Genomic DNA, 230,686 nt, shown 5'->3' on the forward strand with positions numbered 1-230,686 from the left:
ACTAATCCGCCCGACCGCGGGCCGCGTGATCTTCGACGGGAAGGACATCACCGGCCGCTCGCCACAATCGATCGTCGGCGAGGGGCTCGTCCATGTCCCCCAGGGCTCCACCCTTTTGCCGCGCATGACCGTTCTCGAGGCGCTGACGCTCGGCGCCTATTCCAGGCGGGCCTGGCCGCGGCGGCGGTCTACGATGGAGCAGGTGTTCAGCCTCTTCCCCCGCCTCGCCGAACGCCGCGCGCAACGCTGCAACACGCTTTCCGGCGGTGAGCGCCAGATGGCGGCGATCGGGGCCGGTCTGATGGGATGCCCCAAGCTGCTGATGCTCGACGAGCCGACGCTCGGTCTCGCGCCGAAGCTGCGCGCCGAACTGGCGCAGGCGATCCACGCCATTGCCGCCACGGGGGTCGGGCTCCTCGTCATCGACCAGGACATCGACATGCTGCTCGGGCTCTGCGACCGCCTCTATCTCATCGAGCAGGGCAGGGTGGCGCTCGACGTCGTCGATCGGTCGGCAATCCAGCACCAGGATGTTCTGAAGCGCTATTTCGGGAGTGCCGCCTGATGGGTGCCATCATCGTTTCGGGCCTCGTCTCGGGAGCGCTCTATGCTCTTGTGGCCGCCGGGCTCTCGCTGATCTGGGGATCGCTCGGCGTCTTCAATTTCGCCCATGGCGTTCTGCTCATGACAGGCGCCTATGCCGCCTGGTGGATCTCCTCGCCCGACGGCCTCGGACTCGGCCTCGGGATCGGCATTGTCGGGGCGCTCGCCTTCATGGTGGTGCTGGGTCTCGTGGTCTATCTGCTGTTGGTGCGGCCATGGATCGGCAAGGCCAATGCCGAGCTCGCCGTGATCATGACGACGATCGCCGGCTCGATCTTCCTGCAAAACCTGATCCTCGAGATTTTCGGCGGCCGCTACAAGACGATCGATCAGGTGGTGACCGGCACCGTCGCGATCGGCGGGACCACGATCCAGGCGCAGAACCTCCTCGTCATCATCCTGGCGCCGGTCCTGCTCATCGCCATGTGGCTTTTCCTGACGCGCAATCGGACCGGTCTCGCCATTCGAGCGGTGGCCCAGAACCAGGATGCCGCGCAGCTGTTCGGCATCGGCGTGGAGCGCATCTATATCGCGACCTTCTCCGTCAGCGCGGTGCTCGCGGGCGTTGCTGGCATCCTTCTCGGAGGCCTCTTCAACATCAGCCCCGACATGGGCACGGACCCGCTCCTCCGAGCGTTCGTCGTCGTCGTCTTCGGCGGGCTCGGCAGCCTACCCGGCACAATCCTCGGCGCCTATGCGATCGGGATGATCGAGGCCTTCTCTTCCTATTATATCGGCATCTACTGGACGCCGGTCGTCCTGTTCGTGGTGCTGATCGGCGTGCTGGTCGTCCGTCCGACCGGCCTCATGGGGCGACCGACATGAAGAAGGACTGGACCAGAATTGGCCGCATCGCGAGTATCGTCGTCGTGCTGGCCGTCGCGGCTGTCGCACCGCTGGTGCTGACCGGCGGCGTCGCGCAGAACCTCGCCGTCCTGTCGATCCTCTACGCCGTCGTTGCGTCGAACTGGGACTTGACGCTCGGCTATGCCGGCATCTTCAACTTCGCCCATGTCGCCTTTTTCGGGATCGGGTCCTATGTCGCAGCCATCGCGACGCTGCAGTTCGGCGTGCCGGTCTGGCTTGATCTCATACTGGCCGTCGTGGTCGTGGTGGCGGTCGGCGGTCTGGTCTCGGCGCTCGCCCTGCGCCTGCGCGGGATCTATGTCGCGCTCGTCACCTTTGCGCTCACGCAGCTCTGCGTCGCGCTCATCAACAGCGCCAAGGACATTACCGGCGGACCTGTCGGCCTCATCGGCGTGCCGGACCTCGAGATCCGCGGTTTCGAGCTCGGCTCGGAGCCGCATGCCTATTTCTATGCGGCCGAGGTCCTGCTCATCCTCTCCACCATCGCGATGCGCTGGCTGGCGACGTCGCATTTCGGCCTCAGCCTCGTCGCGCTGCGCGACTATGAAGCCTATGCCGTGGCCCGAGGGATCCCCGCACGACGCCAGCGCGTGCTGGCGATCATGGCGTCAAGCATTCCGACGAGCCTCGCCGGCTGCCTTTATGCCCACTATCTCATCGTCGCTTCGCCAGACGTCTTTTCCTTTTCGCTGACGACGCTCCTGCTGAGCATGGTGCTCGTCGGCGGCGCCGGAACGATCTATGGCCCGATCGTCGCGGCGATCGTGCTGACGGTCGGGACCGAAGGCCTCCATCAACTCGGCAACATCCGCTACATGATCGTCGCCGTCCTGATCGTGCTGACGCTGCGCTTCCTGCCCGGCGGGCTCTGGTCACTCTGGACCCTCGTCCCCGCCATCCGCCGCCGCCGCGCCACGCGCGTTCCTTCCCCACTCGCCGAGGAGGCGTCCTCATGAGCATTTCATGGCCAGGTGGCCGCAAGGCGGCTGCAAGCCTGACCTTCGATTTTGATGCCGAGTCCGTGTGGCTGGCAATGGACCCTGCCAATGCCGGGCGCCCGGGGGCGCTCTCGATCGGTGTCTATGGCGCACGGGTCGGCGTCCCGCTGATCCTCGACACGCTCGCCCGCCACGATGTCAGAGCAACATTTTTCGTCGTCGGCAAGAATGTCGAACTCTATCCGGACCGCGTGGCGGCGATCCTCGATGGCGGCCATGAAATCGCGGTGCACGGCTATACCCATACGCCGCCTTCGCTGCTGACGCCGGACGAGGAGGAAGCCGAACTCGTCAAGGCCAAGGCGCTGCTCGAAGGCGCCGGCGCCACAATCACGGGCTATCGCTCGCCATCCTGGGAAGTGAGCCCGGTAACGCTCGACCTCCTGCAGAAGCACGGCTTCCGCTATTCGAGCCAGTACATGGCCGACATCCGGCCCTATCGCCATGACCATCATGACCTGATCGAACTGCCAATCCAGTGGCTCCTCGATGACTGGCCGCATTTCCAGATGGGGCCGGGGCAGATGAACCGGCCCGTGCAGACGACCCGCCATGTCGAGCAGCTCTGGATGGAGGAGCTCGAGGGCATCTCGGCGCTCGGCGGCCACACGATTATCACCATGCACCCCCAGGTCATGGGGCGGCCATCCCGGGTGGCGCTGCTCGATCGGCTGATCGGGGCCATGAAGGCGCGCGACGATCTCTGGATCGCCACCTGCGGCGAAGTCGCCGCACTCGCAGAGACCGCTCTGCCGAAAGGATCATCACGATGACCGACAACCGCCGCTTCGCAGGCCGACGCGCGATCGTCACGGGCGCAGCAGGCGGCATTGGCGCTGCCATCGTCCGCCGTCTCGTGTCGGAAGGGGCGATGGTTGCAGCCATCGATCGCAGCGCTGCCGCATCGGATGGATCGCAGGTCCATCCCGTCGTCGCGGACCTCAGTACGGTCGAGGGCGCGCGGACCGCCGTCGACGAGGCGGTTGCCGTTCTCGGCGGTGCGGCCGACATCGTCGTATCAGCGGCCGGGGTCTATGTGCTCGCCGCTGCCGCCGCGGTCGATGAGACCGACTGGAACGCCAACCAGGACATCAACCTCCGCGCGCCGTTCTTCGTTGCCCAGGCTGCCGTCGCGGCCCGTGCAGCCGATCCATCGGCGAAAGGGCGGCCGATGGCGATCGTCAACATCTCTTCGACAGGTGCTTACCGGTCCGGTACCGGCGACGCGGCGCTATCCTACAGCGCCAGCAAGGCCGGCCTCGTCGCTCTCACCCGGAGCATGGCCGCCGAATGGGCAGGGCAGGGCATTCGCGCCAATGTCGTTACACCCGGCGTCATCGATACGTCGATGGTCCGCATCATGGACGATCCGGAATCCGGCACCGCCTGGCTGAAGGCGCGTGTCCCGATGGCTCGCCTCGGCCGGCCGGACGAGATCGCGGCGGTCGTCTGCTTTCTGGCATCCGATGATGCGTCCTATGTCACCGGCTCCGAACTCGTCGCCGACGGCGGCTACATGTGCAGGTAATCATGACTTCGACAGACTATCAGCTTTACGAGCTCGGCGACTTCACGCTGGAAAACGGCGTGGTTCTCCCGGCCGCCCGGCTCGCCTTCAAGACCTTCGGCACGCTGTCGCCGGCGCGCGACAATGTCGTGGTCATACCGGGAGCCTTCAACGGGGCGGTCGAGGAATATGACGGCTGGATGGCGCCGGGCATGGCGATCGATCCGGAGCGTTATTTCGTCGTGGTGGTGGGCCTGTTCGGCAACGGACAGTCGTCCTCGCCGAGCAATATGCCGGCACCATTCGACGGCCCGCGATTTCCGATGGTCACTGTCGCCGACAACGTCAACGCCCAGTACCAGATGCTCACCAAAGAGTTCGGCGTCACCGGGATCGAGCTGGTCGCCGGCTTCTCTATGGGGGCGCTGCAGACCTTCCATTGGGGCGCGCATCATCCCGAGCTTGTGCGGCGGATCGCTCCCTTCTGCGGCGCAGCGCGCTGTTCGCGGCACAATTATGTTTTCCTCGCCAGCCTCAAGGCGGCGATCGAGACCGACCAGACCTTCAATGGCGGCGACTACGAGGTCCTGCCGCGGGCTGGCCTCTCGACCTTTGGTCGCATTTATGCGGGCTGGGCTTTCTCGCAGGCCTTCTATCGCGAGAAGGTGGACATGGAGATCATGGGCTTCGCCTCGGTCGACGATTTCCTCTCAGGCTACTGGGACACGCTGTTCAGCGAACGCGATGCGAACGACCTCCTGCTCATGGTGTGGACGTGGCAGCATGCCGACATCGCGGCCGGCGCGCGCTATGGCGGCGATCTGCAAAAGGCGCTCGCGGGCATCACTGGGCGCGCAACAGTCATGCCGAGCGAGACCGACCTCTACTTCCCGGTCGCCGACAATATGCTCGAGGTCGCCGCCATGCCGAATGCACGCTGCGTCCCCATCCCGAGCATCTGGGGCCATGTCGCCGGCGCCTGCGGAGCCAACCCTGCTGATACCGCGTTCATCGATAGTCAGTTCCGCGAATTGCTGGCGTCCTGATATGAGCACCGCTCCCTCCGTCCTGGCGCTTCTTGAACGTCGTATCGGCACGCTTGCGGCAGGTATCGCGGCCGATTGGGGCATCTATGTCCGCTTCCTCGACAATGGCGACGAGATCGCCATCGGTGCCGACCGGAAGATGGACACGATGAGCCTCATCAAGGTGCCGATCCTCGTGACGCTGATGCGGCGCGTTGACCGGGGCGAGGTGGATCTTGTAACGCGTGTCGTCCTCGACGAGGACATGAAGCGCCTCGGGACGGGCGTGCTCCGTCTCTTCGGCGCGGGCGCGAGCTTCTCGCTTCTCGACGCGGCCTGGATGATGGAGGTGGTGAGCGACAACACCGCCACGGATATCTGTCTCGCTGCGGCCGGCGGCGTCGACGCCGTCAACGCGACGATACGCGAGCTTGGCATCGATGGGATCGAGATGACGGGCACGGCGCTCGACTGGTTCAGGGCGCTTGGCAGCAGTATGGATCCCGAGCTTGGGCACATCGCGCCGGGAGAATTTGCGCGACGCGGCTATCCTCCGCTCGGCCCAGAGGGTCTCGCCGACGCGCGTTCGCGCTATCACTTCGAGACGGGGCGGCCGTTCTCGCTGGCGACGCCGCGCGCGCTCGGCAGCGTGCTCGCGATGATCGAGGCCGATGCCTGCGCGTCTCCGGCCTCCTGCGCCCTGATGCGGACGATTCTCGAGGGTCAGCAGTTGAACGACATGATCCCGCGCCACGCCTGGGGTGCACGGTTCGCGCACAAGACCGGCAATTTCTCGCCTTTCATCGCCTCCGACATTGCCATCGCCACGCCGGCACGCGGCGCGAAGGTGATCATGTGCTTCATGACGGGACGTCACCGCGGACCGGCAGGTGAATGCGAAGAGCGTATCGGCCGCATGGCCGAACTCGTCCTCGCGGTCGCGGAGGGCCGCTGAGGTCCGGCGGCCCGTCGGTTCTTACCGCGCGACGGTGAAATAGAGACTATCGATCCCGAGGACATCCGACGCGATCTGGCTCAGATGTTGACGCATCGCGGCTTCAGCGGCCGCGGGGTTGCGCGCGATGACGGCATCGATGATGGCCCTGTGCTCGATATAGGACCGTTCCGCACCGCCATGGTCGAAATAGTATTCGCGGACATGCTTCCAGTCTGCTTTCTCGCGCACGCTGATGATCATCTCGAAGATCGAGAGGAAGAGCGCATTGCCGGCGCAGGTCGCAATCTTGCGGTGAAAAGCGATGTCGAAGGTCTCGTAGCTACGCGCGTCTTTCGCCGTGCGCGCGGAATTCGCCAAACGCACCATGACGTCGATTTCGGCCTGTGAGGCCCGCATCGCGCAGCGGCGCACGAGCATCGGCTCAATCGACAGCCTTGCCTCGATGGCCTCGAGCGGATTGACGCGGTGCGAAAGGCGAGAGATCTCCTGCTCGCTGAGGGCACCCTGCGAGCCGGCGAACGTCCCCTGTCCCTGCCGGCGCCAGACGAGCCCCTCGGTCTCCAGAGTGTCGAGGGCCTCGCGCAAGGCCCGCCGGCTGACGCCAAGCATCACCGCAAGTTCCCGCTCAGGAGGGAGCCGGTTGTTGGCGAATTCGCCCATGTCCAGGCGGCGCCGCAACGCTGCCAATGCGATGTCTTTCGGTGCGTCTCGTTCCACCACCGCTCCTTCGGAATCAGTCATATGCTGGAACCATATTCGCTAATTGGTTCCAGTTCCAGTCATCGACTAGTTCGGCTAGCTCGACTCTGGCGACCTTTATTAGCGCGCTAAATTTGGGCGACGCACGCCCTCTCAAGCGCAAGAAATGCCGCATAATTCGCCAGAAAAAAGCACTTTCCGGAGCGCCTAGCCGTGATTTGCCCAGCCGGTGAGCAACCCAGCGCAAACAAGGCCGAACCAACGATGGAACCAATTTATAAATGGTTTGCCGACAAGACGACCTCCTGCTAGCTTTCTGTTTGCGGAGTTGCCCGGGCAAGACGCGAGCATCTGCCATCCAACTCCCGCCCAATAAGCATCGATAACCGGGAGTTTGATTTATGACCGGCAGCAGCACAGCCGCGCCTTCGGTGCGGAACCTCGGTCCAGCGCGAGACTATTTTGGCTACGGCCCCAATCCGCCGCATCCGCATTGGCCGAACGAGGCTCGCATTGCCATCAACTTCAATCTCAATTTCGAAGCGGGCGGCGAACGGTCGCTCCTCGAGGGCGACAATCAGTCGGAAGACATGCTGACGGATATCGGCTTTCCGGCCTATGTCGGCGTCCGCAGCCCCATCGTAGAGACGGTGTTCGAATATGGTCCGCGCGTGGGCGTCTGGCGCCTGCTCCGGATCTTCAAGAAATACGGAATCCGCATCAGCATTCTTGGCGTGGTGCGCGCGCTCGAGAAATGCCCGGAGGCAGTCGCCGCCTTCCTCGCCGACGACCATGAGATCGTCAGCCATGGCTATCGGTGGATCGACTACCATCAGATGGGCGAATACGAGGAACGCGAGCATGTGCGCCTCGCTGTCGAGAGCATGAAGGCCATGACGGGGAGCGCTCCTGTCGGCTGGTTCAACGGCCGGCCGAGCGCGAACACCCGTAAGCTCCTGGTCGAGGCCGGCTGTTTCCTCTACGACCGCGACGCCCTCAATGACGAGTTGCCTTATTGGGTCGATGTCGAGGGTCAGCAACACCTGGTCGTCCCGTATTCGCTCGAAACCAACGACAACCGGTTCGACAGTAATACCGGGTTCGGCAGCGCCGACGACTTCGCACGTTATATGATCGACACCTTCGACCTCATGTATGAGGAAGGTGCCGAGAGCCCGAAGCTCATGAGCATCGGCTTGCATGACCGGCTCATCGGTCGGCCCGGCAAGGCTGTCGGGCTGATCAAATTCCTCGATCACGTGATGAAACACGACCGCGTCTGGTTCTGCACCGGCCGCGATGTCGCCGAACACTGGCACCGGCATCACAAGCCCTGAGCGGGGCATGTCGGGGCCAGTTGGCCTACCGAAATGCGTTCAAGAAAACTCAAGCAGCAGGGTGTCGGACAATGCAGATCTCAACGGGCGTCAAACGCATTCTTTCCATTGTCGCAGTGGCGACTGCGGCAACGTTCTGCGTCGGCCAGGCCATGGCCGACGACATGAAATGCCATCCCGAGCAGCTCGCGACCAAGTATCCGAGCCTCGTCGGCAAGACGATCAAGATCGCGACGGACGGCGCGACGCCGCCCTACAGCATGCGCGATCCGAACAACTTCGATAACCTGATCGGGCTCGACAACGACATGGCGCGGGCCGCGTTCGCCTGCATCGGCCTGCCGGTCGATTTCATGGTCGGCTCGTGGTCGGGCCTCCTCCCGGCGGTTATCGCCGGCCAGGCCGACGTCATGTGGGATACCCTCTACTACACGCCGGAGCGCGCCAAGGAGGCAGACTTCGTCGTCTATCTCCGCGCGGCGACCGGCGGCCTCGTCCAGAAGAACAATCCGAAGAAGATCAAGTCGCTTGATGATGTCTGCGGCGTCCGCGCCACGGCGGGGCTCGGATCGACGGAAGAGGCGGTCTTCCGCGATCTATCGGCGAAATGCGTCGCCGCCGGCAAGCCGGAGATCGAGATCGTCACGTTCCCGGACATCCCGGCGGGCTCGCGGCTTGTGAAGAACGATCGCGCCGATCTGCTGATGATCGATCTCGGCCTCGTCAACAGCTTCATCGCTGCCGACCCCGATGCCTTCGATCTCGCCTTCTCGATCCTGACTGACTACAAGGTTGGCGTCGGCGTGGCGAAGAACAACAAGGAACTCACGCAGGCCGTCTTTGACGCTCTGAAGATCCTTCAGGCTGACGGCACCGAAGAGGCCATCTACAAGAAGTATAATTTCGACCACAAGCAGGCGCTGCCGACAGAGATTCTGACCAAGTAGCACTAGAGCCATGGGCGGGGTGGCACTCTGGAGTGCTGCCCCGACATCAAGTTCCGGGGGTGGTGACGATGCTTGACTCTCTGAAGGAGCTCGCCGGCTATGTCGTCCAGCCCTTCCTGCTCGCAGGGGCTCTGACCGCGCTCGAAATCGCCGCCGTGGCGATGGTCGGCGGTGTGCTTCTCGGCCTCGCTCTCGCATTGATGCGCCTGTCGCCGGTAGCCCCGGTTCGCTGGCTGGCGTGGTCCTATATCTGGTTCGTGCGCGGCACGCCGGTCCTTCTGCAGCTTGTCTTTCTCTACGACGCCTTGCCGATCATCGGCATCAAGCTCGATACGTTCACGACGGCGGTCGTCGGCTTTGCCCTTAACGAAGCGGCGTTCAGTGCCGAGATCATTCGCGGCGGCATCCTGTCGGTCAATCGCAGTCAGTCGATCGCGGCGTCTGCATTCGGCATGTCGCCGCTGCTGACCTTGCGGCGCATCATCCTGCCGCAGGCGATGCGGGCGATCCTGCCGGGCATGGCCAATAACACGATCTCGATGATCAAGGGGACGTCGATCGCCTCGGTGATCTTCGTCAATGAGCTGACATTTCGCGCCCAGCAGATCGTCGGACAGAACTTCAAGTTCTTCACCGTCTTTGCCGCGGCCGGCATCATCTATCTGGTGATGACCAGCGCCATCGCGGCCTTGCAGGCCGTACTCGAGCGCCGCTTCAATTTTGAGCTCAAGGGCAATCCGGATGATGCCGCGCGGTTCTTCGGCTTCCGCCTCCGCACGGCTGTTCCGGCGCTCGCTTTGCCGGCTCCGGCGGTCAAGCCCTCGAAGCGCGGCGCGGTCGAACTCGACAAGGTCTGGCTGAAGACACTGACGGGACGTGACGGTGGTTCGGAACGGAGCGAGCCCTTCGTCGTCGGACGGCGCCTCTGGAAGTCCTATGGCAATCGCGAAGTCCTGAAAGGCGTCGATTTCACGGTGAAGCAGGGCGAGGTGGTGGTCATCATGGGCCCCAGCGGCTCAGGCAAGAGCACGCTCCTGCGCATGGTCAATCACCTGGAGTCGATCGACGACGGAGAGATCACCGTCGAGGGCAACTATATCGGCTATGCGAAGGTCAATGGTGCCCTGAGGAGCGTTGGCGACCTTGCCTCCGCCCGTGCCAAGGCGCGGATCGGCATGGTGTTCCAGCACTTCAATCTCTTTGATCATCTGACCGCGCTCGAAAATGTCATGGAAGCGCCGGTTCATGTCCATGGCGAGACGCGCGAGAAGGCGCTTGATACGGCGACGCGGCTTCTCGGCATGGTCGGCCTCAGCAACCATGCCGATCACCTGCCGCATCGGCTTTCCGGCGGCCAGCAGCAACGCGTCGGTATCGCCCGCGCACTCGCGATCTCGCCGCGTCTGATGCTGTTCGACGAGCCGACCTCGGCGCTTGATCCCGAATTGGTCGGCGAAGTCCTCGCCGTCCTCCGTCAACTCGCCGATCTCGGCATGACCATGATCGTCGTGACCCATGAGATCGGCTTTGCCCGGGACGTCGCGGACCGGGTGATCTTCATGGATGAGGGCGGGATCGTCGAGGAAGGTCCTCCGGCCGCGGTGATCGGCAACCCGAAGCATGAGCGGACGCGCCGCTTTCTCCGCCTCGTCGAGGAAAAGACCGACGAGGACGTGGCGCTGCCAGCTTGAATCGCCAGAGACGAGGGATCGAAACGATGGATTCGAACAAGACGGCGAACGAGGGGTTCGTTTGCGCAGCGACCGGGTCCGAGAGCCTGGAAGGCGCGCCCCGGCATATCTTCCTCGCCGCCAATGCTGAAACGGTCCACTGGGGCTACTTCAGCAAGGAACTGGCGCCGAGGGCATCAGTCCGCTCTGGCGACTTTGCGACCATTGAGGTCCTGACCCATCACGCCAATGACGACGCCGAGCGGATGGTCGAGGGCGATAGCGGCGCCGAGAGCGTGTTCCGCTGGACCGAAAGCGAGAAGGCCGTCCCGCGCCGAGGCGCCGGCACCGAGGCTGACGGCGGCGGGTTCGGCGTTCATATCTGCACGGGGCCGATCTATGTCGAGGGCGCGGAGCCCGGCGATGTTCTCGAAGTGCGCATTCTCGACGTTCGTCCGCGTCCGGCCGCGCTGCCGAAATACGCCGGCCGGACCTTCGGCAGCAATGCCGCGGCGAATTGGGGTTTCCACTACAGGGACCTCCTGACGGAGCCGAAGCCGCGCGAGGTCATCACGATCTATGAGATCGACGCGGCCGGGCAGGATCCCTGGGCGAAAGCCGTCTACAACTATCGCTGGACGCCTCAGCACGACCCTTGCGGCAAGCTGCATCCGACCATCGACTATCCGGGCGTGCCGGTCGATCACGGCACGATCGAGAAGAACTTCGACGTCCTGAAGGGCGTCCGAGTGCCGATCCGACCGCATTTCGGCGTCGTGGCCGTCGCGCCGAAAGAGGCGGACATGGTCAACAGCATTCCGCCCGGCTATTTCGGCGGCAATATCGACAACTGGCGGATCGGCAAGGGGGGCACGATCTACCTCCCGGTCGCGGTTCAGGGAGCGTTGTTTTCCGTCGGCGACTCCCATGCTTCCCAAGGCGATGCCGAGCTCTGCGGCACGGCGATCGAATGCTCGCTGACTGGCACGTTCCAGTTCGTCCTGCATAAGCGCGGCGAGCTCGCTGGAACGCCTCTCGAAGGGCTCGATTATCCGCTGCTGGAGACGGCCGCAGATTGGGTGATCCACGGCTTCAGCTATCCGAACTATCTTGCTGATCTCGCAGAGAGAAGCGACGAGGTCTTCACGACCTCGACCATCGACGCCGCGATGCGCGATGCCTTCCGCAAGATGCGTCGTTTCCTCATGGTGACGAAGAATCTCTCCGAGGACGAGGCGATATCGCTGATGTCGGTCGCCGTCGATTTCGGCATCAGCCAAGTCGTCGACGGCAATATCGGGGTTCATGCCATCCTGCGAAAGGACATGTTCACCGACTGAAGGTCGGTGGCTTGCGCCGGACTTCAAAAGGCGTGTGCCTGGGTCGCGCACGGCGTCGGTGGCGGTGCGTACGGGCTCGACCGTCTCGCGGTCGAGCCCGTACGCGCTGCCGGACTGTCACTCCTCCGTGGATGGCGTGCTTCGTCCGAGCTGATAGAGCAGCGCCGCGCCCGTGCGGATACCGTCGATGAAGCAGGAGAGCTTGAGGTTCTCGTTCGGCGCGTGGTTCGCCTCGTCCGCATTGGCGTAGGGGACGACGAAAGCCGGGACGTCGAGGATTTTGGTGAAGACGTAGTCTGGCAGGCTGCCGCCCATGGTCGGATAGAGCAGGGGTTCGACCCCACGCGCCCGCAGGATCGCCGCCCGCAACACCGTCGCATAGGGACTGTCGAAGTCCGTCTTCGAGGGCAGCATGCCTCCGCGCGGGATGAACTCGACTTCGGGCGCGTGCTTCCGCACATGCGCCTCGACCTTTGTGAGCACGTCGTCCGGCGTCATGGCCTCGACTAGGCGGATATCACATTTGGCGAACGCCTCGGCCGGCAGGACGGTCTTGACGCCCGGTCCGCCATAGCCGCCGTGGAGCCCGTTGATCGTCAGCGTCGGGTGGAACATCAGGCGATCGAAGTAAGGCCGATCGGCGGGGGCATCGAGGCGGCTGATGCCGAGATCCGCCTCGACCGCCGCGAGGTCGAGCGGCAACCGGCGCGCCGCTTCTCGTTCCGCCTCGGTCGGCGCAACGATCTTGTCGCCGATGCCTTCGATCGTGATCTCGCCGTTGGCGTTCTTCATGGTGCCGAGCAGATGGACGAGGGTCCAGATCGCGTTCGGCATCACGCCGCCGAAATTGCCCGAATGGGTGTCGCGCTTCGCCGTTCGCGCGCGAAGCTCGAACGAAGCCATGCCCCGCACGCCAAAGGTGACGGTAGGAAGGCCGGATTCATGCAGCGGACCGTCCGACGTCACGACGAGATCGGCCTTCAGCCGCTCCCGGTTGGCGCGGGTGAAATCGGCGATTTGCGGACTGCCGATCTCCTCCTCGCCTTCGAGCAGCACGATGACATTGCAGGGCAGCGCCCCATGCACGGCGATGAGGGACTCAATCGCCAGGAGCTGAGCGAAATGCTGGCCTTTGTTGTCGCCAACGCCGCGGGCATAGATCCGCCCGTCGCGGATCGTCGGCTCGAACGGGGGGCTGATCCAGGCGTCGAGAGGCTCCGGCGGTTGCACATCGTAATGGCCGTAGAGGAGGATCGTCGGCTGCCCCGGGCGTTCTGGCGAACGGCCGAGCACCATTGGATGCCCCGCCGTCGGGATCGCTTCGGCGGACATGCCAAGCGCGGTGAGCTTGTCGACCAGCAGCGCGGCAACCTCGCGAATGCCGATGTCCTGGGCGCTGATGCTTGGATGCCGGACATAGTCGATCAGTCGGGCGATGAACGATTCCCTGTTCGCCTCGATATGGGCGAAGACGGGGTCGAGAGGATCAACGATCGTCATGCAGCATCCTCCCGGGTCAGCAATAGTGCGCCGCTTGCATGCATCGCGCCTGTCCATCCAGGTAGGATCAGCGTCGTCGTATCAAGCTGCGCGATGATCGCGGGGCCGACGACGACTGCGCCGGCGCCAAGCGTGGCGCGATCGAAGAGCGGGATATCCTTCAGTCCGTCGGCAAGATGCAAGGGAACCATCTCCGTCGGCTCCGCCACGGGCGCGACGGCGAGATCGCTGCGCGGCAACCCCTTGCCGACGCCGGTTGCCTCGACGCGCAACGTCACGAGCTCGATCGGGGCGGCAAGGTTGAAGCCGTAAAGCGCGCGATGAGCGTCGACGAAGTTGCGCTCGGTCTCCGCTACGGTCCCCGTCCAAAGAACGGCGAGTTCGCCGCCCTGGCCGCGATAGTGGAGGAGGGCGACATGCCGTGTCTGGCGGTCGGCCTCGGGCACTGCTTCCTCCGCGAACCAGTCCTCGGCGCGCGCGTCAAGCTCGGCGAAAACCGCCTCCGCAGCGGCGACGTCGATGGGTCCGGCCTTTGGCAGCGTCCGGCTGAACTCCGATTTGAGGTCAGCGGCGAGCAGGCCCTCCGCGCAGAGAACGCCGGGCGCGGTCGGGATCATCACGCGGCGAATGCCGAGGAGTTCAGCGAGCGCGCAGCCATGCAGCGGTCCGGCGCCTCCGAAGGGGACGAGCGTGAACTGGCGCGGATCATGGCCGCGTTCGACGGACACGACCCTCAGCGCTCCGACCATCGTGTTGTCGATGATCGCGAGGATGCCGCGCGCCGCCGCTTCGACGTCGATGCCGAGCGGCACTGCGACGTTCTTCTCGATCACGGCTCGCGCGGCATCGCGGTCGAGCGCCATGCGGCCGCCCAGCAGGCGTGCGGGCAGGTGACCGAGCACGACATGGGCATCGGTAACGGTCGCCAGCGTGCCGCCGTGCCCATAGGCCGCGGGACCCGGGCGCGCACCGGCGCTCCGCGGTCCGACCGAAAGCGTTGCGTCCTTCACGGCCGCGATCGATCCGCCACCGGCGCCGATCGTCACCATGTCCACCATGGGCAGCGGTAGCGGCCATTCGCCGACATGGCCGGTTTGTGTGAGGCCGATCTTGCCATCCTTGATGAGGCAGATATCGGCGCTGGTACCACCGATATCGACCGTGATGAGATCGCGGATGCCGGCCGCTTCTGCCACCGCGCGAGCGCCAACGACGCCCGCGGCCGGCCCCGAGAGAGCGGTGAGTGCCGGGGCGCGCCGGATGGTGGCTGCGCCCGCGACGCCGCCATTCGACTGCATCAGGAGCAACGGTGCCGCCACCGCTTCGTTGGCGAGCCTCTGCTCCAGCTTGCCGATATACGTGGTCACGCCCGGCATGACGGACGCGTTCAGCGCCACGGTCAGCGATCGCTCATATTCCCGCACCTCGGACAGAACATCGGTCGAGATCGTTACCGCCACGCCCGGCAGGCGCTCGTGCAGGATCGCCGCGGTGCGCTGTTCGTGGGCGGGGTTGGCGAAGGCGTGCATCAGGCAGATGGCCACGGCTTCGATGTCCATCTCGGCGATCGCGTCGGCGGCCGCATGCACGCTCGCTTCGTCGAGCGCGAGGCCGATTTCGCCGCCGGCATAAATGCGTTCGTCGATCTCGACGATGTGCGAGGGGGATACGGGACGGCGAGGCTTGATCCAGGTGTAGAGATTGGCCTTGCGCGGGATGTCCTGGCGGCCGATCGCCAGCACATGGCGGAAGCCGCGCGTCGTGACGAGGGCGGTGCGTGCTCCCTTGTCCTCGAGGATCATGTTGGTCGCGATCGTCGTGCCATGCAGTACGCGTTCGAGCATCGGCGCCTCATGTCCGGCATCGGCGAGTGCAAGGCGGATGCCGTTCAGGAACGCCTCGGACGGATCGGAGGGAATGCTGGGCGTCTTGGCGCGCCAGATCCTGCCGCTCCTGCGGTCGAGCAGCGCGACGTCGGTGAAGGTGCCGCCGATATCAACGGCAACCGCAAGATCGGTGTCAGGAGAGGGCATCGGCATACTCTTGGCGATGGAAGGTACGAACAGGGGTGCGCTTTGTGCGGAGCGCGAGCGTCGCGGTGGCATCGATGCGGCGATCGACGATGGCGACGCCGTAGTGCCGTGCTGCGGCGTCGAGACTCACGAAGCCTCCGAGCACGTCCTCGAGCACCGCCTCGGGCGGACGATCGAAGGGATGGCCGTGGCCGCCGCCGCCGCCGGTTTCGACGCGCACCACGTCTCCCGCCCTGACGATATTGCCGTCGGAGAGCGGCGCGAGTTCGCGCTCCTGGGGGGTGCCGGGATTGACGACGACGCGGCCGACGCCGCCCGACATGCCGCCGCCGAAGCCCCAGGGCGGATTGGTGATGCCGTCGATGCGGCTCGCCAGCATCGCCTCGTCGGCAAGGATCTCATATTCGCGGACGATGCCGCAGCCGCCGCGATAGCGGCCGGGTCCGCCGGAATCGGTCTTTACGCCATAGGTGCGAAGGCGGACGGGATACCCGAGTTCCAGGAATTCGAGCGGGAAGTTTTCCTGGGCGACGAAATAAACGGCATCGAGCCCGTCGGCAAAGGCGCGGGCGCCATAGCCGACGCCGATTCCGTCGGCGAGCAGGAACCGCTGCGATGCCCCCTCCGCGTCGGTGTATCGACCGCGGAGGAGGGCGATGACATAGGCCGAATGCGAGGCGGGGGCGCCGCCACCGGCAACATTGACGAGCCCGTTCAGCGCCGAGAGAACGCGCATCATGGTGAGCCCGCGCATGCCGAGCGGGGCCGGAAAGCGCGGTTGAACCAACGATCCCTCGCGCAGGCGAACCTCGTCGAGCGCCTTCGGCCCGCCGGCATTGCAGACCTGTGCCGGGTCGCCGCCGAGATAATAGAGTCCGAGCGCCATGCCGGGGACGCCGGGATTCATCAGGAGGTTCACCGGTCCCGGTGTCTGGTCGTCGGTTTCAGTCGCATCGAAGATGAAACGGTCTTCGCCGTCGTCGCCCTTCTCTCGCGTTAGCGCGAAACGGATCTTGAGCGGTCCGTGGCCATGGCCGTCGCCGTCGATCGCATCGGTGAACCGGTGCGTGCCATAGGAGAAAGTCTCGGCGAGCTTCTGGCGGACGAGGCGGCGGGTGCGGGCCAGAAGCTGGGCCAGCGCGTCGGCAACGATGTCATGGCCGAAGCGCGAGAAGATCTCCGTGATGCGGGCGGCCCCGAGCTCGACGCTGGCCATCAGCGCGCTCATATCGCCGATGCTCTGTTCGGGGAAGCGCGAATTGCGATGGAAGATCGCAAGTGCGGCTTCATTGACCACGCCGGCCGTCACCAGCCGGGTCGGTGGGACAATAATGCCTTCCTGGAAGATCTCGGTCGTATCGGGGCTGATCGATCCTGGATGCAGGCCGCCGATATCGGCGAAGTGTGCCCAACTCATCACGAACGCACAAAGGCGTCCGCCTTCGAAAGCCGGCGCGAGCAACACCTGATCGTTGGAATGGGACACAGCGCCCTGCGACCCATAGCAGTCATTGTACCAATAGACATCGCCCGGCTGCATGGTCTCGACCGGGAAGCGCGACAGCACCGGCGTCGTGACATCGCCGAAGATCGGCACCATCGAGCCGACGGCCATGACGCCGTCCGCGTCGAAGAGCGCAGTATAGAAATCCTTCTTCTCGCGGATGAAGGCGGAAATCGCCGTTCGCTCGATCAGCGCCTCCATCTCGCGCTGGGCAGCAGAGATGGCGCCACGGATGATCTCGAGCGTGACGGCGTCGCAGACGGGCCGCGCGGCAGGCGCGACGGCCTTCAAAGTGGGTTCGATCGTGTCCATGATGGTCGTGTGGTCCTTCCAGCGGCGAGCAGGAGGCTCGGGCGCGAGCGCCCGCCTTCCCGCGGCCAGTCATTGGTCAGTGGACTGCTTCGGCGGAGTTCGAGGCGATCAGCAGCGCGTTCTTGAGCCGCTCGTCGTGGAGGCGGAGCAGCAATCCGCAATTGGCGAAGACGCCGGCCGCCGCGAGATAGGATCCGACTGCGAGATGGAACGGGCTCGCGTCGAGATAGGCGTAGGGGTTGCTGACGGGTTCGAAATCCAGGCCGAAATTCGCGTTGGCCTTGACGAGCATGATGCGTGCTCGCTCCAGATGCTGAAGCAGGCCCTCATAGCCGAAGTCGATGTTCCAGTCGGGCGGCGTCTGATGGTTGATGGCGCGGTCAAGGTCCAAGACAACCGCGCTGACGTAATCGGATCGCCCGGCCATCGGATCCTCCGCCTGCTTGAGCCGCCCCTCGATGGAGGCAATGCGCGCCTTCATGGCGGCCGCGGCCGGACCGAAGCCGGCGAGCCCATCGTTCCAGATCGTGCGGGCCGCGACGCCGAAGGTCGACATGGCCAGAGCGTCGTCGAGCCAGCCCGCGCCGGTTGTGTCTCGCGCGAGAAGCGCCTCGGCGGCCGCGACAACAGCGTCGATGAGCGGCCCTGCCTCAGCGAGACCATCGAGGGCGTCGGCGGCAGCGACCGCAGGATCGCCGGCGGCTTGCACGGGCCGTGCGCTCTTCGTTGCGGCGCCCTGCCAGAATGCGGCATTGGCAAGCATGCGCGCCGGCGCATCGAGCACGTCCATCGACAGGCTCAATCCCATTTCGGGATGCGAACCGAACAGCACGACGCGGCCCTTGCCATAGGTTCCGGCGACGGCATTGAAGGCACCGGCGACGACGGCGCGATCGACCAGCCGATCATCACCGGCAACCCCGAGGAAGCCTTCCGAAGGGGTAAAGCCATCTTCCGTCCCGGCGACGGCGAGAAGGCCGACCGCATCCGGCACGCCATCGAGCGTGCCGGGCGCCATGTGATAGAGCGGACCGTTGTAGTGCGTGATCGGGAAAGCACTCGGCATGCCATAGGTGACCGGATGCTCGCCGGCGACTTTGGCGCGGAGCACCCCGACGCCGGGCGACTGCAGGCCGAGCCATTCGTCGCCCTTGTTCCAGACGGCGGCGTTGATCATCCGCATCTGCTGCTGCTGCGGACAGATCGTCAGGAAGCTCGGCGCGACAAGGGACGCGTCATAGGCCCCCGCGCAGCAGCCTAGATAGAGGCCGCCTTCGCGAACGAAGTCGGCGATGGCGCGGCATCCGTCCTCGCCGAGCGGATCGAGCTGACCCTGCATGGCGCGTGCTCCGCCACCCGGCACTGCCAGCAGATCGAAGTCGGCCAGTGCACCGTCCAGGATGTCCTCGGGAAAGACGAAATCCACGTCGAAGCCGAGTTCGCCATAGGAGGCGGCGTGGTTATAGGGTGCCCCGCCGCCACCATAGACCGCGACGCGGACGGGCCGAACAGGCAGCGCCTCGAGCCCTTCCGTGGTCGCGAGTTCGACGGTCTCCACGTCGAGCTCGGATGGGAGACTGTGCGATAGGTCGGCTGCGCTGGTTTCCACCACGATCGTGCCCGCAGGGAAGGTCGCGGTCGATCCGTCCGGCGTCCGACCCGAGAAGGCGCGGCTGGTCCAGAGCGGCTGCAGGCCCCGTCGCGACAGGAGATTGGCCGCGCGGTAGGCACCGGACCAGAGCGGTCCATCGGCGCGGAAGGCGATCGTGGTCATGGGAGAGCTCCCGACAAGGTTGCTTCACGGATTGGGGACGGCGCTGCCGCGGCGACCGGCACTCTGGCTCCGTCCGGACCGACACGGATGCAGGCCGTGAGATGGCGGTTTCCGGCACCGACGAGCGCTGGCTGCACCGCCGAACACGCGTCGAGCGCGACGGGACAACGCGGATGAAAGGTGCAGCCCGGCGGCGGCGCGAGCGGCGAGGGCGGTTCGCCGGTCGGCATCTGCAGCGGAACCGCCCGGGACGGATCGCGATCCGGGATCGCGGAGAAGAGCATGCGCGTATAGGGATGGCGCGGATCGGCGAACAGCGGCGCCGTATCCATCTCCTCGACGACCCGGCCGAGATACATCACCGCAACGCGGTCGGAAAAGTGCTGCACCACGCCGAGATCATGCGTGATGAAGATGATGGTGAGGTTGTTCTCACGCTGCAGTTCAGCGAGAAGGTTTAGGACCTGCGCCTGCACCGAAACATCGAGGGCCGAGGTCGGCTCGTCTGCGACGATCACTTCGGGCGAGGACGCGAGCGCCATCGCAATGCCGACGCGCTGCCGCTGGCCGCCTGAGAGTTCGGCTGGAAAGGCATTGGCATAGCTTGGTGCCATGCCGACGCGCTCCAGAAGTTCATCGACCCGTTTCCGACGTTCGGCCGACGTACCGATCCGATGGATATCCAGTGGCTCGCGGATCTGGGCGCCGATCCGCATGCGCGGATCGAGCGAGGAGTAGGGGTCCTGAAAGACGATCTGCATGCGGCGGCGGAAATCAGCCCGCCCGCGCCGATCGAGAGACGCGATGTCGCGGCCGCGATAGAAGACGCCGCCGGAGGTCGGCTGCAGCAAGCCGGCCAGCATCCGGCCGAGCGTCGTTTTTCCAGAGCCGGACTCGCCGACCACCGCGAAGATCTGCCCGCGCCGGATTTCGAGGTCGATTCCGTCGACCGCGGTGACGGTATGGGCGCCGCCGATCAGGCTGCCGCCCGACCGGAATTGGCGCGTGAGGCCCTGGGCCTGGAGGATGATGTCGTCAGGCGGCGTGGAGGACACAGGCCACCTCCCGATGCTTGTCGAGACGAACGCGCGGTGGGCCGGACGGATCGGCGCAGTCCGGCCGCTCGAATGCACAGCGTCCTCGGAAGCGGCAGCCGGACGGACGCATGCCGAGCGCCGGCACGCGGCCCGGGATGGTGGCGAGACTGCCGCGCGGCGTCCTGGCATTGGGCGCCGCTTCGAGCAGGGCTTGCGTGTAGGGATGAAGCGGGTTCGCGAAGACCGAGGCGACGGTGCCGGTCTCGACGATCTCGCCGGCATACATGATCGCGACACGGTCGCAGGTATGCGCCACGACGCCGAGATCGTGCGTGATGAGCAGAACGCCGGCGCCGCGCTCCTCGATGAGCAGCGTGCGGATGAGGCGCAGGATCTGCGCCTGGATGGTCACGTCGAGCGCCGTCGTGGGCTCGTCGGCGATGAGGAGGCGGGGCCGGCAGGCGATGGCGATCGCCAGCGCCGCCCGCTGGCGCATGCCGCCCGAGAGTTCGTGCGGATAGGCATCGAGCCTTTCCTCGGCGGCAGGAATCGCGACGCTCCTCAGCAGTTCCAGCGCCATGCGGCGCGCTTCCTTCCGGTCGACGTCGAGATGCGTCTGGAGCGTCTCGCCGATCTGCGAGCCGATCCGGAAGGCCGGGTCAAGCGCGGTCATCGGGTTCTGGAACATCATGCCAATGCGGCCGCCCCGCATGCGCCGCATCTCATCTTCCCCGATGTCAGCGAGGTCCTTGCCGTCGAAGCCGATGCGGCCCCCGGCGAGCCGGGCGTTGCCGGGGAGGAGGCGCATCAGGCTGAACGCGACCGTCGACTTGCCGCAGCCGGATTCGCCGACCAGGCCAAGCGCCTCGCCGCCGGCAAGATCGAAGCTGATGTCGCTGACGGCCTCCTGCCAATTGCCGCCGGTTTCGAACTCGGTGCGGAGATGATTGACCTCGAGCAGGCTCATTTGCGCCTCCGATTCGCAGCGTCGAGGAGGCGCGGCAGGCCGTCACCCATCAGGTTGAAGCCGAGCACCGCGACGAGAATGCCGAGGCCCGGGCAGATGACGAGCCAGGGCGCGTCGCCCATATAGGAGCGGCCGTCGGAGAGCATGAGCCCGAGCGAGGGCGTTGGCGGCTGCACCCCGAGTCCGATGAAGCTGATGGCCGCCTCCATCAGGATCGCCACCCCCATCAGCGCCGATGCCTGCACCAGGACGGGTGTGATCGCGTTGGGCAGGACATGCCGCGCCATGATCCGGACACGCGACGCGCCGCGGGCCCGTGCGCCTTCGACGAACAGCGCGTCGCTGACCTCGATGGCGGCGCCGCGCATGACGCGCACGATGATCGGGAAATAGACGAAGCCGATCGCAAGCGTCATCAGTCCGAGGCTCTGGCGGAAGACGCCCGCGAGCGCGACGACCAGCACGATGGCCGGGAAGGCCATGATGACGTCGACGGGCCGCATGATCACGGCATCGACGAACCCGCGCCGATAGCCTGCAAGAAGGCCGAGCGGTACCCCGACCACCATAGCGGCCGCGACGGAGCCGATGGCGGCGATCAGCGAGACGCGGAGGCCGAACAGCGCGCGGGTGAGGACATCGCGTCCAAAATTGTCGGTGCCGAAGAGGTGCGCCAGCGACGGCGGGCTGAGCACGGCGTTGAAGTCCATGCTTTCGGAATCATAGGGCGAGATGTAGGGCGCGAGCACGGCCAGCGCGGCCAGAAGCAGCACGATGGCTGCGCCGATGGCGGCCGGAGTCGGCTTCGACAGGGCCCTCAGGCGAGAGGATGCGGCCATGCTCATCGCGCTCCTCCCCTCAGCCGTGGATTGAGCCAGGCATAGAGCAGATCGGTCCCCAGATTGACGAGGATGAACAGCAGCGCGACGACCAGCATGCCGGCCTGAACGACCGGATAGTTGCGCTCCATCGTTGCCGTGACGATGAGGCTGCCGACGCCCGGAAGATCGAAGACCTGCTCGACGATCACGGCGCCACCGAGCAGATAGCCGAACTGCATGCCGATGACCGTGATGATCGGCACGCTGGCATTGCGCAGCACATGGCGGTTGATGATCGCCCGCGGCGGCAGGCCCTTCGCCTTGAGGAAGCGGACAAAATCGCGCGAGAGGACTTCGGTGACGGCGGATCGCGTGACGCGGACCAACACCGCCGAAAGGCCCGTCGCCAAGGTCAGCGCCGGCAGGGCGAAGGCGCGAAGATTGGCAAAAATACCGTCCGAGAACGGCACGAAGCCGGAGGAAGGGAACATTCCGAGCGTGAGTGAGAAGACGAGCACGAGCAGGATGCCAAGCCAGAAATCGGGGATCGAGATACCGATGAGGCCGAGCACGCTCGCGGCCTTGTCGGCTATGCCGTTCGGATGCACGGCGGCGCGGACGCCGAGTGGCACGGCGACGATGAGCGCCAGGAGGAGCGAGAGCAGCGTCAGTTCGAGCGTCACCGGCAGACGCGTTGCAAGGAGCTGCGTGACGGGGACGTTGCTGCGATAGTCGCGCCCGAAATCACCGGAGAACAGGGCGCCGAGCCAGCGCACATATTGTTCGTGCAATGGCAGGTCGAGGCCGAGGTCCCGCGTGATGGCGGCGAGACCCTCGGGTGTCGCCCGGAGGCCCATGATCACCTGGGCCGGGTCTCCGGGAATGAGGCGGAGAAGCAGGAAGACGACGATCGATACGCCGAACAAGGTCGGCAGCAGCAACAGCAGTCTTCTGACGGTCGAAGTCACGCCGGCTTCTCCTCTTTGTCCGAACCGACGCTTATGCGTCGATCCAGACATCCTCCATGCGCAGTTCGAGCGAGGGCAAGGTCTCGACGCCGTAGACGTTGGGGTGCGTCCAGTAGGTCCGGTCGAAATTGACCTGGAAGATCATCGGCGCGAGTTCCTCATGCAGTTTCATGAGCGTCGCGTAGGACTTCTTGCGGGCCTCGGGATCGACGGTGAAGTTGAAGCTGTCGATGGCCGCATCGAGTTCCGGCGACTGGTCGAAGCCCGAGAAGTTCCAGGCCGAGCCCGAGCGCGAGAGCGGGCCGAGGCAGTGGCCGACCGGATCAAGGGTCACGCTCCAATAGGTGCCCGTCATCTGGTAGCGCTTGGTGGTCAGCTCCTCGAACCAGCGGGCGGATTCGAAGGACTCAACCTGCATGTTGATGCCGATCTGGCGCAACTGCTGCTGCATCAGCTGGCCGACCAGAGGCTGCGTCGGAACCTGCGGCTGCGAGGCGAACGAGATGTCCAGCGTATCGATACCTGCCTTCTGCAAGGCTTCCCTCGCCTTGGCGAGATCCGGCGCACCCGAATAGGTATCGACGCCGGAGTACCATACATTGCTCGGCGAGACCGGCTCGAGCGACGGCACGGCCTGGCCGTGCCAGACGACATTCGCGATCGCCTTGCGCGGCATTGCCCATTGCATGGCCTGCCGGACGGCGACATTGTCGAAGGGCGGCTTGGTGGTGTTGAGCAGGAAGATGTCAGGGAAGAACTGACCGCCCGGATTGGCCTTCAACTCGGGATTCTGCTTCAGTTCGGCAACGCGGTGCAGCGGCACCTGCTCGATCCAGCCATATTCGCCGGTCTGCAGGCCATTGAGGCGCTGCGTATCGTCGGCGATGGCGCGGAAGATCAGCTTGTCGAGATAGGGCTGACCGGGCTTGAAGTACTTGTCCCAGCGCTCGAGCGTGATGTGGTCGTCCTTGACCCATTCCACGAACTTGAACGGCCCGGTGCCGATCGGCATCAGCTTCGGGTCATTCGTCTCGATCGCCTTCTTGTTGACGATCTCGCCGATCGCGGCGAGTGCCAGCAGGAGGCCGCCCCAGTTCGGCTTGGTGTGGAAGAGGACCTTGGTATCGCTCACCACCTCGACGCTCTCGAGCGGCTGCACGAATACGTGGTTGGCTGCGCCGAGCTTCGGATCGGCGAGGCGGTCGAACGTATATTTGACGTCGGCGCCAGTGAACTTCTCGTCGTTGTGGAACCAGGCGTTGTCGACGAGCTCGAATTCCCAGGTCTTGTCGTCGACCTGGCGCCACGACTTGGCAAGACCGGGCGCCAGCGTGCCGTCGCGCTGCGCATAGACGAGCTTGTTGAAGACGTTCTGGTAGACCTGCATCGAGGAATAGAGTTCCGCGAAGGCCGGATCCATGTTGACCGGCTTGTCGATCGTCGCGGCCGTCAGCGTGCCGCCGCGCTTCGGCGTCTTGCCCTGGGCGCGGGCCGAGCTGATGAGCCCGAGGCCGGGCACGAGACCGTTCGCCGCGCCGAGCGCGCCGATAAGCGTCAGCGAGTGCAAGAGCTGGCGGCGATTGATCCGACCCTGCCTGAACTTGAGCAGGAAGTCGGAAGTCTGGTCCTTCTGAAGTGTCATGCCCGTCTCCTTACTGTGCGTTTGGAGGCGCGATGCCCGGCGCCTGCGGCGAGAAAAGGAAGGGGAGTCGCCCCTTCTCGAATTCGGCTGCATCCAGCGCTCCACCGGACGGACGCCAGGAGGCCTTCGTCCGCTCCGCAGGTCCGGTTTCGAACTTGCTCATGTCACAGCTGGATTGTATGACAATCCGGAGGCTAGCATCGGCCAAACCGGCTCGTCAACCGGGTTTTGCTGATGTGGCAGGCAGTTTTTTATCTGCTCATTTATTGTTCAACTTGACCCCGCACAGGGCAGTAGGGCAGCTAGGACCTGCCTGCATTGCAGCAGGACGAGTCTCGTCTGACTTCGCGTAGGAAGCGCCGATGTCCGGTCTGAAAGAGGCCTTTGCAGGCCGAACGGTGAATTCGGGGAATGCCGAGGTCGGTCCGACGCGGCTCGTCGAGTATTTCAGGCCGCATGGAAAAGCGAAGCTCATGCGAGAGCAGGCGGTTTCCATCGTGCGGGACGCCATTATCGCCGGCCGGCTTCGGCCGGGCATGCGCCTCGTCGAACGCGAGCTTTGCGAGGCGCTCGAGGTCAGCCGCACCGTTGTCCGCGAGGTGCTCCGTGACCTCGAGGCCGAGCGGCTCATCGACGTCCTTCCGCATCGCGGCCCGATCGTCGCCATGCTCACGCCAAAGCAGGTGCGCGAAATCTATGCACTGCGGACGGAAATCGAGGTGCTTTTCCTGAGGTCCTTTGTGCGCACGGCGAGCGACGCGGACATTGAAGTCTTGCGCGGCATCCTTGCGGAACTGTCGGCTGCCGGCGCGCGCCACGACAAGACGGCCCTTATCGGGATCATTACACGCTTCCTGCACCATATGGCCGCAGTCGCCGATAACCAAGTCGGCGCAGAGATTTACGACCAGTTGCTCGCGCGGATCAACATGCTGCGCATCCTATCGATGAACACGCCTGGCCAGATCGAGGACAGCATCACGTCCATTACGCGCATCGTCGAAGAGGTCGCCGCGCGCAATGCTGATGCCGCGGAAAAGGCGCTCCGCGACTACACGACCCACGCTGGCGAGTCGGCGATCATCGAACTCAATAAGGAAGGGCGGACCGAGCCCGCCAAGGCAAAGAGCGCTCGCTCGGCGTCGACAGGCGTCTGATCTGCCGCCTGTCCGGGTTGCGCGCTCATATGAGCCAGCGCGGCCTGGCGTAGAACGCCTGCCGGGCGAGGGCCGATCGACGATGTTGAACGCCGATCGGCCTGGCAACGATGGCTATTGCCGTCTCATGCGCCGTCTTTGGCGAGCTTGTCGGCCGTCTTCGTCTCGAAATCGGCAGCGTCGTGCCGCTCGTGCAGCTGCTCGGAAGGATTGCCGAAGGTGCGGTTGACCATGCGGCCGCGTTGCACGGCTGGTCGCGCGAACAGCGCATCCGCCCAGCGCACCACGTTCTTGTACTCATGCACAGAGAGGAACTCGGCGGCATTATAGGCCATGCCCTTGACGAGCCCGCCATACCACGGCAGCACGGCGATATCGGCGATCGTGTAGATGTCGCCGGCCAGGAACTCGCTCTCCGCAAGGCGTCGATCGAGCACGTCGAGCTCGCGCTTCACCTCCATCGCGAAACGGTTGATGGCATATTCGATCTTCATCGGGGCATAGGCATAGAAATGCCCGAAGCCGCCGCCGAGATAGGGCGCGCTGCCCATCTGCCAGAACAGCCAGGACAGGCATTCGGCACGGGCCGGCTGATCGGTCGGCAGAAAGGCGCCGAACTTCTCGGCGAGATAGACGAGGATCGATCCCGATTCGAAGACACGGATCGGCGTCGCGCCCGAACGATCCATGAGAGCGGGGATCTTCGAATTCGGGTTGACCGCGACAAAGCCGCTTCCGAACTGGTCACCTTCGCCGATCTTGATCAGCCAGGCATCGTACTCGGCCCCGGAATGGCCGAGCGCCAGCAATTCCTCAAGCAGGATGGTCACCTTCTGGCCGTTCGGCGTCGCGAGCGAATAGAGCTGCAACGGATGGCGGCCGATGGGCAGGTCCTTCTCATGCGTCGGGCCGGCGATCGGACGGTTGATATTCGCGAAAGCACCGCCGCTCGGCTGGTTCCAGGTCCAGACCTTGGGAGGGACATAGTCTTGGGAATCCGTCATTCGTATCTCCGCGATTGCGTGGCCCTGTTCAAATGGCGGGATGTTGGCCGGATGGAAAGAGCGCGCGCCGCGCTTTCTCGTCGCTGGTCGGTCCGGAAATGAACATTCCCGCAGCGCGGCCCGGGCACCAGCCGCGATGACGACCAGGGCGCTCACGATTGTGCGGGCAGTTCCTTCGGGACTGCCCGCTTCAGTGGTCCGGCCTGCTCCTGGTTACTGGGTGAAGCCCAGATTCTCCATGTGGAGGCTGAGCGTCGGCGTGATGGCCGAGCCGGTAACATTCTTGTTCATCAGATAATTCAGCGTCTCGTAGTGCGAGAAGACGAGCGGGGCATCGCCGGTGACGATGGTGCGGATCTGCTGATAGAGATCTTTGCGAGCCGCCTCGTCGGAGCTCGCGGCGGCCTTGTCGATAAGCGCATCGACGGTAGGGTTCGAATAGCCGACGGTGTTGATGGGACCGCCCGACTTGATGACCAGTGAATAGAAATTATCGGGGTCGATCGTGCGCTCCTGATACGCGCTGGTGATCTGGTATTTGCCCGAGACATAGGCGTCGTACCAGACCGAGACATCGACTGGCTTGATCGTCATGTCGATGCCGATTGCCTTGAGTTCATCACGCACGACCTGGCCGGTCTTCAGCAATTCCGGATATTGCGGCAGGCCAAGATATTCGACGCTGAGGCCATTGGGAAATCCAGCTTCGGACAGCAATTGCTTGGCCTTGGCGATATCGGGCTCGGCGGCGAAGATGCCAGTCGGGTCGTACCAGCTGGAGCCGGTCGGCACTTCCTCGAGGCCGAGCTCGCCGGTGCCGAGATAGGCGACGTCGCGAATGTCGGCGCGGTTGATGGCGAGGGCGACCGCCTGGCGAACCTTTGGATTGTCAAAGGGCGGCTGCTTGGTGTTGAAGGCCAGGAAATCGGGGATGCCGGCGACCGGGCTCGTCACATAGGTGAAGCGCGTATCGGCCTTCAGCGACGGCACCAGGTTGAGCGGCACGGCGTCGACCCAGTCGAGTTCACCGGCAGACAGGGAATCGATGCGGCTCTGGTCGACCGGCAGGAACTTGAACGTGACGGTGTCGAGATGCGGCAGGCCCGCCTTGAAATAGGTGGCGTTCTTCTTCAGCGCGATGTGATCGCCCTGGACCCATTCGACGAATTCGAACGGACCCGTGCCGACAGGATTGCGAGTCGGATCGCCGCTCTCGATCGCCTTCTGGTTGACGATCTCGCCATTGGTCGCAAGGTTGGTCAGGAAGGGACCGAAGCCCGATTTCAGATGAAACACGGCAACCGCAGGGTCGCTCGCATCGATCGAGTCGATCTGGGCATAGAGCCCCGCATAGGCGCTCGCGGTCTTCGGATCCAGAATGCGCCCGAAGGTGTATTTCACATCGGCCGAGGTGAACTTTTCGCCGTTATGGAACGTGGCGTTTCCGACGAGGTCGAACTTCCAGGTCTTGTCGTCCACCTGCGTCCACGATGTGGCGAGATCCGGCACGAACTTGCCTGACGCGTCCATGTCGATGAGCTTGCTGAAGATGCCCTCATAGACCTGAGCGCCGGTATAGACCGACGACGTCGCGGGATCGAGCACGTCCGGCTCGCCCGTAAGTGCGGCCCTGAGATCGCCGCCGTCCTTGATCTCGGCAGACATTGCGGGGCTGCCGGCCACGGCGATGAGCGCGCCGAGCGACAGCGCGGCGAGGATGAGGGTCAGCTTCCTTGCGCCGCCGCGGCGCCCGCGGGTTTCGAATTGCATGATCGTGTTCCTTGGCTGATCGGATGATTTAGGCGGAGACACTGCGAACGAAATCGATAAAGGCGCTATTGAACGGATCGGGGCTTTCCCACAGGCAGGCATGACCGCCTGGAACGGTCTTCCATTCCGCGCCGGGAATGGCTTCCTGCAGCTTCCTGGAAAGGCGGACCGGGATCAGGATGTCTTCTTCTCCGGCGAGCACCAGCGTCGGCACCTTGATCGCGCCGAGCCGGTCGGTTGCGTCGTGGTCCTGGATCACGGCGAGCTGCGCGAGATAGACGTCGGTGGTCTGGTCGAGAGCCGCCATGGCCGCGGCGAATTCGGCGGCGTCTTCGGGGCGCTCCTCGAAGAACGGGCCAGTGAACGCCCACAGCGCCACGTCGCGCATGACGAACGGAACGCTGATCGTTTTGGCGATGTCGGCCCACATCGCGAACATCGTCTGGCAGAAGGCGTCTGGCTTGCCATAGGTGCAGGCGAGCGTCAGCGATTTGACGTCGTCCGGATAGGCGATGGCGTATTCCTCGGAGATCATGCCCCCCATGGACACGCCCATGAGATGGAAGTCCTTGAAACCGAGGTGATCGACCAATGCCTTGGTGTCGGCCGCCATCTGCCTGGAGCTATAGGGTCCCTGCGGTCGGTCGCTCTTGCCGATGCCGCGATTGTCGAAGCGCAGCACGCGATAGCCGGCCTCGACCAATGCGGGGATTTGAAAGCCCCATGAGAGCAGATCGTCGGCGAGGCCATTAACGAGAACGATGGTCTCTCGGGCGGCCGCGTCGCCGTCGATCTCGTAATTGATCGTAATTCCGTTCACGTGGGCTGTGGGCAAGGCGGCCTCCTTGGCGCGGATGAGCGAGGGCGGGGAATGGCGGCGAGCAGGGTGCGCGTATAGTCGTGGCGCGGGCTGGTCATGACGGTCTCGGTGTCGCCCGTTTCGACGATCTCGCCGCGATACATGACGGCGATCTCGTCGCTCACATGCTCGACGACGCCGAGGTCGTGGCTGATGAAGACCGACGCGACGCCGAGGTCCTTTTGCAGGTCCATGAGCAGATTGAGGATCTGAGCCTGGACACTCATGTCGAGCGCACTCACGGGCTCATCAGCGATGATCAGTTCAGGCTCGCTGGCGAGGGCCGCCGCGATGCCGACGCGCTGGCGTTGACCGCCTGAGAGATGCGTCGGCAATCTCCCGGCGAGGGCAGGGTTGAGGCCGACGCGGTCGAAGAGGTCGAGAACCCGTCGCTCACGATCGGCCGGTGCGCCGATGCCGAAGCAATCGAGGGATTCGCGAACGCTGCGGCCGGCTGACCAGCGTGGATCGAGGCTGCCGAACGGATCCTGGAACACCGGCTGGACGCGGCGGCGGAAATCGGCGAGGGCGCGACCCGACAGCGCCTGCACCTCGACGCCGTCGAAGATCACGGCGCCGCTGTCCGGCCGCGTGAGGCCCAGGATGCAGCGGCCGAGCGTGCTTTTGCCGCTGCCGCTCTCGCCGACGAGCCCGAGCGTCCTGCCGCGCGCGACGGAGACCGAGACGTCGTTGAGGGCTGGCGGCGGCTTGCGGCCCCATGGCCTGCCGCTGGTGTAGCTCTTGCGCAGATGTTCGACCCGCAGCAGATCAGCCATTGGCAGCTCCGATGGCGGCACGCAGCAGTTCGGCCTCACGCAGGCTCTCGACGCTCCACTCCGCAGGAATGACTGGCAGGCGCGCGCCGCGCGGAGCACCGGCGGGGTTGGCGGCGAACAGCGCGCGCGTATAGGGATGGGCCGGGTTGGCGAACAGCGCCTCGGTCGTCGCGGTTTCGAGCAGCTTGCCGCCATACATCACGCCGACCCGGTCGCAGATCATCGAGACCACGCCAAGATCGTGGGTGATGAGCAGGACCGTGGTGCCGTGATCGCGCCGGAGCTTGTCGATGAGCTGCAGCACCTGCGCCTGGATGGTGACATCGAGCGCGGTGGTCGGCTCGTCGGCGACCAGCAATTGCGGATTGTTGGCGAGGGCGGCGGCAATGACGATGCGCTGGCGCTGACCACCCGAGAAGCGATGCGGCACGTCACCATAGCGGGCGGCGGCATCGGCAATGCCCACTTCGCCCATCAAGGCGATAGCGCGGGCCTTGGCCTGGCGGGCCGTAACCGGGTAATGGGCCCGGATCGTTTCGGCGATCTGGTCACCGACAGGCCAGGTTGGATCGAGGCTGGCGGTTGGATCCTGGAAGATCATCGAGACTTCATCGCCGCGCATCGAGCGGAGCGCTTCGTCATCGAGGCCGACCACCTCGCGATCATTGATCCTGATGCTACCGCTGACCGCAGCATTCGCAGGCAGGAGGTCCATCACCGCGTTCGCAAGCGTGCTCTTGCCGCTGCCGCTCTCGCCGACGATGCCGAAGATCTCGCCGCGATGGACTTGAAGCGAGACCCCATCGACGGCAGGCGCCGGCTGCGCGGCGCCGGCCGTGTTGAAACGAACCCCGACATTGTCCAGCGACAGTATCACGCTCATTCGCCCACCCCGCGGGGATCGAAGATCCGGCGCAGCCCCTCGCCGAGAAACGTGAAGCCCAGCACGGCAACGACGATCACGAGGCCGGGAAATATCTCGACCCACGGCGCCTGGATCAAAACCTCGCGCCCATCGGCCAGCATGCCGCCGAGCGACGGGGTCGGCGGCTGCGTGCCGAGCCCCAAGAAGCTGAGGCCGGCCTCGAGCTGCAGGGCGAAAGCGCTGAGCACCGATGCCTGGACGATGGCCGGGCCGAAGGCGTTCGGCGCGACATGGGTCACGAGTACCCGCAAGTGACTGGCGCCGCGGGCGCGGGAACCGGCAACATAATCGTTGCGCGCCACGATCAGCGTACTGGTGCGCATGACGCGGGCGAGGATCGGCAGGTAGATCACCGCGATGGCGAGCGCGGCAATGACACTACCCGGCCCGAGGATGGCGATGAAGGTCACCGCCAGCAACATGGCTGGGAACACCAGGATGAGATCGAGCGTGCGCGAGATGGTGCTGTCGACCCAGCGTCCGAAATAGCCGGCGAGGAGCCCAAGCGGCACCGCGAGGATGAGCGAGGCGAGAACCGCCGAAACCGATACCAGAAGGCTCGCGCGAAGGCCGTAGATGACCCGGCTCGCCACGTCGCGCCCCAATACGTCAGAGCCGAACGGATGCTGCAGATCCGGCGCACCGAGAACGCGATGGACGTCGACGGATTCGGGATCGTGTGGGGCGATCAGCGGCGCGGCGATCGCGACAAGAGCCAGCAACGCGAGGATCAGGCCGCCGAGCAGGATGAAGTGTCTCGGCGAGCGGCGCGGGGTGCCGACTTCAAGGCTTTTGGCCGGTAGGTTGGCCGTTGCGGTCATGTGCCGCCTCCATCCGCGACGCGCGGATCGAGCCAGGCAACGACGAGGTCGGTGATCAGCGAAACGACGATGAAGATCGTGGCGATGGCGAGAATTCCGACCTGCACGGTTGGATAGTTGCGTTGGTTGATGCCCGTGACCACGAGCCGGCCGACGCCGGGCAGGGCGAACATCGTCTCGATGATGATGGCGCCGCCGAGGAGCACGCCGACCTGGATACCGATCACGGTGACGATCGATGGCCCGGCATTGCGCAGCGCATGGCCGAAGATGATGCGCCGCGTGCCGATGCCCTTGGCGCGGAGAAAGGTGATGAACGGCCGGTTCATCACCGAACCGACGGCCCCCCGCGTGGTGCGAAGGATATAGGCGGCCTCGCCGGTGGCGAGCGTCAGCACCGGCAGCACCATGTAGCGCAGATTGCCGACCGGATCGGTGGCAAACGGCACGTAACCCGACGGCGGAAGGATCACCAGGGTGCCCGCGAAGATGAGCACCAGCATGATGCCGAGCCAGAAGTCGGGAACGCTGATGCCGAAAATCACGAAAGCTTCGGTCAGCCGCTTGATCCAGCGGCCGCCTGTCGCCGCCCGCACGCCAAGGGGCACGCCGACGAGCACTGCGAGCAGCATGGAAAGACCGGTGAGCTCGAAGGTGACTGGCAGGCGCTGCGCCAGCAATTGCGCGAGCGGGGCGTGGCTGACGATGTCCTTGCCGAGATCGCCGCGCAGCAGAGCGCCGGCCCAGCCGAGATATTGATCGAGAAGGCTCTGGTCGAGACCGAGCCGATGCCTCAGTTCCGCGACATTGGCATCGGTGGCGCGGAAGCCTAGCATCGTGCGCACCGGATCACCAGGCACCAGGCGGATGATGAGGAAGACCACGACGCTCATGACGAACAGCATGGGGATCGTGAGGAGCAGCCGCCGCAGGATAAACCCCAGTTGCCGGCTCATGGGGTTGCTCCGGGCTCAGACCCGTCATGCTCGGCCCGGTCGACCAGCTGGCGGATGAGATTTTCGGAGAGGGTGAAATGCTTGGCCGCGATCGCCGCCGCCGCGTCGCCGTTTCCTTCGGCAACTGCCGCAACCAGTTCGGTATGCTGGCCGATTGCTGTGCGCCGCGCTGCGTCGGTATAGGGTTCGGCGCCGAGATTGAGCGTGATCTTGGCGCGAAGATCCACCGACATCGCGACGAGAATCGGATTGTGCGTCGCCTCGGCGATCGCGAGATGCAGCGCCGAATCCGCGCGCCGAGACGCGTCGTGGTCAGGCGCGTCGAGATAGGCCTGCAGCGCCTTGGCCATGGCGGCGATATCGCCGTCGGTGCGCCGTATCGATGCCGTGCGGGCGATCATCGGCTCGACCAGCGTGCGCGCATCGAAGATGTGCTCAAACTCGCTCCATTTGGCGATGATTTGCCGCCGCACATGCTCGGCCGATTTCGGACCCCAATTGGCGAGGACGAAATAGCCGCCGTTGCGGCCCCGACGCACCTCGAGATAGCCGGTGTCCGTCAGCTGTTTCAGAGCCTCGCGCACCGAAGTGCGGGAGACCCCGAGCATGGCAGCGAGCTCACGCTCGGTGGGGAGTTGCTGGCCCGTGACATAGACACCGAGCGCCACCGCGGTCACCAGCCGATCGACGACGTCGTCGGCGACATGCCGCGTCACAATGGGCGCGCTCCAGTGCCGGGCACTGGCGTCGCCGGTTTCGATCGCTGCGGGCGGAACGATTGGCGTCTTCGCGGCCATGCTGCGCCCGCTCATTGCGCGTCCTCGCCCTTGAAGCGCATCAGGATGAACCGCGCGAGGGTCTTGGCTGCGTCGACGATGCTTTGAAGCTCCACCGATTCATCGATGCCGTGCATGTCATGCGCGACGGCGCCAAAGCAGATGGCGGGCTTGTCGAAATCGTTCAGATAAACCCGCGCATCGGTGGTGCTGCCGAGGCTGTAGACGGCAGGGGCTGCGCCATGGGCGGAGTAATGCGCGGCCGACAGATCGCGGACCAGTCTCGCCTCGCCGTCCAGCAGATAGCCCCGTGCCCGAAAGCCGGTGAGGCTCACCTGAGGCTGGATCGGGAAGTCGGCCTGCGCGGCGAAACGCGCAATCACCTCGCGAAGCGCCGCCTCCGCCTTGTCCGGCGTCCAGGCGCGCGGATAGCCGGCGCGGACGCTGAAGGTTGCATGGGAGGGAACCGTCGAGGTCCAGTCGCCGGCTTGCACCTTGCCGAGGTTGAGCGCGTAGGGGTTGAGATTGGTCGCCATGCTCGGTTCGGGCTCGGACCGGCCGAGATCCTCTGACCACGCGCGCAGCGCCTCGATCAGCCGAAGGCCCTTATCGATGGCGCTGCTATGCGCGCCCGCGTCGTGCGCATGGCCGGAAGGCGAGGCGATGGCTATGTCGAGCCACATCACGCCGACGCCGCCGACCAGTAAGCCGAGATCGGTCGGCTCCAGCAAGACGACTTCGGGCGCGAGGACGCCGTGTTCGCTGACAGAGCGCAGGGTGCCGTTGCCGGTGCACTCTTCCTCGACCACTGCAATGAAGCCGAGGCGCTTAGCGGCGAAGAGGTCAGGCGCGACGTCGAGAACGGCGCGAAGCGCCAGCAGGCCGACCGCGAATCCGCTTTTCATGTCGGCGGCGCCGCGACCATAGAGCCGGCCATCGCGGCGCATCGGCTCGAAGGGCGGATGTGTCCAGAGTTGCGGATTTTCGGCCGGAACGACGTCCATGTGTCCATTGAGCAGCAGCAGCAGGTCGCCATCGCCGGGCGTCCGCGCCACCACCTGGTAGCGGCCCGGTGTCACCTTCTCCACGCGCGGCGCGATGCCAGCGCGATCATCCATGAGAGGGCCGCTGGCGAAGGGGAGGCGCTCGACTTCCAAACCCAGCAGGGAAACCTCGCGGGCAAAGACTTCCATCGCCGACTGTTCTGAGCCGACGATACTGGGCTCACGCACCAGCCGCTCGAGGAAGGCAAAGGCGGCCTCGCTGTGGGTCTCTATGGCGCGATCGACGTCCAACTGCATCAGGACCACTTTTTTGGTTTATAGTTCAGACCCTATGCCAAACAGGACGCCTCGATCAAGCGATCTGCCAACGAAAATTGCATTCTTTCGGATGCCTAACTTATGGGCGGACCGAGATGCCAACAGCACACTCACCGCGGCAGCGAACGGCTGGACCCGACCTTGCCGGCAGGTGATGCGGCGATGGGACATCAGGGAGTGCTGCCGGAATGTCTGCGGATGGGCTAGAAGGGAATGAATCCCTCGCGGCGCAGTCCGCATGACCAAGAGCCATGGCCAGAGCCCCGTCCGACGGCAGCAAGCCCTACTACCAGATCGTGCGCGAGGTTCTCTCGGCCAATGTCGCGAATGGCAATCTGCCGATCGGGACACGGCTGCTGACGACCGCCGTAGCCGATCGCCTCGGCGTCAGCCGGCCGCCAGTGAAGCGGGCGCTGGAATTGCTCGCGGCGGATGGCGTCGTGACGGCGCTGAGCTCGCAGGGCTATGTCGTCGGCGCGGCGAGCGGTGAAACCAGCCCGGAGCGTACAAACCTGCATCGCCTGCAGCTCGACCTTCCGCCCGAGCTCGGCGACAATCTCGGGCAGGCGCGCTGGGAACGGATCTTCGAGGCCGTCGAGGCGGAGATCCTCAACAGCATTCCCTTCGGCACCTTCCAGATCTCCGAGTCGCTCATCGGCGAGCATTTCGATGTCAGCCGAACGGTGGTGCGGGATGTGCTTTCGCGTCTCGATGCGCGCGGACTGATCGTCAAGGATCGAACTTCGCACTGGATCGCGGGACCGCTGAGCGCGCGGATGCTCGACGACGCCCACGAAATTCGCCGCCTGATCGAACCGGGTGCGCTCGCCTCCGCAATGCCGCTGCTGGCCGAAGGTTTCCTGAGCGACGGGCGTTCCACGGTTGCCTCCGCGCTGTCGCGATCGGCGGCACTTTCTGTCGAAGAGGTGGACGCGATCGAGCTGGAGCTGCACGTCGACACGCTGGATGCGCTCCGTAACCGGCGCCTCGCCGGAGCCGTGCGGCTCCAGCAGGTGTCGCTTGTCATCAATAGGCTGTTCGCCACCTATATCGGCCTGCATGACGAGATCGAAATGCTCCGGGAGCACGCGCTCGTCTATGATCACATGCTGCTCGGCGATGCGGATGGGACCAGCGCCGCGATGCGGCATCACCTCGACGCCGACCATGCTCGCAGCCGCGCACGGCTGAAGGTGCTCTCGGTCTTCGATGCTGCCGAGATCGCTCCCTATCTCATCCGGATCCACTAGCACCGTTCCAGGAGTGCCGTTTGTCCAGCCCGCCCAAGCTCCGCGTCATCGGCCGCAGCGAGGTCCTGCCTCGTCCGGTCCTGGAGCAGGCCGCCGCCGATCTACCCTTCGATATCGAGTTCGAACTCATCGACAGCGTGAAGGGCCTCCAGCGCGTCGTCTCCAGTCCGGAGACCTTCGACGTCTATCACCAGTGGCATACGGTCGACCTGATCTGGACAGCACGTGCCGTCCAGGCAATCGACCTCTCCCGCATCGACCATGCCAATCTCATTCGCGGCCAGGCGCTCGGGCGGCAGGGTGATGGCCGCGCCATGGGCTCGGTGTTCAACCAGCTCTTCCTGCAGCCGTCAGGCGCGCTCGGCTCGGCGCCAACCGACCGGATCGTGATGCTGCCGCTGCTGCATGGCGTCGATGCCTTCGCCTATCTTCCCTCCGTCATCAGGGAGTTCGATGACGGCACGCCGAATAGCTGGGGTTGGCTGCTCGATCCCCGGCTTGCGGGGCGGGTGTCCATCATGAGCGATCCGGTGCTGGGCATGATCGAGGCGGCGCTTGCGGTCGAGGCGGCCGAGGGCATCCGCATTGCCGATGTCGGCAACCTCTCGGTTGAGGAAATCGACATCATCGTCGATATTCTGCTGCGCCGGAAGAAGCTCGGCCATTTCAAGACGATCTGGGGAAACTACCGCGAATGCGCCCGCTCGATGCAGCGCGGCGTCGTCCTACAGTCGATGTTCTCGCCGGCGCTCGCCATGCTTCGAAGCCAGGGCATCCCGGTCATCTCTGCCGTACCCCGCGAGGGCTATCGCGGCTGGCATGTCGATCTCTGCATCTCGTCGGCTGCCAAGGGCGGCCAGCTCGATGCCGCCTATGCCTATCTCAACTGGTGGATGAACGGGAAGGGCGGTGCGGTCACCACGCGGCAGGGCTACTATTTCGCCCAGCCCGAACTGGTCAGGCCACATCTCTCGGCTGCCGAGTGGGACTATTGGTATGCCGGCAAGCCGGCCGCGACGGCCCTCAGCGACCCGCTCGGCCAGCCCGCGATTGCGCCCGGCGAGATACGCGAGGGCGGCTCTTATTTCGAGCGGATGTCGCGTGTCCGCGTGTGGAATGCCTTCATGGACGAGCACACTTATCTCGTCCGGCGCTGGCGTGAATTTCTGGAAGCGTGAGGGCCGCGCCGGAGCGCGGCCCATTTGCTCAAGCCGCTGACCGGCGGGCGGTGGTCGCGTCGGCATCGACCTTGCCGGACACGATGACGACGCCATAGTCGCGTTCGGCGACATCGGCGGTGATAAGGTCCTCGAGAACATCCGTCAGCACCGATTCCGGGCTGCGTTCGAGCGGGTTGCCATAGCCGCCTCCGCTCGGCCCCTCCGAGATGAGGTGATCGCCGGCCCTGATCTTGTGATAGGGCACCTTGGAAACGAGGTCCTCGGCGCCGCCGGCCTTGTGGATCAGCTTCAGCGAAGCCTGGAAGCCGTCCTGCCCGCCGTCATAGCCCCACGGACGGTAGCGATGGCCGTCGCCCTCGACTGAGAAGGCGCCGTCGTCGAGGAAGGTGAACTCACGGATGGTGCCGATGCCGCCGCGGGTGCGCCCGGCGGCCATCGCATTGTGCCGAAGTTCGTAACGGTCGACGCGGATCGGCAGATGCGATTCGATGTCCTCGATCGGGTTGTTGCGCGTATTGGCGAACAACGTGTCGACGGCGTCCATTCCGTCCGACCCGAAGCGGCCGCCATAGCTCCCTTCCAGGATCTCCATGTGCACCCACTGGCTGCCTTCGCGCATGCCCGAAAAGGCGACGACGCGCAGATTGCCGATGCCGGCCGAGACCTGGCGCGGGACCGCCTGTGCCAGAGCTTTCATGACCGTGTCGGCAAGCGCATTGCCGGGGCAGAAACGCGCGATAACGGGGGCCGGGAAGATCGGGTTGGCGATCGTGCCGCGCGGGGCGACGATGGTGATCGGCCGCGTCAGCCCTTCGTTCTGCGGAATGTTGCCGTAGACGACGCTGTCGAGCAGGATCGAGCGCAGCGTCAGCCAGATCGAGATATCGACCGTTCCGACAAGCGGCATGTTGATCGGCTTGTCCGGCAGCTGCGGTGCCGTTCCCGTGAGGTCGACCGTGATGCTGTCGCCGCGGACCTTGAGCGTGACCGCGATCGGCAGGTCGCGACGCGACGGATCGGCATCGTCGAGAAAGCCGTCGATATGCGTCGTCGCCGCGTAGTCGCCATCGGGCAGCGCCGAGATCGCGTCGCGCATCAGCCGCTCGGAATAATCGAGCAGGTCCTCGAATGCATCCATCACGGTCTTCAGGCCATGATGGTTGACCAGCGCCAGGAAACGCTCGGCTCCGATCTGGGCGGTCTGCACCTGGGCTTCCATATCGCCGACGACCAGCGCCGACGCGCGGATATTGTCGCGGAGGATCGACCAGACGGCCTCGTTGCGCCGTCCGGCCTCGACAACCTTGATCGCCTTGAACTGCAGGCCCTCGGCAAAGGTGTCGACCGCGTCGACGATGCCGGTGCTGCCTGGCGTCAGGGCGCCGATGTCGAGATGATGCGCCGTGGTGACGGAAAAGCCGATCAGCGTGCCGTCCAGGAACACCGGCACCGCGAAGCCGACATCCGGGCCATGGCTGGCGCCGCCATAGGGATCGTTGTGCATGATGACGTCGCCGGGCTGCAGCGTCTCGCCGCGCGCCGCCATCTGCTTGAGGATGCCGCGGATATAGCCCGGTATGGGCCCGGACTGCAGCGGCGTGCTCATGCGGCATTCGCAGAGCTGACGGCCCGTGGCGTCGGTCAGCGCGGTACCGAAATCCTCGGATTCGCGAATGATGCTCGAATAGCTCATGCGCATGAGCTTGTGGCCCATCTCGACGGCGATGTTCTCGAGCGCGCCCTGGATCACGGCGCCTGTGACGGGATCGACGCGGGTCGGCGCCGCGGCGCGGCCGGCGGAAGTCTTGCTCAGCGTGTTTTCGCTCATCTCTCTCTCGCTCAGTTCGCCGCTTCGATCGTGATCAGGATGCTGCCGGAGGCGTCCACGACGGCGCGGGTGCCGGGCGGCATCACCGTGGTGGAATCCGTCTGCAGGATGATGGCCGGCCCTGTGAAGGCCTCGCCGACGGGTAGCGCCGCACGGCGATAGATCGGCGTCTCGAAGGTTTCGAGCCGGTCGCCGGCGCGGAAGACGGAGGGTGCCGTGCGGACGAGTGCCTCTGCGAGGCTGCCGCCCGCCGGCGCCGTCAGCTTGTCTAGCTTCGGCATGCGGCCGATGCCGCTGACCCGAAGATTGACGATCTCGATCGGACTCTGGCGGAAGGCATGGCCGTACTCGGACGCATGGGTGCGATGGAAGGCTTCGAACGTCTCGGTGAGCTTCTCGGCCGTGATTTCGCCCTCGGGGAAGGGGATCTTCAGCTCATATCCCTGACCGACATAGCGCAGGTCGCCGATCCGGCGGAACGAGACGTCGGCCTGGTCGATGTGATCGGCCGCGAACTGCGCCGACAGCTCGGCCTCCATGGCCGCGATATCGCTATTGAGCCGGCCGAGATCGACCGCACCGGAAACCTGGAACTGGGTTCGCGTCACATCATATTTGAGGTCGGTCGTGAGCAGGCCCATGGCCGAGGTGATGCCCGGATAGGGCGGCACGATGACCTCGCGGATGCCCAGCATCGCGGCAACCTCGACGCCGTGCAGCGGACCTGCGCCACCGAAGGCGACGAGCGCGAAGCCGCGCGGATCGATGCCCTTCTGGATCGTGCGGGAGCGGATGGCGTTCGCCATGTTCGCATTGATGATCGTCAGGATGCCGTGCGCTGTCTCCTCGACTGGCAGCCCCAGCCGTCCTGCGAGATCCGTCACCACGCGCCGCGATGCCGCTTCGTCCAGCGTCATGCCGCCGCCGAGGAAATCCTCTGCGATGAGGCGGCCGAGAACGAGGTTCGCGTCGGTGACGGTGGGCTCGGTTCCGCCGCGGCCATAGGCGGCAGGGCCCGGCACTGCACCAGCCGATTGCGGCCCGACGCGGAACGCGCCGCCGCGGTCGATATGGGCGATCGAGCCGCCGCCGGCGCCGATTGTGTGAATGTCGATCATCGGCGTCAGCAGCGGGAATCCCGCAATCGAAGTCGAGCGCGCATCCGTCTCCGCGAAGACGCCGTCGACGACGATGCCGATATCCGCGCTGGTGCCGCCGATGTCGAAGGTGATGAGTCGGCTGCGCCCGGTCAGGTCGCCGATCCACTTGCCGCCCAGCACGCCGGCCGCGAGGCCCGACAACAGCGTCAGCGTCGGCTTCTCGACCACCATCTTCGTGGTCGCGACGCCGCCATTCGACGCCATGATCCTCAGATCGCCGTTGATGCCGCTGTCGCGGAGCGCCGTGTCGAGGTGGTCGATATAGCGATCGACCTTGGGACCGATGAAGGCGGCGAGCGCGGCGGTGGTGAAGCGCTCGAATTCACGGAACTGAGGCGAGATGAAGGACGATGTCGTCACGAAGGCGCCGGGCATCACCTCCTCGACGATTGCCTTCGCCTCGAGCTCATGCGCCGGGTTGAGATAGGAAAACAGGAAACAGATCGCGACGGACTCGACGCCTTCTGCCTTCAGTTCGAGAGCGGCGCTGCGGACCGCGTCGCGATCCAGCGGCACGAGTACCTCGCCCGTCGGCGGCACGAGGCGGCCCGGGACGGTCTTGCGGTGCTGGCGCTTTACAAGGGGGCGATGCTGCCAGGGCAGCTCCTGGATGATCGAGTAGTGCTCGACGCGCTGATGCCGCCCGATATGGATGATGTCGCGGAAACCGTCATTGGTAATGAGGCCAGCCCGCGCGCCCTTGTTTTCGAGCACCGCATTGGTTGCGGTTGTCGTGCCGTGAAAGACATAGTCGATCGTCGCCGGATCGACGTCGTTCGCGGCGCAGAGTTCGCGGATGCCGGTCATCACGCCCCGAGAAGGATCGTCGGGCGTCGTCGAGACCTTGTGGATGGCGAGCGCGCCGCTGTCCATGTCACAATAGACCAGGTCCGTGAAGGTGCCGCCGACATCGACGCCGATTGTTCTCATCATGTTCTCCGAAGGCTATCCGCCCATCGATTTGGTACTATGGATTCATAGTCCATATTTTGTCGCCGACGTCCAGCACGAAGCGGTCTTGCCGGTTCACTTGGCTGTCCTCCTGCCTCCTGTCGTTCGCTCGGGGAGGCCAATGGTCAGTTGTTGTACATCTGCTGCCTGATTTGTCGGCGGCCTGCCAATGGTTGAACCATTTCGAAAGGATGGGCTGCTTGCGGGCGAGAATTGCGGTAGCTGAGCCAAACAGTCGTTGACGCGCACGGGAAAACAGGCTGTGAATAGTGAACTATGTATACCAACGGCAAAGCGGCACTTACCAAGAGGACGGGAGCAATGATGTCAGGGAACGCAATCAGGTTGGCCGGTGCGGCCTTGGCCGTCGGCCTCGCGATGGGGAGCGCTCATGCCGAGGACGCCCCGGCGAAGGCGGCCGCGGATATAGCGAAATATACGTCGATCCCCGGTTTCACCGCGGCGGGCGAGCCCTTCGACGCGAAGGCCTGCATGGCCGACAAGTCGATTCTCTCGATCCCCGGTTCGAGTTCCGTCCCGTTCCTGGCCACGATCAATGCCTCGATGGCGCGGATCGCCAAGGATGTCGGCTTCAAGTTCCAGATCTGGGAGAACCAGGGCCAGCCGACGCAGTGGGTGCAAGGCATCGAATATGGCGTCGCCAACAAGTTCAACCTGATCGATCTCTTGGCCGGCGCCGATCCGCGTTCGCTGGTTCCGCAGATCAAGGCCGCCCGCGATGCCAGCGTCACCGTCACGGCATCGCACGTTACCGGCTTCGAGCAGGATGTCCCGGGCGGCGTCTCCGCTGCGATCCCGATCGACTACAAGCAGGCGGGCAAGCTGCTGGCCGAATGGACGATCTCCAAGACCGGTGGCAAGACCAACGCCCTGGTGCTCGTCACCAACGAGGTCCTGTCGACCGACTCAATGGTCGCCGGCCTCAAGGAGGCCTTCGCCGATTGCCCTGATTGCACCTATAAGATCGTCAACGTCTCGATCCCCGATTGGGCCAGCAAGATCCAGCCGAACGTCCAGTCGGCCGTGATTGCTGATCCTGGCCTCAACTACGTGATCCCGATCTATGACAGCATGTCCCAGTTCGTGGTCCCGGCGCTGACGATCACCGGCGCGACGGATCGTGTGAAGGTCGCCACCTTCAACGGGACCCCATTCGTGCTCGACATGATCCGCAACGGGCAGGTCGAGATGGATGTCGGCGAGAACCTCGACTGGATCGCCTATGGTCTGCTCGATGCGCAGATGCGTCTGCTCTGCGGCCTCCCGGCCGTGAAGGACCCCAAGATCCCGCTCCTCATTTTCGACGCCAGCAATGCGGCGACCGCAGGTACGCCGGCGGAATCCTCCAAGGGCTACGGCGACGCCTATCTCGCGGGCTACAAGGCGCTGTGGAAGCTGTGACTTCAGGCTCTTCAGCGGGTACTGCGGGCGCGGGTGATACCGCGCCCGCGATCGCGCTTCGCATCGAGCGACTTTCGAAGCATTTCGGCGGCGCGCGGGCGCTTGCCGATGTCACGCTGGAGGTCCGGCGCGGCGAGGTCCATGGACTGCTGGGGCAGAACGGCTCGGGTAAGTCGACGCTGATCAAGGTGCTCGCCGGCATGCATGCGCCCGATCCAGGCGCGCGGCTGGTGGTGGCGGGGCGCGAGATCGATCTGCCGCTGCCGCCGGGAGAATTCCGCAGGATCGGCATCGCCTTCGTGCACCAGCATCTCGGCCTCGTTCCGTCGATGACGGTGCTTGAGAACCTCTTGGTCGGCGAGCATGCGACGCGTGCCAACTGGAAGATCGGCTGGCGCCGGAAGGCCGAGCGGGCGCTGGCCTTGTTCGCGCGGTTCGGACTGACGCTTGATCCGTTCGCGCCAGTCGAACGGCTGAGCTCGGTGCAGCGGGCGCTGTTCGCCATCGTGCGCGCCTTCGACCAGCTCGAGCAGACGCCCGAGGCTGCTGCCCGCATCCTGATCCTCGACGAACCGACGCCATTCCTGCCGGCCGGGGACGTCGAGAAGCTGTTCGCGCTGGTGCGCAACATCGTTTCGGAGGGGGCGAGCGTCATCTTCGTCTCGCACGACATCGACGAGGTCGCACAGATCACCGATCGGATCACCGTGCTCCGCGACGGCCGCGTCGCGGGTACCCTCGATACCGCAGGGGCAAGCAAGGCTGAGATCATCGAGCTCATCGTCGGGCGAACGGTCGACCTTGCGGGCATGCGCCCGCCACGGCGCGAACTCGGGCCCGAGGCAGTGCTGGTCAGCGGCCTTGAGGGACGCGGCGTCGCAGGCCTCACCTTTCGCGTGCGTGCCGGCGAAGTGGTTGGTGTTACCGGGCTGATCGGCTCGGGCTATGACGATGTCGTCGGAATGTGCTTCGGCGCAGTCCGCGCGGAGGCCGGCTTCCTGACATTGCACGGCGCTGAACAAGACCTGGCGCTGGCCAGCCCGCATCGATCTGTTGGCATGGGTATCGTGCTCATACCCGGAGATCGCCTCGCGGCGGGCATCGTTCCGACCCTTTCCATTACCGACAATGTTACGCTGCCCGTGCTCGATCGGTTCGGCGGCAATGTGATGCTGTCGCGGCGCGCCATGCGCAGCTTCGCGGCCGGACGCAATGAGGCCTTCGACGTGCGTCCGCGCAGTCCCGATACGCTGATGAGCGCGATGTCGGGAGGCAATCAGCAGAAAGTCGTGCTGGCGAAATGGTTTCAGATGAATCCGCGCCTGGTGCTGCTTGACGAGCCGACGCAGGGCGTCGATGTCGGTGCCCGCGCCCAGGTCTTCGCCGAGATCCGAACGATGGCGGGTGAGGGCGCCGCGATCATCTGCGCCTCCTCCGACCATGAGCAGCTCGCCGCCATCTGCGATCGCGTCCTTGTCCTTTCGCGAGGCCGGCTGGTCGCCGAGCTTGCCGGCGACGCCATCTCAAAATCCGCCATCGCCGAGAGTTGTTATCTCACGGCCGATGATCTCGACCGCACGACCGCCAAGGAAGCCCCCGCACCATGAGCGCCGACATCGCTGCCCAGGATGCCGCCCGCCGACAGATCTGGATCGATCGCGGCGAGCGCTATGGCCTTTTGATCGCATGGCTGATCGTGATCGCCGCATTTGGCCTCGCGAAGCCCGGAATCTTCCTGTCCTGGGCCAACTTCTCGACGATTTTCGGATCACAGGCCGTGCTTGTCGTCATGACCCTCGGCCTGATCATCCCGCTCACTGCAGGCGATTATGACCTGTCGATCGCCGGCAACCTGACACTGAGCTCGATGACGATCGCCGTGCTCAACGTCTATTTCGGCTGGCCCATCTTCGCCGCCGCGTTGATGGCGCTGGCGGTCGGGCTGGCGATCGGAGCCGTCAACGCGTTCCTCGTGCTTTTCTTTCGCATCAATTCCCTGATCGTGACGCTCGGCATGGGCACGTTCCTGCATGGCATCACGCTCTGGATATCGAATTCCAACACCATCAGCGGCATCGACTTCGCGATTGCGAATGTTGTCATCGTCACGCGGCTGTTCGGCATTCCGCTCGCGTTCTATTATGCGCTGCTGATCGCGGCGATCATCTGGTATGTCTTCACCTTCACGGCCGCCGGCCAGCGGCTGCTCTTCGTCGGACGCGGCCGCGAGGTCGCGCGCCTGTCAGGGATCCGCGTTGATCAGGTTCGGGCGGCGACCTTCCTCGTCTCCGGTCTCCTGGGTGGGTTTGCCGGGATCCTATCCGTTGGCTCGCTGGGAGCGGCGGATCCGAACTCCGGCCTTAGTTACCTGCTGCCCGCCTTTGCTGCCGCTTTTCTCGGCGCGACGACGATCACGCCCGGCCGCTTCAACCCGATCGGGTCAGTCATCGCGGTCTATTTCCTCGTCACCGGCATCACGGGACTGTCGATCCTTGGGATCAGCACCTTCGTGCAGGATCTCTTTTATGGCGGCGCGCTCGTGATCGCCGTCTGTCTCTCGCAATTGGTTCGAGGCCGGCAGGAGCGGCTGTCATGACGCGCATTCACATCGACCCGGCCCGCGTCGAGGCCATGATCATGGAAATGGGCGCCATCGGCGCTCACAGCGGCACCGGCGTCTGGCGCACCGTCTATTCACCCGAATGGGTGGCGGCGAATGATCTCTTTGCCCGCTGGAGCAGCGAGGCCGGCCTTTCGGTCAGTCGCGACGCCGTCGGCAATGTCTCGGCGAAGCTGGCCGGGACGGAAGGCGGCAAGTCGATCGTCTCGGGCTCCCATATCGATACCCAGACGCCTGGCGGGCGCTATGACGGAACACTGGGCGCACTGAGCGCCTTGATCGCGCTCGGCTCCCTTTCCGATCAGTTCGGCCCGCCGAAGCGGACGCTTGAGGCGCTGTCGCTCTGCGAGGAAGAGGGAAGCCGCTTTCCTGGTGCCAATTTCTGGGGCTCGCGCGCCATCACGGGCGCGATCGCGCCGGGCGACGCCGAGGCGATGAAGGGCTATTCCGGAGAAACCATGGCGGAGGCCATGCGGGCGATCGGTCTCATTCCCGCGGCGATCCCCTCGGCCCGCCGCGATGACATCGACAGCTTCGTCGAGCTTCACATCGAGCAGGGCCCGATCCTCGAACATGCCGACCTGCCGGTCGCGATCGTCGATGCGATCACGGGTCTGCGTCACTATCATGTGACGCTGACGGGCGAGCAGAACCACGCCGGCGCCTTTCCGATGGACCTCCGGCGCGATCCGATGGCGGGCTTCGCCGAGATCGCGAGCGGCGTCATCAATACGGCGCACCGGATGGGACGGCCGGCGGTCACCACGATCGGTCGCATCGCCGCCGATCCGAACGGCGCCGCCGTCGTGCCGAGCTCCGTGAGCTTTACGGTCGATGCGCGCCATCCCGATCCGCAGAGGCGTCTGGAGCTCTATGCATTGCACGAGGCGCTGATGCGCGAGGTGGCGTCGCGACGCGGCCTCACGATCACATGGGAGATAGGCATCGAGAAGGTGCCGTGCCTCAGCGATCCGGCGCTCGTCGCCACCTTCCGCGAGGCGGCCGCTGCGCAGGGCGTCCCCACCCTGACGATGGCCAGCGGAGCCGGACACGACACGCAGCAGATGGCGAAGATCGCCCGCACCGTGATGATCTTCGTGCGCTCCAAGGACGGACGCAGCCACACGCCCGAGGAGTTCTCGTCGATCCCGGACATCGTAGCCGGCATCGAAGTCCTCGCGGCCGGACTGTATCGGCTCGCTTACTAGCGACACCTCCCGGCGAAGGCAGAACCGAAGACGGGGCCGCTGTTCAAGAGCGGCCCCGCCGACTCCGTCTCGGTATTCAGGCTGTGGCCGCCCGCTTTGAGATGGCGAGTGCAGACGCAAAGTCGCGGTATGAATGCAGCGGACGGCCGAGCATGCCGGTCAAACGGTCGACGTCGCCGGCATCCGGGATCATCCCGTCGCTGACATAGCGCTCGGCCATCAAACGCATTTCGTAGGCCTGCCATTTCGGCAGGAAGCCGGCCGCATTCTGCTCGAAAGCGCTCGGGTCGTCGCCGCCATAGACGATCGGGCGTCCAAGGACATCCGACCAGATGGCGGCGATCTCGGATCCAGTCAGCGTGTCGGGCCCCACGAGGTTGATGGTCTCGACCGGCAGCTTGCTGGGTGCTGCGACACGGCGCACGAGTTCGATCGCCGCGACTTCTGCGATGTCGCGCGCATCGACCATGGCGATGCCCTTGCTACCGACCGGAATGGGGTAGACCCCATGGTCGAAGATGACGTCCTTGATCATATGCTCGTTGTCGATGAAGTAGGACGCGCGCAGGAATGTGGCGCTGAAACCCATCTGTTCGATCATCTGCTCGGCGCCAAACTTCACGGCGAAATGCGGGACGTTGAGGAAGTGATCGGCGTGGAGGACCGACAGGTAGACGACACGATCGACGCCCGCCTCGCGTGCGATGTTGAGTGGGATGAGCGCCTGGGTGAATTCGTCGCCGGTGACCGCGTTCAGCAGAAAGAGCGCGTCAACGCCGTTGAAGGCAGCGCGCAGCGCATCGAGATCAAGCGGGTCACCCTGCGCGACTTCCACGCTGTCGGGAAAGTCAGCCTTGGCGGGATCGCGGGTCAGCACGCGCACGGCGACATCGCGCTTGACGAGCTGGTCGACAACATGGCGTCCAACGCGGCCGGTCGCGCCGATAACGAGAATGGTCATGGTGTTTCTCCTGAGGTGTCGTGATTGACGCCTTGGAAATTAGTGATCCACAGACGTGCCAATAGCCGCTATTATTGGACGTACCGTCTCTCTGGTGGAACACATGGATCTTCTCGCCCTCGCTGACTTCAATCTCGTTGCCAGGCACGGTGGGTTTGGACGGGCGGCGCGTGCCGCCGGACGCCCCAAAGCGACGCTGTCGCGGCGGGTCGCTGAACTGGAGGCCGCATTGGGCCTCCGCCTGTTCGAGCGCGGCGCACGCGATCTGAAGCTTACGGAGGAGGGACGGGCGCTCCATGAACGGACGGGACTGCTGCTGACCGAACTCAGCGAGACTGCGGCGGCGATAGCGGCGGGTGGCGACGCACCGCGAGGCCGGCTGCGGATCAGCGCTCCGCTGCTCTTCTCACAGACTGCGATGGGAAAGCTCGCCGCAGGCTTCGCGCTGGCGCATCCCGCGGTGCGGCTCGAAATCACGGCGGACGACCGCGAGGTCGATATGATCGAGGAGGGCTATGACTTGGTGATCCGGGTCAATCCGCGGGTCGACGAGAGCCTGGTTGGCCGGCCATTCCTGCACGATCGGCTTGTGGTCGTCGCGGCACCCGCGTTTTCCCGGCCCACAGACGGAGCGGCTGTTCGGGCCGTCGTGCGTGGATCGGCCGATCCGCAGGGTGGCTGGAACGTGACAACGGCCAATGGCCGGTCGACGATCGCGATCGATCCGGTCCTGTCGCTCTCCTCGCTCATGATGGTGCGCGACGCAGTTAGGCAAGGGGTCGGCGCCGCCCGCCTGCCGCTTTCGCTGGTGAGTCATGACCTTCGTGGCGGGCGGCTGATGCACTGGGCTGATATAGACGGACCCGAGACCACCTTGTGGACGCTGTATCCATCGCGCCGGCTCCTGAGCGCGCGGGTTTCAGCATTTCTAGCCTACCTGAAGACCGCATTCCCCCTTGGTGCACCCGACGAGTTGGCAGCATTCATCGACTGATCCGGGGCCGTTCCGTCGCAAGGTCGTAGTTCCGACACGCAGCGTTTGCAGGGCTGCACTCGTCGCGTCGCGGCAGCGCCCATCGCCACTTCGAAATGGATCGATGCTTGGCAGACGAGGGGCCTGCTGATGTGATCTAAATCACCTTCTACAAGCTTGCGCGCCGTCGGGCGGCTCGGCTACATTGAGGACGCGTCGCCTCTGCTATTCTATGGCAATCTTGCTTCATGATCTCACCGATCGTATTGGTGAGATGCGACTTCACCTTGTCGGAAGTACGATCATTACATGAGCCGCGTTTTGTAGCGACGCAATCGAGAGTTGCTGTTGTTATCTGTTTTGGTAATAAATCGATATGATGATCTATATCGGCACAAATTGAGACTTTGGGGCAGCGTTATTCCTGATTTGCACAGGTTTGGGTCTCCTGTGCAGCATATTTTGGAGGCATTATGCTGCACGAGCAGAGCAATTTATCGACCTCAACCGCGGCTCGTCCGCAAGGTTTGGCGCGACATCGCGCGTCCCTGATCGTCGTCAGCGATGTTCGGATCGTTCGCGATGGCATTGCCAAGGCGCTCGGCGGCGATGGCCGCTTGCAATTGTTCGGCGCCGTCGCGCCTGAGAACGCGGTCCGCGTTGCGTCGCGGCTCGTTCCCGATGTGGTGCTGCTCGACATCAGAACGCCGGGCGCGCTCGAGACGGCGCGGACGTTGCGCGGCTCGCGCCATGGCTTGGAGATCGTCGCAATCGGGGTCGCAGGCTCCGATGCAATGCTGCTCGCCTGCGCGCAGGCGGGCATTTCGGGCTTCATCGCACCGGAGGCCTCGACCGATGCCGTGGTGGCGGCAATCGAGAGCGCGTTGCGCGGCGAGCTCGTCTGCACGCCGCGCCTAGCCGGCATGCTGTTGAACCGCATCGGCGCTCTTGCAGCCGCGCCAGCGCAAAACTGGGAAACGGATCAGTTGACGCCGCGCGAGCATGGCATCGCGGTGCTGATCGGCGAGGGGCTGTCGAACAAACAGATCGCCCTCGCGCTCGGCATCCAGAACGCCACGGTCAAAAACCATGTCCACAACATCCTGAGCAAGATGCGGCTGAGCCGTCGCAGCCAGGTCAGCGGCCGGCTGCGCACGATCGCGGCGGGCGATCCTGAAGGGTTCCATCCCTTCGGGCCGACTATCCATTCGGCTGCGAGCCAAGTCAGTTACGCTCAGCCGTAAGGCGGAGGTTTCAAGACGTCGCCTTGATAAGGGCGGTCTAGATCCTTCGATCCACCTTCCGTGTCGTCCAGGCCATCGGCAGCTCTGCCGATGGCCGCTGATCAGCACCTTTCCGGCCATTGCTGGCTGCGCCGCGCCAATCGCTCACCGCCGATGTCGCCGAGCGTGATCCAGATCCCTTCCGTGTCGAGACTGGGCCTTTTGGCTCATTCGCTCGCTGGCGAACGGTGACAGAGTTTCCGCCGACGGAATTCCCGCCGACCCGCGCCTGGCACGGCGATAGGCATGGCTGCCTCGGCGGTCGGTGGCGAGGGAAGAAGAGGAGTCGACATGCCCGTAGCCCTTCTCCACCCCGGCGTTTACATCGAGGAAGTGCCGAGCGGCGTTCGCACCATCACCGGTGTGGCAACCTCGATCACCCTGTTCATCGGCTGGTCCAGTCGCGGCCCGACGGACAGGGCGCTGCGGCTCACCAGCTTCGCCGATTTCGAGCGTCTCTATGGAGGCCTCAATGCCGACGAGAACGCGTTTCTCGGATATGGCGTCCGGCAATTCTACCAGAATGGCGGCTCGGACGCTTATGTCCTGCGCATCGCCGCCGACGACGCGGATACGGCGACGGCGACTCTCGGTGACCTGACGGTTTCGGCGAGTTCGCCCGGAGGCTGGGCAGGCGATTTCAGCGTTCGTATCGCCTTCCGGCCGGCGCCTGACGACGCGCGCTTCACCCTCGATGTCATCCAGCCCGGGGCGAACAATGCCGTGCTGGAGAGCTTCGCCAACCTGTCGTTCGATCCGGCAGATGACCGCTTCGCGCCGAACGTCATCAACGGCCGCTCCGCGTTTATCGATGATCTCGTGTTCGCGACCGATCCCCCGGCGGCGCCGACGGCCGGGACCGAAGCGCTCGCCGGCGGAGATGACGGCACGGTGCTGGCGCCCGATGACGCCGATTTCACGACGCCGCTCGCCGCGGCTTTCGCGATCGGTGGCATCGCGGATCGCATCGATCTGTTCAACATCATCTGCGTTCCCGGCCTTACCGACGTCGATGCCATCGGTGCCTTGCAGACGAACGCACGCGAGCGCCGCGCCTTCCTCGTGGTCGATTGCTCGCCCGATGCCGTAGTGGGCGATGTCGGCGACCTCGCGCCGACGATCACAGGCGCGGATGCCCGCAACTCGGCCTATTTCTTCCCCTGGGTTCGCGCGGCCGATCCGCTGCGGGCGAACGCCGTGCGAGCGTTTCCGCCGAGCGGCTATGTCGCCGGTGTCATGGCGCGCACGGACGCGACCCGTGGTGTCTGGAAGGCGCCAGCCGGCACCGAAGCCAGCCTCAACGGGGCGCTCGGCCTCGCCATTACCATGAGCGATGCCGAAAACGGCCAGCTCAACCCGCGTGGCGTCAATTGCCTGCGGACCATGCCCGTCTACGGCAACATCGTCTGGGGCTCGCGCACCTTGCATGGTGACGACCAGCGCGGATCGGAATGGAAATATGTGCCGGTGCGGCGCATGGCGCTGTTCCTGGAGGAGAGCCTGTTTCGCGGCACGCAATGGGTCGTGTTCGAGCCCAACGACGAGCCGCTCTGGGCGCAGATCCGCCTGAACATCGGCGCCTTCATGCAGGGCCTGTTCCGCCAGGGCGCCTTCCAGGGTGCGACGCCGCGCCAGGCCTATTTCGTCAAATGCGACCGCGAGACGACGACGCAGGCCGACATCAATCTCGGCATCGTCAACATTCACGTCGGCTTCGCGCCGCTGAAGCCAGCCGAGTTCGTCGTGCTGCGCATTCAACAGATCGCCGGCGACATCGCCACGTAAGTTGCGGAAAGGAAAGACATAATGGCACAGTTTTCCGTCAATCCGCAGCGCTTCGACCCCTACAAGAACTTCAAGTTCAGGGTGAAATGGGACGGCCGCTTCGTCGCGGGCGTCAGCAAGGTGTCGGCGATGAAGCGCAGCACCGAAGTGGTTGAGCACCGCGAGGGCGGCGATCCTTCGACATCGCGCAAGTCGCCGGGCCGCACCAAATACGAAGCGATCACGCTGGAGCGCGGCGTCACGCACGACCTCGAATTCGAACGCTGGGCCAACAAGATCTGGAACTATGGTTCGGGGCTCGGCGCGGAGGTGTCGCTGCAGGACTTCCGCAAGGATCTCATCCTCGAAGTCTACAACGAGGCCGGACAGCTGGTGCTGGCCTACAAGATCTGGCGCTGCTGGGTATCGGAATACCAGGCGCTGCCAGACCTCGATGCCAACGCCAATGCCGTCGCCATCCAGACGCTCAAGCTGGAGAACGAAGGCTGGGAGCGCGATCTCGATGTGGTGGAGCCTTCGGAGCCGCGCTTCACCGAGCCGGCTTGATAGGGCAAGACCATGCAATCCGATCGCGCCCGCGGGCGGCAGCTCCTCGACCTTTGGGAGCGCGGTGTCGGGCTGGACCGTTGGCGCCGTGACGATGCGCTGCTATCGGCCACAGCGCCACCGCCGCGCCGGCTGGGCGCCCGCAACACAGCGCTGCTCAGCCTCCGCAACGCCTATTTCCACGGCGCGTGGTTGATGACCTGCGCGTGCCCGGCCTGCGACGTCGCGGTGGAATTCGAGGTCGACAGCGCCATCCTCGCGGAAAGCCTTGCCGGGCTCGAAGCCGCGGCGAGCGGCACGGTTTCCTGCCACGGGCGCCTGCTGACGGCGCGCCCGGCCACGATCGACGATCTCAGGGCGGCTGCGTCGACCGGCACTATAGAGGCTGCCGGACGCATGCTGCTGGAGCGATGTGTCAGCGGCGACATCGACGTCTCCACGCTGGACGGCGCCATGCTGGACCAACTCGGGCACGAGCTCGAGGCGCTGGATCCGGCTGCCATCATCGCCTTCGAACTAGTCTGCCCCGACTGCGGCCATGCCTGGCCGGCGCCGATCGATATCGCCGAGACGTTCTGGAGCGAGGTACGCAGTCACGCGGAGCGGCTGTTCCTCGACGTCGATGCCCTGGCGAGGGTCTATGGCTGGACGGAGGATCAGGTCCTTCGGCTCTCACCAATGCGCCGCGCCGCCTATTTGCAGCTGGCGGAAGCGTCATGAGCAGCTTCTTGACCAGCCTCGCCGGAATGGCGCTCGGTGTCCCACCGCCGGGGGCCGCAAGGTTGTCATTGCCGCCGCGTTACGCGGCTGTGCCTGATGCGGGCTGGATCGAGACACAGGCGGAGGGAAGGGCGGTCGACGCTGCGAGAGCAGACCCGATCGTCGAGCCGGCATCACGCCCACCCGTCGAGACTGTGCCTGATGCAGAACCGCTCGCCGGCAAATCACCGGCGCAGGTCTCAGTCGAACAGCGCCCGCTGCCGAAATCTGCACAGACATCTGAGCCGAAACGGCCCGCCAGCATCACGGAGGCGCCGATCCGCATCGTGTCCCCCGAGCCGGGCCGGCCGATCCCCACTGCCCCCGTCCGGGAGAACCATCCGACCAAGGTGGATGTCCCAATCGCACATCCGCCGGCTATCGACGCCTTACCGCCGCGATCACGCGATGAGATCGGAACCGTCCCGCCGCGCGCGCCGCTGACCGCTGCAACCGTCGCGAACCGAGCTCCGGCGCAGCGGGAGCCGCGTCCGATTGTTCATGTCACCATCGATCGGATCGACATCAGGGCGCCACGCGATGCGGCAAAGGCCGAGCCGGCGCCAAAGCGCGCCCGGGCGGAGCCACAGATCTCGCTGGCAGACTATCTGGGGGCGCGGCGATGAGCTCGCCCCTCGCCATCGGTGCGGTTTCCGCCGTCTTGCGCAATCTGCTCGACAACGGCCTGATCGAAGCCGGCAATGCGATGGGCGTGACGGTCGACGTCAGCGCCGTCGCCCCGGACACGATCGATCTCGAGGATAACGAGGCGGGACCGCGCCTCAACCTCTTCCTCTACCAGGTCACCCCCAATCCGGGGTGGCGCAATGTCGGACTGCCGTCGCGCAGCTCGGTTACCGGCGAGCGGCTGACCAATGCGCCGCTGGCGCTCGACCTCCATTATCTGCTTACGGCGTATGCCAGGGCCGATTTTCAGGCGGAGATCCTGCTCGGCTATGCCATGCATCTCCTGCACGAACGGCCGGTGCTGGACCGCGAGGCGATCCGGCGTGCGCTCGATCCAAGCCCGCTCGACGTCAGCATGCTGCCGCCGGCCTTCCAGGCGCTGGTGGCCTCCGACCTCGCCGACCAGCTGGAGCAGATCAAGCTGACTCCATCGGCGACCACGACCGACGACATGTCGAAGATCTGGTCGGCGATCCAGTCACATTATCGGCCATCAGCTACTTATCAGGCCTCGGTCGTGCTGATCGAAGGCACGCGGCCAGGGGTCTCGCCACTGCCCGTGCTCTCCCGCGGTCTGCGCGATCCGGTGACGCAGCGCGAGCGCGGCGTCGTGGTCAATCCGGACCTGCTGCCGTCCGTGCCGACGCTGATCCGCGCCGAGCCGCAATTGGGGCAGAGCGGCGCACGGCTCGGCGAACCGGTCACTGTCAGCGGCGCGCGGCTGACGGGAGCCGGGCCCATGGTGCTGCTCCGCCATCGCCTGAACGACACTCCGTTCGAGCTGGCGCCGGATTCGGTCGCGGCCAACGGAATGTCGCTTGTCTTCACCTTGCCGGATGACGCGGCCGCGCAAGCGGCACTTGCGGCCGGCCAGATTTCGATCGGCCTCCGCCTGCAGCCGGACGGTGAAACGGCGCCGCGCGAGACGAACAGCATTCCGCTCGTACTCGCCCCGACAGCCGACTTCGCCGGAGCGACGCTGCAGCGCGCTGCCGACGCGGTGACCGTCGAACTCGGTGCGGTGCCGGAAGTTCGGCCGCAGCAAAAGGCCGTGCTGATCATCGGTACGGCCGAAGCGGTCGCTGCCCCGCGGGAACTTCCCTCCGATCCGCTGGAATTCAGCTTCAGCCCGGAGCTCGCCGCAGGTTCCCAGCCCGCCCGGCTGCGCGTCGATGGCGCCGACAGCATCTTCCTCGATCTTGCCGGCCCGACACCCATCTTCGCGGCCGACCAAAGTCTGGTGGTGCCATGATGGACACTGCCGCCGATGCCGTCCGGCCGGAGGCCGCGATCCAGCTGCACAGCTGGGAAGCGCTCAATCGGCAATGGCTGGTGGGCGCCTTCGCACGACTTCGGGAACGGATCGAAGCGAGCGATGGCGAACCGACCGAGCCTGTCGACTGTGTGCAGCCGTCCGCCATTGCTGGATTCACGCCGGCGCTCCTCATCTGCGCCAAGGCATTCGGTCTCTCGCCCTTCGAACGCGAATTGCTGCTGCTGCTGGCCGGGATCGAGCTGGATGATGCTCTGCGCCAGTCCGTTGCCAAAGTGGCGGGTGGGGCCCGGCCAAGCTTCGGCCTGGCGCTCGGCATCCTGACGTCGCCGCATTGGGATGCATTGTCGCCGGATGCGCCGCTGCGCCGCTGGCGGGTGATCGCGCCAGAGCCTGCCGCGATCCTCAGCCGCGCACCGTTGCAGCTCGATGAGCGGATCCTCCATTTCATCGCCGGCATCGGCGCCACGGACAGCGCGCTTGCGGGCATCGCGACCTATGTCGCGCCGAGCGAGACTCTCGAAGCGGAGCATGTGCCGCTTGCGAGGCGCATCGTGGCGGCACTCGACGCCGGGAGTGTTGCGGTCCTCAGCGGCGGCAACGACGCTGCCCGCCGCGATTGGGCGCTGGCGGTGAGCGCCCTCCGTGATCGCGACGTGTTGTGGATCGATACCCGCGACCTGCCATCCGATGCCGGGGCCCTAGCGCAGTGCGCCTGCCATCTCGATCGGGAAGCCGCGCTGGGCGTTCTGACGCTCGTCCTCTTGGCCGAGCCCGGATCGGAGCAGCGCGCGGTAGCGCTGGCAGGGCGGCTTGCCACCGGCCTGATCTGGAACGGAACATCGGCAGCTGGACTCGATGCCACACCGCGGCGGAAGTCGGCGCTACGCTTCGATCTTCCGGACTATGACGTCGCCCATGCCTCGACGCGGTTGCTGGCGCGCTGGCGCCTCCGCAATGCGGGCAAGTCCGATGGCACCGTCGAAGCGGAACTCGTCCGGGCAGCACAGCAATTTCAGCTTGGATCCGGCGCGGTCGACGGGTTCCTGGAGCGGATCGACGCGGCCGAGGCCGGCCGGCGCGCGGAGGCCGTCTGGCCAGCGGCCCGCGAGGCGGTGCGCGGCGGCCTCGACGCCGTGGCCCAGCGCGTCGCCAGTCGCGCCGGCTTCGACGATCTGGTGGTGCCCGCAGGCCAGGCGGCCATGCTGCGCGACATCGCGCGGCAATTGCGACAGCGCGAACGGGTTTATCGCGACTGGGGCTTTGCCGAAAAATATCAGCTGGGGCAGGGGCTGGTCGCGCTGTTCTCGGGCGAATCCGGCACCGGCAAGACGCTTGCCGCTGAGGCAATCGCCACCGAAGCCGGGCTTGATCTCTACCGGATCGATCTGGCGAGCCTCGTCAGCAAATATATCGGCGAGACCGAAAAGAACCTGAAGCGGCTGTTCGATGCTGCCGAAGCCAGCGGCGCGGTGCTGCTGTTCGACGAAGCGGACGCGCTTTTCGGCAAGCGCAGCGACGTGAAGGATAGCCACGACCGTTACGCCAATATCGAGGTCGCCTATCTGCTGCAGCGGGTCGAGACCTATCGCGGCCTCGCCATACTCACGACCAACATGAAGAGCGCGCTCGATCGCGCCTTCCTGCGGCGCATCCGCTTCGTCGTGAATTTCCCGATGCCCGATCAGGCCGCGCGCGAACGAATCTGGCGCCGGCAGTTTCCCGCCGCCGCGCCGCTCGGGACCATCGATTTCACGGCGCTGGCACGGTTGAACATCTGTGGCGGCAATATCCGCAGCATCGCCGTCAACGCGGCCTTCAAGGCGGCGGATGCCGGAACAGCCATCGACCAGACACTGCTGATGACGGCGGCGCATGAGGAGTTCGCCAAGCTGGAGCGGAGCCTCGGTCATTCGGCAGGAGGGGCGTCATGAAGAGCCCCGAAGGTCCCGTTCATGTCCGCATCGGCAGGCTGTCAGTGGACAGCAGCGCGCTCGGCGGCATGCGTCAGGCGGATTTCATGGCAGAGCTCAGCGAGGCGATCGCGGCGCGGATCCGCGGTGACGCGGCAGTATCGCCACATCCACTCGCCGATCGGATCGCCGATGCGATCTCGGCGCGTCTGCCAGCATCTGCCATCGCCGGATCGGCGGCAACCGGCCCTTCTGAAGCGGGAGGTCGCCATGGCCAGCACTAGGGCGCCCGTCGAGGCAGCCGGTCATGACGGCGCCGGCGTGGATGGCCGGAGCGCAAGCAAGGTGCGCCGGATCGCCCCTTCGAACCATGCCGGCGAACGCGACGCCGATGCCATGGCCGCACGGGTCGTGACGCGTTTTGACAGCAGACCGGTTGCGTCGCCGGGGCAGGCTTCGCCCGGACCCGTTACAGGCGAACCTGCACCGCCCCTCGTAGAAACTGTGCTCGGCCAATCGGGGCAGGCATTGGACCGGCAGGCGCGCGGCTTTCTCGAGCCGCGTTTCGGGCGCGACTTTTCGAACGTCCGTATCCACAACGATCAGACCGCGCATGGCTCTGCGGCCGCGATCGGCGCGCGCGCCTTCACCAGCGGCGACCACGTGGTTTTCGGCAGGGGCCAGTGGCGGCCTGACACGGCGCAGGGCCTTCATCTGTTGGCTCACGAACTCGCGCATGGCGCGGGGAAGGGCACCGGTGACCGGCGCACGGTATGGCGCAAGTCGACGCTCGACATCAGCGACTTCGACGCCGGCTCCTTCACCGACGCGTCGCTTCTCGCCTACCTGACCAAGCTGCGCAGCGCGAAAGTGATCGAGGATAAGGGCGACAGCGACGACAAGGCGCGCGGTGTCGTTCGAAAATGGGTGCAGGGCGGCGACGATTTCGTGCTGGAGCCGGAGCTGAAGGTTCTGCTGATCAGAGAAATGCAGTCGGGCTTCACAGGCGATGACGACGAGCGTGCCATCCTCAACCTGCTGGAAAAGAGCGCGCGTCCGGATGTTGAGGCGATGTTCGGGCCAGGCCAGCTCGATCCGGAAGACCTCGACGACGATTTCCACGGCGCGGAAGAGGACGCGTTGCGCGCCTTCTATGATCGTCTGTTCATCGGCGGCCGCAAGGCAGCGCTCGACAACAAGGTCAGTGGTTTCGCGGCTGTCGCCGACAAGTCGCTCGCGCCAGCCTATGTCTATGCCGATTTGCGCGCGTTGATCGACGAACGGTTCGCACGTATGGCCCTGATCGTCCGCGACCGGCCCGTGCAGGACCGCGATGCTCTGATCGACGATTTTGCCCGCGCCGAATCCGGCCAACTGCAGGCGCAGCTGGCGTTGCTATCCTCCGCCGACCAGGCGCTCGCCGGCCGGGACATGTCGCGGGACCGGGCAAGGAAGGACGCTCAGTCGAGCGCCATCGACAGCGACATCGCCAAGGCGCCGACACAGGCAGAGAAGGATACTCTCGGCCGCCGTAAGATGTTGCTGCAGGGCGAAGTCCTGCTACTCGATCTTTCGCTGCAGGCCGCGTTCCGCGATGTTGCGATGGCCGCCCCTTCGGCGAAGGCTGCCTTCCAGAACCTGGCCACGCCACTCGATGCCGCGACCAAGAAGGCCGCCAATGAGGCCATCGCTCCTCAGACGACGGCGTCGATCGAGGCAGAGGCCAAAGGTGTTGCGGTGCCGCCCGCGCCGGTCTTCAAGCCGGGTCCGCTTCCGGGCGAGACCGACACCTATGAAGACAAGATCAAGAAGCGCATCCCGGGGCTCATAAAGGCGCACCATGACGCGCAGGCGAAGTCCCGCACCGAAGTCGAGCACAAAGACCCGACCAAAAGCCGGTCGATGAACGACATGCAGGTGGTTGCCAACCAGGCCAAGGACGAGGTCGACCTGGTATTCGGCCACCTCTACGACGCGTCGAAGTTCAAGGCATTCCAGGGCGACAAGCGCACGCCCTCGGGTGTGCTGACCAAAAAGGGTAATCTGCGCGACGTGTGGCAGGTCGAGCAGGATCGCCGGAAGGCCAATCCGCAATATGAAAAGGCGAGCGCCAAGTTCTGGCTGTTCTATCTCATCCAGAACGACAATGACGCGTCGGCCCCGGACAGTGTCGCGAACACGAACACGGCGCATGACGCGTCGCCATCCTTCGGCGATGACTCCGTCGCTCTCAACGACGAGGCGAAGGCTATCCGCAAAGTCGGCGATCCCTTCGTCATCTCGGACAAGCGACAGCTGTTCGAGATCGGCCGCGGCTGGGACGCCTTCCAGCAGGGTGGCGACATCTTCATCCAGCTGTTCAAGAATGCCAGCCCTGTCGCCGACCGGGTATTCCTGTGGGACATGTACTTCGTGCTGATGCACGAATACCTGCACAAGCTCGCGGCCAAGGCCTATCACGACTACGCGGATGATCTCGGCGGCGAGCACAGCACCCAGGGCAACACGCTCATCGAAGGCGTCGACTCGCTGCTGACGGAGATCGCCTGGTCGAGTGCCGTGCAGCATGCTGGAACACCGGAGGTCCGCGGCAAGGTGGAACCTGACGCCGTCAAGGCAGGGCTGCCATTCGATATCAACCTCCTGCCGAAGGTCCCCCATCGCCGCTACGCGAACTATGAGAATGCCGTCCGCCTCGCGGGCGTCGTCGGCATCCATAATCTCTATGCCGCCTATTTCCAGGGCCGCATCGATCTCATCGGAGGTCCATGATGGCTGGCCGGGCTCCTGACGGATCGTGCGCCGATGCGGTGCGGGCGCTGCTGGACGGCCGCTGGGAAGGCTGGGCCGGTCTCCCGGCAGATTGTTCGCTCGTCGCGCTCGATCGGAGCTTTGGAGGTTCTACCGAACTCGACCATCAGGCGGTTCTCGGCGATGGCACGCAGTGCATACGAGCAGCGCTGGAGACCGCGCCGGTCGTGGTTTGGCATACGGGCGGCCGGCCGCTCCTCGTTGAATGCGACCTCACGAGCCGTCCGCGTCCCGCGCCTGAAGCGGGCGACGGCCGGGTCGTCCGCCTCGATGTCGTCTGGGGCGCTTCGGTTATCGAAGGTGGGGAGATCGTGATGCCGGATCGCGGCCTCGCGATCATCGCCGCGCCCCAAGGCGACGCCGTCGGATGTCTCGGCTTCGAGCCGATGCCGATCGAACGATATCTCGCGACACGGCGGCCGCGAATGACACTGCCGCGTCCACAGCCCCAGCCGGTCAGGATCACAAAGCCATGAGCCTCAGCACCTCCCCGAGGCTGATCAAAGGCGGGCTGATCGTGCTGGCCCCCGGCGGTGGCGCTGTGCGCAACATCATCACGCTGCAGTACAATTCCGATCAGCTGCAGATGAGCTACGCGGTGCAGGGCGTCGGCGGCGATGGTGGCGGCGAGCGGGCGCAGCCCTTCCGCCTGAAGGGACCGGCGGTCGAGACCATCAAGCTCGAGGCCGAGATCGATGCCACCGATCAGCTCGCGTTTCCGAACGAGAACCCGGTTGTCACGGCGTCCGGCATTGTGCCGCAGCTCGCGGTCCTCGAAGCGCTGATCAATCCGAGCGTCAGCGAATTGCTGACCGTGGCGGCGCAGGCGGCCGGTGGCACGCTGGAGATATTGCCGCCGGAAGCGCCGCTGGTGCTGTTCGTCTGGGGCAAGAACCGTGTCGCGCCGGTGCGCGTGAGCGAGATCTCGGTGACCGAGGAGGCGTTCGATCCAGCGCTGAACCCGATCCGCGCCAAGGTGAGCCTCGGACTTCGTGTCATGACCACTGACGATCTCGGCTTCACGCATCGCGGCGGCACAATGTTCCTGAGCTATCTGCGCAACCGCGAGGCGCTCGCGCAGTCGGCAGGCCGGGCGGCGCTCTCCGCCCTCGGCCTCAGCAGCCTGCCATGAGGAGAATGCGACATGAGCGTTGATCCCATCCAGGCGCTGATCGATGCCGGCGCCATCCCGTCCGAAACCTTCGGCCCGGACAGCCGCTATGCCGGCGTTCCGCTGGCCCTCTATCGGCGTCATCCGGACGACGAGGGCGTGCCCTTCGTGCGCCGACGCTTCATTCCGCAGCGCCGCGAGGTGACGGCCATGGTCGAGCACACGGTGCGCAGCGGCGACCGGCCCGATCTGCTGGCGGCAATGGCCTTCGGCAATCCCGAACTCTATTGGCGGATCGCCGACGCCAATGCCGTGACCGATCCGCTCGAGCTGACCGACGAGCTCGGCGAGCACGTGATCATTCCCAATCCACCCGGGTTCTAGAGGAGAAGGCTCGTGCTGTCAGGCGTCCAGCTCTCGCTCCGCATCGGCCCAGTGCCGATCGCCGCGCCGCGCGAAGTCACCGACGCCCTGATCTCGGTCAAGGTGATGGATGGCTCGGGCGGAACGCAGAGCGGATTCGAGATGGTCTTCGAGCTGCCATTGCGCTCGCCGCTGCGGACACTCTTCCTTCTGACCGGCGGGACGGGTTCGCTGCCACTGATGCGCGTCGTTCTCATCGTCACGATGAGCGGCATCGCCCAGTCGATCGTCGATGGCGTCGTGACGAATGTCGAGACCCAGCCCGGCGAGGGCGGCGTTTCGCGCCTCGTCGTCAAGGGCAAGGACCTGTCGGCGCTGATGGACATCATCGAGATACCCGGCCTGCCATTTCCGGCCATGCCGCCTTCGGCGCGGGTACTGCTGATCCTGGCCAAATATGCGGTGCTCGGCGTCATACCGATGGTGATCCCGAGCCTTGCCGACATTCCGCCTCTGCCGATCCAGCAGATCCCGGCGCAGCGCGGCAGCGACTATGCCTATGTGAAGAAGCTGGCCGAGCGGGTCGGCTATGTCTTCTATCTCGAGCCGGGGTCGCCCGGCACGTCGAAGGCCTATTGGGGGCCGGAGATCAGGGTAGGGGCGCCGCAGCCGGCGCTGACCACCAGCATGGACGCGCAGACCAATGTCGAGCAGCTCTCCTTCAATTTCGACAAGGAGAAGAAGAAGCTGCCGATCGTCTTTTTCCAGGAGGCGGTCAGCAAGGCGCCGATCCCGGTACCGATTCCGGACGTGACGCCGCTCAATCCGCCCCTCGGCGTGGTGCCACCGCTGCCGCCAACGATCGTCAAGCTGGACGATACGGCCCATATGTCGGCGCCGGATGCGCTGATGGCGGGCCTCGCTTATGCCGGCCAGAACAGCGACTCGGTCTTCGGCACCGGCAAGCTCGATGTCGCCCGATATGGCCGGCTGCTGAAATCGCGCCGCCTCGTCGGCGTCCGCGGCGCCGGCCTGCCGTTCAATGGGCTCTACTACGTCAAGAGCGTCACCCACGAGATCGAACGCGGCTCCTACAAGCAGAGCTTCTCGCTCGCCCGCAACGCGCTGATCTCGACCTTTCCGACGGTGCCGACATGACCTCCGACAGCCCGCTCTACGGCAAATATCGCGGCACCGTGATCAACAATGTCGATCCGATGCAGATCGGGCGCATCCAGGCAATGGTGCCCGACGTGACCGGTTTTGTGCCGAGCACATGGGCGATGCCCTGCCTGCCGCTGGCCGGGATCAACAGCGGCGTTTTCACCGTTCCCGTCATCGGCTCCGGCGTCTGGATCGAGTTCGAGCGTGGCGATCCGGATTATCCGATCTGGGTCGGCGGCTATTGGGGCAGCGCCGCCGAGGTGCCGGTCCTGGCGCATACGGTGCCGCCCGGCGTCTGCGGCATCACGCTGCAGACGACGCTGAAGAACGGCATCGTCGTCAGCGACGTGCCTGGCCCGACCGGCGGCATCATGATCCAGACCACCACCGGCGCGATGATCTCGGTCAGCGACACCGGCATCATCATCTCCAATGGCAAGGGCGCGATCATCAGCATGACCGGGCCGACGGTCGACGTGAATGTCGGTGCGCTGACGGTCGTCTAGCGAGGAGCGATAAGCCATGCCAGCACCCATCCTGCATCTCGGCGCCACGGTCCTCTGCAGCCATGCCGGGCAGGCGACGCCGCTGTCGCCATTCCCCCGGGTCCTGTTGTCGGGCCAGCCAGCCGTGACGATCGCCTCGCCCTATGCTGTGGCGGGCTGCACGCTCGCTGCGGTGCCATCGCCGCCCTGCGTCACCGGCCAGTGGCTGGTCGGCGCAGTCCGCGTGATGGCCGGCGGCGTGCCGGTCGCCACGATGACCGGATCATCCACCTGCATTCCGACCGGCGCGCCGATGATGCCGGTCGTGGCGCAGACCCGCGTCCTGGCGACGTGAGGAGGCGGGCCATGCAGACGCTCGACTATCCCTATCGCTTCTCCAGCCTCGGGCGCACCGCCGTCACGGACCGGGACGAACACATTCGCGACCTGATCGAGCAGGTGCTGTTCACCGCGCCCGGCGAGCGCGTCATGCGCCCGGATTTCGGGGCTGGGCTGCTGGCGTTGGTCTTCGAACCCAATAGCAGTGCGCTGGCAGCGGCGACGCAGATGCTGGTTCAGAGCTCGCTGCAACTGCATCTGGCGCATCTCATCGCGGTTCAGGCGGTCGAGGTGATCAATGACGACGCCGCGCTGCGCATCGATGTCAGCTATGCGGTCCTTCTCGACCAGTCGCTCCACCAGGCGAGCTTCACGGCTCCGGGAGGCGCGCGATGATCTATCATTGCTGCGATCAGCGGCGACTGGACGTCATCCGCAATCTCGGGTCAGCCAACGGCATCGATTTTGTCGAGGTGCTCGATCGCGCGGCACCGCCGGGCGCGCCGCGCCAGCAGACACTGTTCGTGCGGCTGCTCCGCAGCGGCTTCGCGCTCAATCCGGCGAACCTGACGATCAGCGGCGGTGAACGCATTCCGGAGGTCGGCATCCTCTGGTGCGCGCCAGCCAGCGCGCTCCCTGCGGAGGCGGAGGCAGGACTTGCCGACAGCGTCTCCGAGCCGAACCTGACATTGGTCGTGCGCACCGACAGCGCCGGCGACTTCTCGCAATATACCCTCAGCATCGTCAGCGGGCTCGGCAGCGAGCTGCCGCACCCCGATTTCGATCCGCGCCTCGCATCGATCGAATTCTCGTTCAAGGTCGAGTGTCCTGCGGATTTCGATTGCGCCGACACGACTGTCTGCGCCCCAGAAGTCCTGCCGAACCCACAGATCGACTATCTGGCAAAGGACTATCAGGGCTTCCGTCGCCTGATGCTGGATCGCCTTGCTCTGCTGATCCCAGGCTGGACCGAGCGCTCGGCGGCTGATCTCGGCGTCACTTTGGTAGAGCTGCTCGCCTATGCCGCCGACAATCTCTCCTACCGGCAGGACGCGATCGCCAACGAGGCGTATCTCGCCACCGCGCGCCAGCGCATCTCGGTGCGCCGCCACGCCCGTCTGGTCGATTATCCGATGCATGAGGGCTGCAACGCCCGCGCCTTCGTCCAGGTCAACGTCAATGGCGCGCTGCGTCAGCTCGAAAAGGGCACACAGCTTCTGACCCGTATCCCTGACCTCGCGACGATCGTCACGCCTGACGGTCCAGAGCATCGCGACGCGCTCATGGCGGGCGCTCTGGTGTTCGAGACAGCGCACCGAGCCGACCGGCTCGACGAGCGGCTGGAGACGCTGTCCTTCTATGCCTGGGGCGATGGCGGATGCTGCCTGCCACGCGGCGCCACATTCGCCACCTTGCGCGGCGACCTCTCTGAACTGCTTCGCCCCGGCGATATTCTGATCTTCGAGGAGGTTGTGAGTCCGACGACATTCATCGAGGGCGATGCGGATCGGGCCCATCGATGCGCGGTGAGACTGACCCGGGTCGAGGGGTCGGAAGACCCGTCAGGCGGGCTCTTCGAGGATCCGCCGGTTGATCAGGCGGTCGCGGTCACCGAGATCGGTTGGGATCCCGCCGACGCGCTTCCTTTCGCGCTTTGCTTCTCCGTTCTCGAACGGCCCGGCCTCGAAATCTCGGTGGCGCGCGGTAACATTGTCATCGTCGACCACGGTCGAACCATTGTCGGTGAGGATCTCGGCGCTGTGCCGCGCGAGACCATGGCGCTCGTCTCGGCATCGGCAGAGGGGTGCAGCTGCGACCGGCAGGAACGGCGCATGGTGCCGCCCCGATATCGCCCGGCGCTGGCCGAGGCCCCGCTCGCGCATGGCTTCGCCATCGACGCATTGTTGCCGATGGCCGCGAACAGGCCATTCTGGCCTGCGACGTCGCTTCTCGAGATCGACCCCCGGGCCGCGACCCCTCTCATTTCCGAACTCACCGGGACGCTCGGCCTCGTCAGCGACGACTGGACAGCCTGTCGCGATCTGATGTCGAGTCAGAGCAGCGCCACCGATTTCGTGGCCGAGATGGAGGATGGCGGGCGCGCGCGGCTGCGCTTCGGCAATGACGAGCGTGGCAAGCGGCCGGATCCCGAAACCGCCTTCACGGCAACCTACCGCGTCGGCAACGGCGCCGCCGGCAATGTCGGTGCCGAGGCGATCGCCCATGTCGTCAGCGCTGCCGCCGGTTTCGTCACCAGCGTGCGCAATCCCCTGCCGGCGGCTGGCGGTGTGGATCCTGAAGATGTCGAGGTCGTGCGCCGGGATGCGCCCGAAGCCTTCCGGACGCAGGAGCGGGCCGTCACAGCCGCCGATTACGCTGCCGCCGCCGAGCGGCGCCCGGACGTCCAGCGCGCCGCGGCCAGCTTCCGCTGGACCGGCAGCTGGCACACCGTCTTCGTCACGCCCGACCGCTTCGGCGGCGGCGATATCGACGCGACCTATGCGGCGCGACTTCGCCGCCATCTCGAGCGCTTCCGGATGGCTGGCTACGACCTCGACGTCACCGCGCCGCGCTATGTGCCGCTGGACGTGGAACTCCATGTCTGCGTCAAACCGGACTATTTCCGGGGCGATGTGCGCCGCGCCGTCGAAGTCGCGCTCTCCAGTGGCGTTCAGCCCAGCGGCGAGCTTGGCCATTTCCATCCCGACCGGTTCTCCTTCGGCGAGCCCGTCTATCTGAGCGGGGTGATCGCTGCCGCCCAGACGGTGGAGGGGGTCGATTCCGTCCGCGTCGATCGCTTCCGGCGCATGGTCGACCCAGACCCGCTCTCGCTTGAGGAGGGCGTCGTCACGATCGGGGGACTCGAAATCGCCCAGCTTGCCAACAACCCGAACTTCCGCGAGCGCGGCAGGCTGACCGTCGAAGCGGGAGGTGGCAAATGACCACTCCATTGCCGGATCTGAAGCCGCACGTTCCTCCGCCCGCGCCGGGCAGCGATTGCTGCGGGTGCTGCGAGGGTGTCGAGGCGACGACGCCGCTCGAGATCTTCAATCGTGGCGGCCTTTCAGAGGTCTCCTATCGCGTTGGAGAATATGGCGACTTCCGTGCCGGCCTGCAGGCGGCGCTCTCCTCGTCGGCCTGGACGCCGCTCCGGGCACTCCACACACGCGACGAGGACGATTTCACCATCGGCCTGATCGATGCGTTTGCCTGCGCGGCCGATGTTTTGACGTTCTATCAGGAGCGCATTGCCAACGAATCCTGGCTCGAGACCGCGACCGAACGCATCTCGATGCAGGAAATGGGCAGGCTCGTCGGCTATCGCCTCCGCCCAGGCGTCGCCGCCGAGACCTGGCTCGCTTTCGCGGTCGAGACCCCGCCGTCGCCACCGGCCGGTATCGGCAATGATCCCGGTAATTTCGTCACCGGCATGCCGGCCGCCATCAGCCTGCCGCTCGGGCTCAAGGTGCAGAGCATCCCCGGTCCCGACGAAAAGCCGCAGACCTTCGAGACTGTGGAGGAACTCGCCGAAGCGCGCCCGGCTTGGAACGCGATCCAGCCCTGGACCAGCGAGGCGCATGTTCCTGCGAGCGGCGAGAGCGAAGCATGGCTGGCCGGCGCTGCGACCCATCTGAAACCGGGCGATGCGGTGGTGCTGGTGGGGACGGAGTTCTTCCAGAACGCCGGCAGTGACCGCTGGGATCTGCGTATCCTCACATCCGTCGAGCCTGACGCGGCCAATGACCGGACCCGGATTGCCTGGGCGCGCGGACTTGGCGCAACCAATCCTGCTAGCGCGCCGTCCGCGTTGCCATTCGTCTACGCCTTGCGCAAGCGCGCTGCGATCTTCGGCCACAACGCGCCGGATCCGAAGTTCATCGAGGGTTCGGGCGGAGCCTGGAGCCACTTCCACATCAACGGCGAGCACAATGCCGACGATACGAGCGGCGGCTCCGTCGATCTCGATAGCGTCTATGGCGATATCACCGCCGACAAGCCGGGCAACGTCGCGGAGCGCAGCCTCGTCGTATTGGCCAAGGGCAATTACAACCGGCCGGACGAGAATTACCCAAGCGGGACCTATGTGGAACTCTACCGCGTTGGCAGCACGAGCGAGCTGTCGCGCGTTGACTTCGCCATGTCGGCGAAGGTGACCCGCCTGAATGTCGAAGGCGAAAACCTCCTCAGTGTGTTCTTCAACGCCGTCCGCCAAACGACGGTCTTCGGCAAGTCAGAGCTGTTGCCGCTCGCGTTCCGTCCGGTCACGACGGCCGTGTCGGGCAACCGCATTCCAGCCAATATCGCCGCGGACGGGCTGGTCGCCGGCCGCAAGCTGATCGTGAAAGGCGCGCGTGCGAGCGACGGCGCTTTGACGACGATGCAGGCGAGCCTCGTTGCTGTCCACCCGGTCGATGCGGCCCGGTGCGAACTCGAGATCTCCCCGTCATTGCCATCAACGCTGCGCCGCGACAGCATCGTCGTGCATGCCAATGTGGCGGGGGCCTCGCATGGCGAGACTGTGACGCAGGTGCTGGGCTCCGGCGATGGCAGCCAGAGCTTCCAGCGCTTCGAACTGAAGCAACTGCCCTTGACCTACCGGGCGACGGCCAGCGAGACGGGCGCTGCCGCCGAACTCACGGTGCGGATCGGCGATGTCAAATGGAACGAGCGGCGCTCGCTCTATGCCGCGGGTCCGACAGCCAAGGCCTATGCGCTCGCCTTTGACGAGAAGGAGCGGCTCTTCGTCGACTTCGGCGACGGCGCCAGCGGCGCCCGGCTTCCAAGCGGCGTCAACAATGTGCGGGCAACCTATCGCAAGGGCCTCGGCGGGGAGGGCAATGTCGCCGCCGGCCGTCTCACTCAACTGGTCAGCAGGCCGCTCGGCCTCAAGAGCGTCGCCAATCCGCTGGCGGCAGAGGGCGGCACCGACCCGGAAGATGAAAGCGCCGCGCGCCGCACTATCCCCCTGACGACGCGCACGCTCGGCCGCGTCGTCTCCGTGCTCGATTATGAAGACTTCGCGCGCGCCTTCTCCGGCATCACCAAAGCGCAGGCGGCGGTCCTGAACACACGCAACGGCCGGATGGTCGCCATCACGCTGGCAGCGCCCGACGGAGCGGCACTGACGGAAGCGAGCCCGGTCTGGCAGAACCTTCTCGGCGCGCTGCGCGCCAGCGGCGACCCCCATGTCCAGGTGGCCTTGCTGCCCTATCAGGCGAGTACGTTCCGCCTCGGTCTGCGCGTCAAATGTGATCCCGCCTTCGAAGCGGCGCGCGTCTTGGCCTCGGTCGAAGCGGCGCTGCGCGCGCGCTATTCCTTCGCCGAGCGCCAGCTCAGCCAGCCTGTGCAGCAATCCGACGTCATCACCGTGGTCCAGAAGGTTCCTGGCGTCGTGGCGCTCGACCTGACGCGGCTCTATGGCGGCACGCGGCCCGTCGAACAGACGGCGGTTTCGGAGCAGGTGCGGCTGCTTGCCTCGCGCATGCGGGTCGAGAACGGCACCGCCAGACCCTCGGAACTGCTGACCCTCGCTGCAGGGCCGCTCGACTTGCTGGAGGAGATGCCATGACATCGCTGACGGCTGAACGACTTTATACGCTTCTGCCCGCGATCTATCGGATCCGGGACGAGGCGGAAGGCGGGCCGCTGCGCGCGCTGATCGGCGCGATGGCCGAGCAATTCGCCGCGCTCGAGGAGAATGTCGAGCAGCTCTATGATGACCAGTTCATCGAGACCTGTGCCGACTGGGTGGCGCCCTATATCGGCGCGCTGATCGGCTACCGGCCGTTGCACGGGGTTGCGCCCAACGTTGCCTCGCCGCGTGCCGAGGTCGCCAATACCATCGCCTATCGCCGCCGCAAGGGCACGGCGCTGATGCTGGAGCAACTGGCCGGCGACGTCACCGGCTGGCCGGCCCGTGCCGTCGAGTTCTTCGAGTTGCTTGCGACGACGCAATACATGAAGCATCCGCGTCTTCATGCGAGGGCGAGCGCCGATCTGCGCGACACGGCGGCGACGTTCCGTGTCGGCGGCGCGTTCGACAGCTTCGCCCATACGGCGGAGATGCGGGCGCCGGAAGGGGGTTCTGGACGCTACAACATCCCTAATATCGGCATCTTCCTGTGGCGCCTCGTGCCGCTCCGGCTGAGTGGCATTCCGTTGACGCCCGACCCGGCAGACGCCAGCGGCCGGCGCTTCCGCTTCAATCCGCTCGGCGCCGATATGAAGCTGTTCCGCCATGGCCTGACCGAAGACGACATCGGCCACCTCGCCGAGCCGATCAACGTGCCGGAACCGCTCACGGTGCGGCTGGCCGCGCTCGGCGTGAAGGCGGCGCAGGCTGGTACCATCATCCCGCCAGACGAGGCCGGCGACGATGATTACGGCGCGGGCGAGAGTTTCGTGCTGTCCCGCGTTGGTCAGCCCGGCGCCGTGTCCGTGAACGATATCCGCATCTGCGACCTTCGCGACGTGTTCGATGGCGGCGGGGTCTTTGCCGGCTGGAACCATGAGGCGGCGGTCCTGCCCGGCTCGATCGGTGTCGACCCGGAGCGCGGGCGCGTGCTGCTGGGCGAGCCCGCCGATGGCCCGCTGCTGGCGACATTCCACTATGGCTCAACGCGCCCATTCGGCGGCGGCGAGTATGAGCGCGATCCGGCGGGCGCCGACCTGCCGCTGCAGCGCACAGTGAACGGCGGCGCCGCGCTGCAGCCGGAGCTCGATGCCATCACGGGAGGAGGGCGCCTCTTGATCGAGGACAGCCTGACTTATTCCGGAACACCTGTGTTCGGCGTCGACGGGGAAAGCGACGAAGCGCTGCCCTCGCACGAGGTGGTCATCGCCGCCAAGGATGGCGCGCGTCCGCTGATTGCCTCAGGAAGCGAGATAACGCTCGACATCGGTGCGCGCGGCCGCCTCGTCCTCGATGGCCTCGTCATTTCCGGCGGCGCGCTGCGCCTGCCGGCGCTGGCCGGCAGCGAGCCGGTGGAGCTGGTGCTGCGCGACTGCACGCTGGTTCCGGGCCTGCGCCTTGAGACGGACGGCTCGGCGCTCTCGCCGGGCGCTCCGAGCCTTGTCGTCGAGCACCCATTCGCGAATGTCACGTTGGTGCGTTGCATCACCGGGCCGATCCGCATCGATGACGATGCCGAAATCAGCCTCGAGGACTGCATCGTCGATGCCGGCTCCGCCGAGGCGATCGCCTTCGCCGGGCTGGCCGACGATGAGCCCGGCGGCACGCTGACCGCGAAGGAATGCACGATCGTCGGCAAGGTTCGCGCCCGACGGATCGAGCTGGCATCGAACTCGATCTTCTTCTCCCGGCTGGGCGAGCCGCCCGGCGGGACCTGGGCAGCGCCCGTGCTGGCAGATCGCCGGCAGGAAGGCTGCATGCGGTTCTCCTATGTGCCGACCGGGTCAATCACGCCACGGCGCTATCGCTGCGTGCCGGACGAAGCGCATCCGGGCGTGCTGCCGCATTTCACATCCTTGCGTTACGGCGAACCTGCCTATGGGCAGCTTCGCCGCGTCACCGATCCATCGATCCGTTCCGGAGCGGAGAACGACAGCGAAATGGGCGTGCTGCACGCGCTGTTCCAGCCGCAGCGCGAGACCAATCTGCGCATCAGGCTCGAGGAATATCTCCGCTTCGGATTGAGAGCGGGTTTCTTCTACGCAAGCTGAACCAAGAGCTTCAGGAGTACGACCATGGCGAATGACTTCTCAAGGGTTCGGCTCGATCCGCTGCTCGACTTTGCCGGCGTGGAGCTGAAGCAAGGCGCGGTCATGCTGGATGCCGACGCCAACGAGCTGACGGCGATCCTCGATCGCCGGCTGCGTGCGCTCGCCAGTGATGTGCTGGGTCGGTCACGAGTGTCAGCGACGACGCCGGATGCGTTCGAAATCACCCTCTCCGGTGCCGGACCTCTCATCGGCAAGGGCCGACTCTATGTCGACGGCCTCCTGGCCGAGAACCATGGCGCTGTGTCGCCTGCCGCTGCTGACCGGCTCTTCGACCCGCTGATGGGCGAACCGCAATTCGCCGGTCCGATTGCCTATGCCGCACAGCCTTACCTTCCCGCGGCTCCAGCGCTGCCGACCGCGGGCCGGCACCTCGTCTATCTCGATGTGTGGAACCGCGAAGTCACCCATCTGGAGCGCCCTGAGCTTGTCGAAACTGCCATCGGCGTCGAGACGACATCGCGGCTGCAGACAGTCTGGCAGGTGCGTGTCACGGCCGATGTCGGCACCGCGACGACCTGCGCCACGCCGGACGAAGCCGTGCCGGGCTGGGACGACATCATTGCGCCATCGACCGGCGTCCTGACGACGGGCACCTTCGAGGTCGCGCCGGTCGACGATCCCTGCGAATTGCCGCCAACCGGCGGCTATCGCGGTCTTGAAAACCAGCTCTACCGCGTCGAGGTTCACGATGGCGGCCAGCCCGGTGCCGGCGCCACCTTCAAATGGTCGCGCGAGAATGCCAGCGTCGGTAGCCGCGTCGCCAGCATGATCTCTGCCACGGAGCTGCAGCTGGAAACCCTCGGCCGCGACGATGTTCTCTCGATCAAGACCGGCGACTGGGTGGAAATCATCGACGACGCGCGGGAATTCGCGCAAGTCGCGGGCGAGATGCGCAAGGTGACGGTCGATCCCGACACGCGGCGGCTGCAGTTCGCCCCGGCCTTGCCGGCCGCGATGCTGCCCGGCAACTTCCCCAACAACGATTTTCCCGATGCCCGCAACCTGCGGGTCCGGCGCTGGGACCAGGCGCGGCGCATCTTCCGCACCGGCCCGAACGGGACCACGGTTGAGGTGCAGGATCTCGACGCCGCCGGCTCGGCGGGCGTCATCGCGATACCCGCTGCCAACACGACCTTGCTCCTTGAAAATGGCGTCACGGTCCGCTTTGCCAGCACTGGCGAGCGCGGCTTCAAGCCGGGCGATTACTGGGTGTTCGCCGCCCGCACAGCCGACGCCGCGGTCGAAATCCTCGACGCAGCGCCGCCGCGCGGCATTCACCATCACTATGCAAGGCTCGGCATCTGGGACGTTGGCGCCGCGACCGTCACCGATTGCCGCAACCACTGGCCGCCCGAGGGCGGCGAGGGCCATGATTGCAGCTGCACCGCCTGCGTCACCGAGGCCTCGCATGCCGACGGCAGCTTCACCATCCAGGATGGCGTCAACCGCGCCGCCGAGACCGGCGGCACCGTCTGCATCGGTCCCGGCCAGTTTCCGCTGCGCGAACCTGTGCGGTTGAGCGGCGTCCGGTCGGTGCTGGTCAAGGGGCAGGGGCCGGCCACGGTCCTGGCGTCCGCCAGCGGCGCCTTCCTCATCCAGAACTCGATCGCTGTCGGGGTCGAAGACCTCGCAATGCTCTCGGTCGGCAACCGACCGACCATCACAGTGCAATCGGCGGCGCGACTGTCGTTGCGCAATCTCATCGTCGTCGCGCTCGATGTGACCGGCGACAGCCGCAGTTCCGCCATCGCGCTGGAGGGCGCGCTGATCGAGGCTGCGATCCACGACAATATCGTGTTCTCCGAAATCGGCGTGCTGGCCAACGACCCGACCGCGCCGCGCGATCAGGATGCGCAGGAGCCGATGTTGCTGGCGGCCGCGCTCTCCATCCGCGATAACCTTTTCCTCTGCAGCCGGCGGTCCATCGCTCTCGACGGGCGTGTGCTGCACATGTTTGCGACCGACATTACCGGTAACCACGCTTTGGCATCCACCGTCGCTGCGATCAGCACGCTCGGGGTCGGGCTCGCCGGTTCGCAGATGACGATTGCCGACAACTTCATCTCCGCCTCCGGCGCCGGCATCCGCTCCTCCTGCGAAGGCCTGTGGATCAAGGACAACAAGCTGCGCAATGGCGCCGAAAATAGCGACACGGCCGGAATCGCGATCGAGCGCGGGCTGGCACGAGCCGGCACTGCAATGGCGCAAATTCTGGCGAACCAGATCGACGGCTATGGCGAGGCCGGCATCCGTGTATCGGCGCCGGTGCGCGATCTGATGATCAAGCTCAACATCATCGCCGCCTGCGGCAACGGTATCCTCGCGATCGGCCATTCCGATGGCGGCGCCATGTCGATCGAGAACAACCATCTGCGCGATATCGACATGCGCCAGCGCGGCGAGGGCGGAACCGTCAGCGGTATTTCCGTGGTGCGGGCCCTTTCGGCCAACATCGCCGGCAATACACTTCGCGCTGTCGGCACGCTGAGCGAGACCGCGCGCCTGCGCACTGGGGTGCTCACCGTGGCCGTCGAGCGCGCCAGGGTGCGCGACAACGAGGCGATCGCGATCGGTCCGACGGGGGACGCGCTCGGCCGCACTGGCGGCATCGTCTTCTCGGCGCCGCTGCGCGAATTCGAGGTTCAGCACAACCGTATCGAGCGCGATGCCCGAATTCTCAACCAGGAAGGGGGCGGTAACTGGGTGGCGCTCTTCATTCAGGATGGCGGCGAGGTCGCCAGCACGGTCGGGACCTTCACAACCGTCAACCTGCAGAACGGTCGCGCCCTGGTCCTCAGTGCCGCCGGCGAGGCTTTCGTTGCGGATCTCGCGGTGGCCGATGACAGGCGTCCGAGCGGCTCAGTGCTCGGAAATACGTTCATTTCACGCGGAAACCAGCTCGCGGTGGAGATCAGCGCGCATCACTGCCTCTTCGGTGGCAACCGGGTCGAGGCGCGTCTCAATCAGAAGGAGGCGGTCGCGCTTCGCGCCCAGACGGCCGTGGTCTCAAACAACCATGTCGACGGTGGCGAGGCGTCGATCCGCCTGGAGGCGAAGGTCGCGACAGTCGTGGGCAATATCACGAGCGGCGTCATCACCAATGTGCCGGGGCCGTTCGTGCCCCTCAATCTGCGCTTCTGACGCGTCCATCAAGGAGAGAGCGATGCGCACCTTCATCGTGAAGTCGGGCCAGACACTGGCGGATATCCGTGCCGAATTGATCGACGGCCGCGTGAGCAAGGCCCAGAACGAGGCGACGCTCAAGCGCATTCGCGATCTCAACCCCGAACTCAGCGCCGGCAGGATCAAGCCCGGAACGGTGGTGCTGGTGCCGGACGCGCCAGGCATCAAGCCGGCAGCGACCAAGCCAGCCAAATCCGATCCAGCGAGCATGCTGAACAGCCAGTTCGAGGCTGCCATCAAGGACACGCTGCGCCAGGTCGCCGCCGACCTCCGAAGCCGCGAGGCGGAGCGCGCCGAACTCGCGGAGGCCTTCACATCCGATGCCTTCAAACGGGCACTGAAAAGCGATCAGGAACTCGGTGGCAAAGCGGAGCTCGCCAACAAGGCGATCGCCGAGGATGCGGCGGCCGACAAGGCGCTGGAGGGGGCGCTCACCAACATGCACGAAGCCGCGAGGGCCTCGATCGAGAAGCTCGACAAATTGCTCGGCTGACAACGGCTGAAGCTCGGAGTTGCGTCAGGTGTTATGATCGGCGCGGGCCCCGATCGACAAGCGGCGATCCCTTCCGCGCTCAGGAATGTCCGTTTTCTTCGGGTTCGATGGTCTTGCGGATCACGTGACCCAGCGTCAGACCCTGGACGAGGATGGTGAAGAGGACGACCGCGTAGGTGGCGGCCAGCAGCGGGACGCGGGCAGGGCTGTCCTCGAGGGAGAGGACGAGCGCCACCGAGATGCCACCGCGCACGCCGCCCCATGTGAGCACCGCAATCGTGCCGCGAGCGAAGGACTGCCAGCGCGAGAGCAGCAATACGGACCCGGCCACGGACACGAAACGCGCCGCAAGAACGATCGGCACGGCGACGAGCGCAATCAAGCCGAAGCCCGGATCGATGGGCAGGACGGCTATCTCGAGGCCGATAAGCAGAAACAGCACGGCGTTCAGGATATCGTCCACCAGCCGCCAGAAACCGAAGACATAGCGCTTCGTGACCTCGCTCATCGCATGCTCGGCACCGCGATTGCCGATCAGGACGCCAGCGACGACAACCGAGATAGGCCCGCTCATATGAAGGGCGTCGGCGGCGGCGTAAGTCGCAGTCACAAGGGCGAGGGAGATCATGACCTCGATGGAGTAATCATCGATGGAACGGATCGCGCGATAGGCGATATAGCCGGTGCAGAGGCCGAGAAGCGCCCCGCCGAAGGCCTCCAGAACCAACAACTCCGCAATCTCGACCGCATTCGGGTTGCTCTCGCCGCCGGCGAACTGCACCAACACGGCGAACAGAACCACAGCGATGCCATCATTGAGCAGCGCTTCGCCCGACATGTCTGTCTCGAGCGCCGCAGGAACCTTGACTGAGCGCAACGTCGACAGCACGGCCACCGGATCAGTCGGCGCGATCAGCGCCCCGAACACGAGCGCCCAGGCAAATCCGATCGGTGCGCCCAAAGCCTTCGTAGCCAGCCAAAGTCCGACAGCGATGATGATTGTGGAGATGGCTGTGCCGATCGTGGCAAGCGCTCCGACAACCGAAAGGCGGCGCTTCAGGCGGGAGATGTCGACGTTGAGAGCGGCTGCGAAGAGCAGGAAACCCAGCATCCCGTGCATGACGGCATCGTAGAAGTCGATCTGGCGGAGGCTCTTCGTGAGAGCTGCATCAATCCCAAGTCCGGGGAAGAGGTGCCGTGTCACAATGAGCAAAAGCGACGCGCCGACGCCCAGGGCCAGCAGACCGATGCTCTCGGGAAGACGAATGAAGCGATGGTTGACCCACGCGAACGTGGCGGTAGCCGTCAGCAGTATCGCGAGAAGCTGGGATAGCGAAAGCATCGATCGGCCAAAGGTTCGGCGACCGGGTACCGAAGCAACGGTCGACAGGAAACCGCACAAGACGGCTCAGGACGGGCTTACTTCAGCAAGCCGGCGGAGTCAGTTTTGATTTCCTCACAGTGAAATGAGGCGCGGGGCGTCCCCTCGGAACATTCCTTCCCAGGGGTGGCTCGATCGAGGTCTGCAGCAAGTCATTGAACCCTGGAGTATAGCTTGGGAACGCCGAGCGGTGCGCCCTGCGACCTCCGCATCGGTTCCGCGGCCTGGCTGCTCATCTTCGGCGTGCTGATCGCATCGGATCATCTGACACGGTATGAAGCTTCTGCAACCAGGCGATGCGGCTCCGCCTTCAGCTATAATTGAGCGGCGCCGACGCGGGCCGGCGCGCCGGTCACACGCCATACTGTGTTTCCGACATCGTCAGCGATGAGCAGCGCGCCTGAGCGGTCGACCGCCAGTCCAACCGGCCGGCCATGCGCCTTGCCGTCATCGGTCAGGAAACCGGTGACGACATCTTCTGCCTTGGCGCTCGGCATGCCGTTCGAGAAGGGCACGAACACGACCTTGTATCCATTGAAGTGATCGCGGTTCCAGCTGCCGTGTTCGCCGACGAAGGCACCATCCCGGTATTGCGCCGGAAGGGCGTCCGCTGTGTAGAAAGCGAGGCCGAGCGGCGCGACATGCGACCCGAGCGAATAGTCAGGCATGATGGCCTTCTCGACGAGATCCGGCCGCTGTGGCTTGACCCGCGGGTCGACATGGCGGCCCCAATAACTGTACGGCCAGCCATAGAACCCGCCATCCTTGACGGAGGTCATGTAGTCCGGAACAAGATCCGGCCCGAGTTCGTCGCGCTCGTTCACGACTGCCCAGAGCGCCTGCGTGGTCGGTTCCCAACTCAGTCCGTTCGGGTTGCGCAGCCCGCTCGCGAAAATCCGCCAACGCCCGCTCGCACGGTCAACCTCAAGGATGTCCGCGCGGTTTTTCTCGGCCTGAAGGCCGTTTTCCGTAATGTTGCTGTTTGACCCCACGCCGACATAAAGCTTGCTGCCATCGGGCGTGGCGACGAGGCTCTTCGTCCAGTGGTGGTCTATCGGGCCGCCTGGAAGCGGCGTCAACACAGTGCGGGGCGCGGTGATCGTGTTCTCGCCGGTCGTATAGGGATAGCGGACGATCGCGTCGGTATTTGCGACATAGAGGTCATTGCCGACCAAGGCGACGCCGAAGGGCGAGTTGAGGTGGTCGAGGAAGACCGTCCGCGTCTCGGGTTTGCCGTCGCCATCCGCATCGCGCAGCAGCGTGATCCGGTTGCTGGGACCGGCATCGCCGCCCGAGGTGACCCACGATTCAATCCAGCTCATGACGATGTCCTTCGGACGCTTCACCGGCTCGGTTCCAGGCGCCTTGGATTCGATTACGAGCACATCGCCATTCGGCAGGACATAGACCGACCGCGGGTGCTGAAGGCCAGTCGCGAGCGCCGCGACGTGAAGTCCCTGGGGAACCGAGGGCGTCTCGCCATTCTTCCAGCCGACGACATCGGCGAGATGCATCGTCGGAAAAAGCGATTGATGCGGTTCGGGCAGCGGGGGATTGGGGCCGACCTGAGCCTGCGGATCACCGATGTCCTGCGCCTGCAGCGCTGTGGCGGTCGATAGGGCGATGGCTGCCGCGGCAGCCAGAGTGAGGGAAGCTGAGCGTTTCATGACCGAATGACCTCCACACGGTCGGAGGAGACAACGGAGACCGCGAACCATGCCGTCGCAAGAAGGGTCACGACCGTCAGGATCGAAAGCACGAGGCCGGTCGGGACCACGGAGGTCCAGGCGTCGCGGGTGTGTATCAACATGTTGATGGTGGCGAGCACGATGACGACGAGATTGCCGATTGCATAGGGAAGCACGTGATGTCGCGTCCGGAGGGCCGGCCTCACGCCGAATTCGATGAGTCCGACGAGCCCGAAGAGCCAGGCGAGGATCGTTCCAGCGCTGATCAGCCAGGCCGAGAAGTCGGCCCACATCATCACGGCGGTCGAGGCATAAGCGATGTCCGTCAGCATCGCGCTCGTCAGGCAGGTGGCGACGATACAGGCGAGAAACGGATGAAGGGGTGGCCAAGCGACGTGCTCGGCAGAGATGGTTGCGCTGGACATGACGCGCTCTCCGTTTTGAAATTGCTGCTGCGGCGGTGCCGGACAGGGATGGTCCCGGTTCGTGGCTTAAGGCCGCTGGCAGACTCATCTGTCGTTCTGCCCTAACTTCTCGGAGGCCGAAAAGTTCAGATTCATGCGGTTCGCGCAGGACGCATCGTCTGCTGAGCCGGAACGGCTGCGCCACGGCGCCGGCAGAGCGGCCAACGCCTGCAGTCAGGGTTCGTTCGCCGCGAGTGATCAGGTTTGCGGCAGCAATGACTGGATGCGTTCCGCGTCCGCGGGCGTCGCCGGGTTATAGATGACCATCGTCAGGTCCTTGCGTCCGTCGACAGCGAAGGCCGAATATTCGAAGGCGATATCACCGAGAACCGCGTGGCGGATGTGTTTCACGATCTCGCCATGAGGGCCCTGGAGATCGTTTTCCTGCCACAGGCGCTGAAAGTCGGGGCTCTCCCGGCACAGCTCATCGACGAGCGGCTTCACATCCTCGGCCGCTCCGGCGCGGGCCGCGTCGACCCGAAAGGTGCCAACGGCGAAGCGCGCCACGCTTTCCCAGTCATACTGTGTCGCGCGTGAGCGCGGATCGAGAAAGATGAAGCGGAGGATGTTGCGCTGGCTGGCCGGAACCGCCGCATAATCGGCGAGCAGGACCGTCGCGGCGCGGTTCCACGCGAGGACATCCCAGATAGCGGTCCGAATGACCGCCGGGCTCGGATCGAGCGCATCGAGGACCCGCTGCAACCGCGGCGTGACACTGTCGCTCTTCTGATAGCGGACTTCCGGCGGATGGCCGAGGCCGAGCAGGAAAAGGTGCTCGCGCTCGACGTCGGTCAACATGAGGGCGCGCGACAGCCGGTCCAGCACATCCGACGATGCCGCGCCGCCGCGCCCTTGCTCGAGGCAGGTATACCAGGTCGGGCTGATATTGGCGCGCTGCGCGACTTCCTCGCGCCTGAGCCCCAACGTGCGCCGCCGCTCGGTCGGATAGCCGAGTGCCGCGGCGTCGAGCTTCGAACGCCGATCGCGAAGATAGTTGCCAAGCTGATTGCCGGCCCCGAGGCCGCTGATGCTGACAGTCATTATACTACCTTGATGTCCCGCCTTTACCACCATAGCGCCGTGGCCGATATTGTCCTCATCAAAACGGGAGATGGTCATGCGTGTCTTTGTAACCGGCGCAACAGGCAATATCGGCTCGCGCGTCGTGACGGATCTGATGGCCGCAGGGCACCAGGTGATCGGTCTCTGCCGATCCGACGACAAGGCTGCAGCTCTGGCCGCGACGGGCGCCGAAGTCTATCGAGGATCGATCGCCGACCCCGACAGTCTGAAGGATGGCGCGGCGCGATCGGACGGGGTGATCCACCTTGCGTTCAATCACGATTTCTCGCGCTTCGTCCAGAATTGCGAGGATGACCGCGCCGTGATTGCGGCGCTGGGCTCGGTCCTTTCCGGATCCGATCGGCCGCTGATCGTCACGTCCGGCACACCGATCGCCAATACGGTCCCCGGTGAGCCGGCCCGGGAACACAATGCGACCGTCGGTTCGGCCGTGAACCCGCGCGCCGCAACCGAGGAAGCGGCAGCTGCCGTTGCGGCAGACGGCGTCAACGTCTCCGTCGTGCGGCTGCCTCAGGTGCACGACCCAGTGACGCAAGGCCTCATCACCTATGCCATCGCGACCTATCGTGCGAAGGGCGTGTGCGGTTATGTCGGAGACGGCCTCAATCGCTGGCCAGCGGCGCCCGTCGTCGACGTTGCGCGCCTCTACCGGTTGGCGATCGAGAAGGCCGAGCCGAACGCGAAATACCATGCGGTGGCGGAAGAGGGCGTCGCGATGCGCGAGATCGCCGGTACCGTCGGACGGCGACTCGGATTGCCGACCCGATCGATCCCTTCGGAAGAGGCCGCCGACTTCTTCGGCTGGCTGGCGCATTTCGCCACGCTCGACATGCCCGCCTCCAGCGCCTGGACGCGGCAGCAACTCGGCTGGGAGCCGATCGGTCCGAGCCTCATCGAAGATCTGGAAAGGCTTGAACTGCCAACCGCTTGAGCGGAATTCCTCGCCTGGCAGGCGAGATCTCACGCCTTCCAGGTTCGGTCGAGAAGGTCGAGCCAGTTGTCTCGTGCGATGCGGGCTATGAGTGCCTCGCCATAGCCCGCACTGCGCAGCTGTTCCCAGAACAGTGGCAGCTTGGAAACGTCGGACAGCGCCTCCGGCACGACGGCGCCGTCATAATCGGAACCGATAGCGACGCCGCCTTCTCCGAGCCGCTCGATCAGGGCGTCGAGATGGCGCAACATCACGTCGAGCGTCGTATCCGCCAGCATGCGTCCATCGGGCCGCAGGAAGGCGGTTGCGAAATTGAGCCCGACGACGCCGTTCCGCTCGCGGATGGCATCGAGCTGGCGATCCGTCAGATTGCGTGACACCGGCGCGATCGCGTGGACATTCGAATGGGTCGCCACGAGCGGTGCATCCGAGATCGCAGCCACGTCCCAGAACCCCTGCTCGGTAATATGCGAGAGGTCGATGAGAATGCCGAGGCGATTGCAGGTCTTGACGAGTTCGCAGCCGATATCGGTCAGGCCAGGTCCCGTGTCGGGCGAGGACGGATAGCGCATCGGAACGCCATGGCCGAAGCGGTTGTGGCGGCTCCATACCGGTCCGATCGATCGCAGCCCCGCGGCGTGCAGGATATCGAGCATAGCGAGGTCAGACCCGATCGCCTCGGCGCCTTCGATGTGCATGACGGCTGCAAGCGCGCCCTTCCGCATCGCGGTGCGAATGTCTGCGACGCTTCTGCAGACCACGAGGTCGCCATTGGATTCCCGCTCCAGTCGGAACAGGATCGACGCCATCGCGAGCGTCGAAGCCTGGCCCTCGGTGATCGAGAGCGGGTCGGGCAACGGCAGGTCGTAGCTCTCGCCGGTCATCGCCTCCATGAAGTCGGCCGCCATCGGCGAGGGTGGGAAGATGGCGAAGAGGCCGCCGGCGAGCCCGCCGGCGCGGGCGTGGGGCAGGTCGATATGGCCGGCATCCGTGCCTTCCAGGAAAGCACGGATTCCCGCCTCGCCGCCTTCATTATAGAGGCGAAGCAGAACATCGTTGTGGCCGTCAAAGACGGCGACGGGCTGGGGTGACATGCGAAGGCCTCAGCGGGGAAGCGGCGGGGACAGGTGGAGCACGTCGCCGACCGGCTTGCGCTGCGAGCGGGGCACCTTGAAGCTCTCCGGCATATGGCCGAAGCCGATCATCGTAATGACGAGTTCGTCGTCGGGAATGCCGACAAAGTCCCGCATGGCACGGTCGACGTCCTGCGTAGTGCTCCAGTTCAGCATGCAGGCGCCGAGGCCTTCGGCGTGGAGGCCGAGCGCTAGCGTCATCGCGAACATGCCGCCGTCGATCCAGCCCTGATAGCGCTCGCCAACCGCGTACCAGTGGCTGAGATTGCTGGTGACGATGGCCAGCCCGCCGAGCTGTTCGCCAAAGCCGCGATGGCCTTCCTGAAAGTCGAGAACGCGGGCGATATCGTCCTTTGCGGTGAAGACATAGGCGCGACAGGTCTGCCGATTGCAGCTCGATGGGGTTTGCTGTGCGGCGCGGACCGCGCGCTCGATGACCTGCGGCGCGACCGGCTGATCGGCATATTGGCGCACGCTATGGCGCGCATCCATGAAGCCGAGAAAGTCCATCGAAGCCCGCTGGCGGACCTCGTCGGCCAGGACGTCTTCGGTGCCGCCGAAGATTTCCGCCCGTGCCGCTTCGACCCGCCGTTCGAGGCCAGCGATCGTACCGCCGAGCGTTCCGATGTCCCCGCCCGTGGCCTTGTTGAAGGCGGCATAGGCGACGAGAGCCTTGACTGCGATCTCGGTACTCGCATCGAGGCCGAAATCATCGATATAGCGCGCCGTGTCCGCACAGAGCTCGGCGACCTTCGGCATGCCGAAAGCCGGCCGGGGATCGCGCAGCGACAGCCCGTGTTCGATCATATGCGCGAGCAGATGGATCTGCGCCTTGCGGTTTTCCCGGCTGCTCGGACCGTTCAGGTACGAGGCGCGCGTGAAGCGGCGATAGTCATAGGCGAAATTGCGGAGGAGAGACGCCTGACGCCGGATGCGGGGAACGATGTCAGTGAGGCGATTGGCTTTGCGAGGGGGCATGGGCGAGGCGGCCGCGATCTCTTGAGGAAGCGACGCGAGGCGGCCCGACTGGCCGTATCGGCGAGACTGAGGTTTCCCGTCGGACGGCGAGCTGTCAAACGGCACGGGCAGGTGGGACTGCCCTTAAAATGGACACGGCGTAATGCGCAGGCAGTCGCGCCCAGCGGAAACCGCAATGGAATCAAGCGTCCATCAGGGTGATTCCTATCCGGACGGATAGGGAGGCGACAGAAAGTTGCGCGGACCTACCCTCCGAATCAGTTTCGTCCCTATCTCGCACGACGCTTGGTCCTCTGCCGCGCTGATGCGACCGTTCGTGCATCGAGATGACGAACGAGGCCGCGATGAGCGTTCCAGTCGATGTGCGGGTGCTGTCCCCGATCACCACGAGGGGCTTTCGGCGACCTTCCGATCTGAAGGCGCTCGAATATGACGGCGTCGTCGTCAGCTACAGCCAGATCGATCGGGGTCCGGCCTCGATCGAGAGCGAATACGAGATCGCCATGTCGGCGCCCGGCACGATCGCCAAGGCGATTGAGGCAGAAGGCGAGGGCGCCGATGCGATCGTGATCGACTGCATGGGCGATCCTGGTCTGCGTGCCGTCCGCGAGGTGGTCTCGATCCCGGTGCTCGGTCCGGCCGAAACCGCGATGCATCTCGCCTCGATGCTCGGGCATCGCTTCAGCGTCGTCACGGTGATGCGGCGTCTCAGGGCTCAGTTCGAAAACGAGGCCGCCGTCTATGGTCTGTCGAGCAAGCTGGCGTCTGTCCGCCATGTCGACATCCCCGTGCTGGCGCTGGAGGACGATCTGCCGGAAACAAAGGCGCGCCTCGTCGAGCAGGCTGCCCTCGCTGTCGAAGCTGACGGCGCAGAGGCAATCATCTTCGGCTGCACCGGGCTGCTCGGCTGCGCTGCGGCGGTCAAGGAGGGACTTCTCGCCCGCGGCATCGACATTCCCGTCATCGACCCGATCCCGACAGCGGTTTCCATTGCGGCGGCGCTCGCCCGGGTCGGTCTCAGCCAGAGCAAGCTGACCTATCCCGCACCGCCGGTGAAGGAGATGCCCGGCTACGACATCGTCCTACCCTCCGCGATCGCCGCGGAATGAACATGTCCGAGCGGCGCGGGGGCGAAATGCGATGAGCGAGACCGCAGGCAGAACCCTTCTGCGTCGGCCCGCCTTCTCCGTGACGGAGGCCTTTGGTGGCTTTCGGCTGTGGTGGCTGGTGTTGCCAGCGTTCCTGTTCTTCCTCGCCTTCTTTCTCGTCCCGCTCGTCTCGCTGCTCGCCATCTCGTTCAACAAAACCGTGCCCGGCGTCATGACGCTGACGACGGCGTTCACGCTCGATAATTTCGAGCGGATCTTCACGCGGTCGATCTACTACAGGTCGATCCTGCGCTCGATCGGCATTGGCATCGTCGTCGCCGCGATTGCCCTGGTCCTCGGCTATCCGCTCGCCTTCCTCATCGCCAAGACCGAGCATCCCGGCCGCAACACGCTGCTGATGATCCTGGTGCTGTCCTCGATGCAGCTCGACATGGTCATCCGCATGTACGGGCTGATGGTGCTGATGGGCGATACCGGTCTCATCAACAGCGCCCTCATCTGGAGCGGCCTGATCCATGAGCCGCTGCCGCTGATGTACAACACGTTCGGGGTGGTGGTCGGGCTCGTCCAAGTCACGCTGCCCTTCATGGTGCTGTCGCTGATCGGCATCATCCGAGCCATCCATCCCTCGCTCGAGGAAGCCGCGCGGAGCCTCGGCGCGACGCGGGCGGAAGCGTTCCGCCAGATCGTGTTACCGCTCTCGATGCCGGGGATTCTCGCCGGGTCGCTGCTCGTCTTCGCGCTGTCGATCAGTTCCTATGTCGTGCCGGCGCTGATGGGCGGCTGGAAGGTCGTGGTGCTGCCGATCCACATCTACCAGCAGATTGCCGAATCCGGCCGCTGGCAGTTCGGCGCCGCGGTTGCGGCCGTGCTGTTCGTGACCAGCCTTATCGCCGTCTTTGTCTATCACCGGGCCGCCGTCTGGACCTCGGGAGGCCGCACCTGATGCGCGACGAGGCCGCCGTGTCCCTGCTGTTCAAGGCCGTCGCGATGCTGACGCTCGTCGTCCTGCTGCTGCCGGTCGTGATCGTCGTCCTCGCCGGGCTCAACGCTGGCGACTACCTGACCTTCCCGCCCAAGGGGCTGTCACTGCGCTGGGTGGTGGCGTTTCTCGGTTCGGCGACGTTCATGTCCGCCTATGTCTACAGCTTCGTCCTGGCGCTGGTCGCGACGCTCATCTCGACCGTGATCGGCACGCTAGCCTCGCTTTATCTGTCGCGATCGCGCAGCGGAGCGGCAGCTGCGCTGCGGGGCTTCTTCATGCTGCCGGTCGTGCTGCCCGGCGTCGTTCTCGGCCTCGCGCTCTACATCTTCTATGTCACGACGGATATCGGCCTGGCGCGGACCTTCGCGGGGCTCCTGATCGGCCATGTCCTGGTCACATGCCCCTTCGTGATCGCCACCGTCACGGCCTCGATGGTCGGCTTCGACCTCTCGCTCGAGGAAGCGGCGCGCAGCCTCGGTGCTTCGCCCTGGACGGCCTTCCGCAAAATCACGCTCCGCCTCATCGCTCCGGGCATCTCGGCTGGTGCGATCTTCGCCTTCATCGTGTCGTTCGGACAGTTCGAGACCACGCTGTTCCTGACGGTTCCCAACCACGAGCCGCTGCCGATGGCGATGTATATTTCGCTTCGCTACAAATTCGAGCCCACCGCCGCTGCGGCCGGCATCTTCGCCATCGCCCTCGTTGCCCTTTCGACCGTCGTCTCATCGCGGCTGGTCAGCCTCCGGCGCGTCTTCCGCGCCTGATCGCAAGCTCCGCCGCGTCCGCATGACGGCCGCGGTTCATACCGAAAAAGGACAGGGAAAGAATGACCAGCAGCAGCAAGGGAGGCGGGGCCACCCGCCGCGGATTCCTGAAGGGCACCGCCGGCCTCGCGGCCATGGGCGCCGGCGTCAACCTCTTCAACATCAACCATGCCTGGTCGGCCGACGCCGTCTATGAGGGTGGCGTGTTCGATGCCGGCGGGGCGACGCTCAACATCGCGGAGTGGGGCGGCTTCTGGGAGGAGATCGTCCGCAAGGAGATGCTCGACGCCTTCGAGAAGGATTTCAACTGCAAGATCGTCTATGAGAGCTCCTTCCCATGGTTCCCGAAATTCGTGGCCGGCGGCCCCGAAAAGCCGCCATTCGCGATCGCGAACTGGAACTATGGCGAGATGTTCAAGACGGCGGCGGCCGGTGATTTCTTCACGCCGCTGGATGAAGTCATCGCCAATGTTCCGAACGCCAAGAATATCTGGCCTTTCGCGACGGCGACCGGTGTCGGCGTCACCTGGAGCTACACGCGCTACTGCTATGCCTATCGTACCGACCTGGTCGATCCGGCGATCAAGACGTTCAAGGACTTCTGGGAAGAGAAGTTCGCTGGGAAGCGCGGCACCTATGTGACGTCGAACGGTCTGCAGATGGACTTCTTCATCGCCTCCTGCGCGCTGTTCGGCAAGGACCAGTATGATCTCGACGCCGGCTATGAGGCCATGAAGCAGGCCATGCCGATGAAGATCTCCGATTTCACCGGTAATATGCAGACCCTTTTGGAGCGCGGCGAAGTCATCTTGGCCGTCCAGCATGATGCCGAGGTTTATCAGATGATGGATCGGGGCATAAAGGTCGCGCCCTATCTCTGGGAAGAGAAGAAGCCGATCCTTACCCAGACCAAGACCATCAGCAAATATCTGGAGCCTGTGCAGAAGAAGCTCGCTTACGCGCTGCTCAATCTGACGCTCGACCAGAAGCTGCAGTCCGTCATGTGCGAGAAGTTCTATCAGCGGCCGGTCAACAAGGACGTGGTCGTCACGCCGAACCTCGCCTCGAAGGGCGTCACCAATACGGCGGACGCCACGGCCGGTTACTGGACGCCGGATTGGAAGAGCTACAACGAGAACGAGGCGGACATCGTCGAGACCGTCAACGGCATCTTTGCCGGCTGATCGCCCCGATAGATCGATCCCGGAACCGGAAGAGCCATGTCCGACATCCGCCTTGTGAACCTCACCAAAAGTTATGGCGAGGGGAACGCCGTCTCCGAGGTCAATCTCGAAATCGGGGAGGGGGAGTTCTTCTCCCTTCTCGGACCCTCCGGCTGCGGCAAGTCGACGACGCTGCGCATGATCGCCGGATTCATCCGCCCGACATCAGGGCAGATCTTCGTCGGTCGCGACGACATCACGGCGCTGCCGCCTGAAAGGCGGGACATTGGCATCGTGTTCCAGAATTACGCGATCTTCCCGCATATGAATGTCGCGGAAAACATCGCCTTTGGCCTCAAGCTCCGCAAGCTGCCGAAGGCCGAGATCGCCCGCCGCATCGAGGCGGCGCTGAAGCAGGTCGGCCTTGCCGGCTATGATGATCGCTACCAGCGCCAGCTTTCCGGCGGCGAGCAGCAGCGCGTCGCGCTGGCCCGCGTGCTCGTCACCGAACCGCGCATCCTGCTCCTCGACGAGCCGTTGTCGGCACTCGACAAGGGGCTGCGCGAGGAGATGAAGTTCTGGATCAAGGATCTCCAGAAGAAGCTCCGCATCACCACTGTCTATGTGACGCATGACCAGGACGAGGCGCTGACCATGTCCGATCGCATTGGCGTCATGTCGAAATCGCGCATCGTGCAGGTCGGCTCGCCACAGGAGATCTACGAGCGGCCGAAGACCCTGTTCGTGACGTCTTTCATCGGCCACTCCAACGTCCTGGACGTGACGGTGACGGGCCGCGAGGGCGACATGGCCGTGGTCGTGCTCGATGGCCGCGAGATGCGTGCCCGCGGCGCGGCCGATCTCAAGCCGGGAGCATCGGCGAAGCTGGTCGTGCGGCCGGAGAACATCCTGATGGGCGCGGCGCTCGGCGACGGGGAGCCCCGGCTTGCGGCGACGGTTCTCAGCGAAACCTATCAAGGCGCGCTTGTCCGCTACCGCCTGAAGCTCGGCAGCCAGGAGATCGTCGCCGAACGGCAGAACCAGGCGCATGTCGAGCGCTTCGCGCCCGGCACCGAAATCATGATCGGCTGGGATCCCGGCTGGTCCGAGGCGCTCACCGCCTGATCGTCAAACACAGAAACGCAACAACGAAGGTTCGCATCCATGCGCATCGGCATCGACGTCGGCGGCACCAACACCGACGCCGCCCTCATGGACGGCATCACCGTCAAGGGCGCCTGCAAAACGCCAACCACCGCCGACGTCAGCTCGGGCATCATCGCCGTGCTGAAGGAGGTGCTCAGGATGACCGGCGTTGCGGCGTCCGAGATCCAGGCCGTCATGATCGGCACGACGCATTTCACCAATGCCGTCGTCGAGCGAAAGCGCCTGCTCGAGGTCGCAGCCATCCGTCTCGGACTGCCGGCGACCCGCGCGCTCCCGCCCATGACTGATTGGCCGAGCGACCTCGCAACGACACTCGGGCGCCACACCTTCATGGTGCGGGGCGGCCACGAGTTCGACGGCCGCGAGATCGCCCCGCTCGACGAGAAGGAAATCCTGCGGATCGCGGGCGAGATCAAGGCGCGCGGCATCCGCACCGCTTCGGTGACGTCGGTGTTCTCCCCGGTCACGCCGGTCATGGAGCAGCGCGCGGCGGAAATCCTGCTGGCGGAAATCCCAGGTCTCGCGATCTCGCTGAGCCATGAGATCGGCCGCGTCGGTTTTCTCGAGCGCGAGAACGCCTCGATCATGAACGCCTGCCTCGCCGACCTCTCGGCAAAGGTCGTCAGTTCGTTCCGCAACGCGCTCAAGGAGCTTGCGATCGAAGCACCGTTCTTCATCAGCCAGAATGACGGAACGCTGATGACGCCGGATTATGTCGAACGCTATCCGGTGCTGACTTTTGCTTCTGGTCCGACCAACTCCATGCGCGGCGCCGCGATGCTGGCCGGGCGCAAGGAGGCAATGGTGGTCGACATCGGCGGCACCACCTCGGATGTCGGCATGCTGATGCAGGGCTTTCCGCGCGAATCCGCCGTGGCGGTCGATATCGGCGGCGTGCGCACCAATTTCCGCATGCCGGATGTTCTGGCCGTCGGGCTTGGCGGCGGTTCGCTCGTCCGCGACGACGGCGCGCGCATCGGGCCGGATTCTGTCGGCTATGAGATCACCTCGAAGGCGCTCGTCTTCGGCGGCGATACGCTGACGACCACCGATATCATCGTGGCGGCGGGTCTCGAGGATATCGGCGATCGGTCGCGCGTCGCGCATATCCCGGCGAAGACCATCGCCACCGCGCTCGATACGATCCACCGCATGGTCGACGAGGCGGTCGATCGGATGAAGACCAGCGCCGAGCCATTGCCCGTCATCCTGGTCGGCGGCGGCTCGATCCTCGTCTCGCGGCAGCTTCCCTCCGCTTCCGAAGTGATCCGCCCGGAAAATGCTTCCGTCGCCAATGCCATCGGCGCGGCCATCGCGCAGGTCGGCGGCGAAGTCGACCGCATCTTCTCGCTGGAAGGGACCTCGCGCGACGTGGTCCTCGACGGTGCCAAGGCCGAAGCCGCGGAACGGGCTACGAAGGCCGGCGCCGATCCCGCCACGGTGAAGATCGTCGACATCGAGGAGGTACCGCTCGCTTATCTGCCCGGCAGCGCGACGCGCATTCGCGTCAAGGCCGTCGGCGATCTGGTCATGGCGTGAGGCGGCCATGAAACTCACATCCGAAGACCTGCACGACCTCGCCATCGGCGCGGCCTTTCTCGGCACGGGCGGCGGCGGCAATCCCTATGTCGGGCGGCTGATGGTGCAACGCTGCCTGGATGAGGGGCTCAGCGTCGACGTCATCGATCCCTCGGAGCTTGCCGACGATGCGCTGGTGATCCCGACTGCCATGATGGGCGCGCCGACGGTGCTGATCGAAAAGCTGCCGAGCGGCGAGGAGGCGATCGGTTCGCTGCGCGCGCTGGAGCGCTATCTCGGGCGCAAGGCGGACGCCACGATGCCGATCGAGATTGGCGGGATCAATTCCACCATCCCGCTCGTCGTCGGCGCCCGGCTCGGCCTGCCGATCGTCGATGCGGACGGGATGGGCCGCGCCTTTCCCGAACTGCAGATGGAGACGTTCGGCGTCTATGGCGTTTCGGGCAGCCCGATGGTCGTGACCGACGAATATGGCGATTCCACCTTGCTCAACGGCGCCGACAACAAGCAGATGGAGTGGCTCTCGCGCATGGTGGCGATCCGCATGGGTGGTTGCGCCTATATCGCCGAATATTCGATGTCGGGCGCGGATGTGAAGCGCACGGCCGTGCCGAATACGATGACGCTCGCGATGCGCATCGGCCGCTGCCTACGCGAGGCCAAGGCGAACCATGAGAGCCCGTTCGACGCGCTGCTGCGGCTGTTGCCGCAGACGCTCTACAATCACGGCCGCATCATCTTTACCGGCAAGATCGTCGATGTGGCGCGCGAGACGCGCAACGGCTTCTCGATCGGTCGGGCGCGAATCGATGGTCTCGGACCCTGGCGCGGCACGATGGAGATCGAGATCCAGAACGAGAACCTGATCGCCCGTGTCGACGGCAAGGTGAGGGCCATCGTTCCCGATCTCATCTGCATCATGGACAGCGAAAGCGCCGAGCCGATTACCACCGAGAATCTGCGCTATGGCCAGCGTGTCACGGTCGTCGCCGTCGCGGTGCCCGAGATCATGCGGACGCCCGAGGCGCTCGACGTCTTTGGGCCGCGCTGTTTCGGCCTCGACGAACCCTTCACGCCCATCGAGACGATGACCTGACCATGCGCACGCATATCACCCTGGATGATCTCGACGACCTCGCGGTCGGTGCCGCCATTCTCGGCACGGGCGGTGGCGGTGACCCTTATATGGGCAAGCTGATGGCCCGTGCCGCGATCGAGGCGCATGGACCGGTTCCGCTGATCCCGGTCGACGAACTGCCGGATGCCTTCAATATCGTCGCCTGCGGTGCGATGGGGGCGCCGACAATCCTGATCGAGAAACTGCCGAGCGGCGAGGAGATGGGCCGTGCGCTAGACCTCTATGAGCGCTACACCGGCCGAACACTCGACGCGCTCATTCCCTTCGAGGCGGGTGGAATCAACTCGACGATTCCGCTGATGGCAGCGGCGAAGCGGGGTCTTCCCGTTGTCGATGCCGATGGCATGGGCCGGGCGTTCCCGCAGCTCGAGATGGAGACGTTCAATGTCTATGGGGTGCCGGCGGCGCCGGTTGCCATAGCGGACGAGCGCGGCAACACCGGCATCATCGAGGTTCAGGCGGCTGCGAAATCCGAATGGATCGCGCGCGGCCTGACGATCCGCATGGGTGGTCAATCATTCATCGCCAATTACGGCATGGACGGCGCCACCTGCCGCCGCGTCTCGGTTCCTGGCACGGTTTCGTTGGCGCTCGGCATCGGGCGCACGATGCGTGAAGCCAAGGCCCAGCATCGCGACAGTCTCGACAGTCTGATCGAATTCTTCGCGGGGACGCATTACGAGGAGGCTCGGGTCGTCGGCTCGGGCAAGGTCGTCGACGTTTCCAGGCGTGTCCAGAACGGCTGGTCGGTCGGGATCGTGACGATCGAGCCGTTTCAGCGCGGCGCCGAGCCGATCCGCATCCAGATCCAGAACGAGAATCTGGTCGCCGAGCAGGCGGGCGAAATTCTCGCCATCGTGCCTGATCTCATCTCTCTCCTCGACGTCGATACCGGCGAGGCGATCACGACAGAACGCCTGCGCTATGGCCAGCGCGTCAACATCCTGGCCGTGCGCGTTCCGCCGATCATGCGTACGCCCGAGGCGCTTGACGTGTTCGGTCCGAAGGCCTTCGGTCTTGATCACGCCTATCGCCCGCTCGGACTTTCGACGTGACGCGGCAAAGGGCCTGGAAATTGCTTGATAGAGCTGGCGGAGGCAGCTGAACGAAGCGGGAGGTGCATCGGGTCATGGCGGTTCTGCCCTTCGTCGAGCGGATCGACGTCCTGCCGCGACGCTTCGGCATGCCGCGTGGCGCAGCTGACGTCATCGAACGGCCGTTCCTCGTCGATCGGTTGCGCAATGGGCTGGCCGGTCAGATCGTCCTGCTGCGCGCCCCGCCCGGCTTTGGCAAGAGCGAACTCCTGGCGGCCGCTCAGGCGCGCTACGACACGGCACAGGAGCGCTTCTCCTGGCTGACGCTCTCGCACGAGGACGCCGATCCAGCCGTCTTCCTCGATAATTTCGCCGCTGCGCTCGGCCTCGACATCGCGCCTGCGCAACGACTGGGGCTGGAGCGGGCCCGGCAATTGCTGCTCACCCGTCTGGTCGCTGAGGGCGGGCGGCCCATTGTGGTGCTGGACGAGTTCCAGGCGGCGGAAGGCGAGGCGTTCGCGTCGTTCTGCAATGCGTTGTTTCGCCAGTTGCCCGAGCCGCTGCGGATCGTCATCTCTACGCATCGCCGGCCAGAATTGGCGCTGTCGCGCATCCGCCTCAAGGGCCTCCTGACCGAGATCCTCGCCGACGAGCTCGCCTTCACGCGCTCGGAGATGCGACGGCTTGCCGGCAAGGGCTTGTCGAACGAAGAGTTCGAGACCTTCGCCGAGGTGACCGGCGGCTGGCCGGCGCTGGTGAGCCTCGCCGTGCCGCTGCTGACCGGCGATGCGAGCCCGGAAGTGCGCGCAGACTTGATCGCCGGCACGCATCGGCTCTACCGCGACTTCGTGCTGGAGGAGGTGGCACCGCAGATCCCGCCGGACATGCGGGAGGCCTTGACGGTCTGCTCGATCCTGGCGGAGTTTCCGCTCGATCTGGCGGCCCATCTTTCCGGCGTCGACGTGGCGCCGCGATCGCTCCGTGACCTCGAGGATTTCGCGCCGATCCTCGTCCCGGTCGGCCAGCGGCCGGGCTGGCTGCGCCTTCATCCGGTTGTCCGCGCCACTTTTGCGGCGCATCTGCAGTCACTGCCGCCCGAGCGGGTTGCGGCGTTGCATGGCCGTGCCGCCGCCTGGTTTGCCGAGCGCGGCCATCTGGAAAAGGCGGTCAGCCACGCCTCCCGCGCCGGCGATTTCGCGCTCGCGGCCGAGGCGATCCGGCAGGCGGGCGGCGTCAGCATCTTCCTGAAGGCCGGACATTCGGTCCTGGCGGGCGTGATCGAGAACATCCCGACGGAGGTCATCCATCGCTCGCCGAGCCTCAAGCTCTCCTATGCGCTGGTCCTGGCCAAGCAGGGGCGCGTCCAGATGGCGCGTGACATCATCGTCGATCTCCGTCACGCCGCCGAATCCGGGCAGCCGTCGCCGTTCCTCGCCATCCCCATCTCCGCGCTCGATCACATCGAGGGGCTGATCAATATCTATAACGACCGCAATTCAGACGCGGCCGAGATCGCGCGGCTGGAAGGGATCGCCGGGCGCCTCGGTCCGGCCGAGACCTTCGGCCGGGGCTGGATCTACAATCATCTCTGCATCGCCTACACGGTCAGCGGCGATCTTGAGGCGGCCCGTACCAACGCCTTGAAATCGCTGGCCTGCTACCGCGAGGAAAAATCCTCATACGGCCAGATCTTCATGCTGATCCATATGAGCCTGGTCGCAATGCTGGCAGGACGACCGGCCACCGCCATCATGTTCGGCCGCGAAGCCGAGGAGCTGTGCCAGCGCCACCAATGGAGCGACCGCAACCTGATCGCGATCGCGCATATTCCGCTGGCCGAGGCTCTCTACCAGCAGACGCAATGCGACGCCGCCGAGGCCATGATGCGCGAGGGCATGCCCTATCTCGCGCGCGGCGAAGGCTGGGTCGACCTCTTCATGCGCGGCTATGGCACGCTTGCCCGTTGCCAGCTTGCCCGCGCAGGCATCGAGGCAGCGCTGGCAGTGACCGATCGCGCCGAGGAGGTGGCGGTCGAGCGCGGGCTGCCGCGCCTGCGGCTTGCCGTCGATATCGTCCGCATCGAACTGATGACGCGCGCGGGACTTCTCGAATCCGCGCTGCATATCGTCGAGCGCTTGCCGCCGATCGATGACGAGAGTGCTTGGCCGACCTGGCGCGAATGGAGCGATGCCTCTATCGCGCTGGCGCGGATCCTGCTGCGCACCGAACGGGCGGAGGAGGCGCTGCCAGTGCTCGCACGGCTCGGCCAGCGCTCGCGCGAGCATGATCGCGGCTATCATCTCCTGGTCGGAACGGTCGTCTCGATCGAGGCGTTCTGGGCCGCCGGCCGGCTCGATGAGGCGCGCAGCGCGTTGCTTGCCGCCATTGCGCTGGCGCGGCCGCAGGACTGGCTGCAGGTTTTCCTCGACGAGGGATTGCCGCTGTCGCAGGCGGTGCGCGGCATCGTACGCCGCTTTGGGCTTTCGACCTTCAGCCCGAAGACGTCGGAATTCGTCAGCCGCATTGCCGGCGCATGGCAGCAGGGCGGACCAGCGCGGCCGAAAAGCGATCGCGGCGGGCTCCTGAGTGCCCGCGAGCGCGAGGTGCTTGACCTTTTGGCCGGCAACTCCACCAACAAGGAAATCGCACGCGACCTCGGCCTCAGCGAGGCGACCGTGAAATTCCATCTGAAGAACCTCTACGCCAAGCTCGGCGTCAGCCGGCGCAATCTCGCCCTGTCGGTCGCGCGCCAGACAGGGATGATCGAGGGCGCCTGACTGCGTCATGCCGGTCGCGATTTCCTGTCAGGCCGACGCGGCCAAACCCTGCATCTGCCTGAGCTCCAAGAGAGGAGGTGTCGCGTCGATCTGTTCGGGCGTGAGCATGTCCCACTTGATGCCACGCGGCCGCGCTGCCCGCTTGACGCTGAGAAAGCGCGTCGGCGTCGCGATGGCATCGACGAGGATATCGGTTTCGCTCGGCTGCAGCGTTTCCTCGACGACCTGCACGTCATGCACCATCGCGGCAACCGGCGTCGTCTCGTCGACGATACCGATCTCCGTGAACATGCCCCATTCGAGATCGAAGAACCCATGGCCCTTGCCGAAGCGCACGCCATCGAGCGACACCGCCGAGGCGCCTGTCACCATGAAATCGAAGCGGCCGCGATCGGCGATCTCCGCTAGCGATATCGGGCGGCCGAAATATTCAAGCCCATCCAGCCAGGCCGCGAACAGAGCCTGGCCCGGCGGAACCATCGCCGGTTCGAGCAGATAGAAGCCGCGATAGATGCCATAGGTCGAGATGACCAGCGTCTTGCCCGCCTCCAGCATGCGGCGACGCAGGTCAACGAGGCCGTTGTCCGGCGTGATGAAGGCGTAGGTGCCAGCCTGGTAGAAGGGCTGCGAGACGAGGCGGTCGGTGGCGGCGGCGCTGCCCTCGAAATCCGGAATGACCTCCGCAAAATCGAGGTGAAACCTGGAGTCCGGCTTTGCGACTGGTCGCAACTTTTCCCAGATCCTCTCGCGCACGATCTTCGCCCTGCTCATCATCCCTCCGTTTTATCGATTCATGGTCATGCACCCACGAAACACTAGTTCCCGGCATGATTTGCCGTCATGACGAAATAATGGGCAGAGCGATCCCCGCCGAGACGGTTTCCGTTCCTTGGAATGCTCTGATGTTCTCGCCTCGACTCCATCAAGTGCGGTGATATGAATCCGAATTGACGATGGACCCGCGACCAGGAAGCGCTCGCCCTTGAACAGGAATTTTTTGACCCTGGACGCCGCGGAGAGCCACGCGGCTGTCCGGGCGCTGTCCTCGCCTGCGCGGATCGACATTCTGCGGCTGTTGCATGCGGAAGGGCCGATGAACGTCAACGAGATCAGCGTTGCGCTTGGCCTGCCGCAATCGACGGTCGCGACCAGCGTACAGGCGCTGGAACAGGCGGATCTGATCGACACAAAGACCGTTAAGGCGCGCAAGGGGCACCAGAAGATCTGCTCCGCCCGTTATGCCGAGATCGTCATCCGCTTCGACAAGGAGATGAAAGCCCCCGACGACGAGGCGATCGAGGTTTCGATGCCGATCGGGCTCTACACGAGTTGCGCTGTCGAGGCGCCATGCGGCCTCTGCTCGACAGAGGGCGTCATAGGCATGCTGGATGTGCCGAACCATTTTCTCGATCCAAGCCGGATGCAGGCCGGCCTGATCTGGTTCGGCCGTGGCTTTGTCGAATACAAGTTTCCCAACAATGCCAGGCTGCTCAACGAACGGATCAGCGCCGTCGAATTTTCCATGGAGCTGTCATCGGAGGTGCCGGGGACCAACCCGGACTGGCCGTCGGATATCACGCTCTGGGTCAATAATGTTGCCGTCGGCACCTGGACGTCGCCCGGCGACTATGGCGACAAGCGTGGTCTCTTCACGCCCCGATGGTGGAAGCTCGAAGGCTCGCAATATGGCACGCTGAAGACCTGGACCATTTCCGAGCGCGGTTCGTTCATCGACGATATCAAGATTTCTGATATAAACCTCGGGGATCTCGATATCGACCGCCATCATTCGATCCGGCTGCGCATCGGCATCGCTGAGAATGCCAAAAATCCGGGTGGAATCAATATCTTCGGCCGAGGTTTTGGTAATTTCGATCAGGATATCGTCATGCGGCTTTACCGACAGCCCACCTGAAGAATGCCTTCTCGCGACCTGTTCTGCGTTGACAGGGTGTGCCGTGCGGATCATACTCACAGCTATGTATCAGGAATAATGATACATATTTTTGGGAAACGCACAGTGAGGTTGCCGTGAAAGCGAACGTGATCGTCCACAAGGATTTCGCGGTCTCTCCGATTGACGATCGTGTCTACAGCTCGTTCCTGGAACATCTGGGTCGCGCGATCTACACCGGTATCTATGAGCCCGGACATCCGACCGCCGACGAGGATGGCTTCCGTGGCGACGTGATCGATCTCGTCCGCGCGGTGAAGACGCCTTATGTGCGCTATCCCGGCGGCAATTTCGTCTCGGCCTATAACTGGGAAGACGGCATCGGCCCGCGCGATCAGCGTCCGACCCGCCTTGACCTCGCCTGGCGCACCCGCGACGACAATCGCATCGGCGTCAACGAATTCGTCGACTGGTGCAAGAAGGCCGATACCCAGCCGATGCTGGCCGTCAATCTCGGCTCGCGCGGCCTCGATGCGGCGCGCAACTTTGTCGAATACTGCAACCATCCGGGCGGCTCCTACTGGAGCGACCTTCGCCGTCAGCACGGCTGGAAGGACCCGCATAACGTCAAGCTCTGGTGCCTCGGCAATGAGATGGACGGGCCCTGGCAGGTCGGTCACAAGACGGCTGAGGAATATGGCCGCCTCGCCAATGAGACGGCAAAGGCGCTTCGCCTCTTCGACAAGTCGCTCGAATTGATCGTCTGCGGCTCGTCGCATTCCGACATGCCGACCTATCCCGACTGGGAGGCGACGGTTCTCGATCATACCTATGACTCGATCGACCATATCTCCCTGCACATGTATTTCGCCAATAACGAGCACGATACGCTCAATTATCTGGCGAAGGCTGAGAAGCTCGACCGCTATATCAATACGGTTGGCGGTATCATCGACTACGTCAAGGCCAAGAAACGCTCGAAGAAGGATGTCAAGATCTCGTTCGACGAGTGGAACGTCTGGTATCACAGCCGCGAGGAAGACAAGAAGATCCTCCAGGGTGATGCGTGGCCGGATGCACCGCATCTCCTCGAAGATCTCTATAATTTCGAGGACGTGCTGCAGGTTGGCGGCATTTTGAATACGTTCATCCGCCGCGCCGACCGCGTGAAGATCGCCTGCATCGCGCAGCTCGTGAACGTCATCGCGCCGATCATGACGGAAGAGGGCGGTCCGGCGTGGAAGCAGACCATCTACTATCCGTTCTTCTACGCCTCGCTCTATGGCCGCGGCACGTCGCTGCGCGCCATTGTCGATGGACCGACCTATGACAGCGAGTTCGGGGACGATGTCCCTTATCTCGACGTCTCAGCCGTCCGGTCGGTTGCCGGCGATGAAGTCACATTCTTCATCGTCAATCGTCACCTGACGGAGACGCTGGATCTCGCAGCGACGCTCGAGGGCTTCCCCGGTGCGCGCCTCGTCGAGCACATCCAGATGACGCATCCGGACCTCAACGCGATCAACACCGCTGCGAACCCGGACAATGTCGTGCCGAAGACAGTATCGGGAACCGCGGTCGAGGGTGGCAAGCTGCAGTCGAAGCTGCCGCCGCTTTCCTACAACGTCATCCGCGTCGCGGTCTGACGGATCGAGTGGGCGGCCACGGTCGCCCTCTCATCACTTTCCTCAGCTCAGCCCGCCGCCTGCAGCGTGTTCTTCACGAAGCGACCGGCCTGCATGATGATCGGCATGTGCTGGCCTTCGCCGGTCAGCAGCGCGAGGTCCGCGAGCGGATCGCCATCGACGAGAACGAGATCGGCATGGGCGCCGGGCGCGATACAGCCGATCTCGCCTGTCATGCCGATAAGCTTCGCCGCCACCGATGTCGTTGACCGGATCACCTCGATTGGCGGCAGGATCCGGCCGCGAATGACGAATTCGTCGGACTGGAAGCGGTGCATCGCGCCGAGAAGATCGGTGCCGTAGGCCATCGGCACTCCGGCTTCCCGCAGGATTTCCAGTGAACGTGGGCTGCGGATGCGCACGTCGTCGATCTTCGCGACCGAGTCCGGCGGCAAGCCGAGCGATGCGCCCTCACTATGCAGGGCCTCGTATGTGACCAGCGTCGGGCAGGCGATGGCGCCGCGCTCGGCCATCAGCCGGGCGGTCGGGGGCTCGATCAGGTTTGCGTGCTCCACAGAGCGCACGCCGCATTCGACGGCCCGGGCGATCGCCTCGTCGGTGTAGAGATGAGCCGAGACATAGGTGTGCGCGTTGCGCGCTTCCTCGACGATCGCTTCCAGCTCGGCCCGCGAGAACTGCAGGACATGGATCGGGTCCGTCGGCGAGGCGACGCCGCCATTGGCCATGATCTTGATGAAAGTGGCGCCCTGGCGCAGTTCGTCGCGCGCGGCCAGGCGACAGCTCTCGACCCCGTCGCAGAGCCGGCCCATCGTGCCGAGCCGGTAGGTCAGGTCTTCGGCGGGCCGGTTGTCATAGCGTCCCCGAAGGTCCGAATGGCCGCCGGTCTGCGACAGCGCCTTTCCGCAGATCACGAGGCGCGGTCCCTCGATGAGGCGCTGCTCCAGCGCCTCAACAAGAGCATGCGTGGCGCCGCCGACATCGCGGACGGTGGTGAAGCCGCGGTTCAGCATGCCGGACATGATCCGCGCGGCGCCGAAGGCGACAAGCGCGTCGGGCAGCCGGGCGTTGCGTCCGAGATCGGCCATCGTCGCCGTGACATGCACATGGCAGTCGATGAGGCCGGGCATCAGCGTGCGGTCGCGGCAGTCGATCCTGACAGCGCTGCCGTCCGCGATCGGCCGGTCCGAAATCTCGACGATGCGTCCGTCGGCGACGCGAACGAAGCGGTCATGCTCGCCTTCATCCGACGATCCGTCCAGGATGCGGGCATTCTCGAAGACGACCGAAGACGAGGTCATGCGTGTGGTTCCGGGTCTGGTGTTTTCGCCGAAGCCGCGCGGGTCGCGCCCTCGATCTGTTCCTTGAGGATGGCCTTCCAGAAGCGGAGCAACCGCCTGAAATAAACCGGGTCGTCACGCAGGACCGTCTGGACGCCCATGCCGCGCAGCAGGCAGAGGGTCGCGTTCAGCATGACCTCGATCTCCAGCGCGCCAAGCCCGGTGCCCGCGAAGAAGTGGCGCCAGATGGCGTCCAGATGCTCGTGAAACACCCGCGTCCGCTTTTCGAGCCGCACGCGAAGATAGTCGTTGTGCCGGGCCGCGGTTACCTCTTCGAGCGTGAGCATGAAGAAGCGGCCCGAGAAAATGATCCACACACGGTCGATGAAATCGCTGAGGCTGAGCGATCCGCCCTGCACCAATCCAGCATAGGTGCGGATGTCGCTCGTCACCATGGTGAGATGCTTGTCGAAGGCCTCGACCACCAGCTCGTCCTTGCCCGCAAAATGATGGGCGAGGGCGCCCCGGGTCAGGCCGGCGCGCGCGGCGATATCGACGGTGGACGTGCCGGCATAGCCCTTCGAAAGCAGGAGATCGAGCGTTGCCTCGATCAGGCGGGATCGGGTGGCCGCGGTCCGCTCTTCCTGTGTGCGGGGGGCTTTGTCAGGGGCGGGTTGCATGGCGCGAAAGTATCAGCCTCCCAGAAACATGCAAGCATGTATGTATGTATTGACGCGGTTCAAAATGCCTGACAGTCTTGGCCCATCGTGACGCTCAAGCTGATGGCGAAGCCGAGCCAGGGCGATCACCAATCGGACAGGAGTGAAGGCGAGGCGGCTGTCGCGCGAAGGTTGCGGTGGTGTGCGCTGATCAACTTTGGAACGACGCAAAGTTGTTGCGGCGAATATAGTGGCGTGCCGTAGCGACGTTGAATGTAACCGACAAGACTTGTTCAACGAAAAGAATGCCGCCAAGGGCATCTGGCTAAAGAATAGTCACCAGATGATGACGGTTTGGACTTCGTCGGCATTCGGGTGGCTGCTAGCATGAAGGCAGATTTCCGTTTTGTTCTGTTGAGGCGGGCGCGCGACATTGCGCGGCCCGCGTCTGGAGAGATCCCATGCCTGAGACAACGCTGGCTGCTGCCAACGTCAAGATCGTCCATGACAAGGCCCGCAATCTGAAGCGCTTCGGCGAGTTTATCGAAGAGGCGGGGGCGTCGGATGTCGACATCCTTGTGCTGCCCGAAATGGGCCTGCAAGGTTACGCTGATTTCGGGCTCGCCATGGGTTCAAAAGAGGCGGCCGAGCAGAAGCAGTATTATTTCCGCGAGGCCGAGACCATTCCGGGCCCGGCGACCGACGCGATCGCGTCCTTGTCGCGCCGCCACGGCATGCTGGTTCAGGTCGGCCTCGCCGAGCGCGCGCTGCACGGCAATGCCATCTACAATTCGACCGCGCTTGTAGGCCCCGATGGTGTGGTCAGCATCTATCGCAAGACGCACAACACCTTTGAGTTCCCCTATTTCTCTCCGGGCGAGGAGATGCCGGTCGTCGCGACGGCGCATGGCACGCTGGCCAGCCTCATCTGCTACGATCTGGCCTTCCCTGAGCTTCTGCGCAGCTTCGCCGTGAAGGGCGCGGAAGTCGTGCTGATGTCGACGGCGTGGCCGATGAAGGGCCATGACCGAGCGACCGATTATCATGGCTGGGCGATGGACCTCGCAGCGCAGTCCAATGCCTTCTTCAACCAGTTCTGGCTGGTGGTCTCCAATCATTGCGAGAAAGGCGTCTATTCGTCGGGCAGCGACTATTATGGCGGCAGCCAGATCGTCGACCCGACCGGCAAGGTCGTTGCCTATCTCGCCGACGAAGAGGGGCTCGTCGTCCACAAGGCCGATCTGCAGGCCGAGATTCTGCGTTCCCGCACGGAGGCGTTCTTTGGGCTCAACCTGCTGCAGGACCGCCGGCCTGAGCTGTATGGTGCTCTGGTGGACGACAGCCACCGCTATCCCGCTGAGGCCTTGCAGCAGGGTGTGATCGGCGCCCGTCAGCCGGCCGCGCCGAAATCGCTTCATGACCAGCGTCCGCGCCTCGCCAAACCAGTGCGCAGCGCGTGATGCGCCGGCCAGCAGAGCACCTCCAATGATCACCCTCGAAAGCATCGCGGCGGCAGAAGACCTGCTGGCGATCCGCTACACGCCTGCTGAGCGCGCGCAGATGCTCGACAATCTCGAAGGCCAGATCGCTTCGGCGGTTGCCCGGCGCGCGGTCGTGCTCGACAACACGGTGCCAATGGCGAGCCGGTTTGATCCGCGCCTGCCGACGACACCCGTGCCGTCACCGCAGACCGAACCTGTCTATTCTTCCGTCACGACGCCTTGTCCGGATGACGATACGGACATCGCATTCGCGCCGCTGACCCATCTGTCGGCCTGGATCCGTTCGGGCGCGCTGACGAGCCGGCGCCTGACCGAAATCTATCTCGCCCGCATCGCCGCGCTCAATCCGCATCTCTTCTGCTACGCGGCTGTCATGTCCGAGGCGGCACTAGCCGAGGCAGACGCAGCGGATGCGCTGCTGGCGAGCGGCACCTGGCTCGGGCCGCTGCACGGCATCCCCTATGGCGTGAAGGACCTCTTCGACACCAAGGGCGTCGTCACCGGCTGGGGCGCCGAACCGTTCCAGGATCGCGTTCCGGCCGAGGATGCGGCCATCGTTCGGCGTCTACGGGCGGCCGGCGCTGTCCTTCTCGGCAAAACGACCGTCGGGGCGCTGGCCTATAACGACATCTGGTATGGCGGCCGGACCCGCAATCCCTGGAATCTCGAGGAGGGATCCAGCGGCTCCAGCGCCGGCTCGGCATCCGCAACGGCGGCTGGCCTCTGCGGCTTTGCCATCGGAACCGAGACCCTCGGCTCGATCACCTCGCCGAGTCAGCGCTGCGGCACGACGGGGCTGCGCCCGACCTTCGGCCGCGTATCGCGCGCCGGCGCCATGGCGCTCTGCTGGTCGCTCGACAAGGTCGGCCCGATCTGCCGCGGCGCGGAAGACACGGCGATGGTACTTGCGGCGCTGAATGGTTTCGACCCGGCCGACCGCGCTTCGCTTGGCGCCTCGTTCAATTTCGACGCCACGGCCTCTTTCGAAGGACTCCGTGTCGGCTATCTGCCGGAAGCCTTCGGCGAGGGCGCCACTATTGTCGACCATGCAGCGCTCGCCGCTGCACGGACGCTTGGCGTGGATGTCGTGGAGGTCACGCTGCCGGACCTGCCGTATGGCGCCCTGATGAACATCCTCTATGCCGAGGCCGCAGCGGCCTTCGAGCGGCTGACGCTCGATGATCTCGATGACACGCTGACCTGGCAGGACGATGGCGCTTGGCCGAACACGTTCCGCAAGGCGCGCTTCCTGTCGGCGGTCGACCATGTCCAATTGGACCGGCTGCGTTACCAGGTGATGCTGGCGTTGGACGCGCTCTTTGCCGATGTCGACGTGTTGATCGGCCCGTTCATGACCGGACCGATGCTGGTCGCCAGCAATTTCACGGGCCATCCCTGCCTGCATCTGCGCGCCGGCTTCCTCGATCTGGCAACCCGCGGCGCCGCTTCGCTCGGCGCCGGCAAGCTGACCACCGGCGAGCCCGGCGGCGAGGGTCCGCTGTTCAAGGTGCCCCAGGGCATCTCGCTCTGGGGGCGCCTGTTCGAGGAAGGCCGGCTCGTGAATTTCGGTGTCGCGCTCGAACGCGCGCTCGGCGTCGCGTCCCAGCGTCCTCAGCTGCCGGCCTGATCAAGCCAATCGCATGCCCCGGCAAGGTTCGGGTTCAGTCATTCTTTCAACCGCATCGCCGCAAGAGGATTTTCCAATGAACCGCAGAGAGTTCCTGAAGACCACGGCCCTCCTGGGCGGCGGCGCGCTGATGATGACGGGCTGGCCGGGCGCACTCCTGGCCCAGGAGACACCGAAGAAGGGCGGCACGCTGATCTGGGGGCACTCAGAGACAACGCAGAGCCTCGACATGCACGTCACCGGCTCGGCCTCGACGCTCCGCCTGCTTGAGAACATCCACTGCCCGATCGTGACCGTCGACAAGGCGTTCAACGTCATCCCGATGCTCGCCGAGAGCTTCGAGGAGAGCCCCGATGGAATGACCTACACGTTCAAGCTGCGCAAGGACGTCAAGTTCCACAACGGCAAGACGCTGGATTCGGCAGACGTCAAATATTCGTTCGACCGGGTGCGTGACCCCAAGACCGGTGCCGTCAATTTCGAGGTGTTCAAGGATGTCACCTCGATCGAGACCCCCGATGCGAACACCGTCATCGTCAAGCTCGGTCGCGTCAATGCGCCGTTCCTGAGCCGCCTTGCCGAGAACGGCGCCGGCGTGATCATGCCGGCGGATTCCGGAGAGGGTCAGGCGAACATGCCGATCGGCGCCGGGCCGTTCAAGTTCGTCCGCCGCGAGTTCGGCCATGAAGTCGAGCTGGTTCGGTTCGACGATTACTTCGGGGGCCCCGCTTATCTCGACAAGGTGATTTCGCGCGAGATCACCGAGCCGACCGTGCGCCTGACCGGGCTGCGCACCGGCGAACTGCACATGATCAACGACATCCCGGCCGATCGCGTTTCCGAGGTCGAGGGCATCGACACGCTGCAGACGCTGAAGTGGTTCCCGCTCAATTTCGACTTCCTGAACTTCAACCACGACTACGAGCCGTTCAAGGACGCCCGTGTCCGCCAGGCCTTCGATCTGATGATCGACAAGGAGCAGCTGCTGCAGGGCGCGCTTTGGGACCAGGGCAAGCTGACGGCCTCGCCGAGCTTCCCGACCTCTAGCTCCTACGACGCCGCCCTTCAGCAGCGTCCGCAGGATATCGAAAAGGCGATGGCGCTGCTCGCCGAGGCCGGCTACGGGCCGGGCAAGCTGAAGCTCGTCTTCAAGACGACGACCAACTATCCGTATCATGTGGAGTCGGCGCAGATCATGGCCGAATGGTTCCGCGCTGCCGGCGTCGAAATGACGATCGAGCAGTTGACGTGGAGCGACTGGCTCAGTCAGGTCTGGGTGAACCGCGACTTCCAGATCTCTATGATGAACTTCTTCACGCTCTGGGAGCCGGACTTCCTTTATTACAGCCTTTGGAATTCAACCGGCGCCTTCAACTATCGCAACATCAAGGACGCCGACATCGATACCTGGACGCAGGAAGCACGCGGCACGGTCGATCCGGCCGCTCGCGCGGAGCTCTACAAGAAGGTGCAGCAGCGCATCTCCGATCAGACGCTCGACGTGATCCTCTGGTTCCGCAACGGAACGATCGGCGCCCAGAAGTCTGTCGGAGGCCTCGATACGATCGTTCATCCGAACGGCAGCAACCTGAACTTCCACAAGGTCTGGCTCAACAGCTGATCCCCCGGCCGGCCGGGCTGCTTCGGCGGCCCGGTCGGCTTCCCGATGCCGGCCGGGCAACCCTGCCCATGACCCACCGAGCCGATGACCTATCTCCTCAATCGCCTGTTTTCGATCGTCCTGACACTTTGGCTCATCTCGGTCATCACTTTCGCCGTCACCAGCATCCTGCCCGGCGACGTCGCGATGATGATCCTGGGTACGCAGAGCAATCCCACCGCGCTCGCCGGTCTGCGTGAGCAACTCGGACTCAATGATCCGCTCGTCGCGCAATATGGCCGCTGGATCGGCGGCATGCTCACCGGCAACTTCGGTCATTCGCTGGTGTTCAAGGAGCCCATCGCCGATCTGATGGCGCAGAAGATGAAGGCGAGCGCGCTCATCGTCGTCATGTCGATGGCGATCGCGCTCATCTGCGCCGTGCCTCTCGGCGTGTGGGCCGCAGTTCACCGCAAGAAATGGCAGGACACCGTCTCGTCGAGCGCCGCACTGTTCGGCATCAGCCTGCCGGATTTCTTCTGGGGCATCGTCCTGATCCTCCTTTTCGCGCGTACGCTTGGGTGGTTTCCCTCAAGCGGCTTTACCGACCCGTCGGTCGATTTCCTTGGCGCCATCCGTCATGCCTTCCTGCCTTCGCTCGCGCTTGGTCTCGGCCTGATGGCACACCTGACCCGCGTGACGCGTTCGACGATGACCGGCATCCTGAATCAGGAATTCATCCGCGTCGCCCGCGCCAAGGGGCTTTCGGAGAAGAGCGTCGTCTGGAGCTACGGCCTCAGAAACGCGGTCGGGCCGATCATGACCGTGGCCGGCTTGCAGGTCGGCTATCTCTTCGGCTCGATCATCGTCGTCGAAACGCTGTTCAACTACACCGGCATGGGCTGGATCACCTATCAGGCGCTGCTCAATCGCGACGTGCCACTGATCCAGACCTCGGTGTTCTTCATCGCCGCCGTGGTGATGCTCACCAATTTCGTGGTCGACCTGCTCTACCTGCTCGTCGATCCCCGCATCAGGATGCAATAGTCGTGAAGCGCTTTCTCACCCCGCAAGGCGTGATCGGCTTCACGCTGATCGTCATCATCGTTGCGATCGGCATTTTCGCGCCGCTGATCATCCCGCCGGACATGGCGACCAAGATGAAGATGACGATGCGGTTGAAGCCGCCGAGCATGGGCTATCCGTTTGGCACGGATCAGCTCGGTCGCGACATCTTCTTCCGTGTGCTGCTGGGCGCCCACACCTCGCTCGGCATCGCCGGCGCGGCCGTGGCCATCAGCGTCCTGATCGGCCTGCCGCTCGGCATCATCTCGGGCTATGCACGCGGCGCCCTCGACAATGTGCTGATGCGTTTCGTCGATACGCTGCTGAGCTTTCCGGCCCTGCTCCTGGCTCTGACGATCTCGGCGATGCTCGGGCCAAGCATACCGAACACCATCATCGCGATCGGCATCGCCTTCACGCCGTTCCTCGCCCGGATCATCCGGGGCGAGGCCCTGCGGGTTTCGGCGATGCCCTATGTCGAGGCGGCGCGTGCGGCCGGGACCAATGACGCGGCGATGATCTGGCGGCATATCCTTCCGAATGTGATGCCGCTCGTGATCGTGCAGGCCACGATCAGTCTCGCTTTCGCGATCCTCGCCGAGGCGGGCCTGTCCTTCCTTGGCCTCGGCACGCAGCCGCCCAATTCCTCCTGGGGCCTGATGATCCAGGCCTCGCGCGACTATCTCGATGTCGCGCCCTGGACCGCGCTCGCGCCGGGCGCCGCCGTGGCGCTCACTGTGCTGGCGCTCAACATGTTCGGCGACGTCCTTCGCGACGTGCTCGATCCGAGGGCACAGTGATGACCGGGGCGACAGCCATGCATCCAGCCGAAGGTCACCCGATCATCAAGGTCTCGGGTCTCCGGGTCGAGTTCCAGACCGATGACGGCATGGTCGCCGGCGTCAAGGATGTCAGTTTCGAGATCCAGCCGGGCGAGACGCTTTGCGTCGTCGGCGAGTCCGGATCGGGCAAGTCGGTGACGTCGCTGTCGATCCTGCGCCTGATCGAATTCGGCGGCGGCCGGATCGCGGGGGGATCTCTCGAATTCGCGCGTGGCAGCGGCGAGGTGATCGACCTTGCCAAGGCCGAGCCGGACGTGATGCAGAGCATCCGCGGCAACGAGATCGGCATGATCTTCCAGGAGCCGATGACCTCGCTCAACCCGGTCTTCACGATTGAGCGGCAACTGACCGACGGCCTGAAGCGCCATCGCGGCCTGACCGGCGAAGACGCGCGGGGCAGGGCGCTCGAACTGCTGAAGGAAGTCCGCATTCCCGAGCCAGAACGGCGGCTCACGCAATATCCGCATGAGCTTTCGGGCGGCATGCGCCAGCGCATCGTCATCGCCATGGCGATGGCCTGTCGGCCGCGGCTGCTCATTGCCGATGAGCCGACCACCGCGCTCGACGTCACGATCCAGGCCGAGATACTCGGCCTGATCGATCGGTTGAAGCGCGAGAATGGCATGGCCGTGCTGTTCATCACGCATGACATGGCCGTCGTGGCGCAGATGGCCGACCGCGTCGTCGTGATGTATCGCGGCGACGTGGTCGAAGAAGGCCCGGTCCGTGACATCTTCGAGCAGCCGCGCGAGGCCTATACCAAGGCGCTCCTCGCAGCCGTACCGAAGCTCGGCGAGATGCGCGACAAGCCGGCGCCGGAACCGATGCGCATTCTCGGCGACGAGACGTTGCGGTCAGCCGCGCCGCCGCCCACTATCGGGACACGGCGCGAGCCGCTGCTGACTGTGAAGAACCTGACGACGCGCTTCCCGGTCAAGGGCGGCCTGATGCGGCGCACGGTCGCCAATGTCCATGCGGTCGAGGATGTCAGCTTCCAGCTCGCGAAGGGCGAGACATTGTCGCTGGTCGGCGAATCCGGCTGCGGCAAATCCACTTGCGGCCGCTCGATCCTGCGCCTGGTCGAAGCCGATTCCGGCGAGATCCAGCTCGATGGATGGAATGTGCGCGGCCTCAGCCGGCTCGATCTGCGGCATGCCCGGCGCGACATGCAGATGGTGTTTCAGGACCCGTTCGCCTCGCTCAACCCCTATCGGCGCCTGCTCGACCAGGTTGCGGAACCGTTGGTGAACTTCGGCCTCGCCTCGGGGAGCGAATTGCATGATCGCGTCGCGCATCTCTTCGACCGGGTGGAACTGCCGCGCAGCTTCCTGCGCCGTTTCCCGCATGAGCTTTCCGGCGGCCAGCGCCAGCGCGTGGCGATCGCACGGGCGCTCGCGCCAAACCCGAAGCTGATCGTTGCCGACGAAAGCGTCTCGGCGCTCGATGTGTCGGTGCAGGCGCAGGTCCTGAATCTGCTGATGGAGCTGCAGGCCGATCTCGGGCTGTCGTTCCTGTTCATCAGCCACGACATGGCGGTGGTCGAGCGCGTATCGCACAATGTGGCGGTGATGTATCTGGGGCGCATCGTGGAAATCGGCCCGCGCGCCGCGGTGTTCGAAAACCCGCGCCATGCCTATACGCGCTCGCTGCTCGACGCCGTGCCAATCGCCGATCCGGCGCGGCGGCGGCCGCATGACGATCGCAGCTTCCGGCCGCTCTCCTCGCCCATCTTCCCGGTCGGTGCTCCCGTCGAGCCGTCCAGCTATGACGAGGTGGCTCCGGGCCATTTCGTGCTGCGCCCGCTCGCGGCCGCCTGACCATCCTCTGCCAAAGGACAGCCCATGCCCATCGTCAACCGCATCGCCGACTTCCACGCCGACATGACTGCCTGGCGTCAGGATCTGCACCGCCATCCAGAAGTGGCGCTCGAGGAGCATCGGACCAGCGCGGTGATCCAGGAGAAGCTCAAGGAATTCGGCGTCGATGAGATCATCACCGGGCTCGCCGGGACCGGCGTCGTCGGCGTGATCCACGGCGCGAAGCCGGGCCGGGCGATCGGCCTCAGGGCGGATATCGATGCGCTGCCGATCCACGAGGAGAGCGGCGTTCCGCACGCCTCGACGACGGCAGGGGTGATGCATGCGTGCGGCCATGACGGCCACACTGCGATGCTGCTGGGTGCGGCGCGCTATCTCGCCGAGACGCGCAATTTCGACGGTACTGTTTATGCGATCTTCCAGCCAGCCGAGGAACTGCATGGCGGCGGCGGCATGATGGTGCGCGAGGGCTTGTTCGAGCGCTGCCCGATGGACCTCGTCTTCGGCATGCACAACTGGCCGAAGGCCCCCGCCGGTGAATTTCTGTGGCGCGTTGGTCCGACCATGGCGGCCGTCTCTCGCTTCACCATCACGATCACCGGCCGCGGCGCCCATGGCGCGCAGCCGCATGACGGCGTCGACCCCATCGTCGTCGCCGGCGCGATCGTCGCAGCTTTGCAGAGCATTGTCGGGCGCAATGTCCCGCCGCTCGAAAGCGCCGTCGTCACCATCGGCGAAATCCGCGGCGGCGGCGCATTCAACGTCATTCCCTCGGAAGTGATGATGCGCGGCACGACGCGCTGGTATCTGCCGGAGATTGGCGACCTTATCGAGAGCGCGATGCAGCGCATCGTCCGCGCTACCGCCGAGGCTTACGGCGCGACGGCCGAACTCGTCTATGAGCGGACTTATCCGGCTACCATCAATGACGGTCCGGCGACCGAACTCTCGAAGCGCGCGGCGGAAGCGGTCGCTGGCGAACGCGGCGTCTCGGAATTGCCGCAGCCAACCATGGGCGGGGAGGACTTCTCCTTCATGCTCAACGCGAAGCAGGGCAGCTACATCATGCTCGGCAGCGCCCGGACGGACGACGATCCCCAGCTTCACCACCCACGTTACGATTTCAACGACGAGGTCCTGCCGGTCGGCGCGAGCTATTGGGCGACATTGGCCGAGCAGCTTCTGCCGCGCAGCGCGGCCTGACCGCGGTCGGCGGTTGATTTACGCGCTGGCGCAGAGGACGATCTCGCGCCGGTGCGGTCGATCGCGATGCTCGAAGAGATAGAGGCCCTGCCAGCGGCCGAGCATCATTCGTCCATCGAGCACAGGGATCGATAGCGACACCTGCGTCAGCGCCGATTTGATATGCGCCGGCATGTCGTCGGGGCCTTCGAGGCGGTGGACGAGATAGGCCATTGAAGGGTCGGTCGCCGGCGGTACGAGCCGTGCGAAGAATGTCTTGAGATCGCGCACCACATCGGGATCGGCGTTCTCCTGCACCAGCAGCGAGGCCGAGGTGTGTCGCACCAGCAGCGTCAGAAGTCCGGTCTCGATGTCCGAGCGGGCGAGGAAATCCTCGGCCGCGTCGGTGAACTCGTAGAGACCTTGGCCCGAGGTTGGAATGATGATCGTTTCGATGATTGCCATGTGTCAGGCGTAACGGCCGAGCGGCGGCTGTCAAGCGCCCCCGGCTCGGAGGTCGCCGTTCCGATTTACGCGGAACGCGGCTCCAGCCGGCGCATTGCTCCAGAGCACGTCCACGGCGGTGGGGCAGGGCGGCGATGCAATGGAGCGGAATTCATGAACAAGCATGCGGCCGAGGAGGTTCCCCATGCCGTTGTCACGGCAGGTCCAGAGGTCACCGCCACGCCCCAATTGTTCATTCCCTCCACGGCCTCGTTGCAGGAGCGACGGCCGCGCACGCTGAAGCATGGCGATACGTTCGGCGTCTTCGATCACAATGGCGACGCCGCCTCTGGGCCGGGCAGCCCAGAGGGGGTGTATCACCGCGACACCCGTCATCTGTCGCATCTGGCGCTTAACGTTGCGGGCAACAGGCCGATCCTGCTCAGTTCGACCCTGCGTGACGACAACGCGACGCTGACCTGCGATCTCGCCAATCCCGATCTCTTCGGGCCGGACGGCACGCGCGTGCTCGATCACGACCTCATCCATATCCGCCGGTCGCGGTTTCTCTGGAACGCCACCTGTTTCGAGCGTATCGCCGTCCGCAACTTCGATCAGGTTCCGCACCGCATCACGCTTACGATCGATTTCGCGGCGGATTTCGCCGACCTGTTCGAGGTGCGCGGCACCAAGCGCGATCGACATGGCGAGCATCATCCTGCCGAGATCAGCGAGGACGGCGTCGTGCTCGCCTATACCGGCCTCGACGGCGAGCGCCGGGAGACCAGTCTCCGTTTCGATCCCCGCCCGGAAACGGTGACGGCAGACCGTGTCACGTTCACGATCGACCTCGCGCCGAATGCGGCCGAGCTGCTGTTCGTCGAAATCCGCTGCGGCGCCCATGAGACGGCTACGGCATCCCGCCGGACCTTCTTCCTCGCGCTCCGCGACGCGCGACGCGCCCTTCGGGCCTCATCGAGCCGGGCGACGGCAATCACGACCTCAAACGAGCTTTTCGACGAGGCGGTTAGGCGCAGCGTTTCGGATCTCTATATGCTGATCACGGAAACGCCGGAGGGGCCTTATCCCTATGCCGGAATTCCCTGGTACAGCACCGTGTTCGGCCGCGACGCGCTGATCACCGCGCTGCAGACGCTTTGGCTTGATCCCGCGATTTCGCGCGGCGTGCTGCTGCATCTCGCGGCCAATCAGGCGACTGTCTATGATCCGGCCGCCGATGCCGAGCCGGGCAAGATCCTGCATGAAGTTCGTCGCGGCGAAATGGCGGAACTCGGCGAGGTGCCGTTCCGCCGCTATTACGGCAGCGTCGATTCCACGCCGCTGTTCATCATGCTGGCCGGCGCCTATCTCGACCGCACCGGCGATGTCGCGACCATCGCGCGCCTGCTGCCGCATGTCGAGGCGGCCCTTCGCTGGATCGAACAGGATGGCGACCGGGACGGCGACGGCTTCGTCGAATATGGCCGCAAGCGCGCCGAGGGTCTCATCAATCAGGGCTGGAAAGACAGTCACGATTCGATCTTCCATGCCGATGGACGGCTCGCCGAGGGGCCGATCGCCGTGGTCGAGGTACAGGCCTATGTCTATGGCGCCTGGCGTGCCGCGGCCCGCATCGCGGCGACGCTCGGGCGGATTGATGACGCGGCGATGTATGAAGGAAAGGCGGAGGCGCTGCGCCGCCGTTTCGACGAGCATTTTTTCGACGAGGCGCTCGGCACCTATGCCCTGGCGCTCGACGGCGCCAAGCGGCCCTGCCGCGTGCGCAGCTCGAATGCCGGTCATGCGCTCTATACCGGCATCGCCTATCCCGAACGCGCGGCAACCCTCGTCGCGACGCTAATGGATAGTGCGTCCTTTTCCGGCTGGGGCATTCGCACGATCGCCTCGACCGAGGCGCGCTATAATCCGATGAGCTATCACAACGGCACCGTCTGGCCGCATGACAACGCGCTGATTGGTGCCGGCTTTGCGCGCTATGGCTATCGCCGCGAGGCGGCGCGCCTCGCCGAGGGCCTGTTCTCAGCGTCGATCTATATCGAGCTCAGGCGCCTGCCCGAGCTCTTCTGCGGCTTTCCGCGCCAGCGCAGCCGCGGTCCCACTTTCTATCCCGTCGCTTGCTCGCCGCAGGCCTGGGCAGCCTGCTCGCCGCTCTCGCTGATTCAGTCCTGCCTCGGCCTTCGCTTCGATCCGGCCGCTGGCGAAATTCTCTTCGACGAGCCGGTGCTGCCGACTTTTTTGGATGAAGTGGTGCTGCGGCGCCTTCGCGTCGGCAGCGGCCGCATGGATGTCGCGCTCAGGCGAAGCGGGCAGGAAGTGGTCGTGAATGTGCTCGCGCGCGAAGGCCGGGTGCGGGCGCTGACGCGCAGCTAATTGTAGATGCCGGCCATGAAAGCCGCTCGGCGCTTGCGTCCGCGGCCGACTTCACGACAATCGTTGCTGTGCTCGCGATCGGGCTCGGTGACGGCGGGGTGAAGCGTGGCGGAACAAGAGGGCGGCAAGCGCGGCGGGATCGATCCGGCTGGACGGTCGGCAGTCGTCGATCTCATTGCCGTGCTCGTCGCCGTCACCGCGGGTGAGCCCCGCGTGATGACGCTCGACGGTGGCCGTGCCTTGCCGTCCGGACCGTTCGAACTCGCCCATCGCTCGCTGCAATCCGGCCTCCGCGACTGGGTCGAGCAGCAAACGCATCATCCGCTCGGCTATGTCGAACAGCTCTACACCTTCGCTGATCGTGATCGCGGCGCGGGACCGGCGGCAGCGCGCGTCATCTCGATCAGCTATCTCGGACTGACCCGCGAGGAAGTCGGCCGCGACAGCGCCCAAGGCTGGCGGAGCTGGTACGACTATTTCCCATGGGAGGACTGGCGCTCCGGTCCGCCGGCCGTGATCGAGAAGGTCGTCGCGCCGGCGCTCACGGTCTGGGCCGAGACGGGCAGTGCCGAGCGACGCCACCGGGTCGCGCTCGCCTTCGGTCTCGGCGGCAATCCCTGGAACGAGGACCTGACGCTGCAGCGCTATGAGCTGCTCTATGAAGCCGGCCTCGTTGCCGAGGCACAACAGCCGCGCGCGGATGAACAGGGCTCCGGCGTCCCCGGACGCGCGATGCTGGCCGATCATCGGCGCATCCTCGCGACGGGAATCGCCAGGCTCCGGGCCAAGATCAAATATCGCCCCGTGGTTTTCGAGCTGATGCCGCCAATGTTTACGCTGCTGCAGCTGCAGCGCTGCGTCGAGGCGCTCGGCGGCCGGCTCGTGCACAAGCAGAACTTTCGCCGTTTGGTTGAGCAGCAGGAACTCGTTGAAGAAACAGGCGAAACCGCTGCCGAAACTCTCGGTCGGCCGGCCAAGCTGTTCCGCTTCCGCCATGCCGTCGAGGTCGAGCGCGCCATCGCCGGAACGAAATTACCGCTGATCCGGTCTTGACACGGCTTATGCTCAGCGTAAGCATATGTCCAACTTATGCTCAAAGTGAGTATTGTCATGGACGCTCCCGCCCCGCACACCGCCGCATCGCTCACGGCGCTTCTCGATCGTACCGCAGCGCTCTACGCGCCGATCCGCAGCGTCGTGCCGCCGGCCGATTGGGCGCTGTTCGCCGAGGACGTCGAGGCAATCCTGGCGCTGAAGCGCAAGAAGAACGCGGTTATCCTCGCGCACAACTACCAGACGCCGGAGATCTATCACTGCGTCGCCGACATCGTCGGAGACAGCCTAGCGCTCGCTCGCGAGGCGATGAATGTAGAGGCCGACATCATCGTCCTCGCCGGCGTCTCCTTCATGGCAGAGACCGCGAAGCTGATGAATCCGGCCAAGACCGTGCTGATCCCGGACACCGAGGCTGGCTGCTCGCTCGCCGATTCGATCACGCCAGCCGATATCCGCCTGATGCGCGAAGCCTATCCGGGCGTGCCGATCGTCGCCTATGTCAACACGACCGCCGCCGTGAAGGCCGAGGTCGACATCTGCTGCACCTCGGGCAATGCCAAGCGCGTCGTCGAGTCGCTCGGCGTGCCCAAGGTCATCATGCTGCCGGACCAGTATCTCGCCCGCAACGTCGCCGCCGAGACCGGTGTCGAGATCATAACCTGGGCCGGACAGTGCGAGGTGCACGAGCGCTTCACGGCCGAGGACGTCCGCGAACTGCGCGCCGCTCATCCGGGCGTCACGGTGCTCGTCCATCCCGAATGTCCGCCCGAAGTGGTGGCCGAGGCCGACTTTGCCGGTTCCACCGCCGCCATGACGGACTATGTCGCCGACCATCGGCCGCCGCGCGTCGTGCTGCTCACCGAATGCTCGATGAGCGACAACGTTGCGGTCCACTACCCCGATCTCGAATTCATCCGCCCCTGCAATCTCTGCCCGCACATGAAGCGGATCACGCTGAAGAACATCCGCCGCGCGCTCGAGGAAAACCGCAACGTCGTCACCATCGATCCCGAAATCGCGGATCGGGCCCGCCTCTCCGTCGAGCGGATGCTGGCGGTATGAGCGCCGATCTCGCGGGGCTGCGCGGGCAGCCCGTCATCGTCGGCGCTGGTCTCGCGGGGTTGGCGACGGCGCTGTTTCTTGCGCCGCAGCCAGTCGTTCTGGTCACCAAGGCGCCGCTCGGCGGCGAGGCTTCAAGCCCTTGGGCGCAAGGCGGCATGGCTGCGAGCATGGGCGACGACGACAGTCCGGCTCTGCATCATGAGGATACGCTCGCGGCCGGCGACGGGCTCTGCGACCCGGCGGCCGTGCAGCGCATCGTCGAAGCCGCTCCGGGCGCGATTGCCCGGCTTGCCGCCCTCGGCGTCGGTTTCGATCGTCACGAGGGCGGCTTTCGCCTCGGGCTCGAGGCCGCGCACAGCCGTAACCGCATCGTTCACGCCGATGGCGATGGCACCGGCCGCGAGATCATCCGCGCGCTTGTCGCCGCTGTCCGGCGGACCCCCTCCATCACGGCGCTCGAACATGTCGAAGCGCGTCGCCTCGTGCTCGACGGTGAGGGCAGGGTGGCGGGCATCGTTCTCGCAGGCAGCTCTGGCGCGACGGTCCTCTCGACGACGCGCGTTATCCTTGCGACCGGGGGAATTGGCGGTCTCTATGAGGAGAGCACCAATCCGCTCGCCTGCTTCGGCCAGGGTCTTGCCTTGGCGGCCCGCGCCGGGGCGGTGATCGCCGATCCCGAATTCGTGCAGTTTCATCCGACCGCCTTCGCCTCGGCGGCGCGGCCGATGAAGCTGATCAGCGAGGCGGTCCGCGGCGAGGGCGCAAAGCTTGTCGACGAGAGCGGCCGGCGCTTCCTGGCCGGCGAGCCGGGCGCCGAACTCGCTCCGCGCGACGTCGTCGCCCGCGCCGTCTGGCGTGAGCTTGCCGCGGGCCACAGCGTGTTCCTCGATGCGAGAGAGCATCCGGGCGCCGGCTTCAGTGCGCGTTTTCCTGCCATCGCGCGCTTCTGCCGCGAGGCCGGCCTCGATCCATCTATCGATCCCATTCCGATCCGCCCCGCCGCGCATTACCACATGGGCGGCATCGCTGTAGACGCGGACGGCCGCAGCAGCGTCGAGGGCCTCTGGGCCGCTGGTGAAGTCGCCTCGACCGGGCTGCACGGCGCCAACCGCCTTGCGAGCAACTCGCTGACCGAGGCAGCCGTCGCGGCGGCGGCCGTCGCTGAAAGCGTTGCTGCGACGCTCGGACGGCAGCCTCGCCCGGCACCGCTTGCCGAGGTGCCGGTAACTCCCGATCCATCTTTCGTGCGGCCCCTGCTGTCGCGCCATGCCGGGGTCCTCCGGGACGGCGAAGGGCTGAGGGCCGCCATCGCCGCGCTGCTGCCACGCGCACTCGGCCACTCGGCCGCCGCTGATCCGGCGCTTGTCGGGTTGATGATCGCCGTCGCCGCCTTCGAGCGCCAGGAAAGCCGCGGCGCGCATTCCCGGACGGATTATCCCGATCGAGCGGCCGGGGCCGTACGAACCCGTATCACGGCCGAAGCGGCGCTTGCTGCCGCCAGCGTTATTGCAGAACCCGCCTTTCAAGCCGCCCGGAGCGCCTGATCGTGTCGATCAACCCTTTGCCACTCATCATGATCGAGCCCCTCGTCAGGGCGACTCTCCTTGAGGATCTCGGCCGCGCCGGCGATCTCACGACCGATGCCGTCGTTCCCGCGGACGCGTTGACTGAGGCGCGGCTCGTCGCGCGCCAAGAGGGCGTCGTCGCAGGCATCGATCTGGTGCGCCTCGCGTTTCGTCTGATAGACGAAAAGATCGCGGTCGAAGTGGCGCGGGTCGATGGCACTCAAGTTGCGCCGGGTGATCTGATCGCAACGATCAGCGGGCCGGCGCGCGGCATCCTGACGGCGGAGCGGACGGCGCTCAATTTTCTTTGCCGGCTGTCAGGCATTGCCAGCGCGACATCGGCGATCGTCGCCTCGGTCGCCGGTCACAAGGCGCAGATCGTCTGCACCCGGAAGACCACGCCCGGGCTCCGCGCGGTCGAGAAATATGCCGTCAGGGCTGGCGGCGGTGCCAATCACCGCTTCGGTCTCGATGACGCGGTGCTGATCAAGGATAATCACATCGCCATCGCCGGCGGCATTCGCCCAGCGCTCGAAAGAGCCAAGGCGCATGTCGGCCATCTCGTGAAAATCGAGCTCGAGGTCGACACCCTCGACCAGCTCGCTGAGGCGCTGGAACTCGGCGTCGACGCTGTTCTGCTCGACAACATGGACCCGGCGATGCTGACGCGCGCCGTCGCGATGGTCGATGGCCGCGCGATCACCGAGGCGTCCGGCCGCGTTAACCCAACAACGGCGCCCACGATCGCGGCCAGCGGTGTCGACCTGATTTCGGTTGGCTGGCTGACGCATAGCGCGCCGATCCTCGATATCGGCCTCGACTTCTAGGCCCGGAAACAAATCGTAACGGGAGATGTCGCGGTCCCCTCACGGACATGCTCCGACACGAAACGGCCAGCTGCAGCAATATTGAGTGTCTTTCGGACCTACGAGGCACACACTCTTGCGCTAGCTATCGGGCTTACATTGTAGCCCGTCGTCAGATCTCGCTCGTAGAACGTCGAGATTTGTCGTGGCGTCGTTTCTTTGCCGGAGATCTTATATGAACACGAGCACCTTCAGGCCTCTGCTCTTGCTTGGCCTCCTGGCCGGGCTGGCTGCCTGTTCCGGCGAAAACGCGCCGAGCGGACCTCCGGGCGGGGGCACCGTCGAGGTTGGCTTCGTGACACTGAAATCGGGGCCGGTTCCGATCACCGTCGAAATCGCGGGCCGCACTACCGCCTCGGCAGTGGCCGATATTCGGCCGCAGGTCGATGGCATCATCAAGAAGCGCGTATTTACCGAGGGATCGACCGTCAAGACGGGCGATCTCCTCTATGAGATCGATCCGCGCACCTATCAGGCAACCTACGATTCCGCCGCGGCGTCGCTGCAAAAGGCGGAGGCCGCTGTTCCAAGCGCCCAAGCGAAGGTCGATCGCTACAACCAGCTCGTCGGCGTCAATTCGGTTACCGCCCAGAGTCTTGACGACGCCAAGGCGACGCTGGCGCAGGCCAAAGCGGATGTGGCGGCTGCCCAGGCTGCGCTGGAGGCGGCAGAGATCAATCTCGGCTTCACCAATGTGAAGGCCCCTATCGGCGGGCTGATCGGCACGTCGACGGTGACCGAGGGGGCGCTGGTGACGGCGAACCAGACAACCGCGCTCGCGACCATCCGTCAGATCGACCCGATCTATGTCGACGTGACCGACTCGACGACCAGTCTTCTGCGCATTCGCGCCATGCTCGATAGCGGACGGCTTCAGCGTTCCGAGGGACCGCCCCCGATGAAGCTCATCCTCGACGATGGCAGCACCTATGATCAGACAGGGACGCTGCAATCGTCCGAAGCGACCGTCAGCCAGACGACCGGCACCTTCTCGATGCGAGCGACCTTTGCCAACCCGACGCGACAGCTGCTGCCCGGCATGTATGTTCGCGCCATCGTCAGCCTCGGCGATGACAAGGCGGGCTTCCTCGTCCCGCAGCGCGCTGTCGATCGCAATGCGAAGGGCGCTGCCACGGCCATGTTCCTGACGTCGGACAACAAGGTGGAGACGCGGATCCTCGATACGGTTCAGGCTGTCGGCAACAACTGGCTGGTCGACGAGGGCATCAAGGATGGTGACCGCCTGATCGTCGACGGCTTGCAGAAGATCCGTGATGGAGCCGCAGTCACGCCCGTCGCCGTCACGCTCGACGAAAACGGCGTGGTCAAATCGGAGCCGGCAGCTTCTGGCGAGAAGGAGACAGCGAAATGAAGCGCGGTTCGATCGCTGACTTTTTCATTGCCCGTCCGATCTTCGCCTGGGTGCTTGCGATTGCCGTAATGCTCGGCGGACTGCTCGGCATCTATACGCTGCCGATTGCGCAATATCCCGAAATCGCGCCGACGACCGTGCGCATCTCCGCCAGCTATCCGGGCGCCAGCGCCGAGACGGTCGAGAACTCGGTGACGAAGGTCATCGAGCAGGGACTAACTGGGCTCGAAAGTCTCGACTACATGTCCGGATCGAGTTCCGCGACCGGTTCATCTTCGATTCAGCTCACCTTCGCCAGCGGCGTCGATCCCGATATCGCGCAGGTTCAGGTCCAGAACAAGCTGCAACTGGTCGAGTCACAGCTTCCCGACGCCGTGGTCAACCAGGGTATCAGCGTCACCAAGTCGAGTTCCGGCATCCTGATGGTCGGCGCGCTGGTGTCGAAAGACGGCAGCCTGTCGTCGCAGGATCTTGGAGACTATTTCTCGTCGACATTTGAAGATGTCATCAAGCGCGTCGAGGGCGTCGGCGACATCAACGTCTTCGGCTCGGGCTTTGCGATGCGCATCTGGCTGGATCCGGCGAAGCTCGCCAAGTACCAGCTCATGCCGAGCGATATCTCGACTGCGATCTCAGTCCAGAACAGGCAGGTTTCGGCGGGCCAGCTTGGCGGATTGCCAAGCCCGGCCGGGCAGCAGCTCAATTTCACGGTGACGGCGCAGAGCCAGCTCCAGACACCTGACCAATTCCGTAACATCATCCTGAAGACGGCGACCGACGGCTCGATCGTGCATCTTGGCGACGTCGCGCGGGTCGAGATCGGCTCGGAGAGCTACGGCTCGTACTCGCGCTACAACGGGCTGCCGGCGGCGGGATTTGGTATCAACCTCGCAACCGGGGCGAATGCGATCAACACCTCGGCCGGCGTCAAGGCGGCGATGGAGAAGCTGTCGGCCGGTCTGCCGTCGTCGATCGAGGTTGTCTACCCCTATGACACGACGCCCTTCGTCAAGCTCTCGATCGAGAAGGTGGTCGAGACGCTTGCCGAGGCCGTTGTTCTGGTCTTCCTCGTGATGTTCCTGTTCCTTCAGAACATTCGCGCGACGCTGATCCCGACCATCGCGGTGCCCGTCGTCCTGCTCGGCACCTTCGGCGTCCTCGCCTACTTCGGCTATTCGATCAACACGCTGACGATGTTCGCCATGGTTCTGGCGATCGGCCTTCTCGTCGACGACGCGATCGTCGTTGTCGAGAATGTCGAGCGCGTGATGGCGGAGGAGGGGCTGTCGCCGCGCGAGGCCACGAAGAAATCCATGGGCGAGATCACCGGCGCGCTGATCGGCATTGCCATGGTGCTCTCGGCCGTCTTCCTGCCGATGGCGTTCTTCTCCGGCTCGGTCGGCGTCATCTACCGCCAGTTCTCGGTCACGATCGTCACGGCGATGGTGCTCTCCGTTCTGGTCGCTATCGTGCTGACGCCGGCGCTATGCGCCACCATGCTCAAGCCTGCCAAGCATGGCGAGCGAAAAGGGCTGTTCGGCTGGTTCAATCGCAATTTCGATCGCGGCACCGACAGCTATGTCCGCGGCGTCGGCGGCATCATTCGACGGCCGGGGCGCTTCCTTGCCCTGTTCCTCATCATGGTCGCCGGCGTCTACTTGCTCTTCGTGCGGCTTCCGAGCTCCTTCCTGCCGGAGGAGGATCAGGGCGTGCTGATGACGATGATCACGTTGCCATCCGGTGCCACGCAGGCCCGAACCCTCGATGTGGTCAAGCAGGTCGAGGCGCATTTCCTCAACGAGGAAAAAGGCGATGTCGACGCGGTGTTCTCCGCGCTCGGCTTCGGCTTCAATGGCAGTGGCCAGAACTCGGCGATGGCCTTCATCAAGCTGAAGGATTTCGACGAGCGCAAAGGCAAGGACCAGACTTCTGCGGCGATCGCGGGACGCGCGATGGCTGCCTTCTCGAAGATCCGCGACGCGCAGGTCATCGCTCTGGCGCCGCCTGTCATCCCCAATCTCGGTCAGTCGAACGGCTTCGAGATGTATCTGCAGGATACGGCCGGGGCTGGTCAGGACCAGCTGAAGGCGGCGCGCGACCAGTTGCTCGCTGCAGCGGCCAAGGATCCGCTCGTCGTGGGCGTCCGTCAGGGTGGTCAGGAGGATCAGGCCCAGTTCAATGTCGATATCGACCAAGCCAAGGCAAAGGCACTCGGCGTCGATCTCGCTGACATCAACAGCACGATCTCGGTCGCCTTCGCGGGCTCCTATGTCAACGACTTCATCGATCGCGGCAAGGTGAAGCCTGTCTATGTGCAGGGCGACTCCGAATTTCGCACAGAACCTGGAAGTTTCGACAGCTGGTTCGTTCGCAATGCGAGCGGCGAGATGGTGCCCTTTTCAAGCTTCATCGCATCGAGTTGGACGCGGGCGTCGCCGAAACTCGACCGCTACAACGGCATATCGGCGGTGAGCATCCAGGGTTCGTCCGCAGCAGGTGTCAGTTCCGGCACGGCGATGGACGAGATGCTGACGCTCGTCTCGGAGCTCCCATCGGGCTTCACGGCGGCTTGGACCGGCCTTTCCTATCAGGAGCAGCTCTCCGGTAACCAGGCGTCGGCGCTCTATGCGATCTCGATCCTCGTCGTCTTCCTGTGCCTCGCGGCACTTTATGAGAGTTGGTCGATTCCGTTTTCGGTCATGCTTGCCGTGCCGATCGGCGTCCTTGGCGCGCTCGTGGCGGCGAAGCTGTTTGGCCAATCGAACGACGTCTACTTCAAGGTTGGCTTGCTGACGACGATCGGCCTTTCGGCCAAGAACGCGATCCTGATCGTCGAATTCGCGCGAGACCAGCAGGCCGCCGGCAAGGAACTGGTCGAGGCGACGCTCCTCGCCGCGCGTCAGCGCCTCCGTCCCATCTTGATGACGTCGCTGGCCTTCATTCTTGGCGTGCTGCCGCTCGCCATCGCGACGGGCGCCGGCTCGGGCGCGCAGAATGCAGTCGGCATCGGCGTGATGGGCGGCATGCTCGCGGCGACGTCGATCGGCATCTTCATGGTGCCGATGTTCTATGTCGTCGTCCGCCGCGTCGCCGATCGCCGGAAGCCGAAGCCTGCGACGCCCGAGACAGTCGCTCCGGCGCACTGATCCGATCCGCAAAAAAGAACGGCCGCCCTGCTGAGGGCGGCCGCTTTCCGTTTTGGTCGTGATCGCCGGATCAGGCTTTCGTGTAGGCGAAGAAGGGCAGGCCGGTCGTGAAGTTCCGCGGCAGGCGCGTCGCGATCAGCCAGGCGATGACCGCCGTGATGATCTTGTCGGCGAGGTTCTGCACGAGGTTCGAGATCGCGACAGACTGGATGAGCTGCGTGCCCATGGCCAGGAGATAGGCTGTGGCGAAGTCGGTGCCCGAGCCCGTCACACCGCCGAACATGTAGACGATGATCGGGATGGAGACGATCGTCGAGATGACCGCGATGATGGCGCCCGAAACGACCGTCTTCCAGAGGCTGGAGAACCAGCCATAGCGGGCAAGGATGCCGGCAGTGGCGCCGATAACCAGCGCGACGGGAAAGAATGCGGCCGCGACCGGATCAAGGATCAGGCCCCAGATCAGGCATGCCAGCGTGCCGACAATGGCGCCGGCGATCGGACCAGCTAGGATGCCGACCAGGACCGTCCCGATCGAATCGATGAACAGAGGGAGTTTCAGCCAGGCGACGATCTGGCCGACGACGATGTTGATCACGATGGCTGCCGCCATCAGCACGAGCGTTCTGTTGTCGAACTTCATGATGTTCCCCAGAGAAGAGAGACCCTATCCGGCCGGCCATTCGGTCGGCATCCTTCTTGGCCTTCAGCGTTCCCCCGCCTCTGGCAACCGTGGGACGATCGTCCCAAGCGTTTCGCTTGATCAGCCGATCGGGCGCGTCACCGCGTCGGTCAGCATCTTCATGAACCTGTCGCGCGAGGCGATATCGACGACGGTGGCGTTGACCGGCTTGCCGGCATGCAGCTTGCGATCGACGATCGTCTGGCCGAGCGCGGGGCCGTCGGCGTTCACAACCTCGACGTAAGCCTCGCTCGACTTCACGACGATGGACGGATCGATGGCGATCGCCATGGTGATCGGGTCGGGCAGGTCGATGCCCGGCAGGCCCGAGATCTTGGTCGAGAACTCGACCAAGCAGCGCTGGATATCGACACAGAAGTCGCCGAGCTTGCCCCCGATGCGCTTCAGTTCGTCCGTATCGGCCGGCTCAACGACGGCATGGCGGCAGGAAATCTCCCACCCGCACATCACGATCGGCATGCCGGACTGGAAGACCATACGAGCGGCGTCCGGGTCGGCATAGATGTTGAATTCCGCCGCCGGCGTGACATTGCCGGGGCCATCGCCGATGCCGCCCATGATGATGCAATGTTTGACCGCCTGTGCGAGGCGCGGCTCGCGCGCGAGCGCCACGGCCACATTCGTGAGCGGCCCGAGCGTGACCAGAGTGATCTCGCCCGGGCGCGACAGGATCACCTCGATCATCTTGTCGACGCCGTGGCCTTCATCAGGCCTACGCCCGGAGAGCGGCAGGCCGATATCGCCCATGCCGTCCTCGCCATGCACATTGACGGCGTCGAACGGCCCGCGGATCAGCGCCTTGCCGATGCCTGCATAAACGGGCACATGCGTGGCCCCGCAGATCTCGCGCGTGTAGAGCGCGTTCTGCAGCGCCTTTTCCAGCGAGCAATTGCCCATCACGACCGAGATGCCGGCGATCTCGACGGTGGGGTTCATGAAGGCCATGACGAGCGCGACGGCGTCGTCCGAGCCGGTGTCGGTGTCGATCCACAGCGTCGTGGCCGGAGCGTTGAGGGGCATTCAGGCGGTCTCCCTGGATTGGAGCACGGGCGGCTCCTTGTTGGGCGTCGGCGCGGCTGGATCGAGCAGGCCCTCGGCCTTGAGATCGCTCCAGAGGCCTTCGGGAACAGGATGGTCCAGCGCGGCGAGATTGCGGGCGATTTCGGCCGGCTTGACGGCGCCGAGCACCAGCGAAGACACCGCCGGATGGCCGAGGACAAACTGCACCGCCGCACGCGCCAGCGGCACGCCATGCGCTCGGCAGACGGCCTCGATGCGGGCGACGCGATCGATGATCCCGGGCGGCGCGGCCTCGTAATTGTAGCGGGCACCCGGAATGGCGCCGGTGGCGAGGATGCCAGAATTGAAGATGCCGCCGAGCATGATGCCGACGCCTTGTTCGAGCGCGAGCGGCATCAAGGTGGCCAGCGCTGGCTGCTCGAGCAGCGAATAGCGGCCGGCGAGCAGAACGGCGTCGAAATCGGCGGCGCGCAGGAAGCGCTCGCACCAGTCATGATCGTCGAGCCCGAGCCCGATCGCCTTGACGCTGCCTTCCGCGCGAAGCTGTTCGAGCGCACGATAGCCGCTGTCGAGCGCCTCGCGGTAGCGCACCTCGACCTGATCCTCGCCATGCGTCCACGCGTCAATGTCGTGGATCAGCAGAATGTCGATGCGATCCGTCCCGAGGCGCAGCAGCGACTGCTCGAACGAGCGCATGACGCCATCATAGGAATAATCGAAGCGCGGCCGATGCGGCAGGCTGCCGACAAAGCCCCGCGCCGGCGGCGGGGCCGAGCCGCCAGCAAGCGTCGCGGGGTTCATCACGCGACCGATCTTGGTGGATATCACCACGCTCTCGCGCGGCATGGAACGAAGCGCCGTTCCAATCCGGTGCTCCGCGAGTCCATTGCCATAATGCGGCGACGTATCGACCAGCGTGATGCCCGCGGCAAAGGCTGCCGCGACGGTCGCGATCGCTTCGCCTTCGTCCAGCCTTTCGAAGAAGTCGCCGAGGGGCGCCGAGCCGAAGCCGACGCGCGATACGGTCAGCTCCGACCGCCGCCCGAGCGGAACCTGGGCGATCGGAGCCATCACGATGCGGGCCGCCTGAACTGCAGATAGAACGCATAGCGTTCGGGCAGCACGAAATCGGGCCTTTCGATGCCGAGCGCCCCGGCTGCGCGATGCGCGAAATTGGAATCGGCCAGCAATTCGCGGCCGATCGCAACCAGATCGGCCTTGCCGCTGGCGATCACGTCCTCTGCCTGTTCGGGCTCAGTGATGGCACCGACCGCCATGGTCGCAATTTCCGCTTCCTCGCGGATGCGCGCGGCGAAACCGATCTGGAAGCCTGGGCCTTCCTGGATGTGGCCGGGATTGGTGCGCACCAGAATGCCGCCGGCCGAGCAATCGACCACATCGACGCCGACCGTTTTCAGCGCCTTGGCCAACACAACCGCGTCGGCGAGTGTCAGTCCCGCGTCTGGGATGCGGTCGATGCAGGAGGCGCGATAGAAGAGCGGCATGCCCTCTGGGATCGCCGCCCGGATCGCGGTGGCCACCTCGACGGAGAGGCGCATGCGGTTCTCCGCCGTGCCGCCATAGCGATCCGTCCGCTGGTTGGAGACCGGCGAGACGAAGCTGTGAAGAAGATAGCCATGCGCGCCATGGATTTCGACGAAGTCAAAGCCGGCCGTAACCGCCCGCTTCGCGGCTTCTACAAACGCCGCGACAATGTCGGCGATCTCGCTTTTATTGAGCGCATGCGGGACCGGCCAGTCCTCGTGATAAGCGATGGGAGACGGCGCGACCGTCTGCCAGGCGGCGGGATCTTCGGCCGGGATCGCCCAGCCGCCTTGCCACGGTGCCGTCGAGCTTCCCTTCCGCCCGGCATGCGAGAGCTGAATGCCGATCGCCGCGCCCTGACGATGATAGGTCGCGACGATCCGCGCGAGGCCGTCGACATGTCGATCGTCCCAGATGCCGAGGCAATCAGGCGTGATGCGGCCATCCGGCGTGATGCCGGTCGCCTCGACGAGTGCACCGCCGACCCCGCCAAGCGCGAAGCGTGCGTGATGATCGAAATGCCAGTCCGTCGCGAAGCCATCGATCGCGGCGTACTGGCACATCGGCGAGACAACGATGCGGTTCTTGAAGGTCACGCCCCTGATGGTCAGGTGCGCAAAGAGGCTTGCCATGAATTCAAGACCGTTGCCGGCCGTCCTGGTCAGAGTTCAGCGAGGATGCTCGTATCGAACAGACTCTTGTCGGCCTTGACGCCAACCTTGTCGAGGGTGGCGAGGTTGCTGGCGATCCACGCGTCATCCATCGCAAACACGCCATTCGGGTTCTTCATGAGATCGACCTGAATGCGTGAATGGTAGAGTGCTGCTTCCGGCGTGTAGCCATTGCCCTTGAACCAGGTGTTCTCATATTCCTTCGTGTATTTTTCCGGATTGGCGAAGTCCTCGTCCCAGCCCTTGCGACTTGCGCGCATGAACGCCACGATATCCTTGCGCCGGGTCTTCAGCGTCTCTTCATTGACCGTGACGAGGTCCTGGCCGAAGGGTAGGCCGAAATCGTAGAACAGCAGATAGCTCGCCTTCTTGCCCGAGGTCTGCTCGACGATGAACGGCAGCGACGTCATGAAATCGACGACGGCATCGACCTGGCCGGTCGCGAGCGGCGTCGGATCGAAGGCATAGGGGACGATCTTGAGCTGATCCTCGGTGACGCCGTTGAGGCCGAGCAGCACTTTGAACGTGCCGAGGCTGAGCGGCGGGCAGGCGACCGTCTTGCCGACCAGATCCTTGATCGACTTGATGCCGGTGGCTTCGAGGCTGATGACGCTGTCCGGGCTCTTCTGGAACTGTGCGCCGATGATCTTGAACGTCGCGCCCTTTTCTGAAACGGCCGACGCCGTCTCGATCAGCGAGGTCAGCGCGATGTCAGCCTTCCCCGTCAGCAAGGAGGCTTGCGGGATGACATCGGGGCCGCCCGGCAAATAGGTCAGGTCGAGGCCCGCCTCTTTGTACCAGCCTTTGTCGATAGCGATGAAATAGCCGATGAATTCGGGATCGTTGATCCAGATCGACTGGAAGGCGAGCGGCGTCTCGGCCGCGCGGGCGCGTCCCATCGGGGCGAAGGCCGCAGCGGCGAGACCTGCGAAGGCAGCTTTGCCGAAGGCGCGGCGGGTCTGCGTGAGCATCATGGATCGACTCCTGTATCAGCGGAGGGGTTTGACATTCCGCGAAGGCGTGCCGGCCCCGAGGGAGGCGGAGCGGCATCGGCCTTTGGCGGCGCGAACGGATTGTGTGGTCGACGGTCCAGCTTCGACTGGCCCTCGGTCGTCCCGGAGGCCAGATCGCGGCGGCAGTCGGTTCGACCCGAATTCTCGGTCGATCGGAACCTTGGATACGGAGTTTACCGTCAGGGCATCCAGGTTCAACTGCCTAATATGCAGACTGAATGAATCTTGCGTCCAAGTTATAGGCAGTGACTGCCCAAACTTGCGAGAACCAGCGCTGTTGTCGGGCAGGGCGATCGGAGCCACGGCGTTGCGCCTCACATAGCAACCATGTCGAGATGCTCGATCTCGAAGAAGGCGCCGCCGGGCGCGCGGCAATAGATCGAGCGGCCACCGGGAAAATCGATCGCGCGGCCGAGCACGCTGGCGCCGTGATCGACGGCCAGGGCGACGACGCCGTCGAAATCATCGACATGAAAGGCGACATGGCCAACGCCCGGCCGCCACGGCAAACTATCGGCTTCCGGGCGCGGCTCGGCGCTCGAATGAAATGCGATCAGTTCGAGGATCAGCGGATAGGCATCGGAGCGCATCTGCGTGAAGTCGCAGGAAAGGCCGGCCTGCCCCGTCAGGGCGATGATATCGTCGCGCATGTCGCGCTCGATGAAGAGCGGGGTAAATCCGAATACGGCGCTGAAGAAAGCGATGGCCGGATCGATCGCGGCAACCGTCAGCGAGGCATGATGCCAGCGGATCGCGGCGGTCATCGGCCAACCTTTCGTTCGATGAAGCCGACCGCCTCATAGGCGGCGACTGAAATGAGAATGGAGATCAGCGCGCCGGCCCAGATCATGTCGTAATCGAGCCCGCCGCGCGACACATTGAGGAGATTGCCGAGGCCAACACCCGAAAGCAGCCATTCGGCGACCATGACGCCGAGCAGCGCCTGCGGTGCCACGAGCTTGGCGGCCGCGAACAGATGGCCGACCGAATAGGGCACCGCGATATGGACGAGTTGCTTCCACCGGCCGCCGCCATAGGCGCTGACGAGATCGCTCGCCGCGCGCGGCACTGTCGTGAATCCCTGATGCAGCAGGACATAGGCCGGGAAGAAGACGACCAGCATGGCCATGAACACGGAAGCCGTGACGTCGCGGCCGAAGATCAGCACCACGAAGGGGACGACGGCGACGAGCGGCATGTTCTGCGCAACGAGCGCGATCGGTAGCAGGGCCCGCGCAACGGCCGGCGCGAGCAACGAGAGCGCAGCGAGCGCGAAGGCAAAGGCCAGGCCGGCCAGCAGACCCAGCAGAGCGACCGGCAGCGTCTGCCCCAGCGCCGTCAACAGCGCGGCGCGCGCGCCGGCAGCCTGCCGGCCCTCGATCAGGAACATAACCGTGCGGCCAGGCCCGGGCGCGATGATCGGGCTGACATGCGTGAGCGTGACGGCCAGCCACCAGATGACAAAAGGCAGAGCGACAGCGATGCCCGCAAGCGCGATCCGCTGCCAAGCCCAGCCACCGGATGGCCGCGCCGCCTTCTGCACGGCCGCGAGCGTCACGGCTGTGCTCGAGGCCGAGAGGCGGCGGGCCGGCAGCAGGAACAGCGCATAGCCGGCGAGCGCGATGGCGCTTGATGCGAGGCCGATGCCCCAGAGCCGCGCGGGATTGCCCTGCGGCAGGGCGGAAAGCAGGAACGCGCCAAAGCCCCAACGCGTGCCCGACCCGAACTCGCCGAGCACAGCGCCGAGTACGGCAAGCGGCGCCGCCACGCGAAAGCCAGCGAACAGGTCGGGCAGGGCGCCGCGCAGCCGCACATATCGCATCAGCTTCCCCTCGCCGCCGCCATAGGCCGCGACGAGATCGGCTATGCGCGGATCGACCGTCCGAAGGCCGAGCAGCGTCGCCGACATCGCCGGGAAATAGACCATCAGCGCCGCCAGCACAGTCTGTGGCCAGTCACCCTTCAGAAATAGCACCAGCAGCGGTCCGATAACGATGGCGGGCGTCGCGAACAGGGCGATATTGATGCCGCGAAATGCGAGCTCCAACCTTGGCGACAGGCAGAACAGCAGCGCAGCGACCACCGCGACGGTGACGCCGATCGCGAAGCCGATCGCGGAGGTCTGGATCGTGGCGGTGCCATGCAGCCAGTAGAGTTCTCGGTCGGCGAAGGCCTGCATCAGGATGCGTGAAGGCGCCGGGACCATCGCGATGCCCCACGATGTCGTAGCGCCGAGAAACTCCCATATCGCGAAGAAGATGAGCGTTCCGAACAGGATGCGGGCGTTTTCGCGCGCAGGCTGCGTCTTCATGGCGAGGCGTCCCCGCCATGCAGGCTCTCGGTCAGCCGGTCGCACAGCGCGTGAAAATCGGGGCTGCTGAACAAACTCGGCAGGCGCGGCCGTGCAAAGGGAACGTTGACGATTTCGGCGATGCGGCCGGGCTGCGCATGCATCACCACCACGGTATCCGCGAGGAACACGGCCTCGTCGATGCCATGCGTCACCAGAAGGGTCGTCGTCTGCCGCGCCGCCCAGATGCGCTGCAGTTCGACATTCATCGCGCGGCGAAGGATCTGGTCGAGCGCGCCGAACGGCTCGTCGAGCAGCAGCACGGACGGGTCGGTCACAAGCGAGCGGGCGATGGCGACGCGCTGCCGCATGCCGCCCGAAAGCTGGCCCGGCAGCGCCGCCTCGTAGCCCTTGAGGCCCACCAGGTCGATCAGCGACTGGATCGTCGCGGCGTGCCGCTTGACCGGTCGGCCGAGGATCTGCAGCGGAAACGCGATATTGTCGGCGACGCTGCGCCAGGGCAGGAGGGCCGGATCCTGGAAGGCGATGCCAAGTTCGCCCTCCTTGCGGAACTGCTCGGGATGCTTGCTGCGCACCAGCACCGCGCCGCCCTCGTCGGGTTGCTCCAGGCCGGCGATCATCCTCAGCAGCGTGGACTTGCCGCAACCCGAGGGACCGATCAGCGCGACGAAAGCACCGCGCGGCACTTTCAGCGAAATGGGGTCGAGCGCCCGTATGGGTCCGCGTACTGTCTGGAACGTCTTGCCGGCCTGATCGATGATGACGTCGACTGGCCCCGTCGGTTCGGTTCCTTCGGGTGCGGTCAGGCTTTCTCGCGCGGGCAGGGCGTTCATGGCTGGCGTGCGGTGTCCTTCGTCAGAGTGCGGTCAGGAAAGCGCGGGCGGCGGCGCCATGCTCATGCCGCAGCCTCGCAAGATCCACGCCGACCGGCGCGCTGTCGATCACGCGCCAGTTGCCGCCGACCATGACACGGTCGGCCGTGTGGGCGCCGCAGAGGACGAGCGCGGCGATAGGATCGCCAGCACCCGAAAAGCGCAGTTCGTCGAGCGTGAATAGCGCAAGATCAGCCTCCATGCCCACCGCGATCCGGCCGATATCGGACCGGCCGATGCAGGCGGCCGAGCCTTCGGTGGCCCAGCGGAGTGCGTCGAGATGGGTCACCGTCGCCGCATCGTAGCGCAGCCGGCCGATCATCAGGGCGTGGCGCACCGCCTCCATCATGTTGGAGCTGTCATTCGAGGCCGAGCCGTCGACGCCAAGCCCGACGATGGCGCCGGCCGCTTCCAGTTCCTTGGTCCGGCAGATGCCGGAGGCGAGCACCATGTTCGATGTCGGGCAATGGCAGATGCCGACGCGGTGGCGGCCGAGCCGGGCAACCTCCGCGTCATCGAAATGGATGCCATGCGCCAGCCAGGCGTGGTCGTTCAGCCAGCCGACCTCCTCAAGATAATCGAGCGGCCGCATGCCGAAGCGCGAGAGGCAGAAATCGTTCTCGTCCTCGGTCTCGCCGAGATGGGTATGCAGGCGGCAATCGTGCTTCTCGGCGAGCTCCGCCGCGGCGCACATCATTTCGCGGGTGACGTTGAAGGGCGCGCAGGGCGCGAGCGCGACCGTCGAATAGGCGCCGGGGCGGCGGTCGTGATAGCGGCCGATGACGCGCTCGCAATCGGCCAGCACGACATCGTCGTCCTGCATCAGACGCTCGTCGGCGATACCGCCCTTGGTCATGCCGAGATTGATCGCACCCCGCGTCAGCGCAACGCGCATGCCGAGCTTCGCAGCTTCCTCGACCTCGATGTCGACCGCATCCGGCATGTCGGCCGGGAAGACGAAGAGATGGTCGGATGCGGTCGTGCAGCCCGAAAGCAGCAGTTCCGTCAGTGCGAGGCGCGTCGCGAGGCGGAAGCTGTCGCGGTCGAGATGATCGCCCCAAAGCGGATAGAGCGCCTTGAGCCAGGGAAACAGCTCCCTGTTGATGGCGGCCGGATGGGCGCGCGTCAGCGTCTGGAAGAAGTGATGATGCGTGTTGACGAGGCCGGGTAGCACGACATGGCGGCTGGCATCGAACACGTCGTCATGCTGCGGATCGGGATCATCGCGGCCCACCAGCGCAACGATCCGGCTTCCATCGACGACGATGCCGCGTTCGGCGCCATCAGTGAGGATAGCGATCGGGTGCTTGATCCAGAGACGCTCGCTCATCGTTCCGCCTCCGCGTCCCAACCCAGCACGGTTTTCACCTCGAGAAACTCGCGCATGCCGTGATCGCCGAGCTCGCGACCGTTGCCGGATTGCTTGTAGCCGCCGAAGGGCGCCTCGAAATCGAACCAGGGATTGTTGATGAAGACGCGACCGGCGCGGATGCGGCGGGCCGTGGCGCGGGCATGGTCTTCGTCGCTCGAATAGACATAGCCGGCAAGGCCATAGACGCTGTCATTGGCGATCCGCACCGCCTCGTCCTCGTCCTGATAGGTGAGGATCGAAAGAACGGGCCCGAAGATCTCCTGCCGCGCGATCGTCATGTCGGATGTCACGTCGGCGAAGATCGTCGGGCGCACGAAATAACCGCGATTGAGATCCTGCGGGCGTCCGGGTCCGCCCTCGACGAGGCGTGCGCCCTCGGCGATGCCGGCCTCGATCATCCCCTGCACCTTGGCGAACTGGGCGCTTCCGGCGACGGGCCCCATGGTGGTTTCGGCGCGCGTCGGATCGCCGACGATCATGGTTGCAGCCACCGTACGGGCGCGGTCGATGACCTCGTTCAGCTGCGAGGCATGAACGAGCATGCGCGTCGGGGCGATGCAGGACTGGCCTGAATTGATGAAGCAGCGCTTGACGCCATCAGTGACCGCGAGATCGAGATCGGCGTCTGGCAGCACGATATTGGCCGATTTGCCGCCAAGCTCCTGATGCACGCGCTTCACCGTGTTGGCCGCGGCCTTTGCGACGGCGATGCCGGCGCGGGTCGAGCCGGTGAAGGAGACCATGTCGACATCAGGATGGGCCGAAATCGCAGCGCCGACGACAGGTCCCGTGCCATTGACGAGGTTGAAGACTCCGGGCGGCACGCCTGCTTCATGCATCACTTCGGCGAGGATGAGGGCCGAAAGCGGCGAAAGCTCGGATGGCTTCAGTACCACGGTGCAACCCGCAGCGAGGGCCGGAGCGAGCTTGGTGACGATCTGGTTCAACGGCCAGTTCCAGGGCGTGATCAGCCCGCAGACGCCGATCGGCTCATGCGTGATCAGCGATTGTCCATGCGGCACGTCGAAGGCGAAGGTGCGCAGCACTTCTGCCGCGCTTTCGAAATAGATGATGCTCGACGCCGTCTGCAGCTCCCAGGAGAGCCATTTCGGCGAGCCCATTTCTGCCATGACAGCTGCGGCCAGATCCTCTCGGCGAGCCGTGAATGCCGCGACGATGCGGGCGAACAGCGCCAGCCGTTCTTCCCGGCTTGTCGCCGCAAAGGCAGGGAAGGCGCGCCTTGCGCTTGCGACCGCGCGATCGACATCGGCCGCGTTGCCGAGTCCGATCGTTGCGATCGTTTCTTCCGTGGCCGGGTTGATGACGGGCGCCCGTTCGCTTGAGAGCGGAGCGACGAAGGCGCCGTCGATATAAAAGCTGGTGGTCGCGGCCACGGCGTCTTCTTTCTCAGTGGCCCGCAAGCCGCGCCTCGACACTGCGGATCGCGGCGTCCTGATGCGGCTGCAGGTCTTGGCCGGTCATGCCGGCGATGATTGGCTCGAAGGGGTCTTCGACGCTGCCCTTGAGGCCGGACAGTGTCTCTATGATGGCCAGGCCAAGGAACGGAACCGAGGGCCGGTGATAGCCGCCCTCATGGGTCAGCAAAAGACGCCCGTCGCAATAATCGTCTGCAACGTCCATGACACGCCGCGTCATCGCGGCGAACGCGCTGCCGCCGAGCATCATGCGCCCCTGCGGATCATAGGCGCCAGCATCGAGGCCCGACGCGATGATGATCATGTCCGGCGCGAAGGCCCTCAGCCTCGGCAGGATGACGCGGTCCATGGCGGCGAGATAGGCGCCGCTGCCGGAGCCGGGCGGCAGCGGCACGTTGAGATTGAACCCGGCGCCCGGTCCCGCGCCAAACTCGTCGATCAGTCCCGACCGTGGCGGATAGCAATTGTCCTGGTGGATTGAGATCGTCAGGACGCTCGGATCGGTCCAGAAGATCGATTGCGCGCCGTTCCCGTGATGGACGTCCCAGTCGAGGATCGCGACGCGTCTGAGGCCATGCGCCAGCTGCGCGTGGCGCGCAGCGAGGGCGCCGTGATTGAAGATGCAGAAGCCGAAGCCACGGGCCGCTTCGGCATGGTGGCCGGGCGGCCGCAACAGCGCATAGGCATTGGCGACGCGGCCCTCGACGATCGCGTCGACGGCTTCGAGGATGCCTCCCGCTGCCAGGGCAGCGATCTCGTAGCCACCGGGCCCGAAGGGTGTCACGCCGACTGGATCGCCGAGGGCCGCGTCGCCGCCATCGGCATCGCTCATCGCCTGCAGCCGCGCGATATAGTCGGCATGGTGAACGCGGCGCAGTTCTTCCTCTCGCGCCGGCCGCGGCTTGATGAGATGCAACTGCTCGGTCAGTCCCGCGACATCCAACAGGTTCTTGATCCGCCGCTTGCCTGCTGCGCTTTCTGACGGCTCGTCGGGCTCGATCACGCCCCGGCCGGCTTGCATGAAGCCGGCCAGCGCATGCGTATCGTGCCACATCAGCAGCTCATGCCAGACGAGGCCGGTCGGCTTGGTCATGCCGCCACGCCGAAATGCTTGGCGGTTGCGTCGAGTGCTTCGCGGGCGATGTCGAAGATCGTGTCGAACTGCTCGATCGTTGTGACGAGCGGCGGCATGAGGCTCATGGTGTCGCCATTGGCCCGGAAGGCTAGGCCGCGCTTCAGGCCCTCAGCGGCGCAGAAATCGCCAATATGCGCCTCATATGGGAATGCTTCGCGCGTCGCCTTGTTCTGCACGATCTCCAGCCCGCCCATCAGGCCGACCGAACGGACGTCGCCGATCAACGGATGTTCGATGAACGCATCGAGCTTCGTCTTGAAATAGGGCGCCAGCGTCGCGCCGGCATTCTCCACCAGCTTCTCCTCGTCGAGGATGCGGATGTTTTCCAGCGCAACGGCACAGCAGGTCGGATGGCCGGAATAAGTGTAGCCATGCGCCCACTCGCCGCCCTTGTCGATGAGGAGATCAGCGATGCGGTCAGAGATCACGGTAGCCGAGAGCGGCAGGTAGCCAGAGGTGATTGCCTTGCCGAGCTGCAGGATATCAGGCTCGATCCCATAGCGGCGATGCCCGAACCAGTGGCCGGTCCGGCCGAAGCCCATCACGACCTCGTCGAGGATCAGCAGAACGTCGTATTTCTTGCAGATGCGCTGGATCTCGGGCCAGTAGGTCTCGGGCGGGCAAAGCGCGCCGCCGGCGCTCTGGGCCGGCTCGGAGATGAAGGCCGCCACGTTGTCGGGGCCGAGTTCGAGGATCTTGTCCTCAAGCCAGCTTGCGGCGAGCACGCCGAACTCGGCCGGGTCCATGCCGAAGCCGTTGCGATACTGATAGGCGGTCTTGATATGGGTGACGCTCGGCATCGGGATATCGCCGCCAGCACCGTACATTGGCGGAATGCCGGAAAGGCTCGCCGCCATATGCGTCGAGCCGTGATAGGCGAGCTCGCGCCCGATGATCATCCGTTTCTGTGGCTGGCCGGCGAGGTCCCAATAATGGCGAGTGAGGCGGATCGCCGTCTCGTTGGCCTCGGAGCCGGATGACTGGAAGAAGACGTGGTTGAGGCTGTCAGGCAGCATCGAGGTCAGCTTCTCGGCGAGCAGAACCGCCGAGCGGTGCGTCGTCTTGAAGAAGGACTGGCAGTATGAAAGCTCGAGCATCTGCTCGGCCGCCACCTGCACCAGTTCGCGCCGGCCATAGCCGATATTGACATTGCCGAGACCCGAGAGCCCGTCGATGATCCGCGTGCCCTCGGTATCCCAGACATAGATGCCCTCGCCACGCACGGCGACGCGTGCGCCGCCCTGCCGGAGGCCAGCATGGTCCGTGAAAGGGTGCAGATAATGGGCGCGGTCCAGCACCTGCCAGCCCTGCGTGTCCATTTCCCGGTAGGCCATGTTCGTCTGCTCCTCGCATCTTCAGGAGCGCATTAGGCGGTCTGGGCCGCTAGGGCGAAAGTGCTGTGCTGGCGCAAAAGCATGGCGATGCGTGCGCCTCTCCGCTCAGTGCGTCGAGGTTGCGCGAAAGGCGCCCGGTGCGACGCCGAATTGGCGCCGGAAGGCCCGGCTGAAATGCGAGAAGTCCTTGAAGCCGCGGCGAAGAGCGATGGTGTTGATCGGGAGGCCGCGCATCAGCGGATCGGCCAGCTCGCGGCGGATCCGGTCAAGCCGCTGGGCCTGCACGAAGCGGGCAACCTGCTGTTCCTCACCCTCGAAGAGTTCATAGAGCCGCCGCAGCGAGATGCCATGCGCCGCCGCGATATCGCGCGGCGACAGGTCGGCATTGTCGAGATGAGCGAGAATATAGGCCTTGATCCGGTCGAGCTGCGAAACGCGGGAGACCGAAATGGCTTCGCCGCTTCCGACATCCATCAATGCCGTTGCCGTCAGTTCCAGCACATGCTGCTCCAGCCGGCTCGACAGCGTGGCGGGAATGTCGTTTGGCCGCTCGCAGAGCCCGCTGGCGAGATCGTAGATGAAGCGGCCTGGAATGCGGTCGGCAGCAAGATGCAGCGCCACCAGCCGGTCGACGGAGGGCACGCGTTCGCGCAGTGCCGCGCGCGGCACCTTCAGTGAAACCTGCCGGTATGGCCCGCGGAAGCGCATCTGGTAGGGCCGGCGGCTGTCATAGAGAACCATCGATCGCGGGCCGGTCACGATATCGCGGCCATCCTGCGAGAAGGCGCATTCGCCGTCGATCTGGATCGTCAGTTCATACCAGCGATCATCGCCCGAATGGATCTCGCGCTCGCTGCGCACGACATCGAGACTGGTCGAGACGATATCGGCGATCGTGACCTCTCCGAGGCTGAGCCAGGCGACATGGCCATAGAAACCCTCGAAGCCGTCGCGGCGAAGCTGCGTCGGCGGGAAGAGGCTGTTGGTCGCCTCCCGCCAGTAGTCGAGCCTCTCGGCAGCCGGAACGGCGTCGGTCGAGAGATCGCGCCAGCCGAAGCCCGAAACCGTCATCGCATGCTCCTTCTCAGGTGGCCAGAATATCCGCGCCATCGAACAGGTCTTCCGGCCTGAAAGCGGTCGAGATCAGCCCGTCCTCGTTCAGATAACGGATGATGACCTCCAGCATCGCACGGTTCTTGGCAAACCCAACCGGCCAATAGTCAGTCCCGAGCTCGCGTTCGGCTTCAAGCAGGGATTCGAGCGCCCAGGGCAGCATGGTCGACAGCGCCACCTGATCGAACAGCTTCGCCCGTGCCACGGTCTGCGCTTCCGCAAAAGCATCGAACAGAGCCTTGGTGAGGCCAGGGTTGGCCTCCGCGATCGGCCGCTTGACCGCGAGGATGTGCATCGGCGGAAAGATGCCGGTCTTGCGGAAATAATCGAGTTCGGCCGTCTTCGGGTCCTCGAACAGCCGCCCTACGCTGGCCGACGGCCATGTGCTTGGCGCGCGAGCCGTGTAGAGCGCGTCGATCTCGCCGCTCGCCAGCATCTGAGCGAGCGGCTTGTCGGTTCGCTCAACCTTGAATTGCGCGGGATAGACCTGCGGATGCTCGTCGCCGGCGCGCGGCGCTTCCAGCCCGCCGGTAACGTAGATTGGCGCGGTACGGTCGAGGCCGTAGTGTTCTTCGAAGAAGCCACGCTGCCAGACGGCGGCGGCCATGTCGAACACCATCAGGCCGATCCGCTTGCCGGCCATGTCGGCCGGCTTCTCGATGCCGCTCGCCTTGTTGATGAACACGCTCGAAAAGCGGAAATGGCGCGAGGGAAAGATCGGCACCGCGAGATAGGGCCGATCTGGCCGCTCCAGCGTGCGCAGATAGGTGGCGAGCGGAAATTCACAGGCGTCAAAATGATGCGAGCCGAGCTGCTTGTTGAACAGCGCCTGCACGCCCATCAGCGTCACGTCGGGATCGACCCCGGCAATCGTGACCTCGCGATTGGCGATAGGCCGGGTACGGTCGCTGTCGCTGGCGCCGATGGTGAGTTTCAGGAGCGTCATTCTCAATGGTCCTTGTAGTCGCGTAGCCGCGCGACGAGCACGTCGAGCAATTCGGGAAGCGCGAGCGGCGTCGCGTTCGCGCCGCCGCGGGCGTAAATGCCGGTCGCCTGAACCGTGTCGATACCGAGCCGGGCCGACAGACGGTCGATGGCGTCCTTGCACTGGTCGAGCGTCGGCAGGCAGACGATGGCGGCGCCTCCGCCCAGATGATCGTTGGCGCCGATGAGGTCGACGCGGCCGGAGGCGACCTTGCGGGTCGCGGGCACATTGTTGGCGGCGCGTTCTCCTTTGCCGATGACAAAGCTCCGATGCGTCAGGCCCGGCGCGACCCAGGAGACGACGTCGTCATAGTGATGCCCGATGCGCCCGACGACGACCGCAACCGCCTCGGCCATGGCGTTATGCATCAGGGCATAGTGTCGGCGCTCCTCATCGCCCCATTTCCAGCGCGTCTTGGAAATGGCAACAGCCGTCGAATCCGGGCGCCAGGGCGACACGGCATTGCCGCGCTTTTCGAAGAGTCCGGGGTCGTCATAAGCCGTGGCCGGCGAGGCGCCGCCGGGATAGTCGATGATGTGTTCATAGGGCACGACGCCCATCGGCTCGGAGATCACCATCCGGTGGATCAGCGTGCCGGCATCGTCGATCAGCGGCGAGAGATTGAGGACGTCCTGCGAGAATTCCGGTTCGAGCCGCGCCTGCAGCTCCTGCGGCAGGGCATGCCGTGCCGTCGGGCGGAAGCCGCTATCGGCCAGACGCTGGTTGATCGCCTTGTGCTCGGATGAAAAGGGATAGGGCTTGGTCTTCGTGCAGGGCATGAAGAGCAGCACCTTGCGCTTCGCAGCCGGCAGCTCCGGTTCGTAGTGGTCTCTGATAAAGTCGAGCCAGGCTGCGATGCGCGGATGGGTCAGACTGTCGACATTGTCCTGCGGGCTGTAGAGACAGAGCGTCGGATCGAGGACGAACGGGCTTTCGATCTTCTCGGCGGATTCAGTGATGCGCTGGGCGCGGTCGGTGACGGTGACCATTCGCTTTTATTCGTCCTTTTAGGCGACCTTCGCAGCGCGGGCGGCGCGCCGCGCTTCGAAGGCGGAGATGTCGAGTTCGACCTCGTCATACTGATCGAGACCAGCGATGAAGGCTTCTGCATCGTCGCGGAAGAGCTGGCGCGTGATGCCAAAGGCGATGCGTTCGGTGGAGAATTTGAGCTGAGAGATGCCGGCAGTCGCGCCGAGGCTCATCATGGCGCCAAAGGAATGGCAGTAGAGCCGCGCCAGAAAGGGCGCTGTGCCCGGTTCCTTCTCAGTGAACTGGAACGCGCCCGAGAGATAGGGATAGGCCCCGAGCGTCGGGCTTTCGTCGCCTTCCGGCGGTTGATGGCGATCCGACCACCGGGCGATCTTGTCTGCAAAGCGCGCAAGCTCAGGCCGCAGGCTCAAATCGATGACGAAGCCCGTGCCGACGATCAGAAAATCGTAGTCGAACACGCCGCCGGGTGTGCCGAGGCGAACGCTCCGGTCATCAAACGAAACGCTCTCAAGCGGGCTGCCGAGATGGAGGTCGAAGGCGTCGAAACGGGCGCAGCGCTCGAACGTATCCTGCGGCGGCGGCTGGTTGAGCGCGAAATAACGGCGCATGAAGCGCCATTTCAGGGTGTCGTCGAGGTCGGCGAAATGGCGGATATAGCCAGTGGTTTCGATGTAGCGGTTCGGGTTCACCTTCGGCAGCGACTTCCGCCGCGCGAAGAGGTCGACGGCGCGCGCCCCGCCTTCGAGCGCCATCGCGGCGTTATCGAAGGCCGAGGCCCCGGCGCCGATGACGGCAACGCGCTGGCCGTTCAGCGCGGCAAAATCGATCGGTTCTGACGTGTGGGCATAGCGCTCCCTGGGTAAGGCATCCGCGATCATGGCAGGCACCTGCCATTGCCCCGCGCCCTCGATGCCGGTTGCGAGCACGACATGCCGCGCCAGCAGCCGCTCCGGCTTGCCGGCGATCACGGAGTGGACGGCGAAGAGGTCGTCCGCCAGCGGCTCGATATCGGTCACCGCGGCGTCGTTGGTGACGTCGATCCCGGCCATGGCCTGCAACCAGCGAAGATAGTCGTGCCAATGCTGGCGCGGGATCTTGCCGATGCCGGCCCAGGCCTCTGCCCCGAATTTCGCCTCATACCAGGCGCGGATGGAGAGGCTTGGCAGGCCGAGTTCCGGACCCGAAACATGCTTCGGCGTCCGCAGCGTCTGCATGCGGGCATAGGTAATCCATGGCCCGGCCTCGCCGGCCGGGCTCCGGTCCAGCACGCGGATATTGGTGACGCGCTCGCGGAGCAGCCGGAAAGCGAGGGAGAGGGCGTTCTGGCCGCCGCCAACGATGAGCACGTCCAGTACCGCCTCGCCATCCCGCGAACGCGGCGCCACCCATTCACGCGCCGGATAGGCGACGCAATCGAGCTCGAAGCGGACTCGCTTCGCCAAGTCGTCGAGGCAGTTCATCGTCATGCGACGCACTCCAGACTCGTCCGCACCATGGGCTTGCGCCAGACGGACGACTTCGCGGCGCTGCGCGCCGGGCTATTTGTTCGGGAATGCCCGATCCGGTTTTCCGGTCGATCGGACGAAACTCTTCCAAGCAATCCGCATACCAACCGATGGCGGCCAGATACCGGACGGGGCTATCGGTCTGCTGCCGAAACGCTGTGCATCGGCTGCCCATGGATCAATCGACCGACCCTCACTGAGCGATATCGACGCCTTTGTCAGCCGTCACATGACGATGAAACGAGGCGACCAGCCGTTCGTGATCGAGGCCGCGCGCGATGACCACCAGCGCGGTTCGAGGTGCGTCGGGGTCGGCCGGTACATGCTCGGGCTTATGCACGACATGTCGCACCGACTGGACCACCACGCCGATGGACCCGTCGGCCGTCTCGATACCGACAGATCCCTTGACCCGCAGGATCGTGTCGCCATGCCGATGCAGCAGCAGCGACAGCCAGGCGGCGAAGCGCGCCCAGGCGACAGGCGCGTCTGTTGTCAGCACGGATGCGGCGATCCGATCATGGATCGGCGTTGCCGCCGTCGCCGTGAACGAGCGGGCGGCTCGGGGCGGCAGGGCCTGATCCGGCAGGAGTGCGCGATCGAACGGATCAAAACCTCCGGCCGCGAAAGTGCGGGCGATCGGGTTGATCGCGCCGATACGGTCGGCGAGGCGCTCAGCCGCTCCGGCCTCGGCAAGCTCGGCCTTGGTCAAGAGGACGATATCGGCGGCGATGAGTTGCGCCATGGCCTCGGCGGATTCGTCGAGCGTCGCTGCGCCGTGGCAAAGATCGATCAGTGTCACGACGCGGCCGAGTCGGACGCGAGCCTTGAGGATGGGATCGGTCGCAAGCGTCGCGATCAGCGGAGTCGGATCGGCGATGCCGGACGTCTCGATCAGGATGCGGCGGAACGACGGCGTCCTCCCGTCCGCCTGCCCCTCGATCAGCGCGACGATGGCGGCGCGCAGATTGCCGTCGGTGACGCAGCAGAGGCAGCGGTCGCCGATGACGGAGGCGGAGGCCCCGGAAAGCCCGATCAACTGGCCATCGACGGGCAGGTCTGCGAATTCGTTGACGAGGATCGCGGTCTCGCGAAGCGCACGCCCCTCGACCAGCCGCCGGATCATGCTTGTCTTCCCGCTGCCGAGAAAACCGGTGAGAATATCGACTGCGATGGGTTCGTTCATCGCCGGGGCTCGCCGAGCGGATCCGGCTGCGCCCGGCCGAGCCGATCGATGGCGCGCCAGAGCGCTGCGAGATCAGCCACGATCTCGGTGCGTCCAGTCGGCCCGATCACACGGAACCCCTGACCCCAGACGGCGATGCGCACGCCGGATTCCGCTGCAATTTCGGCGGCGGCCGCCGCAAGCTGGGTTCGACCGAGACCGGGGCGGGCTGTCGATACAGGCGCGGCCGTCCAGTGCATTTCGGTGAAGATTCCGCAGAGGCCGCACATCGAAGGACTTTACCCCGGGAGGTTATGGGAAACCCTCGAGCGGGTTGCCGGTTGACGATATCCTGTCTAGCGAAAAGCAAAGGAAACGCATCGTGGAACAATTCGACGGTGGATGCCTGTGCGGCGATGTCCGTTTCGTCGTTTCGGGCCGTCCCTATAGGGTCGGCATCTGTCACTGCCTCGACTGCCGCAAATTTCACGGCGCCCTTTTTCACGCCTCGGCGATCTTTCCTGAACACGCGGTGACAGTCGAGGGCGAAACGCGATCTTATGCCGGCCGTTTCTTTTGTCCCCGCTGCGGTTCGTCGGTCTATGCCCGCACCGACGACGAAATCGAGATCAATCTCGGCTCACTGGATGCTCCAGACCAGATGCAGCCCACTTACGAAAGCTGGACCATCCGCCGCGAGTCCTGGTTGCCGCCCTTTCCGCTGGCAAGGCGATATGAACGCGACCGCGAGACCTCGGGCCGAACCGAGGAGTAGGTCGCATGCCCGCTGCGCATGCAGCCGCTCTGCTGAACCGGCCGCCTACGGCTTCGGGCCAGGCGTTCCCTTGGGATGGCGCACAAGGAAGTCCTTGGCGATATCCTCGAAGGTGACGAACTTGACGCCCGGGTGCTTCGTCATATGGCCGAACAGGCGCTCATGCATCATGAGAACCTGCGGGCGGCCGGAAACGTCTGGGTGAATGGTGATGGTGAACACGGCATAGTCGTATTCGCGATAGACCCAGTCAAACTGGTCGCGCCAAAGCTCTTCGATATCGCGCGGATTGACGAAGCCGTGGCTGTTCGGCGCGGCCTTCATGAACATCATCGGCGGCAGGTCGTCGATATACCAGGACGCCGGAATTTCGACGAGCGGCGTCTCCGTGCCGCGGTTCATAGGCGTCATCCAGGTCTCGGCCGGCTTGCCGTAGTCGATCTTCGACCAGCTTTCCCCAGTACGGGCATAGTAGGGGAAGAAGTCGTTATGCATCAGCGAGTGGTCGTAGATGATGCCGCGATCGATCAGCATCTCGATCGTCGTGTTGGAGAACTCCCACCACGGCGCGACATAGCCTGAAGGTTTGCGACCCTGCAGCTTCTCGATGAGCGCGATCGACTTGTCGAGAACGGCGGCCTCCTGGTCGCGCGTCATCATCAGCGGGTTCTCATGGCTGTAGCCATGCATGCCGATTTCGTGCCCGGCCGCCGCGACCGCCGCCATCTCGTCGGGGAAGGTCTCGATCGAATGGCCGGGAATGAACCAGGTTGTCTTGATGCCGAAGCGATCGAACAGCTTCAAAAGACGCGGCGTGCCCACTTCACCGGCAAAGACGCCGCGAGAAATGTCGCAGGGACTGTCCTCGCCGCCATAGGAGCCCAGCCAGCCGGCGACAGCGTCGACATCGATACCGTAGGCGACGAAGATTTCCTTGGCCATCACTTCCCTCTTTCAGTCATTTTCCATCTTCAGGCCGAAGCCGCAGCTTCCGATGCAAGGAGCTTGCCCCAGCCGGCCACGGGGGCTGAAATTCCTGCAAGCCTGCAGGCCTCCCAGAATGTGACGGCGATGGAATCGACGATGGGAATGCCAAGTTCGGCTTCCATTTCCTCGACGAGTTCAGTGGCGTTGAAGTTGGTGCACACGACGGCAATGCAGTCCGGTCCGCTTGCGGCCGCCGAACAAAGCACCCTGCGGATCTCGTCGGCAGGCGCGGCACCGATGTCGACATTCTCGCGGATGCCCAGTGAGGCCGAGCCGGTGACTGGAAAGCCCTGACGCGTATATTCGTTTGCGATGTCCCGGGTGATGTCCTCGGTATAGGGAACGGCGAGCGCTACGCTCTTCCAGCCGAAGGTTCGAAACGCGCGGTAGAAGGCGAGCGTCGAGGTCGAGGCGGGCAGGCCCGTCTCGCGGGTGATCGCCTCGCAGAGCGCGATATCGTTCTCGAGCCCGCGCCAGCTCGCCGAGGTGCCATTCCAGATGATGCCGGTCAGCGGCGCGTCGGCCAGCAGCCGGGCGCCGGTGAGCATCGTCTCGAGCCGGAACTGGGCGTCCGAGGCGGCCTCGAGCGCCAGATGGGTGACGCGGATGCGCGAGAAATGATGCGCGAGCTGCCCATCGAGCGCGCGGTTCATCGCATAGGTAAGCGGCTCGAGGTGCGTGTTGGAGGAGGGCGTTATATGGCCGATGCGCGCGATGCTCATGAAAATCAGCTCTTTTCGAAGGCGTGAAAGCCGGCCGAGAGGCGGCCGTTGAAGAAGATCAGCGGGTCGCCCTCGCGGGCGGACAGAGCGACGACTTCGCCGACCATGATGCGGTGATCGCCGCCATCATGGATCGCTCGCGTCTCGCATTCGAGATGAACAAGAGCGCCGGGAAGCAGCGGCAGGCCACGCTCCGAAATCGCCATCGGTTCGCCGTCGAACGCCTCCAGCGTGTGCTTCGAGAAATGGCGCGCCTCGTCCATCTGCTCGCTCGAGAGCACGTTGACGGCAAAACGGCCGGCGCCCTCGAAAATCGCGCGCGAGCGGGCATTCTCCCGGATGCTCCAAAGCACCAGCGGTGGCTGAAGGGAGACGGAAGCAAAGGAGTTGATCGTCATCCCTGCAAAGACGTCGCCGTGATGCGTCGTGACGACGGCGACTCCGGTGGGAAAGAACGAACAGGCGCGGCGGAAGTCCGTCGGGTCGACAGGGCTGGTCATGACTGGATTTCCCCTTCGACGGACAGGAAACGATTGATGGGCAGCGGCTTGTTGCGCTGGCTGCGCGCGAAGGCGACGACATGGGGTTCGAGCCGCCCCGCGATCGCGCGCGCTTCGGCGAGGCTGTGGCCAAGCCGGGCGACGGCTTCGGTCGCACGGGTGCGCAAGCTGGCCAGATCGACCCGTGTGAGTTGACGGTCCCGCAGCGCAAAACGGCCATCGACCATGACATCGCTGATCGCACCGGAATCGGCCGCCGTTACAACCTGGTTGAGCGGGTCGACAAGCGGCAGGAAATCGATGTGGCCAAGGTCGAAGAAGGCGAGATCGGCCGATGCCCCGACCTCGATCCGGCCGGAGCGCGGCAGGCCGAGCAGATCGGCGCCGCCTTCCGTGGCGAGGCGGAGCGTTTCCGCGGCGCCAAGCCAGCTCTCGCGCGGCGCGTGGAACATGCGCGAGGCATAAGAGGCGAGGCGGATCGCTTGCGTCATCGAGAGCGCGTCCGAGGAATTGGCGCCGTCCGTCGCGAGGCCGACACCGATGCCTCGTTCGAGCATGGGCCGCACATGCGCGACGCCGGCCCCAAGGCGGAAATTCGAGGCCGGGATATGAGCGACGCGGCAACCATGGCTCGCCAGCAGGTCGAGATCGGCGCCGTCGAGCCAGACCGCGTGTGCCGCGATGAAATGCGGCCCGAGCACGCCGCGCTCCGCGAGATAGGCCACGGGCGATTGGCCCCAGAGATCACGCGCGACAGTGGCCTGCAGTCTTGATTCCGCGACATGCATATGAAGTGGCAGGCCATGCCGTTCGGCCAGGTCAGCATGTCGGAGCAGAAAGCCTTCCGAGCAGTGATGCGGAATGGTCGGTGCGAGTGCCAATGAAATGCCGGGCGGCAGGTTTGCCCGTTCGGCGATGATGGCCTCGACCGCTTCGAGCGTCCCCTCGCCATTGCCGAGCGCGAAGCGGCCGACCGTCTCGCGAAGGTCCGGCGGGAGAGACTCAGTCAGGCCTGGAATGGCCGTAAACAGCGTCTTGTCGGCGACCATCGGCGCGAGCGCGGCCTTAATGCCAGAGTCAGCATAGGCCCGCGCTACTGCCATGAAGCCCGCCACGGTCGGGCGTGGGAATTCGTAGACAAGGTCGAAACAGGCGGTGCAGCCTTTCGACAGCATGTCCACGGCGCCGATCAGCGTCGAGAGATACATCGTCTCCGCGTCGCGCGCGCCGCCCATCCAGGGGCCATTGGTGAGTGAGACTTCAAGCGTCCAGCGGTCGGCGACGCCCTTGACGAGGTTGGCATGGCCGTGGGTATGGCTGTTGACGAAGCCCGGTAGGATCAGCCTGTCCGTGGCATCGTGAACCAAGCAATCGACGGCCTCGATGTGGCCGGGCGGCTCGATCGCGGTGATACGGCCGTCATCGATCAAAAGGTCGCGCGCCGTCGCCGTTCCCGTTGCAAGATCGGCGACGAGCCCGCCTGTGATGACCATCATTGTCATGACGTCGCCTCGGCCGGATGCGTGGCGATCCAGTGCCGGGCGACCTCTGAGCGACCGGCACACCAAACATCGGCATGGCTGGCGACCAGATCAAGAAAGCGCTGCATCGCCTCGAAGCGTGAGGGCTGGCCGGATATGCGGCTGTGCAGGCTCACCGTCATCATGCGCGGGCGCCGCGCGCTTTCGGCATGCAGCACGCGGAAGGCGCTCGCGAGGTGATTGTAGAAATCTTCGGCGGTGCCGAGCTTGGCTGTCGCAAGGCGATTGTCGTTATGTGTGAAGGAGTGCGGAACGACGAGGTGCGGCGCGCCGCCGAGCGTCACCCAATAGGGCAGGTCGTCCGCATAGCTGTCTGAATCATAGAGAAACCCGCCATGCTCGACGAGCAGCGCGCGCGTCGCCTCGCTGGACGAATAGCGGCTCTGCCAGCCGAGCGGCGGCCGTCCGATCAGGTCGACGATGCCGCTATAGGCGGCGGCGATCGCGGTGCGCTCCTCGGCTTCATCCATGCGGTAATGGCGGACGAAGCGATCGCCATGGCAGCAAAGATCGAGCCCGCCCTCCCGGATCGCGGCAGCAATCTCGCTGTTGCGGCGGAGCGCAGCCGCGCAGGCATTGATTGTGAGCGGCACGCCACGGGCTGCGAAGAGGTCCGTGAGCCGCCAGAACCCGACGCGCGATCCATATTCGAACAGCGTCTCGGCCACGAAGTCGCGGCGCCCGCCGCCGACTTCGCCCGGGATGGCGTCGGTCAGCGCGGCCTCGCTGGCCTCGTCGCCGTCTGGGATCGATGGCTCGGCTCCCTCTTCGACATTCAGCACGACGACGAGCGCAAGCTTCGCGCCGCCGGGCCAGTGTGGATCGGGCGGCGTTCGGCCATAGCCGACGAAGTCACGGATGCCGTCTGCGATGGGCATCACACGCCAGCCTTGCGTGTGAGGTCGCCCATGGTTTCGGCAAAAGCGATCAACCGTTTCTCGCTGCGCGGTCCGCCGATCAGCGACAGGCCGATCGGGCAGCCCTCGAATGTCGTGGCGGGTATGGCGAGCTGTGGCAGTCGCGTCAGGCTGGCGACGGCTGTCAGCGCCAGCGTCTTTTCGCGGAAGGCGATCTGCGCTGATACGGGCGCATCGCGCAACGGCGGGAGGTCATGCACCGTCGGCAGGATGATGATGCCGTCATCGCCGAGCAGGGCGAGGAGCCGGTCGGTCAAGGCCTCGCGGCGGGGCATTGCTGCGGCGACGGCCTCAGCCTTGACCGTTGCGGCGAGCGCAAACCGTTCGGCGACGGCCTGCGACAGCCGCCGGCCCGGCTCTGCCGCAAAGGCGCCGAGCGTCGCGTAGAGATCGTGCAGTTGCAGCGGACGGAACGTCTCTAGCCAGAACTGGACACCCTCCTCATAGAGCGTGATTTCGGTGGAGACGCCGAGCCCCTTCGCGATCGGCAGCAGCGCCGCGCCGATGCCATGCTCGGGGATATCGAAGGCATCGCGGGCAATCATCAGCCGAGGCGCCGCCGCAGGCTCAATGGTGCCGAAATAGCAGGCGCTGACCCGTTTCATCATGGCGATGTCGCGCGTCAACCAGCCGATGGTATCGAAGCTCGGCGCCATCGGCATCACGCCGGCGACAGAGACGCGACCATGCGTCGTGCGCAGCCCATAAAGGCCGCAGAAGCTCGCCGGTACGCGGATCGATCCGCCGGTGTCGGAGCCGAGCGCGAAATCGGCAAGCCCCGCCGCGACGGCCGAGGCAGAGCCGCTCGATGAGCCGCCAGGCACACGATCCGGCGCCGCCGGGTTGATCGGGATGCCGAAATGCGGGTTCATCCCGAACATGCCGCAGGCAAGTTCGTCGGTCGCGGTCTTGCCGGCCATGCGCGCGCCGGCCATCAGCGGCACCAGCACGGCCGGCGCCGTGGCGATTGCCGGTGGCGTATCGCGCAGACGGTCGGGATTGCCCCAGCCTGAGCGATAGCCGGCGACGTCGATGAGGTCCTTCACCGCAAAGTCGAGCCCAGCGAGCGGACCGTCGCTCGCAAGCTGAAGGCTGTCCCGGCCATGATCAACGAATGCGAGATGCGCGATCATCTCCCGGGACGGCGTTTCCGCGAGGTCCATGACGCTCATTCCGCGGCCGAACGGAGACCGGGGGCCGGCAGGCCATAGGTCTCCATGAAACCGTCGACCGCGCCCTTGACGCCATCCCAGTCGAAGAAGCGGAACGAGTTGCCACGCGTCACAAAGGTCGGGCCGGAATAGAACATCTCATATTGCAGGTGCCGCGAGCCGAATTCCGAGCCCACGGCGTCCCAGGCGAGCTTCATCAGCTTCACGCGCCCTTCGGAATTGGTGACGATGGAGCGCTGTGTCTTCTCGATGATCGCGCGTGTCTCCGGCGTCTCGAAATCGGCATAGGAGGAGGGCACCATGATCATGCCGCCGCCTGAAAGCGTCCGCAGCGCCTCGACCACTTCGGGATAGGTGGTCTGTGCGATCACCTGCGCGGTGCAGAGGATCGTTCGGTTCGGGACGTAATAGCCATTGAAATGCTCGCCCGCCGCCTCCATCGCGACGACGAGCGCCTCGATATTGTTGACCTTGGCCGCGACGAGACCCAGCGTTTCACGGACCTGCGGATAGTTGATGATGTTGTTGGTCTCAGCGATCTTGCGCGTGATGCCGAGCAGGAATTTCAGCTTCACCATCAGGCGGATCATGCACTGGTAGTTCTGCATCACATGCGCGCGGCTGTCGTGCCACTGCGCCTGCGCCATCTTGAGGTCCTTGTAGACGAAGACGTGATCCCACGGGATCTTCACGTCGTCGAAATAGACCACGGCGTCGTTCTCGTCGAAGCGGGCCGACAGCGGGTAGTCAAACTCCGACGTCGCCGCCTGCTCGTAGCTGCGGCGCGACATCAGCGTCAGGCCCTTGGCGCCGATCGGTAGCACCGCCGTGAACGCATAGGCTTCATCGCCGGCCTGCAGGGCGTTGAAGCCCGAGACCATGATCTCGTTGGCCATAATGCCGCTGGTCGCCAGCATCTTGGCGCCGCGGATGGTGATGCCGCCTGCGTCCTCGTCGACGACCGACGCCACGAGATGCGCGTCCGGCTGCCCGCTGGCCGACTTCGCCTTGTCCGACTGCGGATTGATGATGACGTAGGAGAGGTAAAGGTCGTTATCGCGCGCATAGTCGAAATAGGATTCGACCGCGCCAGCCCGCGCCGGATCATAGTCGCGGAAGGCTGGCAGCCCCATGCGGAAGCCGGCCAGCGTCGAAGCGACATGATCGGGCGAACGGCCGACCATGCCGCAGGTCATTTCGGCCCAGCGCGTCAGCGCCTCGCGCCGTTCGACCAGTTCGCGATGATTGCGCGGCAGGTGCCAGGCGCGGCTGACCTGGTCGCCAGAGGTCGGCGAGCGGAAGGTCATCGCCTCGATATTCTCGGGCGCGGCCTGGTAGTCGTAGAACGCGGCCGACGTCGCGACGGCATTCGCGAAGGCCGGGTCTGTGGTCACGTCGGCAACCTTGCGCCCGTCGATATAGATCGTGCGGCTGTCGCGAAGGCTGGCGAGATGCTGCTTGCCGTCTTTCACCATGGCGGATCCTGCTTTCCAAGCTGGATGCCGACGCCAGGCTTCATGCCCTTCGCAATCGGGGGACGAATTGAAACGAACTCTCTTGATGTCGCGATCACTGCGGCACCTCCCGTTCTCGGGTTCGATGCTGCATTGCAAAAGTTATTCGGGCAGGACACGCGGCGTCAAGCCTGCTCGCGCGCCATAAAGGCCTCGGCGAAAGCTGCCGGCGTCAATGCTGGCGGCAGTCCGAGCGCCGCCGAGAGTGCGAGCACGTCCGGCACCTCGACGCCGATCGAGGCCGTCAGTTCTGCATCGGTGAAGAATGCTTCGGTCGGCAAGTCAGCGGCAAGCCGGCCGCCCGCCAGCCCCAGCACCCGGTCAGCCTGGCGGGCGACGAAATCCATGTCGTGGCAGACGAGGATGACGGCTGTCCCGCGCGCCTTCTCGGTTTCGATGATGGTGGAAAGCCGGTTGATCGCGGCCTTGTCGAGCCCGCGCTGCGCCTCGTCCAGCAGCAGGATCGGCGGCTGCATGGCGAGCACCGAGCCAATCGCCACCATGCGCCGCGCCGACTGGTCGATGTCGAGCGGATGGGCGTCGGCCTCGGCTAAAAGTCCGATGCGCTCCAGCACCTCGGCGACCCGGGCCTCCAGGGCCGCGCCGGTGAGCCCCAGCTGTTTCGGACCGAAGGCGATCTCGTCACGGACGCGCGGATTGAAGATCTGCTGCTCCGGCGCCTGGAACACCGTGCCGATCGAGCGGGCGAGGACGTGCACCGGCGTATCCGAAGTCGCGTTGCCGGCGACGATGATGGCGCCTGTCTCCGGTTGATACAGCCCGTTCAGCAGGCGGAGCAGTGTGCTCTTGCCGGCACCGTTGCGACCGACGATGGCCACGACCTCGCCGGCTGCGACCTTGAAATCGATATCGGCCAGCACGGGCGCGCCCGCGACATAGGAAAAGGTGACGTCGTCAACGGACAGCATCGGGTACCTTCAAGGTCTGGAGCGCGTCGTCCAGCGTCAGCGGAAGCGGTCGCCCGCTCTCCCAGCCCCCAGCGCCCTGAATGCGCCAGGCCGCCTCGGTGATCGCGGTCATGCCGAGTGTCTCGATGCAGCGTGGATGCGTCAGGACATCGAGCGCTGATCCATCGGCCGCGATCCGGCCACCATCGAGCAGCAGAAAGCGGTCGGCGAGCGCCAGGGACGGCCGAAGCGCGACTTCAAGCACGACGATCGTCAGCTCGCCCGGCAGAAGTTCGAGCTGCGCCAGCAAGTCATCACGCGATTCTGGATCGAGATTGGAGGTCGGTTCGTCGAGAACGAGCACGCGCGGCTTCATGGCCAGCGCCGCGGCGATCGAGAGCCGCTGCTGCTCTCCGCCAGAGAGGGTGAACGGATCGCGGTCGACGAGATGGCGCAGGTTGCAGACCGTCATCGCTTCGTCGACCCGGGCACGGATTTCCGCCTCGGGTAGCGCGAGATTGCAGGGCCCGAAGGCAATCTCCTCGAACACCGTAAACGCGCAGCCGGTCATCTGCTGCGACGGCACCTGGCCGACATACTGGATGGCAGCGGATCGTTCGGCGATGTGCCACTCCGTCCAGTCCTTGCCGTCCATGCTGACATGGCCCCGCTCGGCCTTCAGCACGCCGTCCGGCAGCAATCCGGCCAGCCAGCGGGCAAGGGTCGTCTTGCCACCGGCGTTAGGCGCAAGGATCGCGACCCGCTCGCCGCGCTCGACCGAAAGCGAGACACCGTCGAGCACTGCCGTTTTCGCGCGCGGGAAGAGGAAGACGAGATCGTGGACTTCTAGAAGCGCCACAGCAGCGGGATCCCAAGTTGGAGAATGGCGATGGCGAGGAGAATGCGCCGGAACCAGACCTGAAAGGTCGAGTCGTGCGGCGCGTTGATCACGGTGCGCCGGGGATAGGCGCGAAAAGCCCTGCCCGAAAGGATCGACGCGCGCTGGTCTAGATCCGAAAGCGCCAGCGTGATCAGGGGCATCAGGAGGACCGGCAGCGCGGTGATCCGTGCCTTCCACGAACCGGTGAGGTCGAGCCCGCGCACGCGTTGCGCATCGCGAATGGCCTTGGCGCGATCCGAGAACGGCTCGATCAGCAGCAGCGGGCTTGCGACGAGATAGCCGACGCCGGGAGGCACGCCGCGCTGGTCAAGCGCCTTCAGCATCTCGGATGGATGCGTCGTCGTCACGAAGAGCAGCGTCGCCATCAGCATCGCCGCGACCCGCATGAACACCTTCAGCGCATAGTCGAGGCCGTCAGGACTGACGGCGATAAAGCCGATATTCGTCTCGTCGGGTCGCTCGATGAGCAGTCCATGCACGACGATCAGCGCGACGCCGATGGGCGTCATGGTGAGAAGCAGCCGCTTGACCGACCGCTTTCCGACGCCCGTCGCCATCGACACCGTGATGGCCGCCAATACGAGGATCGCTGTCCCGGCCGTTGGGAGAACCGCGGCGGCCGAGATCATCCAGAGCATGATGACCAGCGATGTCAGCGGATTGGCCTTGTGGAGCAGACTTTCGCCGGGCGTGAAGAGAAGACTCTGCTTACCGGCTTCCTGTTTGCTCCCGCTTGCCACCGCCTCACACCCTCGAATGTTCGAAGAAGCCGAAATTGCTCGTCAGACGCAGCGGCAAGCGGCTTGCGACGATCCAGGCGATGAGCGCGGTGACCGCCTTGTCGATGATGTTGATGCCAAGGTTGGAGAATGCCACGGACTGCACCAGTGATTGCCCGACTGCCAGAAGATAGGCTGCAGCAAAATCGGGGCCGCCGCCAGTGACGCCGCCAAACATGTAGACGATGATCGGAACCGCCACGATCGTGCTTGGCACGGCGACGATGGCGCCGGAGATCGTTGCCTGCCACCAGGTCCGGAACCAGCCGGCGCGGGCGAGCAATCCGGCGACGACGCCGATCACCAGGGCCACCGGCGCAAAGGCCGCGGCCACGGGATTGAGGATCAGGCCCCAGACGAGATTGGTGACCAGGCCGGTGATGCCGCCTGCCAGCGGTCCGCCGAGGATCGCAACCAGGATCGTCCCAATGGAGTCGAGGTAGAGCGGGAGCTTCAGAAAATGGGCGATCTGGCCGCCGATGATGTTGATGACCACCGCGGCCGCCATCAGAATCAATGTTCGCGTGTCGAACTTCATGGTCTGCTCCTCAAAAGGCTGTCAGGACCGAGGGGAGACGACGAGCTCGTCCCAGGTTGAAAGCGGGCAATATTCGCGGCTGAAGGCCATGTCGGTCAGTTCGACCAACACGAGTTCGCAAGTCGTGCGCACCAGGCATCCGGACAGCATGTGGCCGCCGAACATGTCGCCATTCTCGTCCGAGCAGGAGATATGGACGTGGCAGCCCGTCGGCTCGATGGTCCCGATCAGCGACACGATCTCGAACAGCCCCTCGCGCAATGCTCCGACCGGGCGCGCGGCATAGCGGATCATGGCGTGCGTCAGGCTGCCGACGCTGGTGACGATGCCGACCGCCTTCAGATCGTTTGCCGCGACGAAGGCTTGCAGCGCATCGAGCACATCCTCGCCGGGTTTCAGGCGCATCGCGAAGAACCGTCCGCTACTCATGAGAGGGCGGGGCGAGGAGACTGCTGTCATATCTGATGTCCACGCAGATGCGGTTTCTGTATGCAACTATTCATTCTCCGCATAAGCATGGTCAAGGCCGCTGCGTGCGGAAATAGCAGTCTCCGCGTGCTGTCGCTTTGAGCATGATCCGGAGAAGGTGAGGGCATAAGCTCGTGTCCATGGGATCAGTAATTGGCTGGGCTGTCGCGCAACGCAGGTGCCTCAGTGGCGCCTCCTTCTGAAAAAGTGGTCTCCGCAGTCGTCATGGCGGGGGACGGTGCGGCTATCCCCGTTACGGTGCATGGCAATGCTGGGCCGGTCGTCATCCTGGTTCATGGCTGGAGTTGCAGCGCGGCCTTCTGGGACCGGCAGACGGAGTATTTCGCGCGCGACTTTCGTGTCGTGACCCTCGATCTGCCGGGGCATGGACGGGCCAACCGGCTTCGCCCGTCGGGCCGCTGGTCTATGGCTCAGTACGGCGCCGATGTCGCGGCGGTCGCCGACTGGACTGGTGCCGACCAAGTGATTCTGGTCGGGCATTCGATGGGCGGCGCCGTAGCGCTCGAGTCCGCGCTTCGGCTCGGTTCGCGGTGCCGAGGACTGATCGGTGTCGATACGTTCACGGAGGCGGCGTTCTATGCAGGGCGGCCGAGCTACGAGATCTCGGAACGGCAGGCGGTGTTCGGCTCCGATTTCGCGAGCACGATGCGCGGCATGATCGCGGCGATCACCGGGGAGAGCACCGACCCGGACCTTATCGATTGGATCGGCAGCGCCATGGCGGCAACAGACCCGCAAGCTGCGCTCAGTGCGCTTGAGGCGCTGCTCTCATGGGACATCCGGCCCCGCTGGAGCCTCTGCAGTTTGCCGGTGACGACGATCAACTCAGCAGTTCTCGCCAGGCGCAACGAACTCATCGAACTTGCCGGGATCGATCTTCGCCTGATGGAAGGCGTGGGTCATTTCCCGATGCTGGAGAACCCAAGCGAATTCAATGCGTTGCTGTCGGATGTTCTCAAGGAGCGTCTCGCCTGAACGTATGTCCCCCAGGATCAGGACGCCTGCGTCAGGGCCGGCGGCAGCGAGGAGATGAAGTCTGCCATGTCGTCGCCGAGCAGGTTGACATGCTCGCTGGCTGCGCGGAACGCGCCTTCGGCATCGGCGTGCTCGATGGCCTCGAGAATACGGGCATGTTCGCCGATCGTCGCTGCCATCCGGCCGGGCTGATGGGTGACATGGCGGCGATAGGCGGCGACCCGGCGCCGTAGCTGGCGGGTCTGGCCGGCGAGAAAGTGCGTATGGGCCGCGTCGTAGAGCGCATCGTGAAAGGCGTGGTTGATGGCATAGAAACGCTCGGGCTCGCTCGCGTCCAGCGCCTCGATCAGGCGGCCATGGATGGCGCGCAGATTGGCTTTTTCCGATGTCGTGGCGCGCCGCGCAGCCAGCTTGGCGCAAAGGCCCTCGAGCGCTGCCATCATCTCGAACATTTCGAGCAGGATCGGGATCGAGATCGTCGCGACGGTGACGCCCTGGCGGCTCTTCACCTCGACAAGGCCTGTGGCGATCAGGGCCTTGAGCGCCTCGCGCACCGGTGTCCGCGACACCTTGAACCGGGCCGCGATCTCAGCTTCGTCAAGGCGCGTCCCAGGCTGCAGCTGGCCGGAGACGATCATCTCCTCGAGCGCTGACCGAAGATCCTCGGAAAGCGTGCTGCCGCGTCCGCGAAGGGGGGCAGCCTCGTCTGGATCGCTGGCCGCGATGGCGTCTCGCGCTGTCATGATTATCCGTCACCGTGTGCAGGACCGCTTGAAACGGCCATTCGACCATAGGAAGCCGATTGTGCATCCAACCGGCCGATTCGGCTCAATTTCGATAGGAAGGATCGATCCGGTCCAGAAGGCGGATGAAGGCCGGCCATTCGCGCGATCCGGGCGCGCGGATATCGCCGTGATGATCGTTGAACTGCCGCGCCGCCTTGTCGGTGACCTCCGCCGCCGGAACGGCAAAATGCGCCCCGCCGGCAACGGCGCCTTGAGCGAGCAACTGCACGCGCGCCGCCTTTTCGAAATAATACATCAGGATGAAGGCCTCCTGGATCGTCTGGCCGACGGTGAGCACGCCGTGGTTGCGAAGCACCAGCGTGTTGTGCGGACCGATATCGTTGATGAGGCGCTGGCGTTCGTCGGTGTCGATGGCAACGCCCTCATAGTCGTGCAGTCCCATATGCCCCTGATAGCGCATGGCGAACTGGCTGAGAGGCAGCAGTCCCTCCTCAAGCGCCGAGATGGCGGTCGCTGCTTCCGAATGGGTGTGCAGCACGCAGAGCGCATCTTCGCGGCCGGAATGGATGGCACTGTGAATGATGAAGCCGGCCTGGTTCACCTCAAGCTCGCTCGGCTCGACCTTGTTGCCGTCGAGATCGATCTTGACGAAGGACGACGCGTCGATCTCCGAAAAGAGCAGGCCGTAAGGATTGATGAGGAAATGGTGTTCCGGGCCGGGGAGACGGACGGAGATGTGGTTGTAGATGAGGTCGTCCATGCCGAAATGGGCGACGAGGCGGAAGCAGGCGGCGAGCTGGATCCTGAGCGCCGCCTCGCTTGTCGGGGCCACTTCGAGCGCTGGATCCATATTGGTCGGAAACGCCATCCTTACCTCCACCATACGAGTTTGCGGTCGATCGCGACCAGCACGCCATAGAGAGCGAGGCTGCCCAGCGATGCGACGAAAACCGCCGCCCAGACCGTGAGATAATCGACCTGACCGGTCGCCTGATAGATGACCTGGCCGATGCCGCTATAGGCGCCCATCATTTCCGCGACGATGACAGCGATCGTGCTGCGCGCCAGCCCGACACGAAGACCTGTGACGAGACCAGGCATGGCCGCCGGCAGCTGCAGGCGCCAGAGGATGCCAACCCGCCCGGCGCCGAACGAACGCATCAGATTGATCGCATCGGCTTCCGGCCGCTTCAACCCGGCAAGCAGGTTCAGCAGCACGACGAGAACCACGGCCAGCGCGCCGATCGCGATCTTGGATTCCATTCCGAGGCCGAACCACAAAAGCACGAGCGGCACGAACGCGATCGACGGCACGGCGTTGATGACGACGGCGATCGGCATCAGCAGGGCTTCGAGCGGCGGCACCAGGATCATGAGGACGGCGAGCACGATCCCGATCGCCGCCCCGAGCAGAAAGCCGCCGATCGCTTCGATCAGCGTCACCATCAGCGCATTGCCGAGGAGCGGCCATTTGGCGACCGCAGTGACGGTGATTTCGGCCGGGCGCGGCAGGATATAGGTCGGGATGTCGAGGGCCGCGGCGCCGAATTGCCACAGGAGCAGCAGCAGCGCGAGCGCAGCGACGACCGGCCAGGCGGAACGAAGGAATTTCAGTCCGCGCGCCACCAGACGAACCTCCGTTCGAGAAGGGAAAGAGCACCATAGAGCAGGGTTCCCATGGCGCCGCAGGCGATGATCAGCATCCAGACGCGCGGAATCTGCTCGAAATAGAGCGCCTGCAGCAGCATGACGCCAAGGCCGACCGTATCCCCGAACCACTCCCCGACGATTGCGCCGGCAAGGCTTAGCGCGACGGCGAGCTTCATGCCGATCAGGATGTTGGGCAGGGCCGTCGGGAGCGCAAGCTTGAGGAACAATTGCAGCCGCGACGCGCCGAAGCTCTTCATCAGCGCGATCCGCTGCGGATCGACGAGTTCGAGCCCGCGCAGCGTGTTCACAGCGACCGGGAAAAAGGCGAGATAGAGCGCGATAACGACCTTTGCCATGATCGTATTGCCGAACCAGATCACCACGATCGCGCCGAACGCGATGACCGGTATCGTCTGCAGCGCCACGAAGATCGGCAGGAATGCGCGCTCCATGATGCGCGAGGCCGAAAAGGCGATGCCGAAGCCGACGCCGAGCGCGACGCCTGCAAGGAAGCCGAGCACGGTCTCGATCAATGTGCGCCAGAAGCCTGCGACAAGGTCGGGCCAGACCGAAATCCCATCGGCAATGACCACCGGCAACGGCGGCAGATAGCGCGGCTCGATGCGGAACAGCGGCACCAGCACCAGCCACGCGATCGCGACATAGACGATCGATGCGACGGGCGAGCGGGCGAGGGCGCTGAGGCTCATGCTCATGCAGGCACCGCCGCGAATGTCTTCAGGCTTTCCTCTTCCACGACGGCGAGGAGCTCCTTCTTGATCGCCATGAATTCCGGGGTGGTCACGACGCCGGGATCACGCGGACGCGGCAGCGTGATCACCTCCTCGCATTTGATCGTGCCCGGCCGCGCCGTCATGACGACGACCTTGTCGCCAAGAAAGATCGCCTCGTCGATGTCATGCGTGATGAAGAGGACGGTCCGCCGGTGCTTCGCCCAGATGTCGAGCAGCCAGCGCTGCATCATGCTGCGCGTCAGCGCGTCGAGCGCGCCGAACGGCTCGTCGAGCAGGATCAGGTCGCGCTCGAACAGGAATGTGCGCATCAAGGCGACGCGCTGGCGCATGCCGCCGGAGAGTTGATGCGGGTAATGCTGCTCGAAGCCGCCAAGTCCGAATTCCGGGAACAGCGCCTCCGCCTTGGCGCGGGCCTTGCGGCGCGGCATGCCCTCGACCTCCAGCGCCAGCGTCGCGTTGTCGAGCACGGTGCGCCAGGGAAAGAGCAGGTCGCGCTGTGGCATGAAGGCGATCTTGCCGAGCATCGCGCCGTCCTGCTGCACCTTGCCCTTGAGCAGCAGCGAACCGTCGGAGTCGGGCGGCAGCAGGCCGGCGATCATGCTGAACAATGTGGACTTGCCACAGCCGGACGGCCCGATCAGCGTCACGAAGGCGCCGGGCTCGATCGAGAGATCGACATTGCGCACGGCAATGGTCTGCTGCGGTTCCTCGCCGAAGCGCTTCCAGACATTGACGAGCTGGAGATGCGGCGTCGCTGCGGGCACGGTCGTCGGATCGGGCAAAGATCGGTCTCCTTCCCGGCGCATGGCCGGCAGAACGAAGCCGCGGCGGCGTCTGATCGCGCCGCCGCGGCCGTGATCACATCTTCTTGTCGGCAGCGGGGACCTTGTCCCAGAACGTGCTGTCGAAGGCGGCCTTGAGATCGACTGGGGTCTTCATGGCGCCGAACTTGATGAGGTCGGCCTGCACCGTCTCGATCGACTTCATGTCGATAAAGCCGAGCCCTTCGGTGGTGCCGGCCTTCGCGGTCATCACGCGCTCGATCTCGTCGAGCATCAGCTCCTGGTGCTTGCGCTCAAGGCCGGAGCCGGCAGCCATCACGATGTCGACCGCTTCGGCCTTATGCTCGAAGGCATATTTCCAGCCCTTGAGCGTCGCGTCGAGGAAGGCCTGAACTTCGGCAGGCTTGTCCTTGATCATCTTCTCGGAGGTGACGATCGCGTCCTGTTGTGTCGTGACGCCGCTGTCGTCGGGCATGAAGATCTTGATGTTGGTGATGCCCTGCTCCTTGAGCGTGTTCAGCTCGTTGTAGAGCGTGACCGTCGCGACATCGAACTGCTTGTCGATGAAGGGCTGCATCGAGAAGGGCTGCGAGACGATATTGACCTCGTCCTGCTTCAGGCCCTCGGCGGCGAGCACCGAATAGAGCGTGTATTGCGGACCGACCATCCACGTCGCCACACGCTTGCCCTTGAAATCCTTGACCGAATTGATGCCGGTGTCGTCATAGGTGACATAGGCGAATGGCGTGATCTGCTGCGACATGCCTATCGCGACGAGGGGCAACCCCTTCTCGCGGGAATAGAGGACGCCCTCCGTGCCCGAGGCGACGCCGAACGTATCGGCGCCGGAGGCAACCAGCGTCTCGACATTGACGTTGGGGCCGCCCGGATTGATGGTCATGTCGAGGCCGGCCGCCTCATAGAAGCCCTTGGCCTTGGCAACATAGACGCCGGCGAACTGCGCCTGCGCCACCCATTTCAGCCGCACCGAGGCAGCCTCACCGGCGGACGCTGCCGAAACGAATGCGAGCCCGGTGGTTGCTGCAAGCAATGCCGCGGCGACACCGCGGATAGTGAAATTCGACATGACGACCCTCCGTCTGTGTATGCAGAAAGGCCTCAGCAATATGCATGCCAGATCAAACATGCCGGTATGGGCTTCGTTTCCGCCAGATATCGCCGATCAGCACTGAACGATCCGCCATCACGCCGTCAATCTGGGCGCGCCAAGCCCAGATTATGGGCATTCGTTATCCAGAATCTTGGGTAATGTATACAGAACAAGGGGCGACCGTTCGGTCGACCCGCGACATGGGTCCGGAGGAAAGATGCCCCAGCAGCAGCTTTGGAGCATGGAGCTCACCGAGCTGGCAGCAGATCTGAGGACGGGCGCGGTGACGTCGCTGGCCCTGACCGAACTCATGATCGCGCGCATCGAGCGTTATGACGCCGGCTTTCATTCCTTTATCACGTTTACCCCTGATGTCGCCCGCGACGACGCAGCGAAGGCCGACGCGGAAATCGCGGCAGGCCAGTGGCGCGGCCCGCTGCATGGCATCCCGATGGCGGTCAAGGATGTCTTCTATACAACCGACATCAAGACCGGCCTTGGCTCCTCGATCTATGACGCTTGGAAGGCGCCCTATGAATCAACCGCCACGGCGCGGCTAAGGGCGGCTGGAGCCGTCATGCTCGGCAAGCTGACCGCCACCGAAGGTGTCTATGCCGAGCACCATCCCTCGGTCATCGAGCCGATCAATCCCTTCGGCGCCGCCCATTGGACCGGCAATTCATCGAGCGGATCGGGCGTCGCCGTCACCTCCGGCTTTTCCTATGCGACGCTCGGGACGGATACCGGCGGATCGATCCGTCTACCGTCCTCGTGCTGCGGCATTGTCGGGATCAAGCCGACCTGGGGCCGTGTCAGCCGACATGGCGTGTTCCCGCTGGCGGAATCGCTCGATCATGTTGGTCCGATGGCGCGCTCGGCCAAGGACGCCGCTGCGCTGCTGGGCATCATAGCAGGCGCCGATCCGGCCGATCCGACGGCGTCGCAGATGCCGGTTCCCGATTATCTCGGCGAGATCGACAAGGGCGTCGCGGGCGTGACGATCGGCATCGATCGGGCCTTTATCGCGGCCAAGGCGACGGCGGAGGTCGCGGCCTCGATCGAGGCAGTCGTTGCGGTGATGGAAGGGCTCGGCGCGCGCTTTGTCGATGTTCACTTTCCCGAGACGCGGCCGATCCTCATCGGCTGGGCCGTGCAATGCGCCGTCGAGGCCGCGATCGCGCACCGCGACACGTTCCCCGCGCGCCGAAGCGAATATGGCCCGCGCCTGACGGCGCTTCTCGATCGCGGACATCGGTATGGCGCCATGGAGCTTGGCGACGCGCAGAAGGACCGGCGGGAATTCAACGGCGCGGTCGCTCAGATGTTCGAGGGGGTCGATCTCTTCTTGGTGCCTGGCCTGCCTGTTGCCGGCCCCTCGCTTGCCCATATGGCCTCGCTTGGCGAGGATCCCGATGCCATTCTGGCGATCGGTCCGTTCACGGCGCCCTTCGACGTCTGCGGCTATCCGACGATCACCGCGCCCTGCGGCGCCAGCGAGAACGGCATACCGATCGGTTTCCAGTTTGTCGGTCGGCCTTTTTCCGAAGCGCTGCTTTGCCGGGCCGCTCACGCCTATCAGGGCGTGACAAGCTGGCATCGCCGCCGACCCGATCTGGTTTGAGATGTCACGGCCTGGCTGAAGAGGAGACTTGCGATGACGACCGTCGCCACGAAATCGTCCCCCGTTGACATGGCGGACATGCCGGTCCAGTTGCCGGGAGCGCCGGCCGGCGCGGCCGAAGCCCGGGCGCGTTTCTTCAATTCCGGCAATGCCTTCAACGTGAAGCTGCCGAAGGTCCCGGCAAGCTGCTTTCGTGCCGAGGCCGAAGCCGCCCTCGATGCAGGCGGGACTGGCCTTTATCCCTGTGACCAGTCGGCGGCGATCGGCACAGAATTCGCGGCCACGACGCCACTCATGTTGGCCCGCTATGCCGCAATCGCCCCGCGCGACACGCTCGTGGCCGATTTCGCGGCGACGGGCGCGATCTGGTACGTCATGCGCGGCTCCGGCTCGGCCGAGATCGGCCCGGAGCGGATCGACTTCGGCCCCGGTGACGTCTTTCTCGCCCCAGGCGGCGTTCCGTCCAAGCTGACGGCGACCGACGGCGGCGCCGTGCTCTGGGTGGTAACCAACGAGCCGCAGCTTGCCTTTGATGGATCGCGGCCCGCGCCGGGCAGTGACGCGCCCATCGACGTGGTGCACTACCCGGCAGCCGAGATCGCCGCCCAGCTTGGTAAGGTGGTCGAGGCCGCCCAGAACGCCACCACGTCGGGCATCGCGCTGATCTTCTCATCCGATCGGCAGGAGAAAGCGCGCAACATCATGCCGACGCTGACGCTCTCCCTCAACACGGTGCCGGCCGGCGAGCAGCAGCGTGCACACCGGCACAACTCGGCTGCCATCACGCTGATCCTTCGGGGCGAGGACTGCTATTCGATGGTTGGCGGGGAGAAATGCGCGTGGTCGCCCTTCGCGACGCTTGTGACCCCGGCGACAGAACCCCATTCGCATCACAATGACAGCGCCGAGCGGGCAATGTTCCTGATCGTCCAGGATGGCGGCCTGCATTACCACGCGCGAACCATGGGCTTCGCGTTCCTCGAGTGAGTGACACCCTATGACGACGCGTCTGATCATTGATACCGACACGGCTGGCGATGACTGCTTTTCGTTGCTGCTGGGCCTTCGCCATCCTGCCGCGCGTCTCGAGGCGGTGACGATCTGCAACGGCAATGTCGCCTTCGACCAGCAGGTCGAGAACGCGCTCCATACCATCGAGGCCGCCGGCCGGGGCGGGGAGGTGCCGGTCTATCTCGGCAGTGCCCGCCCGCTGATGGGGCGCTGGGAGGCGGCAAGCTTCCATGGCTCGAACGGCATGAGCGAAATGGTGTTCGCCCCGGCAAAGCAGCGGCCTGAAGCCAAGCACGCCATCGACGCGATCATCGACCTCGTGATGGCCAATCCCGGCGAGATCTCGATCGTCGCGCAGGCGCCGCTCACCAATATCGCGCTCGCCTTCCTCAAGGAGCCCCGTATCGCCAAGGCGCTGAAGCATCTGTGGATCATGGGTGGCACCGACAACGCTGTCGGCAATGTGACGCCTGCGGCGGAGTTCAATTTCTACGTCGATCCGGAAGCGGCGAAGATCGTGTTTGGCGCGGGTTTCAACATCACCTTGTCGACGTGGACGCTGACCTTGAATTCTGGCTCCATCGATGCCGAAGCGGTCGGGCGCATCGAAGCGCTCGGCACCCCGCTTTCGAAGTTCTTCATGGACGTGACCGAAACACCGCGCCGCGTTGCTTTCGCACGCTATGGCAGCACAATCTCGACGCATCCGGACTCGCTCACCTGCGCCATGGCGATCGATGAGAGCCTGATCCTCGAAAGCGCCGATGCCGTCGTCGATGTCGAAGTCGGCGGCGAGACGACACGTGGATGGTCGAGCGTGCATCCGCCACGCCTTGTCGAGCGCTGGGCGGACCGCGACGCCAACGCACGGGTCGTCAGGCGCGCCGACACCGCGGCCTTCACGGAAATGCTCCTCCAGGTGCTGAAATGATGAAGCGCCAGATGCATCTCGGCCTGTTCATTCTCGGCACTGGCAGCCATGTCGCAGGCTGGCGGTATCCCGGGGCCTTCGACAGTTTCCAGGATTTCGCGGCAATCCAGGAGATCGGCCGCAGCGCCGAGCGCGGCAAGTTCGACCTCATCTTCATGGGCGACAATCTCTATGCCGATCCGGCGGCCCACCCGTCCTATACGCTGCGGCTCGAGCCGATGACGATGTTGTCGGCGCTGGCCATGACGACGAGCCATATCGGCCTTGGCGCGACCGCATCGACCACCTATGGCGATCCATGGTCGACCGCGCGGGCGTTCGCCTCGCTGGACCATATTTCAAACGGGCGTGCCGCCTGGAACGCCGTCACCACCTCGAATGCGGCTTCGGGCGCCAATTTTGGCCGCGCCCATCCCGATCACAGCCTCCGCTACGAGATCGCCGAGGAATTCGTCTCGACGGTGAAGGGGTTGTGGGACTGCTGGGCTGACGACGCCATTGTGAAGGACCGCGAAACAGGCCTCTATATCGATCCGGCCAAGGTCCGGACGCTTGACCATGACGGGCCTTATTTCAAGGTGAAGGGTCCGCTCAATATCGGCCGCTCGCCGCAGGGACAGCCGGTCGTGCTGCAGGCGGGTGGCTCTGCCCCGGGCCAGAGACTGGCAGCGCGCACCGCCGATGTGGTCTTCTCCGTCGTTCAGGATTTCGACGAAGCCAAGGCGCAATACACATCGTTCAAGTCGCTGCTGCCGGGTTTCGGCCGTGGGGCGGATGCGGTGACGATGCTGCCGGGCGTCATGCCTGTGGTCGGCCGGACTGACCGCGAGGCTTTCGACAAGCTGAAGACGCTGCAGAGTTTCGTCTCGTCGACCAATGCGCTCGCGATGCTCTCCGATCGGCTCGGCACCGATATGAGCGCTTATGACCTCGATGGTCCCGTGCCGGATCTCGGCGAAAACGACGCCTATCATGCCTTCGCCAAGGTGATGCTTGCCAAGGCGCGGCGGGAAAACATGACGCTCCGCGATCTCTACAACCTGACGGCTGCGGCGCGCGGCCACTGGGTGCTGGCCGGTTCGGCCGAGACGGTGGCCGACACGCTGCAATACTGGTTCGAGAACAGCGCCGCCGACGGGTTCAACGTAATGCCGCCTTATTTCCCCGCCGGCCTCGACGACTTCGTCGATCTGGTGGTACCGATCCTGCAGGAACGAGGCCTCTTCCGCGCCGACTACGAAGGGACCACCCTGCGCGATCATTTGGGACTCGATCGCCCGGAGCGGCCGTGATGACCGATAAAGACCTGATGCTCTCAGGCAGCATGCTGCATATCGGCGGGGAATGGCGCGTCGCTTCCGGCACCGGCCGTATCGAAGTGGCGAGCCCGGCGAGCCGAGAAGTCTTCGGCGCCGTCCCGATCGGAGATGCAGCCGATGTCGCTGCGGCTGTGGCGGCAGCGGAAGCCGCCGGACCGCAATGGGCAGCGCTCGATGCGCTCGACCGCGGGCGGCACCTTCGCGCCATCGCCGAGATCGTGCGCCAGCGCATGGGCGAACTGGCGACGCTCGAATCCGCCATCACTGGCCGCGCGATCCGCGAGATGCGGGCGCAGATGAGCCGCATTCCCGAATGGCTCGACTATTTCGGAGGCATCGCAGCCGGGCTCGAGGCGGAATCAAACCGTCTGCGCGGCGGCTTCCTCGCCTATACGGCCTATGAACCGCACGGTGTTTGCGCGCTGCTGACCCCGTGGAACCATCCGATCCTGATCCTGGTCAAGAAGCTCGCCGCGGCTCTCGCAGCAGGTAACACCGTCGTTATCAAGCCGTCCGAACTCGCGCCTGCGACGCCGCTGATGTTCTCTGCCTGGTGCACCGAAGCGGGGTTGCCGGCCGGTGTCGTCAACGTCGTCACCGGCGACGGCTCCACCGGTGCGTTGGTCTGCGCCGCGCCCGAGGTCAGGCATATCGACCTGACCGGCGGCACGGCCACGGGCCGCAAGGTGGCTGCGGCGGCGGCGGAGCGGCTGGTTCCCTGCACGCTGGAACTCGGCGGCAAGACGCCGGTGGCGATCTTCGCGGACACCGATATCGAACAGGCGGCGGCCGGCGCCGCCTTTGCGGCCTTTGTCGCGGCGGGCCAGACCTGCGTCTCGGCGAGCCGTTTCATCGTCGAGGACAGCATTCACGATGCGTTCGTTGCGGCGTTTGCCAGGCGGGCGAGGGCGCTTCGCCTCGGCGACCCCGCCGATCCAGCGACGGATATGGGTCCCGTGATCTCGGCGGCCGCGCAGGCGCGCTGTCTCGGTCATATCGACGGCGCGGCGAAGGCCGGCGCACGGTGCGTCGCCGGTGGTGACGTGCCGGACTTACCGGAACCGTTTCATGGCGGCTTCTATGTCGAACCGACAATCTTCGACGGCGTCAAGCCAGACATGGCGCTGTTCCGCGAAGAGGTGTTCGGTCCGGTCGCCTCGGTCACGGCGTTTTCGGATGAAGCCGAGGCTCTGAGCCTTGCCAATGACTCGCCCTATGCGCTGGGGGCATCCGTCTGGACGCGCGACGTTGCGCGCGCACACCGCGTTGCAGGACGAATCCGCGCCGGCATGGTGTGGGTCAACGATCATCACAAGAATGATCCGCGCTCGATCTGGGGCGGCTTCGGCGACAGCGGCTATGGCCGGGAGAATGGGTGGGATGCGCTTAAAAGCTACCAGCGCAAGCGCAACGTGGTCGTGAGCACGGCTACCGGCTTTGACGATTGGTTTGCCGGCGGCAAGCGCTACGGATGAACGAGGCCGATATGAAGACGATCCGCATCCGCCTGCTCTGGCATCCGCAGCCGCAATTCGCCGGCTATCTCATCGCCGAACATGAGGGGCTCGGCCTCGATGCGGGCGTCGATATCCGCTGCGTCCCGCTCGATTTTGCCAAGGGGCCGATCGCAGCCGTGCTCGACGGCGACGTATCCTTCGCGGTGGCAAGCCCGGCACACATGATGGAGAGCGGCCGAGCCGATGAACTGGTCTTCCTGCTCACGATCCAGCAGGCTTCCTCGCTCGTCTATCCCGCCCGCCGCAGCCTCGGCATCGAACGGCCGCGCGATCTGGCCGGGCGGCGTCTCGGTGTCTGGCCCGGCCGCGAGGATCTCGAGCTCACATGGATGCTGTATCGCGCCGGCCTCGCGCCCGACGATTATGAGCGCGTAGCGGTCAATGACACCGTTTCGGCCATGCTGGATGGCAAGGTCGACTGCGCGCAGATGACGACCTATCACGAGATCCATCATCTCGAACACGCGGCCGGAACCCTCGACGATTTCATCATTTTCCGCGCCGCCGATTATGGAGCGTCGCTGCTGAAGGATGGGCTCGTGGCACGGCGCGATTTCGTGGAAGCCAATCCGGAGGCAACGCAGAGCGTCGTCAATGCCGTGCTCGCCGGCTGGACCAAGGCGTTCCATGATCTCGACGCCGCGATCTCGCTGACCGTTCGCCTCAGGCCGGACATGACGCGACTGGAGCAGGAAGGGCAGCTCGCCGAGATAAGAGCCCTGGCCCTTGCCGGAGCGACGCTTTCGGAAGGCCTCGGCTATCCAGACCCTCGCCATATGGAACAGGCACTCCGCGCCGTCGCTGAAATCGAGGGCCATGCCGCGCCAGCCGATCCGGATCTCGTCGATACGCGCTTCTGGGCAGCGGCCCCCGAAGCCGTGCGGAGCCGGGTATGGTGAAACGCGCCGACGTTATCGTGGTCGGCGCTGGCGTGGTGGGTGCCGCGATCGCCGCGCTGCTCGGCAGGCGCGGGCGCCGTGTGCTCGTGATCGAGCAAGGCGTGCCGGGCGGCGCGGTTTCCGGTGCAAGCCTTGCCTGCATCGGCACGCATATGATGGACGAGGAAGAACTGCCGCTGCTCGCCTGGTGTTGCAATGTCTGGGCCGAGCTCAATCGCCGCGCGCCGCGTTTCGAATATCAGCGCTGCGGACAGCTCCGCTTCCTGAAGCATGAGGGCGAGCGGCGTTCGGCCGAGGCCTGGATCGATATCGAGCGCGCTGCGGGGCTGCGGCCCGAAATGCTTGATCCAGAAGCGGTGCGGCGGATCGAGCCCGTGCTGACCGGCCCCATCGTGGCCGCGACATGGTCGCCGGATTCAGCCGTGGTGAACCCGTTTCTCGCCGTGCGGACGCTGATGGATGCCGCACGGGCCGGTGCAGGCGAAATCCTTTCGGGCGCGATGGCGACCGCGCTCGTGACGCGGGGCGGACGCATTGCAGGTGTCGAGACGTCAGTCGGGCGCTTCGAGGCCAGCATTGTCGTCATCGCGGGCGGTCCATGGACCCAGAATCTGGCTGCGACTGCCGATGTGGAACTTCCCATCGTGCCACGAAAGGCCCAGTGCCTCGCCACGGTCGGAACCGATCCCGTCATCCGTACGGTCGTCGGTGCCTGCAAGGCCGAGGGCGGGGTCGACGCCGGCTATACGCAGATCCAGCAGGCCGCAAGCGGTCAGGTCCTCTTCAACACCGTGCTCGAAGGCGGGGTGACGGCCATGGGCAGCCCCGATGTGTTGCCGGAAGTCGACCGGACCTTCGTGCACGATTCCGTCGCGACGCTGCTTTACCTCTTTCCCGGGCTCGCCCAGCTCGAACTGCTTCGCTCCTGGGTCCGCTACGAGGCGGTAACGCCGGATGATCGGTTCCTGACCGGTCCGGCCGGACCCGACGGGTTGTTCATCGCGGCCGGCGATGGCGGCACCGGCTTCGTGCGGTCCTTCGGCATGGCCCGGATCATCGCGGACCGCATCGACGGCAGACTGCCGCCCTTCCGGGATGACATCTATGAAGTCGGCCGCTTTGCCGCGAAGGCAGCGGCATGAACGAACGGATCACCCTTCTCGTCGATGGACGTCGCGTCGAGGCGGAGGCCGGGCGACCGCTCGGTGCAGTGCTGCATGGCGAGGGGAATCCGATCATCCGCCATACGGCCAGGCGGCACGAACCGCGCGGCCTCTTCTGCGGCATGGGCGTCTGCTTCGACTGCCTCGTCACCATCGATGGCCGGCCGGGCGTTCGCGCCTGCGTCACGCCGGTCAGCGACGGCATGCGCGTCGAGACGGGCCGATCATGACGCGGATCGAGACGGACGTCCTCGTCGTCGGTGGGGGCCCCGCCGGACTTTCGGCGGCGCTTGCCGCTGCGGGGGCAGGGGCCAAAGTCGATCTCGTCGACGCCGGCATGCAGCCGGGTGGACAATATTGGATGCAGGATCCGGTCGGGTCGCCAACAACCCGCCAGCAGGCGGAAGGTGCGGCGGCAGCGCGGGCTGCCATCGCAGCCAATGTCGCCGTTCACAGCGGCGCCGAGGTCTGGGGGGCGTTTCCAGAGCGCGAAATCCTCGCCAACGGCCCGAATGGTCCGCTCGCCTTCCACTATCGCGCGTTGATCGTTGCGAGCGGCGCGCATGATCGCGCCATGCCCTTTCCGGGCTGGACCCTGCCGGGCGTGATGACGCCTGGCGCCGGACAACGGCTTGCGAAGCTCGGCGGCGTCGCGCCGGGTCGCCGCATCGCGCTCGCTGGCAATGGTCCATTTCTGTACGCCGTTGCGTCGACGCTGCGGGCGATCAATGCGACCCCCGTGCTGCTGGTCGAGGCCGGAAAGGCGCGCTGTGGACCCGCTCGGCTCATTTCCCGCCATCCGGCACGCTGGGCCGAAACAATGAAACTCCTCGCCGCTGCCCGCGCGATCTTCGATCGCCGCCGCGGCTATGTCGTCTCGGAGGCGCTCGGCGGCGACCGCATCGAGGCCGTGCGGATCGCCCCCATCGGCCATGACGGTGCGATCGACGCCGCGCGCGCCGAAACGATCCCCGACATCGACGCCCTGCTGATCGGCTGGGGCTTCCGGCCGATGATCGAACTGACCGCGCTTTTGCGCTGTCGCCACGCCTATGATCGCGATCTGGGCGGCTGGTATTGCAGCGTGGCGCCCGAGACGGGCCGGACATCGGTTCCGGGCGTCTATGCCGCCGGCGAGGTGACGGGCATTGCGGGGGCCGTACCGGCGCAATTGTCAGGCGAACTGGCGGGCATCGCCGCGGCCGCGGATCTCGGCCTCGCCGTGACGGACAACGCCAACCGCCGAGCCCAACTTGCCCGCCGTCTGCATGACGCCCGCGCTTTCGGCGAGGCCATCGGCCGGCTTTATCCGGCGCCCGAGACACTGACCTCGCTGGTGCGCAACGACACCGTCGTCTGCCGCTGCGAGGAGGTTACGAAGGGCGACATCACCGCGGCTCTATCCGGGGGAACCAAGGGTGTCGCCGGCGCGAAGCTGTGGACGCGCGCGGGCATGGGTCGCTGCCAGGGTCGCATCTGCGGCTTTGCGGTCGCCGAAATCGCCGCTGCTGCAACGGCGACATCGCCCGAAGCCGCCGGCTTCAATCCCCCACGCATTCCGCTCCGCCCCGTACCGCTGGACGTCGTGCTCGCCGCAACGGGCGGGGATAAATGATGAGAAATCGTGTTTGCCTGCAGCTCAAATGGCTCCATCAGGCCCAGTTTGCGGGTTACTACGTTGCAGCAGACGCGGGCTTCTATGAGGCGGCCGGCTTGGATGTCGACATCCGCGTTGGAGGGCCGGGCGTGGATCCGGAGCGATCCGTTGCAAACGGCGATGCTGATTTTGCACAGGGAGGCGGGCTCGAGAGTGTACTGGCGGCCCGCGCCGAGGGTCTCGGGGTTGTTGCGGCAGCAACTGTCTTCCAGAAGACCGACGTCGTCTACATTGCCCGGGCCGGATCTGGCATTCGAGCGCTTTCCGACTTCGCCGGTCGCCGCGTCAGCACATGGTACACCGGCATCCATCTGATCCTCCGGGCTATGCTGAAAGAGGCCGGCGTCGATCCGGGCGCCATCCGGGAGGTCGTGCAGGCCGGCTCAATGCAACCGTTCCTCGATGGCGAGGTCGATGTCGCGGCCGCCACTTTCTACAACCAGTTGCCCAAGCTGCTGGCAGCAGGCATCGACGACCTCATCCTCTTCGATCCGGCCGACCACGGCGTCTCGATTCCGCGCGATCCGATCATCACGTCCGAACGGATGGCCGACGCCGAGCCTGATCTTGTTCGACGCTTCGTGTCGGCGAGCCTCCGCGGCTGGCGCCATGCGATCGACCATCAGGGCGAGGCCGTCTCAAGCGTGTTGCGACGCGATCCCTCGCTCGATCGGAACCTCCAGGAAATCATGATCGCCGAGATTGCCAAGCTGGCCCTCTGGGGCGACGGAACAGCCGTCGGGCTCGGATATCTGTCAGTCGCGACCGCGCGGGGCACGAATGAGTTCCTCGTCCGCAATGGTCAACTCTCCCCCGAGAGTGTCGCCGACGGCGCCGTCAGAACCGGCCTCTGGAGCGACATCCGCCAACACACGCTCCCACCGTCTTCATCCCCCTAGGGGATGGCCCATTTTCACCACCGGTCGCGACGACCGTTCGAAATCAAGAGGAGACCCCCATGGATCTGCGTCTGACCGGCAAGAAGGTGTTGATCACCGGCGCCTCGCAGGGGATCGGCGCCGGGCTTGCCAAGGCATTCGCCGAGGAGGGCTGCGAACTGGTCCTGACAGCGCGTAACGCCGAAAGGCTTGCCGCCATCAAGGCCGAGATCACCGACGAGATGCCGGAGAGAACCGTCACCTTGGTGCCGCTCGACCTGACAGAGACCGGGGCGGCCGAACGTCTTGTGGAAGTCGCCGGCGATGTCGACGTGCTCATCAACAATGCCGGGGTCATTCCGTCGGGCTCGCTGTTTGACATCGACGAGGCCAAATGGCGTGCCGGCTGGGAGCTGAAGGTCTTCGGCTACATCAATCTCTGCCGGCTCTATTATTCGCGCATGAAGGCCGCCGGTGGCGGCGTCATCATCAACAATATCGGCAATGGCGGCGAGGTGACCGACCCGCGCTACATCGCCGGCGCGGTCGGCAATGCCAGCCTGATGCACTTCACCCGTGCACTGGGCGGGTCGAGCCTCGACGACAAGATCCGCGTTGTCGGCGTCAATCCCGGGCCGGTGAATACGGACCGCATCTACAACATGCTGAAGAAACGCGCCAAGGACGTCTTCGGCGATGAAAACCGCTATGGCGAGCTCGAAACCACCTATCCGCTTGGGCGCCCCGCCCATGTGCACGAGGTCACCGATCTTGTCGTATTCCTGGCCTCTTATCGCGCCGGATACATCTCGGGCACGATCATGACCGTCGACGGTGGCATCGCCTCTCGCCGTTCCATCATCTGACAGCTCGACTGACATTGCGCCGCTGATCAGATAGATCATCCGAAGGGCTGCGACTGGCCCTGAGGAGAGGTTCGCGGCGCATGGCCGACCAGACGCTGGCCCGATATGTCAACGAGCGGGGCGTCCTGACGCTTCTGCGCGTCCACGGACCGTCAAGCCGCGCCGACATGGCGCGGCAGCTATCTCTGACTCCGGCAACTGTCACCCGCCTCGTGACCGAGATGATCGAGCGCGGCCTTGTGCGCGAAGAGCCGCGCGGCGCGGCGCGGGAGGGGCGGGAACCTGGCCGGCCGGCGGTGGGCGTCGCCCTGGCCCCCGACGGCGCCTATTTCCTCGGCGTCGAGATTGGCGTTGGCGTCCTCCGCTTTGCGCTGCTCGATCTCGCCGCCAAGGTGACGCTGACATCCGAACGGATCATTCCGCGAACGACGCCGCCCGAGGCCATCGCCGTCATGATCGGCGAGGAACTCGCGGCCCGCGCGGCGGATCCGCGCTTCCGCGGCCGAATTCGTTCGGTCGGTGTCACGGTGCCCGGCCTCGTGACGCTCGACGGCTATGTCGTTCATCTGCCGATCCTTGGCTGGAAGGAACTCAATCTGAAGGCGCTGCTCGCCGCAGCGGTTCCGCTCCCCGCGATCGTCGAGAACAACGCCACCGCCGCGGCTTTCGGCGCCGTCTACACCCAGCCGGAACTGCCGAGCGACTGCACGATCTTCCTAAAGCTCGGCACCGGCCTTGGCGGTGCGGCCATCATCAACGGCCGTCTGCTCCGCGGCGGCTCAGGGACAGCCGGCGAGTTCGGGCATGTGCGGATCGCCGATGAGGGGCCGCGCTGCTCTTGCGGCCAAGTTGGCTGCCTCGAAACCTTCGTCAATCTTGCAGCGCTCGCCAGTCTCTGGTCTGGCCGCGACCACTCCGGCGAGAGCGAGGCGACCATGCTGCCGGCCACGGTCGCCGCGGCTGCGGAGGCCGGTAATCCCGGCGCCGTCATCGCCATCGACCATCTCGCCGAACGGCTCGGCCGCGGCGTGGTCAGCCTCGTCAATATCTTCAATCCAACCATGATCGTCCTGGGCGGGGTGATGCGGCCCGTGATCGAGCGGATGATCCCCGTGTTCGAGGCCGTCGTGGCTGCCGGGATCGTGCCGGGCATGCGCATGCCCGATATTCGCCTTTCGGCGCTCGGCCTGCATGAATGTGCCATCGGCGCCGCGACGATTGCCCATCACCGCGCTTTCGATCTCTCCAATTTCGATCTGGCGGTCCGGGACACCTGAGGGAGCCCCTTGTCTTCCATTTGTTACTTTAGTAAAGATATTAAATGACGAGGTGGTCCGGCGGCGTGCGAGAGGGTATCCGATGGATGCGAAGGATGAGCGACGGCTGAAGGTCGGCGTGCTCGGTTGCGGGCAGATCGCGCAGGCAGCGCATTTTGAGAGTGCGACCAAGGCAAAGAATGCCGAGTTGTTCGCCATCTGCGACGTCGCCCCGGACTTGCTCGCCCGTATGGCCGCGATGCATGCGCCGGAAAAGACCTTCGATAGCTACGACGCCATGCTGGCCGATCCCGAGCTTGATGCCGTGATCATCGCGACCGCCGACGCTTTTCATGTACCGGCCGCCAAGTCGGCGCTCGCCGCCGGCAAGCATGTTCTCTCGGAGAAGCCGATCGGCATCACCGTCGAGGAGGTCGAGGCGCTCAAGGCGACCGTTGAGGCATCCGGCAAGGTGCTGCAGGTCGGACACATGAAGCGTTTCGATGCCGGTCTCGAGAGCGCCAAGGACTTCATCGACGGCGAAATGGGCGAGATGCTGGCGCTCAAGGCGTGGTACTGCGATTCGACGCATCGCTACGCCATGACCGACGCCGTGCAGCCGCTGATCGTGACGAGCGCCGGCTCGAAGCGGCCGTCCGGCAATCCGAAGGCCGATCTCCGCCGCTATTTCATGCTCGCCCACGGCAGCCACCTGCTCGATACGGCGCGCTATTTCGCCGGACCGATCGTCGAGGTCGATGCGCATTTCCGCGAGCGCTTCAACGCCTATTGCTGGTTTGTCGATGTCGCCTTCGAAAATGGCACCTTCGGCCATCTCGACCTGACGATCCCGGTACGCATGGACTGGCACGAGGGCTTCCAGATCTATGGCGAGCGCGGCAGCATTGTCGGCAAGACCTATAACCCCTGGTACTACAAGAGCTCCGACGTCGACATTTTCCGCGAGGCGACTGGTGCAACGTCGCGCGTGCTCGGCGCCGACGGCCATTTCTACCGGCGCCAGCTTGAAGGATTCGCATCGGTAATCCTTGACGGCGCACCGATGCGTGGTGCCGATATCGAGGATGGCGTCGCCTGTGTGCGCGGCATGGTGGCCGTCGCGGAATCGGCGCGCATCGGCCAGCCGGTCAAGCTGGCTGACGTGTCGGGAGCGCTCTGATGCAGCTCGGGATCTTCGCCAAGACCTTCCCGGGCACGACGCCAGACGCCGTGCTCGCCGCCGCGCGCGACGCCGGCTATGGGGCCGTGCAATACAACATGGCCTGTTCGGGGCTGCCTTCACTGCCGGTGTCGATCGATCGCGCTATTGCCCGTGCGGTCGCGGCTGCGTCGAAACACACAGGCGTCGCGATCGCGGCGCTCTCGGCAACCTACAACATGATCCATCCCGATCTATCGGTCCGCGAGGAGGGCCGCGCCAGCTTCGCGGCGCTCGCGGCGGCCGCGCCGATCATGGGAACGCGGCTCCTCACGGTCTGCACCGGCAGCCGCGACGCCGACGACCAATGGCGCCACCATCCCGACAATGATGGCCCAGCCGCATGGCACGACCTGATGGCGGAATTCGAGCATCTGCTGCCGATCGCCGAAGCGCATGACATCGCAATCGGTGTCGAGCCCGAACTCGGCAATGTCGTCTCGTCGGCGGTGAAGGCACGGGAGCTGCTCGATCACTTCGGCAGCCCACGTATCAGGATCGTGCTCGATCCCGCCAATCTGTTCGAAATCGCATCGCCCGCTGAGCGCGAGACGCTGGTCGACCAGGCGGTGCAACTGCTGGGCGACGCCATCGCGATGGCCCACGCCAAGGACCGCCACGCCGATGGCAGCTTTGCGGCCGCCGGGGACGGCGTCATCGATTTCCGGCATTTCATCGGGGCCCTGAGGCAGGCCGGTTTTGACGGCCCGCTGGTGACCCATGGGCTTGCGGCGGGCGATGCCGCCCGGGTCGCGGCCTTCCTCGAAGCCTCGGGCGCCTCCGAATGATCCGGGGGCGCCTCGACCGAGAAGGTCTCGCCCTTTCCACGGCGCGGAGCGGCCAGGGGCGGACGATGCTGTTCCAGCACGGGCTCTGCGGCGACGCCGCCCAGCCGGCCGAACTGTTTCCACGGCTTCCGGATTGGTCGTGCCTGACGCTCGAATGCCGCGGCCATGGCCTTTCCGAAGCTGGCCCGGCCGACCGCTTCTCGATCGCGACTTTCGCGGATGATGTCGCGGCGCTGATCGAGGCGGAGGCGGGGGGCCCGGTCGTCATCGGTGGGGTCTCGATGGGCGTGGCGATCGCGCTCCGCCTGGCGGTCACGCGGCCCGATCTCGTCGCCGGCCTCGTTCTCGTGCGCCCCGCCTGGTTCGTCGAGGCCGCACCAGCCAACATGATGCCGAACGCTGTTGTGGGCGAGCTGTTGCGCGATCACGCTCCCGCCGAAGCGCGCGTGTTGTTCGAGAATTCCTCTGTCGCTGCCGAACTTGCCGAGCGCGCGCCGGATAATCTCGCGTCGTTGCGGGGGTTCTTTCAGCGCACCCCGATCGCCACGACGTCGGAACTGCTCCTCCGCATCTCCGCCGATGGGCCTGGCATCGACGTCGATGCGATCGCCGGGCTCGATGTTCCGACGATTGTCATCGCGCATGAGCAGGACGCCATCCATCCGCTTCGCCATGCGGAGAAGCTGGCAGCAACAATTCCCTCGGCCCGGCTCGCCCGCATCACGCCCAAAGCCGTGAGCCGCGAAGCCTATGTCAGCGATGCCCGCGCCGCGCTATCCGATTTCCTGAAGGAGATTTCGCCATGAAACCCGAAGCCGGCTGGTTCGAGGCCTTGCCGAAAGACCGTCTTCTTGCCGAGTTCTCGCTCTGGTCGGCCGATCTTGGGCGCCTCGCCGAGGATGTCGCGCGGGTCGATCCATTCGTGGACATTTATCATGTCGATGTCGCGGACGGCCATTTCTCCCCCGCGCTCCTGTATTTTCCCGATCTTCTCGTCGCCGTTCGCAAGGTCACGGCCAAACCGGTTCATGTTCACCTGATGGTCGAGGATGCCATCCTCGGGGCGCAGATCGAGCAGTTTGCCGAGGCGGGCGCCGATCTCATCAGCATCCATGCCGAGAACGGAAATCTCGACGCCGGGCTCGACCTGATCGCGCGGCTCGACCTCCCGTCCGGCATCGTCCTGAAACTGGAGACGCCCGTTGCGGCCGTAGCCGATTATCTCGATCGCATCAGCCTGTTGACGCTGCTTGGAACACGCATCGGCGTGAAGGGGCAGGGGCTCGATCCGTCTGCGACCACCCGCCTTCGCGAAGCGGCTAAGCTGATCGAGCGCGCCGGCCGCACCGGAGATCTCCGGCTCGCCGCCGATGGCGGCATTCGCGACAACACCGTGCCGGATCTGAGGTCGAGCGGCGCCGAGACGATCGTCATGGGTTCGCTCGCCTTCGGCGCGCCGGATCTTCCGGCACGCATCGACTGGGTCCACAGCCTGCCGCTCGCCCGCTGAAGCATGAGTGGCCGGCTCGCCATAGCGATCGATCTCGGCGGGACGCAGTTGCGCGCCGCCCTTGTCGATGGCGCCAAAGTGCTGAGGCGTGCGGCCGAGCCGACGGATGCAGCCGGTGGCCCGGAGGCCGTGCTCGGACAGATGCGACGGCTCATCGCCAGCGTCGAGGCAGATACGGATCGGGCCGCAATCGCCGGTATCGGCATTTCGGCGCCGGGACCGCTCGACGGCGTCACCGGCACGATCCTGCACATCCCGACGCTGCCCGGCTGGGATGATTATCCGCTTCGTGACCGTCTTCATGAAGCGACCGGTCGGACCGTCTGTCTGGAAAATGACGGCATTGCCGCCGCCGTTGGCGAGTGGCGTCACGGCGCCGGGCAGGGCCTCGACCATCTTGTCTATGTCACGGTCTCGACCGGCATTGGCGGCGGCGTCATCGCCGATGGAAGAGTGCTGCATGGTCGCCGGGGCATGGCTGGCCATGTCGGCCATTTCAGCATGACGCCGGATGGCCCGCGCTGCCCCTGCGGCGTGGTCGGCTGCTTCGAGGCGCATGCCTCGGGCACGGCGCTCGGCAAGCGCGCTCGCGCTGCTGCGCTCGCTCATCCTGAAAGTGCCCTCGGTGCTTTGGCGCGGGAAGGTCATGTCGACGCGCGCCATGTCATGGCGGCAGCGCGTGACGGCGATCCTGTGGCCCGCGCGCTGGTTGATGAGGAGGCGCAGCTGCTCGGGCGTGGCTTTGCCAGCCTCGTTCATCTCTACAGCCCGGAGCGGGTCATCATGGGCGGCGGCGTCACCTCCGGTTTCGCTCTGATGGAAGCCACGATCCACCGCGTCATGCGCGACAATCTGATGCCTGCCTTCCGCGACGTTATCGTCGTCCCGGCCGGCCTCGGCGAGAACGCCGGCCTCGTCGGCGCCGCAGCCTTGATCGTCGATCAGGCCCGCTGACGGTATCCGGTCGCGGGAAGGGCTTGCGACAAGGGCCTGTCATCCCGCATCAAGGGGCGTTCACTCTGCTGGAATGCTCCTGATGGCCCTGACGACACCTGCGACCGTCGCGCTTCGCAAGCTCGGCATCACCTTCGAACTCGTGACCTATGACTATGATCCCGGTGCGGAGCGGGTCGGCCTGCAGGCGGCCGAGGCCATCGGCGAGCCGCCGCACCGCGTCCTGAAAACGCTGATTGCGCAAGTCGACGGCAAGCCGGTCTGTCTGGTGCTGCCGTCGGATCGCGAAGCGAGCATGAAGAAGGTGGCGAGCGCCTTCGGCGGCAAGTCGGCGGCGATGATGCCGGTGCCCGATGCGGAGCGGTTAACGGGCTACAAGGTCGGCGGCGTCAGCCCGTTCGGGCAGAAGCGCAAGCTGCGCACGGCCGTCGAGACCGCCGCGATGGGCGAGACGTACATCTATGTGAATGGCGGCCAGCGCGGCTTGCAGATCCGTCTGTCCCCGGCCGATCTGTTGACGGCCGCCGAGGCTATGGCGGCGGCCATCATCGCGTAAGCTCCGCGCCGAAGCGCCGTCAGGTGCCCTGCGGGCGCAGATGGCGCAGCGTTGCCGAGGCTATGGTGTCGGGCCGGGCACTCAGCGTCACCGATTCTATCGGCTCATCGCTGTCGATCCGTTTGGTGATGCACCAGCGACCATCGTCGACATAGATCTCGATCAAGCCGACATCGACGAAGATGCGCAGTTTCTCGGGCGCGATATCCTCGATGAAGTAGCGCGGCGAGGGCCGTGTGCCCGGGGCCTTGAAGTGCAGCTCGAGCATATGGCCATCGAAGCCGAGCGACAGACCAAAGGTCGGATGCGCGAAGGCCAGGTCGAACGGCTCGCCCTTGGCGCCGATCTCGATCTCGATCTCGCCGAGCCCCATGTTCAAGGCGACGGGGGAGGCGGCCGGCGGAAGCGTGATCGGCGGCTCCGGCAGGCGCAGCGCAGCGACGGTTTCAAGCGGCGGCGTGAACAGCTTACCGTCCTTCCAGACCAGCCGGCGCGGGAAGGTCATGGCGCTCGCGAAGTCGCGGTCCTTGAAGACGTCGGTCCAGTTCGCCGCCCAGGCAAAGCCGAACGGCCCATCGGCACCGGCAATGCCCTGGAAGGCATAGGCGTCGGTGCCATAGTCGAGCTCGAAGCGCTCGATGGGTGCGAAGCTCTTGCCATCGAACCGGCCGATCATCGCGACGGTAACGTTGCGGCGGCGGCTGACTTCGTCGCGTGAGCCGAGCAGGCCGAGGATGAGCGCGTGTAGGCCCTCGCCCTCGCCGTCGAGCGCCACCATGCACGGGCACTCGGCGGGCAGCTTCTGCGTCGTCGGCTCTTGATGCACCACTCCGACGAAGCGCCAGTCGGCAACGCCATCGGGATCATCAGTCTCATAGAGCAGCACCACGGCTGCCGTGTCCGTGCCGCCGCCGAGCACCATCTTCCAGAGCCCGTCCGGCCCCTTGAAGACATAGGGATCGCGGAAATTCTTGCCGAAGCCGGGCAGGCTGGGTGTCTCGCTCACGACGGGTGACGAGGGTCCGACCGTGACGAGATCCTTCGTCACCGCGGTCATCTGCCATTCCCAGTTCGGAAGGCGATCGTCCTCACGGTCGGTGTAGTAGAGCCGCAGCCCGCCATCCGGCAGGTTGATGGCCGAGCCTGAGAAAACGCCGCCGACCTTCTCGTCCGAGGCGAGCAGTTCTGGCCGCGGCAGCACCGTGATCGGCAGATGGGTCCAGTCGACGCCGTTCGAGGTGACGGCATGACCCCAATGCATCGTGTTCCAGCGGTGGCTATGCGGATAGTGCTGGTAAAAGAGGTGCGTCAGGCCCTCGGCCTGCGAGAGCCCGTTCGGATCGTTCATCCAGCCGAAGGGGGGCGCCAGATGCAACAGGTGGCGGGCCGTATTTGGCCGATTGCGCTCGGTGGTGAAGAGCGTGCGGATGCCAGTCTTCAACACGGTCTTGGGGTCAAAGGCATAGGCGAGCGACACCGCCGTCGCTCCGTCGTCGAATGAGAGCGATGCGGGCCCGGCGGCGAGATCTCGCGCCTCGGTTTGCGTGAAGTCGTCCGAGACAGGCCCGCGCAGCACGCGTTCCCCCCTATCCGCGGTGGCCAGCACAACCACGGATCCGGCAGCGTCCCCGACCGGCTTCTGGAAAACGTGCAGCGTCTCGCCCAGGTTGAGCGCAAAGTCGATCTTCATGATGGCAATCCTGACGGGCTTTTCAGCCTTTGACGGCAGAGGAGATGAACGAGCTGACGAACCATCTCTGGAAGGCGAGATAGAAGATGAGAACCGGGATCATCATCATGACCGAAGCCGCCATCGCATTGTTCCAGTATATCGTGCCCGTGCCGAAGAACGAGGCGATGCCGACCGAGATCGGCCGCGCATAGTCGGTCTGCGTGACCATCAGCGGCCAAAGATACTGGTTCCAGGTTTCGATGCCGAGCAGGATGGCGACCGTCGCGAGGACCGGCAGGCTGATTGGCAGGAAAACCGACCAGTAGATGCGGAATGGTCCGGCACCATCGACCGTCGCGGCATCGTAGATGTCGCGCGGGATCTGGATGAAGAACTGGTAGATGAGAAAGATGTACAGCGGGCTCGCCATGAAGGGCAGGATCTGCGCCGCGAAACTGTCCGACAGTCCGATCCTGTTGATGATCGTGAGGAGCGGCAGGACGATCGATTCCTGCGGCACGATATAGAGCGCGACGAGCGCCGCCAGGATGACGGCGCGCCCCGGGAGGCGGCCCCAGGCCAGCACGAAGGCGGCCATCGAGTTCAGGAACACGCCGCCGATCACCGTCACGAACAGGATCACCAGCGAATTCAGTAGGTAGCGGCCGAAGGGCAGGGCGCCCGAGAACACCCACATGTCGCGGAAATTCTGCAGCGTCGGATTGTCGACCCAGAAAGCGCGGAACGTGCCCATATCGGCGAGGATCTGGAAACGGTCCGCCTTGAGGCTGCCGACGACGAGCACGATGAGCGGCGAGACGATAACGAGCGCGATCAGCGAGACTGCGACGAGCTTGATGATACCGCCGATGTCGCGCGGCTCGGAAGAGGCGCGCCGGGGCGCCGCGAGGGGTTCTGAGATGACGGTCATTTGCGGTCCCTCACAACCAGGCGCTGAACGAGCGAGACGGCGAGCACGATGAAGAACAGGATGATGGCGACGGCGGAGGCAAGGCCCAGTCGCTGGTTCACGAAGCCGGCGGAGAACATGTAGTGCACGACGGTCTCAGTCGTGCCGCGCGGGCCGCCCTGGGTCAGGATGTTCACCTGCGTGAACAGCTTGAAGGCCTGGATCGTCGTGATGATCAGCACGAAGACATGCGTTTGCCGGAGCGAGGGCATGGTGACGTGCCAGAACTTCTGCCAGCGATTGGCGCCGTCGAGCGAGGCCGCCTCATAGAGCGAATCCGAGATGCCCTGCAGGCCTGCGAGATAGACGATCATCTGGAAGCCATAGGCCTGCCAAGCCGAGAGCAGCACGATGGCCGGCATCGACCAGGCCGGGTCGCCCAGCCAGTCGATCGGCTGCACCATGCCGAACGACAGGAACCCGACAATCTGGTTGAACGGGCCCGTCGGATACTGAAACAGCGTCGCCCAGATCACGCAGACGACCACCATCGACGTGATTGCCGGCAGGAAGAACAGGCCGCGGAAGAAATTGCGGAACGGCAGCTTCTGGTTGAGCAACAGCGCGATGGCGAGCGCGAAGCCACACTGCACCGGCAGCACCATCACTGTGAAGCGGGCGACGTTCCATAGCGCCTGCCAGAAGTCATGGTCGGTCAGGACCTTCTGGAAGTTGTCGAGGCCGACGAAGCGGGCCGGGACGGGCCGGGGAATCAAGCGCTCGTTCGTGAGCGCGATGCGGAACGAGGACAGGAACGGCAGCAGGAGGAACGCGGCGATGAGTGCCAGGGATGGCAGCAGCATACCAAGTTCCTGAAAGCGACCGCCCCAGAGCGGGGCACGGCGTCGCCGGCCGGCCGTCAGGGTTTCGGTAGACATCTGGATCATCTCCGCCTCTTGGAGAACGCCGCGTCCCCTTTGGGAACGCGGCGCTGTTGGACTTGCGGTTCTGCGCCGGCGAATCCGCCGCGCGCCGGCCTAATTGGCCTCGCCGAACGGCGGATAGCCGTCATTGTCCTCGATGTCGGCGTCGATCTCCTTGGCCGCCTTGGTCAGCTCCTGCTGGGCGTCGGCGCCATCGAAGATGTTCGTCATCGCCTGCTGGAAGGCGAGCGTGATGGTCGGGTAGGCCGGATGCGGCGGACGCGGAACGGCCGTCTTGCCGGCCTGCTCGAAGGCAACCGCCATGGCGCCGCCCTGAGCGTAGAGCGGGGAGGCGGCGGCGAACGACTTCAGGCCCGGGAAGCCGGCATGGTCGCGATAGCCGGCGCGATAATCGGAATCCTGCAGCATGAAGCTGAGGAACTTGCCAGCAAGCTGCGGATTGGCCGCATCCTTCGAGATCGCATAGATCCAGGTGGCATTCGGGCTGGCGCCCTTTTCGCCGAATTTCGGCAGCGGCATTACGACGAGGTCGTCGCCCATCTGGGCTTCGGCCTCGGCATAGAACCAGTGACCGCCCCAGGCGAGCGCCGCCGGCCGGCCGGCCGCGTAGAACTGGTTGCCACCCGCCGACTGCGGAACGACCCAGCCCTTCTTGACCCAGTCCTGCATCATCTTGGCGGCCTCGACGCAGGTCGCGCCGTCGAGCATGCCCTCGGCCTTCCACGTCGTGCGGTCGATGACGTCACAGCCCATGGAGACGAGCAGCGGCTCATAGCCATAGGTGATCCATTCCGACTTGGTGCCGTAGGACCGGAAGAGATCGAGCGGCCACTTCACGCCAGGGGCCGTCGAGAGCTTCTCCAGAGCAGCCTGGAACTCGTCCTTGGTCCAGGCATCGTCAACCGAGGTCGGGATGCGGATGCCAAGCTCGGTCAGCTGCTTGCGGCTGCCATAGAGCACAACGGTCGAATCGGTGAGGCCGATCGCATAGAGCTTCTTGTCGATCGGATAGGTGCCCTGCGCGACATTCGACGGGGTCATGTCGTCGATGATCGCCTGGTCGACCAAGCCCTCGATCGGCTGCAGCAGGCCCGACCAGACATAATTTGCGAGGAACGGACCATCGAGCTCGATGACATCCGGCAGTGCCTTTGCGGACACTGCGGCGCCGATCTTCTCGTTGTAGCCGTCATGCGGGGTGTTGATCAGCTCGATCGTCACACCGGGATTGGCAGCTTCGAATTTCTGCGCCGTCGCGGTGATGTTCTTGATCTCATAGGCATCGCCCTGAAACATCAGCTTCAGCGTTTCCGCTTCCGCCGCCGTCAGGGCGCTGGCCAGCATGGTGCCAGCGCAGAATAGGCTCAGTAAACGTTTACTCAGATGAAACGCCATGGCGTCCTCTCTCCCTCTTAAGACCGTTCCGCGGGGCTTCAGATCGAAGCCCGCTCCACAAGACGAAACGGGATTTCTTCAATGGTACGGGCCGGAGCGCCATGTCCGGCCAGGATCTCGGCAGCGCGTCTGCCCATGGCCCTGTGCGGCAGTGCCATGGTCGTCAGCGGCGGATCGAGCCGCGCCGCGATCTCGACCTGATTGTCGAAACTGGCGACCGAAACGTCGTCCGGAATGCGAAGATCGTGGCGGCGCAAGGCACCGTAGACCTCGAGCGCGACGCGATCATTGCCGCAGAGGATCGCGTCGGGCTGCGCCGGGCCGCTGAAGAGTTCCGCCACATGCTCGAAGACGAGGCTGCGCGCCTGGTTGCTGTAGGTTCCGCGCGTGGCCGGACGCAGGATCGTCTCGTCCACCGTAATGCCGGCGCTCGCATGAGCCTCGCGAAAGCCCTCGGCGCGCAGTTCGCCGGCGAGAAGGCCCGGTAGGTTGAAGAAGGCGATGCGCCGCCGGCCGGCCGCGATCAACCGGCGGGTGATATCCGCCCCTGCGAGCCGCTCGGCAGGCACCAGCGCTGGCAGCGAACCCTTGCTGTCCCTGCAGTTGATCATCAGCGCCAGCGACTCCTGTGCAGCGGCCGGAAAATCGACGATCTGGTGATACATCGTCGCATAGGCGATCGATTGCGGCATAAGCCGCTGCAACTCGGCGATGCCGGCTTCGACGGATCGCCCGCTGCCCGTGCTTGTGACGATCACCGAGAGACCGTCGTTGCGCATAGAGTTATCGAAGGCCCGCATGATCTCGGTCGCGAAGGGCTGCGTGATCAGCCCGTCGGCCACGATGCCGATGATGGGCATCACGCCTTGCCGCATGCCGCGCGCAATGAGGTTGGGCTTGTAGCCGAGTTCATTGGCGAGCGTACGGATGCGCTGGCGCGTATCCTCCGCCATGCGGATGCCGCCATCGCCGCTGAGCGCGCCGGAGACAGTCTTGACCGAGACGCCAAGCTGCCCTGCTATGTCCTGAAGGGAGACCTTCGAGCGCGCCATGTTGGCGTTCCGCGCTACTGGGTTATCGTTTACTCACGTCTATCTGATCCGCGCGGCCTGTCAAGGGCCCTCACATGGGTCCCGCAAATCGCGGAGGCTACGACAGCGCAGTGATATCGCCGGCAGGCGACATAGTTCTGGGAAACTGCCGAAAGACCTTGTTTCGACCGTTTGCGTCTTGTAGACCCGGCGGCGGAGAGGTGGCCGAGTGGCCGAAGGCGCTCCCCTGCTAAGGGAGTAGACGGCTTAAAACCGTCTCGAGGGTTCGAATCCCTTCCTCTCCGCCATTCCTTCTCGTCTCATTTCACTGCGCGTGCGCCGTCCGAGCGGCCTGTCCGCGTTCGTCGCGGCGTAGCGTCAGAACCTGGACGCCCGAGGCCGTGACGGCGACGGTGTGCTCGAACTGGGCGGAGAGGGATCCGTCCCGCGTCGTGACGGTCCAGCCGTCCGCTTCCGTCTTCACGCTGCGCCGGCCGCGGTTGAGCATCGGTTCGATCGTGAAGACCATGCCTTCGCGAAGGGCGAGGCCTGTCCCGGGTTTTCCGAAATGGAGGATCTGCGGCTCCTCGTGCATTTCCCGGCCAATTCCGTGGCCGCAATATTCGTGCACGACCGAATAGCCGTTGCGTCGGGCATGTCGCTCGATTGCCCAGCCGATATCACCGGTCGTCGCGCCGGGGCGGACTGTCCGGATGCCGGCCCACATGGCGTCATAGGTCGTCTGGACCAGCCGCTTCGCTGCGGGGTTTACCGCCCCGACGAGGTAGGTCTTGCTGGAATCGGCGATGTAGCCGCTCTGTTCCAGCGTGATGTCTAGATTGACGATGTCCCCATCGCGGAGCACGTCCGATGGCGACGGAACGCCATGGCAAACGACATCATTGACCGACGCATTCAAGACGAAGCCGTAGCCATATTGGCCTTTGCTGGCGGGCCGGGCCTTGAGATCGTCGACGATGAAACGCTCGACCAGGTCGTTGACCGCCAGCGTCGAAAGGCCTGCGAGAGAGGTGCGATCGAGCATCTCGAAGACCGAGGCCAGCAGCCGGCCGGATTCGGCGAGCAGGGCCAATTCATGCGGCTGCTTCGTCATGAATGGCTCGGCGCCAGTGGTGCTGCCGAGACACCCGCCGATCGGAGCTCGCCGCCGATGATCTCGCTGAAGCTCAGCGTCGGGTTGATTTCGCACAGCATGCCGAGCCTGATCCAATAGGCCGCCTGGGCGTTGATGGACCGGTACGACACCTTGCTGGCCCGGCGAAGCTGCTCATGCAGTTCGTCGTCGATATTCACGATGCCCATCAAGGTCTCCCTATACGATTCGTATATGGATTATATAGTCGCCTGGCCCGAATTGCAGCCGCCTTTTTCGGGCTGCCAACATGCGGCCTGGACGTGCGACGGTCACGGTCCGATGGACGCCACAGTGGGGCGCGCTTTGAGGTATTTGTTCAAAAGATCCGGTCCTTAGAGACTTTTCCTAAAGTCTCTCTCGCTAGCCTGGGAGAACTCGTAGGGAGGAAGCGCGATGATTTCCATGTTCACGGTGTTCTATGCAGTGCTTGCGCTTTGTGGCGGAGCGCTTGGCGCCTATCTCACCAAGGCGCCGCTTTGGGTCGGGCTTATTGCGGCGGCCGCCGGCTTCTTTGCGTCATGTGTAGCCCAGCTCGCCGGATCGACCGTCCTGATCGCTTTCGCGGCGTTCGTCGTGGTGACGGTTGTCGTCGCGCTGGTCCTGAAACTTCGTCCCGCCCAGATCGGTGCGATCGTCGTCGCGATGGTGGTGGTTTCGATGGCGGGTCAGTTTGCCATTGGCTTCGTCGGCGGTTTCGATGCGGCCTTCTCCAAGGCCTTCAACCACGCGCTCCATCGCAGCGCCTGATCTCGCCAGCCGGCAGCAGGAGGGCAAATTCACCGGCGGTGCTATGCGCGGCGGATTCGGCCGCTATGTGCTCCGCTGAGGCGAGCGACCGACGGGCTTGCCGGAGATCTGCCGAAGGAACCGCCTTGCCTCGATCTGTTGCCAACGACGACCCGATAGTCCGTCGCGGGGAAGCGAACCATCCTCATAGGGTATCTAAATGGCCGTGATCGTCGCGGGACTCGGAGGCGCAGCGCTCCTGCTGATCCTCGTCATGACGGCGGCCTGGGCGACCCAGCGTGTTACTGGAAATGCCGGATGGTCCGATGCGTTCTGGTCGTTCGGGGTCGGGCTGGCGGGCGTTGGTCTCGCGCTTTTGCCTGTCGTGGGTGCGGACTGGCCAACCGGCCGCCAGCTCCTCGTCGCAATCGCGGCGGCGGTGTGGTCGATTCGTCTCGGGAGCCATATTGCCGCGCGCTCGCGCGGTAGTGAGGAAGATGCGCGCTATGCCGCGTTCCGCAAGGAATGGGGCGCCGACTTCCAACGGCGCCTCTTCATCTTCCTGATGATCCAGGCTGCGGCCGGCTGGTTCCTGTGCCTGTCGATACTGGCCGCAGCGCAGAATGCGCGGATGGGGCTCGGTCTTCAGGACGCGGTGGCGGTCGCTCTCATTCTCGTCGCGATTTTGGGCGAGGCCATCGCGGACAGGCAGTTGCAGCGTTTCCGCGAGCGACCGAACGCGATCGCCGGGGCTGTTTGCCAGGATGGGCTCTGGGCCTGGTCGCGCCATCCCAACTATTTTTTCGAGTGGCTCGGTTGGCTTGCCTATCCGATTTTCGCGATTGATCTGGGCGGCGGCTATCCGTTCGGCTTCGTTGCGCTGACCGGTCCCGCCTTCATCTATTGGCTGCTGGTCCATGTCTCGGGCATTCCGCCCCTGGAAGCGCACATGATGCGCAGCCGGCCCGATGCCTTCGCAGGATATCGCGACCGCGTGCCGGCCTTCTTCCCATGGCCGCCGCGCCGGCAAAAAGCCTAGGCAAGGCCGAACTGCCGCGCGAGCCAGCTCGTGATGATCGTGGCGAGCCAGGCTGTGACCCCGCTCAGCACTGTGCCCCATGTCATGTCGATCGCGGTGATCGCGATGCCCCAATTGCGCAGCGTGGCGAAATTGGTGAGGTCGTAGGTGCCATAGGCGAAGAGACCGAACAGCGCGCCCCAAAGCAGCGCATGGCCCGCGCCGGCGCCCTTGACGCCCGGCAGCACCGCGAAAACGAGAAGCCCCACGGCATAGAAGAGATAGAAGGCGACGGCTGGTCCTGGCCGGAAGCTCTCGACGAGGATGTTGCCGAGCAACGGGCGATAGATCCGGGTCGCCATGCTGCCGAGCCAGACAGAGTCGATGGCGGCGAACAGGATGAGCGTCACTGCATAGGTGAGGGCGTTGAGCATGGAATCCTCGCGCGGTTGCCCTCCAATAACGAATGGCCGGAGCCGCTGGATCGCGGCGCCGGCCAGATTGTCAGCGAAAGTCCGGCGGCGCGATGTGCCGGACCTCCGGATTTACCAGGTGCGCTTCATCCAGAGATTGAGGGTCCAGGCGTCGCCATCCTTCTCCGACTTGTTCGGACCGGCGCCGTCGGACAGGTCGACATGCGAGTACTGGCCATCGAGCATCAGGTCGAGACCGGTAACCGGGGTCCAGCCCGTCGAGAACACACCGCGATAAGCATCGACGGTGAAGTTGTCGAAGTAGCCATCGCCATCATACGAAGCGTAACCGCCCGTGACCGCCGACCAGACGGACGGCGTCCAGACATGCTTATAGGAGGCGAGAGCCGACCAGCTCGAACCGGGGGCGGCGGCGGCGACGAAGCTGCCATCGACGGTGCCGGTCAGGTTCGCGACCGAGGTGCCGCCAGCGATGCCGGTGTAGGAGTTGGCATTGTCGCCGTATGAACCGGTGACGAAGAACTTGTCGCCGGCCGAAAAGCTGTCGAGCGCGAACTCGACGCTGCCGCCGAGGGCCCAGCCAGTCTTCGCGTTGATGTCGTACGGGTCGGCAATCGAGCCGGTGCCGCCGTTGATGTCAACCGCGTTATTGACATAGGCCGCAGCGATCTTCGTCGAGAAGATGCCCGAGGCGTAGGCCACGGCACCGACGATGTCGGGGATGTTGTTCTGACCGCCCTGGTAGTAGCTGGCGCCAGCGAGCACGGCATCACCGGTGTTGCCGGAAGCGCCGCGGTCGCGCTGGTCCTCGACCGAGACCGAGAGACCGAAGCCATTGACGGCATAGGTCAGCTGGATGTGGTCGGTCTTGGTGTCGGACGCGAAGCTGCCCGTATCGGTGTAGCCCTGGCCGAAGTCGTACAGCGAGTCAAAACGACCGGCCTTGATCGGACCAAGCGAGAGGTAGGCGCTGTCGACATAAGCCGAATTGGTCGAAGCGTTGACCGTCTGCGTCGCCGACTGCGTGAACGAGCCGGTGTTGCCGGACTGAGCACGATAGTCGATGAAGCCGGTCAGATTACCGAACTCGGTGACAGACGAAGCCGTCAGCTGTACCGAAGCTTCCGTGTAGAAGTTCGACCACTGGCTGTTCGGATAGATCTTGTTATAGATGCCGAAGTCGGTATCGCCAAAAGCGGTACCGAACTTCAGGTATCCGCCGACCTTGATACAGGTGTCAGTGCCAGGAGAGTAGAAGAAACCCTTCCCAAACGCATCGCAGACCTTCACATAGTCAACCGGCTCGGCGACAGCAAGATCGGCAGCTTGGGCGGCGCCGGATGCGAAGATCGCAGCAGCCGACCCCAGAAGCAACAGCTTGAAATTCATGTCTGACCTCGTGTTGAGGAAGAAACAAGACACGATTGGATAAGCTGACCGGCCAAGCGCGATGGCTTCGCCGTCAGGTTATCTTTCGGTCAGGTGCCCCCAGAAATAATATAGTGCGGCTGCATTCAGCATCCGCGGCCTGTCACGACCCCTCGCGTCAGGTTGAGCGGAACCTAGCGGGCGCCGACAGCGCTGGCATGTGAAGAGAATGTCACAATTCGAAGGACGCGATGTCCCGCAATATCCGTTGCCAAAATGCCTCAATGCTTTGTGACATAACAAAAACAGAATAATGACTTGCCGTCGTAAAATGGATCGACGTGGCGGCTGAGCGGCCGTGCAACTTGCTGCGTCGCGTAATGTCCGCCATGGCATTGATAGGGATGGAGGTGTCAAAATCCGACTGCAGCGAAGCTTATGCTTGCAGAGAAAGTGAACCCGTGAGCGACACAATAAACTATAGCGCTGACACGGACGCGGCGTGCTTGGGCCGCACAGAGTGAAACCCCTCGATCGCGGCGGTCATCATCCTGCCCCAGTCGCCTGTTTTGCTGCGCTCTCTGATCGTCGATGGGCGAAACGACAGGCGATGGCTGCGCTCATCCTTTCATCGAGCATTTTTTTCGATGAATTCTAGAATGAAAGCGGAGCCGATGGCGGCTCGTTATCCATAAATCAGGAATTGTCGCGGCAATGTTGAAGACGGTTTTGCCCGCATAGTTGGCGGGCTCGAGTTCCGGACGACGCAAGAAAGCGCTTGCTGGCAACCGGAGCACGCGTTACAAACTAGTAATGTTGCTGTGCGAGATAAGTTGTGCAGCGCAAAAATCGGGCGATCCGCGGGGACTACCGATGTTTTTTGACGAAACTGCTCAAGCTGTTGCACCCGACTCCACCAACCTTGGACTCTTCCGCGCCGCAGAGAGAGACCCCGCCGCGACGCACGACGTGGCTATACCGAACGCCAGGCTCGTCGCAAGGGCGTCGGAAATCAATGCCTCACGCTTCAAGCGGGCAATTGATCTCGTCGGCGCCGCTGGGCTGCTCGTCGTGCTTCTGCCTGTCCTGCTGATCATCGCACTCGTCATTCGTTTGGAGAGCCGCGGGCCGGTCTTCTTTCGGCAGAAGAGATATGGTGTAGGTCGAGAGATCTTCACGCTCTACAAGTTCCGTTCGATGAGTGTGCTGGAGACGCATGGTGCATTCAAGCAGGTTTCTGCGGGCGATAGCCGTATCACCAAGGTCGGCGCCTTTCTGCGTCGGACGAGCCTTGATGAGCTGCCACAACTCTTCAATGTGCTGAAAGGGGATATGTCGCTGGTTGGGCCGCGGCCGCACGCCGTGCCGATGGACGACACCTTTGGCCGCATCCTGCCGAACTATGCCGATCGCCATCTGGTTCGCCCAGGCCTCACCGGGCTTGCCCAGATCGAAGGCCATCGGGGGCCGACGGATGCGATGAACAAGATCCAGATGCGTCTCCGCTGCGACCGCGCCTATATCCGGAAGTGGACGCCGCTTTACGACGTCAAGATACTCTTGCTGACACCGACATCGCTGTTACACGCGAACGCGTTTTGAACGTGTCGCTCGCCGATTGGAAAGCCGCTGCCGAAGGGTCAGCGGCTTTTTTTGTGTCTGCGATCGGACGGATGCAGACGTGGCCGACATTTGCCACCGCTCCTTAACAATAGGGCGGCTATATGCTCTTGTCGCTGAGGAAGGTGTTAGCGGATTCGCTGAACGTCCAGCGGCGGTGTGACCGTCATTGATATCGGCCGTGATCGGGCCGCTCGGGGGAGATAGAATGAGCCGTCGCGACCTCAGCCTTGTGAGAACCGGCCGCGGACTGCTGTTCGCGGCGGCGTCGGTCGCTGCGCTCTCGCTGGCCGCTTGCAACGAGAAGAACGCTTACGTGCCGCCACCGCCTCAGAAGGTGACGATCGCCCAGCCGGTGCAGCAGTCTGTGACGCTCTATATGGAGCTGACCGGCAACACCGATGCCATCAATCAGGTCGATCTCGAGGCGCGCGTCCAGGGCTTCCTCACCGGCATCAAATATGTCGACGGCCAGAAGGTGAAGGCGGGCGACGTTCTCTTCACGATCCAGCGCGACACCTACCAGGCGCAGCTCGATCAGTCGAAGGCGGCCCTGGCATCCGCCCAGGCCTCGCAAGAGAACAAGCAGCTCGAATATAACCGCCAGAACACTCTGGTGCAGCAGCAGGTGACCTCGGTTGCCAAGGCGGATGACGCCAAGGCGCAGCTCGACCAGGCGATCGCGGCGACGGCGCAGGCACAGGCCGATGTCGAGGTGGCGACGATCAATCTCGGCTACACCGAGATCAAGGCGCCGTTCGATGGCGTGGTCAGCAATCACCTGCAGGATATCGGCGCGCTTGTTGGCTATAGCGGCCCGACAAAGCTGGCGACGATTGTCCAGAATGACCCGATCTACACCTATTTCAGCGTCAATGAGCGGCAGGTGCTTCTGATCAAGGAAGCCTTGACCAAGCGCGGCAAGACGTTGCGCGACGTGCACGACATACCGGTCGAGATCGGCCTCTCGATCGACACCGATTATCCCTACACCGGCGTCATCGACTACATCGCGCCGAATGTCGACCAGAACACTGGTACGCTGACGGTGCGTGGCGTGTTCGACAACAAGGATTCGGCGCTGCTGCCGGGCCTGTTCGCCAAGGTGCGCGTGCCGCTGCAGAAGCAGCCGAACGCCATCCTGGTCAATGATACGTCGATCGCCACGAGCCAGGCGGGAAGCTACGTTCTGGTTGTCGGTTCCGACAACAAGGTCGAGCAGCGCATCGTGAAGCCAGGCCAGCTCGAAGGCCAGCTTCGCGTGATTGATTCCGGCCTCACCAAGGACGACTGGGTTGTCGTCGGCGGCAACCAACGCGCCGTTCCGGGCAATACGGTCGATCCGGAAAAGGGTGACATGAGTGCCGCGGAGCCCGCAGCGGCGCCGGCACGGGCGGTTGCACCGCCGGCCGGCTCCGAACCGGCCCCCGCTGCGACGCCAGCTCCGGCATCGACGACACCTGCACCAGCATCAGCACCGGCTCCCGCCGCTACGCCGGCGCCGGCGCCGGCTCCAGCGACCCCGTGAGGGCTTCGACCTAACGCGACATATCGGCGACCCCAGGGCAGGCGGCTTTCATGTTTTCAAAGTTTTTCATCGAGCGGCCGGTTCTTTCGAACGTCCTCGCGCTCGTCATCGTGCTGCTCGGCGCGGTTGCGCTCTACACGCTGCCGGTGTCGCAATATCCCAATGTCGTGCCACCGACGATTCAGGTCTCGACATCCTATCCCGGCGCCAGCGCGCGCACGCTGATGGACACCGTCGCCCTGCCGATCGAAGAGCAGGTCAACGGCGTTCAGGGCATGATTTACATGCAGTCGACGAGTGCCAGCGACGGCACTTACAATCTCGTCGTCACATTCGACATCGGCACAGACCCCAACGAGGCGCAGGTCCTCGTCCAGAACCGTGTCTCGATCGCACTCGCCTCGCTGCCGCAGTCGGTCCAGGTCCAGGGCGTCAACGTCCAGAAGAAATCGACCGCGATCCTGCAGTTCATCACGCTGTTTTCGCCGGATAAGACCTATGACGGGCTCTATCTGTCGAACTACGGCGTCATCAACGTCCAGAACGAACTGGCGCGTATTCCAGGCGTCGGCAATGTCACGGTGTTCGGCGCCGGGCCCTATGCCATGCGCATCTGGATGGATCCGGACAAGTTGCAGTCGTTCGGGCTGACGCCGAATGACGTCGTCAATGCGATCCAGCAGCAGAGCCAGGAAGTCACGGCCGGCATGACCGGCATGCCCCCGGCGCCGGATGGCCTCAATTTCCAGTATACGGTGAATGTCGACGGGCGCTTCAGCGACGCGCCCGATTTCGAAAACATCATCGTCAAGGTCAACAACCAGAACGGCGGGCAGATCGTGCGGGTGCGCGATATCGGCCGCGTCGAGCTCGGCTCGCAGAGCTACAGCCATACGGCGACGTTCAACAATGCGCCGGCGGCTGCGATTGGTATCTTCCAGCTGCCGGACGCGAATGCGCTTGCCGTTGCAGATGCCGTCTCGGCCAAGATGCAGGAACTCTCCAAGGCGTTCCCGCCGGGCCTCAAATACGAAATTCCGTTCGACACCACCAAATTCGTGACCGCTTCCATCGACGAGGTCTACAAGACGCTCATCGAGGCGGCGATCCTCGTGCTCATCGTCATCCTGCTGTTCCTGCAGGATTGGCGCGCCATGCTGGTGCCTGCGACGACCGTTCCCGTCACGATCATCGGTGCGTTCGCCGCGATGGCCGCGCTCGGGTTCACGGTCAACACCGCGACTCTGTTCGCCATCATCCTGGCGATCGGCATCGTCGTCGACGACGCGATCGTGATCGTGGAAGGCGTTTCCCGCCATATGGAGGCCGGCATGACCGGCCGCGAGGCGGCCGTGAAGGCCATGAACGAGCTGTTCGGCCCGATCATCGGCATCACGCTGGTGCTGATGGCCGTGTTCCTGCCTTCCGCGGCTTTGCCGGGCCTCACCGGGCAGATGTATCAGCAGTTCGCGCTCGTGATCGCCGCAACGGCCTTCATCTCCGCCATCAATGCCATGACGCTGAAGCCGACGCAGTGCGCGCTCTGGCTTCGCCCGCCGATCGCGCCGGAGAAGAAGAACTTCTTCTTCCGCGGCTTCAATCATGTCTATGACTGGTGCGAGCGGCACTACGCAGGCCTGATCCGTCATATGGTCAAAGCCAGCTACCTGATGCTGCTGGTCGCCATAATCCTGGTCGGCGTCGCCTTCTGGGGCATGAGCCGCATTCCGACGGCATTCCTGCCGAATGAAGATCAGGGCTATGTCGTTATTTCGGTGCAACTGCCTGAGGGCTCCTCGCTGCAGCGCACCGATCGTGTCGTCCAGGAAGCCACGAGCATCGCGCTTAAGACGCCCGGCGTCGCCAATGCGATCGGCATTACGGGCGTATCGGTGCTGGACAATTCCGCGACCTTGTTCAATGCCGGCGTTGTCTACGTCATGTTCAAGGACTGGTCGGTTCGCGGCAAGGCCGAAGGCCTCCGCGCGATCTACGAAAATCTCTCGGCGTCCCTCAACAACATGTCGGACGCGACCGCCTTCGTGATCGTGCCGCCCCCCATTCAGGGTATCGGCAGCACCGGCGGCTTTACGATGGAAGTCCTGGTCAAGGACGGCAGCTCCGACTTCCACAGGCTGCAATCAGCTGTCGGCCAGCTGGAGACCAATGCCGCGACGCAGACCGGCCTGCAGCGCGTCAATTCGAGCTTCAGCGCCACGACGCCGCAGTTCACCCTCAAGATCAATCGCATCCTCGCGGAAACGCTGGGGGTCACGGTTGGTCAGGTGTTCTCGACCATCGAGGCCTATCTAGGCTCGACCTATGTCAACCAATTCACGAAGTTCAATAACGTCTTCCAGGTCTATGTGCAGGCCTCGCCCGAGAGCCGCGTCGATCCGAAGGACATCCTGAACCTCAAGGTGAAGACGAAGACCGGCGACATGGTGCCGCTCGGCACGCTGATCTCGTTCGACAACACCGACGGTCCGCCGCTGATCACGCTCTACAATCTCTATCCGGCCGCGACGCTGGTTGGCGGTCCCGCAGCAGGCTTCAGCTCCGGCCAGGCGATGCAGCTTATGGGACAGATCGCGGATCAGACTCTGCCGCCGGGCTATGGCTATGCCTGGACGGCGATGTCGTACCAGGAGCAAATTGTCGGCAACGACATCTATTTCGTCTTCGCGCTGGCCGTGGTGCTGGTCTACTTCGTGCTGGCCGGCCAGTACGAAAGCTGGATCCAGCCGCTTTCGGTCATCCTCGCGGTGCCGCTGGCCTTGCTTGGGACGGTGATCGCGCTGACCTCGCTCGGCCTCGCGAACAATCTCTACACGCAGATCGGCATCATCCTGCTCATTGCGCTCGCGGCGAAAAACGCGATTCTGATCGTCGAATATGCGCGTGAGAAACGAGCAGAGGGCATGGAGATTGCCGAGGCGGCGGTCGAGGCGGCGCGGCTGCGCTTCCGCCCGATCCTGATGACGTCGTTCGCCTTCATCCTCGGTGTGCTGCCGCTGGTGTTCGCGACCGGCGCCGGCGCAAGTTCGCGCGCTTCGATCGGCATCGCCGTTGTCAGCGGCATGCTGGCGTCGACCTGCCTCGCGGTTCTGTTCGTGCCGTCCTTCTTCACGGTGCTCCAGCGTCTTGAAGAACGGGGCCGGGGGCCGAAATCTGCCGTCGCATCGACCGTGCCGGCCATGACCGCCGATTGAGCGCTTGCGCATGACCGCGAGGGGGGAGCGAAAGATGTTGTCGAAGTTCAAAATAGCGACGCTGGCAGCGACGGCAGGGCTGATTGTTTCCACGGCGCCGGGCAACGGCCTGGCTCAGTCGACCGACCAGCAGATGCAGCAGATGGAAAAGAAGCTGGATATGAACGCGACGCCGGACATGGCGGCGCTCGGTTTTCAGGATGACCTCGCAGCGCTCGAGGAGTGCCAGTCCTCCTGCAAGCCGATGATCGACCGGATGCTCGGCAAGTACAAAACCGACCCGAAGCTCGGCGGCAATCCGAAGCTAGGCGCGAGCGACGCGGCGCAGCTCGCGGCCGCCCTCGCGACCGCAGCGGCGACGCTGCCGAAGGCCGAGGCCGAACAGGTCGGCAGCGAGGTGACAGCCTCGCTCGGTGCCGATGCCGGTGCGGCCTTCGCCGGAGCCTATGCGGGCACCACGGCGCCGTATAATCCGCAGTAGCGTCAACGACGCTGCGAAGGCGGCAATGCTTGCAAAGCCGCGCTGGTCCTGATCGGATATCAGGATCAGCACAGTCGGGGCATGCATGGCATTCGATCTCATCGTCAAGAACGCAACTCTTCCGGACGGACGCTCCGGCGTCGATATTGCCGTCGACAAGGGCAAGATCAGTGCGGTCGAGCCGTCCATTGCTGCAGAGGCTGGGCGAATCCTCGACGCGCGGGGGTATCTCGTCACGCCGCCATTCGTCGACTGCCACTTTCATATGGACGCGACCTTGTCGCTCGGCCTGCCGCGGATGAACGAGTCGGGCACGTTGCTCGAGGGGATCGCGCTCTGGGGTGAGCTCAAGCCGCTGCTGACACATGAGGCGGTGATCGAGCGTGCGTTGAAATATTGCGACCTCGCGGTCGCGCAGGGCCTGTTGGCAGTGCGCAGCCATGTCGATGTCTGCGACGATCGCCTGCTCGCTGTCGAGGCATTGCTCGAAGTGCGGGAAAAGGTGAAGCCCTATCTAGACCTTCAGCTCGTCGCTTTTCCGCAGGACGGCTACTATCGATCGCCCACCGCCGCGCGCAATCTCGAGCGCGCGCTCGACATGGGCGTCGACGTCGTCGGTGGCATCCCGCATTTCGAGCGTACGATGGCCGATGGCGCTGCTTCGATGAAGGCACTCTGCGAAATCGCGGCCAAGCGCGGGCTGATGATCGATGTTCACTGCGACGAGAGTGACGATCCGTTATCGCGCCATATCGAGACTTTGGTATCGGAAGTTCATCGCCTCGGGCTTGGCGGGCGGGCGGTCGGCTCGCATCTGACCTCGATGCATTCGATGGACAGCTATTACGTTTCGAAGCTGTTGCCGCTGATGCGCGAGGCTGGCGTCGCCGCGATCGCCAACCCCTTGATCAACATCACATTGCAGGGCCGCCACGACACCTATCCGCGTCGCCGCGGCCTGACGCGGATTGCCGAAATGCGGGCACTTGGCATTCCCGTGGCGCTCGGTCAGGATTGCTGCATGGATCCGTGGTACGGCCTCGGCCATGCCGACATGCTGGATGTCGCGAGCATGGCCGTCCATGCCGCGCCGATGACGAGTCGCGAAGCCATCCGCTGGGCATTCGAGGCCGTGACGACGGTGCCGGCAGCGATCCTTGGGCTCGAAGGCTATGGTCTGGCGCCGGGCAACAATGCCGATTTCGTCATTCTGCAGGCCGCCGATACAATCGAGGCCGTGCGCATGCGGGCCGCGCGCCTCACGGTCGTCCGCCGCGGCACGGTGATTGCCGAGACGCCGCCGCGCACCGCCGCCCTCAACCTCGCTGGCCGCCCGGCCGCCGTCGATCCCGCCGCCTATGCGCCGAAGACGACCCATTGATGGGAACGAGCCCGGCCTGTGCGAATTGCCAAAGGCGGCAACAAGGATAATCAATGAGCCGGTTTCGCATTCTCTCCTACAATGTCCATAGCTGCATCGGCACGGACAAGCAGCATTCGCCGGAGCGGGTGGCGCATGTCATCGCGAGCTGCAAGCCCGATATTGTCGCATTGCAGGAGATCGATGTCGGACGACCGCGCACCGGCAGCATCGATCAGGCGCGCACGCTCGCGTCCTTGCTCGGCATGGAAGCGCATTTTCACGCCTCTACCCATGTTGGGCCCGAACGTTATGGCGATGCGATACTGACGGCCTTGCCCATCTCGATGGTGCGGACCGGTCCATTGCCGGGTTTTCATGACCGCATCAAGGTCGAGCCTCGCGGCGCGCTCTGGGCGTCGATCGATGTCGGCGGCGCCGCGCTGCAAGTGGTCAATACGCATCTCGGCGTCTGGCCGCACGAGCAGATGCTTCAGCTTTCGACGCTGCTTGGGCCCGATTGGCTCGGCCATCCCGATTGCCGCGATCCCGTCGTATTCGTCGGAGATTTCAACGCGCCGCCGGGCCTGTCGCCTTATCGGCGGCTGGCGGCACAGTTTACCGACGTCCAGAAGGAGTGGGGTGACCGCAAGGCAAAGCCGACATTTCCTGGGCGAATGCCGACGCTGAGGATCGACCACGTATGGCTGCGGGGGAGGGCGAAGGTTGAAAATGTCGAGGTCGTGCGCACGCCGCTGTCGCGCGTTGCCTCGGACCATCTTCCACTTGTCGTCGATATCGATATCCGGGCCAACGACGCCCGTGACCATGGGTCAAAAAAGCGCGTCAGCACGATGTGAGCCAGCTAACGGTCACTGCGGCGATTTTGCCGGTGCACCAACATCACCTTCCCGGCGCCTTGATGGCGCCGAGGAACGTCCAGCAGGCAACCTTGATCAGCGATAGATCCAGCTTACCCAGCGTGAATGAACACGCTGCGGCCGGTCGCTGCGGCGGGGCAGCCGCGACGGCGGCGGTGTTGCATTGAGCCGGTTCAGGTCCGCAATCAGATTGTCGTAGCGAGTCAGGCCTGAGCTGTTCATATGGCACAGCATCAATGCCCCGGCGGCCAGGCTTGATCCGATACCGAGATTACGCGGACTGACAGAAGCCTTATTCGGCATGCGTTCCATGATCTCCCTCCCGGCATTCGACCATCGGAAGTGAACGCTCCGGTACGGGAGTCGTTCCGTTTGATCCGATACGGGTGGTCCAGAAGTAGTACGCGCGTTCTCATTAAAAGTGAATGTTTTATTAACAGTTCACGCGCAGGCACAATTTTTATTCAAATCAAGGCAAGATGATGACGTCGCATGGATCGCCAGCGATAGCCGCCTGCGCATGCGGCGGCCGGACGATGAGGCAACCGGCCTTTGCGAAGGTCGACAGCATGGAACTGTCCTGCCGTTCGAAAGGTGTCGCGATCCGCGTGCCATCGGCGGCAACGGCAATGTTGGCGCGAAGATAGTCCTGCCGACTGTCATTGGCGCGCAAAGGACCGCCAAGTCGGGCACGGACCAGGGGCTCGACGGGCGCGAGCCCGAGCATCGCCTCGACGAGCGGCCGCAGGAACAGCAGCGAGCAGACGAGGCTGGAAACCGGATTGCCGGGGAGGCCGAGAACGCGCATCGCGCCGAGCCGGCCGTAGATCAGCGGCTTGCCGGGCCGCATGGCGATGCGCCAAAAGCCCAGTTCCATGCCGCGCGCGGTCAACACTTCCTGCGCGAAGTCGTGGTCGCCGACAGAGGCGCCGCCGAGCGTCACGAGGATATCCGCGCCCGTTGCCGCATCGATCGCGGCGGCAAGCTTTTCCTTGTCATCGGCAACAATGCCGAGATCGCGCACGTCGCCGCCGAGCGATTGGACAAGGCCGGCGATGCCATAGCTGTTGGAGGCGACGATGCTGTCCTCCGCAGCGCCGCTGCCAGGCGGGACAAGTTCGTCGCCGGTGGCGATGATCGCGACGAGCGGCTTCCGGCGGACTGGCAGTGTGCCATGGTCGAGCGCCGCCGCCAGGGCGAGCTGGCGCATGTCGAGCCGCAGTCCGGCGGGCAGCAACTCTGCGCCTGCCTCGAAATCCAGACCACGCCTGCGGATATGCTGGCCGGGCCGGACGATCTCGCGGGCAGCAATGCGAGCCTCCGACAACCGCTCGACATCCTCCTGCAGCAGGATCGCATCTGCCCCTTCGGGAACGACTGCTCCGGTGAAGATCCTGACCGTTTCGCCCGGACCGATCAGACCGGCGAAGGGGTGCCCGGCAGGCGCCGTGCCGATGACGACGAGTTTGGTGGGCAAGGTAGCGACGTCCGCCGCGCGAACGGCATAGCCATCCATAGCGGAGACATCGCGCGGCGGTTGCGAGCGGCGCGCGGCCAGCGGCGCTGCAAGCACACGGCCGAGGCCGGCAGAGAGCGCGACGGCCTCGGCCTCGAGCGGAACGATGCCGTCGAGCACACGCCTGATGGCCTCCTCGACGGGCAGAAGTTCCTTCAAGGCTCCGCCTTCCAATGACCGGAGCGCCCGCCCTGCTTCTCGACAAGCCGGATGGGGCCGATCACCATGCCCCGATCGGCCGCCTTGGCCATGTCGTAGATCGTGAGACAGGCGACGGAAACGGCTGTCAGCGCCTCCATTTCGACGCCCGTTCTGTCAGCGACCTTGGTGGTCGCGCGGACACGAAGGCCCGGCAGCGTCTCGTCGACCTCGATGTCGATCGTGACTTTGGCGAGCATGATCGGGTGACAGAGCGGCACGAGTTCGTGCGTCTTCTTGGCCGCCATGATCCCGGCGATGCGCGCCGTCGCGAACACGTCGCCCTTGGCGAGATTGCCGGCCGTGATGAGCGCCAGCGTTTCGTGCTGCATCTCGACGGCGCCTTCCGCGACCGCGACGCGGCTCGTCACCGCCTTTTCCGAAACATCGACCATATGGGCCGCGCCGGTATCATCGAGATGGGTGAGGCGGGCTGTCATCGGGCAAGCTCCTTGCGCATGAAGACCCGGCGATCAAGCGGCAGTCCGGCCGCGTGTTCCGCGCCATTCAGCAGGTGAAAGGCAGGCCCCCAATCCTCTATTTCGACGGGCTTGAAGCCTCGCCGCGCATAGAAGGGGGCGTTCCAGGGCACGTCGACGAAGGTCGAAAGCGTGACGGCGCCAAGACCGCGGGCGAGAGCGGCCATGTCGATCTCAGCGAGCAGCCGGCTACCGATGCCTCGGCGGCCCGAAGCCGAGGCCACCGAAAGCTCGTAGATGTGAAGCGCATCGTCGAGAAGGCCGGCAAGGACGAACCCGACCAGCCCGTCGCGTTCCGTCGCCGCTCCGAACGCAACGCCTTTATTGACGACCGCGCGAATGAACGGCTCTGGCGTCGGAACATCATCGGCGATTGCCGCAAGGCCAACTTCGCGAAAGCGTTCGGCGGCGTCGCGCTCGATCGCGGAAAGGCAGGATGCCTCCTCCGGAAGGAGGGCGCGAATCGTCACCGTCATGATCAGGTTGCCGGCGTCAGCAGCGCCGAGGTCGCGGCGGCGACATCGTCTTGCCGCATCAGGCTTTCTCCGACGAGATAGGTATGGATATTGACGGCGCGCAGGCGGGCGATGTCATCGGGCGTATGGATTGCGCTCTCGCCGACGATGATCCGGTCGGCAGGCACGCGCGGCGACAGGCGCTCCGATGTTTCGAGCGTCGTCTCGAACGTGCGGAGGTTCCGGTTGTTGATGCCGATAAGCGACGAATTAAGGCGAAGCGCAAGCTCCAGCTCTGCCTCGTCATGCACCTCGATCAGCACGTCGAGGCCGACACTTGCCGCAGCGTCCTCGATCTCGCGCGCCATCTGTTCGGGGATTGCGGCCATGATGATCAGGATGCAGTCGGCGCCGAGAACCTTCGATTCGAACACCTGGTAGGGCTCGAAAATGAAGTCCTTCCTGAGCGCGGGAAGATCGACCGCGTCGCGGGCAGCGATCAGGTAGTCAGGCGCGCCCTGGAACCACGGCGTATCGGTCAGCACCGACAGGCAGGCCGCGCCGCCGTCCTGATAGGCTTTGGCGAGAGCCGGCGGATCGAAGTCCGGCCGGATCAGGCCCTTGGATGGGCTCGCCTTCTTAATCTCGGCGATCAGCGCCGGCTTGCCATCGGCAAGCTTGCGGCGGATCGCGTCGCCGAAGCCCCGTGCCGGGGCCGCATCCATCGCGCGCGCCTCCATCTCGCTCGGGCGGATGCGCTCCTTGGCCAGTGCGATCTCGTCGCGCTTGGTCGCCTCGATCTTCTTCAGGATGTCGGTCATCGTCTCATCCGTTCGTAACGGCTACGAGCTTGTCGAGCCGCGCCATCGCTGCCCCGGTGTCGATTGCGTTCGCGGCGCGGGCGACGCCCTCGACCAGCGACGTCACCTTGCCGGCGACGATCAGCGTCGCGCCTGCATTGAGCAGCACCGTATCGCGATAGGCCCCTGGCGCGCCGCCGAGCAGCGCGCGCAAAGCCGCTGCATTCTCGGTTGCATCGCCGCCTTTGATCGCTTCGGGCGGGGAAAGTGGCAGGCCCACCTCTTCCGGCGTGATGGTGAAGGTCTCGATCCGGCCGTCTTCCAGCGCGGCGACGCGGGTCGGTCCCGTCGATGTGATTTCATCGACGCCGCCGGCACCATGCACGATCCACGCGCGCTCCGATCCGAGCGCCGCGAGCACGGCCGCGAGCGGCTCGAGCCATTCGGCGGCGAAGACGCCGACCAGCTGCCGCCGCACGCCGGCCGGATTGGAAAGCGGTCCCAGCAAGTTGAAGATCGTCCGCGTGCCGAGCTCGACGCGCGCTGGCCCGACATGCTTCATCGCCGCATGATGGGCCGGCGCGAACATGAAGCCGATGCCCGCCTCGCGAATCGCGGTGGCGATCGTCTCGGGCGGAACATCCACATTGACGCCGAGCGCCATCAGGACATCAGCAGCGCCCGAGCGCGATGAGAGCGCCCGATTGCCGTGCTTCGCGACTGGGACGCCGGCTCCGGCCACCACGAAAGCCGAGGCGGTCGAGATGTTGAGCGTATGCGAACCGTCGCCACCCGTGCCGACGACATCGATCGCGCCCTCGGGCGCCTCGACGGTCAACATCTTCGAACGCATCGTCGCGACAGCGCCGGCGATCTCATCCACGGTCTCGCCGCGAACCCGCAGCGCCATCAGGAAGCCGCCGATCTGGGCGGGCGTCGCGTTGCCCGACATGATGATGTCGAAAGCCGCCTCGGCCTCGGCGCGGTCGAGCGCCTTGCCGGAAGCGGCCTTTGCGATATAGGCCTTGAAATCGCTCATCGTGTCGCGCTCATGCCACCGACCGCGCCTGGCGATGCCGCCGGTTCCAGTCCCCGGCGATGTCGAGGAAGTTCTGCAGCATGCGGTGGCCATGCTCGGAAGCGATGCTTTCCGGATGGAACTGCACGCCATGCATCGGCAGCGTCTTGTGCATGGCGCCCATCACGACGCCATCCTCGGACTCGGCGGTGATTTCCAGCACGTCCGGCATCGTCTCGCGGCGAACCTGCAGCGAATGATAACGCGTCGCCTGGAACGGCCCGTTGATGCCGCGAAAGACGCTGCGGCCGGTATGGTTGATCGTCGAGATCTTGCCGTGCATCTGAGAGGGAGCGCGCACGACATCGCCGCCCATTGCCTGGCCGATGGCCTGATGGCCGAGGCAGACGCCGAAGATCGGGATCGTCGCGCCGGCCTGGTCGATCAGGTCGAGGCAGATGCCCGCCTCATTCGGCGTGCAGGGGCCCGGCGACAGCACGATGCCCTCGGGATCGAGGGCCATCACTTCGTCGACGCTGATCTTGTCGTTGCGGCGGACCATCAGCTCCGCGCCGAGCTCGCCGAGATAATGGACGAGATTGTAGGTGAAGCTGTCATAGTTATCGATGACGAGAAATGCCATTGCCGTTCCTCCGCCTACTGCCCGCGTCCGGCCTGGGAAGCGAACTTTACCGCTTCCTCGGCCGCACGGAAGAGGGCCCGTGCCTTGGCGATGCATTCCTGGTGCTCGCTCTCGGGCACCGAGTCCGCGACGATGCCGGCTCCGGCCTGCGCATACATCTTGCCGTCCTTGATGATCGAGGTCCTCAGGACGATGCAGGTGTCCATGGCGCCATCGGCCGAGAAATAGCCGACGCAACCGGCATAAATGCCGCGTTTCTCGCCTTCGAGCTCGTCGATGATCTGCATCGCGCGGACCTTGGGCGCACCGGAAACCGTGCCGGCGGGGAAGCCGGCGGCGAGCGCATCGAGCATGTCGTGAGGGGCGGCGAGGCGGCCCACGACATTCGACACGATGTGCATCACCTGGCTGTAATATTCGAGGAAGAACTTGTCGGTGACCTTCACCGAGCCGATTTCCGCGACTCGGCCGACATCGTTGCGGCCGAGATCGAGCAGCATCAGATGCTCGGCCAGTTCCTTCGGATCAGCGAGCAGCTCCGCGGCCAGAGCCTTGTCGAGCTCGGGCGTGGCGCCGCGGCGGCGCGTGCCGGCGATCGGGCGGATGGTGACCTCGCCGCCGCGCACGCGGACGAGGATCTCGGGGCTGGAGCCAGCAACGGCGAAGCCGCCGAAATCGAGGAAATACAGGAAGGGTGAGGGATTGGTGCGCCGGAGCGCCCGATAAAGCGCGAAGGGCGGCAGGCTGAACGGGGCTTCGAAGCGCTGCGAAAGCACCACCTGGAAGATGTCGCCGGCTGCGATGTACTCCTTGGCCTTGGCGACCATCTCGAGATAGCGCTCATGCGGCGTGTTCGAGACGACCGGCACGTCTAGATCGACGTCGGAGGCCCCCGCGACGCGGGCCAGCGGCCCTTCCAGCGTATCGACGATATCGGTCAGGCGATCGACGGCTCGGCGATGTGCCTCCTCCGCCGAAACCCCGTCCGCCGGGCGGATCGGCGTCACGATGGTGATCTCGTCCTTTACGGCGTCGAAAATGACCATCACCGTGGGGCGCATCATGATCGCGTCCGGCAGGCCGAGCGCGTCGGGATTGGGCGGACCGAGATCCTCCATTTGCCGAACCATGTCATAGCCGAGATAACCGAAGATGCCGGCCGACATCGGCGGCAACTCCTCAGGCAGGTCGATATGCGATTCGGCGATCAGCGCGCGGAGGACATCCAGCGAGCGCCCTTCCGCTGGCAAGAAGGCTTCACGCCCGGGCGCAACGGTCCGGTCAATCTCGGCCTTGTCGGCATGGGCCCGAAAGAGCAGGTCGGGCTCGATGCCAATCATCGAATAGCGTCCGCGCACCGCGCCGCCTTCCACCGATTCGAGCAGGAAGGTGTTGGCGCGGCCTGCGGAGAGCTTCAGCATGGCGGAGACGGGCGTCTCCAGGTCGGCGACAAGGCGGGTCCACGCGACCTGCGCCTTGCCGGCGGAATAGTTGCGCGCGATCGTCTCAAGCGACGGCTCGATCAGCATGATATCTGTCCAGGGTCTCGGCGGGCAGAAATGCCCGGATGTCGGCGGTTGTGGCGGCGTTGCGTCAGCCCGGCATGGCCAGGCATGGCGATCAGCGCCATCGCCACCCGGCATGCCACCGCGCGTCGCCATGCCAGCGCCGCGCAGCCGATCCGGCGCCCCTGCCGCAGCCAGCCGCCGCCGGCCGCTGCGTGCGGCTCGAAGATGGCAGGAGGAGGGGGCACAGAGACGACATCGTTTCCCTTTAGCTCGCGCCGATGACGCGCTGCAGCGCCTGCTGGTTGACCTTGGCGCCGAGCTCGTTCTGCAGCTCGGCGATATATTGCTGCAGCAGGTCATTCTGCATCGCATCGGCGAGCTGTTTGGTCAAGGAAGCCTGGGTCGTATCGTCCTTGACGAACGGCGTATCGGTCACTTCGTCGACCTGCAGCACGATCTGCTGGTCGGGCGTAACGCCGGCGACAGCCGTCGCATACCCCTTCGGTCCGGCAAACGCTGCCTTCAGCGCATCGGTCGAGAAATCGGCCGGCGGCTTGCTGCCGCGCGTCTGGTTGGCGTCGGTCTGGACGGTCAGCTTGAGCTGGTCGGCGATCGCGTCGAGCGTTTCGCCCTTGGCAATCCGGGCTGCCGTGTCCTTGGCCTTCGCCACGAGATGCTCGGCAATCGTCGCCTGCTTCCAGGCGGCAGCGACCTTGTCCTTTACCTCTTCGAGCGGCCGGTCATGCGCCGGGTCGATCGACGTCACGGCATACCAGACGACGCCATCGCCATTATTGAGATAGGGGTTGTCGATGCCGACATCGCTTTCGAAAGCGGCCTTGAGCAGCGCGTCCTTCGTGGGGATGTCGGCGACCGGGGTGCCATCACCACTGTTGCCGGACTGGTCGACGGTAATCGTCTTCACGGCCAGCTTGTTCTTGGTGGCGATTTCCTGAAGCGTCGAGCCGCCGGCGCGCGCGTCCTCGATGGCGTCGCGCAGAGTGCCGATGTCGTTGCGGGCCGCGGAGAGCGCGAGGTTTTTCTTGATCTCCGCCTTGACGCTGTCGAAGGGCTGCACGGTCGCCGGCGTGATGTCGGTGACCTTGAGCAGCACCGGGCCAAAGCTGCCGACGACGACGTCGCTGGTGCCGCCCGAAGGCAGCGCGAAGGCGGCGTCCGCGACTTTCGCATCGATCAGCTTGTCCCGCGTGACCACGCCGAGATCGGTATCGACGAGCTTCTTGCCAGCGCCCTCGACGACGCTTTCGAATGTCGCGCCGCCCTTGAGGCTGGCAGCGGCCGCTTCGGCGGTGCTCTGGTCGGAGAAGATGAGCTGATAGACGTGACGCGCTTCCGGCGTTGAATACTGTGCCTTGTCGGCGTCATAAGCCTTCTGCGCCGCCGCATCGTCGATGTCGGACGGCCGGGCGACGTCCTCCGGCGACACGGAGAGGAGCGCGATCTCGCGCAGCTCCGGCCGGCGCCAGTCAGCCTTGTGATCGTTGTAGAAGGTGGTGAGCTGTTCTGCGGTCGGCTCGCCGACATCGGTGATCAGCGAGGCCGGCAAGACGAGGTAGCGGATGGTCCGTGCCTCGGTCTGGTAGGTGTGCAGCGCCTCGGCCAGCACGGTCGGCATGGTGGCACCGCCCGAAATGCTGTCGGCGATCTGCTTGCGCCGCTCGACATTGCGGCGCTCCATCACATAGTCGTCCTCATTGAGGCCGTTCGCCCGCAGGACCTGAACGAAATAGGCGCGATCGAACGTTCCCGCCGGGCCCTTGAACGAGGGATCCGCAGCAATTTCCTTCACAAGCGTATCCTGCGACACGCCGAGCGCGAGGCGCTCCGCCTGGTCGTCGAGCGCCGCTTCGGTGACCAGCCGGGCGAGGACCTGATTCGGAAGGCCGAAGGCCCGCGCCTGGTCGGGGGTCACCTGCGTGCCGACCTGCTGGCTGACGCTCTGCAATTCGCGGCGATAGGCGCGATCAAAGGCAGCGACGGAAATTTCCGAATTGCCGACCTGCGCCACCGTATTGGTGCCGATCCCGCTCAGCGCGCCGGCGATGCCCCAGACGCCGAACGAAATGATCAAAATACCGATCAGGACTTTCGCCACCGGACCGGAGGCGTGTTTACGCATGGAATCGAGCATCGGTATCCTCTGAGCGAGCGGGGCGGCACGGCCCCGCCTGGGGCGCGCGATCATAGAAAGGTGATCTCGCCGGAGCAATAGCAGCCGTCATCGATCGATTTTGGCCATCCGGCCGCTCGAAACGGCCTCTTGACTCGGGATGGTCAGGTGGCCGCATACAGCATCACCGTTATATTCGCCGGATAATCAGGATCGATCGATGGCCCTCCGCACCCCGCTTGTCGTCGGCAACTGGAAGATGAACGGCCTCAAGGCCTCCGCCGCCGAATTGGGGCGCATGATCGAGGGCTATGGACCGGAACTGCGCTGGAAGGTGCAGATGGCGGTCTGTCCGCCGGCGACCCTCATCCAGACCTTCTGCGTCGCGGCGCTCGGCTCGCGGATCTGGATCGGCGCGCAGGATTGCAACGCCCAGCAGAGCGGCGCCTTCACCGGCGACATCTCGGCGGAAATGATCGCCGATTGCGGCGGCGGCCTCGTGATCGTCGGCCATTCCGAGCGGCGCACCATCTATGCCGAGACCGACGCCGAGGCGCGCGCCAAGGCCGAGGCCGCGCGCCGCGCCGGGCTCGTCGCCATTCTGTGCATTGGCGAGACCGAAGCCGAGCGGATGGACGGACGGGCAATCGCCGTGATCGACAGCCAGTTGTCGGGGTCCGTCCCCCACGGCGCGACGGGCTCCAATCTCGTGCTCGCTTACGAGCCGGTCTGGGCGATCGGCTCCGGCCGCACGCCGACCAACGCCGAGATTGCCGAGGTTCACGCCCATATCCGCAAATGGCTCGACCATCGCTTCGGCAGGGAAGGCGAGCGCATTCGCATCCTTTATGGCGGTTCGGTCAAACCCGCGAACGCGGCCGAAATCCTCGCCATCGACAATGTCGACGGCGCGCTTGTCGGCGGCGCGAGCCTTAAGGCGGCGGATTTTCTCGCCATCGCCGCTGCCTATGCATGAGGGCGAGCGGCGGCCAGGCCTTGGCCTTGGCACCGCTCATTCCCATATCCGGGTCGCCGGGCACTGGCATCGTCCCGGTCGATCGTGTACAAGGCGCCGGATTTCAGAAGCTTCCTACCAGAGTCATCGATGCAGACAGTCATCATCGTGATCCACCTCATGGTGGTCGTCGCGCTCGTCGCCGTGGTCTTGCTGCAGCGCTCCGAAGGCGGAGCGCTGGGTATCGGCGGCGGTGGCGGCTTCATGAGTGCCCGCGGCCAGGCCAATGTGCTGACGCGGACAACGGCCATTCTCGCCGGCGTCTTCTTCCTGACGTCGATCGCGCTGACGCTGCTGACCCGCTACGGCGACCGGCCGGCCTCGATCCTTGACCGGATCCAGAGCCAGTCCGCGCCAGCGACGACGCCTGCCGGCGGCCAGGGCGGCATTCTCGACCAGTTGCCGGCGCGCAAGGACGGCTCGGCGGCGCCTGCTGCCGGCGGTACCACGACGGCGCCCGCAACGGGCACGACGGCTCCTGCCGCATCGGCACCTGCCACGACCGCGCCCGCTACGACGGCGCCGGCCGCGCCTGCAACGCCTTCGGTGCCCAGCACCAACTAGGCGTGTGCCGAACGGCTGAATTCAGAGGCGTCGCCGCCCTTCGCGGCGACGTTTCGTTTGGGGCGTCCATTTCGCCCCGTTTGATCATTCATGGTGTTTGCGGCCGCCGCATTTCGCGGCTGCAACACCTTTTGTCGAAGCGAATCGGTGGATCGGAGGCTAAGGTAAGAGCCCATGGCGCGGTACGTATTCATCACCGGCGGCGTGGTTTCCTCCCTGGGCAAAGGCATCGCCTCTGCGGCGCTCGGCGCCATGCTCCAGGCGCGGGGCTACAAGGTCCGCCTGAGGAAGCTTGATCCCTATCTCAATGTCGATCCGGGCACGATGAGCCCGTATCAGCATGGCGAAGTCTTCGTGACCGATGACGGCGCCGAGACGGATCTCGATCTTGGCCATTACGAGCGCTTCACCGGACGTCCGGCCTCGAAGGCCGATTCGGTCACGACCGGAAAGATCTACCAGGAGATCATCGCCAAGGAGCGTCGCGGCGACTATCTCGGCGGAACGGTGCAGGTCATTCCGCACGTCACCGACGCGATCAAGACCTTCGTGCTCTCCGGCAACGAGGACGTCGATTTCGTGCTCTGCGAAATCGGCGGTACCGTCGGCGATATCGAGGCGATGCCGTTCCTCGAGGCGATCCGCCAGATCGGTAACGATCTGCCGCGCGATCACGTCGTCTATATCCACCTGACGCTGCTGCCCTACATCCCGAGCGCCGGCGAACTGAAGACCAAGCCGACTCAGCATTCCGTCAAGGAACTGCGCTCGATCGGCATCCAGCCCGACATCCTGCTCTGCCGCAGCGATCGCCCGATCCCGAAGGAAGAGCGGCGCAAGCTGTCGCTGTTCTGCAATGTGCGCGAATCGGCGGTCATCCAGGCGCTCGACGTCGCCCATATCTACGACGTCCCTACCGCCTATCATGCCGAAGGCCTCGACAACGAAGTTCTCGCCGCCTTCGGGATCAACGGCTCGCCGGCTCCCGATCTCGGCAACTGGAAGGCCCTCACCAACAAGCTCCGCAATCCGGAAGGTGAAGTGACCATCGCCGTAGTCGGCAAATATACCGGCCTCAAGGATGCCTATAAGTCGCTCATCGAAGCGCTGCAGCATGGCGGCATCGCCAACACCGTGAAGGTCAATATCGACTGGATCGAGAGCGAGGTCTTCGAGAAGGAAGACCCGGCGCCCTATCTCGAGCGCGTCAATGGCATCCTGGTGCCGGGCGGATTCGGCGAGCGCGGCTCGGAAGGCAAGATCAACGCTGCCGGCTTTGCCCGCCGCCGCAAGGTGCCGTATTTCGGCATCTGCTTCGGCATGCAGATGGCGGTGATCGAAGCGGCCCGCAGCCTGGCCGGCATCGAGCATGCGAGCTCGAGCGAATTCGGCCCGACCGAAGAACCGGTGGTCGGCCTGATGACGGAATGGCTGAAGGGCAACATGCTCGAGAAGCGCCACTCAAAGGGCGATCTCGGCGGCACGATGCGGCTCGGCGCTTATGACGCGGTGCTGGAGCCCGGTTCTCGGATCGCTGGCATCTATGGCGCAACGGAGATTTCCGAGCGCCATCGCCACCGCTACGAGGTCAATATCGAATACAAGGACCGCCTGGAGAGCTGCGGCATGCATTTCGCGGGCATGTCGCCCGATGGCATCCTGCCGGAGACAGTCGAGTTCCTTGACCATCCCTGGTTCATCGGCGTCCAGTATCACCCCGAACTGAAGTCGCGGCCGCTCGCGCCACACCCACTGTTCGCTTCGTTCATCGCGGCTGCCATGGAGCAGTCGCGCCTCGTCTGAGGCCAAGCAATGACGGATGGTTGGGACGAATCGGCTGCGGCCTGGATCGACGGCCTTGGCGATGACGGCGACTGGTCGCGTCGCCATGTTCTCGACGCGCCGATGCTGGCCCGTGTCGAGGGCCGCGGCTTCACGACGGCGATCGATATCGGCTGCGGCGAGGGCCGCTTCTGCCGCATGATGCGGGAAAGCGGCATCCGGACATGCGGTGTCGATCCGACGCTTGCGCTCGTCGCCGAGGCCCGCAAGCGTGATCCCAAGGGCGACTATCGCGTCGGGCGGGCCGAAGCGCTCGATGCGGAGACGGCGGCCTTCGATCTCGCGGTCAGCTATCTGTCGCTGATCGACATCCCCGGCCTCGATGCGGCGATCGGTGAAGTCCACCGCGTCTTGCGGCCGGGCGGGACCTTCCTGATCGCCAACCTGCAGAGCTTCAATACGGCTGGGCCGCCGACCGGATGGACGAAGGAGCCCGACGGATCACGGCGCTTCTATATCGACCATTATCTCGACGAGCGCGCGCAGTGGGTCGCCTGGCAGGGCGTGCGCATCGTCAACTGGCATCGCCCCCTCGGCACCTATATGCAGGCCCTGCTCGGCGCCGGCTTCGAACTCCGCCATTTCGCGGAGCCGGAACCATCAGGCGCCGATGACGCACAAGCGCAGCGCTATCGGCGCGCGCCCTATTTCCTGATCATGGAATGGCAGAAAGCCGCCTGAACCCGCTCAGTTCACGAGCTTCGGCACATAGGTGCCGCGGCCGAGGCGGATATCGGCGAGCCAGGCCAATGTCGCGGCGGAGGAGAGCGGCTTGCCGAACAGGAAGCCCTGACCGATATCGCAGCCGACGTCGCGAAGGATTTCGGCGACATCCGGAATCTCGATGCCTTCCGCCGTCGTTTCCATGTCGAGCGAATGGGCAAGCTGCACGATGGCGCGCACGATCTTCCAGTTTTCGATGTTCTGCCGCGCGCCCTCGAGGAACAGGCGGTCGATCTTCAAGCGGTCGATCGGCAGATCGTTGAGATGGCGAAGGCTCGAATATCCGGTGCCGAAGTCATCGAGCGCAACGCCGACCCCGACATCGCGCAGGGCACTCAGCATCAGTTTGGCAGAGGCAACCTCGTCTACCAGCGCGTTCTCGGTGATCTCCAGTTCCAGCCGACTCGGATCGACGCCGGCACTGCCAAGAATCGAGAGGATGCGAGCGGCAAGTTGCGGCTCGGCAAACTGCGTCGGCGACAGATTGACCGAGAGCGAGAGGTCCTTCGGCCAGGATTTGGCGTCGGCGCATGCCGCCGCAAGGATTCGATAGAAGAGATCGCCGACCCGGCCGAGCTCCTCCGCAAGCGGAATGAAGGCCGATGGCTGGATGAGCCCGTAGCGCGGGTGATCCCAGCGCGCCAGGACTTCAAATCCCATGAGCCGCCCATCCTCTAGGGCGATCAGCGGCTGATAAAACGGCACGATCTCGCCCGCGACGATGGCGCGGCGAAGATCGGTCTCCAGTGTCGAGCGGCGGCGCAGCGCCTCGCCCATGCTGGCCTCGAAATAGTAGAACGTGCCGCGCCCGCCCTGCTTCGCCTCGCCGAGCGCGATATTGGCGGCCCGCAGCAGTTCTTCGGCGCTGGCCTCGCTGAGTTCCGAAGTGGCGATGCCGATCGTCGCACCGATCGAAAGCACGCCTTGCGGCACCCAGACCGGCGCCGCGATGCTATCGATCAGACGGCGCGCGGTGCGTCGCGCCAGTTCCTCGATCGTATCGTTCTCGATCAGCAGCGCGAATTCGTCGCCACCAAGCCGCGCGATGGTCGCGCCCGTCGTCTGGAATGTCCCGAGGCGGCGGGCGACTTCGACCAGCAGCATGTCGCCGACGCCGTGTCCATGAACATGATTGACGTTGCGGAAGCGGTCGAGATCGATCGTCAGCAGCGCAAACTGCGATCCGCCCGCGCGATGGCGATCAATGGTGCGGCCAAGTTCCTCGATAAATGCAGTGCGGTTGAGGATGCGTGTCAGCGGATCGATCTGCGACAGGAGACCGAGCTGCTGCTCGCGGCCGAGCGCCTCATCAAGGCGTGCCGTAAGCTGGCTGAATCGCTGGAGGAGGAGGAAGGCGAGGGCCATGCCGCAGAACGCGACCGTAGCGGCTGCTACCTCACCATGGGTTTCAAGAAAGTCGGTCGCGATGGGGATGATGCGCAGGCTCGACAGCAGCAGATAGGTGCAGCCAGCCAGGATGAGTGCGACCGAGAGTTGTATGGCCGACCGCCATGTCACGCGCAGTCACTCCCCATCCGCTGCGCTTCATGCATCTCGCCCGGCGTCATGCTGGAATCAACCCGTGTTCTCGGCTTTCGAGGGCAATTTAAGAAACCATTATCCTCAACACGAGCTTAACGTCAGTCCACCATTTTGCCGAGGGTTAAGAATGGTCGCCTCCGGTCTGTCATTCGCTCTGGTTGCTGCCGAAACGAAAAACCCCGCGCCGGGGGCGCGGGGCAAATCATGCGTCGGAACGCAGCCGAAGCTCAGTCCTTGGCGCGCTCGACATAGGAGCCGTCGTCGGTCAGCACGACGATGCGCGTGCCCGGACCGATATGCGGCGGAACCATCGAGCGGACGCCGTTCGAAAGGATGGCCGGCTTGAACGAGGACGAGGCCGTCTGGCCCTTGGTCGTCGGCTCGGTGTCGACCACTTCGAGCGTCATGCGCTGCGGCAGGACGATGCCGACGGCCTGGTCCTCGAAGATCGAGAGACGGACGACCATGCCTTCCTGGAGATAGGGGGCGGCGTCGCCGACGACGTCCTTCGGGACGATCAGCTGCTCGTAGTTCTCGGTGTTCATGAAGGTGAAGCCTTCGCCATCGGCGAAGAGATAGGAGAAGTCGCGATCCTCGACGAAGGCCCGCTCGACCTGCTCGGTTGTCTTGTACCGGTTCGAAATCTTCACGCCATCCGAAAGGCGGCGCATGTCGATCTGGGTCGTCGGCGTGCCCTTGCCGGGATGGAAGCTCTCCGCGATGAGCACAGCATAGAGCTTTCCTTCGACCTCGAGGATGTTGCCCTTGCGGATCTGGCTGGCGATAACTTTCACGGCAATGCGGTCCTTGGTGTCGGCGCCGTCCGAACGGGGCGCCTCGTTGCGGCGCGCCCGGAAAGGGCGCGAGAATGGCGCGCACCATACCGATTCTGAGCCTGCATACCAGCCCAAACTGCAGCTTGGGGCTTGGCAGGCCTTGCCTCGCGGCGCGGCAGCGGGCAGTGATCGCGCCTGACGTTTCGCGAGCCAGAACCATGAACCCCGTCGCTTCGCCCTGGTGGACCCCGCATGTCCATGCCGACCGCCGGCCATTTCTCCTGGCGCGCGGACGCATCAAGGCCGCCCTTTGCGCCTGGTTCGCGGGTGAGGGCTTCGTCGAGGTCGAATGTGCGATCCTGCAGAATTCACCCGGCAACGAGACCCATCTGCACGCGTTCGCAACCGAGCGCATCGATCCGGACGGCGCCCGCCAGACGCTCTATCTGCACACCTCGCCGGAATTTGCCGCCAAGAAACTGCTGGCCGCCGGCGAGGAGCGGATCTTCACGCTCGGGCCGGTGTTCCGCAATCGCGAGGCCGGGCCGCGTCACGCCAACGAGTTCGCCATGCTCGAATGGTACCGGGCCAGCGAGACCTACGAGACGCTGATGGCGGATTGCGCGGCGCTGCTTGGCGCGACGGCCGATGCGGCCTGCATTCGCCGCTTTTCTCATCGCGGCATCGAGGCCGACCCTTTCGCCGCGCCGGAGCGCATCACCGTCGCCGAAGCCTTTCACGCGCATGCCGGCATCGATCTGCTCGCGACGATCGCCGATGACGGCGCGGTCGATCGCGATGGCCTAGCGGTTGCGGCGATGGGGCAGGGCCTGCGCGTCGTCGATGACGATAGCTGGAGCGATGTCTTCAGCCGCGCAATCTCGGAAAGGATCGAGCCGCGCCTCGGCCTCGGACGGCCGACGATCCTCTATGAATATCCGATTGCCGAAGCGGCGTTGGCCCGCCGCAGCCCGCGCGATCCGCGCGTCGCCGAGCGCTTCGAACTCTATGCCTGTGGCGTCGAGCTCGCGAACGGCTTCGGCGAACTGACTGATGCCGAGGAGCAGCGTCGCCGCTTTATCGCTGCCATGGATGCCAAGGAGCTGCTGTTCGGCGAGCGCTATCCGCTCGATGAGGATTTTCTCGCGGCCCTCGCCATCATGCCCGAGGCCTCGGGCATCGCGCTCGGCTTCGACCGGCTGGTGATGCTGGCGACCGGCGCACCGCGGCTCGACCTCGTCGTCTGGACACCGGCGACGCGATGACGGAAAAGCCCGCAATGTCCGAAATATCCATCATCCCGCTCGAAGCGCGCCCAACATTGCGCAGCCCGGCCGCGCTGGCCTCCGCTAGCCTCGTGGCGCCGCGAGACGTTGCAGCACTCGATCAGGTTGCCGCGCGTTATGCCGTCGCCGTAACGCCCGAGATGGCCGCGCTGATCGACCCCGCCGACGGTGCCGATCCGATCGCCGCGCAATTCGTGCCGAGTGTAGCGGAACTCCAGTCGACGCCAGACGAACTCGAGGATCCGATCGGCGACGATGCGCACAGCCCGTTGCCGGGCCTCGTGCATCGCTATCCCGACCGCGTGCTGCTGAAGCTCGTGCACGCCTGCGCCGTCTATTGCCGCTTCTGCTTCCGGCGTGAGACGGTAGGGCCGGGCGGCCCGACACTGCTCGGCGACGAGGCCTTCGCGGGGGCGCTGGCCTATGTCGCCGCGCGACCGGCGGTCTGGGAAGTGATCTTCACCGGCGGCGATCCGCTGGTGGCGGCGTCGCGGCGGCTGGGGCTGCTGCTCGCCCGCTTCCGGCCGATCGAGCATGTGCGCGTGCTGCGCTTCCATACGCGGGTGCCGATCGTCGCGCCGGACCGCATCGACGCGGCGATGGTCAAGGCGCTCTCCGGCACCGGCAAGGCCGTCTATGTCGCCATCCACGCCAATCACCCGCGCGAATTCACGCCGGCCGCCCGCACGGCGCTGGCAAGGCTCGCCAATGCGGGCATCGGCCTGGTCAGCCAGAGCGTCTTGCTGAAGGGCGTCAATGACGATCCCGAAACGATGGCGGCGCTGATGCGGTGCTTCGTCGAGGCGCGGGTGAAGCCCTATTACCTCCACCATGCGGACCTTGCGCCGGGGACTGCGCATTTCCGGACGTCGATCGCCGAGGGGCAGGCCCTGATGCGCGCTCTGCGCGGACGCCTCTCCGGTCTCGCACAGCCGACTTACGTCCTCGATATCCCCGGCGGCTACGGCAAGGTGCCGATCGGACCTGACTATGTCGATGAGGCGGGAACCGTGACGGACCCGAACGGCGGCGTGCACGCCTATCCATTCGGCGCCGAGATCTAGATCTGGCGGGCGGCACCCCGGCCCTCTCCCGCAAGCGGGCGAGGGGTGAGGGCTCTTACGCTCGCTGGCTGATCCTGTTCTAATCGGCAGGAACAAGACTTCGCAGGATCCCCATGACGCATATCACCATCATCCGTGGCGGCCGCCTTCTCGACGCCGCCACACGGCAGGCGCCGCTCCGCGACATCCTGATCAAGGACGGCGCGGTCCGGGAGATCGGCGCGCCCGGTCTTGCGGCTCCGGATGATGCTGAGATCGTGGATGCGAGCCGCCATCTGCTGCATCCCGGCCTCATCAACAGCCATACGCATGGTTCCGGCGCGCTGACGCGCGGCTTCCGCGATCGCTGGAATCTCGAAATGCTGCTGATGGCGGCGCCGGTCCGCTTCGGCAACCAGAGCGCCGAAATCAAATATCTGAACACCTATCTCGGCGCCGTCGAGATGGCGATAAAGGGCTGCACGGTCGCCTACGACCTGACCTTCGGCGTGCCCGTGGCAACGACCGAGGAACTCATCGCCATGGGCCAGGCCTATCGCGATGCCGGCATCCGCGCGGTCATGGCGCCGATGCTCTCCGATATCAGTTTCTATCGCGCCATTCCGGGGCTGATCGAAAGCCTGCCGCCAGAACTGGAAGCCCTTGCAGCGCGCGATGACGGCGATGCGACCGACCATGTGCTGAAGCTGATGGGCGAGGCGCTCGCCGCCTGGCCGCATGACCGCGACCACGTCAAGCTCGGTGTCGCGCCGACGATCCCGACCCATTGCTCGGATGCGCTCATGCGCGGCTGCGACCGCCTTGTGCGGGAACACGGCACCGTCATGCAGAGCCATGTCGGCGAATCGAAGATTCAGGTGCTCGCCGCACGCGAATTCTATGGCCAGTCGATGGTCGCCCATATCGACGGCCTCGGGCTGCTCGGTCCGCATTTCTCGGTCGCGCATGGCGTTTGGCTGGATGATGACGACATGCGGCGCCTCGCCGACAACGGTGCATCGATCTCGCACAATGCCGGCAGCAATATGCGGCTTGGCGCCGGAATCGCGGATTCGCGCCGCATGCTGGAACTCGGCGTCAATCTCGGCATCGGCACCGACGGAGCGACGTCGTCGGATAATCAGAACATGTATGAGGCGATGCGGGCGGCGCAGCAGGTTTCCTGCGTCCGTCAGCCGGATCACCGGCTATGGCTGTCGGCACCGGAAGTCGTTGCGGCCGCAACGACCGGCGGCGCGCGGCTGACCGGCTTCGATCATGTCGGCGCCATCGCCCCCGGCAAGCGCGCGGATATCGTGTTCCTGACGCTCGATCATCCGAACTGGATGCCGATCAACGATCCCGCCAACCAGCTCGTGCTCACCGAGGATGCCACGGCCGTGCGCCATGTCATGGTCGACGGGCGCTTCATCGTTCGCGACGGGCGCCACCTCGCCTCCGACATGGCCGCGCTCGCCGACAAGGCCGAGGCGGCGCGCGACCGGATTGCGGCGATGAATGCCGGCGACATGGAGATCGCGAACCGATTGGAGGACGCGGTGACGTCGTTCTGCCGTAGCCTCGCGGCAAAGCCTTACAGCGTCGAGCGCTACGCGGCCTTTCCCTGCCGTTGCGCTGGCGAGGACGAAGGTTTCGCTGCGACGCCCGCCTGAGCGCGCCGGCCGCGCGGCTTGCGGGCGTCGAGCACGCTGCGCCCATAGGCGACAGCAATCACGACGAGGGCGATGCCAAGGACGATCCACGCTGGCCGTATGCCGCTCTTCCAGGCGAAATTGGTCGGCAGGATGCGTGAGAACGGCACGCCGATCTTCAGATAGTAGTAGAGCGCCTCGCCGAAGGCCGTGGCGACGACGATGAGCGCGGCAAGGGCGATCGTCACAGCGAACGAGCCGGCGCGTTGCTCGCCGATCCTGGCCGCCAGCACGCGCCAGGCGCCGAGCCAGATCGCGAGCGCCGCAATGACGATCGGCTCGGTGACGCCGAGCTTCGACTGCAGGAAGAAGTGCACCGATGCCAGCGCCGCGATCGGATAGATCAGCTTGTGCAGCGCCCGCCATTGCAGCCCACCCATGCGTCGCATCATGCCGTTAGTCGAGGTCGCTGCGAGCGGGATCAACATGATAAACGCGGCAAAGCCGATCGTCAGATAGGGGCGGGCGAAGATTTCCGACACGACTTTCGGAACGTCCCAGACGAGGTCGCCCGTATAGGCGACCAGATGGATCGCCGCATAGGCAAAGACCGAGACGCCGAGCATCCGCCGCAGGAACACGAGCTCCGGCCAGCGCCAGATGAAGCGCAGCGGCGTCACGGCGAGCGTCAGCAGCAGGAAACGAACCGTCCAGAGGCCAGCCTGATGGTTGATCTCGATCATGGCGCGCGGCCCAAGGTTGCCGCTGATGGCACGCAGGATGAGCCAAAGGCCCGGCAGCAGGATCCCCGCGAAGACGACGGCCTTCAGCATTGAAAATTCGCCGCGGCGGTCGAGCCAGGGAAGGGACAGGGACGCCTCGCGTGCGCTCATCGATCGAACCTCGCTTGTCATTCAGCGTTTCTACGCGAGAGAGCGGGCAAACGTGACGCCGATGTCGATCAGGCTTCCGTGAGCGATGCAATGCTCGGAAATATCGCGTCCTGAATTGATACAACTCGTCATTTGACCGGGGACCGACGTCCAAAATAAGGGAAGAGCGCACGAAGGACGCATGATGAAGCAGATGCCCGATGACGACACCAGCGCAGGCGCAGGGCAGTCGGAACCGAAACCCGCCCGAAGCTTGGTAGAGAGCCCGCGCCTTGCCGACATCATAGGCCCGGCGGCTCGGCCGCATCGCTGGCGGCGCTGGGGCCTGCTGGCCCTGATTGTGGTCGCCTTGGCAGCCGCCTATCTGCTCTGGCCGATCATTGCCGGCGGTGGCGATGGCATAACCTACACCACCGCGCCGGCGACGCGCGGCAGCCTGACGGTGACGGTGACAGCGACCGGCTCGGTACAGCCAACCGAGGAGGTCGACGTTTCCAGCGAGCTCTCGGGACGCATCAAATCCGTGAATGTGGACTACAACAGTCCGGTCAAGGCCGGAGACGTCCTCGCCGAGCTCGTCACCGACAATCTCGACGCGGCGCTGGCGAGCGCGCGCGCCAAGCTCGCAGCGGCAAAGGCGAATGTCGCCAAGGCGCACGCCACCATCGCCTCGACCGAAAGCACGCTGGAGAGCAAGAAAGTGCTAGTCGGCCGCAATGTCTCCTCTTCACAGGAACTGATCGAGGCGCAGGCCAATTACGACGCGGCAGTCGCGAGCGAGGCAGCCGCCAATGCCGAGGTCGATGTGGCGACGGCCGATCTCTCGCTCGCCGAGACCAACCTCTCGAAGGCGGTGATCCGATCGCCGATCGACGGCATCGTGCTGACCCGCAGCGTCGATCCGGGTGCGACGGTGGCCGCCTCGCTATCGGCTCCAACGCTGTTCGTCATCGCAGGCGATCTCCGCCAGATGGAATTGCAGGTCGATGTCGATGAGGCCGATGTCGGGGAGACCGCCATCGGCCAGAAGGCGACCTTCAGCGTCGATGCCTATCCGGACCAGAGCTTTCCGGCTGCGATCAAGGATATCCGCTTCGTCTCGGAGACGACCAACAATGTCGTCACCTACAAGGCGCTGCTTACTGTCGACAACGAAAAGCTGCTGCTGCGACCGGGCATGACGGCGACGGCCGATATTGTCGTCGAGGAGGTGAAGGACGCGACGCTCATTCCGAATGCGGCCCTGCGCTATGTCCCGCCGGCGACAACCAGCAGTCCGCGCGCCTTCGGACTGTTCCGCGCGCCGAATATGGGCGCGATCACCACCGCCGAGCCGACCGGACATGATCGCCGGGTCTACGTGCTGCGCGACGATGTCCCGACGCCCGTCTCGATCGAGATTGGCGCGACCGATGGCGTGCATACGGTGGTGAAGAGTGGCGACATCAAGGAAGGCGATAGCCTCATCGTCGACGCGACGGCACGGAAATGACCGCGCCCGAGATCGCCTTCGAGCGTGTCTCCAAGCGCTATGGCAGCGGCGAGACCGAGGTACGCGCGCTGTCCGGCGTCGATCTCTCGATCGATCGCGGTGAATTCGTCGCCATCATGGGCCCATCCGGCTCCGGCAAATCGACGGCGATGAACATCATCGGCTGTCTCGACCGTCCAACCGAGGGTGAATATCTCTTCGAGGGTGTTGCGACGTCGACGCTCACACGGACCCAACTCACGCTTTTGCGGCGGCACAAGCTCGGCTTCGTCTTCCAGGGCTTCAATCTCTTGCCGCGTACCTCGGCGGTGGAAAATGTCGAGCTGCCACTCGTCTATCGCGGCATGGAAGCGGGCGAGCGTCGGCAGCGCGCCTTGGCGGCGCTTGGCCGTGTTGGCCTTGAGGGTAGGGCCGGGCACACGCCCTCCGAGCTTTCGGGCGGCCAGCAGCAGCGCGTTGCGATCGCGCGCGCGATCGTGACGGATCCCGCGGTCCTCCTCGCAGACGAACCGACCGGCAATCTCGACACGCGCACCAGCCTTGAAATCATGCAGTTGGTGACGGCGCTGAACCGCATGCAGGGCATCACGGTGATCATGGTGACGCATGAGCCCGACATCGCCGCCTTCGCCGACCGCGTCATCCGCTTCGTCGACGGACGCATCGAATCGGACCGCCTGAAATCCGACGGCGCGCTCGAGGTCACCGCCTGATGCTCGCCGAATCGCTCAAGCTCGCGCTCCGTACCATCAGCCGTAACCCGATGCGGTCGTTCCTGACGGTGCTCGGCATCGTCATCGGCGTGGCGGCCGTCATCGCACTCGTGACGATCGGCAACGGCACCACGGCGCGCGTCACGGCCGACATCGCCAAGCTCGGCAGCAACATGCTATTCGTCCGGCCAGGCCAGTTCGGCCCCGGCCGCGCCAGCACGACAGCGAAATCCTTCAACGACCGCGACGTCGCGGCGATCCGTGACCAGATCGGCGGCCTTCGCGCCGTGGCGCCGGTCGCCCAATCCACGGCGACGGTGATCTTCGGTGGCGAGAGCCGCTCCAGCAGCGTGATCGGCACGACGGCCGACTATCTGGTGGCGCTCGATTGGTCCCTGGCCTCGGGCCGCGCCTTCCTGGAGACGGAGGAGCGCGGCGGGCGAGCCGCCTGTATCATTGGTGAGACTGTGCGGACCAAGCTTTTCGGTGCCACCGACCCGCTGGGGCGGGCGCTCCGCGTCGGAAATGTCTCCTGCGAAGTCATCGGCATCCTGGCCAAGAAGGGCCAGTCCGGCATGGGCACGGATCAGGATGATACCGTGCTGATGCCGCTGCGCGCCGTGCAAAGGCGGATCATCGGATCGAGCGATATCGGCACGATCCTGGTCTCGGCGCGCGACGGCGTGGCGACGAGCAAGGTGCAGGGCGACCTTGAGCGGCTGATGCGCGAGCGGCGCGGCATCGTCGCCGGAAAGACTGACGATTTCTCGGTCAACGATATGACGCAGATGCTCGAAACCATGGCCGGCACGACGCAGCTTCTGACCGGCTTGCTCGGCGCAGTCGCGGCCGTCAGCCTCCTGGTCGGCGGCATCGGCATCATGAACATCATGCTGGTGTCCGTCACCGAGCGGACGCGAGAAATCGGCATTCGGCTTGCCATCGGCGCGCTCGAGGGACAGGTGCTGGCGCAGTTTCTGGTCGAGGCGATGGTGCTGTCGCTGTTCGGCGGCGGCGTCGGCATTCTGCTCGGCCTGGCGCTCGCCTATGGCGCCACGACGGCGCTGGGCGTGCCGTTCGTCCTCAGCCCGTCGATCATCGTGATCGCCTTCGCCTTCTCGGCGCTGATCGGCGTCGTCTTCGGCTATGTGCCGGCCCGCCGTGCCGCGCATCTCGATCCGATCGAGGCACTGCGGCACGAATGAAAGCGGATCGTCTCAGCCGGCGATCTCGCTGCGCCATGGCGGATCGGCGCCGACGCGTGAGCAGGTGACGGCGGCGACGCGATTGGCGAAGTCGAGCGCGTCCTTGAGGGCAGCATGATCGATGCCGCGGATCGCGTTGATGCTGAGCAGTCCCTTCTCCGAAAGGCGCGCAAGCAGGCCGCCGGAAAAGCTGTCCCCAGCCCCGACCGTGTCGGCAACCTTGATCGGCTGGACCGGCGAGAAGATCGAGCCGGTGCGCGTATAGGCGGTGACACCCGAGCCGCCGCGGGTCACCACGACAATGCCGGCCCCGCCAGCGAGCCAGCCGGCCGCGATGGTCTCCGGCGCTTCGCCCGGATGCAGCCATTCGAGATCCGCCCCGGAGATCTTCACGATGTCGGCGCCGTGGGCGAACACTTCCGCGCGCGCCTTGAAGGCCTCGCGATCAGGAATGAGGGTCGGCCGCACATTCGGATCGTAGCTGATGACGCGCTTGCCGCGATTCTGGTCCATCACCGTCGCGAGGCGGCTGGCGAAGGGTTCGGTCGCCAACGAGAACGACGAGAAATGCAGCGCCTCGACGTCATCGGCGACAGGCTCATGCGTGGCTGGATCATGCAGGCGACCGGCGCTGTTCTCGTCGAAGAACGCATATTGCGGCTCTTCGTGTGCGAGGCTGACAAAGGCGAGGGTCGTCGGGCGCGCCGAGCGGCCGGCATATTTGAGGCTGACATGGCTGCGCTCGAGCTCGGCCGCCAGCATGTCGCCGAAGAAATCCGTCGAGATGCCGCCGAGGAAGCCGGTCCTGATGCCAAGGCGTCCGGTTGTCAGCGCGACATTATAGGGCGATCCGCCGACCGCGGGGCGATAGCTGTCTCGGCCCTCGGCGTCCTTTGTCGGCAGAAAGTCGATCAGCGCCTCACCGCAGCTTACGATCATTCCAGTCACCCTGTGCTGACCCCACGTTTCAAAGCCATCTACCGGAAGCCGGGGGCGTCGCCAAGGGGCTCCGCGAACGGGTTGCGGCGACCGTTGACGACACCATCGCATTTCCGTGACTGGTCCGCCGCGTCCGATTGCCTATAAACGGTGCGGGCCGCATCCTGGCCCCGAGGCCATGCTGTCGATGCCGTCTGATGTCACGTTGTGGGGCGCCCTCATCGCCGGGCTGCTGTCGTTCATCTCGCCCTGCGTCCTGCCGCTGGTGCCGCCCTATCTCTGCTATGTGACCGGCCTCAGCCTCGAAGAGGTGACGGCGCGCAAGGCGGAGCGCGAAGTGCGGCGCGTCGTGCTGCGATCCTCGTTTGCCTTCGTGCTCGGCTTCTCCACGGTGTTCGTGCTGCTCGGCGCCACCGCATCGGTGGTCGGCCGCATGGTCGCGCGCTACCAGGACATCCTCTCGATCGTCGCCGGCCTCGTGATCATCGTCATGGGGCTGCATTTCCTCGGCGTCTTCCGCATCGCGCTGATGCACCGCGAGGCGCGTCTGCGCGTCGACAAGCAGCCGGCGGGCCTTGCCGGCGCCTATGTACTCGGACTCGCCTTCGCCTTCGGCTGGACACCCTGCATCGGGCCGGTGCTCGCGGCGATCCTCGCGGTCGCAGGCTCGACCGACACGGTGGCCCGCGGCGCCGGTCTCCTTGCGATCTATTCGCTCGGGCTCGGCATTCCGTTCCTGCTTGTCGCGGGCTTTGCCGAACATCTGGTCGAGGCGCTCGGAAAGTTCCGCCGTCATCTGCCGAAGGTCGAGAAGGCCATGGGCGCCTTCCTCGTCATTGCCGGCCTCCTGTTCCTGACGGGCCAGATGTCGCGGATCTCCTTCTTCCTGCTCGAAACCTTCCCGATGTTGCAGCAGGTCGGCTGACCGCGGCCCGAAGCGATGAAGCGGCTCGGCGCTTGACCGCGAGCGCCCGGATCGCGCAATGCTGGCCTCCGTTCGACGAAGGGAGGACCCATGACCGATCGCTCATCGCTCGCCATCCTGCTCGCAGCCGGCGAGGGGACGCGGATGCGTTCCTCCCTGCCTAAAGTGATGCACCCGGTCGCGGGGCTGCCGATGATCGGCCATGTGCTGAAGTCGGCGGCGGCGGCCGGCATCGACCGCTTCGCTATCGTGGCCGGCAGCGGCGCGGAGGCCGTCGAGCGCTTCGTCGGCAAGGCTGCGCCTGCGTCGCAGATCTTCATCCAGACCGAACGCCATGGCACGGCGCATGCCGTGCTCGCGGCCCGCGATGCGTTGGCCGATCCGGTCGATGACGTCCTGGTGCTCTATGGTGACACACCCCTTGTGACACCTGAGACGATCGCGCGGCTCCGCGCCGAGATCGCGGCAGGCGCCGCCGTGGTCGTGCTGGGCTTTCGGCCTGTTGATCCGACCGGCTATGGGCGCCTTCTCGTCGAGAAGGGCAGTCTCGTCGCGATCCGCGAGGAGCGCGACGCGACGCCCGAGGAACGTCAGATCGGCCTCTGCAATGCCGGGCTGATGGCTTTCGCCGGAGCCGGACTGCTGCATCTCCTCGCCTCGATCGGCAACGACAATGCCAAGCGCGAATATTATCTGACCGACGCTGTCGGCGTCGCCCACGCCGCCGGGCTGCCCGTGGTCGCGATCGAGGCCGACGCCGATGAGGTCGCGGGCGTCAATACGCGCGTCGAACTGGCCGAGGTCGAAGCGATCTGGCAGGACCGCGCCCGTCGCCGCGCCATGCTTGCCGGCGTGACGTTGGTCGCGCCGGAGACGGTGTTCTTCGCGCATGACACGCTGCTCGAACCCGACGTGACCGTCGAGCCGAATGTCGTGTTCGGCCCCGCCGTCACGGTCGAAAGCGGCGCGATCATCCATGCCTTCTCGCATCTCGAAGGCGCGCGGGTCGAAGGCGGCGCGGCGGTCGGGCCTTTCGCGCGCCTCCGTCCCGGCGCCAAGCTCGGGCCGCAGTCAAAGGTTGGCAATTTCGTCGAGGTGAAGAATGCCGAGATCGGCGCCGGCGCCAAGGTCAGCCACCTGACCTATATCGGCGACGCCCATGTCGGCGCGGAGGCGAATATCGGCGCCGGCACCGTCACCTGCAATTATGACGGCTACGACAAGGCGCTGACCGTGATCGGCGAGGGCGCGTTCATCGGCTCCAACAGCGCGCTCGTCGCCCCGGTCAATATCGGTGACGGCGCCTATGTAGGATCGGGGAGCGTCATCACCGAGGATGTCGCGCCGGATGCGCTGGCGCTCGGTCGTGCCCGCCAGGTGGAAAAGCCCGGCTGGGCCGCGCGCTTCCGCGCCGCCAAGGCGGCGACGGAGCGGAAGCGCGTCTGAGGCATCCATGAAAAGCCGAAACAGGACGTGATTTCCGGGGTTTGCCAAGGACTATTAAGGGTTCTCGCGGCAGGCTCTGAAAATCAGCCGGGTGATTGCCGGCCTCGAATCGTGGGGGACGCGCGGCATGTGCGGCATCATCGGCATTCTCGGACTGACGCCGGTCGCGCCGCTGCTCGTCGACGGTCTTAAGCGGCTCGAATATCGCGGTTATGATTCGGCCGGCATTGCCACGCTCGAGGGCGGCCATCTCGACCGGCTGCGCGCCGAAGGCAAACTGCGCAATCTCGAAGCGAAGCTGGCCGGCCGCCGCAAAGGCGGATGCACCGGCATAGGCCACACGCGCTGGGCGACCCATGGCGCCCCGACCGAGCGCAACGCGCACCCGCATGCGACCGAGCGCGTCGCGGTCGTCCATAACGGCATCATCGAGAATTTCCGCGAATTGCGCCTCGAGCTGGAGGCAGCTGGCCGCGTCTTTTCTTCGGACACGGACACCGAAGTCGTAGCCCAGCTGGTGACGCTCGGGCTCATCGACGGACTCGCGCCGAAAGATGCGGTGCAGGCGGCGCTGAAGCGTCTCAACGGTGCTTTCGCGCTCGCCTTCCTGTTCGAGGGCGAGGACGATCTCGTGATCGGCGCCCGTCGCGGCAGCCCGCTCGCCATTGGCTGGGGCAGCGGCGAAATGTTTCTCGGCTCCGACGCGATCGCGCTCGGGCCGTTCACCGACGAGATCACCTATCTCGAGGATGGCGACAGCGTGGTCCTGACCCGCGCCGGCGCGACGATCTTCGATGCCGACGATATCGAGGTCGTCAGGACGCTTACGACGACCGCCGGCTCGACCTATGTCGCCGACAAGGGCAACCACCGCCATTTCATGGTCAAGGAGATCCACGAGCAGCCGGAAGTCGTCGGCCGGACGCTCGCGCATTATCTCGACCTTGTCGCCAACACCGCCAAGACAGTCGCCGACATCGATTTCGCGCGCATCGACCGCCTCTCGATCACCGCCTGCGGCACCGCCTTCTATGCCGGCTTTGTCGCCAAATACTGGTTCGAGCGGCTCGCCCGGCTGCCCGTTGACATCGATATCGCCTCCGAATTTCGCTACCGCGAGCAACCGCTGTCGAAGGACGGGCTGTCGATCGTCATCTCGCAGTCCGGCGAAACGGCCGATACGCTCGCCTCGCTGCGCTACGCCAAGGGCGAAGGCCAGCGCATCGCGGCGATCGTCAATGTCCGCGAGTCGACGATCGCGCGTGAGGCCGATGTCATGCTGCCGATCCTGGCCGGCCCGGAAATCGGCGTCGCCTCGACCAAGGCATTCACCGCTCAGCTCGCGGTCCTCGCCGCGACCGCGATCGCCGCAGGACGGGCGCGCGGCACGATCGATGCCGCCGAAGAGGCGTCGCTCGTGCGCGCCTTCAGCGAGGTTCCGCGCCTGATGCACCAGTCTCTCCGCCTCGAGGGACAGATCGAGGCGCTGGCCCGCGACCTCGCCAGGGTCAAGCATTGTCTCTATCTCGGCCGCGGCACCAGCTATCCGATCGCGCTGGAAGGCGCGCTGAAGCTGAAGGAAATCTCCTATATCCACGCCGAGGGCTATGCGGCGGGCGAGCTGAAGCATGGGCCGATCGCGCTCATCGACGAGGAAATGCCCGTCGTCGTGATCGCGCCTTATGACCGGGTGTTCGAGAAGACCGTATCCAACATGCAGGAGGTCGCGGCCCGCGGCGGCCGCATCATCCTGATCACCGACCGGAAAGGCAGCGAGGCTGCCGCGATCGATACGGTCGAGACGCTGATCCTGCCGGAAATGCCGGCTGTGGTGACGCCGCTGGTCTATGCGATCCCGGTGCAACTGCTCGCCTATCATACGGCGGTCTTCATGGGCACGGATGTCGACCAGCCGCGCAACCTCGCAAAGTCGGTCACGGTCGAGTAACCGCTCCGGCCGAATGCCCTGGCCAGCATCACCTGGCGCGGATCGAGGCTGGCGATCCTTTTCGCAGCCGTCATAATACCGTGGCAGAGTTGGCTCTCAGGCGACAGGAGATGGCATGAGTCTGGACGAGCCTCAGCTATCCGTGCCCTTGGATTCGCCTGGCCGGCGGATCGTGAAGCGGCTGCGGAATTACTTTCTGACCGGGCTGGTGATCGCGGCGCCGATCTCGATCACGATCTATCTCACCTGGTCGCTGATCAAATGGATCGATGGCTGGGTCAAGCCGGTCATTCCGCGCGAATACAGCCCCGATTCATACCTGCCGTTTTCCGTGCCCGGCTTCGGCGTTCTGGTCGCCGTGATCGCTTTGACGCTGCTCGGCTTCCTGACGGCGAATTTCGTCGGTCGCACGCTGGTTGGCCTCGGCGAATCGCTGGTCGGTCGCACGCCGCTGGTGCGCAATCTCTATGGCGCGCTGAAGCAGCTGTTCGAGACCGTGCTTTCGTCAAAAGGCAAGTCGTTCCACAAGACCGCGCTGATGGAATTCCCCTATAAGGGCGTCTACGCGATCGTGTTCATCGCCACTGAAACGCGCGGCGAGATCCGAGCCCGCATCGGCCAGGACGGCGAGGAATGGGTGACGGTGTTCCTGCCGCCGAGCCCGGCGCCGACCGCGGGCTTCATGCTGTTCGTCAAGCGCAGCGAGCTGATCGAACTCGACATGACGGTCGAAGAAGCTGCGAAAGTGGTGCTTTCGGCTGGGCTCGTCACGCCCGAATATGATCCGGCACGGCTGCAGCCCGCTCCAACGCCGCGCATCCCCGTCACCTGAGCCGGAGCGTTCAGCTCTCGCCAGACAGCGACCGCCGTGCCTTGTCGAGCTCCTCGGCATAGCGGCGGAGCAGATGCGCTTCGGTCAAGAGACCGATGACCTGCCGATGATCCGTGTCGTCGACGACGGCGAGTTCCTCGCTTTCGGCTGCATCGAAGGTCGCGGCAGCCTCGCGCGCCGTCATGTCGGGCAGAAGCATCCTGTCCGGATAACGGCAGAGCTTGGCGACCGTGTGCTCGCCCGGCTCGGCGCTCGCATGGGCATCGGCAACCAGCACGATACCGGCATAGCCGCCGGCATTATCCGTCGCGACGACACGCTGGGCCGAGCCGAGTGGATAGAGGCTGCGGAAAGCGTCGAGCCGCATCGAGGCGAGGATCGGCCGCATATCGGTACGCATCATGCGGCCAACCGTCAGATCACGCAGCCAGCCGATATCCTGCGCGCCGCGGATCGTCTCGCCGCGCAGATGCAGGCGCCAAGTCGAGAACGAGTAGCCGAAGAACTGCCGCACCGTCGTTGCCGAGAGGATCGAGGCGGCCAGCACGATGCCGGTCAGCTGGAGATCACCCGTCACTTCGAGCGCGAGGAAGGTCATCGTGAGCGGGCCGCCGATGATGCCGACCGCCAATGCGCTCATGCCAACGATCGCCGTCACGGTCGGGTCGAGATCGAGTTGCGGAAACAGGAGTTCAAGCGACGCGCCATAAAGCCGTCCGACCAGCACGCCGAGAAACAGCGAAGCGAAGAAGAGGCCGCCGCGAAATCCGGAACCGATCGAGGCCGACGTTGCCGCGATCTTGACGAGGATCACCAGAAGCAGCGTGCCGATCGCCGGGGTCGTCGCGAGATTGAGATAGAGCGCGCCATGCCCGCCGGACAGAGCTTGCGGCGTGATGAGCGCCAGCAGGCCGACGGCGACGCCGCCGATGGCCGGACGAAAAAAGCGCGGAATGCCGCTCTTCTGGAAGGCCAGTTCGACCAGCGTGATGAGCCGCATGATGCCGATGGCGAGCAACCCGAGCAGCAGACCCAGCGCCAGGAAGGGCGGATAGTGCGAGGCATCGACATGAAAGCCGCTCGGGATGGTGATGATGTGGACATCGAGGCCGAGCGTGCGCGCGACGAGATAGCCCGTGAGCGCCGCAATGAGCACCGGCGCGACATTCGCCACCGAATAGACGCCGATGATCAGCTCGAAACCATAGAACGCGCCGGTCAGCGGGCCGCCGAAAGCGGCAGCGATCGCGCCGGCGGAGCCGCAGCCGACCGCGAGCCGTAGATCGGTGCGGCGAAGGCCGAGCCGCGTGCCGATCGTCGACGCGAATCCGCTCGCGACCTGCGTATAGCCCGCCTCAAGACCGACCGAGGCGCCAAAACCGTTTGAAATGACGTTTTCGAGGCCGACGCGCAGGCTGTCGAAGAGCGACATCTGCCCGCCATGCAGGGCGTTCGCCTCGATCGGATCGACGATCAGGCGCCGACGCTTGCGGAACAGGAAGATGACGAGGCCGAGCAGCGCGCCGCCGGCAAGCGGGATGGCGACATGCCACGGCTCGATCGCTGCCGTGGCGCTGAGCTGGCTGCCGGGGTCGATGCCGTAGAGCCACACATGCAGCGCCGCCGTCGTCGATGAGATCGCCACGACGATCAAGCCGGCAAGCGCGCCGATCACGGCTGCAAGCAACAGCAGCGACGGTTCGCTGGACCGGAAGAGGGCGCGGACGCGCGCCATTGGACGTTCTGGGGAAGCGGGCGGCGGCATGACGCTCGAACGGTTCGGCGGGAGCCAAACGCCTACCCGCAAAACACGGCCGAGGCGAGGCGGAATCAACCGGCGCGCAGCAGGCGGATCGCTTCGTCACGGCCAAAGAGATAAAGCAGGAGCCGCAGCGCCTTGCCACGCTCGGAAACGAGATCGCGGTCGCGCTCGACGATCAGCCGCGCATCCTGCCGCGCGATCTCGAACAGCGCGCCATGATCCTCAAACCGCGCAATGCGGAAGCCGGGCACTCCGGACTGCTTGGTGCCGAGCAGATCGCCCTCGCCGCGCAGGCGGAGATCCTCCTCCGCAATGCGGAAACCATCCTCGGTCTCGCGCATGATGGCGAGGCGCCCATGCGCCGTTTCGCCGAGCGGGCCGCGATACAGCAACAGGCAGGTCGATGGTTTCGAACCGCGCCCGACCCGGCCGCGCAGCTGATGAAGTTGCGCGAGGCCGAAGCGCTCGGCATGCTCGATGACGATGATGGTGGCGTCGGGCACATCGACGCCGACCTCGATCACGGTGGTCGCGACGAGGAGGCGCGTGTCGCCGCGCTGGAAGGCCAGCATGGCCGCGTCCTTGTCGGCGGCCTTCATCCGGCCATGCACCAGGCCCACCACCGGACCGAGCGTCGCCTTCAATTCCGCGAACCGGGCCTCGGCCGCAGCGGCGTCGACTTCCTCCGATTCCTCGACGAGCGGGCACACCCAATAGACCTTGGCGCCGCCTTCGATGGCGGTCGCGATCCGGCCGACGACTTCATCCAGCCGTTCGAGCGGAATGGTCCGCGTCTCGATCGGGCGCCGGCCAGCCGGCTTTTCCGTGAGCTTCGAGACATCCATATCGCCGAACGCGGCAAGCACGAGCGTGCGCGGGATCGGCGTCGCAGTCATCACCAGGATATCCGTGGCGGCACCCTTGCCGGCGAGCGCCAGGCGCTGATGCACGCCGAAGCGATGCTGTTCGTCGACGACGGCAAGGCCGAGATCGCGAAATTCGACGCCCGACTGGAAGACGGCATGGGTACCGACCACGAGATCGATAGTGCCTTCGGCAAGCCTTTCGAGGATCGCGCCGCGCTCGCGGCCTTTTTCGCGGCCCGTCAGGACCGCGAGGCGGATGCCAGCTGCCTCGGCGAGCGGCGCCAGCGACTTTGCATGCTGGCGGGCGAGCAGTTCGGTCGGCGCCATCAGCGCGACCTGCGCGCCGCTTTCAATGACGATCGCGGCAGCCATCAGCGCCACCAGCGTCTTGCCGGAGCCGACATCGCCCTGCAGCAGGCGCAACATCCGGTCGGGCGCCACGAGATCGGCCTCGATCTCGGCGATCGCCTGGCTCTGGCTGCCCGTCAGGCTGAAGGGCAGGGCGCCGATGATCGCGGCGCGCATCCTGCCGTCGCCGAGGCGCGCCCGTCCCGAGGCGCGGCGGAGATTGGCGCGGGTGAGGGCGAGGGCTAATTGGCTGGCGAGGATTTCGTCATAGGCGAGCCGCATCAGCGCCGGGTTGCTTGACACGAGGTCTTCCGGGCCACGTGGCGTATGCGCGGCATCGAGCGCGTCGTGGAAGTCCGGCCAGCTCCGCTGGGCGAGCAGCGGCGCGTCGAACCATTCCGGCAGATGCGGCAGGCCGTCGACCGCGCCACGGATGGCGCGCGCCAGCGTCTTCCGCGCGAGCCCTGCGGTCATCGGATAGACAGGCTCGATCATCGGCAGCTTCTCGAAGCCCTCGCGATCGACGACATGATCGGGATGGACCATCTGCGGCCGGCCGTTGAACCATTCGACCCGCCCGCTGACATAGCGCGTCTGGCCGATCGGCATGGTGCGTTCGAGAAAGGCCGTCTCCGCGTGGAAGAAAACGAGCGCGATCTCGCCGGTCTCGTCCTGTCCGAAGACGCGATAGGGCTGCTTGCGATTGCCGGGCGGGGGGGGCTGGTGACGATCGATCCGAAGCTCGAGCGTCACGATCGCCCCTTCCGGCGAAAGCGCGATGCCCGGTTGATTGCGGCGATCGATGACGCCGGTCGGCATGTGGAACAGAAGATCGACCACGCGCGGTGGTTCGCTTGGATCGAGCCCAAGCAGGCGGGAGATCATCTCGCCGACCTTCGGACCGACGCCGGCAAGGCTCGTCACGGAGCGGAAGAGCGGATTGAGGATTTCGGGACGCATCGCCGGCATGATTCTCCTTGCCGTCACCTTCCATCGCCGGCCCCCTCCGGGCAACCCGCGCCATCGTCGACGTGCCGGGCTCTTTCGTCATCCGCCGTGGCGCGGTAGGAACGCCGCGGATCATCAGATGTGGCGGGACATGGCGGACAGCAAGCAACAGGGCGTTTATGGCGAGCCGCCTGCGGAACTCGCCGACGTGGCGAGGGATGCGGTGCAGTTCTCGCCGCTGATGCCAGGCGCCGCGAAGCTCGAAGCGCGCGACCAGGATCTGGCCGCGCTGGCGATGCTGGCCCCACCGGGGACGATCGAGCGCCGCTATACGCTGGCACTCGCGCTGAGGTCGCTGGCGCCGGGCGGACGGTTCACCGTGATGGCCCCGGTGAAGAAGGGCGGCGCGCGCCTCGTCGCAGAGCTCGAAGCGTTCGGTCTTGAGGTTTCGTCCGCCCCCCGCCGCCATCACCGCGTCTGCGAAGTGGTGATCGACCGGCCGCTGTCCGGCATAGAGGACGCGATCAAAGACGGCGCGCCGCGCATCGTTCCGGACTTGGGGCTCTGGTCGCAGCCGGGTGTCTTCGCCTTCGACCGGGTCGATCCCGGCACCGCCGCGCTGATCGAGGTGCTGCCGCTTCTCGAAGGGCGTGGCGCCGATCTTGGCTGTGGCATCGGTTTTCTGGCGCGCGCCGTGCTGCCGTCGCCGCTGGTGACCGCATTGACGCTCGTCGATATCGATCGCCGCGCCGTCGAATGCGCCGAGCACAATGTCGTCGATGCGCGCGCCAGTTTTCTCTGGGGCGATGTCCGGACAGTCGCGCTGCCCGAGTCGCTCGATTTCGTCGTCATGAACCCGCCGTTCCACGATGGCGGCGCCGAGGATCGGGCGCTTGGCCAGGCTTTTATCCGCCGCGCCGCCGGAAGCCTCCGCCGAGGCGGGCGCGCTTTCATCACGGCGAACCGGCATCTGCCCTACGAGGACGTGCTCAAGGCGAGCTTCAAGGTGGTTCGCGTCATCGGCGATGCGGACGGCTACAAACTGTTCGAGGCCATCCGATGAACAAGGCGCCAACCGCGCGGCTCGACAAGCTGCTCGCCAATCTCGGCTATGGATCGCGCCGCGAGGTACAGACCCTGATCGAGGGCGGCCGCGTGATCCTCGACGGCGAGGCCGAGACCGATCCGGCGCAGCGTGTTTATGTAACGGCCGACCTTGCGACGCGCATGACGGTTTCGGGCGAGCCGCTCGATCCGGCGCCCGGCTTCATCCTGATGCTGAACAAGCCGCTCGGCGTCACCTGCTCGCAGAAGGATATCGGCCCGCTGATCTACAGCCTCCTGCCGGAACGCTGGCGGCGACGCGATCCCGCCATCTCGACCGTTGGCCGGCTCGACAAGGAGACGTCCGGCCTCATTCTCATGACCGATGACGGCGCGCTGCTGCACCGGATCATCGCGCCCAAGAGCCATGTGCCGAAGCGCTACCGCGTATCGCTCGCCCGTCCGCTCGAAGGCAGCGAGGATGCGGCGCTCGGCGCGGGAACGCTGATGCTGGAAGGCGAGGAAAAGCCGCTGCTCCCCGTCGCGATGGAAACCGTTTCGCCGACCGAGTGCTTCGTGACGCTGAATGAGGGTCGCTATCATCAGG

The 230,686-nt window shown here is 64.9% G+C and carries 202 protein-coding genes and 1 tRNA gene (2 of these 203 cut by a window edge); 111 read left to right on the forward strand and 92 right to left on the reverse strand.

The features are described 5' to 3' along the window. The 7 genes in view from LB518_RS04860 to LB518_RS04890 are tightly spaced (at most 2 nt apart) and all read left to right on the forward strand, a layout consistent with a single transcriptional unit that may run on beyond the window. Positions 1-565, forward strand: the 3' portion of a protein-coding gene (locus LB518_RS04860; protein WP_224573691.1) for an ABC transporter ATP-binding protein. Its footprint begins 146 nt before the window's first position; the window shows 565 of its 711 coding nt (coding positions 147-711); its start codon lies beyond the left edge, outside the window; its stop codon occupies positions 563-565. Next, positions 565-1,428 carry a branched-chain amino acid ABC transporter permease gene (locus LB518_RS04865; protein WP_224573693.1) on the forward strand — a complete coding sequence of 288 codons (864 nt, stop codon included), beginning with the start codon at positions 565-567 and terminating at the stop codon, positions 1,426-1,428. Before LB518_RS04860 ends, LB518_RS04865 begins: the two co-directional genes overlap by 1 nt. Beyond that, positions 1,425-2,426 carry a branched-chain amino acid ABC transporter permease gene (locus tag LB518_RS04870; RefSeq protein ID WP_224573695.1) on the forward strand — a complete coding sequence of 334 codons (1,002 nt, stop codon included), beginning with the start codon at positions 1,425-1,427 and terminating at the stop codon, positions 2,424-2,426. The genes LB518_RS04865 and LB518_RS04870 overlap by 4 nt, the downstream gene beginning before the upstream one ends. After that, positions 2,423-3,241, forward strand: a complete 819-nt coding sequence (locus LB518_RS04875; RefSeq protein ID WP_224573697.1) for a polysaccharide deacetylase family protein — start codon at positions 2,423-2,425, stop codon at positions 3,239-3,241. The genes LB518_RS04870 and LB518_RS04875 overlap by 4 nt, the downstream gene beginning before the upstream one ends. After that, entirely contained in the window at positions 3,238-3,996 is a 759-nt protein-coding gene (locus LB518_RS04880) for an SDR family NAD(P)-dependent oxidoreductase (RefSeq protein WP_224573699.1), read from the forward strand. Before LB518_RS04875 ends, LB518_RS04880 begins: the two co-directional genes overlap by 4 nt. 2 nt (positions 3,997-3,998) lie before the next feature. Continuing rightward, entirely contained in the window at positions 3,999-5,021 is a 1,023-nt protein-coding gene (locus tag LB518_RS04885; protein ID WP_224573701.1) for an alpha/beta fold hydrolase, read from the forward strand. A gap of 1 nt (position 5,022) precedes the next feature. Next, positions 5,023-5,955 carry a serine hydrolase gene (locus LB518_RS04890; RefSeq protein WP_224573703.1) on the forward strand — a complete coding sequence of 311 codons (933 nt, stop codon included), beginning with the start codon at positions 5,023-5,025 and terminating at the stop codon, positions 5,953-5,955. A 21-nt stretch (positions 5,956-5,976) separates the two neighbouring features. Here LB518_RS04890 and LB518_RS04895 read toward each other — a convergent pair whose 3' ends face one another. Continuing rightward, the gene (locus LB518_RS04895; protein ID WP_224573705.1) at positions 5,977-6,675 is read right to left on the reverse strand and encodes a FadR/GntR family transcriptional regulator; all 699 of its coding nucleotides are present in this window, start codon (positions 6,673-6,675) and stop codon (positions 5,977-5,979) included. Between the two features lie 383 nt (positions 6,676-7,058). Here LB518_RS04895 and LB518_RS04900 point away from each other — a divergent pair, with 383 nt between their 5' ends. The 4 genes from LB518_RS04900 (at position 7,059) to LB518_RS04920 (ending at position 11,951) form a co-directional block, all read left to right on the forward strand. After that, positions 7,059-7,994, forward strand: coding sequence for a polysaccharide deacetylase family protein (locus LB518_RS04900; protein WP_224573707.1), 936 nt, complete (start codon positions 7,059-7,061; stop codon positions 7,992-7,994). A gap of 71 nt (positions 7,995-8,065) precedes the next feature. Further along, positions 8,066-8,941, forward strand: coding sequence for an ABC transporter substrate-binding protein (locus tag LB518_RS04905; protein ID WP_224573709.1), 876 nt, complete (start codon positions 8,066-8,068; stop codon positions 8,939-8,941). A gap of 68 nt (positions 8,942-9,009) precedes the next feature. Beyond that, the gene (locus tag LB518_RS24635; RefSeq protein WP_286198549.1) at positions 9,010-10,632 is read left to right on the forward strand and encodes an amino acid ABC transporter permease/ATP-binding protein; all 1,623 of its coding nucleotides are present in this window, start codon (positions 9,010-9,012) and stop codon (positions 10,630-10,632) included. Positions 10,633-10,658: 26 nt separating this feature from the next. Then, entirely contained in the window at positions 10,659-11,951 is a 1,293-nt protein-coding gene (locus LB518_RS04920) for an acetamidase/formamidase family protein (protein ID WP_224573711.1), read from the forward strand. A gap of 117 nt (positions 11,952-12,068) precedes the next feature. Here the strand turns inward: LB518_RS04920 and LB518_RS04925 are convergent, their stop codons facing one another. From LB518_RS04925 to LB518_RS04965, 9 genes are all read right to left on the reverse strand, one after another. Continuing rightward, positions 12,069-13,451 (reverse strand): M20/M25/M40 family metallo-hydrolase, encoded by a 1,383-nt coding sequence (locus tag LB518_RS04925; RefSeq protein ID WP_224573713.1) that lies wholly within the window; start codon positions 13,449-13,451, stop codon positions 12,069-12,071. After that, on the reverse strand, positions 13,448-15,484 hold the full coding sequence (locus LB518_RS04930) for a hydantoinase/oxoprolinase family protein (protein ID WP_224573715.1): 2,037 nt from the start codon (positions 15,482-15,484) through the stop codon (positions 13,448-13,450). The genes LB518_RS04925 and LB518_RS04930 overlap by 4 nt, the downstream gene beginning before the upstream one ends. Next, entirely contained in the window at positions 15,471-17,300 is a 1,830-nt protein-coding gene (locus tag LB518_RS04935; RefSeq protein ID WP_224573717.1) for a hydantoinase B/oxoprolinase family protein, read from the reverse strand. The genes LB518_RS04930 and LB518_RS04935 overlap by 14 nt, the downstream gene beginning before the upstream one ends. A 76-nt stretch (positions 17,301-17,376) precedes the next feature. Further along, on the reverse strand, positions 17,377-19,074 hold the full coding sequence (locus tag LB518_RS04940) for a BPL-N domain-containing protein (protein WP_224573719.1): 1,698 nt from the start codon (positions 19,072-19,074) through the stop codon (positions 17,377-17,379). Beyond that, positions 19,071-20,129 (reverse strand): ABC transporter ATP-binding protein, encoded by a 1,059-nt coding sequence (locus LB518_RS04945; RefSeq protein ID WP_224573721.1) that lies wholly within the window; start codon positions 20,127-20,129, stop codon positions 19,071-19,073. Before LB518_RS04945 ends, LB518_RS04940 begins: the two co-directional genes overlap by 4 nt. Further along, positions 20,110-21,078 (reverse strand): ABC transporter ATP-binding protein, encoded by a 969-nt coding sequence (locus tag LB518_RS04950; RefSeq protein WP_224573722.1) that lies wholly within the window; start codon positions 21,076-21,078, stop codon positions 20,110-20,112. The genes LB518_RS04945 and LB518_RS04950 overlap by 20 nt, the downstream gene beginning before the upstream one ends. Continuing rightward, entirely contained in the window at positions 21,075-21,917 is an 843-nt protein-coding gene (locus LB518_RS04955; RefSeq protein WP_224573724.1) for an ABC transporter permease, read from the reverse strand. The genes LB518_RS04950 and LB518_RS04955 overlap by 4 nt, the downstream gene beginning before the upstream one ends. 2 nt (positions 21,918-21,919) lie before the next feature. Continuing rightward, a complete protein-coding gene (locus LB518_RS04960) occupies positions 21,920-22,867 on the reverse strand; it encodes an ABC transporter permease (RefSeq protein ID WP_224573727.1) in 948 nt (315 codons plus the stop codon). A gap of 31 nt (positions 22,868-22,898) precedes the next feature. After that, a complete protein-coding gene (locus LB518_RS04965) occupies positions 22,899-24,509 on the reverse strand; it encodes an ABC transporter substrate-binding protein (RefSeq protein WP_224573729.1) in 1,611 nt (536 codons plus the stop codon). A gap of 362 nt (positions 24,510-24,871) precedes the next feature. On the opposite strand from LB518_RS04965, the gene LB518_RS04970 reads away from it, so the two are divergent. Continuing rightward, positions 24,872-25,666 (forward strand): GntR family transcriptional regulator, encoded by a 795-nt coding sequence (locus LB518_RS04970; RefSeq protein ID WP_224573732.1) that lies wholly within the window; start codon positions 24,872-24,874, stop codon positions 25,664-25,666. 125 nt (positions 25,667-25,791) lie between these two features. Here the strand turns inward: LB518_RS04970 and yghU are convergent, their stop codons facing one another. From yghU to LB518_RS05015, 9 genes are all read right to left on the reverse strand, one after another. Beyond that, complete coding sequence (gene yghU, locus LB518_RS04975) at positions 25,792-26,670, reverse strand: glutathione-dependent disulfide-bond oxidoreductase (RefSeq protein WP_224573734.1); 879 nt, start codon at positions 26,668-26,670, stop codon at positions 25,792-25,794. A 213-nt stretch (positions 26,671-26,883) separates the two neighbouring features. Further along, positions 26,884-28,440, reverse strand: a complete 1,557-nt coding sequence (locus tag LB518_RS04980; RefSeq protein ID WP_224573736.1) for an ABC transporter substrate-binding protein — start codon at positions 28,438-28,440, stop codon at positions 26,884-26,886. A gap of 28 nt (positions 28,441-28,468) precedes the next feature. Next, a complete protein-coding gene (locus LB518_RS04985; protein WP_224573738.1) occupies positions 28,469-29,275 on the reverse strand; it encodes an alpha/beta fold hydrolase in 807 nt (268 codons plus the stop codon). Further along, positions 29,257-30,075 (reverse strand): ATP-binding cassette domain-containing protein, encoded by an 819-nt coding sequence (locus tag LB518_RS04990; RefSeq protein WP_224573740.1) that lies wholly within the window; start codon positions 30,073-30,075, stop codon positions 29,257-29,259. Before LB518_RS04990 ends, LB518_RS04985 begins: the two co-directional genes overlap by 19 nt. Beyond that, positions 30,068-30,958 carry an ABC transporter ATP-binding protein gene (locus LB518_RS04995; protein ID WP_224573742.1) on the reverse strand — a complete coding sequence of 297 codons (891 nt, stop codon included), beginning with the start codon at positions 30,956-30,958 and terminating at the stop codon, positions 30,068-30,070. Before LB518_RS04995 ends, LB518_RS04990 begins: the two co-directional genes overlap by 8 nt. After that, the gene (locus tag LB518_RS05000) at positions 30,955-31,821 is read right to left on the reverse strand and encodes an ABC transporter permease (RefSeq protein ID WP_224573744.1); all 867 of its coding nucleotides are present in this window, start codon (positions 31,819-31,821) and stop codon (positions 30,955-30,957) included. The genes LB518_RS04995 and LB518_RS05000 overlap by 4 nt, the downstream gene beginning before the upstream one ends. Further along, entirely contained in the window at positions 31,818-32,777 is a 960-nt protein-coding gene (locus LB518_RS05005) for an ABC transporter permease (RefSeq protein WP_224573746.1), read from the reverse strand. The genes LB518_RS05000 and LB518_RS05005 overlap by 4 nt, the downstream gene beginning before the upstream one ends. Next, positions 32,774-33,589 carry a FadR/GntR family transcriptional regulator gene (locus LB518_RS05010; protein WP_224573748.1) on the reverse strand — a complete coding sequence of 272 codons (816 nt, stop codon included), beginning with the start codon at positions 33,587-33,589 and terminating at the stop codon, positions 32,774-32,776. Before LB518_RS05010 ends, LB518_RS05005 begins: the two co-directional genes overlap by 4 nt. Beyond that, positions 33,586-34,854 (reverse strand): M20/M25/M40 family metallo-hydrolase, encoded by a 1,269-nt coding sequence (locus LB518_RS05015; RefSeq protein ID WP_224573750.1) that lies wholly within the window; start codon positions 34,852-34,854, stop codon positions 33,586-33,588. Before LB518_RS05015 ends, LB518_RS05010 begins: the two co-directional genes overlap by 4 nt. A gap of 272 nt (positions 34,855-35,126) precedes the next feature. On the opposite strand from LB518_RS05015, the gene LB518_RS05020 reads away from it, so the two are divergent. Together LB518_RS05020 and LB518_RS05025 are read left to right on the forward strand one after the other, a co-directional pair. After that, complete coding sequence (locus tag LB518_RS05020; RefSeq protein WP_224573752.1) at positions 35,127-36,125, forward strand: GntR family transcriptional regulator; 999 nt, start codon at positions 35,127-35,129, stop codon at positions 36,123-36,125. Positions 36,126-36,145: 20 nt separating this feature from the next. After that, positions 36,146-37,303, forward strand: coding sequence for an ABC transporter substrate-binding protein (locus LB518_RS05025; RefSeq protein ID WP_224573754.1), 1,158 nt, complete (start codon positions 36,146-36,148; stop codon positions 37,301-37,303). 28 nt (positions 37,304-37,331) lie between these two features. Here the strand turns inward: LB518_RS05025 and LB518_RS05030 are convergent, their stop codons facing one another. After that, on the reverse strand, positions 37,332-39,134 hold the full coding sequence (locus LB518_RS05030; protein WP_224573756.1) for a hydantoinase B/oxoprolinase family protein: 1,803 nt from the start codon (positions 39,132-39,134) through the stop codon (positions 37,332-37,334). Positions 39,135-39,145: 11 nt separating this feature from the next. Further along, entirely contained in the window at positions 39,146-41,224 is a 2,079-nt protein-coding gene (locus LB518_RS05035; RefSeq protein ID WP_224573759.1) for a hydantoinase/oxoprolinase family protein, read from the reverse strand. 345 nt (positions 41,225-41,569) lie between these two features. Between LB518_RS05035 and LB518_RS05040 the strand changes: the two genes are divergently transcribed. From LB518_RS05040 to LB518_RS05055, 4 genes are read left to right on the forward strand one after another with little or no spacing between them, the layout of a single operon-like run. Then, the gene (locus LB518_RS05040) at positions 41,570-42,667 is read left to right on the forward strand and encodes a sugar ABC transporter substrate-binding protein (protein ID WP_224573761.1); all 1,098 of its coding nucleotides are present in this window, start codon (positions 41,570-41,572) and stop codon (positions 42,665-42,667) included. Continuing rightward, entirely contained in the window at positions 42,664-44,274 is a 1,611-nt protein-coding gene (locus LB518_RS24815; RefSeq protein WP_224573763.1) for a sugar ABC transporter ATP-binding protein, read from the forward strand. Before LB518_RS05040 ends, LB518_RS24815 begins: the two co-directional genes overlap by 4 nt. Further along, entirely contained in the window at positions 44,271-45,263 is a 993-nt protein-coding gene (locus LB518_RS05050) for an ABC transporter permease (protein ID WP_224573765.1), read from the forward strand. Before LB518_RS24815 ends, LB518_RS05050 begins: the two co-directional genes overlap by 4 nt. After that, positions 45,260-46,495 (forward strand): Zn-dependent hydrolase, encoded by a 1,236-nt coding sequence (locus LB518_RS05055; protein ID WP_224573767.1) that lies wholly within the window; start codon positions 45,260-45,262, stop codon positions 46,493-46,495. Before LB518_RS05050 ends, LB518_RS05055 begins: the two co-directional genes overlap by 4 nt. A gap of 76 nt (positions 46,496-46,571) precedes the next feature. Here the strand turns inward: LB518_RS05055 and LB518_RS05060 are convergent, their stop codons facing one another. Further along, on the reverse strand, positions 46,572-47,456 hold the full coding sequence (locus LB518_RS05060; RefSeq protein ID WP_224573770.1) for an SDR family oxidoreductase: 885 nt from the start codon (positions 47,454-47,456) through the stop codon (positions 46,572-46,574). Positions 47,457-47,559: 103 nt separating this feature from the next. On the opposite strand from LB518_RS05060, the gene LB518_RS05065 reads away from it, so the two are divergent. From LB518_RS05065 to LB518_RS05170, 22 genes are all read left to right on the forward strand, one after another. Further along, a complete protein-coding gene (locus tag LB518_RS05065; RefSeq protein WP_224573773.1) occupies positions 47,560-48,450 on the forward strand; it encodes a LysR family transcriptional regulator in 891 nt (296 codons plus the stop codon). A 452-nt stretch (positions 48,451-48,902) separates the two neighbouring features. Then, entirely contained in the window at positions 48,903-49,673 is a 771-nt protein-coding gene (locus LB518_RS05070) for a LuxR C-terminal-related transcriptional regulator (RefSeq protein ID WP_224573775.1), read from the forward strand. A gap of 330 nt (positions 49,674-50,003) precedes the next feature. After that, positions 50,004-51,497, forward strand: coding sequence for a phage tail sheath family protein (locus LB518_RS05075; protein WP_224573777.1), 1,494 nt, complete (start codon positions 50,004-50,006; stop codon positions 51,495-51,497). A 21-nt stretch (positions 51,498-51,518) separates the two neighbouring features. Next, positions 51,519-52,043 (forward strand): phage tail protein, encoded by a 525-nt coding sequence (locus LB518_RS05080; RefSeq protein ID WP_224573779.1) that lies wholly within the window; start codon positions 51,519-51,521, stop codon positions 52,041-52,043. Positions 52,044-52,055: 12 nt separating this feature from the next. Next, the gene (locus LB518_RS05085; RefSeq protein ID WP_224573781.1) at positions 52,056-52,763 is read left to right on the forward strand and encodes a hypothetical protein; all 708 of its coding nucleotides are present in this window, start codon (positions 52,056-52,058) and stop codon (positions 52,761-52,763) included. After that, positions 52,760-53,428 (forward strand): hypothetical protein, encoded by a 669-nt coding sequence (locus LB518_RS05090; protein WP_224573783.1) that lies wholly within the window; start codon positions 52,760-52,762, stop codon positions 53,426-53,428. Before LB518_RS05085 ends, LB518_RS05090 begins: the two co-directional genes overlap by 4 nt. Next, positions 53,425-54,741, forward strand: a complete 1,317-nt coding sequence (locus LB518_RS05095; RefSeq protein WP_224573785.1) for a Pvc16 family protein — start codon at positions 53,425-53,427, stop codon at positions 54,739-54,741. Before LB518_RS05090 ends, LB518_RS05095 begins: the two co-directional genes overlap by 4 nt. After that, on the forward strand, positions 54,738-56,696 hold the full coding sequence (locus tag LB518_RS05100; RefSeq protein WP_224573788.1) for an ATP-binding protein: 1,959 nt from the start codon (positions 54,738-54,740) through the stop codon (positions 56,694-56,696). The genes LB518_RS05095 and LB518_RS05100 overlap by 4 nt, the downstream gene beginning before the upstream one ends. Further along, positions 56,693-56,959 (forward strand): hypothetical protein, encoded by a 267-nt coding sequence (locus LB518_RS05105; RefSeq protein WP_224573790.1) that lies wholly within the window; start codon positions 56,693-56,695, stop codon positions 56,957-56,959. The genes LB518_RS05100 and LB518_RS05105 overlap by 4 nt, the downstream gene beginning before the upstream one ends. After that, positions 56,946-59,447 (forward strand): eCIS core domain-containing protein, encoded by a 2,502-nt coding sequence (locus LB518_RS05110; protein WP_224573792.1) that lies wholly within the window; start codon positions 56,946-56,948, stop codon positions 59,445-59,447. Before LB518_RS05105 ends, LB518_RS05110 begins: the two co-directional genes overlap by 14 nt. Next, positions 59,447-59,962: a hypothetical protein gene (locus LB518_RS05115; RefSeq protein ID WP_224573794.1), complete on the forward strand. Its 516-nt coding sequence runs from the start codon at positions 59,447-59,449 to the stop codon at positions 59,960-59,962. Before LB518_RS05110 ends, LB518_RS05115 begins: the two co-directional genes overlap by 1 nt. Continuing rightward, positions 59,959-60,618: a CIS tube protein gene (locus tag LB518_RS05120; protein ID WP_224573796.1), complete on the forward strand. Its 660-nt coding sequence runs from the start codon at positions 59,959-59,961 to the stop codon at positions 60,616-60,618. Before LB518_RS05115 ends, LB518_RS05120 begins: the two co-directional genes overlap by 4 nt. A gap of 12 nt (positions 60,619-60,630) precedes the next feature. Continuing rightward, a complete protein-coding gene (locus LB518_RS05125) occupies positions 60,631-60,981 on the forward strand; it encodes a Base plate wedge protein 53 (RefSeq protein WP_224573798.1) in 351 nt (116 codons plus the stop codon). Positions 60,982-60,993: 12 nt separating this feature from the next. Next, entirely contained in the window at positions 60,994-62,118 is a 1,125-nt protein-coding gene (locus LB518_RS05130; protein ID WP_224573800.1) for a hypothetical protein, read from the forward strand. Next, a complete protein-coding gene (locus LB518_RS05135) occupies positions 62,115-62,630 on the forward strand; it encodes a phage baseplate assembly protein V (RefSeq protein WP_224573802.1) in 516 nt (171 codons plus the stop codon). Before LB518_RS05130 ends, LB518_RS05135 begins: the two co-directional genes overlap by 4 nt. A 16-nt stretch (positions 62,631-62,646) precedes the next feature. Next, positions 62,647-62,964 (forward strand): hypothetical protein, encoded by a 318-nt coding sequence (locus LB518_RS05140; protein ID WP_224573804.1) that lies wholly within the window; start codon positions 62,647-62,649, stop codon positions 62,962-62,964. Positions 62,965-62,975: 11 nt separating this feature from the next. After that, complete coding sequence (locus tag LB518_RS05145) at positions 62,976-63,344, forward strand: GPW/gp25 family protein (protein ID WP_224573805.1); 369 nt, start codon at positions 62,976-62,978, stop codon at positions 63,342-63,344. After that, positions 63,341-65,890 (forward strand): putative baseplate assembly protein, encoded by a 2,550-nt coding sequence (locus LB518_RS05150; protein WP_224573807.1) that lies wholly within the window; start codon positions 63,341-63,343, stop codon positions 65,888-65,890. The genes LB518_RS05145 and LB518_RS05150 overlap by 4 nt, the downstream gene beginning before the upstream one ends. Then, entirely contained in the window at positions 65,887-68,517 is a 2,631-nt protein-coding gene (locus tag LB518_RS05155; protein WP_224573809.1) for a putative baseplate assembly protein, read from the forward strand. Before LB518_RS05150 ends, LB518_RS05155 begins: the two co-directional genes overlap by 4 nt. Then, entirely contained in the window at positions 68,514-70,631 is a 2,118-nt protein-coding gene (locus tag LB518_RS05160; RefSeq protein WP_224573811.1) for a hypothetical protein, read from the forward strand. Before LB518_RS05155 ends, LB518_RS05160 begins: the two co-directional genes overlap by 4 nt. A 24-nt stretch (positions 70,632-70,655) precedes the next feature. Then, positions 70,656-73,832 carry a DUF6519 domain-containing protein gene (locus LB518_RS05165; RefSeq protein WP_224573813.1) on the forward strand — a complete coding sequence of 1,059 codons (3,177 nt, stop codon included), beginning with the start codon at positions 70,656-70,658 and terminating at the stop codon, positions 73,830-73,832. Between the two features lie 22 nt (positions 73,833-73,854). Further along, the gene (locus tag LB518_RS05170; RefSeq protein WP_224573815.1) at positions 73,855-74,367 is read left to right on the forward strand and encodes a LysM peptidoglycan-binding domain-containing protein; all 513 of its coding nucleotides are present in this window, start codon (positions 73,855-73,857) and stop codon (positions 74,365-74,367) included. Between the two features lie 79 nt (positions 74,368-74,446). Here the strand turns inward: LB518_RS05170 and LB518_RS05175 are convergent, their stop codons facing one another. From LB518_RS05175 to LB518_RS05190, 4 genes are all read right to left on the reverse strand, one after another. Next, positions 74,447-75,709, reverse strand: a complete 1,263-nt coding sequence (locus LB518_RS05175) for a cation:proton antiporter (RefSeq protein ID WP_224573817.1) — start codon at positions 75,707-75,709, stop codon at positions 74,447-74,449. 353 nt (positions 75,710-76,062) lie between these two features. After that, positions 76,063-77,415, reverse strand: a complete 1,353-nt coding sequence (locus LB518_RS05180) for a PQQ-dependent sugar dehydrogenase (RefSeq protein ID WP_224573819.1) — start codon at positions 77,413-77,415, stop codon at positions 76,063-76,065. After that, a complete protein-coding gene (locus tag LB518_RS05185) occupies positions 77,412-77,861 on the reverse strand; it encodes a DUF2231 domain-containing protein (protein WP_224573821.1) in 450 nt (149 codons plus the stop codon). Before LB518_RS05185 ends, LB518_RS05180 begins: the two co-directional genes overlap by 4 nt. 237 nt (positions 77,862-78,098) lie before the next feature. Continuing rightward, complete coding sequence (locus LB518_RS05190; RefSeq protein ID WP_224573824.1) at positions 78,099-78,941, reverse strand: helix-turn-helix transcriptional regulator; 843 nt, start codon at positions 78,939-78,941, stop codon at positions 78,099-78,101. A 76-nt stretch (positions 78,942-79,017) separates the two neighbouring features. Between LB518_RS05190 and LB518_RS05195 the strand changes: the two genes are divergently transcribed. Continuing rightward, entirely contained in the window at positions 79,018-79,914 is an 897-nt protein-coding gene (locus tag LB518_RS05195) for an SDR family oxidoreductase (protein ID WP_224573826.1), read from the forward strand. A 29-nt stretch (positions 79,915-79,943) separates the two neighbouring features. Here the strand turns inward: LB518_RS05195 and LB518_RS05200 are convergent, their stop codons facing one another. Both LB518_RS05200 and LB518_RS05205 read right to left on the reverse strand, forming a co-directional pair. Beyond that, positions 79,944-81,008 (reverse strand): dipeptidase, encoded by a 1,065-nt coding sequence (locus LB518_RS05200; protein ID WP_224573828.1) that lies wholly within the window; start codon positions 81,006-81,008, stop codon positions 79,944-79,946. Between the two features lie 9 nt (positions 81,009-81,017). Continuing rightward, positions 81,018-82,025 (reverse strand): nitroreductase family protein, encoded by a 1,008-nt coding sequence (locus tag LB518_RS05205; RefSeq protein ID WP_224573830.1) that lies wholly within the window; start codon positions 82,023-82,025, stop codon positions 81,018-81,020. A gap of 344 nt (positions 82,026-82,369) precedes the next feature. On the opposite strand from LB518_RS05205, the gene LB518_RS05210 reads away from it, so the two are divergent. The 9 genes from LB518_RS05210 to LB518_RS05250 all read left to right on the forward strand — a co-directional run bounded on the left by LB518_RS05210 (position 82,370) and on the right by LB518_RS05250 (position 93,701). Next, the gene (locus tag LB518_RS05210) at positions 82,370-83,134 is read left to right on the forward strand and encodes an aspartate/glutamate racemase family protein (protein ID WP_224573834.1); all 765 of its coding nucleotides are present in this window, start codon (positions 82,370-82,372) and stop codon (positions 83,132-83,134) included. 31 nt (positions 83,135-83,165) lie between these two features. Further along, complete coding sequence (locus LB518_RS05215; RefSeq protein ID WP_224573836.1) at positions 83,166-84,080, forward strand: ABC transporter permease; 915 nt, start codon at positions 83,166-83,168, stop codon at positions 84,078-84,080. Further along, the gene (locus tag LB518_RS05220) at positions 84,080-84,883 is read left to right on the forward strand and encodes an ABC transporter permease (RefSeq protein WP_224573838.1); all 804 of its coding nucleotides are present in this window, start codon (positions 84,080-84,082) and stop codon (positions 84,881-84,883) included. The genes LB518_RS05215 and LB518_RS05220 overlap by 1 nt, the downstream gene beginning before the upstream one ends. Before the next feature lie 62 nt (positions 84,884-84,945). Beyond that, positions 84,946-86,067 (forward strand): ABC transporter substrate-binding protein, encoded by a 1,122-nt coding sequence (locus LB518_RS05225; RefSeq protein WP_224573841.1) that lies wholly within the window; start codon positions 84,946-84,948, stop codon positions 86,065-86,067. 36 nt (positions 86,068-86,103) lie between these two features. Next, complete coding sequence (locus LB518_RS05230) at positions 86,104-87,171, forward strand: ABC transporter ATP-binding protein (protein ID WP_224573843.1); 1,068 nt, start codon at positions 86,104-86,106, stop codon at positions 87,169-87,171. A 39-nt stretch (positions 87,172-87,210) separates the two neighbouring features. After that, complete coding sequence (locus tag LB518_RS05235; protein WP_224573846.1) at positions 87,211-88,752, forward strand: hydantoinase/oxoprolinase family protein; 1,542 nt, start codon at positions 87,211-87,213, stop codon at positions 88,750-88,752. A 7-nt stretch (positions 88,753-88,759) separates the two neighbouring features. Beyond that, positions 88,760-89,848 carry an S-methyl thiohydantoin desulfurase family protein gene (locus LB518_RS05240; RefSeq protein ID WP_224573849.1) on the forward strand — a complete coding sequence of 363 codons (1,089 nt, stop codon included), beginning with the start codon at positions 88,760-88,762 and terminating at the stop codon, positions 89,846-89,848. 2 nt (positions 89,849-89,850) lie between these two features. Continuing rightward, on the forward strand, positions 89,851-90,945 hold the full coding sequence (locus LB518_RS05245) for an S-methyl thiohydantoin desulfurase family protein (protein WP_224573852.1): 1,095 nt from the start codon (positions 89,851-89,853) through the stop codon (positions 90,943-90,945). Positions 90,946-91,019: 74 nt separating this feature from the next. Beyond that, positions 91,020-93,701, forward strand: coding sequence for a LuxR C-terminal-related transcriptional regulator (locus LB518_RS05250; protein ID WP_224573864.1), 2,682 nt, complete (start codon positions 91,020-91,022; stop codon positions 93,699-93,701). Between the two features lie 27 nt (positions 93,702-93,728). Here LB518_RS05250 and LB518_RS05255 read toward each other — a convergent pair whose 3' ends face one another. Further along, entirely contained in the window at positions 93,729-94,472 is a 744-nt protein-coding gene (locus LB518_RS05255) for a 5-formyltetrahydrofolate cyclo-ligase (RefSeq protein ID WP_224573867.1), read from the reverse strand. Between the two features lie 211 nt (positions 94,473-94,683). Between LB518_RS05255 and LB518_RS05260 the strand changes: the two genes are divergently transcribed. Beyond that, on the forward strand, positions 94,684-95,616 hold the full coding sequence (locus tag LB518_RS05260; protein WP_224573870.1) for an ArsR/SmtB family transcription factor: 933 nt from the start codon (positions 94,684-94,686) through the stop codon (positions 95,614-95,616). A gap of 116 nt (positions 95,617-95,732) precedes the next feature. Then, complete coding sequence (gene arfA, locus LB518_RS05265) at positions 95,733-97,241, forward strand: arabinosylfuranosidase ArfA (protein WP_224573873.1); 1,509 nt, start codon at positions 95,733-95,735, stop codon at positions 97,239-97,241. Between the two features lie 47 nt (positions 97,242-97,288). Here arfA and LB518_RS05270 read toward each other — a convergent pair whose 3' ends face one another. Continuing rightward, a complete protein-coding gene (locus tag LB518_RS05270) occupies positions 97,289-98,539 on the reverse strand; it encodes a metal-dependent hydrolase family protein (protein ID WP_224573876.1) in 1,251 nt (416 codons plus the stop codon). Beyond that, positions 98,536-99,198 carry a TetR/AcrR family transcriptional regulator gene (locus LB518_RS05275; RefSeq protein ID WP_224573878.1) on the reverse strand — a complete coding sequence of 221 codons (663 nt, stop codon included), beginning with the start codon at positions 99,196-99,198 and terminating at the stop codon, positions 98,536-98,538. The genes LB518_RS05270 and LB518_RS05275 overlap by 4 nt, the downstream gene beginning before the upstream one ends. Before the next feature lie 440 nt (positions 99,199-99,638). Here LB518_RS05275 and LB518_RS05280 point away from each other — a divergent pair, with 440 nt between their 5' ends. From LB518_RS05280 to LB518_RS05310, 7 genes are all read left to right on the forward strand, one after another. Next, positions 99,639-100,637, forward strand: coding sequence for a carbon-nitrogen hydrolase family protein (locus LB518_RS05280; RefSeq protein ID WP_224573881.1), 999 nt, complete (start codon positions 99,639-99,641; stop codon positions 100,635-100,637). A gap of 25 nt (positions 100,638-100,662) precedes the next feature. After that, the gene (locus LB518_RS05285) at positions 100,663-102,306 is read left to right on the forward strand and encodes an amidase (protein WP_224573883.1); all 1,644 of its coding nucleotides are present in this window, start codon (positions 100,663-100,665) and stop codon (positions 102,304-102,306) included. Positions 102,307-102,382: 76 nt separating this feature from the next. Continuing rightward, on the forward strand, positions 102,383-103,927 hold the full coding sequence (locus tag LB518_RS05290; RefSeq protein WP_224573886.1) for an ABC transporter substrate-binding protein: 1,545 nt from the start codon (positions 102,383-102,385) through the stop codon (positions 103,925-103,927). Between the two features lie 84 nt (positions 103,928-104,011). Then, a complete protein-coding gene (locus LB518_RS05295) occupies positions 104,012-104,953 on the forward strand; it encodes an ABC transporter permease (RefSeq protein WP_224573888.1) in 942 nt (313 codons plus the stop codon). A gap of 2 nt (positions 104,954-104,955) precedes the next feature. Then, on the forward strand, positions 104,956-105,771 hold the full coding sequence (locus tag LB518_RS05300) for an ABC transporter permease (protein ID WP_224573889.1): 816 nt from the start codon (positions 104,956-104,958) through the stop codon (positions 105,769-105,771). Continuing rightward, positions 105,771-107,630 (forward strand): ABC transporter ATP-binding protein, encoded by a 1,860-nt coding sequence (locus LB518_RS05305; protein ID WP_224573892.1) that lies wholly within the window; start codon positions 105,771-105,773, stop codon positions 107,628-107,630. The genes LB518_RS05300 and LB518_RS05305 overlap by 1 nt, the downstream gene beginning before the upstream one ends. A 24-nt stretch (positions 107,631-107,654) precedes the next feature. Continuing rightward, complete coding sequence (locus LB518_RS05310) at positions 107,655-108,833, forward strand: M20 aminoacylase family protein (RefSeq protein WP_224573894.1); 1,179 nt, start codon at positions 107,655-107,657, stop codon at positions 108,831-108,833. Positions 108,834-108,851: 18 nt separating this feature from the next. On the opposite strand, the gene LB518_RS05315 is transcribed toward LB518_RS05310, so the two are convergent. Further along, positions 108,852-109,277, reverse strand: coding sequence for a secondary thiamine-phosphate synthase enzyme YjbQ (locus tag LB518_RS05315; RefSeq protein WP_286198551.1), 426 nt, complete (start codon positions 109,275-109,277; stop codon positions 108,852-108,854). Positions 109,278-109,430: 153 nt separating this feature from the next. On the opposite strand from LB518_RS05315, the gene LB518_RS05320 reads away from it, so the two are divergent. From LB518_RS05320 to LB518_RS05350, 7 genes are all read left to right on the forward strand, one after another. Next, positions 109,431-111,647, forward strand: coding sequence for an amylo-alpha-1,6-glucosidase (locus LB518_RS05320; RefSeq protein ID WP_224573895.1), 2,217 nt, complete (start codon positions 109,431-109,433; stop codon positions 111,645-111,647). A gap of 138 nt (positions 111,648-111,785) precedes the next feature. Then, positions 111,786-112,700: an NUDIX hydrolase gene (locus tag LB518_RS05325; RefSeq protein WP_224574337.1), complete on the forward strand. Its 915-nt coding sequence runs from the start codon at positions 111,786-111,788 to the stop codon at positions 112,698-112,700. Positions 112,701-112,757: 57 nt separating this feature from the next. Further along, on the forward strand, positions 112,758-113,765 hold the full coding sequence (gene nadA / locus LB518_RS05330; RefSeq protein ID WP_224573896.1) for a quinolinate synthase NadA: 1,008 nt from the start codon (positions 112,758-112,760) through the stop codon (positions 113,763-113,765). Then, positions 113,762-115,309: an L-aspartate oxidase gene (locus LB518_RS05335; RefSeq protein ID WP_224573899.1), complete on the forward strand. Its 1,548-nt coding sequence runs from the start codon at positions 113,762-113,764 to the stop codon at positions 115,307-115,309. The genes nadA and LB518_RS05335 overlap by 4 nt, the downstream gene beginning before the upstream one ends. Before the next feature lie 2 nt (positions 115,310-115,311). Beyond that, positions 115,312-116,157 carry a carboxylating nicotinate-nucleotide diphosphorylase gene (gene nadC / locus LB518_RS05340; protein ID WP_224573901.1) on the forward strand — a complete coding sequence of 282 codons (846 nt, stop codon included), beginning with the start codon at positions 115,312-115,314 and terminating at the stop codon, positions 116,155-116,157. 214 nt (positions 116,158-116,371) lie between these two features. Continuing rightward, complete coding sequence (locus LB518_RS05345) at positions 116,372-117,568, forward strand: efflux RND transporter periplasmic adaptor subunit (protein ID WP_224573904.1); 1,197 nt, start codon at positions 116,372-116,374, stop codon at positions 117,566-117,568. An 11-nt stretch (positions 117,569-117,579) separates the two neighbouring features. Further along, positions 117,580-120,714, forward strand: a complete 3,135-nt coding sequence (locus tag LB518_RS05350; protein WP_224574339.1) for an efflux RND transporter permease subunit — start codon at positions 117,580-117,582, stop codon at positions 120,712-120,714. A 70-nt stretch (positions 120,715-120,784) separates the two neighbouring features. Here the strand turns inward: LB518_RS05350 and LB518_RS05355 are convergent, their stop codons facing one another. The 18 genes from LB518_RS05355 to LB518_RS05440 all read right to left on the reverse strand — a co-directional run bounded on the left by LB518_RS05355 (position 120,785) and on the right by LB518_RS05440 (position 140,144). Continuing rightward, the gene (locus LB518_RS05355; RefSeq protein WP_224573906.1) at positions 120,785-121,357 is read right to left on the reverse strand and encodes an ECF transporter S component; all 573 of its coding nucleotides are present in this window, start codon (positions 121,355-121,357) and stop codon (positions 120,785-120,787) included. A 120-nt stretch (positions 121,358-121,477) separates the two neighbouring features. Then, positions 121,478-122,437 carry a nucleoside hydrolase gene (locus LB518_RS05360; protein WP_224573909.1) on the reverse strand — a complete coding sequence of 320 codons (960 nt, stop codon included), beginning with the start codon at positions 122,435-122,437 and terminating at the stop codon, positions 121,478-121,480. After that, complete coding sequence (locus tag LB518_RS05365; RefSeq protein WP_224573911.1) at positions 122,438-123,508, reverse strand: aldo/keto reductase; 1,071 nt, start codon at positions 123,506-123,508, stop codon at positions 122,438-122,440. Then, the gene (locus tag LB518_RS05370; protein WP_224573915.1) at positions 123,508-124,614 is read right to left on the reverse strand and encodes an NADH:flavin oxidoreductase/NADH oxidase; all 1,107 of its coding nucleotides are present in this window, start codon (positions 124,612-124,614) and stop codon (positions 123,508-123,510) included. The genes LB518_RS05365 and LB518_RS05370 overlap by 1 nt, the downstream gene beginning before the upstream one ends. 29 nt (positions 124,615-124,643) lie before the next feature. After that, complete coding sequence (locus tag LB518_RS05375) at positions 124,644-125,627, reverse strand: ABC transporter substrate-binding protein (RefSeq protein ID WP_224573917.1); 984 nt, start codon at positions 125,625-125,627, stop codon at positions 124,644-124,646. A gap of 353 nt (positions 125,628-125,980) precedes the next feature. Next, positions 125,981-126,430, reverse strand: coding sequence for a VOC family protein (locus LB518_RS05380; protein WP_224573920.1), 450 nt, complete (start codon positions 126,428-126,430; stop codon positions 125,981-125,983). After that, positions 126,427-127,977: an ABC transporter permease gene (locus tag LB518_RS05385; protein WP_224573922.1), complete on the reverse strand. Its 1,551-nt coding sequence runs from the start codon at positions 127,975-127,977 to the stop codon at positions 126,427-126,429. Before LB518_RS05385 ends, LB518_RS05380 begins: the two co-directional genes overlap by 4 nt. Continuing rightward, a complete protein-coding gene (locus LB518_RS05390) occupies positions 127,974-128,810 on the reverse strand; it encodes an ABC transporter ATP-binding protein (protein WP_224573924.1) in 837 nt (278 codons plus the stop codon). The genes LB518_RS05385 and LB518_RS05390 overlap by 4 nt, the downstream gene beginning before the upstream one ends. Positions 128,811-128,832: 22 nt before the next feature. Then, positions 128,833-130,179 (reverse strand): 8-oxoguanine deaminase, encoded by a 1,347-nt coding sequence (locus tag LB518_RS05395; RefSeq protein ID WP_224573926.1) that lies wholly within the window; start codon positions 130,177-130,179, stop codon positions 128,833-128,835. Beyond that, complete coding sequence (locus tag LB518_RS05400; RefSeq protein WP_224573927.1) at positions 130,176-131,615, reverse strand: aldehyde dehydrogenase family protein; 1,440 nt, start codon at positions 131,613-131,615, stop codon at positions 130,176-130,178. The genes LB518_RS05395 and LB518_RS05400 overlap by 4 nt, the downstream gene beginning before the upstream one ends. A 13-nt stretch (positions 131,616-131,628) precedes the next feature. Next, complete coding sequence (locus LB518_RS05405) at positions 131,629-132,750, reverse strand: histone deacetylase-like amidohydrolase (RefSeq protein WP_224573929.1); 1,122 nt, start codon at positions 132,748-132,750, stop codon at positions 131,629-131,631. Continuing rightward, complete coding sequence (locus LB518_RS05410; RefSeq protein WP_224573931.1) at positions 132,747-134,126, reverse strand: aminotransferase; 1,380 nt, start codon at positions 134,124-134,126, stop codon at positions 132,747-132,749. Before LB518_RS05410 ends, LB518_RS05405 begins: the two co-directional genes overlap by 4 nt. Before the next feature lie 105 nt (positions 134,127-134,231). Next, complete coding sequence (locus tag LB518_RS05415; RefSeq protein WP_224573933.1) at positions 134,232-135,197, reverse strand: AraC-like ligand-binding domain-containing protein; 966 nt, start codon at positions 135,195-135,197, stop codon at positions 134,232-134,234. 13 nt (positions 135,198-135,210) lie between these two features. Continuing rightward, complete coding sequence (locus LB518_RS05420) at positions 135,211-136,185, reverse strand: substrate-binding domain-containing protein (protein ID WP_224573945.1); 975 nt, start codon at positions 136,183-136,185, stop codon at positions 135,211-135,213. A 2-nt stretch (positions 136,186-136,187) separates the two neighbouring features. After that, positions 136,188-137,213 carry a hypothetical protein gene (locus LB518_RS05425; RefSeq protein WP_224573947.1) on the reverse strand — a complete coding sequence of 342 codons (1,026 nt, stop codon included), beginning with the start codon at positions 137,211-137,213 and terminating at the stop codon, positions 136,188-136,190. Between the two features lie 18 nt (positions 137,214-137,231). Beyond that, complete coding sequence (locus LB518_RS05430) at positions 137,232-138,680, reverse strand: SidA/IucD/PvdA family monooxygenase (RefSeq protein ID WP_224573949.1); 1,449 nt, start codon at positions 138,678-138,680, stop codon at positions 137,232-137,234. A gap of 232 nt (positions 138,681-138,912) precedes the next feature. Beyond that, on the reverse strand, positions 138,913-139,905 hold the full coding sequence (locus tag LB518_RS05435; RefSeq protein WP_224573951.1) for a CobW family GTP-binding protein: 993 nt from the start codon (positions 139,903-139,905) through the stop codon (positions 138,913-138,915). Continuing rightward, complete coding sequence (locus LB518_RS05440; protein WP_224573953.1) at positions 139,902-140,144, reverse strand: hypothetical protein; 243 nt, start codon at positions 140,142-140,144, stop codon at positions 139,902-139,904. Before LB518_RS05440 ends, LB518_RS05435 begins: the two co-directional genes overlap by 4 nt. Before the next feature lie 122 nt (positions 140,145-140,266). On the opposite strand from LB518_RS05440, the gene LB518_RS05445 reads away from it, so the two are divergent. Beyond that, positions 140,267-140,659 (forward strand): GFA family protein, encoded by a 393-nt coding sequence (locus tag LB518_RS05445; protein WP_224574341.1) that lies wholly within the window; start codon positions 140,267-140,269, stop codon positions 140,657-140,659. Positions 140,660-140,704: 45 nt separating this feature from the next. Here LB518_RS05445 and LB518_RS05450 read toward each other — a convergent pair whose 3' ends face one another. From LB518_RS05450 to LB518_RS05505, 12 genes are all read right to left on the reverse strand, one after another. Then, on the reverse strand, positions 140,705-141,601 hold the full coding sequence (locus tag LB518_RS05450) for a polysaccharide deacetylase family protein (RefSeq protein ID WP_224573956.1): 897 nt from the start codon (positions 141,599-141,601) through the stop codon (positions 140,705-140,707). A 29-nt stretch (positions 141,602-141,630) separates the two neighbouring features. Next, a complete protein-coding gene (locus LB518_RS05455) occupies positions 141,631-142,368 on the reverse strand; it encodes a maleate cis-trans isomerase family protein (RefSeq protein WP_224573958.1) in 738 nt (245 codons plus the stop codon). A 5-nt stretch (positions 142,369-142,373) separates the two neighbouring features. Beyond that, entirely contained in the window at positions 142,374-142,868 is a 495-nt protein-coding gene (locus LB518_RS05460) for a flavin reductase family protein (RefSeq protein WP_224573960.1), read from the reverse strand. Then, positions 142,865-144,370: an amidohydrolase family protein gene (locus tag LB518_RS05465; RefSeq protein WP_224573962.1), complete on the reverse strand. Its 1,506-nt coding sequence runs from the start codon at positions 144,368-144,370 to the stop codon at positions 142,865-142,867. Before LB518_RS05465 ends, LB518_RS05460 begins: the two co-directional genes overlap by 4 nt. After that, the gene (locus tag LB518_RS05470; RefSeq protein WP_224573966.1) at positions 144,367-145,287 is read right to left on the reverse strand and encodes a polysaccharide deacetylase family protein; all 921 of its coding nucleotides are present in this window, start codon (positions 145,285-145,287) and stop codon (positions 144,367-144,369) included. Before LB518_RS05470 ends, LB518_RS05465 begins: the two co-directional genes overlap by 4 nt. After that, a complete protein-coding gene (locus LB518_RS05475; protein ID WP_224573970.1) occupies positions 145,287-146,489 on the reverse strand; it encodes an amidase in 1,203 nt (400 codons plus the stop codon). Before LB518_RS05475 ends, LB518_RS05470 begins: the two co-directional genes overlap by 1 nt. 5 nt (positions 146,490-146,494) lie before the next feature. Continuing rightward, positions 146,495-147,973 (reverse strand): 4-hydroxyphenylacetate 3-hydroxylase family protein, encoded by a 1,479-nt coding sequence (locus tag LB518_RS05480; RefSeq protein ID WP_224573971.1) that lies wholly within the window; start codon positions 147,971-147,973, stop codon positions 146,495-146,497. Positions 147,974-148,137: 164 nt separating this feature from the next. Then, the gene (locus tag LB518_RS05485; RefSeq protein ID WP_224573974.1) at positions 148,138-148,941 is read right to left on the reverse strand and encodes an energy-coupling factor ABC transporter ATP-binding protein; all 804 of its coding nucleotides are present in this window, start codon (positions 148,939-148,941) and stop codon (positions 148,138-148,140) included. After that, a complete protein-coding gene (locus tag LB518_RS05490; RefSeq protein WP_224573976.1) occupies positions 148,928-149,779 on the reverse strand; it encodes an energy-coupling factor ABC transporter ATP-binding protein in 852 nt (283 codons plus the stop codon). The genes LB518_RS05485 and LB518_RS05490 overlap by 14 nt, the downstream gene beginning before the upstream one ends. After that, a complete protein-coding gene (locus tag LB518_RS05495) occupies positions 149,767-150,561 on the reverse strand; it encodes an energy-coupling factor transporter transmembrane component T family protein (RefSeq protein WP_224573979.1) in 795 nt (264 codons plus the stop codon). The genes LB518_RS05490 and LB518_RS05495 overlap by 13 nt, the downstream gene beginning before the upstream one ends. A 4-nt stretch (positions 150,562-150,565) precedes the next feature. Continuing rightward, a complete protein-coding gene (locus tag LB518_RS05500) occupies positions 150,566-151,138 on the reverse strand; it encodes an ECF transporter S component (RefSeq protein ID WP_224573982.1) in 573 nt (190 codons plus the stop codon). Positions 151,139-151,159: 21 nt separating this feature from the next. Next, a complete protein-coding gene (locus LB518_RS05505; RefSeq protein WP_502845779.1) occupies positions 151,160-151,597 on the reverse strand; it encodes a PPC domain-containing DNA-binding protein in 438 nt (145 codons plus the stop codon). 234 nt (positions 151,598-151,831) lie between these two features. Here LB518_RS05505 and LB518_RS05510 point away from each other — a divergent pair, with 234 nt between their 5' ends. Further along, complete coding sequence (locus LB518_RS05510) at positions 151,832-152,602, forward strand: alpha/beta fold hydrolase (protein ID WP_224573985.1); 771 nt, start codon at positions 151,832-151,834, stop codon at positions 152,600-152,602. Positions 152,603-152,619: 17 nt separating this feature from the next. Here the strand turns inward: LB518_RS05510 and LB518_RS05515 are convergent, their stop codons facing one another. The 6 genes from LB518_RS05515 to LB518_RS05540 form a co-directional block, all read right to left on the reverse strand. Further along, complete coding sequence (locus LB518_RS05515; protein ID WP_224573987.1) at positions 152,620-153,345, reverse strand: GntR family transcriptional regulator; 726 nt, start codon at positions 153,343-153,345, stop codon at positions 152,620-152,622. 85 nt (positions 153,346-153,430) lie between these two features. Next, a complete protein-coding gene (locus LB518_RS05520) occupies positions 153,431-154,216 on the reverse strand; it encodes a class II aldolase/adducin family protein (protein WP_224573989.1) in 786 nt (261 codons plus the stop codon). 2 nt (positions 154,217-154,218) lie between these two features. Next, positions 154,219-154,974, reverse strand: a complete 756-nt coding sequence (locus tag LB518_RS05525) for an ABC transporter permease (protein ID WP_224573991.1) — start codon at positions 154,972-154,974, stop codon at positions 154,219-154,221. Then, positions 154,959-155,714: an ABC transporter permease gene (locus LB518_RS05530; RefSeq protein WP_224573993.1), complete on the reverse strand. Its 756-nt coding sequence runs from the start codon at positions 155,712-155,714 to the stop codon at positions 154,959-154,961. The genes LB518_RS05525 and LB518_RS05530 overlap by 16 nt, the downstream gene beginning before the upstream one ends. Next, positions 155,711-156,535, reverse strand: coding sequence for an ABC transporter ATP-binding protein (locus tag LB518_RS05535; RefSeq protein ID WP_224573995.1), 825 nt, complete (start codon positions 156,533-156,535; stop codon positions 155,711-155,713). Before LB518_RS05535 ends, LB518_RS05530 begins: the two co-directional genes overlap by 4 nt. A 76-nt stretch (positions 156,536-156,611) precedes the next feature. Continuing rightward, complete coding sequence (locus LB518_RS05540; RefSeq protein ID WP_224573997.1) at positions 156,612-157,622, reverse strand: ABC transporter substrate-binding protein; 1,011 nt, start codon at positions 157,620-157,622, stop codon at positions 156,612-156,614. Between the two features lie 241 nt (positions 157,623-157,863). On the opposite strand from LB518_RS05540, the gene LB518_RS05545 reads away from it, so the two are divergent. The 18 genes from LB518_RS05545 to ybaK all read left to right on the forward strand — a co-directional run bounded on the left by LB518_RS05545 (position 157,864) and on the right by ybaK (position 175,791). Next, entirely contained in the window at positions 157,864-159,267 is a 1,404-nt protein-coding gene (locus tag LB518_RS05545) for an amidase (RefSeq protein WP_224574000.1), read from the forward strand. Positions 159,268-159,300: 33 nt separating this feature from the next. After that, positions 159,301-160,254: a cupin domain-containing protein gene (locus LB518_RS05550; RefSeq protein WP_224574001.1), complete on the forward strand. Its 954-nt coding sequence runs from the start codon at positions 159,301-159,303 to the stop codon at positions 160,252-160,254. A gap of 10 nt (positions 160,255-160,264) precedes the next feature. Continuing rightward, positions 160,265-161,209 (forward strand): nucleoside hydrolase, encoded by a 945-nt coding sequence (locus tag LB518_RS05555; protein ID WP_224574004.1) that lies wholly within the window; start codon positions 160,265-160,267, stop codon positions 161,207-161,209. Beyond that, positions 161,209-162,501: an LLM class flavin-dependent oxidoreductase gene (locus LB518_RS05560; protein ID WP_224574006.1), complete on the forward strand. Its 1,293-nt coding sequence runs from the start codon at positions 161,209-161,211 to the stop codon at positions 162,499-162,501. The genes LB518_RS05555 and LB518_RS05560 overlap by 1 nt, the downstream gene beginning before the upstream one ends. After that, positions 162,501-164,003, forward strand: a complete 1,503-nt coding sequence (locus LB518_RS05565) for an aldehyde dehydrogenase family protein (RefSeq protein WP_224574008.1) — start codon at positions 162,501-162,503, stop codon at positions 164,001-164,003. The genes LB518_RS05560 and LB518_RS05565 overlap by 1 nt, the downstream gene beginning before the upstream one ends. An 11-nt stretch (positions 164,004-164,014) precedes the next feature. After that, positions 164,015-164,944 (forward strand): ABC transporter substrate-binding protein, encoded by a 930-nt coding sequence (locus LB518_RS05570; RefSeq protein ID WP_224574017.1) that lies wholly within the window; start codon positions 164,015-164,017, stop codon positions 164,942-164,944. Next, complete coding sequence (locus LB518_RS05575; protein ID WP_224574020.1) at positions 164,938-166,086, forward strand: NAD(P)/FAD-dependent oxidoreductase; 1,149 nt, start codon at positions 164,938-164,940, stop codon at positions 166,084-166,086. The genes LB518_RS05570 and LB518_RS05575 overlap by 7 nt, the downstream gene beginning before the upstream one ends. Beyond that, positions 166,083-166,337, forward strand: coding sequence for a (2Fe-2S)-binding protein (locus tag LB518_RS05580; protein ID WP_224574023.1), 255 nt, complete (start codon positions 166,083-166,085; stop codon positions 166,335-166,337). Before LB518_RS05575 ends, LB518_RS05580 begins: the two co-directional genes overlap by 4 nt. Beyond that, positions 166,334-167,722, forward strand: a complete 1,389-nt coding sequence (locus LB518_RS05585; RefSeq protein ID WP_224574025.1) for an FAD/NAD(P)-dependent oxidoreductase — start codon at positions 166,334-166,336, stop codon at positions 167,720-167,722. Before LB518_RS05580 ends, LB518_RS05585 begins: the two co-directional genes overlap by 4 nt. After that, the gene (locus LB518_RS05590; protein ID WP_224574028.1) at positions 167,722-168,663 is read left to right on the forward strand and encodes an ABC transporter substrate-binding protein; all 942 of its coding nucleotides are present in this window, start codon (positions 167,722-167,724) and stop codon (positions 168,661-168,663) included. The genes LB518_RS05585 and LB518_RS05590 overlap by 1 nt, the downstream gene beginning before the upstream one ends. A 59-nt stretch (positions 168,664-168,722) precedes the next feature. Continuing rightward, positions 168,723-169,508 (forward strand): SDR family oxidoreductase, encoded by a 786-nt coding sequence (locus LB518_RS05595; protein WP_224574031.1) that lies wholly within the window; start codon positions 168,723-168,725, stop codon positions 169,506-169,508. A gap of 80 nt (positions 169,509-169,588) precedes the next feature. After that, entirely contained in the window at positions 169,589-170,785 is a 1,197-nt protein-coding gene (locus tag LB518_RS05600) for an ROK family transcriptional regulator (protein WP_224574035.1), read from the forward strand. Between the two features lie 82 nt (positions 170,786-170,867). Further along, positions 170,868-171,944: a Gfo/Idh/MocA family protein gene (locus tag LB518_RS05605; RefSeq protein ID WP_224574038.1), complete on the forward strand. Its 1,077-nt coding sequence runs from the start codon at positions 170,868-170,870 to the stop codon at positions 171,942-171,944. Continuing rightward, positions 171,944-172,771 carry a sugar phosphate isomerase/epimerase family protein gene (locus LB518_RS05610; RefSeq protein WP_224574040.1) on the forward strand — a complete coding sequence of 276 codons (828 nt, stop codon included), beginning with the start codon at positions 171,944-171,946 and terminating at the stop codon, positions 172,769-172,771. Before LB518_RS05605 ends, LB518_RS05610 begins: the two co-directional genes overlap by 1 nt. After that, on the forward strand, positions 172,768-173,577 hold the full coding sequence (locus LB518_RS05615; RefSeq protein WP_224574043.1) for an alpha/beta fold hydrolase: 810 nt from the start codon (positions 172,768-172,770) through the stop codon (positions 173,575-173,577). Before LB518_RS05610 ends, LB518_RS05615 begins: the two co-directional genes overlap by 4 nt. After that, entirely contained in the window at positions 173,574-174,281 is a 708-nt protein-coding gene (locus LB518_RS05620) for a ribulose-phosphate 3-epimerase (protein WP_224574045.1), read from the forward strand. Before LB518_RS05615 ends, LB518_RS05620 begins: the two co-directional genes overlap by 4 nt. A 3-nt stretch (positions 174,282-174,284) precedes the next feature. Beyond that, positions 174,285-175,235 carry an ROK family protein gene (locus tag LB518_RS05625; RefSeq protein ID WP_224574047.1) on the forward strand — a complete coding sequence of 317 codons (951 nt, stop codon included), beginning with the start codon at positions 174,285-174,287 and terminating at the stop codon, positions 175,233-175,235. An 82-nt stretch (positions 175,236-175,317) separates the two neighbouring features. Beyond that, positions 175,318-175,791, forward strand: a complete 474-nt coding sequence (gene ybaK / locus LB518_RS05630) for a Cys-tRNA(Pro) deacylase (RefSeq protein ID WP_224574050.1) — start codon at positions 175,318-175,320, stop codon at positions 175,789-175,791. A 19-nt stretch (positions 175,792-175,810) separates the two neighbouring features. Here the strand turns inward: ybaK and LB518_RS05635 are convergent, their stop codons facing one another. The 5 genes from LB518_RS05635 to LB518_RS05655 all read right to left on the reverse strand — a co-directional run bounded on the left by LB518_RS05635 (position 175,811) and on the right by LB518_RS05655 (position 181,764). Next, positions 175,811-177,481 (reverse strand): GH32 C-terminal domain-containing protein, encoded by a 1,671-nt coding sequence (locus tag LB518_RS05635; protein ID WP_224574052.1) that lies wholly within the window; start codon positions 177,479-177,481, stop codon positions 175,811-175,813. 22 nt (positions 177,482-177,503) lie between these two features. After that, the gene (locus tag LB518_RS05640) at positions 177,504-178,394 is read right to left on the reverse strand and encodes a carbohydrate ABC transporter permease (RefSeq protein WP_224574054.1); all 891 of its coding nucleotides are present in this window, start codon (positions 178,392-178,394) and stop codon (positions 177,504-177,506) included. Further along, positions 178,391-179,320, reverse strand: a complete 930-nt coding sequence (locus tag LB518_RS05645) for a carbohydrate ABC transporter permease (protein ID WP_502845780.1) — start codon at positions 179,318-179,320, stop codon at positions 178,391-178,393. The genes LB518_RS05640 and LB518_RS05645 overlap by 4 nt, the downstream gene beginning before the upstream one ends. A 90-nt stretch (positions 179,321-179,410) precedes the next feature. Then, positions 179,411-180,700: an ABC transporter substrate-binding protein gene (locus LB518_RS05650; protein ID WP_502845792.1), complete on the reverse strand. Its 1,290-nt coding sequence runs from the start codon at positions 180,698-180,700 to the stop codon at positions 179,411-179,413. A 50-nt stretch (positions 180,701-180,750) separates the two neighbouring features. Continuing rightward, positions 180,751-181,764 (reverse strand): LacI family DNA-binding transcriptional regulator, encoded by a 1,014-nt coding sequence (locus LB518_RS05655; protein ID WP_224574062.1) that lies wholly within the window; start codon positions 181,762-181,764, stop codon positions 180,751-180,753. Positions 181,765-181,958: 194 nt separating this feature from the next. Between LB518_RS05655 and LB518_RS05660 the strand changes: the two genes are divergently transcribed. Further along, positions 181,959-182,051: transfer RNA gene (locus LB518_RS05660), tRNA-Ser, on the forward strand. 17 nt (positions 182,052-182,068) lie between these two features. On the opposite strand, the gene map is transcribed toward LB518_RS05660, so the two are convergent. Beyond that, entirely contained in the window at positions 182,069-182,857 is a 789-nt protein-coding gene (gene map / locus LB518_RS05665) for a type I methionyl aminopeptidase (RefSeq protein WP_224574064.1), read from the reverse strand. Beyond that, positions 182,854-183,066 (reverse strand): ParD-like family protein, encoded by a 213-nt coding sequence (locus tag LB518_RS05670; RefSeq protein WP_224574066.1) that lies wholly within the window; start codon positions 183,064-183,066, stop codon positions 182,854-182,856. The genes map and LB518_RS05670 overlap by 4 nt, the downstream gene beginning before the upstream one ends. 226 nt (positions 183,067-183,292) lie before the next feature. On the opposite strand from LB518_RS05670, the gene LB518_RS05675 reads away from it, so the two are divergent. Both LB518_RS05675 and LB518_RS05680 read left to right on the forward strand, forming a co-directional pair. Further along, positions 183,293-183,646 carry a hypothetical protein gene (locus LB518_RS05675; RefSeq protein WP_224574068.1) on the forward strand — a complete coding sequence of 118 codons (354 nt, stop codon included), beginning with the start codon at positions 183,293-183,295 and terminating at the stop codon, positions 183,644-183,646. 199 nt (positions 183,647-183,845) lie between these two features. Continuing rightward, positions 183,846-184,664 carry a DUF1295 domain-containing protein gene (locus LB518_RS05680; RefSeq protein WP_224574070.1) on the forward strand — a complete coding sequence of 273 codons (819 nt, stop codon included), beginning with the start codon at positions 183,846-183,848 and terminating at the stop codon, positions 184,662-184,664. Here the strand turns inward: LB518_RS05680 and LB518_RS05685 are convergent. Then, positions 184,661-185,077, reverse strand: a complete 417-nt coding sequence (locus LB518_RS05685) for a DUF2177 family protein (RefSeq protein WP_224574073.1) — start codon at positions 185,075-185,077, stop codon at positions 184,661-184,663. The genes LB518_RS05680 and LB518_RS05685 overlap by 4 nt on opposite strands. Positions 185,078-185,188: 111 nt before the next feature. Further along, complete coding sequence (locus LB518_RS05690; RefSeq protein ID WP_224574076.1) at positions 185,189-186,466, reverse strand: porin; 1,278 nt, start codon at positions 186,464-186,466, stop codon at positions 185,189-185,191. Positions 186,467-187,318: 852 nt separating this feature from the next. On the opposite strand from LB518_RS05690, the gene LB518_RS05695 reads away from it, so the two are divergent. The 6 genes from LB518_RS05695 to LB518_RS05720 all read left to right on the forward strand — a co-directional run bounded on the left by LB518_RS05695 (position 187,319) and on the right by LB518_RS05720 (position 195,506). Continuing rightward, the gene (locus LB518_RS05695; protein ID WP_224574079.1) at positions 187,319-188,047 is read left to right on the forward strand and encodes a sugar transferase; all 729 of its coding nucleotides are present in this window, start codon (positions 187,319-187,321) and stop codon (positions 188,045-188,047) included. Between the two features lie 226 nt (positions 188,048-188,273). Next, positions 188,274-189,593, forward strand: a complete 1,320-nt coding sequence (locus tag LB518_RS05700) for an efflux RND transporter periplasmic adaptor subunit (RefSeq protein WP_224574082.1) — start codon at positions 188,274-188,276, stop codon at positions 189,591-189,593. Positions 189,594-189,643: 50 nt separating this feature from the next. After that, positions 189,644-192,805, forward strand: a complete 3,162-nt coding sequence (locus LB518_RS05705; protein WP_224574084.1) for an efflux RND transporter permease subunit — start codon at positions 189,644-189,646, stop codon at positions 192,803-192,805. Positions 192,806-192,842: 37 nt separating this feature from the next. Further along, complete coding sequence (locus LB518_RS05710; protein WP_224574087.1) at positions 192,843-193,286, forward strand: hypothetical protein; 444 nt, start codon at positions 192,843-192,845, stop codon at positions 193,284-193,286. 85 nt (positions 193,287-193,371) lie between these two features. Beyond that, the gene (locus LB518_RS05715; protein WP_224574089.1) at positions 193,372-194,667 is read left to right on the forward strand and encodes an amidohydrolase family protein; all 1,296 of its coding nucleotides are present in this window, start codon (positions 193,372-193,374) and stop codon (positions 194,665-194,667) included. 53 nt (positions 194,668-194,720) lie between these two features. Further along, positions 194,721-195,506: an endonuclease/exonuclease/phosphatase family protein gene (locus tag LB518_RS05720; RefSeq protein WP_224574092.1), complete on the forward strand. Its 786-nt coding sequence runs from the start codon at positions 194,721-194,723 to the stop codon at positions 195,504-195,506. Positions 195,507-195,602: 96 nt separating this feature from the next. On the opposite strand, the gene LB518_RS05725 is transcribed toward LB518_RS05720, so the two are convergent. The 9 genes from LB518_RS05725 to LB518_RS05765 all read right to left on the reverse strand — a co-directional run bounded on the left by LB518_RS05725 (position 195,603) and on the right by LB518_RS05765 (position 204,296). After that, positions 195,603-195,839: a hypothetical protein gene (locus LB518_RS05725; RefSeq protein WP_224574096.1), complete on the reverse strand. Its 237-nt coding sequence runs from the start codon at positions 195,837-195,839 to the stop codon at positions 195,603-195,605. A 157-nt stretch (positions 195,840-195,996) separates the two neighbouring features. Beyond that, the gene (locus tag LB518_RS05730; protein WP_224574098.1) at positions 195,997-197,202 is read right to left on the reverse strand and encodes a molybdopterin molybdotransferase MoeA; all 1,206 of its coding nucleotides are present in this window, start codon (positions 197,200-197,202) and stop codon (positions 195,997-195,999) included. Then, complete coding sequence (gene moaC / locus LB518_RS05735; protein ID WP_224574099.1) at positions 197,199-197,681, reverse strand: cyclic pyranopterin monophosphate synthase MoaC; 483 nt, start codon at positions 197,679-197,681, stop codon at positions 197,199-197,201. Before moaC ends, LB518_RS05730 begins: the two co-directional genes overlap by 4 nt. Further along, complete coding sequence (locus LB518_RS05740; protein ID WP_224574103.1) at positions 197,678-198,196, reverse strand: GNAT family N-acetyltransferase; 519 nt, start codon at positions 198,194-198,196, stop codon at positions 197,678-197,680. Before LB518_RS05740 ends, moaC begins: the two co-directional genes overlap by 4 nt. Positions 198,197-198,198: 2 nt before the next feature. After that, positions 198,199-198,996, reverse strand: a complete 798-nt coding sequence (gene trpC, locus LB518_RS05745; RefSeq protein WP_224574105.1) for an indole-3-glycerol phosphate synthase TrpC — start codon at positions 198,994-198,996, stop codon at positions 198,199-198,201. A 4-nt stretch (positions 198,997-199,000) separates the two neighbouring features. Further along, positions 199,001-200,014, reverse strand: a complete 1,014-nt coding sequence (gene trpD / locus LB518_RS05750) for an anthranilate phosphoribosyltransferase (RefSeq protein ID WP_224574109.1) — start codon at positions 200,012-200,014, stop codon at positions 199,001-199,003. A gap of 10 nt (positions 200,015-200,024) precedes the next feature. After that, positions 200,025-200,636 carry an anthranilate synthase component II gene (locus tag LB518_RS05755; protein ID WP_224574112.1) on the reverse strand — a complete coding sequence of 204 codons (612 nt, stop codon included), beginning with the start codon at positions 200,634-200,636 and terminating at the stop codon, positions 200,025-200,027. Positions 200,637-200,650: 14 nt separating this feature from the next. After that, entirely contained in the window at positions 200,651-202,165 is a 1,515-nt protein-coding gene (trpE, locus tag LB518_RS05760; RefSeq protein WP_224574115.1) for an anthranilate synthase component I, read from the reverse strand. A 244-nt stretch (positions 202,166-202,409) separates the two neighbouring features. Continuing rightward, positions 202,410-204,296, reverse strand: a complete 1,887-nt coding sequence (locus LB518_RS05765; protein WP_224574117.1) for a peptidylprolyl isomerase — start codon at positions 204,294-204,296, stop codon at positions 202,410-202,412. 199 nt (positions 204,297-204,495) lie between these two features. On the opposite strand from LB518_RS05765, the gene tpiA reads away from it, so the two are divergent. From tpiA to LB518_RS05785, 4 genes are all read left to right on the forward strand, one after another. After that, complete coding sequence (gene tpiA / locus LB518_RS05770) at positions 204,496-205,251, forward strand: triose-phosphate isomerase (RefSeq protein ID WP_224574132.1); 756 nt, start codon at positions 204,496-204,498, stop codon at positions 205,249-205,251. A 129-nt stretch (positions 205,252-205,380) separates the two neighbouring features. Then, positions 205,381-205,854, forward strand: a complete 474-nt coding sequence (gene secG, locus LB518_RS05775) for a preprotein translocase subunit SecG (protein ID WP_224574135.1) — start codon at positions 205,381-205,383, stop codon at positions 205,852-205,854. A 174-nt stretch (positions 205,855-206,028) separates the two neighbouring features. Further along, positions 206,029-207,657: a CTP synthase gene (pyrG, locus tag LB518_RS05780; RefSeq protein WP_224574138.1), complete on the forward strand. Its 1,629-nt coding sequence runs from the start codon at positions 206,029-206,031 to the stop codon at positions 207,655-207,657. Positions 207,658-207,666: 9 nt separating this feature from the next. Further along, positions 207,667-208,377, forward strand: a complete 711-nt coding sequence (locus tag LB518_RS05785) for a class I SAM-dependent methyltransferase (protein ID WP_224574141.1) — start codon at positions 207,667-207,669, stop codon at positions 208,375-208,377. Between the two features lie 6 nt (positions 208,378-208,383). On the opposite strand, the gene LB518_RS05790 is transcribed toward LB518_RS05785, so the two are convergent. Together LB518_RS05790 and efp are read right to left on the reverse strand one after the other, a co-directional pair. Then, positions 208,384-209,937, reverse strand: a complete 1,554-nt coding sequence (locus tag LB518_RS05790) for a putative bifunctional diguanylate cyclase/phosphodiesterase (RefSeq protein WP_224574144.1) — start codon at positions 209,935-209,937, stop codon at positions 208,384-208,386. 251 nt (positions 209,938-210,188) lie between these two features. Next, positions 210,189-210,755, reverse strand: a complete 567-nt coding sequence (efp, locus tag LB518_RS05795; RefSeq protein ID WP_224574147.1) for an elongation factor P — start codon at positions 210,753-210,755, stop codon at positions 210,189-210,191. Between the two features lie 200 nt (positions 210,756-210,955). On the opposite strand from efp, the gene epmA reads away from it, so the two are divergent. The 3 genes from epmA to LB518_RS05810 all read left to right on the forward strand — a co-directional run bounded on the left by epmA (position 210,956) and on the right by LB518_RS05810 (position 214,739). Continuing rightward, the gene (gene epmA, locus LB518_RS05800) at positions 210,956-212,002 is read left to right on the forward strand and encodes an EF-P lysine aminoacylase EpmA (RefSeq protein WP_224574148.1); all 1,047 of its coding nucleotides are present in this window, start codon (positions 210,956-210,958) and stop codon (positions 212,000-212,002) included. A gap of 14 nt (positions 212,003-212,016) precedes the next feature. Then, a complete protein-coding gene (locus tag LB518_RS05805) occupies positions 212,017-213,087 on the forward strand; it encodes a lysine-2,3-aminomutase-like protein (RefSeq protein WP_224574150.1) in 1,071 nt (356 codons plus the stop codon). A 113-nt stretch (positions 213,088-213,200) separates the two neighbouring features. Next, positions 213,201-214,739, forward strand: a complete 1,539-nt coding sequence (locus LB518_RS05810; RefSeq protein WP_224574152.1) for an amidohydrolase family protein — start codon at positions 213,201-213,203, stop codon at positions 214,737-214,739. Here the strand turns inward: LB518_RS05810 and msrQ are convergent. Continuing rightward, positions 214,676-215,611, reverse strand: a complete 936-nt coding sequence (gene msrQ, locus LB518_RS05815; protein WP_224574155.1) for a protein-methionine-sulfoxide reductase heme-binding subunit MsrQ — start codon at positions 215,609-215,611, stop codon at positions 214,676-214,678. The two genes, LB518_RS05810 and msrQ, sit on opposite strands and share 64 nt — an antisense overlap. 181 nt (positions 215,612-215,792) lie before the next feature. Between msrQ and LB518_RS05820 the strand changes: the two genes are divergently transcribed. The 3 genes from LB518_RS05820 to LB518_RS05830 are packed head-to-tail and all read left to right on the forward strand — an operon-like array spanning position 215,793 to position 219,021. Beyond that, the gene (locus LB518_RS05820; protein ID WP_224574157.1) at positions 215,793-217,103 is read left to right on the forward strand and encodes an efflux RND transporter periplasmic adaptor subunit; all 1,311 of its coding nucleotides are present in this window, start codon (positions 215,793-215,795) and stop codon (positions 217,101-217,103) included. Then, positions 217,100-217,816, forward strand: a complete 717-nt coding sequence (locus tag LB518_RS05825) for an ABC transporter ATP-binding protein (protein ID WP_224574159.1) — start codon at positions 217,100-217,102, stop codon at positions 217,814-217,816. The genes LB518_RS05820 and LB518_RS05825 overlap by 4 nt, the downstream gene beginning before the upstream one ends. After that, a complete protein-coding gene (locus LB518_RS05830; RefSeq protein ID WP_224574162.1) occupies positions 217,816-219,021 on the forward strand; it encodes an ABC transporter permease in 1,206 nt (401 codons plus the stop codon). Before LB518_RS05825 ends, LB518_RS05830 begins: the two co-directional genes overlap by 1 nt. A 12-nt stretch (positions 219,022-219,033) precedes the next feature. On the opposite strand, the gene LB518_RS05835 is transcribed toward LB518_RS05830, so the two are convergent. Then, positions 219,034-219,960 (reverse strand): carbohydrate kinase family protein, encoded by a 927-nt coding sequence (locus LB518_RS05835; protein WP_224574166.1) that lies wholly within the window; start codon positions 219,958-219,960, stop codon positions 219,034-219,036. Between the two features lie 187 nt (positions 219,961-220,147). Between LB518_RS05835 and LB518_RS05840 the strand changes: the two genes are divergently transcribed. The 4 genes from LB518_RS05840 (at position 220,148) to LB518_RS05855 (ending at position 225,111) form a co-directional block, all read left to right on the forward strand. After that, positions 220,148-220,885 carry a cytochrome c biogenesis CcdA family protein gene (locus LB518_RS05840; RefSeq protein ID WP_224574169.1) on the forward strand — a complete coding sequence of 246 codons (738 nt, stop codon included), beginning with the start codon at positions 220,148-220,150 and terminating at the stop codon, positions 220,883-220,885. Between the two features lie 90 nt (positions 220,886-220,975). After that, the gene (gene glmU, locus LB518_RS05845) at positions 220,976-222,331 is read left to right on the forward strand and encodes a bifunctional UDP-N-acetylglucosamine diphosphorylase/glucosamine-1-phosphate N-acetyltransferase GlmU (protein WP_224574172.1); all 1,356 of its coding nucleotides are present in this window, start codon (positions 220,976-220,978) and stop codon (positions 222,329-222,331) included. 127 nt (positions 222,332-222,458) lie between these two features. After that, entirely contained in the window at positions 222,459-224,279 is a 1,821-nt protein-coding gene (gene glmS / locus LB518_RS05850) for a glutamine--fructose-6-phosphate transaminase (isomerizing) (protein WP_224574175.1), read from the forward strand. A gap of 115 nt (positions 224,280-224,394) precedes the next feature. Continuing rightward, on the forward strand, positions 224,395-225,111 hold the full coding sequence (locus LB518_RS05855) for a DUF502 domain-containing protein (RefSeq protein ID WP_224574177.1): 717 nt from the start codon (positions 224,395-224,397) through the stop codon (positions 225,109-225,111). Between the two features lie 10 nt (positions 225,112-225,121). On the opposite strand, the gene LB518_RS05860 is transcribed toward LB518_RS05855, so the two are convergent. Both LB518_RS05860 and recG read right to left on the reverse strand, forming a co-directional pair. After that, positions 225,122-226,846: a chloride channel protein gene (locus LB518_RS05860; protein ID WP_224574180.1), complete on the reverse strand. Its 1,725-nt coding sequence runs from the start codon at positions 226,844-226,846 to the stop codon at positions 225,122-225,124. Positions 226,847-226,941: 95 nt separating this feature from the next. Next, positions 226,942-229,047, reverse strand: a complete 2,106-nt coding sequence (recG, locus tag LB518_RS05865; protein WP_224574345.1) for an ATP-dependent DNA helicase RecG — start codon at positions 229,045-229,047, stop codon at positions 226,942-226,944. Positions 229,048-229,186: 139 nt separating this feature from the next. Between recG and LB518_RS05870 the strand changes: the two genes are divergently transcribed. Next, on the forward strand, positions 229,187-230,098 hold the full coding sequence (locus LB518_RS05870; protein ID WP_224574183.1) for a class I SAM-dependent methyltransferase: 912 nt from the start codon (positions 229,187-229,189) through the stop codon (positions 230,096-230,098). Further along, a protein-coding gene (locus tag LB518_RS05875) for a pseudouridine synthase (protein WP_224574185.1) crosses the window boundary here: on the forward strand, positions 230,095-230,686 show its 5' portion. It continues 158 nt past the right edge of the window; the window shows 592 of its 750 coding nt (coding positions 1-592); it begins with the start codon at positions 230,095-230,097; the stop codon falls past the right edge of the window. Before LB518_RS05870 ends, LB518_RS05875 begins: the two co-directional genes overlap by 4 nt.

It is taken from the genome of Mesorhizobium sp. BR1-1-16 (assembly GCF_020165495.1).
Taxonomy (GTDB): Bacteria; Pseudomonadota; Alphaproteobacteria; order Rhizobiales; family Kaistiaceae; genus Kaistia.

What these genes read in the sequence shown, in the direction of transcription:
- LB518_RS04875 (WP_224573697.1), top strand. Translation starts at nt 2,423, where the DNA reads ATGAGCATTTCATGGCCAGGTGGCCGCAAGGCGGCTGCAAGCCTGACC.
- LB518_RS05355 (WP_224573906.1), bottom strand. Translation starts at nt 121,357, where the DNA reads ATGAAGTTCGACAACAGAACGCTCGTGCTGATGGCGGCAGCCATCGTG.
- LB518_RS05855 (WP_224574177.1), top strand. Translation starts at nt 224,395, where the DNA reads ATGAGTCTGGACGAGCCTCAGCTATCCGTGCCCTTGGATTCGCCTGGC.
- LB518_RS05250 (WP_224573864.1), top strand. Translation starts at nt 91,020, where the DNA reads ATGGCGGTTCTGCCCTTCGTCGAGCGGATCGACGTCCTGCCGCGACGC.
- LB518_RS05175 (WP_224573817.1), bottom strand. Translation starts at nt 75,709, where the DNA reads ATGCTTTCGCTATCCCAGCTTCTCGCGATACTGCTGACGGCTACCGCC.
- LB518_RS05805 (WP_224574150.1), top strand. Translation starts at nt 212,017, where the DNA reads ATGTCCGAAATATCCATCATCCCGCTCGAAGCGCGCCCAACATTGCGC.
- LB518_RS05145 (WP_224573805.1), top strand. Translation starts at nt 62,976, where the DNA reads ATGCAGACGCTCGACTATCCCTATCGCTTCTCCAGCCTCGGGCGCACC.
- LB518_RS05410 (WP_224573931.1), bottom strand. Translation starts at nt 134,126, where the DNA reads ATGGCCTACCGGGAAATGGACACGCAGGGCTGGCAGGTGCTGGACCGC.
- LB518_RS05610 (WP_224574040.1), top strand. Translation starts at nt 171,944, where the DNA reads ATGCAGCTCGGGATCTTCGCCAAGACCTTCCCGGGCACGACGCCAGAC.
- LB518_RS05625 (WP_224574047.1), top strand. Translation starts at nt 174,285, where the DNA reads ATGAGTGGCCGGCTCGCCATAGCGATCGATCTCGGCGGGACGCAGTTG.
- LB518_RS05505 (WP_502845779.1), bottom strand. Translation starts at nt 151,597, where the DNA reads ATGACAGCAGTCTCCTCGCCCCGCCCTCTCATGAGTAGCGGACGGTTC.
- LB518_RS05455 (WP_224573958.1), bottom strand. Translation starts at nt 142,368, where the DNA reads ATGAGCATCGCGCGCATCGGCCATATAACGCCCTCCTCCAACACGCAC.
- LB518_RS05160 (WP_224573811.1), top strand. Translation starts at nt 68,514, where the DNA reads ATGACATCGCTGACGGCTGAACGACTTTATACGCTTCTGCCCGCGATC.
- LB518_RS05670 (WP_224574066.1), bottom strand. Translation starts at nt 183,066, where the DNA reads ATGGGCATCGTGAATATCGACGACGAACTGCATGAGCAGCTTCGCCGG.
- LB518_RS05590 (WP_224574028.1), top strand. Translation starts at nt 167,722, where the DNA reads ATGAGAAATCGTGTTTGCCTGCAGCTCAAATGGCTCCATCAGGCCCAG.
- LB518_RS05360 (WP_224573909.1), bottom strand. Translation starts at nt 122,437, where the DNA reads ATGCCCCTCAACGCTCCGGCCACGACGCTGTGGATCGACACCGACACC.
- LB518_RS05390 (WP_224573924.1), bottom strand. Translation starts at nt 128,810, where the DNA reads ATGAACGCCCTGCCCGCGCGAGAAAGCCTGACCGCACCCGAAGGAACC.
- LB518_RS05315 (WP_286198551.1), bottom strand. Translation starts at nt 109,277, where the DNA reads ATGGCAATCATCGAAACGATCATCATTCCAACCTCGGGCCAAGGTCTC.
- ybaK (WP_224574050.1), top strand. Translation starts at nt 175,318, where the DNA reads ATGGCCCTGACGACACCTGCGACCGTCGCGCTTCGCAAGCTCGGCATC.
- LB518_RS05375 (WP_224573917.1), bottom strand. Translation starts at nt 125,627, where the DNA reads ATGATGCTCACGCAGACCCGCCGCGCCTTCGGCAAAGCTGCCTTCGCA.
- LB518_RS05560 (WP_224574006.1), top strand. Translation starts at nt 161,209, where the DNA reads ATGAAGCGCCAGATGCATCTCGGCCTGTTCATTCTCGGCACTGGCAGC.
- LB518_RS05575 (WP_224574020.1), top strand. Translation starts at nt 164,938, where the DNA reads ATGGTGAAACGCGCCGACGTTATCGTGGTCGGCGCTGGCGTGGTGGGT.
- LB518_RS05580 (WP_224574023.1), top strand. Translation starts at nt 166,083, where the DNA reads ATGAACGAACGGATCACCCTTCTCGTCGATGGACGTCGCGTCGAGGCG.
- LB518_RS05440 (WP_224573953.1), bottom strand. Translation starts at nt 140,144, where the DNA reads ATGCACTGGACGGCCGCGCCTGTATCGACAGCCCGCCCCGGTCTCGGT.
- tpiA (WP_224574132.1), top strand. Translation starts at nt 204,496, where the DNA reads ATGGCCCTCCGCACCCCGCTTGTCGTCGGCAACTGGAAGATGAACGGC.
- LB518_RS04920 (WP_224573711.1), top strand. Translation starts at nt 10,659, where the DNA reads ATGGATTCGAACAAGACGGCGAACGAGGGGTTCGTTTGCGCAGCGACC.
- LB518_RS05705 (WP_224574084.1), top strand. Translation starts at nt 189,644, where the DNA reads ATGTTTTCAAAGTTTTTCATCGAGCGGCCGGTTCTTTCGAACGTCCTC.
- LB518_RS05255 (WP_224573867.1), bottom strand. Translation starts at nt 94,472, where the DNA reads ATGAGCAGGGCGAAGATCGTGCGCGAGAGGATCTGGGAAAAGTTGCGA.
- LB518_RS05020 (WP_224573752.1), top strand. Translation starts at nt 35,127, where the DNA reads ATGGCCAGAGCCCCGTCCGACGGCAGCAAGCCCTACTACCAGATCGTG.
- LB518_RS05290 (WP_224573886.1), top strand. Translation starts at nt 102,383, where the DNA reads ATGAACCGCAGAGAGTTCCTGAAGACCACGGCCCTCCTGGGCGGCGGC.
- LB518_RS05585 (WP_224574025.1), top strand. Translation starts at nt 166,334, where the DNA reads ATGACGCGGATCGAGACGGACGTCCTCGTCGTCGGTGGGGGCCCCGCC.
- LB518_RS05685 (WP_224574073.1), bottom strand. Translation starts at nt 185,077, where the DNA reads ATGCTCAACGCCCTCACCTATGCAGTGACGCTCATCCTGTTCGCCGCC.
- LB518_RS05635 (WP_224574052.1), bottom strand. Translation starts at nt 177,481, where the DNA reads ATGAAGATCGACTTTGCGCTCAACCTGGGCGAGACGCTGCACGTTTTC.
- LB518_RS04935 (WP_224573717.1), bottom strand. Translation starts at nt 17,300, where the DNA reads ATGGACACGATCGAACCCACTTTGAAGGCCGTCGCGCCTGCCGCGCGG.
- LB518_RS05620 (WP_224574045.1), top strand. Translation starts at nt 173,574, where the DNA reads ATGAAACCCGAAGCCGGCTGGTTCGAGGCCTTGCCGAAAGACCGTCTT.
- LB518_RS04880 (WP_224573699.1), top strand. Translation starts at nt 3,238, where the DNA reads ATGACCGACAACCGCCGCTTCGCAGGCCGACGCGCGATCGTCACGGGC.
- LB518_RS05825 (WP_224574159.1), top strand. Translation starts at nt 217,100, where the DNA reads ATGACCGCGCCCGAGATCGCCTTCGAGCGTGTCTCCAAGCGCTATGGC.
- LB518_RS05700 (WP_224574082.1), top strand. Translation starts at nt 188,274, where the DNA reads ATGAGCCGTCGCGACCTCAGCCTTGTGAGAACCGGCCGCGGACTGCTG.
- LB518_RS04955 (WP_224573724.1), bottom strand. Translation starts at nt 21,917, where the DNA reads ATGGCCGCATCCTCTCGCCTGAGGGCCCTGTCGAAGCCGACTCCGGCC.
- LB518_RS04990 (WP_224573740.1), bottom strand. Translation starts at nt 30,075, where the DNA reads ATGGCTGATCTGCTGCGGGTCGAACATCTGCGCAAGAGCTACACCAGC.
- LB518_RS05435 (WP_224573951.1), bottom strand. Translation starts at nt 139,905, where the DNA reads ATGAACGAACCCATCGCAGTCGATATTCTCACCGGTTTTCTCGGCAGC.
- LB518_RS05245 (WP_224573852.1), top strand. Translation starts at nt 89,851, where the DNA reads ATGCGCACGCATATCACCCTGGATGATCTCGACGACCTCGCGGTCGGT.
- LB518_RS05820 (WP_224574157.1), top strand. Translation starts at nt 215,793, where the DNA reads ATGATGAAGCAGATGCCCGATGACGACACCAGCGCAGGCGCAGGGCAG.
- LB518_RS05210 (WP_224573834.1), top strand. Translation starts at nt 82,370, where the DNA reads ATGAGCGTTCCAGTCGATGTGCGGGTGCTGTCCCCGATCACCACGAGG.
- LB518_RS05565 (WP_224574008.1), top strand. Translation starts at nt 162,501, where the DNA reads ATGACCGATAAAGACCTGATGCTCTCAGGCAGCATGCTGCATATCGGC.
- LB518_RS05365 (WP_224573911.1), bottom strand. Translation starts at nt 123,508, where the DNA reads ATGGCTCCGATCGCCCAGGTTCCGCTCGGGCGGCGGTCGGAGCTGACC.
- LB518_RS05100 (WP_224573788.1), top strand. Translation starts at nt 54,738, where the DNA reads ATGATGGACACTGCCGCCGATGCCGTCCGGCCGGAGGCCGCGATCCAG.
- LB518_RS05520 (WP_224573989.1), bottom strand. Translation starts at nt 154,216, where the DNA reads ATGGCGTTTCCGACCAATATGGATCCAGCGCTCGAAGTGGCCCCGACA.
- LB518_RS05155 (WP_224573809.1), top strand. Translation starts at nt 65,887, where the DNA reads ATGACCACTCCATTGCCGGATCTGAAGCCGCACGTTCCTCCGCCCGCG.
- LB518_RS05835 (WP_224574166.1), bottom strand. Translation starts at nt 219,960, where the DNA reads ATGATCGTAAGCTGCGGTGAGGCGCTGATCGACTTTCTGCCGACAAAG.
- LB518_RS05205 (WP_224573830.1), bottom strand. Translation starts at nt 82,025, where the DNA reads ATGCCCCCTCGCAAAGCCAATCGCCTCACTGACATCGTTCCCCGCATC.
- LB518_RS05765 (WP_224574117.1), bottom strand. Translation starts at nt 204,296, where the DNA reads ATGCTCGATTCCATGCGTAAACACGCCTCCGGTCCGGTGGCGAAAGTC.
- LB518_RS05430 (WP_224573949.1), bottom strand. Translation starts at nt 138,680, where the DNA reads ATGACGATGAACTGCCTCGACGACTTGGCGAAGCGAGTCCGCTTCGAG.
- LB518_RS05105 (WP_224573790.1), top strand. Translation starts at nt 56,693, where the DNA reads ATGAAGAGCCCCGAAGGTCCCGTTCATGTCCGCATCGGCAGGCTGTCA.
- LB518_RS05695 (WP_224574079.1), top strand. Translation starts at nt 187,319, where the DNA reads ATGTTTTTTGACGAAACTGCTCAAGCTGTTGCACCCGACTCCACCAAC.
- LB518_RS05090 (WP_224573783.1), top strand. Translation starts at nt 52,760, where the DNA reads ATGAGCAGCTTCTTGACCAGCCTCGCCGGAATGGCGCTCGGTGTCCCA.
- LB518_RS05200 (WP_224573828.1), bottom strand. Translation starts at nt 81,008, where the DNA reads ATGTCACCCCAGCCCGTCGCCGTCTTTGACGGCCACAACGATGTTCTG.
- msrQ (WP_224574155.1), bottom strand. Translation starts at nt 215,611, where the DNA reads ATGAGCGCACGCGAGGCGTCCCTGTCCCTTCCCTGGCTCGACCGCCGC.
- LB518_RS05095 (WP_224573785.1), top strand. Translation starts at nt 53,425, where the DNA reads ATGAGCTCGCCCCTCGCCATCGGTGCGGTTTCCGCCGTCTTGCGCAAT.
- LB518_RS05305 (WP_224573892.1), top strand. Translation starts at nt 105,771, where the DNA reads ATGACCGGGGCGACAGCCATGCATCCAGCCGAAGGTCACCCGATCATC.
- secG (WP_224574135.1), top strand. Translation starts at nt 205,381, where the DNA reads ATGCAGACAGTCATCATCGTGATCCACCTCATGGTGGTCGTCGCGCTC.
- LB518_RS05070 (WP_224573775.1), top strand. Translation starts at nt 48,903, where the DNA reads ATGCTGCACGAGCAGAGCAATTTATCGACCTCAACCGCGGCTCGTCCG.
- LB518_RS05285 (WP_224573883.1), top strand. Translation starts at nt 100,663, where the DNA reads ATGATCACCCTCGAAAGCATCGCGGCGGCAGAAGACCTGCTGGCGATC.
- LB518_RS05190 (WP_224573824.1), bottom strand. Translation starts at nt 78,941, where the DNA reads ATGACTGTCAGCATCAGCGGCCTCGGGGCCGGCAATCAGCTTGGCAAC.
- LB518_RS05060 (WP_224573770.1), bottom strand. Translation starts at nt 47,456, where the DNA reads ATGACCATTCTCGTTATCGGCGCGACCGGCCGCGTTGGACGCCATGTT.
- LB518_RS05085 (WP_224573781.1), top strand. Translation starts at nt 52,056, where the DNA reads ATGCAATCCGATCGCGCCCGCGGGCGGCAGCTCCTCGACCTTTGGGAG.
- LB518_RS05640 (WP_224574054.1), bottom strand. Translation starts at nt 178,394, where the DNA reads ATGACCGTCATCTCAGAACCCCTCGCGGCGCCCCGGCGCGCCTCTTCC.
- LB518_RS05415 (WP_224573933.1), bottom strand. Translation starts at nt 135,197, where the DNA reads ATGACGGTTTCGGGCTTCGGCTGGCGCGATCTCTCGACCGACGCCGTT.
- LB518_RS05280 (WP_224573881.1), top strand. Translation starts at nt 99,639, where the DNA reads ATGCCTGAGACAACGCTGGCTGCTGCCAACGTCAAGATCGTCCATGAC.
- LB518_RS04940 (WP_224573719.1), bottom strand. Translation starts at nt 19,074, where the DNA reads ATGACCACGATCGCCTTCCGCGCCGATGGACCGCTCTGGTCCGGTGCC.
- LB518_RS05080 (WP_224573779.1), top strand. Translation starts at nt 51,519, where the DNA reads ATGGCACAGTTTTCCGTCAATCCGCAGCGCTTCGACCCCTACAAGAAC.
- LB518_RS05165 (WP_224573813.1), top strand. Translation starts at nt 70,656, where the DNA reads ATGGCGAATGACTTCTCAAGGGTTCGGCTCGATCCGCTGCTCGACTTT.
- LB518_RS05450 (WP_224573956.1), bottom strand. Translation starts at nt 141,601, where the DNA reads ATGGCCAAGGAAATCTTCGTCGCCTACGGTATCGATGTCGACGCTGTC.
- LB518_RS05235 (WP_224573846.1), top strand. Translation starts at nt 87,211, where the DNA reads ATGCGCATCGGCATCGACGTCGGCGGCACCAACACCGACGCCGCCCTC.
- LB518_RS05405 (WP_224573929.1), bottom strand. Translation starts at nt 132,750, where the DNA reads ATGACCAAGCCGACCGGCCTCGTCTGGCATGAGCTGCTGATGTGGCAC.
- LB518_RS05540 (WP_224573997.1), bottom strand. Translation starts at nt 157,622, where the DNA reads ATGTCGAATTTCACTATCCGCGGTGTCGCCGCGGCATTGCTTGCAGCA.
- LB518_RS05485 (WP_224573974.1), bottom strand. Translation starts at nt 148,941, where the DNA reads ATGCTGTCCGTTGACGACGTCACCTTTTCCTATGTCGCGGGCGCGCCC.
- epmA (WP_224574148.1), top strand. Translation starts at nt 210,956, where the DNA reads ATGAACCCCGTCGCTTCGCCCTGGTGGACCCCGCATGTCCATGCCGAC.
- LB518_RS05655 (WP_224574062.1), bottom strand. Translation starts at nt 181,764, where the DNA reads ATGGCGCGCTCGAAGGTCTCCCTTCAGGACATAGCAGGGCAGCTTGGC.
- LB518_RS05220 (WP_224573838.1), top strand. Translation starts at nt 84,080, where the DNA reads ATGCGCGACGAGGCCGCCGTGTCCCTGCTGTTCAAGGCCGTCGCGATG.
- LB518_RS05005 (WP_224573746.1), bottom strand. Translation starts at nt 32,777, where the DNA reads ATGAGCCGGCAACTGGGGTTTATCCTGCGGCGGCTGCTCCTCACGATC.
- LB518_RS05040 (WP_224573761.1), top strand. Translation starts at nt 41,570, where the DNA reads ATGTCAGGGAACGCAATCAGGTTGGCCGGTGCGGCCTTGGCCGTCGGC.
- LB518_RS05510 (WP_224573985.1), top strand. Translation starts at nt 151,832, where the DNA reads ATGGCGGGGGACGGTGCGGCTATCCCCGTTACGGTGCATGGCAATGCT.
- LB518_RS05230 (WP_224573843.1), top strand. Translation starts at nt 86,104, where the DNA reads ATGTCCGACATCCGCCTTGTGAACCTCACCAAAAGTTATGGCGAGGGG.
- LB518_RS05135 (WP_224573802.1), top strand. Translation starts at nt 62,115, where the DNA reads ATGACCTCCGACAGCCCGCTCTACGGCAAATATCGCGGCACCGTGATC.
- LB518_RS05000 (WP_224573744.1), bottom strand. Translation starts at nt 31,821, where the DNA reads ATGACCGCAACGGCCAACCTACCGGCCAAAAGCCTTGAAGTCGGCACC.
- yghU (WP_224573734.1), bottom strand. Translation starts at nt 26,670, where the DNA reads ATGACGGATTCCCAAGACTATGTCCCTCCCAAGGTCTGGACCTGGAAC.
- glmS (WP_224574175.1), top strand. Translation starts at nt 222,459, where the DNA reads ATGTGCGGCATCATCGGCATTCTCGGACTGACGCCGGTCGCGCCGCTG.
- LB518_RS05110 (WP_224573792.1), top strand. Translation starts at nt 56,946, where the DNA reads ATGGCCAGCACTAGGGCGCCCGTCGAGGCAGCCGGTCATGACGGCGCC.
- LB518_RS05645 (WP_502845780.1), bottom strand. Translation starts at nt 179,320, where the DNA reads ATGATCCAGATGTCTACCGAAACCCTGACGGCCGGCCGGCGACGCCGT.
- LB518_RS04965 (WP_224573729.1), bottom strand. Translation starts at nt 24,509, where the DNA reads ATGACACTTCAGAAGGACCAGACTTCCGACTTCCTGCTCAAGTTCAGG.
- LB518_RS05870 (WP_224574183.1), top strand. Translation starts at nt 229,187, where the DNA reads ATGGCGGACAGCAAGCAACAGGGCGTTTATGGCGAGCCGCCTGCGGAA.
- trpD (WP_224574109.1), bottom strand. Translation starts at nt 200,014, where the DNA reads ATGAGCGATTTCAAGGCCTATATCGCAAAGGCCGCTTCCGGCAAGGCG.
- moaC (WP_224574099.1), bottom strand. Translation starts at nt 197,681, where the DNA reads ATGACAGCCCGCCTCACCCATCTCGATGATACCGGCGCGGCCCATATG.
- LB518_RS04905 (WP_224573709.1), top strand. Translation starts at nt 8,066, where the DNA reads ATGCAGATCTCAACGGGCGTCAAACGCATTCTTTCCATTGTCGCAGTG.
- map (WP_224574064.1), bottom strand. Translation starts at nt 182,857, where the DNA reads ATGACGAAGCAGCCGCATGAATTGGCCCTGCTCGCCGAATCCGGCCGG.
- LB518_RS05335 (WP_224573899.1), top strand. Translation starts at nt 113,762, where the DNA reads ATGAGCGCCGATCTCGCGGGGCTGCGCGGGCAGCCCGTCATCGTCGGC.
- LB518_RS05470 (WP_224573966.1), bottom strand. Translation starts at nt 145,287, where the DNA reads ATGCCCATCGCAGACGGCATCCGTGACTTCGTCGGCTATGGCCGAACG.
- LB518_RS05240 (WP_224573849.1), top strand. Translation starts at nt 88,760, where the DNA reads ATGAAACTCACATCCGAAGACCTGCACGACCTCGCCATCGGCGCGGCC.
- LB518_RS05690 (WP_224574076.1), bottom strand. Translation starts at nt 186,466, where the DNA reads ATGAATTTCAAGCTGTTGCTTCTGGGGTCGGCTGCTGCGATCTTCGCA.
- LB518_RS04950 (WP_224573722.1), bottom strand. Translation starts at nt 21,078, where the DNA reads ATGAGCCTGCTCGAGGTCAATCATCTCCGCACCGAGTTCGAAACCGGC.
- LB518_RS05545 (WP_224574000.1), top strand. Translation starts at nt 157,864, where the DNA reads ATGCCCCAGCAGCAGCTTTGGAGCATGGAGCTCACCGAGCTGGCAGCA.
- LB518_RS05425 (WP_224573947.1), bottom strand. Translation starts at nt 137,213, where the DNA reads ATGGTCACCGTCACCGACCGCGCCCAGCGCATCACTGAATCCGCCGAG.
- LB518_RS05180 (WP_224573819.1), bottom strand. Translation starts at nt 77,415, where the DNA reads ATGAAACGCTCAGCTTCCCTCACTCTGGCTGCCGCGGCAGCCATCGCC.
- LB518_RS04890 (WP_224573703.1), top strand. Translation starts at nt 5,023, where the DNA reads ATGAGCACCGCTCCCTCCGTCCTGGCGCTTCTTGAACGTCGTATCGGC.
- glmU (WP_224574172.1), top strand. Translation starts at nt 220,976, where the DNA reads ATGACCGATCGCTCATCGCTCGCCATCCTGCTCGCAGCCGGCGAGGGG.
- LB518_RS05275 (WP_224573878.1), bottom strand. Translation starts at nt 99,198, where the DNA reads ATGCAACCCGCCCCTGACAAAGCCCCCCGCACACAGGAAGAGCGGACC.
- LB518_RS05740 (WP_224574103.1), bottom strand. Translation starts at nt 198,196, where the DNA reads ATGACGGTGACGATTCGCGCCCTCCTTCCGGAGGAGGCATCCTGCCTT.
- LB518_RS05755 (WP_224574112.1), bottom strand. Translation starts at nt 200,636, where the DNA reads ATGGCATTTCTCGTCATCGATAACTATGACAGCTTCACCTACAATCTC.
- trpE (WP_224574115.1), bottom strand. Translation starts at nt 202,165, where the DNA reads ATGCTGATCGAGCCGTCGCTTGAGACGATCGCGCGCAACTATTCCGCC.
- recG (WP_224574345.1), bottom strand. Translation starts at nt 229,047, where the DNA reads ATGCGTCCCGAAATCCTCAATCCGCTCTTCCGCTCCGTGACGAGCCTT.
- LB518_RS04870 (WP_224573695.1), top strand. Translation starts at nt 1,425, where the DNA reads ATGAAGAAGGACTGGACCAGAATTGGCCGCATCGCGAGTATCGTCGTC.
- LB518_RS05075 (WP_224573777.1), top strand. Translation starts at nt 50,004, where the DNA reads ATGCCCGTAGCCCTTCTCCACCCCGGCGTTTACATCGAGGAAGTGCCG.
- LB518_RS05785 (WP_224574141.1), top strand. Translation starts at nt 207,667, where the DNA reads ATGACGGATGGTTGGGACGAATCGGCTGCGGCCTGGATCGACGGCCTT.
- LB518_RS05270 (WP_224573876.1), bottom strand. Translation starts at nt 98,539, where the DNA reads ATGACCTCGTCTTCGGTCGTCTTCGAGAATGCCCGCATCCTGGACGGA.
- LB518_RS05195 (WP_224573826.1), top strand. Translation starts at nt 79,018, where the DNA reads ATGCGTGTCTTTGTAACCGGCGCAACAGGCAATATCGGCTCGCGCGTC.
- LB518_RS05150 (WP_224573807.1), top strand. Translation starts at nt 63,341, where the DNA reads ATGATCTATCATTGCTGCGATCAGCGGCGACTGGACGTCATCCGCAAT.
- LB518_RS05595 (WP_224574031.1), top strand. Translation starts at nt 168,723, where the DNA reads ATGGATCTGCGTCTGACCGGCAAGAAGGTGTTGATCACCGGCGCCTCG.
- LB518_RS05215 (WP_224573836.1), top strand. Translation starts at nt 83,166, where the DNA reads ATGAGCGAGACCGCAGGCAGAACCCTTCTGCGTCGGCCCGCCTTCTCC.
- LB518_RS04885 (WP_224573701.1), top strand. Translation starts at nt 3,999, where the DNA reads ATGACTTCGACAGACTATCAGCTTTACGAGCTCGGCGACTTCACGCTG.
- trpC (WP_224574105.1), bottom strand. Translation starts at nt 198,996, where the DNA reads ATGACCGACATCCTGAAGAAGATCGAGGCGACCAAGCGCGACGAGATC.
- LB518_RS05605 (WP_224574038.1), top strand. Translation starts at nt 170,868, where the DNA reads ATGGATGCGAAGGATGAGCGACGGCTGAAGGTCGGCGTGCTCGGTTGC.
- LB518_RS05295 (WP_224573888.1), top strand. Translation starts at nt 104,012, where the DNA reads ATGACCTATCTCCTCAATCGCCTGTTTTCGATCGTCCTGACACTTTGG.
- LB518_RS05370 (WP_224573915.1), bottom strand. Translation starts at nt 124,614, where the DNA reads ATGGCAAGCCTCTTTGCGCACCTGACCATCAGGGGCGTGACCTTCAAG.
- LB518_RS05465 (WP_224573962.1), bottom strand. Translation starts at nt 144,370, where the DNA reads ATGACAATGATGGTCATCACAGGCGGGCTCGTCGCCGATCTTGCAACG.
- LB518_RS04865 (WP_224573693.1), top strand. Translation starts at nt 565, where the DNA reads ATGGGTGCCATCATCGTTTCGGGCCTCGTCTCGGGAGCGCTCTATGCT.
- LB518_RS05120 (WP_224573796.1), top strand. Translation starts at nt 59,959, where the DNA reads ATGAGCCTCAGCACCTCCCCGAGGCTGATCAAAGGCGGGCTGATCGTG.
- LB518_RS24635 (WP_286198549.1), top strand. Translation starts at nt 9,010, where the DNA reads ATGCTTGACTCTCTGAAGGAGCTCGCCGGCTATGTCGTCCAGCCCTTC.
- LB518_RS05460 (WP_224573960.1), bottom strand. Translation starts at nt 142,868, where the DNA reads ATGACCAGCCCTGTCGACCCGACGGACTTCCGCCGCGCCTGTTCGTTC.
- LB518_RS04970 (WP_224573732.1), top strand. Translation starts at nt 24,872, where the DNA reads ATGTCCGGTCTGAAAGAGGCCTTTGCAGGCCGAACGGTGAATTCGGGG.
- LB518_RS05115 (WP_224573794.1), top strand. Translation starts at nt 59,447, where the DNA reads ATGGCTGGCCGGGCTCCTGACGGATCGTGCGCCGATGCGGTGCGGGCG.
- LB518_RS05395 (WP_224573926.1), bottom strand. Translation starts at nt 130,179, where the DNA reads ATGAGCGAGCGTCTCTGGATCAAGCACCCGATCGCTATCCTCACTGAT.
- LB518_RS05480 (WP_224573971.1), bottom strand. Translation starts at nt 147,973, where the DNA reads ATGGTGAAAGACGGCAAGCAGCATCTCGCCAGCCTTCGCGACAGCCGC.
- LB518_RS05310 (WP_224573894.1), top strand. Translation starts at nt 107,655, where the DNA reads ATGCCCATCGTCAACCGCATCGCCGACTTCCACGCCGACATGACTGCC.
- LB518_RS05675 (WP_224574068.1), top strand. Translation starts at nt 183,293, where the DNA reads ATGATTTCCATGTTCACGGTGTTCTATGCAGTGCTTGCGCTTTGTGGC.
- LB518_RS05170 (WP_224573815.1), top strand. Translation starts at nt 73,855, where the DNA reads ATGCGCACCTTCATCGTGAAGTCGGGCCAGACACTGGCGGATATCCGT.
- LB518_RS05380 (WP_224573920.1), bottom strand. Translation starts at nt 126,430, where the DNA reads ATGACCGCCGCGATCCGCTGGCATCATGCCTCGCTGACGGTTGCCGCG.
- nadA (WP_224573896.1), top strand. Translation starts at nt 112,758, where the DNA reads ATGGACGCTCCCGCCCCGCACACCGCCGCATCGCTCACGGCGCTTCTC.
- LB518_RS05050 (WP_224573765.1), top strand. Translation starts at nt 44,271, where the DNA reads ATGAGCGCCGACATCGCTGCCCAGGATGCCGCCCGCCGACAGATCTGG.
- LB518_RS05345 (WP_224573904.1), top strand. Translation starts at nt 116,372, where the DNA reads ATGAACACGAGCACCTTCAGGCCTCTGCTCTTGCTTGGCCTCCTGGCC.
- LB518_RS05065 (WP_224573773.1), top strand. Translation starts at nt 47,560, where the DNA reads ATGGATCTTCTCGCCCTCGCTGACTTCAATCTCGTTGCCAGGCACGGT.
- LB518_RS05830 (WP_224574162.1), top strand. Translation starts at nt 217,816, where the DNA reads ATGCTCGCCGAATCGCTCAAGCTCGCGCTCCGTACCATCAGCCGTAAC.
- LB518_RS05055 (WP_224573767.1), top strand. Translation starts at nt 45,260, where the DNA reads ATGACGCGCATTCACATCGACCCGGCCCGCGTCGAGGCCATGATCATG.
- LB518_RS05140 (WP_224573804.1), top strand. Translation starts at nt 62,647, where the DNA reads ATGCCAGCACCCATCCTGCATCTCGGCGCCACGGTCCTCTGCAGCCAT.
- LB518_RS05715 (WP_224574089.1), top strand. Translation starts at nt 193,372, where the DNA reads ATGGCATTCGATCTCATCGTCAAGAACGCAACTCTTCCGGACGGACGC.
- LB518_RS05015 (WP_224573750.1), bottom strand. Translation starts at nt 34,854, where the DNA reads ATGCAGTTGGACGTCGATCGCGCCATAGAGACCCACAGCGAGGCCGCC.
- LB518_RS05615 (WP_224574043.1), top strand. Translation starts at nt 172,768, where the DNA reads ATGATCCGGGGGCGCCTCGACCGAGAAGGTCTCGCCCTTTCCACGGCG.
- LB518_RS04995 (WP_224573742.1), bottom strand. Translation starts at nt 30,958, where the DNA reads ATGAGCGTGATACTGTCGCTGGACAATGTCGGGGTTCGTTTCAACACG.
- LB518_RS05860 (WP_224574180.1), bottom strand. Translation starts at nt 226,846, where the DNA reads ATGGCGCGCGTCCGCGCCCTCTTCCGGTCCAGCGAACCGTCGCTGCTG.
- LB518_RS05125 (WP_224573798.1), top strand. Translation starts at nt 60,631, where the DNA reads ATGAGCGTTGATCCCATCCAGGCGCTGATCGATGCCGGCGCCATCCCG.
- LB518_RS04930 (WP_224573715.1), bottom strand. Translation starts at nt 15,484, where the DNA reads ATGCCCTCTCCTGACACCGATCTTGCGGTTGCCGTTGATATCGGCGGC.
- LB518_RS04925 (WP_224573713.1), bottom strand. Translation starts at nt 13,451, where the DNA reads ATGACGATCGTTGATCCTCTCGACCCCGTCTTCGCCCATATCGAGGCG.
- LB518_RS05530 (WP_224573993.1), bottom strand. Translation starts at nt 155,714, where the DNA reads ATGAGCATGAGCCTCAGCGCCCTCGCCCGCTCGCCCGTCGCATCGATC.
- LB518_RS05030 (WP_224573756.1), bottom strand. Translation starts at nt 39,134, where the DNA reads ATGAGCGAAAACACGCTGAGCAAGACTTCCGCCGGCCGCGCCGCGGCG.
- LB518_RS05515 (WP_224573987.1), bottom strand. Translation starts at nt 153,345, where the DNA reads ATGACAGCGCGAGACGCCATCGCGGCCAGCGATCCAGACGAGGCTGCC.
- LB518_RS05225 (WP_224573841.1), top strand. Translation starts at nt 84,946, where the DNA reads ATGACCAGCAGCAGCAAGGGAGGCGGGGCCACCCGCCGCGGATTCCTG.
- LB518_RS05725 (WP_224574096.1), bottom strand. Translation starts at nt 195,839, where the DNA reads ATGGAACGCATGCCGAATAAGGCTTCTGTCAGTCCGCGTAATCTCGGT.
- LB518_RS05600 (WP_224574035.1), top strand. Translation starts at nt 169,589, where the DNA reads ATGGCCGACCAGACGCTGGCCCGATATGTCAACGAGCGGGGCGTCCTG.
- LB518_RS05385 (WP_224573922.1), bottom strand. Translation starts at nt 127,977, where the DNA reads ATGAAGACGCAGCCTGCGCGCGAAAACGCCCGCATCCTGTTCGGAACG.
- LB518_RS05810 (WP_224574152.1), top strand. Translation starts at nt 213,201, where the DNA reads ATGACGCATATCACCATCATCCGTGGCGGCCGCCTTCTCGACGCCGCC.
- LB518_RS05010 (WP_224573748.1), bottom strand. Translation starts at nt 33,589, where the DNA reads ATGAGCGGGCGCAGCATGGCCGCGAAGACGCCAATCGTTCCGCCCGCA.
- LB518_RS05420 (WP_224573945.1), bottom strand. Translation starts at nt 136,185, where the DNA reads ATGACGCTCCTGAAACTCACCATCGGCGCCAGCGACAGCGACCGTACC.
- LB518_RS05500 (WP_224573982.1), bottom strand. Translation starts at nt 151,138, where the DNA reads ATGAAGTTCGACACGCGAACATTGATTCTGATGGCGGCCGCGGTGGTC.
- pyrG (WP_224574138.1), top strand. Translation starts at nt 206,029, where the DNA reads ATGGCGCGGTACGTATTCATCACCGGCGGCGTGGTTTCCTCCCTGGGC.
- LB518_RS05840 (WP_224574169.1), top strand. Translation starts at nt 220,148, where the DNA reads ATGCCGTCTGATGTCACGTTGTGGGGCGCCCTCATCGCCGGGCTGCTG.
- LB518_RS05555 (WP_224574004.1), top strand. Translation starts at nt 160,265, where the DNA reads ATGACGACGCGTCTGATCATTGATACCGACACGGCTGGCGATGACTGC.
- LB518_RS05035 (WP_224573759.1), bottom strand. Translation starts at nt 41,224, where the DNA reads ATGAGAACAATCGGCGTCGATGTCGGCGGCACCTTCACGGACCTGGTC.
- LB518_RS05550 (WP_224574001.1), top strand. Translation starts at nt 159,301, where the DNA reads ATGACGACCGTCGCCACGAAATCGTCCCCCGTTGACATGGCGGACATG.
- LB518_RS05680 (WP_224574070.1), top strand. Translation starts at nt 183,846, where the DNA reads ATGGCCGTGATCGTCGCGGGACTCGGAGGCGCAGCGCTCCTGCTGATC.
- LB518_RS05185 (WP_224573821.1), bottom strand. Translation starts at nt 77,861, where the DNA reads ATGTCCAGCGCAACCATCTCTGCCGAGCACGTCGCTTGGCCACCCCTT.
- LB518_RS04980 (WP_224573736.1), bottom strand. Translation starts at nt 28,440, where the DNA reads ATGCAATTCGAAACCCGCGGGCGCCGCGGCGGCGCAAGGAAGCTGACC.
- LB518_RS04900 (WP_224573707.1), top strand. Translation starts at nt 7,059, where the DNA reads ATGACCGGCAGCAGCACAGCCGCGCCTTCGGTGCGGAACCTCGGTCCA.
- LB518_RS05475 (WP_224573970.1), bottom strand. Translation starts at nt 146,489, where the DNA reads ATGGACCTCGCGGAAACGCCGTCCCGGGAGATGATCGCGCATCTCGCA.
- LB518_RS05570 (WP_224574017.1), top strand. Translation starts at nt 164,015, where the DNA reads ATGAAGACGATCCGCATCCGCCTGCTCTGGCATCCGCAGCCGCAATTC.
- LB518_RS05720 (WP_224574092.1), top strand. Translation starts at nt 194,721, where the DNA reads ATGAGCCGGTTTCGCATTCTCTCCTACAATGTCCATAGCTGCATCGGC.
- LB518_RS05320 (WP_224573895.1), top strand. Translation starts at nt 109,431, where the DNA reads ATGAACAAGCATGCGGCCGAGGAGGTTCCCCATGCCGTTGTCACGGCA.